The sequence below is a fragment of the Glutamicibacter mishrai genome (genome assembly GCF_012221945.1).
Taxonomy (GTDB): Bacteria; Actinomycetota; Actinomycetes; order Actinomycetales; family Micrococcaceae; genus Glutamicibacter; species Glutamicibacter mishrai.
The window spans coordinates 517502-748187 of sequence record NZ_CP032549.1; the positions used below are offsets into that span (position 1 = coordinate 517502).

The 230686-nt window shown below is 59.1% G+C and carries 226 protein-coding genes, 5 tRNA genes, 3 pseudogenes and 1 riboswitch (2 of these 235 cut by a window edge); of the genes and pseudogenes, 73 read left to right on the plus strand and 161 right to left on the minus strand.

The annotated features are described in order from the left end of the window. Positions 1-288, plus strand: the 3' portion of a protein-coding gene (locus tag D3791_RS02420; RefSeq protein WP_172511205.1) for a mycothiol transferase. 216 nt of this gene lie to the left of the window's left edge; 288 of the gene's 504 nt are visible here — the last part of the coding sequence; its start codon lies off the left edge, out of view; it ends in the stop codon at positions 286-288. A 69-nt stretch (positions 289-357) separates the two neighbouring features. Here the strand turns inward: D3791_RS02420 and D3791_RS16705 are convergent, their stop codons facing one another. Continuing rightward, a complete protein-coding gene (locus D3791_RS16705) occupies positions 358-1401 on the minus strand; it encodes a GNAT family N-acetyltransferase (RefSeq protein ID WP_246242278.1) in 1044 nt (347 codons plus the stop codon). 162 nt (positions 1402-1563) lie between these two features. Here D3791_RS16705 and D3791_RS02435 point away from each other — a divergent pair, with 162 nt between their 5' ends. The 3 genes from D3791_RS02435 (at position 1564) to D3791_RS02445 (ending at position 3326) form a co-directional block, all read left to right on the plus strand. After that, positions 1564-1851 (plus strand): DUF4287 domain-containing protein, encoded by a 288-nt coding sequence (locus D3791_RS02435; RefSeq protein WP_172511206.1) that lies wholly within the window; start codon positions 1564-1566, stop codon positions 1849-1851. Positions 1852-1991: 140 nt separating this feature from the next. Continuing rightward, positions 1992-2960, plus strand: a complete 969-nt coding sequence (locus D3791_RS02440; RefSeq protein WP_172511207.1) for an alpha/beta hydrolase — start codon at positions 1992-1994, stop codon at positions 2958-2960. A 45-nt stretch (positions 2961-3005) separates the two neighbouring features. Continuing rightward, positions 3006-3326 carry a YciI family protein gene (locus tag D3791_RS02445; RefSeq protein WP_172511208.1) on the plus strand — a complete coding sequence of 107 codons (321 nt, stop codon included), beginning with the start codon at positions 3006-3008 and terminating at the stop codon, positions 3324-3326. Positions 3327-3342: 16 nt separating this feature from the next. Here the strand turns inward: D3791_RS02445 and D3791_RS02450 are convergent, their stop codons facing one another. Together D3791_RS02450 and D3791_RS02460 are read right to left on the minus strand one after the other, a co-directional pair. Continuing rightward, the gene (locus D3791_RS02450; protein WP_216847358.1) at positions 3343-4116 is read right to left on the minus strand and encodes a zinc-binding dehydrogenase; all 774 of its coding nucleotides are present in this window, start codon (positions 4114-4116) and stop codon (positions 3343-3345) included. 62 nt (positions 4117-4178) lie between these two features. Then, positions 4179-5020 (minus strand): annotated as a pseudogene (locus D3791_RS02460) (SDR family oxidoreductase). 133 nt (positions 5021-5153) lie between these two features. Here D3791_RS02460 and D3791_RS02465 point away from each other — a divergent pair. Together D3791_RS02465 and D3791_RS02470 are read left to right on the plus strand one after the other, a co-directional pair. Continuing rightward, positions 5154-5898, plus strand: a pseudogene (locus D3791_RS02465) (helix-turn-helix domain-containing protein). A gap of 49 nt (positions 5899-5947) precedes the next feature. Continuing rightward, the gene (locus D3791_RS02470; RefSeq protein WP_172511210.1) at positions 5948-6337 is read left to right on the plus strand and encodes a VOC family protein; all 390 of its coding nucleotides are present in this window, start codon (positions 5948-5950) and stop codon (positions 6335-6337) included. Positions 6338-6379: 42 nt separating this feature from the next. Here D3791_RS02470 and D3791_RS02475 read toward each other — a convergent pair whose 3' ends face one another. After that, the gene (locus D3791_RS02475) at positions 6380-7204 is read right to left on the minus strand and encodes an alpha/beta fold hydrolase (RefSeq protein ID WP_172511211.1); all 825 of its coding nucleotides are present in this window, start codon (positions 7202-7204) and stop codon (positions 6380-6382) included. A 7-nt stretch (positions 7205-7211) separates the two neighbouring features. Then, on the minus strand, positions 7212-7709 hold the full coding sequence (locus tag D3791_RS02480) for a DUF6578 domain-containing protein (protein ID WP_172511212.1): 498 nt from the start codon (positions 7707-7709) through the stop codon (positions 7212-7214). 454 nt (positions 7710-8163) lie between these two features. Here D3791_RS02480 and D3791_RS02485 point away from each other — a divergent pair, with 454 nt between their 5' ends. Continuing rightward, positions 8164-8544 (plus strand): VOC family protein, encoded by a 381-nt coding sequence (locus D3791_RS02485; protein ID WP_172511213.1) that lies wholly within the window; start codon positions 8164-8166, stop codon positions 8542-8544. Between the two features lie 55 nt (positions 8545-8599). Here the strand turns inward: D3791_RS02485 and D3791_RS16860 are convergent, their stop codons facing one another. The 9 genes from D3791_RS16860 to D3791_RS02525 form a co-directional block, all read right to left on the minus strand. Continuing rightward, positions 8600-8812, minus strand: coding sequence for a dihydrofolate reductase family protein (locus D3791_RS16860; RefSeq protein WP_343034512.1), 213 nt, complete (start codon positions 8810-8812; stop codon positions 8600-8602). 113 nt (positions 8813-8925) lie between these two features. Next, on the minus strand, positions 8926-9243 hold the full coding sequence (locus D3791_RS16865) for a hypothetical protein (RefSeq protein WP_343034513.1): 318 nt from the start codon (positions 9241-9243) through the stop codon (positions 8926-8928). Positions 9244-9475: 232 nt separating this feature from the next. Beyond that, the gene (locus tag D3791_RS02495; RefSeq protein ID WP_172511214.1) at positions 9476-10012 is read right to left on the minus strand and encodes an isochorismatase family protein; all 537 of its coding nucleotides are present in this window, start codon (positions 10010-10012) and stop codon (positions 9476-9478) included. Then, positions 10012-10314 carry a HigA family addiction module antitoxin gene (locus D3791_RS02500; RefSeq protein ID WP_172511215.1) on the minus strand — a complete coding sequence of 101 codons (303 nt, stop codon included), beginning with the start codon at positions 10312-10314 and terminating at the stop codon, positions 10012-10014. The genes D3791_RS02495 and D3791_RS02500 overlap by 1 nt, the downstream gene beginning before the upstream one ends. A gap of 416 nt (positions 10315-10730) precedes the next feature. Further along, positions 10731-11195, minus strand: coding sequence for a P-loop nucleotide/nucleoside kinase family protein (locus D3791_RS02505; RefSeq protein ID WP_216847359.1), 465 nt, complete (start codon positions 11193-11195; stop codon positions 10731-10733). A gap of 305 nt (positions 11196-11500) precedes the next feature. Beyond that, positions 11501-11959, minus strand: a complete 459-nt coding sequence (locus D3791_RS02510) for a GNAT family N-acetyltransferase (protein WP_172511216.1) — start codon at positions 11957-11959, stop codon at positions 11501-11503. Next, complete coding sequence (locus tag D3791_RS02515; RefSeq protein ID WP_172511217.1) at positions 11956-12276, minus strand: HigA family addiction module antitoxin; 321 nt, start codon at positions 12274-12276, stop codon at positions 11956-11958. The genes D3791_RS02510 and D3791_RS02515 overlap by 4 nt, the downstream gene beginning before the upstream one ends. Beyond that, positions 12251-12328: a hypothetical protein gene (locus tag D3791_RS16815; protein WP_281350629.1), complete on the minus strand. Its 78-nt coding sequence runs from the start codon at positions 12326-12328 to the stop codon at positions 12251-12253. Before D3791_RS16815 ends, D3791_RS02515 begins: the two co-directional genes overlap by 26 nt. 161 nt (positions 12329-12489) lie before the next feature. After that, a complete protein-coding gene (locus D3791_RS02525; protein WP_172511219.1) occupies positions 12490-13722 on the minus strand; it encodes an MFS transporter in 1233 nt (410 codons plus the stop codon). 55 nt (positions 13723-13777) lie between these two features. Here D3791_RS02525 and D3791_RS02530 point away from each other — a divergent pair, with 55 nt between their 5' ends. The 4 genes from D3791_RS02530 to D3791_RS02545 all read left to right on the plus strand — a co-directional run bounded on the left by D3791_RS02530 (position 13778) and on the right by D3791_RS02545 (position 16554). Next, positions 13778-14134, plus strand: coding sequence for a MerR family transcriptional regulator (locus tag D3791_RS02530; protein ID WP_172511220.1), 357 nt, complete (start codon positions 13778-13780; stop codon positions 14132-14134). Positions 14135-14192: 58 nt separating this feature from the next. Further along, a complete protein-coding gene (locus tag D3791_RS02535; protein ID WP_172511221.1) occupies positions 14193-15089 on the plus strand; it encodes an NADP-dependent oxidoreductase in 897 nt (298 codons plus the stop codon). 260 nt (positions 15090-15349) lie between these two features. Further along, the gene (locus tag D3791_RS02540; RefSeq protein ID WP_172511222.1) at positions 15350-15955 is read left to right on the plus strand and encodes a TetR/AcrR family transcriptional regulator; all 606 of its coding nucleotides are present in this window, start codon (positions 15350-15352) and stop codon (positions 15953-15955) included. Continuing rightward, the gene (locus D3791_RS02545; RefSeq protein WP_172511223.1) at positions 15952-16554 is read left to right on the plus strand and encodes a GNAT family N-acetyltransferase; all 603 of its coding nucleotides are present in this window, start codon (positions 15952-15954) and stop codon (positions 16552-16554) included. The genes D3791_RS02540 and D3791_RS02545 overlap by 4 nt, the downstream gene beginning before the upstream one ends. A gap of 628 nt (positions 16555-17182) precedes the next feature. Here the strand turns inward: D3791_RS02545 and D3791_RS02550 are convergent. The 5 genes from D3791_RS02550 to D3791_RS02570 all read right to left on the minus strand — a co-directional run bounded on the left by D3791_RS02550 (position 17183) and on the right by D3791_RS02570 (position 22316). Next, positions 17183-18076 carry a M23 family metallopeptidase gene (locus D3791_RS02550; RefSeq protein ID WP_172511224.1) on the minus strand — a complete coding sequence of 298 codons (894 nt, stop codon included), beginning with the start codon at positions 18074-18076 and terminating at the stop codon, positions 17183-17185. Beyond that, a complete protein-coding gene (locus D3791_RS02555; protein ID WP_246242281.1) occupies positions 18076-18666 on the minus strand; it encodes an ArsR/SmtB family transcription factor in 591 nt (196 codons plus the stop codon). Before D3791_RS02555 ends, D3791_RS02550 begins: the two co-directional genes overlap by 1 nt. A 104-nt stretch (positions 18667-18770) precedes the next feature. Beyond that, positions 18771-19856, minus strand: coding sequence for a redox-regulated ATPase YchF (gene ychF / locus D3791_RS02560; RefSeq protein ID WP_038990663.1), 1086 nt, complete (start codon positions 19854-19856; stop codon positions 18771-18773). Between the two features lie 72 nt (positions 19857-19928). Continuing rightward, positions 19929-21020, minus strand: a complete 1092-nt coding sequence (locus tag D3791_RS02565) for a 4-hydroxy-3-methylbut-2-enyl diphosphate reductase (protein WP_172511225.1) — start codon at positions 21018-21020, stop codon at positions 19929-19931. A 102-nt stretch (positions 21021-21122) separates the two neighbouring features. Further along, the gene (locus tag D3791_RS02570) at positions 21123-22316 is read right to left on the minus strand and encodes an SH3 domain-containing protein (protein WP_172511226.1); all 1194 of its coding nucleotides are present in this window, start codon (positions 22314-22316) and stop codon (positions 21123-21125) included. A gap of 294 nt (positions 22317-22610) precedes the next feature. Between D3791_RS02570 and xseA the strand changes: the two genes are divergently transcribed. After that, entirely contained in the window at positions 22611-23873 is a 1263-nt protein-coding gene (xseA, locus tag D3791_RS02575) for an exodeoxyribonuclease VII large subunit (RefSeq protein WP_172511227.1), read from the plus strand. Between the two features lie 22 nt (positions 23874-23895). Further along, on the plus strand, positions 23896-24126 hold the full coding sequence (locus D3791_RS02580; RefSeq protein WP_022874033.1) for an exodeoxyribonuclease VII small subunit: 231 nt from the start codon (positions 23896-23898) through the stop codon (positions 24124-24126). A 14-nt stretch (positions 24127-24140) separates the two neighbouring features. Here D3791_RS02580 and D3791_RS02585 read toward each other — a convergent pair whose 3' ends face one another. The 4 genes from D3791_RS02585 to D3791_RS02600 form a co-directional block, all read right to left on the minus strand. Continuing rightward, positions 24141-25004: a PPK2 family polyphosphate kinase gene (locus tag D3791_RS02585; protein WP_172511228.1), complete on the minus strand. Its 864-nt coding sequence runs from the start codon at positions 25002-25004 to the stop codon at positions 24141-24143. Positions 25005-25178: 174 nt separating this feature from the next. After that, positions 25179-26399 carry a pyridoxal phosphate-dependent aminotransferase gene (locus D3791_RS02590; protein WP_172511229.1) on the minus strand — a complete coding sequence of 407 codons (1221 nt, stop codon included), beginning with the start codon at positions 26397-26399 and terminating at the stop codon, positions 25179-25181. A 109-nt stretch (positions 26400-26508) separates the two neighbouring features. Next, entirely contained in the window at positions 26509-27414 is a 906-nt protein-coding gene (locus D3791_RS02595; protein WP_172511230.1) for a glycine betaine ABC transporter substrate-binding protein, read from the minus strand. A gap of 40 nt (positions 27415-27454) precedes the next feature. Then, positions 27455-27925, minus strand: coding sequence for an NUDIX hydrolase (locus D3791_RS02600; RefSeq protein WP_022874037.1), 471 nt, complete (start codon positions 27923-27925; stop codon positions 27455-27457). 112 nt (positions 27926-28037) lie between these two features. Here D3791_RS02600 and D3791_RS02605 point away from each other — a divergent pair, with 112 nt between their 5' ends. Next, positions 28038-28544, plus strand: coding sequence for an Lrp/AsnC family transcriptional regulator (locus tag D3791_RS02605; protein WP_022874038.1), 507 nt, complete (start codon positions 28038-28040; stop codon positions 28542-28544). Positions 28545-28639: 95 nt separating this feature from the next. Here D3791_RS02605 and D3791_RS02610 read toward each other — a convergent pair whose 3' ends face one another. The 4 genes from D3791_RS02610 to D3791_RS02620 all read right to left on the minus strand — a co-directional run bounded on the left by D3791_RS02610 (position 28640) and on the right by D3791_RS02620 (position 31754). Beyond that, positions 28640-29524: an IS3 family transposase gene (locus D3791_RS02610; protein WP_216847371.1), complete on the minus strand. Its 885-nt coding sequence runs from the start codon at positions 29522-29524 to the stop codon at positions 28640-28642. After that, the gene (locus D3791_RS16660) at positions 29491-29973 is read right to left on the minus strand and encodes a helix-turn-helix domain-containing protein (protein WP_028268932.1); all 483 of its coding nucleotides are present in this window, start codon (positions 29971-29973) and stop codon (positions 29491-29493) included. Before D3791_RS16660 ends, D3791_RS02610 begins: the two co-directional genes overlap by 34 nt. A 95-nt stretch (positions 29974-30068) precedes the next feature. Beyond that, positions 30069-30932 carry a hypothetical protein gene (locus D3791_RS02615; protein ID WP_172511231.1) on the minus strand — a complete coding sequence of 288 codons (864 nt, stop codon included), beginning with the start codon at positions 30930-30932 and terminating at the stop codon, positions 30069-30071. A gap of 180 nt (positions 30933-31112) precedes the next feature. Next, positions 31113-31754 carry a GNAT family N-acetyltransferase gene (locus tag D3791_RS02620; protein WP_246242283.1) on the minus strand — a complete coding sequence of 214 codons (642 nt, stop codon included), beginning with the start codon at positions 31752-31754 and terminating at the stop codon, positions 31113-31115. 65 nt (positions 31755-31819) lie between these two features. Here D3791_RS02620 and D3791_RS02625 point away from each other — a divergent pair, with 65 nt between their 5' ends. Both D3791_RS02625 and D3791_RS02630 read left to right on the plus strand, forming a co-directional pair. Next, complete coding sequence (locus D3791_RS02625; protein WP_061955129.1) at positions 31820-32434, plus strand: 5-formyltetrahydrofolate cyclo-ligase; 615 nt, start codon at positions 31820-31822, stop codon at positions 32432-32434. A 79-nt stretch (positions 32435-32513) separates the two neighbouring features. Next, positions 32514-33224: an SAF domain-containing protein gene (locus D3791_RS02630; protein ID WP_172511232.1), complete on the plus strand. Its 711-nt coding sequence runs from the start codon at positions 32514-32516 to the stop codon at positions 33222-33224. 8 nt (positions 33225-33232) lie between these two features. On the opposite strand, the gene D3791_RS02635 is transcribed toward D3791_RS02630, so the two are convergent. From D3791_RS02635 to D3791_RS02675, 9 genes are all read right to left on the minus strand, one after another. Further along, complete coding sequence (locus tag D3791_RS02635) at positions 33233-33550, minus strand: hypothetical protein (RefSeq protein WP_172511233.1); 318 nt, start codon at positions 33548-33550, stop codon at positions 33233-33235. Next, positions 33550-37770, minus strand: coding sequence for a DUF4011 domain-containing protein (locus tag D3791_RS02640; protein WP_172512880.1), 4221 nt, complete (start codon positions 37768-37770; stop codon positions 33550-33552). The genes D3791_RS02635 and D3791_RS02640 overlap by 1 nt, the downstream gene beginning before the upstream one ends. Before the next feature lie 224 nt (positions 37771-37994). Next, positions 37995-39581 (minus strand): glutamine-hydrolyzing GMP synthase, encoded by a 1587-nt coding sequence (gene guaA / locus D3791_RS02645; RefSeq protein WP_172511234.1) that lies wholly within the window; start codon positions 39579-39581, stop codon positions 37995-37997. A 157-nt stretch (positions 39582-39738) separates the two neighbouring features. Beyond that, a complete protein-coding gene (locus D3791_RS02650) occupies positions 39739-40203 on the minus strand; it encodes a DUF3817 domain-containing protein (protein WP_022874047.1) in 465 nt (154 codons plus the stop codon). A 47-nt stretch (positions 40204-40250) separates the two neighbouring features. Beyond that, positions 40251-41057, minus strand: coding sequence for an SURF1 family protein (locus D3791_RS02655; RefSeq protein WP_172511235.1), 807 nt, complete (start codon positions 41055-41057; stop codon positions 40251-40253). A 176-nt stretch (positions 41058-41233) separates the two neighbouring features. Next, on the minus strand, positions 41234-42385 hold the full coding sequence (locus tag D3791_RS02660) for a GuaB3 family IMP dehydrogenase-related protein (protein WP_172511236.1): 1152 nt from the start codon (positions 42383-42385) through the stop codon (positions 41234-41236). Between the two features lie 180 nt (positions 42386-42565). Beyond that, positions 42566-43882: a BtrH N-terminal domain-containing protein gene (locus tag D3791_RS02665; RefSeq protein WP_172511237.1), complete on the minus strand. Its 1317-nt coding sequence runs from the start codon at positions 43880-43882 to the stop codon at positions 42566-42568. A gap of 280 nt (positions 43883-44162) precedes the next feature. Then, positions 44163-44735, minus strand: coding sequence for a TetR/AcrR family transcriptional regulator (locus D3791_RS02670; protein WP_022874051.1), 573 nt, complete (start codon positions 44733-44735; stop codon positions 44163-44165). A 4-nt stretch (positions 44736-44739) separates the two neighbouring features. After that, a complete protein-coding gene (locus D3791_RS02675; protein WP_172511238.1) occupies positions 44740-45324 on the minus strand; it encodes a sugar O-acetyltransferase in 585 nt (194 codons plus the stop codon). A gap of 110 nt (positions 45325-45434) precedes the next feature. Here D3791_RS02675 and D3791_RS02680 point away from each other — a divergent pair, with 110 nt between their 5' ends. From D3791_RS02680 to D3791_RS02690, 3 genes are all read left to right on the plus strand, one after another. Next, positions 45435-46649: an MFS transporter gene (locus D3791_RS02680; RefSeq protein WP_172511239.1), complete on the plus strand. Its 1215-nt coding sequence runs from the start codon at positions 45435-45437 to the stop codon at positions 46647-46649. Positions 46650-46807: 158 nt separating this feature from the next. Further along, on the plus strand, positions 46808-47200 hold the full coding sequence (locus D3791_RS02685; RefSeq protein ID WP_281350630.1) for a VanZ family protein: 393 nt from the start codon (positions 46808-46810) through the stop codon (positions 47198-47200). A gap of 569 nt (positions 47201-47769) precedes the next feature. Then, complete coding sequence (locus D3791_RS02690) at positions 47770-48168, plus strand: hypothetical protein (protein ID WP_022874056.1); 399 nt, start codon at positions 47770-47772, stop codon at positions 48166-48168. Between the two features lie 377 nt (positions 48169-48545). Here the strand turns inward: D3791_RS02690 and guaB are convergent, their stop codons facing one another. The 5 genes from guaB to D3791_RS02715 all read right to left on the minus strand — a co-directional run bounded on the left by guaB (position 48546) and on the right by D3791_RS02715 (position 56299). Continuing rightward, entirely contained in the window at positions 48546-50051 is a 1506-nt protein-coding gene (guaB, locus tag D3791_RS02695) for an IMP dehydrogenase (protein ID WP_061955106.1), read from the minus strand. 121 nt (positions 50052-50172) lie between these two features. Beyond that, positions 50173-52266: an acyltransferase family protein gene (locus tag D3791_RS02700; RefSeq protein WP_172511240.1), complete on the minus strand. Its 2094-nt coding sequence runs from the start codon at positions 52264-52266 to the stop codon at positions 50173-50175. A gap of 351 nt (positions 52267-52617) precedes the next feature. After that, the gene (groL, locus tag D3791_RS02705) at positions 52618-54222 is read right to left on the minus strand and encodes a chaperonin GroEL (protein WP_061955097.1); all 1605 of its coding nucleotides are present in this window, start codon (positions 54220-54222) and stop codon (positions 52618-52620) included. Between the two features lie 33 nt (positions 54223-54255). After that, positions 54256-54552 carry a co-chaperone GroES gene (gene groES / locus D3791_RS02710; protein WP_022874060.1) on the minus strand — a complete coding sequence of 99 codons (297 nt, stop codon included), beginning with the start codon at positions 54550-54552 and terminating at the stop codon, positions 54256-54258. 190 nt (positions 54553-54742) lie between these two features. Beyond that, positions 54743-56299: an amino acid permease gene (locus D3791_RS02715; protein WP_425483133.1), complete on the minus strand. Its 1557-nt coding sequence runs from the start codon at positions 56297-56299 to the stop codon at positions 54743-54745. A gap of 448 nt (positions 56300-56747) precedes the next feature. Here D3791_RS02715 and D3791_RS02720 point away from each other — a divergent pair, with 448 nt between their 5' ends. Then, positions 56748-57989: a THUMP-like domain-containing protein gene (locus tag D3791_RS02720; protein WP_172511241.1), complete on the plus strand. Its 1242-nt coding sequence runs from the start codon at positions 56748-56750 to the stop codon at positions 57987-57989. A 154-nt stretch (positions 57990-58143) separates the two neighbouring features. Then, on the plus strand, positions 58144-59286 hold the full coding sequence (locus D3791_RS02725) for a glutamate--cysteine ligase (protein WP_172511242.1): 1143 nt from the start codon (positions 58144-58146) through the stop codon (positions 59284-59286). A gap of 136 nt (positions 59287-59422) precedes the next feature. Here D3791_RS02725 and D3791_RS02730 read toward each other — a convergent pair whose 3' ends face one another. Together D3791_RS02730 and D3791_RS02735 are read right to left on the minus strand one after the other, a co-directional pair. Next, positions 59423-59896, minus strand: a complete 474-nt coding sequence (locus tag D3791_RS02730) for a MarR family winged helix-turn-helix transcriptional regulator (protein ID WP_172511243.1) — start codon at positions 59894-59896, stop codon at positions 59423-59425. After that, positions 59893-62175, minus strand: a complete 2283-nt coding sequence (locus D3791_RS02735; protein ID WP_172511244.1) for an MDR family MFS transporter — start codon at positions 62173-62175, stop codon at positions 59893-59895. The genes D3791_RS02730 and D3791_RS02735 overlap by 4 nt, the downstream gene beginning before the upstream one ends. Before the next feature lie 720 nt (positions 62176-62895). On the opposite strand from D3791_RS02735, the gene D3791_RS02740 reads away from it, so the two are divergent. Beyond that, entirely contained in the window at positions 62896-63729 is an 834-nt protein-coding gene (locus D3791_RS02740; protein WP_172511245.1) for a fumarylacetoacetate hydrolase family protein, read from the plus strand. A gap of 21 nt (positions 63730-63750) precedes the next feature. On the opposite strand, the gene D3791_RS02745 is transcribed toward D3791_RS02740, so the two are convergent. Further along, positions 63751-64779, minus strand: a complete 1029-nt coding sequence (locus tag D3791_RS02745; RefSeq protein ID WP_172511246.1) for a LacI family DNA-binding transcriptional regulator — start codon at positions 64777-64779, stop codon at positions 63751-63753. Positions 64780-64902: 123 nt separating this feature from the next. Between D3791_RS02745 and D3791_RS02750 the strand changes: the two genes are divergently transcribed. The 3 genes from D3791_RS02750 to D3791_RS02760 are packed head-to-tail and all read left to right on the plus strand — an operon-like array spanning position 64903 to position 68615. Then, positions 64903-66375: a glycoside hydrolase family 32 protein gene (locus D3791_RS02750; protein ID WP_246242285.1), complete on the plus strand. Its 1473-nt coding sequence runs from the start codon at positions 64903-64905 to the stop codon at positions 66373-66375. Continuing rightward, entirely contained in the window at positions 66372-67277 is a 906-nt protein-coding gene (locus D3791_RS02755) for a carbohydrate kinase family protein (RefSeq protein WP_172511248.1), read from the plus strand. Before D3791_RS02750 ends, D3791_RS02755 begins: the two co-directional genes overlap by 4 nt. A 39-nt stretch (positions 67278-67316) precedes the next feature. Continuing rightward, positions 67317-68615, plus strand: coding sequence for an MFS transporter (locus tag D3791_RS02760; RefSeq protein ID WP_022874077.1), 1299 nt, complete (start codon positions 67317-67319; stop codon positions 68613-68615). Positions 68616-69472: 857 nt separating this feature from the next. Here D3791_RS02760 and D3791_RS02765 read toward each other — a convergent pair. The 13 genes from D3791_RS02765 to coaA all read right to left on the minus strand — a co-directional run bounded on the left by D3791_RS02765 (position 69473) and on the right by coaA (position 82839). Then, positions 69473-71032, minus strand: a complete 1560-nt coding sequence (locus tag D3791_RS02765; RefSeq protein ID WP_172511249.1) for a glycoside hydrolase family 32 protein — start codon at positions 71030-71032, stop codon at positions 69473-69475. A gap of 116 nt (positions 71033-71148) precedes the next feature. Next, positions 71149-72168: a LacI family DNA-binding transcriptional regulator gene (locus D3791_RS02770; protein ID WP_172511250.1), complete on the minus strand. Its 1020-nt coding sequence runs from the start codon at positions 72166-72168 to the stop codon at positions 71149-71151. Continuing rightward, positions 72165-73046: a carbohydrate ABC transporter permease gene (locus D3791_RS02775; RefSeq protein WP_172512882.1), complete on the minus strand. Its 882-nt coding sequence runs from the start codon at positions 73044-73046 to the stop codon at positions 72165-72167. Before D3791_RS02775 ends, D3791_RS02770 begins: the two co-directional genes overlap by 4 nt. A 32-nt stretch (positions 73047-73078) precedes the next feature. Continuing rightward, a complete protein-coding gene (locus D3791_RS02780; RefSeq protein ID WP_172512883.1) occupies positions 73079-73960 on the minus strand; it encodes a carbohydrate ABC transporter permease in 882 nt (293 codons plus the stop codon). 70 nt (positions 73961-74030) lie between these two features. Next, entirely contained in the window at positions 74031-75365 is a 1335-nt protein-coding gene (locus tag D3791_RS02785) for an ABC transporter substrate-binding protein (protein ID WP_172511251.1), read from the minus strand. Positions 75366-75424: 59 nt separating this feature from the next. Then, positions 75425-76900, minus strand: coding sequence for a glycoside hydrolase family protein (locus D3791_RS02790; protein ID WP_172511252.1), 1476 nt, complete (start codon positions 76898-76900; stop codon positions 75425-75427). 329 nt (positions 76901-77229) lie between these two features. Then, on the minus strand, positions 77230-78300 hold the full coding sequence (gene tsaD, locus D3791_RS02795) for a tRNA (adenosine(37)-N6)-threonylcarbamoyltransferase complex transferase subunit TsaD (RefSeq protein ID WP_172511253.1): 1071 nt from the start codon (positions 78298-78300) through the stop codon (positions 77230-77232). After that, positions 78297-78776 carry a ribosomal protein S18-alanine N-acetyltransferase gene (gene rimI, locus D3791_RS02800; RefSeq protein ID WP_172511254.1) on the minus strand — a complete coding sequence of 160 codons (480 nt, stop codon included), beginning with the start codon at positions 78774-78776 and terminating at the stop codon, positions 78297-78299. The genes tsaD and rimI overlap by 4 nt, the downstream gene beginning before the upstream one ends. Beyond that, positions 78773-79450 (minus strand): tRNA (adenosine(37)-N6)-threonylcarbamoyltransferase complex dimerization subunit type 1 TsaB, encoded by a 678-nt coding sequence (tsaB, locus tag D3791_RS02805; protein WP_172511255.1) that lies wholly within the window; start codon positions 79448-79450, stop codon positions 78773-78775. The genes rimI and tsaB overlap by 4 nt, the downstream gene beginning before the upstream one ends. Beyond that, positions 79443-80021 (minus strand): tRNA (adenosine(37)-N6)-threonylcarbamoyltransferase complex ATPase subunit type 1 TsaE, encoded by a 579-nt coding sequence (tsaE, locus tag D3791_RS02810; protein WP_246242514.1) that lies wholly within the window; start codon positions 80019-80021, stop codon positions 79443-79445. Before tsaE ends, tsaB begins: the two co-directional genes overlap by 8 nt. Then, complete coding sequence (gene alr, locus D3791_RS02815; protein ID WP_246242287.1) at positions 80014-81183, minus strand: alanine racemase; 1170 nt, start codon at positions 81181-81183, stop codon at positions 80014-80016. Before alr ends, tsaE begins: the two co-directional genes overlap by 8 nt. A gap of 175 nt (positions 81184-81358) precedes the next feature. Beyond that, positions 81359-81757, minus strand: coding sequence for a large conductance mechanosensitive channel protein MscL (mscL, locus tag D3791_RS02820; RefSeq protein WP_172511258.1), 399 nt, complete (start codon positions 81755-81757; stop codon positions 81359-81361). A gap of 122 nt (positions 81758-81879) precedes the next feature. After that, complete coding sequence (gene coaA, locus D3791_RS02825) at positions 81880-82839, minus strand: type I pantothenate kinase (protein WP_172512884.1); 960 nt, start codon at positions 82837-82839, stop codon at positions 81880-81882. A gap of 168 nt (positions 82840-83007) precedes the next feature. Between coaA and glmS the strand changes: the two genes are divergently transcribed. Further along, positions 83008-84879 (plus strand): glutamine--fructose-6-phosphate transaminase (isomerizing), encoded by a 1872-nt coding sequence (gene glmS / locus D3791_RS02830; RefSeq protein WP_022874093.1) that lies wholly within the window; start codon positions 83008-83010, stop codon positions 84877-84879. 85 nt (positions 84880-84964) lie between these two features. Here the strand turns inward: glmS and D3791_RS02835 are convergent, their stop codons facing one another. Then, the gene (locus D3791_RS02835) at positions 84965-85243 is read right to left on the minus strand and encodes an HPr family phosphocarrier protein (protein WP_172512885.1); all 279 of its coding nucleotides are present in this window, start codon (positions 85241-85243) and stop codon (positions 84965-84967) included. A gap of 129 nt (positions 85244-85372) precedes the next feature. Here D3791_RS02835 and D3791_RS02840 point away from each other — a divergent pair, with 129 nt between their 5' ends. From D3791_RS02840 to D3791_RS02860, 5 genes are all read left to right on the plus strand, one after another. Continuing rightward, on the plus strand, positions 85373-86095 hold the full coding sequence (locus D3791_RS02840; RefSeq protein ID WP_172511259.1) for a TetR/AcrR family transcriptional regulator: 723 nt from the start codon (positions 85373-85375) through the stop codon (positions 86093-86095). Positions 86096-86167: 72 nt separating this feature from the next. After that, a complete protein-coding gene (locus tag D3791_RS02845) occupies positions 86168-88153 on the plus strand; it encodes a PTS mannitol transporter subunit IICBA (protein ID WP_022874096.1) in 1986 nt (661 codons plus the stop codon). Beyond that, positions 88150-89289: a mannitol-1-phosphate 5-dehydrogenase gene (locus D3791_RS02850; RefSeq protein ID WP_172511260.1), complete on the plus strand. Its 1140-nt coding sequence runs from the start codon at positions 88150-88152 to the stop codon at positions 89287-89289. The genes D3791_RS02845 and D3791_RS02850 overlap by 4 nt, the downstream gene beginning before the upstream one ends. Before the next feature lie 127 nt (positions 89290-89416). Next, complete coding sequence (locus tag D3791_RS02855) at positions 89417-89767, plus strand: holo-ACP synthase (protein WP_172511261.1); 351 nt, start codon at positions 89417-89419, stop codon at positions 89765-89767. A gap of 79 nt (positions 89768-89846) precedes the next feature. Next, on the plus strand, positions 89847-91373 hold the full coding sequence (locus D3791_RS02860; RefSeq protein ID WP_172511262.1) for an NAD(P)H-hydrate dehydratase: 1527 nt from the start codon (positions 89847-89849) through the stop codon (positions 91371-91373). Between the two features lie 67 nt (positions 91374-91440). Here D3791_RS02860 and D3791_RS02865 read toward each other — a convergent pair whose 3' ends face one another. From D3791_RS02865 to truA, 5 genes are all read right to left on the minus strand, one after another. Beyond that, a complete protein-coding gene (locus D3791_RS02865; RefSeq protein WP_172511263.1) occupies positions 91441-92811 on the minus strand; it encodes a UDP-glucose dehydrogenase family protein in 1371 nt (456 codons plus the stop codon). Between the two features lie 147 nt (positions 92812-92958). Further along, positions 92959-94305, minus strand: coding sequence for a phosphoglucosamine mutase (glmM, locus tag D3791_RS02870; RefSeq protein ID WP_172511264.1), 1347 nt, complete (start codon positions 94303-94305; stop codon positions 92959-92961). A 170-nt stretch (positions 94306-94475) separates the two neighbouring features. Next, positions 94476-94976: a 30S ribosomal protein S9 gene (gene rpsI, locus D3791_RS02875; RefSeq protein WP_022874107.1), complete on the minus strand. Its 501-nt coding sequence runs from the start codon at positions 94974-94976 to the stop codon at positions 94476-94478. Between the two features lie 38 nt (positions 94977-95014). Beyond that, positions 95015-95458: a 50S ribosomal protein L13 gene (rplM, locus tag D3791_RS02880; RefSeq protein ID WP_022874108.1), complete on the minus strand. Its 444-nt coding sequence runs from the start codon at positions 95456-95458 to the stop codon at positions 95015-95017. A gap of 325 nt (positions 95459-95783) precedes the next feature. Continuing rightward, positions 95784-96719 carry a tRNA pseudouridine(38-40) synthase TruA gene (gene truA, locus D3791_RS02885; RefSeq protein ID WP_172511265.1) on the minus strand — a complete coding sequence of 312 codons (936 nt, stop codon included), beginning with the start codon at positions 96717-96719 and terminating at the stop codon, positions 95784-95786. 310 nt (positions 96720-97029) lie between these two features. Between truA and D3791_RS02890 the strand changes: the two genes are divergently transcribed. Together D3791_RS02890 and D3791_RS02895 are read left to right on the plus strand one after the other, a co-directional pair. Next, positions 97030-97467: a hypothetical protein gene (locus tag D3791_RS02890; RefSeq protein WP_022874110.1), complete on the plus strand. Its 438-nt coding sequence runs from the start codon at positions 97030-97032 to the stop codon at positions 97465-97467. Positions 97468-97682: 215 nt separating this feature from the next. Then, positions 97683-98123 carry a hypothetical protein gene (locus D3791_RS02895; protein ID WP_022874111.1) on the plus strand — a complete coding sequence of 147 codons (441 nt, stop codon included), beginning with the start codon at positions 97683-97685 and terminating at the stop codon, positions 98121-98123. A 128-nt stretch (positions 98124-98251) separates the two neighbouring features. Here D3791_RS02895 and rplQ read toward each other — a convergent pair. The 20 genes and pseudogenes from rplQ to D3791_RS02995 form a co-directional block, all read right to left on the minus strand. Continuing rightward, positions 98252-98713, minus strand: a pseudogene (gene rplQ, locus D3791_RS02900) (50S ribosomal protein L17); the annotation flags it as partial. A gap of 83 nt (positions 98714-98796) precedes the next feature. Then, positions 98797-99798, minus strand: a complete 1002-nt coding sequence (locus D3791_RS02905) for a DNA-directed RNA polymerase subunit alpha (protein ID WP_022874113.1) — start codon at positions 99796-99798, stop codon at positions 98797-98799. Between the two features lie 167 nt (positions 99799-99965). Further along, the gene (gene rpsK / locus D3791_RS02910; protein WP_022874114.1) at positions 99966-100367 is read right to left on the minus strand and encodes a 30S ribosomal protein S11; all 402 of its coding nucleotides are present in this window, start codon (positions 100365-100367) and stop codon (positions 99966-99968) included. A 43-nt stretch (positions 100368-100410) separates the two neighbouring features. Further along, the gene (rpsM, locus tag D3791_RS02915) at positions 100411-100785 is read right to left on the minus strand and encodes a 30S ribosomal protein S13 (RefSeq protein ID WP_022874115.1); all 375 of its coding nucleotides are present in this window, start codon (positions 100783-100785) and stop codon (positions 100411-100413) included. Between the two features lie 148 nt (positions 100786-100933). Continuing rightward, on the minus strand, positions 100934-101047 hold the full coding sequence (rpmJ, locus tag D3791_RS02920) for a 50S ribosomal protein L36 (RefSeq protein ID WP_071894985.1): 114 nt from the start codon (positions 101045-101047) through the stop codon (positions 100934-100936). Positions 101048-101174: 127 nt separating this feature from the next. Next, positions 101175-101396, minus strand: coding sequence for a translation initiation factor IF-1 (infA, locus tag D3791_RS02925; protein WP_013349662.1), 222 nt, complete (start codon positions 101394-101396; stop codon positions 101175-101177). A gap of 228 nt (positions 101397-101624) precedes the next feature. Then, positions 101625-102458 carry a type I methionyl aminopeptidase gene (map, locus tag D3791_RS02930; protein WP_022874116.1) on the minus strand — a complete coding sequence of 278 codons (834 nt, stop codon included), beginning with the start codon at positions 102456-102458 and terminating at the stop codon, positions 101625-101627. A gap of 121 nt (positions 102459-102579) precedes the next feature. Further along, positions 102580-103152, minus strand: coding sequence for an adenylate kinase (locus D3791_RS02935; RefSeq protein ID WP_022874117.1), 573 nt, complete (start codon positions 103150-103152; stop codon positions 102580-102582). Beyond that, positions 103149-104453: a preprotein translocase subunit SecY gene (gene secY / locus D3791_RS02940; RefSeq protein WP_172511266.1), complete on the minus strand. Its 1305-nt coding sequence runs from the start codon at positions 104451-104453 to the stop codon at positions 103149-103151. The genes D3791_RS02935 and secY overlap by 4 nt, the downstream gene beginning before the upstream one ends. Before the next feature lie 254 nt (positions 104454-104707). After that, positions 104708-105160, minus strand: a complete 453-nt coding sequence (rplO, locus tag D3791_RS02945; RefSeq protein ID WP_022874119.1) for a 50S ribosomal protein L15 — start codon at positions 105158-105160, stop codon at positions 104708-104710. Between the two features lie 2 nt (positions 105161-105162). Continuing rightward, entirely contained in the window at positions 105163-105369 is a 207-nt protein-coding gene (rpmD, locus tag D3791_RS02950) for a 50S ribosomal protein L30 (protein WP_022874120.1), read from the minus strand. 3 nt (positions 105370-105372) lie between these two features. Further along, positions 105373-106050, minus strand: coding sequence for a 30S ribosomal protein S5 (rpsE, locus tag D3791_RS02955; protein ID WP_172512886.1), 678 nt, complete (start codon positions 106048-106050; stop codon positions 105373-105375). Between the two features lie 29 nt (positions 106051-106079). Beyond that, positions 106080-106451 (minus strand): 50S ribosomal protein L18, encoded by a 372-nt coding sequence (rplR, locus tag D3791_RS02960; RefSeq protein WP_022874122.1) that lies wholly within the window; start codon positions 106449-106451, stop codon positions 106080-106082. A 2-nt stretch (positions 106452-106453) separates the two neighbouring features. Beyond that, on the minus strand, positions 106454-106990 hold the full coding sequence (gene rplF / locus D3791_RS02965) for a 50S ribosomal protein L6 (RefSeq protein WP_022874123.1): 537 nt from the start codon (positions 106988-106990) through the stop codon (positions 106454-106456). A 20-nt stretch (positions 106991-107010) separates the two neighbouring features. Continuing rightward, positions 107011-107409 (minus strand): 30S ribosomal protein S8, encoded by a 399-nt coding sequence (gene rpsH / locus D3791_RS02970; RefSeq protein WP_013349671.1) that lies wholly within the window; start codon positions 107407-107409, stop codon positions 107011-107013. A gap of 57 nt (positions 107410-107466) precedes the next feature. Continuing rightward, positions 107467-108036, minus strand: a complete 570-nt coding sequence (gene rplE, locus D3791_RS02975; protein WP_022874124.1) for a 50S ribosomal protein L5 — start codon at positions 108034-108036, stop codon at positions 107467-107469. After that, entirely contained in the window at positions 108036-108380 is a 345-nt protein-coding gene (gene rplX / locus D3791_RS02980; RefSeq protein ID WP_022874125.1) for a 50S ribosomal protein L24, read from the minus strand. The genes rplE and rplX overlap by 1 nt, the downstream gene beginning before the upstream one ends. Before the next feature lie 2 nt (positions 108381-108382). After that, positions 108383-108754, minus strand: a complete 372-nt coding sequence (rplN, locus tag D3791_RS02985; RefSeq protein WP_022874126.1) for a 50S ribosomal protein L14 — start codon at positions 108752-108754, stop codon at positions 108383-108385. A 472-nt stretch (positions 108755-109226) separates the two neighbouring features. Then, positions 109227-110183 carry an endonuclease/exonuclease/phosphatase family protein gene (locus D3791_RS02990; protein ID WP_172511267.1) on the minus strand — a complete coding sequence of 319 codons (957 nt, stop codon included), beginning with the start codon at positions 110181-110183 and terminating at the stop codon, positions 109227-109229. 35 nt (positions 110184-110218) lie between these two features. After that, complete coding sequence (locus D3791_RS02995) at positions 110219-110740, minus strand: VOC family protein (protein WP_172511268.1); 522 nt, start codon at positions 110738-110740, stop codon at positions 110219-110221. A gap of 68 nt (positions 110741-110808) precedes the next feature. Here D3791_RS02995 and D3791_RS03000 point away from each other — a divergent pair, with 68 nt between their 5' ends. Then, positions 110809-111603, plus strand: a complete 795-nt coding sequence (locus D3791_RS03000) for an AraC family transcriptional regulator (RefSeq protein ID WP_172511269.1) — start codon at positions 110809-110811, stop codon at positions 111601-111603. Between the two features lie 321 nt (positions 111604-111924). Here the strand turns inward: D3791_RS03000 and rpsQ are convergent, their stop codons facing one another. From rpsQ to rpoB, 18 genes are all read right to left on the minus strand, one after another. After that, positions 111925-112212 (minus strand): 30S ribosomal protein S17, encoded by a 288-nt coding sequence (gene rpsQ / locus D3791_RS03005; RefSeq protein WP_013349679.1) that lies wholly within the window; start codon positions 112210-112212, stop codon positions 111925-111927. Then, entirely contained in the window at positions 112212-112475 is a 264-nt protein-coding gene (rpmC, locus tag D3791_RS03010; RefSeq protein ID WP_022874130.1) for a 50S ribosomal protein L29, read from the minus strand. Before rpmC ends, rpsQ begins: the two co-directional genes overlap by 1 nt. A 2-nt stretch (positions 112476-112477) precedes the next feature. Next, the gene (gene rplP, locus D3791_RS03015; protein ID WP_022874131.1) at positions 112478-112894 is read right to left on the minus strand and encodes a 50S ribosomal protein L16; all 417 of its coding nucleotides are present in this window, start codon (positions 112892-112894) and stop codon (positions 112478-112480) included. Continuing rightward, positions 112895-113680 carry a 30S ribosomal protein S3 gene (gene rpsC / locus D3791_RS03020; RefSeq protein WP_022874132.1) on the minus strand — a complete coding sequence of 262 codons (786 nt, stop codon included), beginning with the start codon at positions 113678-113680 and terminating at the stop codon, positions 112895-112897. It abuts the gene before it with no gap. Further along, positions 113681-114043, minus strand: coding sequence for a 50S ribosomal protein L22 (rplV, locus tag D3791_RS03025; protein WP_022874133.1), 363 nt, complete (start codon positions 114041-114043; stop codon positions 113681-113683). 59 nt (positions 114044-114102) lie between these two features. Beyond that, complete coding sequence (gene rpsS / locus D3791_RS03030) at positions 114103-114384, minus strand: 30S ribosomal protein S19 (protein ID WP_022874134.1); 282 nt, start codon at positions 114382-114384, stop codon at positions 114103-114105. Between the two features lie 12 nt (positions 114385-114396). Further along, a complete protein-coding gene (rplB, locus tag D3791_RS03035; protein WP_022874135.1) occupies positions 114397-115236 on the minus strand; it encodes a 50S ribosomal protein L2 in 840 nt (279 codons plus the stop codon). 33 nt (positions 115237-115269) lie between these two features. Further along, positions 115270-115572, minus strand: a complete 303-nt coding sequence (gene rplW, locus D3791_RS03040) for a 50S ribosomal protein L23 (protein WP_172511270.1) — start codon at positions 115570-115572, stop codon at positions 115270-115272. Continuing rightward, complete coding sequence (rplD, locus tag D3791_RS03045; protein WP_022874137.1) at positions 115569-116171, minus strand: 50S ribosomal protein L4; 603 nt, start codon at positions 116169-116171, stop codon at positions 115569-115571. Before rplD ends, rplW begins: the two co-directional genes overlap by 4 nt. A 4-nt stretch (positions 116172-116175) precedes the next feature. Further along, entirely contained in the window at positions 116176-116826 is a 651-nt protein-coding gene (gene rplC, locus D3791_RS03050) for a 50S ribosomal protein L3 (RefSeq protein ID WP_022874138.1), read from the minus strand. 20 nt (positions 116827-116846) lie between these two features. After that, positions 116847-117155 (minus strand): 30S ribosomal protein S10, encoded by a 309-nt coding sequence (gene rpsJ / locus D3791_RS03055; protein WP_013349689.1) that lies wholly within the window; start codon positions 117153-117155, stop codon positions 116847-116849. Positions 117156-117576: 421 nt separating this feature from the next. Next, positions 117577-121380 (minus strand): hypothetical protein, encoded by a 3804-nt coding sequence (locus tag D3791_RS03060; protein ID WP_172511271.1) that lies wholly within the window; start codon positions 121378-121380, stop codon positions 117577-117579. A 163-nt stretch (positions 121381-121543) separates the two neighbouring features. Next, positions 121544-122734, minus strand: coding sequence for an elongation factor Tu (gene tuf, locus D3791_RS03065; protein ID WP_022874140.1), 1191 nt, complete (start codon positions 122732-122734; stop codon positions 121544-121546). Positions 122735-122975: 241 nt separating this feature from the next. After that, on the minus strand, positions 122976-125090 hold the full coding sequence (fusA, locus tag D3791_RS03070) for an elongation factor G (RefSeq protein ID WP_022874141.1): 2115 nt from the start codon (positions 125088-125090) through the stop codon (positions 122976-122978). Between the two features lie 69 nt (positions 125091-125159). Further along, positions 125160-125630 carry a 30S ribosomal protein S7 gene (gene rpsG, locus D3791_RS03075; protein WP_022874142.1) on the minus strand — a complete coding sequence of 157 codons (471 nt, stop codon included), beginning with the start codon at positions 125628-125630 and terminating at the stop codon, positions 125160-125162. Beyond that, entirely contained in the window at positions 125630-126004 is a 375-nt protein-coding gene (gene rpsL, locus D3791_RS03080) for a 30S ribosomal protein S12 (RefSeq protein WP_013349694.1), read from the minus strand. The genes rpsG and rpsL overlap by 1 nt, the downstream gene beginning before the upstream one ends. 617 nt (positions 126005-126621) lie before the next feature. Beyond that, positions 126622-130512 (minus strand): DNA-directed RNA polymerase subunit beta', encoded by a 3891-nt coding sequence (locus tag D3791_RS03085; protein ID WP_022874143.1) that lies wholly within the window; start codon positions 130510-130512, stop codon positions 126622-126624. A gap of 97 nt (positions 130513-130609) precedes the next feature. After that, complete coding sequence (rpoB, locus tag D3791_RS03090) at positions 130610-134116, minus strand: DNA-directed RNA polymerase subunit beta (RefSeq protein WP_028268338.1); 3507 nt, start codon at positions 134114-134116, stop codon at positions 130610-130612. Between the two features lie 636 nt (positions 134117-134752). On the opposite strand from rpoB, the gene D3791_RS03095 reads away from it, so the two are divergent. After that, a complete protein-coding gene (locus tag D3791_RS03095) occupies positions 134753-135250 on the plus strand; it encodes an aminoacyl-tRNA deacylase (protein ID WP_061955001.1) in 498 nt (165 codons plus the stop codon). Here the strand turns inward: D3791_RS03095 and D3791_RS03100 are convergent. The 8 genes from D3791_RS03100 to D3791_RS03135 all read right to left on the minus strand — a co-directional run bounded on the left by D3791_RS03100 (position 135204) and on the right by D3791_RS03135 (position 140772). Further along, positions 135204-136373 (minus strand): acyltransferase family protein, encoded by a 1170-nt coding sequence (locus D3791_RS03100; protein WP_028268339.1) that lies wholly within the window; start codon positions 136371-136373, stop codon positions 135204-135206. The genes D3791_RS03095 and D3791_RS03100 overlap by 47 nt on opposite strands. A 148-nt stretch (positions 136374-136521) precedes the next feature. Next, on the minus strand, positions 136522-136896 hold the full coding sequence (gene rplL, locus D3791_RS03105) for a 50S ribosomal protein L7/L12 (protein WP_022874147.1): 375 nt from the start codon (positions 136894-136896) through the stop codon (positions 136522-136524). 72 nt (positions 136897-136968) lie between these two features. After that, the gene (gene rplJ / locus D3791_RS03110) at positions 136969-137490 is read right to left on the minus strand and encodes a 50S ribosomal protein L10 (protein ID WP_022874148.1); all 522 of its coding nucleotides are present in this window, start codon (positions 137488-137490) and stop codon (positions 136969-136971) included. A gap of 546 nt (positions 137491-138036) precedes the next feature. Next, positions 138037-138741, minus strand: coding sequence for a 50S ribosomal protein L1 (gene rplA / locus D3791_RS03115; protein ID WP_022874149.1), 705 nt, complete (start codon positions 138739-138741; stop codon positions 138037-138039). Positions 138742-138876: 135 nt separating this feature from the next. Beyond that, the gene (rplK, locus tag D3791_RS03120) at positions 138877-139308 is read right to left on the minus strand and encodes a 50S ribosomal protein L11 (protein ID WP_022874150.1); all 432 of its coding nucleotides are present in this window, start codon (positions 139306-139308) and stop codon (positions 138877-138879) included. Between the two features lie 129 nt (positions 139309-139437). Continuing rightward, positions 139438-140259 (minus strand): transcription termination/antitermination protein NusG, encoded by an 822-nt coding sequence (nusG, locus tag D3791_RS03125; RefSeq protein WP_022874151.1) that lies wholly within the window; start codon positions 140257-140259, stop codon positions 139438-139440. Between the two features lie 74 nt (positions 140260-140333). Next, positions 140334-140582, minus strand: coding sequence for a preprotein translocase subunit SecE (secE, locus tag D3791_RS03130; RefSeq protein ID WP_022874152.1), 249 nt, complete (start codon positions 140580-140582; stop codon positions 140334-140336). A 117-nt stretch (positions 140583-140699) separates the two neighbouring features. Next, a tRNA-Trp gene (locus D3791_RS03135) sits at positions 140700-140772 on the minus strand. Positions 140773-141041: 269 nt separating this feature from the next. Here D3791_RS03135 and D3791_RS03140 point away from each other — a divergent pair. After that, entirely contained in the window at positions 141042-142241 is a 1200-nt protein-coding gene (locus D3791_RS03140; RefSeq protein WP_172511272.1) for a pyridoxal phosphate-dependent aminotransferase, read from the plus strand. 75 nt (positions 142242-142316) lie between these two features. On the opposite strand, the gene D3791_RS03145 is transcribed toward D3791_RS03140, so the two are convergent. Together D3791_RS03145 and D3791_RS03150 are read right to left on the minus strand one after the other, a co-directional pair. Then, entirely contained in the window at positions 142317-142985 is a 669-nt protein-coding gene (locus D3791_RS03145; RefSeq protein WP_022874154.1) for a LuxR C-terminal-related transcriptional regulator, read from the minus strand. After that, on the minus strand, positions 142982-144247 hold the full coding sequence (locus D3791_RS03150; protein WP_172511273.1) for an ATP-binding protein: 1266 nt from the start codon (positions 144245-144247) through the stop codon (positions 142982-142984). Before D3791_RS03150 ends, D3791_RS03145 begins: the two co-directional genes overlap by 4 nt. A gap of 126 nt (positions 144248-144373) precedes the next feature. On the opposite strand from D3791_RS03150, the gene D3791_RS03155 reads away from it, so the two are divergent. From D3791_RS03155 to D3791_RS03170, 4 genes are all read left to right on the plus strand, one after another. Further along, positions 144374-145699, plus strand: coding sequence for a PspC domain-containing protein (locus D3791_RS03155; RefSeq protein WP_172511274.1), 1326 nt, complete (start codon positions 144374-144376; stop codon positions 145697-145699). Positions 145700-145711: 12 nt separating this feature from the next. Continuing rightward, on the plus strand, positions 145712-145960 hold the full coding sequence (locus tag D3791_RS03160; RefSeq protein ID WP_022874157.1) for a LapA family protein: 249 nt from the start codon (positions 145712-145714) through the stop codon (positions 145958-145960). A 35-nt stretch (positions 145961-145995) separates the two neighbouring features. After that, positions 145996-146238, plus strand: a complete 243-nt coding sequence (locus tag D3791_RS03165; RefSeq protein ID WP_022874158.1) for a PspC domain-containing protein — start codon at positions 145996-145998, stop codon at positions 146236-146238. A gap of 254 nt (positions 146239-146492) precedes the next feature. Further along, positions 146493-147521 carry a 6-phosphofructokinase gene (locus tag D3791_RS03170; RefSeq protein ID WP_022874159.1) on the plus strand — a complete coding sequence of 343 codons (1029 nt, stop codon included), beginning with the start codon at positions 146493-146495 and terminating at the stop codon, positions 147519-147521. A 92-nt stretch (positions 147522-147613) separates the two neighbouring features. Here D3791_RS03170 and ygfZ read toward each other — a convergent pair whose 3' ends face one another. The 3 genes from ygfZ to D3791_RS03185 all read right to left on the minus strand — a co-directional run bounded on the left by ygfZ (position 147614) and on the right by D3791_RS03185 (position 150309). Then, positions 147614-148696 (minus strand): CAF17-like 4Fe-4S cluster assembly/insertion protein YgfZ, encoded by a 1083-nt coding sequence (gene ygfZ / locus D3791_RS03175; RefSeq protein ID WP_172511275.1) that lies wholly within the window; start codon positions 148694-148696, stop codon positions 147614-147616. 2 nt (positions 148697-148698) lie between these two features. Next, entirely contained in the window at positions 148699-149313 is a 615-nt protein-coding gene (locus D3791_RS03180; RefSeq protein WP_022874161.1) for a heme-binding beta-barrel domain-containing protein, read from the minus strand. Positions 149314-149568: 255 nt separating this feature from the next. Continuing rightward, positions 149569-150309, minus strand: a complete 741-nt coding sequence (locus tag D3791_RS03185; RefSeq protein WP_172511276.1) for a hypothetical protein — start codon at positions 150307-150309, stop codon at positions 149569-149571. 126 nt (positions 150310-150435) lie between these two features. Here D3791_RS03185 and D3791_RS03190 point away from each other — a divergent pair, with 126 nt between their 5' ends. The 9 genes from D3791_RS03190 to asd all read left to right on the plus strand — a co-directional run bounded on the left by D3791_RS03190 (position 150436) and on the right by asd (position 158803). Then, the gene (locus D3791_RS03190) at positions 150436-151104 is read left to right on the plus strand and encodes a winged helix-turn-helix domain-containing protein (protein ID WP_022874164.1); all 669 of its coding nucleotides are present in this window, start codon (positions 150436-150438) and stop codon (positions 151102-151104) included. A 52-nt stretch (positions 151105-151156) separates the two neighbouring features. After that, the gene (mshD, locus tag D3791_RS03195; protein ID WP_022874165.1) at positions 151157-152113 is read left to right on the plus strand and encodes a mycothiol synthase; all 957 of its coding nucleotides are present in this window, start codon (positions 151157-151159) and stop codon (positions 152111-152113) included. Between the two features lie 84 nt (positions 152114-152197). Continuing rightward, a complete protein-coding gene (locus D3791_RS03200; RefSeq protein WP_022874166.1) occupies positions 152198-154414 on the plus strand; it encodes an RNA degradosome polyphosphate kinase in 2217 nt (738 codons plus the stop codon). 44 nt (positions 154415-154458) lie between these two features. Next, positions 154459-155421: an NUDIX hydrolase gene (locus D3791_RS03205; RefSeq protein ID WP_172512887.1), complete on the plus strand. Its 963-nt coding sequence runs from the start codon at positions 154459-154461 to the stop codon at positions 155419-155421. A gap of 135 nt (positions 155422-155556) precedes the next feature. Further along, positions 155557-155889: a GNAT family N-acetyltransferase gene (locus tag D3791_RS03210; RefSeq protein WP_022874168.1), complete on the plus strand. Its 333-nt coding sequence runs from the start codon at positions 155557-155559 to the stop codon at positions 155887-155889. 72 nt (positions 155890-155961) lie between these two features. Next, positions 155962-156765, plus strand: a complete 804-nt coding sequence (locus tag D3791_RS03215; RefSeq protein ID WP_172511277.1) for a thymidylate synthase — start codon at positions 155962-155964, stop codon at positions 156763-156765. Beyond that, positions 156762-157337: a dihydrofolate reductase gene (locus tag D3791_RS03220; RefSeq protein ID WP_022874170.1), complete on the plus strand. Its 576-nt coding sequence runs from the start codon at positions 156762-156764 to the stop codon at positions 157335-157337. Before D3791_RS03215 ends, D3791_RS03220 begins: the two co-directional genes overlap by 4 nt. Positions 157338-157344: 7 nt before the next feature. Beyond that, positions 157345-157572, plus strand: a complete 228-nt coding sequence (locus tag D3791_RS03225) for an NF038396 family protein (RefSeq protein ID WP_022874171.1) — start codon at positions 157345-157347, stop codon at positions 157570-157572. A gap of 112 nt (positions 157573-157684) precedes the next feature. Further along, entirely contained in the window at positions 157685-158803 is a 1119-nt protein-coding gene (asd, locus tag D3791_RS03230) for an aspartate-semialdehyde dehydrogenase (protein WP_022874172.1), read from the plus strand. Positions 158804-158884: 81 nt separating this feature from the next. Here asd and D3791_RS03235 read toward each other — a convergent pair whose 3' ends face one another. The 12 genes from D3791_RS03235 to D3791_RS03290 all read right to left on the minus strand — a co-directional run bounded on the left by D3791_RS03235 (position 158885) and on the right by D3791_RS03290 (position 169149). Continuing rightward, positions 158885-159415 (minus strand): GNAT family N-acetyltransferase, encoded by a 531-nt coding sequence (locus tag D3791_RS03235; protein WP_022874173.1) that lies wholly within the window; start codon positions 159413-159415, stop codon positions 158885-158887. Positions 159416-159460: 45 nt separating this feature from the next. Beyond that, the gene (locus D3791_RS03240; RefSeq protein WP_028268343.1) at positions 159461-160522 is read right to left on the minus strand and encodes a UDP-N-acetylmuramate dehydrogenase; all 1062 of its coding nucleotides are present in this window, start codon (positions 160520-160522) and stop codon (positions 159461-159463) included. 53 nt (positions 160523-160575) lie between these two features. Further along, a complete protein-coding gene (locus tag D3791_RS03245; protein ID WP_022874175.1) occupies positions 160576-161775 on the minus strand; it encodes an MFS transporter in 1200 nt (399 codons plus the stop codon). Between the two features lie 2 nt (positions 161776-161777). After that, a complete protein-coding gene (locus D3791_RS03250; RefSeq protein WP_022874176.1) occupies positions 161778-162218 on the minus strand; it encodes a MaoC family dehydratase in 441 nt (146 codons plus the stop codon). A 2-nt stretch (positions 162219-162220) separates the two neighbouring features. Further along, positions 162221-162667 carry a MaoC family dehydratase N-terminal domain-containing protein gene (locus D3791_RS03255; RefSeq protein WP_022874177.1) on the minus strand — a complete coding sequence of 149 codons (447 nt, stop codon included), beginning with the start codon at positions 162665-162667 and terminating at the stop codon, positions 162221-162223. Positions 162668-162779: 112 nt separating this feature from the next. Beyond that, positions 162780-163037: a hypothetical protein gene (locus D3791_RS03260; protein ID WP_172511278.1), complete on the minus strand. Its 258-nt coding sequence runs from the start codon at positions 163035-163037 to the stop codon at positions 162780-162782. 90 nt (positions 163038-163127) lie between these two features. Next, positions 163128-164069 (minus strand): DUF2797 domain-containing protein, encoded by a 942-nt coding sequence (locus D3791_RS03265; protein WP_022874179.1) that lies wholly within the window; start codon positions 164067-164069, stop codon positions 163128-163130. Between the two features lie 52 nt (positions 164070-164121). Continuing rightward, complete coding sequence (locus tag D3791_RS03270; protein WP_172511279.1) at positions 164122-164934, minus strand: ABC transporter ATP-binding protein; 813 nt, start codon at positions 164932-164934, stop codon at positions 164122-164124. Next, on the minus strand, positions 164934-166034 hold the full coding sequence (locus tag D3791_RS03275; protein WP_425483134.1) for a FecCD family ABC transporter permease: 1101 nt from the start codon (positions 166032-166034) through the stop codon (positions 164934-164936). The genes D3791_RS03270 and D3791_RS03275 overlap by 1 nt, the downstream gene beginning before the upstream one ends. After that, positions 166031-167074 carry a FecCD family ABC transporter permease gene (locus tag D3791_RS03280; RefSeq protein ID WP_172511280.1) on the minus strand — a complete coding sequence of 348 codons (1044 nt, stop codon included), beginning with the start codon at positions 167072-167074 and terminating at the stop codon, positions 166031-166033. Before D3791_RS03280 ends, D3791_RS03275 begins: the two co-directional genes overlap by 4 nt. Before the next feature lie 57 nt (positions 167075-167131). Beyond that, the gene (locus D3791_RS03285; RefSeq protein ID WP_172511281.1) at positions 167132-168181 is read right to left on the minus strand and encodes an iron-siderophore ABC transporter substrate-binding protein; all 1050 of its coding nucleotides are present in this window, start codon (positions 168179-168181) and stop codon (positions 167132-167134) included. Between the two features lie 194 nt (positions 168182-168375). Further along, positions 168376-169149, minus strand: a complete 774-nt coding sequence (locus tag D3791_RS03290; protein WP_172511282.1) for a helix-turn-helix domain-containing protein — start codon at positions 169147-169149, stop codon at positions 168376-168378. Positions 169150-169379: 230 nt separating this feature from the next. On the opposite strand from D3791_RS03290, the gene D3791_RS03295 reads away from it, so the two are divergent. Further along, positions 169380-170102, plus strand: a complete 723-nt coding sequence (locus tag D3791_RS03295) for a GTP pyrophosphokinase (protein WP_172511283.1) — start codon at positions 169380-169382, stop codon at positions 170100-170102. Between the two features lie 122 nt (positions 170103-170224). Here the strand turns inward: D3791_RS03295 and D3791_RS03300 are convergent. From D3791_RS03300 to D3791_RS03310, 3 genes are all read right to left on the minus strand, one after another. Beyond that, positions 170225-170298: transfer RNA gene (locus tag D3791_RS03300), tRNA-Met, on the minus strand. Between the two features lie 47 nt (positions 170299-170345). Continuing rightward, positions 170346-170417 (minus strand) — tRNA-Thr (locus D3791_RS03305). Between the two features lie 251 nt (positions 170418-170668). Then, complete coding sequence (locus D3791_RS03310; RefSeq protein WP_172511284.1) at positions 170669-170851, minus strand: hypothetical protein; 183 nt, start codon at positions 170849-170851, stop codon at positions 170669-170671. A gap of 87 nt (positions 170852-170938) precedes the next feature. On the opposite strand from D3791_RS03310, the gene D3791_RS03315 reads away from it, so the two are divergent. Both D3791_RS03315 and thiC read left to right on the plus strand, forming a co-directional pair. Continuing rightward, a tRNA-Thr gene (locus D3791_RS03315) sits at positions 170939-171010 on the plus strand. Between the two features lie 176 nt (positions 171011-171186). Beyond that, a riboswitch (TPP riboswitch) is annotated at positions 171187-171296 on the plus strand. Beyond that, positions 171292-173034, plus strand: a complete 1743-nt coding sequence (gene thiC, locus D3791_RS03320) for a phosphomethylpyrimidine synthase ThiC (RefSeq protein WP_246242291.1) — start codon at positions 171292-171294, stop codon at positions 173032-173034. (Overlaps the previous riboswitch by 5 nt.) 114 nt (positions 173035-173148) lie before the next feature. On the opposite strand, the gene D3791_RS03325 is transcribed toward thiC, so the two are convergent. Next, entirely contained in the window at positions 173149-175059 is a 1911-nt protein-coding gene (locus D3791_RS03325; protein WP_035761634.1) for a DEAD/DEAH box helicase, read from the minus strand. A 321-nt stretch (positions 175060-175380) separates the two neighbouring features. On the opposite strand from D3791_RS03325, the gene D3791_RS03330 reads away from it, so the two are divergent. After that, positions 175381-175782, plus strand: a complete 402-nt coding sequence (locus D3791_RS03330) for a hypothetical protein (RefSeq protein ID WP_022874189.1) — start codon at positions 175381-175383, stop codon at positions 175780-175782. Between the two features lie 80 nt (positions 175783-175862). On the opposite strand, the gene D3791_RS03335 is transcribed toward D3791_RS03330, so the two are convergent. Both D3791_RS03335 and D3791_RS03340 read right to left on the minus strand, forming a co-directional pair. Then, entirely contained in the window at positions 175863-177020 is a 1158-nt protein-coding gene (locus D3791_RS03335; RefSeq protein ID WP_172511286.1) for a cystathionine gamma-synthase, read from the minus strand. A gap of 25 nt (positions 177021-177045) precedes the next feature. Further along, positions 177046-178410: a cystathionine beta-synthase gene (locus D3791_RS03340; protein WP_028268349.1), complete on the minus strand. Its 1365-nt coding sequence runs from the start codon at positions 178408-178410 to the stop codon at positions 177046-177048. A gap of 138 nt (positions 178411-178548) precedes the next feature. On the opposite strand from D3791_RS03340, the gene D3791_RS03345 reads away from it, so the two are divergent. After that, positions 178549-179511: a DNA-3-methyladenine glycosylase family protein gene (locus tag D3791_RS03345; protein WP_028268350.1), complete on the plus strand. Its 963-nt coding sequence runs from the start codon at positions 178549-178551 to the stop codon at positions 179509-179511. Positions 179512-179533: 22 nt separating this feature from the next. On the opposite strand, the gene trxA is transcribed toward D3791_RS03345, so the two are convergent. Together trxA and D3791_RS03355 are read right to left on the minus strand one after the other, a co-directional pair. Continuing rightward, positions 179534-179908 (minus strand): thioredoxin, encoded by a 375-nt coding sequence (gene trxA, locus D3791_RS03350; RefSeq protein ID WP_022874193.1) that lies wholly within the window; start codon positions 179906-179908, stop codon positions 179534-179536. Positions 179909-180044: 136 nt separating this feature from the next. Next, a tRNA-Tyr gene (locus tag D3791_RS03355) sits at positions 180045-180126 on the minus strand. A gap of 181 nt (positions 180127-180307) precedes the next feature. Here D3791_RS03355 and D3791_RS03360 point away from each other — a divergent pair. Beyond that, positions 180308-180796, plus strand: a complete 489-nt coding sequence (locus tag D3791_RS03360) for a YajQ family cyclic di-GMP-binding protein (protein ID WP_022874194.1) — start codon at positions 180308-180310, stop codon at positions 180794-180796. Between the two features lie 122 nt (positions 180797-180918). On the opposite strand, the gene htpX is transcribed toward D3791_RS03360, so the two are convergent. Next, positions 180919-181797: a zinc metalloprotease HtpX gene (gene htpX, locus D3791_RS03365; RefSeq protein WP_061954937.1), complete on the minus strand. Its 879-nt coding sequence runs from the start codon at positions 181795-181797 to the stop codon at positions 180919-180921. 257 nt (positions 181798-182054) lie between these two features. On the opposite strand from htpX, the gene rarD reads away from it, so the two are divergent. Next, positions 182055-182993 carry an EamA family transporter RarD gene (gene rarD / locus D3791_RS03370; protein WP_172511287.1) on the plus strand — a complete coding sequence of 313 codons (939 nt, stop codon included), beginning with the start codon at positions 182055-182057 and terminating at the stop codon, positions 182991-182993. Between the two features lie 93 nt (positions 182994-183086). Here the strand turns inward: rarD and gabT are convergent, their stop codons facing one another. The 3 genes from gabT to D3791_RS03385 all read right to left on the minus strand — a co-directional run bounded on the left by gabT (position 183087) and on the right by D3791_RS03385 (position 186390). Next, entirely contained in the window at positions 183087-184430 is a 1344-nt protein-coding gene (gene gabT / locus D3791_RS03375) for a 4-aminobutyrate--2-oxoglutarate transaminase (protein ID WP_172511288.1), read from the minus strand. Between the two features lie 197 nt (positions 184431-184627). Continuing rightward, positions 184628-184780: a methionine/alanine import family NSS transporter small subunit gene (locus D3791_RS03380; protein WP_022874198.1), complete on the minus strand. Its 153-nt coding sequence runs from the start codon at positions 184778-184780 to the stop codon at positions 184628-184630. A 2-nt stretch (positions 184781-184782) separates the two neighbouring features. Next, positions 184783-186390 (minus strand): sodium-dependent transporter, encoded by a 1608-nt coding sequence (locus D3791_RS03385; RefSeq protein WP_172511289.1) that lies wholly within the window; start codon positions 186388-186390, stop codon positions 184783-184785. 114 nt (positions 186391-186504) lie between these two features. On the opposite strand from D3791_RS03385, the gene D3791_RS03390 reads away from it, so the two are divergent. Genes D3791_RS03390 through D3791_RS03400 form a run of 3 tightly spaced genes read left to right on the plus strand, consistent with a single transcriptional unit; the run spans position 186505 to position 188874 of the window. After that, positions 186505-187908, plus strand: a complete 1404-nt coding sequence (locus D3791_RS03390) for a PucR family transcriptional regulator (RefSeq protein WP_172511290.1) — start codon at positions 186505-186507, stop codon at positions 187906-187908. Positions 187909-187927: 19 nt separating this feature from the next. Continuing rightward, positions 187928-188362, plus strand: coding sequence for a hypothetical protein (locus D3791_RS03395; protein ID WP_022874201.1), 435 nt, complete (start codon positions 187928-187930; stop codon positions 188360-188362). Further along, on the plus strand, positions 188362-188874 hold the full coding sequence (locus D3791_RS03400; RefSeq protein ID WP_022874202.1) for an HIT family protein: 513 nt from the start codon (positions 188362-188364) through the stop codon (positions 188872-188874). The genes D3791_RS03395 and D3791_RS03400 overlap by 1 nt, the downstream gene beginning before the upstream one ends. Before the next feature lie 80 nt (positions 188875-188954). Here D3791_RS03400 and D3791_RS03405 read toward each other — a convergent pair whose 3' ends face one another. After that, the gene (locus D3791_RS03405) at positions 188955-190052 is read right to left on the minus strand and encodes a polyprenyl synthetase family protein (protein WP_022874203.1); all 1098 of its coding nucleotides are present in this window, start codon (positions 190050-190052) and stop codon (positions 188955-188957) included. 288 nt (positions 190053-190340) lie between these two features. On the opposite strand from D3791_RS03405, the gene D3791_RS03410 reads away from it, so the two are divergent. From D3791_RS03410 to D3791_RS03425, 4 genes are all read left to right on the plus strand, one after another. Beyond that, positions 190341-191678 (plus strand): isochorismate synthase, encoded by a 1338-nt coding sequence (locus tag D3791_RS03410; protein ID WP_172511291.1) that lies wholly within the window; start codon positions 190341-190343, stop codon positions 191676-191678. A 172-nt stretch (positions 191679-191850) separates the two neighbouring features. Next, positions 191851-192639 carry an ABC transporter substrate-binding protein gene (locus D3791_RS03415; RefSeq protein ID WP_022874205.1) on the plus strand — a complete coding sequence of 263 codons (789 nt, stop codon included), beginning with the start codon at positions 191851-191853 and terminating at the stop codon, positions 192637-192639. Between the two features lie 112 nt (positions 192640-192751). Beyond that, positions 192752-193543 (plus strand): amino acid ABC transporter permease, encoded by a 792-nt coding sequence (locus tag D3791_RS03420; protein ID WP_022874206.1) that lies wholly within the window; start codon positions 192752-192754, stop codon positions 193541-193543. Between the two features lie 13 nt (positions 193544-193556). Further along, positions 193557-194339, plus strand: coding sequence for an amino acid ABC transporter ATP-binding protein (locus D3791_RS03425; RefSeq protein ID WP_022874207.1), 783 nt, complete (start codon positions 193557-193559; stop codon positions 194337-194339). Positions 194340-194424: 85 nt separating this feature from the next. On the opposite strand, the gene menD is transcribed toward D3791_RS03425, so the two are convergent. The 3 genes from menD to D3791_RS03440 form a co-directional block, all read right to left on the minus strand. Continuing rightward, entirely contained in the window at positions 194425-196122 is a 1698-nt protein-coding gene (gene menD / locus D3791_RS03430; RefSeq protein WP_172511292.1) for a 2-succinyl-5-enolpyruvyl-6-hydroxy-3-cyclohexene-1-carboxylic-acid synthase, read from the minus strand. Between the two features lie 147 nt (positions 196123-196269). Then, entirely contained in the window at positions 196270-198381 is a 2112-nt protein-coding gene (locus tag D3791_RS03435) for a PhoX family protein (protein ID WP_172511293.1), read from the minus strand. A gap of 123 nt (positions 198382-198504) precedes the next feature. Next, a complete protein-coding gene (locus D3791_RS03440; RefSeq protein ID WP_172511294.1) occupies positions 198505-199500 on the minus strand; it encodes an o-succinylbenzoate synthase in 996 nt (331 codons plus the stop codon). An 80-nt stretch (positions 199501-199580) separates the two neighbouring features. Here D3791_RS03440 and D3791_RS03445 point away from each other — a divergent pair, with 80 nt between their 5' ends. Continuing rightward, a complete protein-coding gene (locus D3791_RS03445; RefSeq protein WP_172511295.1) occupies positions 199581-200444 on the plus strand; it encodes a phosphatase PAP2 family protein in 864 nt (287 codons plus the stop codon). 8 nt (positions 200445-200452) lie between these two features. On the opposite strand, the gene D3791_RS03450 is transcribed toward D3791_RS03445, so the two are convergent. The 4 genes from D3791_RS03450 to pdhA all read right to left on the minus strand — a co-directional run bounded on the left by D3791_RS03450 (position 200453) and on the right by pdhA (position 205389). Continuing rightward, entirely contained in the window at positions 200453-201460 is a 1008-nt protein-coding gene (locus D3791_RS03450) for a DUF3093 family protein (protein WP_172511296.1), read from the minus strand. A gap of 232 nt (positions 201461-201692) precedes the next feature. Continuing rightward, the gene (locus tag D3791_RS03455) at positions 201693-203141 is read right to left on the minus strand and encodes a dihydrolipoamide acetyltransferase family protein (RefSeq protein WP_172511297.1); all 1449 of its coding nucleotides are present in this window, start codon (positions 203139-203141) and stop codon (positions 201693-201695) included. Next, on the minus strand, positions 203142-204224 hold the full coding sequence (locus D3791_RS03460; RefSeq protein ID WP_172511298.1) for an alpha-ketoacid dehydrogenase subunit beta: 1083 nt from the start codon (positions 204222-204224) through the stop codon (positions 203142-203144). It lies immediately after the preceding gene. 1 nt (position 204225) lies between these two features. Then, positions 204226-205389 carry a pyruvate dehydrogenase (acetyl-transferring) E1 component subunit alpha gene (gene pdhA / locus D3791_RS03465; RefSeq protein WP_172511299.1) on the minus strand — a complete coding sequence of 388 codons (1164 nt, stop codon included), beginning with the start codon at positions 205387-205389 and terminating at the stop codon, positions 204226-204228. A gap of 224 nt (positions 205390-205613) precedes the next feature. Between pdhA and D3791_RS03470 the strand changes: the two genes are divergently transcribed. Continuing rightward, on the plus strand, positions 205614-206066 hold the full coding sequence (locus tag D3791_RS03470; protein WP_022874216.1) for an Lrp/AsnC family transcriptional regulator: 453 nt from the start codon (positions 205614-205616) through the stop codon (positions 206064-206066). 128 nt (positions 206067-206194) lie between these two features. On the opposite strand, the gene D3791_RS03475 is transcribed toward D3791_RS03470, so the two are convergent. From D3791_RS03475 to D3791_RS03515, 9 genes are all read right to left on the minus strand, one after another. Continuing rightward, entirely contained in the window at positions 206195-206980 is a 786-nt protein-coding gene (locus tag D3791_RS03475) for an enoyl-CoA hydratase/isomerase family protein (protein WP_172511300.1), read from the minus strand. Between the two features lie 19 nt (positions 206981-206999). Further along, complete coding sequence (gene paaE / locus D3791_RS03480) at positions 207000-208160, minus strand: 1,2-phenylacetyl-CoA epoxidase subunit PaaE (RefSeq protein WP_022874218.1); 1161 nt, start codon at positions 208158-208160, stop codon at positions 207000-207002. Beyond that, positions 208157-208654: a 1,2-phenylacetyl-CoA epoxidase subunit PaaD gene (paaD, locus tag D3791_RS03485; protein ID WP_061954899.1), complete on the minus strand. Its 498-nt coding sequence runs from the start codon at positions 208652-208654 to the stop codon at positions 208157-208159. The genes paaE and paaD overlap by 4 nt, the downstream gene beginning before the upstream one ends. 31 nt (positions 208655-208685) lie before the next feature. Continuing rightward, entirely contained in the window at positions 208686-209546 is an 861-nt protein-coding gene (gene paaC / locus D3791_RS03490) for a 1,2-phenylacetyl-CoA epoxidase subunit PaaC (RefSeq protein ID WP_172511301.1), read from the minus strand. Next, positions 209543-209833, minus strand: coding sequence for a 1,2-phenylacetyl-CoA epoxidase subunit PaaB (gene paaB / locus D3791_RS03495; protein ID WP_022874221.1), 291 nt, complete (start codon positions 209831-209833; stop codon positions 209543-209545). The genes paaC and paaB overlap by 4 nt, the downstream gene beginning before the upstream one ends. A gap of 1 nt (position 209834) precedes the next feature. Continuing rightward, positions 209835-210821 carry a 1,2-phenylacetyl-CoA epoxidase subunit PaaA gene (gene paaA, locus D3791_RS03500; RefSeq protein WP_172511302.1) on the minus strand — a complete coding sequence of 329 codons (987 nt, stop codon included), beginning with the start codon at positions 210819-210821 and terminating at the stop codon, positions 209835-209837. A 141-nt stretch (positions 210822-210962) separates the two neighbouring features. Then, entirely contained in the window at positions 210963-211412 is a 450-nt protein-coding gene (locus tag D3791_RS03505; protein WP_172511303.1) for a DoxX family protein, read from the minus strand. A 200-nt stretch (positions 211413-211612) separates the two neighbouring features. Then, positions 211613-212338: an amino acid ABC transporter ATP-binding protein gene (locus D3791_RS03510; protein ID WP_172512889.1), complete on the minus strand. Its 726-nt coding sequence runs from the start codon at positions 212336-212338 to the stop codon at positions 211613-211615. A gap of 26 nt (positions 212339-212364) precedes the next feature. Further along, positions 212365-213831 carry an amino acid ABC transporter substrate-binding protein/permease gene (locus D3791_RS03515; RefSeq protein ID WP_172511304.1) on the minus strand — a complete coding sequence of 489 codons (1467 nt, stop codon included), beginning with the start codon at positions 213829-213831 and terminating at the stop codon, positions 212365-212367. A 201-nt stretch (positions 213832-214032) separates the two neighbouring features. On the opposite strand from D3791_RS03515, the gene D3791_RS03520 reads away from it, so the two are divergent. The 6 genes from D3791_RS03520 to D3791_RS03545 all read left to right on the plus strand — a co-directional run bounded on the left by D3791_RS03520 (position 214033) and on the right by D3791_RS03545 (position 220712). Further along, positions 214033-216186: a S9 family peptidase gene (locus D3791_RS03520; protein WP_172511305.1), complete on the plus strand. Its 2154-nt coding sequence runs from the start codon at positions 214033-214035 to the stop codon at positions 216184-216186. A gap of 20 nt (positions 216187-216206) precedes the next feature. Beyond that, positions 216207-217217: a GNAT family N-acetyltransferase gene (locus tag D3791_RS03525; RefSeq protein WP_172511306.1), complete on the plus strand. Its 1011-nt coding sequence runs from the start codon at positions 216207-216209 to the stop codon at positions 217215-217217. Positions 217218-217331: 114 nt separating this feature from the next. Next, entirely contained in the window at positions 217332-217772 is a 441-nt protein-coding gene (paaI, locus tag D3791_RS03530) for a hydroxyphenylacetyl-CoA thioesterase PaaI (RefSeq protein WP_022874228.1), read from the plus strand. 37 nt (positions 217773-217809) lie between these two features. Continuing rightward, a complete protein-coding gene (locus D3791_RS03535) occupies positions 217810-219129 on the plus strand; it encodes a phenylacetate--CoA ligase family protein (RefSeq protein WP_022874229.1) in 1320 nt (439 codons plus the stop codon). A 32-nt stretch (positions 219130-219161) separates the two neighbouring features. Further along, a complete protein-coding gene (locus D3791_RS03540) occupies positions 219162-219779 on the plus strand; it encodes a TetR/AcrR family transcriptional regulator (protein WP_022874230.1) in 618 nt (205 codons plus the stop codon). A 192-nt stretch (positions 219780-219971) separates the two neighbouring features. Then, the gene (locus tag D3791_RS03545) at positions 219972-220712 is read left to right on the plus strand and encodes a nicotinamide mononucleotide transporter (protein WP_152485452.1); all 741 of its coding nucleotides are present in this window, start codon (positions 219972-219974) and stop codon (positions 220710-220712) included. A 56-nt stretch (positions 220713-220768) separates the two neighbouring features. Here D3791_RS03545 and D3791_RS03550 read toward each other — a convergent pair whose 3' ends face one another. The 3 genes from D3791_RS03550 to D3791_RS03560 all read right to left on the minus strand — a co-directional run bounded on the left by D3791_RS03550 (position 220769) and on the right by D3791_RS03560 (position 225832). Beyond that, complete coding sequence (locus D3791_RS03550; protein WP_246242301.1) at positions 220769-222544, minus strand: carbohydrate-binding module family 20 domain-containing protein; 1776 nt, start codon at positions 222542-222544, stop codon at positions 220769-220771. A 326-nt stretch (positions 222545-222870) separates the two neighbouring features. After that, a complete protein-coding gene (paaZ, locus tag D3791_RS03555) occupies positions 222871-224994 on the minus strand; it encodes a phenylacetic acid degradation bifunctional protein PaaZ (RefSeq protein ID WP_172511307.1) in 2124 nt (707 codons plus the stop codon). 115 nt (positions 224995-225109) lie between these two features. Beyond that, entirely contained in the window at positions 225110-225832 is a 723-nt protein-coding gene (locus D3791_RS03560; protein WP_172511308.1) for a tyrosine-protein phosphatase, read from the minus strand. A gap of 140 nt (positions 225833-225972) precedes the next feature. Between D3791_RS03560 and D3791_RS03565 the strand changes: the two genes are divergently transcribed. Continuing rightward, positions 225973-226875 (plus strand): serine protein kinase RIO, encoded by a 903-nt coding sequence (locus tag D3791_RS03565; protein WP_022874235.1) that lies wholly within the window; start codon positions 225973-225975, stop codon positions 226873-226875. An 80-nt stretch (positions 226876-226955) separates the two neighbouring features. Here D3791_RS03565 and D3791_RS03570 read toward each other — a convergent pair whose 3' ends face one another. From D3791_RS03570 to D3791_RS03580, 3 genes are read right to left on the minus strand one after another with little or no spacing between them, the layout of a single operon-like run. Further along, positions 226956-227828, minus strand: a complete 873-nt coding sequence (locus D3791_RS03570) for a 3-hydroxyacyl-CoA dehydrogenase family protein (RefSeq protein ID WP_172511309.1) — start codon at positions 227826-227828, stop codon at positions 226956-226958. Positions 227829-227830: 2 nt separating this feature from the next. Further along, a complete protein-coding gene (locus tag D3791_RS03575) occupies positions 227831-228625 on the minus strand; it encodes an enoyl-CoA hydratase/isomerase family protein (protein ID WP_172511310.1) in 795 nt (264 codons plus the stop codon). 1 nt (position 228626) lies between these two features. Further along, positions 228627-229850, minus strand: coding sequence for a thiolase family protein (locus tag D3791_RS03580; protein WP_022874238.1), 1224 nt, complete (start codon positions 229848-229850; stop codon positions 228627-228629). Positions 229851-229986: 136 nt separating this feature from the next. On the opposite strand from D3791_RS03580, the gene D3791_RS03585 reads away from it, so the two are divergent. After that, positions 229987-230686, plus strand: the 5' portion of a protein-coding gene (locus D3791_RS03585) for a 1,4-dihydroxy-2-naphthoyl-CoA synthase (RefSeq protein ID WP_022874239.1). The gene runs 263 nt beyond the window's last position; the window shows 700 of its 963 coding nt (coding positions 1-700); its start codon is at positions 229987-229989; its stop codon lies off the right edge, out of view.

The window sequence follows — 230686 nt, forward strand, 5'->3', positions numbered from 1 at the left end:
GATTTGGGTGAACTTGGCGATTCCGTGGGTTATGGGCACACCACTGAGCAGGCCCGCAAGATTCAGGTTTCAGATCGACAGCTTTTGGTGGACTACGTGGAAGCCTGCCTTCGAGCACTCGCGGACTACATCAATGTGTTGGCCGAAACCGATCTGGATGAGGTTATCGACACCAGCTGGGAGACACCGGTGACCCGTGGCGTGCGTCTGGTTTCCATCGTCGATGACGCCACTCAGCACATTGGCCAGGCTGCTTATGTTGCCGGAGCGGTGACGGCTGCAAGCTAGCTCCCATCGAAGTGCGGCCCGCAATGAATCGAGGCTTAATGGTGCACGCGGCGCAGTACTCCCCTGCGCTCACAACGGCTTGACCATGATCAAGCACGGCGTTTCAGGTCCCCAGAGATCAGTTTCCTCCAGGGCGAGAAAACCGCAACCCTCATAAAAATGGCGTGTCCTGGCGTATCCAGCATCTGGGTGCGATGGGCCGAGAGTCTTGACTTCCAAAAGGCGTGCACCTCTGGCACGAGCATCAGCCTCGATGGCTGTCATCATCGCGGTGCCGACGCCGGTTCCGTGCGCCTGGCGGTCCACGAGCATCAAGTGGATTTCGGCAACGTGCCGGAAGTGCCGGTCAACAAGCGTCACGCCGAGAACAGCTCCTGACTCATCGCGGACTGTCCAGGTCTCCTTGGCTTGAGCAGCTTCGATGTACTCTTTGTTCGTTTCCGGCTGGCCAAACCATTCGGGCACCGTGGCCAACAATCGTTCCACATCCTTCGGAACTGGTTCATCTAGGCGAGCTATGCGGGCTTTCTTGGCGCCTTGGTAATCAAGTCGCTCCTCCCAGTCCTGGCGAAGCAATCCATAGACCCAGGAATCCGAAGTATCTCCGTTGACGGTGCAGTCCTGGCGCAGGGTGCCTTCAAGCCGAAATCCGAGTTTCTCCAGGACTCTGGCCGAGGCAATATTGCGCGTATCCGCTTCAGCTTGGACTCGGTTTAGATCAACAGTTTGATAGGCCCAGCCCAGCAAGGCCTCGACCGCTTCAGTGGCATATCCCCGGCCCCAGGATGCTTCGCTGAGGCAATAGCCTACGGACGCGCTACGGAATTCCGGGTTCCACGAATTGAAGGTGCACCATCCCAGGAACGCGGAGTCCGATTGTCGTTCAATGACCAGCCGGGTTCCTGTTCCTTCATCGGCCATTCGCGCGTTGCCTTCCATGAATCTGGCGATCGACGACTGATCGCTCCAAGGCGGAGAATCCCAGTAGCGCAGCACCTTTGCGTTACTCTGCAATGCGTAGAGATTGGAGCCATCCGATTCGGCAAAACCCCGCAGCCTCAGGCGCGCAGTCTGCAAAGTTGGAACGGGCAATGCTGATACGGGCTTAGTCATGCAATGCATACTGCCACGAATCCAGCACCGCCACGAGGCCCCCAAGCTCGCTCGTTGCCAAAGTACCGGTCGAGGAAAAGCCTTGCCCAGCGTCAAAATCGGAAGGTAGTCTACCGTCTAAGCGCCGCTCGGCGCCCTCTCCTATCATCGACAGGCGACCCCATGTCCTTCCAAGCGTATTTGGACACTATCGAGAAAAAGACAGGCCTGACTCCGCGACAGCTCATAGCCATCGCCCATGAGAAGGGGCTCGATGCGCCCGGGACCAAAGCATCCGAGATCTTGGCTTGGTTGAAGGACGACTACGAACTGGGTCGCGGGCACGGCATGGCGCTAGTGCATGTCATTCAAAAGGACCCAACGATCAGCAGTAAACATGTCGGCAGTGGCGGCACGCACAGCGACGAGTCGGATACTTTGTGGCTCGATGGCATCGCGACCAAGCCCTAGTTTCCAGCGGTCCCCCGCACATGATCCCGCACTCACAATTCAGCGCGAGGAGTTGCTGAAACTGGCTGTCTGACCACTGCTTTCGGAGTAGTCTGACACATACGCCGCTGTCCTGCCCCCCCGAGGAAGAGGGATTTTTAATGCCACTCGCCCATCCGCGACCGCCCTTCGATCCAGAATTAGAAGCAATTCTTTCTTCTGCCGAAGCCCAGCTTCCGCCAACGCTGACGGCAGAGATGATTCCGCTGCTTCGACAAGCCAATCCTGTCGAGGTTCCACCGGAGGAAGTGCTGGCTGGGACGGGCATCGTTCGCCGCGATGTCACGATCCCAGGTTTCGAGGGCGCGGAGATCGAGATATCGGTTTTGCAGCGTGAAGGGCGCACAGGGCGCGGACCTGGAATCTATTACCCCCATGGCGGAGGGATGGTCATCGACGACCGATGGGCAGGGTTGAGCCAGTTCCTGCCATGGGTCATCGAAAACGACGCGGTGGCAATCACCGTCGAATATCGCCTGGCTCCCGAATTCCCCGACCCCTATCCTGTCGAAGACGCCTACGCCGGCTTGCTGTGGACCAGTGAGCATGGCGAGGAGCTCGGCATCGATCCCGACCGCCTCATTATTGCCGGCGCCAGTGCAGGCGGTGGATTGGCTGCGGGCATCGCTCTGCTAGCCAGGGACCGCAAGGGCCCAGCACTGGCAGGCCAGGTGCTCATCTATCCGATGCTTGATGACCGGGACGCTACGGTCTCTACAGTGCAGATTGATGGAGAAGGGATTTGGGACCGGGGCAGCAACATCTTGGGCTGGAGCGCACTGCTCGGCGAGCGCAAGGGCACCGACGAGGTGTCCACCTATGCCGCACCGGCGCGCGCGACGGATTTGTCTGGTCTGCCTCCGGCCTATATCGATTGTGGTTCGGCAGAAGTGTTCCGGGATGAAGACGTCGCCTACGCGACATTGCTCTGGCAGAGCGGCGTCCAAGCTGAGCTTCATGTGTGGCCCGGCGGCTACCACGGCTTTGACATGAGCGCTCCGGATTCCGTGTTGGGCAAGAAGATGATTTCCACCCGCAGCCAATGGATTGCGCAGATCCTGAAAGGCTAGGTCTTTCCTCTTCTGCATGGCCTTGGGCCTTGTTAACATGAGCTTATGACGAGCACTGACGGCAAGGCTGATGCGCTGGTGTGGGTCGCTCTGATCCACACGCCGGGTCCGACCGCGACAAGCCCGATGTCAAAGGATCCCCGCTTCGTGAAGCATCTGGCCGTCCTCCGCTCGCTGGCGCAGGAGGGCTGGCTCGTCGCGGCCGGTTCTTTTAGCGACGCTGATGGCGAGGGAATGACCGTCGTTCGCGTACCCCATTCTGTGGGCATTCAAAAGATTTCAACGCTGGCTCGCGCCGATGAGTCCGTGACATCCGGGTTGTTCGACGTACGCATCCGGCCGTGGAATTTCGCTATGACCGGCTAAGGACACGCGCTTCGCCCTAGTCGTCGAGATCAGACATATCCAGCACGAAGCGATACCGGACGTCGCCGCGGGCCAAACGTTCAAGTGCCTCTTCGACTCGCGTGGAAGGCAGTACCTCGACGTCCGCAACCACCTGGTGTTCAGCACAGAATTCCAGCAGTTCCGCAGTCCGTCGGCGGTCGCCGCTTCCCGCTGACGATAGCTTCTTGCGTCCGATCAGCTGGTCGGTGGCTGCTAGCGATACGTCGCCGAGGTATCCGAGCAGGCACAGTTCCCCATCCAGCGCCAGCAGCGAAAGGTATGGCGCCAATTCGTGATTGACTGCCACAGTATCGAGGATGACATCGAATTGCCCACGCACTGCTGACATGGCGGCCTCGTCGGTCGAGAGCAACAATCGCTGTGAGCCCAAGCGTGCAACATCTTCGGCTTTGTCTGCGGTGCGGCTGATGACCGTGGTGTCAGCACCCAAGACAACCGCCAATTTGACGGCGAGGTGGCCTAGACCGCCAAGTCCCACGACGGCTACCCGCGTGCCAAGGCCCACGTTCATGGCGCGCAATGGCTCCCATACGGTCACCCCGGCACACATCAACGGTGCGGCAACGGCGGCGAAGGCCTGATCGCGATCGGCGATATCCGTTGCCAGAGCCAAGGCGCTGCCGCCGGCTGCTTCAATTTCTGCTACCAGTGTTGCCAGTCGATCCTTGCGCCTGGCAACCAGTGCTACCGATGCGCCCCTGGCGGGCAAGCTCCAATGCGGTGGCGTGCCCGATGCCGCTACTGGCACCGGTGACAATTGCTACGGTTCCGTTCAACTTGTTCACTTGAACGCTCCCTTCGTGGTTTGTTTTAGTCCTCGTGGCCAAGCCCGGTGGACAGGTCCGCATGCGCGTGAGCCTCAGCCCTCAGCTGCTGGCCCTTGGCGGCAATCGCCTCAACAGCGTCTGCACCGGCGACCCAACGCAGCGGCGGCTCGTCGAGTGCGAGCACCTTGACCAGGCTGGCAGCGAGCTTGGCAGGATCTCCGGCCTGCTGTCCGTTCATGCCCTTCCACGCCTCAATGGTCTGTTCGGTCGCCTGGTCATAGTCCTCGACGCTGACTTCTGGCCAGATCGTGGAGGCGCCTTCGACCAGCAGCTCAGTGCGGAAGAATCCAGGCTCGACAATGGTCGTGCCAATACCGAAGCGGGACAGCTCTGGTGCGATCGACTCCATCCAGCCCTCCAACGCGAACTTCGAGGCAGCGTAAGCAGAGGTGAATTCCCCGCCAACGGCGCCTGCCAAGGAAGTAATGGTGGCAACGCGTCCACTGCGCTGGGCACGCATGACCGGCAGCACGGCCCGGGTCACGTTCAGCGTTCCGAAGAAGTTCATTTCCATCTGCGCACGGACTTGGGCCGAGCTCAGGGTCTCGAAGAATTCTGCGTAGAACATGCCGGCGTTGTTCACCAGCACGTCAATGCGCCTGAAGCGCTCTTCGGCACGCTCGATGGCGTTCTGTGCCGAAGCTTCATCGGTGATGTCCAGTGCGATTGGGATCAGCGCTTCATGCTCGCCAGAACCTGCGTCACCTTGGCTTCTGAACGGGCGGTGGCGATGACTCGATATACCGCAGCCAGCGCCGCCTTGGCGATGTTGATTCCCATGCCTCGAGCTGCGCCGGTGATGAGCCAAACCTGTTGATCAGTCATTGTCCTTGAATCCTTTCGGGGAAATATCTTTCATCATCAAGTAGACCGTTGCTTCAAAAGGCCCACCACGCCCGCTTTATACGTGTACTGACGGGGCCACCCTCAGCGGCCACCAGCTACGTACACTTGAGGCATGCAGGCAAAAGGTGACATCAAGGAGTTCCTTACGACCCGACGAGCTCGGCTCACCCCGCAACAGGTTGGCCTGCCCGACTACGGCGGACGGCGTCGAGTGCCTGCACTGCGCCGTGAAGAGGTTGCGCTCTTGTCCGGGATCAGCGTGGAGTACTACAACCGCCTTGAACGTGGCGTCGCCACCGGTGCCTCGCCTGCAGTGATCGATGGCTTGGCCCGCGCCCTGCAGTTGGATGACCTTGAAACCGAGCACCTGCGACGGTTGATCCATGCCGCGGACTCACCTGCGCCACGCCGAACTTCACGGATCAAAAGGCAACGGATCCACCCAGCGCTGCAACAGTTGCTTGACGCGATGAGCACTGTGCCTGCCATTGTGCAAAATGGGCGCAGCGAGCTGGTGGCCGCCAATGCACTGGCGACGGCACTGCATTCCGAGGTGTTTGAACAGGAGCAAAAACCACCGAGCTTCCCGCGCTATGTTTTCCTCGATGCGCGGTCCCAGCGCTTCTACCGGGACTGGGATGAAGCTGCGGATATGACCGTAGCGTTGCTGCGCACCCAAGCCGGACAGGACCCACGACCTGGCCCTTCAGGCCCTGATCGGGGAGCTTTCCACGCAGAGCGAGACCTTCCGGCGCATGTGGGCCGAGCACAGGGTTCGCGAGCACCGGACCGGAGTGAAAAGGCTCCACCATGCCTCCGTCGGGGAAATTGAGTTTGCTTTCGACGATGTGCGCTGACATTGACCCGCTTGTTGCCTTCGAGACCAAATGAAATAAGAATTGACGAATGGATCTGTTCCGTTCGCCTCAAATTGTTCTGTTCACTCGTGATATCAACCGAGCCAGCGATTTCTACCGCGCGCTCGGGTTCGAGGAGGCCTTCCGGACGCCCGAAACCGGAACCCCGATTCACGTGGACCTCGTGCTCGATGGATACAGAATTGGGCTGGCCACGGAATCCAGCACCCGCGAAGACCACGGGCTGGAGCCCGTTGCCAGTGGGCAGCGCGCCGCGGTGATCCTGTGGACAGACGATGTTCCTGTTGCTTACGCCCGACTTGTCGAGCTTGGCGCCAATGCTATTAAGCCACCCGAGAGATGGCTGGAAAACCTGCTCATCGCCTGGGTCGAAGACCCGGATGGCCATCTCGTGCAAGTAGTGCAGTCGCTGAAATGATCAGACTACGGTTACGCCAGGATGCTCCCACTGTGGCTTGGATCAGCGCTCGGGCGAGGTAGTACCTCTTGTGCCTTCACGGGACATCCAAAGTTGGAGAACTCCAATCCACTCTTCAAAATTGTCCAAATGGGCATCGTGACTACCGCTAGAGAGATCCACTCTGTGGGTATCTGGCCGACGTCGGATCAACTCCGATTTTTCAGCTTCACTGAACATCCCATTTTTTGCAAAAATTGCGACCGTGGGAACACTCAACTTCTGCCATTGCTCCCAAGACGGCTCGTGTACGGCTTCGATAGTCCGTTGCATGATATCTGCGTCGAAACGTGGGACTAGCCCTGTTGGTGTTGTCTTTAAGTCAGCCACCCATGCGTCAACAATCGCTTCATCACCTAAGAACTCACGTGCAGTTTTTTCGTCTGCAAATGGCGCTGGCCACGATGCGAAGTACCTACCCAGACCGGCGGCTTCTTCAGGATCTTCGTTGCCGGCGACATGACCTTCCAACATGACCAGTCCGTCGACTAAGTCCGGGCGTGTAGCAGCAACGAGAAAGGCAGTATGTGCTCCCATGGATTGGCCAACCAGCGTCACTCGCTGACCCTGAGACAATTCTTCGATCACTGCGATGACGTCACTGACAAACGCTGCGCGTGATAGGTCTTCAGGCCGACGGGTAGTCCGGCCATGTCCTCTCTGGTCCACCATAAGGACACGATGATCTGACAGTGCACGGGCAGTCGGTATCATCTCTCTGGAGCTACCCGCGAGCCCATGAAGCAACACGACGACCGGGCCGTCGGAACCTATCTCGTCGACCGCAACCGAGACTCCATCAGGACGCTGAATAAAGTGGGTATTCACGAGGCTCCTAGTCCACTTCAAGTGTGATCAGGTACCCGGAAATCTCCGGGCTGATTTGCTCCCCGAACACCGTGTGGTCTGGCCCTGCCCCTTCAGGCTGCGCGTCAGGATCAGGAACTACCGAGACAGGTTTGAGACGGCTCGTTCCTGTCTGCCTTTCACCTTCGGCTTCCCCGGGCTCAGTGTTGCCAAAGCTCACGAAGACTCCGCCACCAAGATCCTGCAACGGCGGGTCCGGCGTTGTCCGAGGCGTCACCGTCCACTTCATATCTGCGATGACGGCATCGAGCGCAACGATGCGACCTTGCCGAACGACTGTTTCGTCATCCTGGTGAGTTTCCACGCCGGTAATGGGTTTAGGAAGTACAGAGGATAGCTCTGAACGCATAGTTTGGGCATACTCGGTGTCGTATTGAACGTCCAATTCCGCGATATCACCAATTCGAAGAGGATCGCCACAGCATCCCCATTCCCACTCGGCAGTGTAATAGCGCTCTAGTTTCATGCGATCCTCACGCGTTCGTCACCCATCACATTTTCAATCGAAGTCGACCGCCCTGGCACTATCTGAGCGTTGGGGGATCAACAGCTCATCAATTCCACCAAAACTTTCAACAGCGTTCAACAAAGCGACTGCGATGTTCGGTCGATGCACGTGGGATGTCAAGATGTCCCAGACTTCGGCCACTATCAACCGTCCATGGCGTTTGGCCTGCGCAACTTGCAACTCCTTGATGACCCATCGAGTCCCCGAACAATAATCGACCGCATGCGCAACACTTCCCTGCTGTTATCCATATATCTCACGTCAATACGACTGCCAATCTAGTCTTGTCGCTTCCGGACGTGGCGAGTGCACCACATCCGCCACATACAGGCCAGAATCTGACCGGTATTGGTAATAACGTCAAATCTGCGGCCAGGTTCACAGGCCGCATTCACGACCAGAGGAGATAGCAATGCAATTGGCAGCCACCCGAATTTTCACCGACAATGTCGATACTCTCGTCTCGTTCTATGAAGCCCTGACCGGAATCACTGCTGCGCGGCTTCATCCGATGTTTGCTGAGCTTCGAACTCCCGCCGGGACGCTTGCCATTGCCAGCACCGCGACGGTGCCATTAATGAGAGAAGGCATTGCGAAAGCTGGCGCGAATCACAGCGTGATCCTCGATTTTCGCGTTGCTGATGTCGACGCTACCTACCTAGCGCTACAAAGCGTAGTTACAGATTTTGTCAATGAACCGACCGACATGCCATGGGGCAATCGCTCACTACTGTTGAAAGATCCCGACGGAAATCTAATCAACTTCTTCACGCCGATTCCTGATATCAGGTAGACGCGATCCCTCCGACATTCGGTCAGCACCAATTTCAGCACCAGGTTTGAATTGCCTACGCACGAGCCTTACGGTTCCACAGCTGATGCGTCAGGCCGCTGGCGGTGCTGACCGATTCGACGGTGAACCGGTCTTCCAATCCAGCCAGATGATCCCAGATCCGCACGCCAGTGCCGAGCACAACGGAAACGATGGCAATGTGCAGGAAGTCAATGAGATCCGCATGCAGGAATTGGCTCACGGTCGACGGCCCGCCACCGATCCGCACATCCTGCCCGCCCGCCGCATCCCGTGCAAGACGCAGTGCCTCTTCTGGAGAAGCATCTACGAAGTGGAAACTGGTGCCATTTGTGAACTCAATGGCCTCGCGCGGGTAATGGGTCAGGATGAAGCACGGTGTGAGGAAGGAGGTTCATCTCCCCACCATCCTTCCCAGCCATCGTCGGGCCACTGCCCGGATTGCGGACCGAATTTGCGGCGGCCCATGAGTTCTGCGCCGACTCCTTGTCCCCACATGCTGAATATTGCTTTGTCCACGCTCGTTGGACCGTCGGCGCCATGAATGCCGTGGATGACCCGGCCATCGAACTTGCTGAAAAGAGCCCCGGCCTCACCGATCGGCTTTTCGAGCGTCACGTAATCGCCCGCGGCATATCCGTCAGAGGAAACGAAAAGATTGTGAACTCGCGTGCGATACATGACCGCTCCCTGAACAATGTCGCTATGAAATCATTCGAACACTAACGCCGAGCGATCCCACAAGGCAAGGGTTTCAGAACACCATTACCAGAGAAGCAACGGGGAATAGCAGCGTGCGGGTCACGAATCGAGAAAGAACTGCGACGGTAAATGGTAGATCTGCACGGACGCCAGAGCTAATCAAAATTAGACGTCGAGCCGGATGTCTGCGATGTCTTCGCGCATACCACCCTCAGAGCTCGACTTCAGAATGAGTCACAACATCGAACCGCTGTCCCGGATACCGCAAGCCAGCGAAGTACATGTTCGTATGCGCCACGATCTGCTCTCCAGTGATAGTCGCGCCGTCCCACTGGGCATCTCCGGTCGTATGGGCATCTCCCACAAGGGTGACGTCGTATCCCTCGATTGCTGCGCGCTGAGTAGTAGTCCTAATGCAGTAGTCCGATTGCGCCCCCGCAATGATCAGACGAGTCGCACCCAACTGGTCGAGAGTATCCCGCAGCGACGTCTGCGCGAACGAATCGCGATAGTTCTTCCTCACGATAGCTTCGCCATCGATTCGTTCCAGCGGCGGAACGAGGTCCCAGTCGGGTGTACCTGCTCCTACCGGGTCATGCATCACCCAGATCACCGGCACGGAATGAGCCCGTGCTCGGTCGATGAGCGTTGCTGCGCGGTTCACTACCCCATCCGCATCAATGCAGCCGGGAACCACACCCTGCTGCATGTCGATGATCACGAGTACCGATTCAGTAGTCTCCGACATCACGCGACCTCCAGCGGCGTGATCGACGCGATCTGATCCCCTGCAGCATCCTCTGCGCGATCCAGCTCGTAGTGGCTTTGGAGGTTGATCCAGAACTCAGCCGACGTGCCGAAGTACTTCGCCAGCCGCAACGCGGTGTCCGCGGTGATCCCCCGCTTGCCGTGCACGATCTCATTGATCCGACGCGGCGGCACCCCGATCGACACGGCGAGCTTGTTCTGAGTGATCCCGAACCCCTCGATAAAGTCCTCCAGGAGGATCTCCCCCGGGTGGATCGGCTCGATCTTGTCAGTGGTAGTCAACGATCTCCACCTCCTCCGGTCCGGCGTCCGTCCACACGAAACAGATCCGCCGCTGGTCTTTGATCCCGATGTGCGCTGACCGGCTCGATCACCATTCAGCGCCTCGAGCCGATTACCGGGTGGGACGCGAAGGTCATCGAGCACCGCCGCAGATCCCACCTGGCGTAGCTTGCGCAACGCGACTCGATGGACCCTCGGATCGATCGAGCGCACACGCTCTCGACGCCACAGCCGTTCGGTCTCCTTGCTACCGAACGATCTGATCACGCGACCGGGGTATACCGCGGGCCGTTTATAGCGCTAGACGTTAAACCTGAACTCGGCCGAGCCTCGCACGGACCAACCTCTGGAATTCGGCGACTGATGCACCCGACAGGCGGGGATCTCGTGGCACCGGGCTCTTCCTGGTTGACAGATCACACCACAAGCACGGTCACGGGTCCCTCATCAGGAGTCGGAGGCTCGAAGTGATCGAAGTACCTTGCGGCGGTCGCCGTATCCAGAGCGAAATCGTCGCTGTGTGAGCGGCTGCGCGAGGCAACACGCCGTAAACACGTCTCACGGTCAGTCGAAAGGTAGATCGTCTCAGGAACCACCCCGAACGGTTCCAGCACATGCCTCCATTCCTCCCTCATGGCACGCGACCAGAAGGAGAAGTCGAGCACGACCTCACGTCCATCTTCGACGAGATCCACGAGACGACGTCGGAGCTCGATCTCGATCTCGCGATGCGCATCATCTGTCAGCGGCATGTGTCGGATGCCCCTGCCCCAGGCCTCTTGATCGAACGAGAGCCGAACGAATCCGTCTGCCTCCATCCGACGAGCGACGGTCGACTTGCCTGACCCCGCCGGTCCGCACATAAAAACGACCCGAATCATGGGTATCAGTCTACGGACATACCCCTGGCCGACTTGTTCGACCGCACCGATGGCGTGTCCACGGGAAGCGGCTCGCGCCCGAAGACCAATCCGCGTCAGTACGAGCCTGCCCGAACCCGTCCAGGCGCGAGCGGCATGCTCAACTCGGACGCATGGAGGCAGTAATCCATCTCCCCGACGTCGATATCCACGACGCTCGCGCAGCCGTGTTCCCCGTGCGGATGGGAGTTCCGCTACACGTTGAACCGGAACTCGACCGCATTCCGGCACTGACCAACCTCGGTCGTTCGGGCTCCGCAAACCTTTCAGAGCTCCGCTCTCATGGCGATCGAGCCATTCACGACGAAACCGGCCTTTTCGTAGATGCCTCTTCCGTCGTCCGTGGCCATCAACTCGGCGCGCCGCACACCGGTCTGGCGCGCCCATTCCAGCACAGCCTCGAACGCCGCCGAGCCGTGTCCGTTGCCACGATATGACGGAAAGGTGCAGACATTGTTGATGAGGATGTCGCGCCCGGTCGGGCACGTCGGGGACGGTGCTGCGTCACGAATCGCACCGACGGCCGAAGCCACGACCACGCCATCACCCTCGACCACGAAGATCCCGAAATCAGGGTGGTCCAGTCGCGCCTTGAACCAGTCATGAACCGCAGCGCGCCAGGATCCTCCGGATGCATCAACGCCCATCGCAGCGAACATCTCGGCTCGCAAATCCACAAGCGCCGCAACGTCTGCCGCCATCGCGCGACGAACCCGCATGGTCATGCAACCTTCAGCGGCGTGATCGCCGCGACCTTCTCGCGCAGCGTCCGCCGCAAAATACGCAGTTCATAGTTCGACAGCAGGTTCATCCAGAACTCCGCGGACGTGCCGAAGTATCGTGCCAATCTGATGGCCGTGTCCGCAGTGATCCCGCGCTTGCCGTGGACGATCTCGTTGATCCGACGCGGCGGCACACCGATCGACACCGCCAGGTTGTTCTGCGTGATCCCGAAGCCCTCGATGAAGTCTTCCATCAGGATCTCCCCTGGATGGATCGGCTCGATCAGGTCGGCCTCAGTGATAGTCGACGAGTTCGACATCTTCTGCACCTCCATCTCCCCATACGAAGCAGAGCCGCCACTGCGCGTTCACTCGGATGCTGTGCTGACCGCGACGGTCGCCGGCCAGCTGCTCCAGATGATCCCTGGCGGGATCCGGAGGACTCCAGTGTATGACGGAGCCCGTCAATAACGCTAGACGTTAAAACGGAACTCCACCTCATTCCGGCACAGACCAACCTTTGGATTCGACAACTACCTTTGGGCACCTGTCAGGGTCGAGTGACCCGGCCCAGACATGCCAGCCGAACGCCTCTGGGATGCCCGGAGCATGATCGAGATCATGACACCAGTCGCCAGCGCTCCAGCACCAAGATAGGGCAGCTTCGTGGCCTCCAGCCCGGCAGTCAGTACCGCACCACCTAGCCCTCCAGCGACGGCGATGCCGATGTTGAACGCGGAACTGTTGACAGCAAGGGCCAGACCCGGCGCGATGCCGTCGGCACTGGTGGCAATCCACGTGTTCAGAGGCGGGAAGGTGGTGAAGTACGTGAACCCGACCAGCGAGAGACCCACGACTGCACCGACCGGGCTATGTCCGACAATTCCGGCGATGAGCAATGCGATTCCCGTGCTGGTAAGCGTGACCATGAGGGCCCGGTGCAGTCCTCGATCCGCAAGCCGCCCGCCGACGACGTTCCCTGCGAGGCACGCGGCACCGTAGATCAGCAGCAGCGGTGCGACAAAGCGGTCTTCGATGCCGGTAGACGTCAAGAACGGCACAGCAAAGGCCAGCAGGATCATGGCCCCCAGTCCCGCCAACGCCGTTATGGCGATGCCGATGAGCACAGGGCCTTTCGACAGGACGCGAAGCGATCGCCAACCAGCTTCACCACGCGGCTTACGATCGTCAGGAAAGACCGCGAGGGCAATCAGCAGTGTGATGACGATCAGTGCTGCGACCAGCGAGAAGGCCCATTGCCACCCCAACTTCTCCGACAGCGCGTTTCCGACAGGCACGCCAATCACCGTCGCAACACCAAGCCCAAGTGTGATACGTCCAACCGTCCTGCCGCGCTCCCCCGGCGATGCCATGCGGAGCGCGGTGAGCATGAAGGCGACCAGCACGGGCGTGTGCATCGCCCCGGTCACGATCCTCGCGATCATTAGGGCTCCGTAGCTGGGCGCGAACACGGCGAGCATCGTTCCCGCGGTATAGAGGACCATCGCGATCAACGAGAGTCGCCGCAAAGGCATCCGAGCTGTCAGAAGCGCGAGCACGGGACCGGCGATCACCGCGGTGCCGGCGTATGCCGTCACCAGAAGCCCTATTTGAGAGACCGACACCCCGAATTCTTGAGACAGCCGGGGAACGAGACCCGCGATCAGGTTCTCCGAGGTGCCCAGTGCGAACGCGCCGAGCACGAACGCGAACGACAACAAGCGCGGGACACCGACGACACGGTCACTCAGATTTTCAGCAGACATGCACTGAAGGTAAACTCTCACATGAGCGTGAGAGTCAAATTTAGAGGGGGACCACGTGAAGATTGGCGAACTGTCCCGGCGTGCCGGGGTGAGCATCCGCTCGCTGCGCTACTACGAAGAGCAGGCGCTCCTGACACCCGAGCGCCTTCCCAGCGGCTATCGGGTCTACGACGAGAGCGACGTCGTCATTGTTCAGCAGATACAGGCTCTCCTCGCCGCAGGGTTGAGCACGCGGAAGATCGAGCACATCCTGCCGTGCCTTCGCCAGCACGACGACGCCCTCGCGCTGTCCTGCTCCGACCTCTATGGCGTACTCGTGTCCGAACGCAACGACATGCTCGAGCGCATCGAGACGCTGCGCACCTCCGTCGATGCCCTCGAGTCCGTGATCGCAGCCAGTCCGCGAAAATGATCAACACCCATCCCCAGCTTGACTCTCACATTGGCGTGAGACTTTAGAGTCTCATTCCATGAGCAAGAGAATCGAGTTTGCAGAATACGGCGGGCCCGAAGTTCTGCGTTGGGCCGAAGATCTCCTCGCCGAGCCAGGGCACGGCCAGATTCGCGTCCGCAACGAACTGATCGGCGTGAACCCGATCGACTGGAAGATGACGGCAGGGCACTTCGGCGACACGCTCACCCTTCCTGGAGTTCCGGGGTGGGCATCTACGGGGACCGTCGACGCCGTCGGCGAAGGCGTCAACGACTTCTCCGTCGGCGACGCCGTCATCGCGGGAGCCCGAGGAGGCTCCTATCGAGAACTGCTCATCATCGACGCTCGGCTGGTCGCACACCGGCCGCCGACCGTCAGCACTGAGCAGGCAGCCGGCCTTCCATCCTCGGGGGTCGCTGGGTACTCCCTGATCCACCATCTGGGCATCACCGACGCCGACACCCTGCTGGTCCACGGAGCAGCAGGGAGCGTCGGCTCCGCGGCTGTCCAAATCGCCATCGCGCGAGGCGCACGCGTGATCGGCACGGCATCGCCGGAGAACCATGATTACTTACGCTCCATTGGCGCGATCCCGATCTACTACAAGAATGGCCTGGTCGAGGCAGTGAAAGCGACTGGCATCATCACCGCAAGCGCCGACGCCGTCGGAGGACAAAGGTCCGTCCAAGCAGCGGCTGAACTTCTGCCTTCGCCCAGTCGCGCGGTCACTGCGTGGGGCGACGAGTTTTCATATGCAGCGGGAATCCCCTGGGTCGAGCACCCTGCGGATGAACTCGAACGAACCGTCGAGCTCGCCGCAACCGGAGAACTCATCGTCCGAATCGCCCAAACCCTGCCTCTCGTCGAAGCAGCCACTGCTTTCACTCTCAGCATGACGGCGCACGCTCCGGGAAAGATCCTCCTACGCGTATGAGCCACTAGGTCGTCGCCGCTGAGTCAGCGGTCCACGGCCAGCAAGAGAAAGACAACCAAGATCTGCTTTAGCAACCAAAGGTTATACGGCGAAACGAAATTCCACCACGTCGCCACACATACCAACCTTTGAGTGTCGACCCGTGGCCGCGCATCATTCCACTGCCCACCAGGCACCTCGTAGCAACCCTAGTCGGGCACCCAGTTGCGCCCGGTGCGATCGCTGCATAAAATGAACACAAGTTCATTGAAAGGATCATCGTGCCGCGGACGACGGAGCAGAACGAAGCGTTGCGCTCAGCCACGCGCTCTGCTGTGGAGACGGCTGCCGTGCGGGTGTTCGCACACCGCGGTTTCGCGGCCACGAACATGCGTCAGATCGCCGCCGAAGCGGGGATCAGCACCGGGTCTATCTACCGGCACTACGCGAGCAAGGAAGAGCTGTTCGATGAACTAATCGAACAGGCCTCGCGGGGGCTCTGGGCTGCCGCCGCGCAGCTCGCGACCGAAGGCGATCCGATCTCCATGATCCGATCCTTCACCGAGGTCTACGTGGCGGACCTCGCAGCGAACAATGGCGCGGCCGAGTTCTACATGATGATAAATCAGGGCGTCACGTCAAACACCCCGGAGGGAACCTCACCTCGGCTGGCCGCATCGCAGAGAGCCATCGGGCGGGCCTTCGCATCGCTTATCGCGCGAGGCCAGGCTAAGGGCCAGATCGCCAAGGGAGACTCCGCCCGACTGACCGCCCACTACTTCGCCATGCTTTCCGGCATCACCACGTTGCATGTTGCTCAGGGGGACGAATCTGCGGAGCCCGATGTCGACCTGATCCTACGAATGTTCACAGGAGGACCCCGATGAAGATCGAAGTCGCGCGCGCAGACGAACTCGGAGAGGAATACCGACACCAGATCGCGGAAGTTCTCACGCAAGGGTTCGCCGAGGATTTCGCTTTCTTTTCCAAAGACCCCGGTGTGCTTGCCGACGCGTTCGCCCCGATGCTCATCCTGGAGCGCTTCCACATCGCGCTCGTCGACGGCGAGCCCGCCGCGGTCGCGGTCGTCACCGAAGGCGAGCAGGAATGCTTCGAGCCGGATCTGCACGAGCTCCAGCGCGTGCTCGGTCCAATACACGGGATCATCAGCTATCGGATCATCCGAAGTCAATTCATGGGGGCCTGTGACGGTGCCCGCGACAGTCTGACGGAGATTGCATTCGTCACGACAGCGCCGCAGCATCAGGGCAAAGGCGTAGCCACTGCACTGATGCGTCAGCTCCTGGAGCTACCCTCCGACGAATTCGTGCTGCGTGATATAAAGGACACCAACACGCCCGCCCTCGGCCTGTACGCTAAGCTCGGATTCACCGAGACGCAGCGACGACGCATCAAGTTCGCGAAGCGAGCTGGATTCTCCGCGTATGTCTCAATGGGTCTCAACCGCGCTAAGGCTGATGCTTGAAGGGCGCGCGAACTCGAAAGGTCCCGAAGCGCTTCTGGGCTCTGCTCAAGTACGGGCTCTAGAGCGAAAAGTAGAGTTCGACCGGATTGCCGCGCGGATCGGCCTTTGCGACCGTCCGTTCGCTCGCCGCAACACGGGGCCGGGTAACGCCGCCTGCCTGCGGCGTTGTCCTTGAACGAAAATGGCCCATGTGCCTTGAACGGTATCGCTATTTTGGAGACGCTTTTTTCCTTCCGGAGCTATGTGGCGATGAATCATGTTCAAGATGCAAAAACGCCCCCGGTTTCAAACGAAACCGGGGGCGCAAAAGCACCTCGGGATTAAACGTTGAAGCGGAACTCCACCACGTCGCCGCAGATAACAACCTTTGACATGAGGACCCTCATTTCTTGCCCACTGAGGTTGTATTGTGCCGCCATTCGCAGCAGTGCCCACAGATACCAACCTTTGCAGCGGGACCACCCAGTTCAAGCATGAGGCGCCAAGTCAAGTCAATTACTTTCACGTCCCTTTAGTCGAGGTCGGTCGAGTCACATTGTGAACATTTTCGTCGAGTTCGCGGCAGAAGGCATGTCCAGACAACAGACGCGATAGACGCACCGAAAATGAGCGATACAGGATCCACTGCTTATTCCTTTGAAGGTTTGGCCGGTCGCGCCGGAACAGACGCGGGCATATCGATAGTCACATGCTGAAGGTTGCCGGGGAGGGCATTCTGCAGCTGCTCAGTGTCCCCGATCCGCACATCTACGAAGGAAAATGGGACACCTTGCCCAGTCCATGCTGAGCGCCGATCCATCAGCTGTGCGTGCACATGTGGTTCGCTGCTGTTCCCCGAATTTCCACATTCGGCAATCTCTTGGCCAGCACGGACTCGATCCCCTACGTTCACGAACGCTGAGCCATTCTTGATATGCGCCACTACTGCAAAAACTCCATCATCGCTGCGGATCGTCACGTGGTTGCCAATGATGAACTTCGGTCCAGCTAACTCACGAATCGCACCCTCGATCATCATGTACACGATGCCGCTCATACTTGAACGCGCGCGGTGATCACGCAGCGTGTCCAGCACAGCTACAACTTCACCGTCAACCATCGCACGAACGGGCTGGCCAAATGCGGGGTACTCTTCGGGAGACCGCATAGCTGGGCCCTCCCCAAACGCTGGGCGCTTCTTGCCTACGGGCTCATAAACCAGGTCAATTGCGTAAGCTTGGCCATAGGCACGGACTCCGTGGCTGGGGACTTTATCGACCGGACTATTCATACCTAGCCAGCGACCGGCCACAGGGGAAACGACGCTGATTGATCCGTACTCTGGCAGTAACCTCGCTGCAGGCATGGCCACAAGCACGGCAATCAGCAGGCCAGCAATTCCCAGCCACGACAGCACTAGAAAGGTCGCTTCAATCACCTCGCCTTCTGGCAGGAACCGACGAAGCGCCCCCAGCAAGCACAGCGCTACTGCGATAAGAAGAATCACTCCACGCACACGATAAATCCGCAGGAGAAGACGCATCAGCCCTCCGCAGCGACAAGGCAGACCAACAAAGGCACCATGCGTGCGGGTGGAACTTCATAACTGCCTCTGCCACTCTGCTTCAGCCAGCCGCTCGACAGCAGTTGCCGCAGGTGATGATGCAGCTGCCCCGTCGTGCCTAGCGATTCAATCGACGCGAGCTCTGCAGTGGCATGAACGCCAGAAAATATATGACGCAAGAGTTCCAGACGCACCGGGTGCCCTAACGCGGCGAATGCTGCCGCGCGCCCGTCCCACTCCACCTCGAAGAGTCCTGCGGTTCCCGCTGTCTGCTGCCACGCAACTGGAGCACCGGTCGGAAGCGTCACCGCACCTACCAGAGCCACCGCGCCCTGTTCCATTGATGGGTGCTCCCCCAGCCTGGCCTTCAACCCCGACAGCGCCCAGAACTCATCTCCCGGCTTGAGCGCAGGCGATTCCTTACTGGCCTGCTCAGGCCGCTCATCCGCGGCCGCTTTCTCCAACGAAGCCACCCTCGTCGCGAGATCTTGAATCTCTTGCCTGAGTTCATCCAGGAACGTTTTGTCATCCACAAAGATGATAGTACGCAAGAACGTATTAACAATCAAATGGCTGTCGACCCAACCAGCGACGAAGGTTCCAGTCCAAAGGAAAAGCGCCGAACCCCGCAGCGGGATCCGGCGCTTGCACAAGACGTTAAAGTGGAACGCGACTAGACGTTAAACCTGAACTCAACGACGTCGCCGTCCTTCATGATGTAGTCCTTGCCTTCGATGCGGGCCTTGCCGGCGGACTTGGCGTTGGCCACCGAACCGGCGGCGACCAAGTCATCGAAGCCGATGACCTCGGCCTTGATGAAGCCGCGCTGGAAGTCGGTGTGGATGACGCCGGCAGCCTCGGGGGCGGTGGCGCCCTTGCGGACGGTCCAGGCGCGCGATTCCTTCGGACCTGCGGTCAGGTAGGTCTGCAGTCCCAGGGTGTCGAAGCCGACGCGGGCCAGCTTGTCCAGGCCGGATTCCTCGATGCCGGCGTCTTCCAGCATCTCGGCGGCTTCGTCTTCTTCCAGCTCGGCCAGCTCGGCCTCGAACTGGGCGTCCAGGAAGATCGCCTCGGCAGGGGCCACCAGCTCGGATAGCTTGGCCTGCATGTCCTTGTCGGCCAGGCCTGCCTCGTCGGTGTTGAAGACGTAGATGAACGGCTTGGTGGTCATCAGCTGCATCGGTGCCAGCTCGTCCATGTCGATGCCGGCGGCCTTGCCCGCGGCGAACAGGGTCTTGCCGTCCTCGAGCACCTTCTGGGCTGCCAGCAGGTTGTCCATGAAGGACTTCTCGATCTTCTTGCTGCGCAGCTCCTTCTCAAGGCGCGGCAACTGGTTCTCGATGGTCTGCAGGTCGGCGAGGATCAGCTCGGTGGCGATGGTCTCAATGTCCGACTCCGGATCGACCTTGCCGTTGACGTGGATCACGTCATCGTTCACGAACGCGCGGGTCACCTGGCAGATGGCGTCGGCTTCGCGGATGTTCGCGAGGAACTTGTTGCCCAGGCCTTCGCCCTCCGAGGCGCCCTTGACGATGCCGGCGATGTCCACGAAGGACACGGTTGCCGGCAGGATGCGCTCCGAGTTGAAGATTCCGGCGAGCACCTTCAGGCGCTCGTCGGGCAACGGCACGACACCGACATTCGGTTCAATGGTTGCGAACGGGTAGTTGGCCGCCAGCACCTGGGCACGGGTCAGCGCGTTGAACATGGTGGACTTGCCGACGTTGGGCAGTCCGACGATTCCGATAGTAAGAGCCACGGGAGAAAATTCTACCTTTTACTAGTGATGAGCGCGCAATGGTGTACTGGCGCTTGAATTCTTAGGGTGAAGTCAGGCCTGCGGGCGAGCGTGGCCGCCCAAGGCGCGATCCTCGTCCCCGGCTTCCTTGAGCTTGCCGCGGATTTCCTTGGGCAGCGAGAAGATGATGTCTTCCTGCGCGGTGGTGACCTCGGAAACGTCGGTGAAGCCGTACTCCGCCAGCAGCGCCACGACCTCGCGGACCAGCACCTCGGGCACCGAGGCGCCGGAAGTCACGCCGACGGTGGAGACGCCCTCGAACCAAGCCTCGTCTACCTCATTGGCGAAGTCCACCCGGTAGGCGGCCTTGGCACCGTGGTCCAGCGCCACCTCGACCAGACGCACCGAGTTCGAGGAGTTCGCCGAACCGACCACGATCACCAGATCCGACTGCGGCGCGATGTTCTTGATCGCTGCCTGGCGGTTGGTGGTGGCGTAGCAGATGTCATCGCTGGGCGGATCCTGCAGGTTCGGGAAGCGCTCGCGCAATCGGCGCACGGTCTCCATGGTCTCGTCCACGCTCAGCGTGGTCTGCGAGAGCCAGATCAGCTTGTCCGGATCCTTGACCTGGACGGTGTCGGCCTCTTCCGGGCTGTTCACGATGGTGGTCACTTCCGGTGCTTCGCCGTAGGTGCCTTCCACTTCTTCATGGCCTTCGTGGCCGATCAGCAGGATCTCGTAATCGTTCTTGGCGAAGCGCACGGCTTCGCGGTGCACCTTGGTGACCAGCGGGCAGGTGGCGTCGATGGTCTGCAGGTTGCGATCGGCTGCGGACTGGACCACTGCCGGGGAGACACCGTGGGCGGAGAAGACCACCAGGGCGCCTTCCGGCACCTCTTCGTTTTCTTCCACGAAGATCGCTCCGCGGGACTCCAGTTCGGAGACCACATGCAGGTTGTGCACGATCTGCTTGCGCACATAGACCGGCGGGCCGTAGTGCTCCAAGGCCTTTTCGACGGCCACTACTGCACGGTCCACGCCGGCGCAGTAGCCACGCGGGGCCGCGAGCAGGACCTTGCGCTCGGATACCTGCGGGGAGGCGGCTGCGATCTCGGCCGGAGTGCGGCGAACGCGCGGGATCCGTGGGACTGGCAGCGATACCGGAATGGAAGTGGAAGTAGCCATACCTCTAGTCTACGAACTGCATGCAAGTTAGCCCATGCTCATATGATGCGCGCCACCCTTCGCGCCCTGTGAGTTCCACCTCCACCGCCCGCTTCCCACCGCTCAGCACGGCAGCGAGCTGGGCAGCTTGACGCTGGTGGTGAGAATCGAGCCGGCCGAATCACTGCCCCTGTAGGCCCGGCAGACCCCGATGCCCCGGTTGGCCAGATTGGCTTTGATCTGCCGCAGCGAATCCGGCGAGAAGCCGTACCACTGCATGTGCATCAAGACGGTGTCGCCGGGCGACGCGGCGGAGGCCCTGGAAATGGTGATGGATTTGGATTTCACTTCCCAGTCTTCGGTGTCCCGGGTCCAGGTCCACATGGCCATGCCTCGGCTGCCGTACCCGCAGCGTACCGAGGCATCCACGGCACCGTAGGGCGGGCGCCCGAAATTCGTGTGCACACCGGAACCGCTCAGCTGCGCCCCTACTTGCTGGCAGCTCAGAGGGCGCAGATCAGGGTGGCTGACCGAATGGTTGATCACCCACTGGCCCTTGGCGCGGGCCAGGCTGGCCAGATCCACCCCGTAACGGGACTTGTAGGAAGACAGGCAGTCGCCCGTGGGAGCGAGCACCAGGCCGAAATTGGCACTAGCCGCGTAATCGATGGCCGAACGGTATTCGCTCAGGGTGCGCGGGCAATCATCAAAGGTCAACACCACCCGGGAAGTCCGGTTTGGCCCGCTATACAGCGGAGCCGAGGGCGGCTTCGGATAGGTGGTGACATAGGTACCACTGACCCAGCCGGTGTATCCCCCATAGCTGACCCGATACCAGCCGTTGGAGGCGCGGGCATAGGCCGGCACAGTGCTCCCCTTCGGGATGGTGACCAGGATCCGGTAGCTGGTGGAGGTGCCGGTGCGCATATTCAGGCTGTCAAGGGTTCGCACCGTGGCCGCCACGACGTAGTAATCGCTGACGTATCCGGTGCGCCCGTCATAGCTGACCTTGTACCAGCCATTTGATGCCCGGCCCAGTACAGGGACCGAAGTGCCCTTGGGTATGCTCACCAGAACCGAATACGAGGTGGAAGGTCCAGTGCGCAGGTTCAGGTTATCGGTGGTGCGCACCCGGGACGGCAGGTCGATGGAAAGCTCGGCGGCCACCGCGACACTTGCTGGCTGGGCCACCGGCGCTACGTTGCCCGCGGGCATGGCCGCCGCAGCCAATGGAACCGATCCGATCATTAGTCCCACTGCCAGAGCCACCGAGCCCACAGATCGTGCCGTGGTGCGATTAAATATTCCCCCAAACATGGCACTGCGTCCTTCTGAAATGCTTCCCCAATGCTCATCAGTGTCCGCGCACGCTCGACACCGGGCAAGAGCAATATCAAGGCTTAACCAAATTGTTGGAAATACCTTGCGCGGTGGCCATTGGCGCGGAAAATGACCACAAACTTCACCCGTTCCGTCACCATCGCTCCACTTTCCGCTTCCCCGGCCCTCCCCCGCAATTCCCTGATCTGTCGGTGCCATGCGGTAGTCTCACTTGTGCAGCAGCAATCGCGCCTGCTGGTGCCATGTTTCGATTCCCAAGGAGCGGCCCGGATGGAGCCCCAAACACCAGCGAGCTTGCCAAGCACCGCCGGGCAGACCACGGCGGAGAATCCTTGGCCGTTACGCATCCTCTCGGAAAAGCTCAAGATCCATATCGAGAATTCCCCGGTGGTCTGGGTGGAAGGCCAGTTGCTGGAAGCAAATGTCCGCAACGGACATGCCTACCTCACCCTGCGCGATGTGGACGCCGATTTCTCTTTCTCGGTCACCATCTGGGCCTCAACCATGCGCAAGCTGGAGACCACGCCACAGGTTGGTTCCCGCGTGGTCGCGCAGGTGAAGCCAAGCTTCTATGCGAAGACCGGACGGCTGTCGCTGAACGCAACGGATCTGCGGCCAGTCGGCTTGGGTGAACTGCTCGTACGCCTGGAACGCCTTCGCCAAGCCCTGGGCGCCGAAGGTCTGTTCTCCCCCGAGCACAAGCGCGCGATCCCGGTGCTGCCTGGCCGCATCGGCTTGATCACCGGACGCGACTCGGATGCCGAGAAGGACGTGCTGCGCAATGCCACGCTGCGCTGGCCTTCGGCGCAATTCAGGGTCATCAATACCGCGGTGCAGGGTGTGGACGCAGCCAACCAGGTCATGGCGGCCCTCAAGGAGCTCGATAATGACCCGAATGTTGATGTGATCGTTATTGCCCGCGGTGGCGGTGCACTGGAGGATCTTCTGCCCTTCTCCAACGAAGACCTGGTCCGCGCGGTCTTCGCCGCGCAAACTCCGGTGGTCTCGGCCATCGGGCACGAGGCCGACCGGCCCATCCTCGATGACGTGGCGGATTTGCGCGCCTCCACCCCCACGGATGCGGCCAAACGCATCGTGCCTGACCTCAACGAGGAATTCACCGGACTGCAGCTGGCCCGCAATCGGCTTGAGCGCTCCATCAACAACCTGCTGGAACGCGAAGCCCAATTGCTGGCAGCCGTCCGCGAACGGCCGGTACTGGCCAATCCGCAGGTCATGGTGACCACGCGCGCCGAAGACCTGGCCAGGTACCGCCAGCGGTCCACCGACCTGCTGCATTACCGGGTCCAGCGCGCCCGCGACGAGATCACCCATTTGAAGTCGCAGGTCCGCGCGCTTTCGCCGCAGCAAACCCTGGACCGGGGCTATTCGGTGACGCAATTGGCCGATGGAAGCATTGTGCGCGTAGCCGCCGATGCGCCGGTCAACACCGATGTTTTCATCCGGTTAGCCTCCGGCCAGCTGGCCGCGCGAACCACCGAATCCATTCCCGCCGGCGATGCCGCGAACTAACTCGATACACTCTGGAGCCATCATGACTGCACAAATCCCCGAAGATATCGCCAAGCTCTCCTACGAGCAGGCCCGCGAAGAACTGCTCACCGTAGTCAACCAATTGGAAACCGGCGGAGTAGCCTTGGAAGCCTCACTGGCTTTGTGGGAACGCGGTGAAGCGCTTGCGGCGCACTGCGAAAATTGGCTCAACGGAGTGTCGCAGCGCCTGGAACAGGCCCGCGCCAAGCAGGTTGGCGCGGACGGCGAATGACCTCGTAGCGGCGGCTACTTGGTAGCTTCCAGCCGGGCCTTTTCGGCGGCCACATCGAAGTCCGCCTCGGGCCACGGCACGGTGATTCGCTGCAAAGTATCCAATAGCAGTTCAGCAACGCACAGGCGTGCCCGCCATTTCTGGTCGGCTGGAACCACATGCCACGGTGCGGTCTTGTTATCGGTCCGGTTCACGGCGATCTCGTACGCCTGCTGGTAGTCCTCCCACAGCAGTCGGTCGTCGATATCCCCGGGCGAGTACTTCCAGTGCTTGTCGGGACGGTCCAGGCGTTCGGCGAGCCGCTCATATTGTTCATCCTTGCTGATATGCAGCATCACCTTGATGGGATGGATATTCTGCTCTACCAGCTGCTTCTCGAAGTCCACGATCTTGGTATAACGGGAGTCCAGGACCTCCGGGCTGGCTAATTCCTTGACGCGGGCAATCAGGACATCTTCATAGTGGGAGCGGTCGAAGACTCCGACTTTTCCCCTGCCTGGCAAGTGCTTGGTGATGCGCCACAAGAAATCATGGGCGGATTCTTCTGCCGTTGGCGCTTTGAACGCGTGGTGCTCCACGCCTTGGGGATCCAGCATGCCAAGGACGTGGCGAACTATTCCTCCCTTGCCCGAGGTGTCCATGCCCTGCAGGATCAGCAGCACCGACGGGGCTTCCTGGCCCTGGACCGAAGCGGCGAACAGGCGCTCTTGCAGATCCGAGAGCGGCTGGGCGATCTCTTCCATGCGCTTCTGCGCGGTCTTCTTATCCTGCGGCGCGTCCTTGGGCCACCAGTCAGGATTCTGGGTTGCCCTCTCGGAAAGCTTCAGACCTGGCTCGGCGCGCAGGGCTTCAATCAGGTTCGCAGGGTATGAGCTCACAACCGACTCCTTCTATGGACTTCACTACTGTGAATCTAGGTAATTGCCAGCGTACTGGCAATAGCTGGCGCTGTCCCAAAGAAATCCGCGTGCCGGTCAAAGGCCCTGCCGTGACAAAGAAAAACACCACCGAACGACTCTAAGTGAGTCGCACGATGATGTCTTCCGCTGAGGCTAAGCGCGGGCGCGCCAGTCCTCCAGGAACTGTCCGATACGTCCCACAGCATCCGTCAGGTCCCGCACATTCGGCAGGGTTACCAAACGGAAGTGATCCGGGCGCACCCAGTTGAATGCGGTGCCCTGGGTAATCAGGATCTTCTGCGCCTTGAGCAATCCAAGGGCGAACACCTCATCGTCATGCATCGGATAAACTTCTGGGTCCAGCTTCGGGAACATGTACAGCGATCCCTTGGCCTTCTGCACCGAGACACCCGGGATGGCGGTGAGCAGGTCATAGGCGGCATCGCGCTGTTCGAGCAGGCGTCCGCCAGGCAGGATCAAGTCGTTGATGGACTGGTACCCGCCCAATGCGGTCTGGATGGCATGCTGTGCTGGCACATTGGCGCACAAGCGCATGTTGGTCAGCAGGTTGATGCCCTCGATGTAATCCGCGGCCTGGTGCTTTGGACCGGAGATCGCCATCCAACCGGCACGGAAACCGCAGACACGGTAGGCCTTGGACAAACCCGAGAAGGTCAGGATCAACACGTCATCGGCCAGCGACGCGGTGTTGATGTGTTCGGCGTCATCGTAGAGGATCTTTTCGTAGATCTCATCCGAGTAGACAATCAGCCCGTGCTTGCGCGCCAGCTCCAGAATCCCTTCAAGGGTTTCCTTCGGGTACACCGCACCGGTCGGGTTGTTCGGGTTGATGATCACGATGCCCTTGGTGCGATCAGTGATCTTGGATTCCATATCCTCAAGATCTGGAAGCCAGCCCTCTTCCTCGGTATTCAGGTAGTGCACCGGGGTGCCGCCAGCCAGCGAGACCGAAGCGGTCCACAGCGGGTAGTCGGGGGCAGGAATCAGGATCTCGTCGCCATTGTTCAACAGGGCGTTCAGCGAGAGCGTGATGAGCTCGGAAACGCCGTTGCCGAGGTAGATGTCATCCACGCCAATGGTCTGGATGCCTCGGGTCTGGTAGTACTGCGAGACCGCCGTACGGGCCGAAAGGATGCCGCGGGAATCAGAGTAGCCCTGGGCGTTTGGCAGGTTGCGAATCATGTCGACAAGCACCGCGTCGGGCGCTTCAAAGCCGAACGGCGCGGGATTGCCGATGTTCAGCTTCAGGATACGGTGTCCTTCGGACTCCATGCGCTGGGCGTGCTCCAGTAGCGGCCCACGGATGTCGTACAGGACATTGTGCAGTTTCGTCGATTGCTTGAATTCTGCCATGATTACACTTTCTCATGTCAGGCGTGTAGAACACACCTTGTTACTCGACCGCCGTCGGGTGCGGCCGAAATCCTTGGGGGTCGAATTACTAGAGCAGTGCCACGAAGTGCTACTCGATAATCCATTCCCAGCGGGTCGCCGCCTGCGCGGGCTTCATCGCCCCTGGCACGTTGACCATTCGGTTCAAGTCCACCAGGGTTTGCTGAGACAGATCCCCGGTGACCTTGTTCAATTCGCCGCGCGCCTTGTCATCCACGGCGCTGCTCGCCAGCAGCATCAACGGCTGCGCGTTGAAGAGCTTGGCGGTGTCGGAAATGCTCTTGAAGCCTTCATCGGAAATCATCGCGTTGCCGGCGCTGACAGCCACTGCACGGTCCACCGAGGCACGCAGCTGGGTGGCAAGATCATCGGTCTTCACTACAGAGACCTTCGGCTTTTCGCAGCCTTCGGTCTTCAGGGTTGTTTCCAGATTCTTGGTATTCGAATCGTCCGTGATGATGGTGAGCTTCTCGCAGGCGCCTGCCAGCGAAGATAGCGAATCAACGCTGTGTGTCTGCGCTTCAGCCGAGCTCATCACCAAGACCTTGCCGGCATCAGCCGCGCTGAGGTCCAGCGCCTCGATCTTGTCATTCGAGTCGTTGATCTCGGTGCGTAGCTTCTTCAGATCGTCAACCGACAGGACGCCGTCTTCGCCCGCGATAGCTGCCTGATCCTTGGACAGGCTCAGCGCGGCGCCGGCGTAGTCCACAGCGATATCTGCTTGCCTGTCGATAACCTGCTGGTATGGGTTATCGGAAGACTTGTTGATTTGAACTTCGTAACCCTTGGCTTTCAGGGCATTCTTGTAGACCTCAGCCAAGGCCTGCTCCACGGGCTGCTCGCCACGCGCCAGCTTCAGCACAACGCTCTGGCTCGAATCCGAGGGAGCGGTCTGTTCATCAGCAGTGCAGGCGGACAGGGGCAACAACAGGGCTAGGCTCAAGACACCAAGACTGGAGGTTTTTCGCAAGTTCATATCCCTATTGATTCTATGGCAGTGTCTTTTGATTCGGCGGTTACTCGCGGGGTGCGGTCAGTCGCAAAATGCTGTCCACACGCTCGATGCAATTGAGCTGCTGGATTTCTTCGCGCGTGAACCACGCCGCCTGGCTGGTCGAGCCGTTGACCTCGTGGCGCAGGTCGCCGCCGGTGAGCTTCGCCCGGTAGGTCACCGCCACGGTCTGCATGGGGTGCCCTTCACCGGAGTATCGCTTGGCGCCGGGAATCACTCCGGTGGTGACATCCAGCAGGGTCAACTCCCCTACTGCGTATCCGGTCTCTTCATAGACTTCGCGCTTGGCGCCTTCGATAATTGGCTCGCCCAGATCAATGCCGCCGCCGGGCAGCGACCAGCGAGGAGTGAATTTCGGATCACGATGTCGCATATCCCAGAGCGTCAGCAGTACCTTTCCTTCGTGTTCCACCAAGCAGTATGCTGCGAGTCTGGTATCGAAGAATTCACCGGTATGCTCTGAACGTCGTGTCATAACCCCAATATATCGGTTTGTTCACCGTTTATTTTCCCTATCGCTAAGGGCATGATCCGGATTATTGGCCAAATATCCCACTGAAGGCTTCCGGATGTGATGAAATATTCTTATGTCCCAGCACTCAGAGCATTCTTCAAACGTCGATCTAGATGAAATCGATCGAATCATCATCGACGAATTGGTCGCCAATGCGCGCATCTCCAATGCCACGCTCGCCCAGCGTGCAGGCATCGCACCATCCACGGCCTTGCTGCGTACCCGTTCACTGGTAGAGCGCGGCATCCTCACCGGCTATCACGCCGAAGTGGATCTGGGCACTGTAGGCCGCACCGTCCAGGCTCTCATCTCGGTGAAGCTTCGCGCCCACGACCGCGAAAAGATCGATACCTTCGTCGAGCGCATTCCGCGACTTCCAGAAGTGCTGTCGATGTTCCACGTTTCCGGCGGCACCGACTACCTGCTGCACATCGCCGTTGGCTCCACCGATCACTTGCGCGACTGGGTGCTGGATAACCTGGCTACCGACGAATCGGTGGGCCACACCGAAACCACACTAGTCTTCGCCCATCACCGCGGAAACCGCGGTCCGCTGCCTTCCGAAGACATGATGAGCTGAACGAGCCACTGAGGCTCAGCTCCAAGCAAACAACCGGCCCCCACTGAATATTGAACTGGGTCCCGAAAGTTGGACTAACTAAATAATAGTCCTGCTCAGGCTGCAAGGGTATGACACCGATATTCCATCGGAGTCATACCCTTCAGTCGTTCCTGACGACGGCTAACGTTGTACCAATCGATATACGCTTCAATCTCCACCTTGAGCTCCGCAAAATCAGCGAAATGCTCTCCATGAAACATCTCTGACTTGAGATGTCCAAAGAAATTCTCCATCACCGAGTTGTCAAAACAATTGCCCTTACGAGACATGGACTGCACCGCACCATGCTCCACCAACAATCGTTTCCACGATTGATGCTGATACTGGAAACCTTGGTCTGTGTGCACCAACAGCTTCTTGTTGAAATCCCGGGAACCTAAAGCTAGTGCCAAGCTTTCTCTGGTGAACGCCGTAGTCGGTGACGAGGCGATCGTGTAACTCAGGATACTGTGGTCAAACAGATCCATGATGGGTGACAGATACAGTTTTCTCTGATCAACCCGAAATTCAGTCACGTCACTGACGTAAACAGTGTCCGGTGCTTCCACGTCAAAGTGTCGTTGCAGCAGGTTTTCAGCGATCTTGCTCTGCTCACCCTGATATGAGTTGTAACGTCGCTTCGGGCGTGCTTTGGATTGGAATCCGAGGATCCGCATGAGCTTACGGACCAGCTTCCTACTAACATTCCAGCCTTCAGCGCGAAGGTCCATGTGAACTTTTCGGTACCCGTAGCGTCGTTTGCTGTTCTCAAAGGACGTGGTGATGGCTGCTTTGAGTTCCGCATACGGATCCGCCTGGTCCATCAGTTTCAGGTGGTAGTAATAGGTTGACCTGGCCAATCCTGCCGCGGCTAGCAGGTCTGCGAGGTCGTGCTCTGACTTGAGAGTGACAATTGCCTTGGTTTTTAGCGATGCCCCTGAGCCCTCAAGTCCCGCAATTTTTTCAAGTAGGCTACCTCGGCGAGCAGTCGCTTGTTCTCCCGACGAAGCTTCTCTTCTTCGCTCAAGGGTTCAGTCTGAGCGGCGTCTTTAGGCCGCCCTTTGGGCTTGGGCATGAGCGCTTCGTCCCCACCTTGACGCCATGTTCGCGCCCAAGTCTTCACCAAATCCTTTGAACTGATATGGAACTCGGCCGCGAGATCCATACTAGTTTCACCGGCGAGGTACCGGTCAACGACTTCCTTCTTGACCTCGAAGGAATACACAGTCTTGGTTGGCTTTTCCATAAGACAAAGCCTGCCATGTAATCGCCACCGATCGTAAAGCTTCTCCGTGGCGTAGTAACGAACGTTCAGTTGGCTGGCAGCAGCTCTCGTTCCCATGCCGGCTTCAAATAGATCAACGAGTCGTTCTCGTTGGCCCTCGGTTAATGTGCTGCGTGTTCGCATAAAAATGCTCCCCAGAAGTAGTTCTGATTTCTCAGTCCAACTTTTGGGGAGCAGTTCATATTCAGTGGGGGCCGGTTGTTTGCTTGCGATAAGTTCTAGGCGCGACGGCGCTGCATCACGGCATCTAAGTTCAAGCGTGGCTTGGTGTTCGATACCGAGAGATCAGTGGTTGGCAAGGTGCCGGTCACTGGTGGAACAACAGGTTCCGCGACTGGTGCCTCGGGTGCCTTGGCGGATGTATCCTTGGCACTCTCCTCGCGCTTGGCGGCCACCGAGGTTACTGCGGCACGCTCTTCAGCGGAAACCTCCGAGGCCAGGCGCTTGGCATCTTCCGAAGCCTTCAGGCTGATCTGCTTGCTTGGACGCAGCGGCTCTTCAACTGGCAATGGAGCCTTCTGCACCCGAGGTGCAGTAGTTTCATTCGCGCTCTTGGCGGCCTTGGCAATGCGTTCGGATGCCTCGACGTAGGTTGGCTTGGGAACGCGAGTAGGTGCCCAGGTGCCAGGCTGCTTCACACCGCCGTGGCCGTGAGCCACTCGCAGTGCTTCGGCGCGAAGTTCCTCAGCGGTGATGGCTGGTGCGCGGCGGGAAGATCCTGGACGAGCGTCGAAGACTTCGTCACCATCGTGCTTGCGGTGAATGACCTGGTTGGCTGCATCTTCGAAGGCCGGGGTCTGTAGCGCCTTCTGGCGGGTGGCTTCCAAGTGGTCCAACAGCTTGCGGTTGCGGTCGCGGACTGCGAGCATGCGTAAGGTGGCAAAGGAAAGCACTGCGACGAGAGCGAAGATGCCTACGGTGCCGAAGGACAAGGCGGTGAAGGGAGCCAGCACGACTCCGAGGACCGTGGCGATAATTGCCAGTGCACCGATCAGCGCGACGGACAATCGGCCATAGCGCACACGTATCTTGAGTTTGGTCGCAGCGACTTCCTGCGAAGCGCTCTGTGACGTGCCAGCCATGTGCGTCCTCCATCACCGATTCAGTCGGTCAAATCTTCCAGAACCGAATACGGCTCTTTCAAATCAACCCTATGCAACCGATCTTGCGGTGACACGCATATATGTCGGTGTGTCTATAAGTTTTCGCCACTACTTTGTGCGCCTCAAAGGCGGATTGGCTTGAGAAACACGCAAACCGAATCAACCTTCGTAGATACGTTCGAGCATCGTGCTTGAAAGCTCTTCCCGGTTCAGCGCGAAGGTGCGATGATCACGCCACGCGCCATCAATATGCAGGTACGCTTTTCGCACCCCTTCGTCGCGGAATCCGAGTTTTTCCACCACTCGCAAACTCGGCGAATTCTCTGGACGGATGTTGATCTCAAGCCGGTGCAGCTGGAGGTCGTCAAAACAATGATCAATGACCAGGGCACAGGCTTCGGGCATCAGGCCGAACCCTGCATGCTGATGGTCAATCCAATAACCGATCGAAGCGGTCCGCGCGGCCCCATACTGCACCGAAGACACGGAGACCTGTCCGATGAGCGGTGGCCTGGACTGATGTAGCTGCGGCAGCGCAATGGCCCACGAGTAGCCGGTTCCCTCACGGGCCGCTTGGTCTTTGCCAACGATCATCTGGCGGAAGGTGATGGATTCGGGCGGGCCCATGGGGCTGGTGGGATCCCACTGCTGCAGCCACTGCGAATTGGCGTAGCGCAGGTTGATCCATTCGGTCTCATCGCGCATGGTCAACTGGCGCAACAGCAAACGGTCCGAGCTCAATTCGGGGACCAGCCGCGTGGCACGGCGAGAAAAGAACATGAGCACATCGTAATACTCCACGGCAGCTTAAACGCACTGCGTTGCAAGCCAGGTGCAATTCTTTGCGTTGTGCGTAAGCTGGAGTCATGACTGCGAACCCTGCGAAGAACCACGACTCCGGGAAAAAGGCCGTCCGTGCATCCATCCGCGCGGCGAGGGATTCCATGGATGCCGCCACGCGTGCCGAACTGGGCGGGAAATTGGCGGATACCGTTCTTGGATATCTGACGCAGAGTACCGGCATTGTCCGCAAGGTCGCCGCGTATACCTCATCGCCCGGTGAACCCGATACCTCCAAGCTGCTCGACGCATTGGTCAATGAAGGCATCGAGGTCTTCTTGCCCGTGTGCGAGCCGGACTTCGCGCTGTCCTGGGCCGCCTTTACCCCGGGCATGGAATTCCAGCGCAGCACGCTGGCGCCGGTCATGGAACCGGTGGGTCCACGCTTGGGAACTGAAATCTTTGACGACATCAATACCCTGATCATCCCGGCGCTGGCCATCGACGAGCAGGGGCTTCGGCTTGGCCAGGGCGGCGGATACTATGATCGTTTCCTGCCATTGATCGAGGACTCCCCCGTGCGTGTCGCCGCCATTGTCTACGATAATGAATATGTTCCAGCAGGGTCTTTCCCTGTGGCTGAGCATGATCAGCCGGTGGATCTTGTCTTCACGCCAGCGGAAGTCCACCAGATCATCTAGGGCTTGGCACGAGAGGCACTTACGCACAATTCGTCGAGTTCAGCGTCGCTGGCCACCGGCACACCGCTTGCATGGTGCCATGAGCTATTTCTTCAAGTCCTCCGCGCGTCCCCGTCCGCCAGCCATCCCCCGGCCGAAAGTCCGCCCAGCGCGCACCCGCAGCGAGCTGCTGAGGCGTTATCGAAAACCCTTGGCCTTGGCCTTCACGCTTTTGGCCGTTGCTGGACTGCTCAACGTCTTTTCTTCAGGCCAGCTGACCCAGCGTGAAGTGGTGGTTGTGGCCAGCGATATTCCTGCAGGAAGCGAGATTTCCGCGAATCAACTTTCGCTGCAGACCGTTCGCCTGGACCCTGGTGATGACGAAGTCTTTGATTCCCCGGAACAGCTGGTTGGCCAACGCATCGCCATTGGATTGGATGCAGGAACAGTGATCCGCAAGTACGCGCTGGTCGGCGAGCAATTATTGGCTGGTGCCGTTGATGGCACCGTGGCGGTTCCCCTGCGATTGAGCGATCCGGCCACAGTGACGCTGCTTCATCCCGGACAGCTAGTGGACATTGTTTTGACCACCGGCGATGGTTTTGACCGCGAGATCGCATCCAGCACCATCGCAAAATCCGTACCCGTTTTGTGGGTTCCTCAAAGTGCTTCCGATTCGGAATTCGGAATGCTCAAAGGCGCTGCCCCGAGCGGCGAAGGGATCATAGTTGTCGCCGCGGCCAGCAGCCTATCGGATGATCTTTCCGGCGCGGTCTCACGCGGCAAGGTCTCGGCGGTATTAGTCAACTAGGTTGGAGATCAGCCCCAGTGCGGCGGCTTCTCGCGCTTCATTAACTCCGCGAGATCTTCCTTCGCTTCGCCCCACAGTCGCGGGTCCTGGTCCTTGGCGATGAATTCCGCCAACGGATCGGCGCTGCGCTGTGGAGTTCTCCCGGCAGCAGCTGTCGGCGACCCGGCAGCCGCCTGTGGCTCCGCGAGGGCACGGTCAACGGAGTCCGAGTGCGGCACCGGGGTGTAGCTGCCAGTGAGCCGGACGCGTTGTTCCAGATGTTGTGGTGGTGCGACAACGCGCGGCCGCTTACGACGGCCGCGCGTTGGTTCCTGCTCTGAAGTCATTACTTCTCGGACTCCGGCTGTTCAGTTGCCTGGCTTGCTGGAACCGGTGCGGGGGTGCTTGGCTTCGATTCACCGGCCGCCGGTGCTTCCGGTGCCTTCGCCTCGTTGCCCTCGGCTGGTTCTTCGCCTGATACCTCAGAAGCTGCGCCGGCCTTGGGATCCTGCTTGGACTTCGCTGATTTCAGCAGGCCGGTCTTTTCCTTTGGCGCCGGTTCAGTGGTCACGTCTCGTGCCGATACCGGACGAGCCGCTGCCACCGAGCTGCGCAACGAAGAATCTTCAGTCGTGGCCGCACTGGCTGGAGCCTTGAGCTGCAGGGCCTTGGCCAGGCGCTCGGTGACCGCTCCGGGATCCGTGAAGACATCGATAGTCCACAGCGGTACATAACGCCAGCCGTGCTTTTCGAAGAATTCGGGACGCAGGCGGCTGCGCTCGCGCACGGTCAATTCCGCATAGTGTTCGGTGCCGTCGTAGACCACGGCCAGCGGGCGAATGCCGCTATCTGCCGAGTCGAAGACGTGGGCCGACAAATCCAGGACGCCACGGTAGTCCTCGGCCACAATGGCACCGCGTTCACGTAGACGGCGGGCCAGATCCGAGACCAGCGGGTCAAAGCGCGGGTTGCGCATGGCGCTGACACCGGAGTCGCCAGCTTCCACGCGTCCGAAGAGTTCAAAGAACTGACGGGCACCGCGGTACACGCGGTTCAGGTCCACGTCGCTTGGCAGCAAGCTGGAAACCAGTGTCATGCGGCTGCGCGAACGGGTCATCGCGGCAACAAAGAGCTGCTCGCCGCCAACACGTGAGAGCGCACCGAATTCATGCAAGGTCTTGCCGTGAGGAGTGCGTCCGTAACCCCAAGCGAAGATCACCGCGTCGCGACGCAAGCCGATCAAACGGTCCATGGTGGTCACGACGAATGGTTCCTGCTTGGAGCGCAGGTAATCCATGGCGTACTTGTGATTCGGCAGCTGCACGCGAATCGCTTCGGCGATGGCCGAGGCATGGCTGCGGTTCGAGGCGATGACCGCCAGGGACTCGCGGCCCTGGTTCTTGAAGTGCTCGAAGACCAGATCAACAACGCGGGCTACCTCGGCAGCAGTGGTCTGCACGCCGTCTTCGCTGTTGGCCAGCGAGCCGGTGGCGTCCGGAACGTATTCACTGCGCAACAGCGGCGAATTGCCGCTGATGTTCACAGCCATTGGCAGGCGCGAGATGCTGTTGTCGTAGTAGGTAGTGGACAGCTGCTCCACCAGTCCTTCGTCAATCCCCCGGTATACGGTGGACAGCGAACCGGAGACCAGCACCTTGTTCAGTGCCGAGAGCGCCGAGCGGTCCTGCTTGTGCTCAATGACGCGGGCGGTGGGGTCAACGGAAACTTCGAAGCGCTTCGGACCGCCGAGCATTTCATCACCGATGGCGATGACCTGGCTGGAGCGGCGCAGCGCATCAAGCACTTCACGCAGGGCCAGGTAGTTGGCTTCCAGGAGGATGACTGCGTCGAATTCCGCATCCTCAGGCAGGGCGCTGCCAAGCAGCAGCGGGGCGGAAACGATGACCGGGGTCAGCGAATTCGCCAATGGCGCGCCCAGCTGCAACAGGCCGGCAATGCTCGGGGCACCGGACTTGAGCATGTCGCGCAGGGCGCGGGATCCAGCACGGTGGTCAGCCAGGGCGGCCTTCCAATTGCGTGACAGGGCCCAGCGGATGCGCTGCGGGCCGGAAGCGATATGCGCGCCGTCGGCCAGGCGGTAGTCGGCTTCGATCTTCTCCAGCTTGGAGCCGTCATTCATCGCGAGGAAATCATCGCCGGAAATCATGGCGTCCAGCACGGACTGCCACCAGGCCAATTCCAGTTCGCTATCCACGGCGTCGGCATCGATCTCGCGCTCGGCGAAGTCATCGAGCAGGTCTCCCAGGCCGGCCTCGGTGAGCTGCTCGGAGATCAGGGTGCGCTCTGGCAGTTCGCCAAGGTCTTCGCGGCGGTCGACCAGGGCTGCGATGGTATCGAGCAATTCCGCGATAGGCATTTCGCGCAGGCGGGAGCCCAAGGCTGGCGGCAGCATGCCGGCCAGCTTGTCGATGCGGGCTCCGGCATCGTGATAGCCGGCCTCGACGTCAAGCAATCCGCCAGGAACCTGCGGGTTACGCTGGCTGGTGGCGATGGCGCGCCACGCATCGCGCTGCACCGAGACCGCCTGCAAGGCTGCCTGCAGGTCAGCGACGTGCATGCCGGGACGAACGTATTCCTTGGCGATCTTGCGCAGGCGGGAACGGACGATGGAGCCCATTTCCACGCCGTGCTCGCGGCGCCAGGCGCTGGTCGCCGTGGCGGCGATCAAATCATCAATGTCGCCCTCGAAGATGTCCGACTCGAACTTGTCCAGGGAGCCGCGCACGGCAACCAGCAGCTGCAGCTGGTCTCCCCACTTGTCGTAGCTGTCTTCCAGCCGGATCTGCGACTGCTTGGCGATCTTCTCCATGTGCTCATGGAGGATCGGCAAATCCCGGCCCAGGCCGCTGGCCAGGTTCAGTGCCTGCTCGGTGGCTTCGGCATTGCGCAGCGGAGCGCCATGCCATGGGCTGGTGGTGTGTTCCTTGGAGTAGGCGCCAAGCTGGGCGGCGCGCTTGAGCTGCGCTGCAACATGGCCGCGCTGGCCCATGGAGTCCAGGACCGAACGCTTCAGGCGCACGGTGGTGGACGGTGCCGGTTCCAATGCGGAGAGCCGTGCCAGCTCCTGCATGGCCTGGTAGGGCGAGCAGCCCCAGCGGCTGCGTACCGAGTGCAGGGACTTCACGTGTTCGTGCAGCGCGTGGCGGGATTCGCGCAGGCGCTTGAACATCGAACCCAGCTGCGGTTCGGTGGCCTTCTCGTTGCGCAGGATGGCTTTGGTGAGCAGGGTGCGCAGCTGCTCTGGATCCTCATTGGGTTCCAGCAAGAGGCTGGCGGCATCCAGCTGCTCGTTGAACAGCTGCACAAATTCCTCGGCGGCCGAACGCTGTTCTGCCACGACCAGGACGCGCTTGCCCTGGGCTGCCAGGAGGGCAGCGGCGTTCAGCGCGGTCTGGGTGGCACCGGTGCCGGCGGCGGCGTTGATGGCCACCGATTCGCCGGCGGCGATGTAGTCGAGCATCTTGGACTGGGACTCGTCGGCATCCAGCAGGTAGAGCTCGTCTTCCGGGTCGCGCTCATCCGAGGACTTGGCCAGGGTGCTGCTGCCGGTGTGGACCTTGCGGGTGGAGGGCTCTTCCGGCGCGCCGGCCTGCTTGCGCGGACGCGTGCTGTCCTTGAGGATGTTGCGCACCCGGCGAAGACGCGAACCGCCTTCTTCCGCCGGCTTGCCCTCGTCGCTCTTTGCTTCGCTGGTCTTGGCTGCCTCATCCTTGGCGGTTTCAGCTGGCTTCTGGGTTTCCGGCTTGGCAGCGGCATTGCCCGGCTTGGCGGCCACGAGGTTGGCCAGGGCTTCAGAGGCCTTGGAGTCGGCGGCGCTCTTGGCCTGCTTCTCGCTCAGGTCATGGCGGATCAGCGCCTCGATAACCGGGTGCGAGCCGGTGAGCTTGGCAGGATCAGCGGGGTCCATCAGTTCGGAGAAGGTGGACAGCAGCAGGCGGTGGCCTACGACAACTCCGGGAACCTCGGCCATCTGGTGGCGCAGGGCATCCATGCCGCGCGCCGGATCAAAGCGGGCGATGGAGTAGGCGGCGGCGTCTACGGCTTTGACGTCGACCTTGGCGTCATGGTCTGCCTCGAACTGGCGAACGAAGGCCGGGGACACGGTGGCGCGGCCGACCAGCTGCAGGTCGTAGTCATCGGCGTCAACGTGCTTGGTCAGGGTGATGCGGCCGAGCATGATCGGTGCGGAGACCGGTTCGCTCTTGCCTTCGTGCACGGCACGCCAGTTGGCGACACCGGCGGCCAGGTAGCCGACGTCGATGCCGCGTTCTTCCCAGAGTTCGCTGATCTTGGAGGCCAGGGCGCGGGCGGTGCGGCGCGCGGTGGCGTACTGCTCAGCGTCGTGGAGCAGGGTGGACAGGCGGGTGCGCCGTCCAGCCAGGAACTGGGCCAGCCCCGAGGGGTTGGCATGGGTGATGTCGATGCTGTTGGACGTCGACGGAGCAAACCGCAAGGTGGTATCGGCACCGGCACTTTGCCCCAGGGATTTTACCCAGGTTGCTACCCGCTCTGCGGCAGCATTCTGTCCACTAGCCACGACAGTCATTCCCTTCACTGAACCGACCACTTTCGGGCGCACTGCGGTGCAGATGCGCCTCTTTCTAACGTAGTGCACAAGCCCTGCAGATCACCGGTGCGAAACACGTTTTAACTGCGAGAAGCGGAGCCGGGGCCGATGAGCAATACCTCATTGAGGTGCAGCTCACCGGCCAGCCGGTTCCGCTTCCGATCCGCTGGCGGGACGCTGGGTCCGCTAGCTGGGTCGCAGGATTACTCCCACTCGATGGTTCCCGGTGGCTTGGAGGTCACGTCCAGAACCACGCGGTTGACCCCATCGACCTCGTTGGTGATGCGGTTGGAGATCTTCGAGAGCAGATCGTATGGCAGGTGCGACCAGTCGGCGGTCATGGCATCCTCGGAGGATACCGGACGCAGCACGATCGGGTGGCCGTAGGTGCGGTGATCGCCCTGCACGCCTACCGAGCGGACGTCGGCGAGCAGTACAACCGGCATCTGCCAGACCTCGTCGTCCAGGCCTGCGGCGGTCAGCTCGGCGCGAGCGATCGCGTCGGCCTTGCGCAGGATGGAAAGGCGCTCTTCGTTGACTGCACCGATGATGCGGATGCCCAGGCCTGGGCCAGGGAATGGCTGGCGGCCAACGATTTCCTCAGGCAAGCCGAGCTCGCGGCCCACGGCGCGGACCTCGTCCTTGAACAGGGTGCGCAGCGGCTCGACCAATTCGAACTGCAGGTCCTCTGGCAGGCCGCCCACGTTGTGGTGGCTCTTGATATTCGAGGTGCCTTCGCCGCCACCGGATTCCACGATGTCCGGGTACAAGGTGCCCTGGACCAGGAACTTCACCGGCTCGCCCTCGGAAGCGGCCTCAGCGATGATCGCTGCTTCTGCTGCTTCGAAGGCGCGGATGAATTCGCGGCCGATGATCTTGCGCTTGGTCTCCGGGTCGGTGACACCGTCCAGAGCCGAAAGGAAGCGTTCGCGTTCGTCAGCGATGTAGAGCTTTGCGCCGGTGGAAGCGACAAAGTCCTTCTCGACCTGCTCGGCTTCGCCTTCGCGCAGCAGGCCGTGGTTGACGAAGACACAGGTCAGCTGGTCGCCAATGGCGCGCTGCACCAGTGCTGCGGCAACAGCCGAGTCCACGCCGCCGGACAGGCCGCAGATGGCCTTGCCGGTGCCGACCTGGGCGCGGATGCGCTCGATCTGCTCGTCAGCGATGTTGTCAGCGGTCCAGTCGCCCTTCAAGCCTGCACCGTTGTACAGGAAGTTCTCCAGGACGTCCTGGCCGAACTCGCAGTGCTTGACTTCCGGGTGCCACTGCACGCCGTAAAGGCGCTTGGCCTCGTTGGCGAAGGCGGCAACAGGTGCGCCGGCGGTGGTGGCCAGCACTTCGAAGCCTTCTGGGGCCTTGGAGACAGAGTCACCATGGCTCATCCATACGGTAGGAGCCTGTGCGGCGCCTGCCAGGATGGAGCGGGCTTCGCCCTCAAAGGTGGTTGCGGTGCGGCCGTACTCGCGCAGGCCGGTTTCCGAGACGGTTCCGCCCAGGGCGTTGGCCATGGCCTGGAAGCCGTAGCAGATGCCCAAGACCGGCACGCCGGCTTCAAACAGGTCGGCCCCGACGGATGGGGCGCCATCGGCGTAGACGCTGGAGGGACCACCGGAGAGGATGATCGCTGCAGGGTTCTTGGCCAGGATGGCTTCGGTGGACAGGGTGTGCGGAACGATCTCCGAGTACACACGGGCCTCACGTACGCGGCGAGCGATGAGCTGCGCGTATTGGGCCCCGTAGTCGACGACCAGAACCGGCTTATGTTCTGGATTGAGGGGAGCAGTAGTCACCGTTACAGTCTACGCGGTTCGCCGCCCGCGAAACAGCCGGAGCGCTGTCATCAGCGTCACCTAGCGGCCCGCCGCTCCCCCGAAGTGCACTGCTCAACGCACACAGCGGGCGAACCAGTTCTCCTGGTTTGCCCGCTGCGTGATGGTTTTTGCCCGTCTAGTAGCGCTTCGCGGCCTTCGGGTGGGCAGCCAGTTCACGGTCGACTTCAGCGTGGACCTTGGACTCGGTGTAGAAGGACAGGAACGGAATCACGCCACCGAGGGCGATCGTAATGAAGCGCATAAATGGCCAGCGCATCAGCGACCAGAGGCGGAAGTCGGCAAACAGGTACACCACGTACAGCCAACCGTGGGCAATCAGGATGCCCAGTGAGATGTTCGCTCCCCCGGTCACTTCGGCACGGTTGTACAGGCCGATGGAGTTCGCCACCCCGTCGGCCAGGGTGCCGCCGACAAAGAGTTCCAGGGACCAGAAGTACTTGAAGATCATCTCCACCACGAGCAGCAGAAGCATCACACCGGTGATGTAGGCAAAGACCTTGTAGAACTTCGCGGCGCTGCGGATCTGCGCTGGGGTGCCGCCAAACTTCCGGGGCTTTGGTGCGGGAGTGGTGCTGGACATGGCTGGTGATTCCTTCCGAGTCATGAAAGAGGTCGGTGTGCTTGTTGCTAGTCGTTGGCAGCCGGCGGGGTCTGCCCGGGTTGAGCTTCGCGGGCTTCGGCGGCGCGCTCGGCGATGTCGTCAAGGTCCCGCTGATAATCATCGCGGACCATGCGGTACCAAAGGAAGATTGCGAAGCCGGCGAAGAGGACCCATTCGATGCCGTAGAAGACGTTCAGCCAGTTGATCTGGGCTTCCTGTGGCTGCGGACCGACATAGATCATGTCGATTCCAAACTGCTCGACTGCCTGGCCCTTGGCGGTGGTGATGTCGTGGGCCGAGATGAATCCGTTGTACAGGACCGAGTCCCAGATATTCGCCAGCTGCGCCGAGGTGATCGATGGCAGGGTCGCGCTGCGCAGGTCGTGTTCGTTTTCCGGGCCTTCGTTCGGCAGCAGGCGTCCAGTGATTTTCAGTTCGCCCTTGGGAGCTGCAGAGGGCGTGGTTTCCTCTGGCTGCCAGCCGCGCACTACCGCGATGCCGGCATCCTGCTTGGCGCCATCGACCTTGAATTCGCTGATGACCCATACGCCCTTTTTGCCATCTTCGACTCGGTCATCGATGAGGCGGTCGGTGCCGGGGACGAATTCTCCGGTGAAGGTGACGATTTGATCGGCTGTGGTGCCCAACAGCTCGGTGCCGATATCCACGTGCTTGGTCAGCGCCACCGGCTTCTCGGTCTTGTCGACCTTGACGACCGGTTCGCTCTCGGAGGCGCCGAACTGCCATCCGGAGAGGGCGACGAATCCGGTGGCGAGGGCGAGCGCAGCAATGAGGGCGCCGATCCACTTGAGCTTCAGAGCGGTTTTAAACACCCTCTAACCGTACTTCTATTTGCCGTAGAACTCGAAATAATGAGGGCGTGAGATTGGCCTAGCAGCAGTATTTTTCGCGCATGGGAACGAACCGCGCGGGTTGGTCGTTGAGCGCCAGCGTCTTTAAATGAATCGAGCCCAGTTCATGTGCATGAACTGGGCTCGATCCCCGGCGTCTAGTAGCGGTCGGACTCGTAAGGAGAAAGCACAACGTCTACGCGCTGGAATTCCTTCAGGGTCGAGTAGCCGGTGGTGGCCATCGAGCGGCGCAGCGCGCCCACCAGGTTCGAGGTGCCATTGGTTTCATGTGATGGACCGTAGAGGACCTTCTGAAGGGAACCAACGGTGCCGACCCTGGCGCGGTCGCCACGTGGGCTTGCCTCGTGAACGGCTTCCATGCCCCAGTGGTAACCGGCGCCTGGAGCTTCTTCAGCACGAGCCAGTGCGGTGCCGAGCATGACTGCGTCGGCGCCCATGGCGATGGCCTTGACGATGTCACCTGAGTTGCCCATGCCGCCATCGGCAATGACGTGGACGTAGCGTCCGCCGGACTCTTCGATGTAGTCGCGGCGAGCAGCAGCAACGTCGGCAATGGCGGTGGCCATTGGGGCGTGGATGCCCAGGGTGCGGCGGGTGGTCGACGATGCGCCGCCGCCGAAGCCCACCAGGACTCCGGCAGCACCGGTGCGCATCAGGTGCATGGCTGGGGTGTAGCCAGCTGCACCGCCCACGATGACTGGGACGTCGAGTTCATAGATGAACTGCTTGAGGTTCAGTGGTTCGGTGGTCTTCGAGACGTGCTCGGCCGAAACGGTGGTGCCACGGATGACAAAGATGTCCACGCCAGCAGCTACTACGGTCTTGTAGTGCTCCTGGGTGCGCTGCGGAGTCAGCGAGCCGGCAACAACCACGCCGGAGTCGCGGATTTCGGAAATGCGCGAGGTGATCAGTTCCGGCTGGATTGGCGCCGAGTACAGTTCCTGCAGCTTTGCGGTGATCTTCGGATCATTGCGCGTTGCGGCTTCCGACTTCAGGCCAGCGATTTCGGCCAGTACGGTTTCCGGGTTCTCGTAACGGGTCCATAGGCCTTCGAGGTTCAGTACGCCCAGGCCACCGAGCTTGCCCAGGGCAATGGCGGTAGCCGGTGAAGTCACCGAGTCCATTGGTGCGCCCAGGATAGGGGTCTCGAACTGGAATGCGTCAATCTGCCAGGACACCGAAACGTCCTTCGGATCACGGGTACGGCGATTCGGTACGATCGCTACGTCGTCCAGGGAATATGCCTTTTGTGCCCGCTTGCCGCGGCCGATCTCAATCTCGTTACTCACCTAACTAGGTTACCAAGTCTGAGCCGAATTCCCGCTTTTCATCGTGCCTGGGTAATCGGTCATGACGTATCTCTAGCATCTTGCCGCAACAATCTAGTGCCAGGTAGAGACAAAAAACGCCCCGCCTTTCGGTGAACGGACTTCACCGAAAGGCGGGGCGGGTAATGCATCTGGTCTGCGTTATCGCGCTTCGGAGGCCAATGATTGTGCGGTGGCCGCCAGCGCTGTGGCAGCTTTGTGCTCGGCCTCGGCGATGCGATCCATGGCCTGGGCCATGCGCTCGAACATTGCGCTGCGCTCATCCACGTCGATGTCGGGGTCAACCAGTTCCGCGAAGTCGTCCCAAAGCTGGGCCAGCTGTACATAATCCGCGCTGTGCTCACCCAGTGCCGAGAGGCCAGGCAAGCCGGAGGTTTCATCGAGGAAGTCCGCGTACAGTCCGCGCAGTGCTCCTTCACCGCCAAAACGAGTGTCAGTGAGGAACTCGGAGAGCTGGTTCATGCCACCGGCCAGCCGTGCAGGTTCCGCGAACATGCGGGTCCAGCCGGTCTTGGTGGTGGTGTCGCGCAGCCGTGCGGCGAAGGTGTGCATGCCGGTGATGCCGAAGTTCTTGGCGAAGTGGTCCGGGATCCCGGAGAGCTCGCGGGTTCCCAGCAGGCGCGAGGTGGTTTCTTCGATGGCTTCCAAGACATTGGCAGCAAGGGTCTCCGCCTTCGGCGAGCGCGTGGATGGGACCCAGGCTTGCCAGTGCTTTTCCTTTTTGCGCTTGGCTCGGGCGAAAGCCAGGTCTTCTGGGCTGATGACGTTCAGAACGCCTGAACCGTCATCTACCAGCAGGTCATTTTCGTGATCGCCGACAACAGCCAGGTCAATGGTTTCCGCTTCATCCACTTCATTGCCATCGATCCATGGCAAGGCGTTGATGGCTACACGGACGACGACAGCGCGTCCGGCTTCCAGTGCCGCATCCATGTATTCGACAGCCTTCTGGGCTGACCCGGTGGTGCGTTCGTTGATCTTGGCGCCACAGCGAGCCAGCAGGTTCTGGGTGTATGGCTCCGGGTGGGCGCGGGTGACCAGGGTTGCGGTGGTGGTTTCTTCATATTCGAAGGTGAAGACCATGAAGCCGATGCCACCAGCGAGGCCTGCCAACAATGCCTGGCTCAGCGGGGCATCGGTCACCGGGTTGGTGACGCCTGCCTGGACGAGGACTCGGTGCCAGAGTGCTGCGTCGTATTGAATGACGTCTTCTGGAGCAGGGTATTCGGGCAGCTCATCTTGTGGAGCTGGCGCGGGTGCCTGCTTGGGGGCTTTGGGCTTGGCTCCCCCCTTGGCCTCTCGGGCTTCTTTGGCATAGTCGCGGGCCTGTGCAGCACGGGCAGCCTTAGGGCTTTCCGGTTTCCCGGTGAGGATGTTCTTGCGCGCGGTGGTGTAGCTCTCCCCCGTGCGTGCCATGCGTTCGCGTGCTTGCTTTTTCAGGTTGGCTGGCTGGCCCAAATTAGTGTCCTTTATTGGCGGTCGCGCACAGTGCGCGGGATTCCGCTCCGGTTGGTGCTATCTGGTCTTTATTCTACGTGCGCACACTCTGTTCCCCCAGCCTGGGGATGGGGTGAGAAATCTCGGGCGATCACTTTTTCTGCCGTCTTATGACTGACTCGGCCATTGAGCCTGCGAAGCTTTTCCAGCACTCAGAGTGCCCAACAGATGGACCTCTCGAATACACAATCGTACGGATGAAGGTCTTCCAGCGTGCGCTGTCCCACAACGGCCACGCGCCCTATGCGCCAACGATCCGGGCGATGGCGCTTTTGATTTCCTCTGGATCGCGAGGTTCCGCGTCGAGGGCTCGATGAATGGTCAGCCCTTCGATCATGGCGTCCAGCAGACGCGCGGTCAGCGGGTCAAAGTGTGCCCCGAGCGCTAATTGGCTGCGTCCCATCCACCAGGTGGTAATGGACCGGAAGGAGGCATCGCGGGTGGCGAGGGTGTAGAGCTCGTGGGACAGAATCAGCTCATGGCCTTGGCCGCTGCTGGCTTCGAGGATCCGCTCGAAAACCGCATCGCACGCCGATTCCCGGTCCGTGGCCGTTGCCATGCAGCGCTCGAATCCGGTGCTGATGCTGGTAGCAAAACGGCTGAAGGCACTGTGCAGCAAGTCGTCCATGCCGTCAAAGTAGTAGGTCATGGCTCCCAGCGGAACGCCTGCCTGGGCGGCGACCTTTCGATGAGACGTGCCGGTGACCCCGGCCTGGGCTATGACTTCCAGGCAGGCATCCATGATTTTTTCCCGACGCTCTGGATCATTGCGGCGGCCCAGACGTGAACCGGAGGAAGGCTGGTGAGCGGGCATCGGATTATCCAATGTTCCGGATCACGCGTGCCGGGTTTCCCACGGCGACGACGTTGGCTGGAATGTCTTTGGTGATCACGGACCCTGCACCGATCACCGAGTTTTCGCCGATAGTTACCCCGGGGCATACGATCACGCCACCACCGAGCCACACATTATCGCCCAGGGTGATCGGCTGCGCTGCTTCAAGCTTGTCGCGTCGTGGCTGTGGATTAATTGGGTGGGTGGGTGTCAGCAGCTGGACGTTTGGCCCGATCTGGCAGTCTGCGCCGATGGTGATGGTGGCGACGTCCAGTGCTGTGAGGTTGTAGTTGATGAAGGTTCGCGCGCCGATGTGAAGGTTTTCCCCATAGTCCACGAAGAGCGGCGAATTGACATGAGCGCCTTCCCCCAGGGTGCCGACAAGTTCAGCGAGGATCTCGCGCGCCTTGGGATCTGCCGCCACGTCCGCCCGGTGATAGGCGTCTGCTAGCTGCACGCCACGCTGGTGGAGGCGTTCATTCTCCGGATCATCCGCGATGTACAAGTCACCTGCAAGCATGCGCTCGCGGTTGCTGCGGGAGTCTCCTTCAAAATAATTTCCAGTCATGGCAGTGAATATACACGAGATTTGAGTACACTCGTACATATAATTTGAGTTGTCGTCAGTTCCGTGGCGATGCTTTCATCCCCAAGCACCGCGAAAGACACGAACACTTCATGTACTCACTTCTATTGACCATCATCTATCTCGCCTTCATCAGCCTCGGCCTTCCCGACTCCCTGGTTGGCGCGGGTTGGCCGGTGATGCATCAAGACCTTGGGGTACCGCAATCCTTCGCTGGCATCCTCACCATGATCATTGCCATTGGAACTATCTTCTCCAGCTTGGCTTCGGAACGGATGACCCGCCGTTTCGGAGCTGGCTTGGTCACCGCGGTCAGCGTGGGGCTGACGGCAACCGCGTTGTTCGGGTTCTCTTTCGCCAGTGAATTCTGGATGTTATGCCTCTGGGCTATCCCCTATGGCCTGGGCGCAGGCGCAGTAGACGCTGCCCTGAATAACTACGTCGCTCTGCACTACGCAGCACGCCATATGAACTGGCTCCATAGCTTCTGGGGTGTCGGCGCTTCGATCAGCCCATTGATCATGAGCCATGCCCTGACCTCCGGAATGGGGTGGCCCGGAGCCTATAACGTTGTCGGCATCATCCAGGTGATTCTCACCGTGGTTCTGGTTCTTACCCTCCCGCTGTGGGGCAAGGTCAATACGTTGACGCCGAGCGGCGCCCATCTCACCGAAGTCGACGCCAGTCCCGGAAGCTCTGAGGCATCTGCCTCCAGGACTGCCCATCTGCCGCTCAAACAAGTCATCAGGATTCCGGGCGTCTTGTTGGTTCTCTTGGCGTTCTTTGCCTACTGCGCGCTGGAGAATACGTCGATTCTCTGGGCCACGACCTACTTGGCCGGTGACCGCGGAGTGAACCCCGCGACCGCAGCGGCTTTCGCGTCATTCTTCCTGCTGGGCATCACCGGTGGACGATTCCTCGCCGGCTTCTTCGCTGATCGCGTCGGCGATCGCACTTTGATTCGCGGCGGCTTCTTGCTGGTGGGACTCGGTGGACTGATGCTTCTCCTTCCGATGGAAACACATGCCGTCGCTTTAGCAGGTCTGGCTCTGGCCGGCTTGGGCTCCGCCCCGATCTATCCGGCTATTATCCATTCGACGCCAGCGAACTTCGGGCGCCAACACTCCCACGCCATTATTGGCATCCAGATGGCCGCCGCATACTTGGGATCAACTTTGATGCCGCCGCTATTCGGCGCCTTGTCATCGTGGGTAGGACTCTGGCTCTTCCCGATCTTCATCCTGTTTCTTGCCGCGATGGGACTCGTTTTCTCGGAACGCTTGAACCGTCTGGTGGATGCGCGGTAGCAATCAACCGAACCGAGCTTTCGGAAGAACTAGAATTTACTCAGTGATTGATGGCAGGACAGCCGCGACACACGAAATGACCATCTCTTCCGAGGAATCCACTGAGAACTCTGCTCAAAAGCCGAACGCTACGGACGTGGGCGTTGCCTTTGCTGTACTTGCTTGCGATGGTTGCTATTGCATTTTGGCCTGTACCGGTGGATTCATCGGCCGGGCCTCAGTTGGCTTGGACATTGAACTGGCTGCATGATCACGGAGTCCCGGCCTTTGTGAACTACGAATTCGTGGAATTCTCGGCGAATGTCCTCTTCTTCATGCCCCTGGGATTTTTTCTGGCCGCTGGTTTGCGGCGACCGATCACTGCAGGCATTCTGGGAATCCTGGCCTCTAGCCTGATTGAGTTAGGGCAACATCTCTTTCTCCCCAACCGATTCGCCACGTTCTCTGACGTCGTGGCCAATTCTTTGGGATGCATGCTTGGCGTGGCCGTTTGGCTTATCGTTTGCAGAATTCAATCGAATCGCATGGCGCGCAAGGCACCTATTTCTTGATGCGAAAATATTGCGCAGCGTACCTGTGTCCGGTGCTAGACCTAGTCCGGCACCAACGATGCGATCCAGGCTTTGAAGCCGGAATCTTCATCTCCGGCTCACCCTCCTACTAAAGAATGATTTACCTAGAAAATCACGCTTGTTACGGTGGATTCATGAGTTTAGCTACTTAGTTAATCATTTACGTCCATGTAAACAGTGAGTTTTGATCTGCCGAAAGGTACGACAGGAAGGTAAGCCGATGTACTTGGGAATCGGATTTGTGCTCTCCCTCGCAATAGCTTTCGCTAGCCCCTATTTCTGGGATAGCACCGCCAATCCGGCGCTCTATTCTTCGCTTACGACTTCGACTGCCTTCGCTGTACTCTGCGGATCCGGCATCGTCGTCGATCGCTACCGAAAGAACAAACAGCCCACTGCTTGAAACGACTCACCAAGAAATGACGCATTAAGATCGTCCCGTCTTTCTTGATCGGGATCGCCTTGTTACAGGCTGCGCCGATAGGGCATTCGCGGATTCAGCCGACCGCAACTTCTTAGAACCCCATACTACGGAAACTAAGGCAGGTTTGGACTACATCCTGAAAACGAAGAAACCATCAGCGGTAAGAAAGACTGCTTCCCGTGTAGAGCGAGACTACGAATTCTCGAAAGGCTCAAGGTTCACCATCGTCGAACGAAATAGTAGGTTGAATGTTGCCGATCCGGCACTTAGTGCAGGCCAAGATTCTTCGGGCTTTTACATTGACATGTCTCCGGCCGATCAACGTTCCTTTATCAACGGAGGGAGTGCCCTGATCCTTGCCTCTATCGGTGCTCTGATGGGACCGTTTGCTATTGCCGTTCTCCCGATCCTGGGCTCTTACATCACGCCACAGCTCGAAGGACTGACGTGTGCAAACGACAACAGGACCATGAGGTTCTTCTACACGCTTGGTGGTAACGCTGTTTCTTCCAGATGCCTCTAGAAGACGAATGGAAAGGCCACGAAAGCCCAAACCCTCACCAGTGTTTCGAGACTTATCGTGACCCTCTTGAGGTTCATTACTGGAGCCCTCTAAATGGTTCACCATACGGCGGCGGAGTTCAGTGTATGGGCACTGGGTTCCGCACCTTTTAGAAGTGGCCTTGAAGGACTTGGTGCCACCGAATCCTGCGACGTTCCATCTCTGAAACGCAGTAGCATTCCCTCACTTAAGCGCCAGGTGCGCAAGGCGCCGTGGATCTAGAAACTCTACGGTCAACAGCCGCAAAACGGCCAAGCGCGAGGTTGTCTTCCTAAGACAAAAATCCCGCCCGGAACAACGCGTGAGCGTCATCCCGGACGGGAAATTTTCAGATGAGTTTAGCGCGAACGGTAGTTCGGTGCTTCAACGGTCATCATGATGTCGTGTGGGTGCGATTCCTTCAAACCAGCTGCGGTGATGCGAACGAACTTGCCGCGGGCCTTCAGCTCAGGAACGGTGCGACCGCCAACGTAGAACATGGTCTGGCGCAGGCCGCCGACCAGCTGGTGGGTCACTGCGGACAGCGGGCCGCGGTAGGGAACCTGGCCTTCGATGCCTTCCGGGATCAGCTTCTCGTTGGAAGGAGCATCAGCCTGGAAGTAGCGGTCCTTGGAGTACGAGGTGTTCTTGCCACGGGTCTCCATAGCGCCCAGCGAGCCCATGCCGCGGTAAGCCTTGAACTGCTTGCCGCCCATGAACACCAGGTCGCCTGGGGACTCTGCGGTACCTGCCAGCAGGGAGCCGAGCATGACCGAGTCAGCTCCGGCAACCAGTGCCTTGCCGATGTCGCCCGAGTGCTGCAGACCGCCGTCAGCGATCACTGGCACGCCCGCTGGGATAGCAGCCTTGGCTGCTTCGTAGATGGCGGTCACCTGTGGAACGCCGACACCGGCAACAATGCGGGTGGTGCAGATGGAGCCTGGGCCCACGCCGACCTTGATGGCGTCAGCGCCGGCATCGATGATGGCCTTGGCACCCTCGTAGGTTGCAGCCTGTCCACCGATCACGTCAACGTGGGCGGCAGCAGGATCCTTCTTCAGGCGGGCAATCATCTCCAGCACGCCCTGGGAGTGGCCGTTTGCGGTGTCAACGACCAGTGCGTCAACGCCAGCGTCGATCAGGGTCATTGCGCGCTCGTAGCCTTCGCCGAAGAAGCCAACAGCAGCAGCGACGCGCAGGCGGCCTTCCTCGTCCTTGGTGGCCAGCGGGTATTGCTCGGCCTTGTCGAAGTCCTTGACGGTGATCAGGCCGGTCAGCTTGCCCTCGTCATCGATCAGCGGAAGCTTCTCGATGCGGTTCTTGGACAGCAGCTCGATGACCTTTTCAGGGGCAACGCCTTCCTGGGCGGTCACCAGCGGCATGCCGGTCATCACTTCGTAGACCTTGGTGGTCATGTACTGCTCGCGAGGAACAAAGCGAGTGTCGCGGTTGGTGATGATGCCCAGCAGCTTGCGGTTCTCATCAACTACCGGAAGACCGGAGACGCGGTACTGCGCGCACAGCTCATCCCATTCGGCCAAGGTGGCGCCTGGGTTCACGGTGACAGGGTCGGTGATCATACCCGACTCGCTGCGCTTGACCTGGTCAACCTGCTTGGCCTGGTCCTCGATCGAAAGGTTGCGGTGGATCACGCCGATGCCGCCCTGGCGTGCCAGTGCGATAGCCATCGGTGCTTCGGTGACGGTGTCCATTGCCGCCGAGCTGATGGGCACCTGGATGTTGATGCGCTTGGTGAAGCGGGTGGTGGTGTCAGCTTCCGAAGGGATCACATCCGTCGGGCCAGGCAACAGCAATACGTCGTCGTAGGTGAGTCCTTCAAATGCAAAGGGGTTGAACTCAGTCACGTAGGAACCTTTCGGGGCGAGAACGGAGGTTGGTTAAATGGTAGAGCCCTTTTGGCGTTGCAGTTATTCCCTTGCGGGGCACTGTGTCCAAGCTCATGCCCCACCAGGTCTCCGACAGGACTTATTGCCAGCCGGTAGCCTCCTTGAAGGCGTCCGCGAACTGGCGCTTGGCACTGAGCACAAACGTCTTGGACAGGTGTGAATCATCCAGGTACGTCGATACATTGCCGATCACAGCTTTGCAGACCCCGTCGGGGCAGAGCAAGCCTGTCATATCCAATGACACCACCTGCGAGCCGTAATCGTGCTCGGCCAGGAATTCCTGGACGGGGTTGATCTGTGCCAACGCTTCGTGGGCGGAGCCATCGCAGGCTTCGAGATTACTTGGATTCGAATCGACGCACTCCGGGATGGAGTAGGTGTAGCGCGGGGTATCGCGCATGGCGATGACCTGGCTACCGGCATCCAAGAACGGCTGGATGGCTTGAGCGTAGTGGTCCACCATGGTCTCCTGCTCCCCCGGGCTGCGCAGATATTCATCCGGAGCGGCCACGGTCTTGCTTGCGGTGGTGAGCACCATCTTGGGGGCCAGGCTGGCGACGTATTCTTCTGCGGCGTCCTGGAAGTTAGCGCATTCGGCTTCGTCGCGGTCTGTCTCGGAACCGTAGCGGCAACCCGGGTGGAAGACCAGAACCCAGCTTCCTCCGGATTCTTCCATCGCGGCAGCGGCAGCCGAGGACCAGTGCTGCATATGCGAGTCGCCCAGCATGACCAGATCCGGGGAACCATCAAAGTTCCCGCCCTGCTCGCAGAACATGATCCGCTCGTCCTTGGGGTTATTGGATCCGGCGCAAGGATTGCCTGGGGTCTGCCATTCGTTTTCCAGCTCAGTGGCCAACGGCAGGGTCAGGGCTGCCGGTGACGGGTCCCAGTCATCGGTGGCAGTGGCACCCGGGTTATCCATGACGGTCTGCGTGGCGGCCATGGCGCGGCGGTGCTCCACATTGTTTTCCCATGCGGTGACCGCCAGGCTGGCAACGCCCATGCCGATGCCCACCACGGCGACCTGGCTGATGATCTTCAGCCCGGTGTTGGGCATCCACCTCGGGAAGCTGAAGCCATTCTGCCAAGCGATGACCGGCTTCTCGATGAATTTGGTGGTGATCCATGAAGCGGCGATGGCTGCTGCGATGAGCAGAGCACCGGCGAAGAAGGAGGCCTTCTCCTTGTGCGAGATTTCAAGGTAGAAGACCAGCATCGGCCAGTGCCACAGGTACATGCCGTAGGACAGGTCTCCGAGCTTCACCAGCGGCTTGAGCGAGAGCACGCCAGAAGGGTTAGCCCAGGTACGAGTTTCCGGTGCGGCAATGATCAATGCGGCAGCAACGGTGGGGATCAGTGCCATGAAGCCGGGGAATTGGCCTTGGACGTCCAGGACTGCGCCGCTGCCGATGATGGTGGCCATGCCCGCCCAGCCGGTCACGCGGCGGATCTTCTCGGGCAGGGTCGAGAGCCATGGCAGCGCCAAGGCCAGCAAGGAACCGAGGGCGAATTCCCAGAGGCGCGCACCGGTGTGGAAGTAGGCAACCTGCTGGTTGTTGGCGGTGATGTTGATGGAGAAAGCGAGCGAGCCGATGAAAATGGCTCCGAAGAAGGCGCCTGCCACCCATGCGAAGTTGAAGCGGGAGAAGAACAGCTTCCAGATCAGCGCGCTAACGGCGAGGACTATTGGCCAGAGGATGAAGATCTGTCCTTGGACAGACAAGGACCAGAAGTGCTGGAGCGGCGAGGCCGAAGAGGTATTGAACGCGTAGTAGTCGACTTGGTGATTGGCCAGATACCAATTCTGTTTATAGAACAGGGAGGCCATGGATTGGTCAATCAGTTCCAGCCAACGGGTGCTGGGCAGGATGATCCATGCGGCTACCACCACGCTGATGATGACCACTGCCGCTTGCGGGATGAGCCGCGAGAAGCGGTGCAGCCAACCGGTGATCAGCGGCGGGCGCTCGCCACGCGCAATGCGGCGCGCGGTGGACGAGGTAAGGAAGAAGGCGGAGAGCATCAAGAAGATGTCTACTCCCCCGGAGACCTTGGAGAACCAGATGTGATAGCACATCACCAACAGCACTGCGAGGGCCCGAAGGCCCTGCAAGTCGACCCGGAAGGCGGCACTTTTGGTGCTTTTTCCGGGTTGGTTGAGGGTGTGAGTCACAGGCTAAGCTTCCGTCGGGAACTCGGGCAGGTCATCGGTCAGACAGATCCTTGACACGTCAGACAACCATTCATGCTACCAATTCACCCTGTGCGTCACCTACAGAGGAGCTCAGTGATTGAACGTCTCGATACATTAAATTCACAGACTGTAGTGAGCTGACGTGCGCCGGATTAATTGTGCGTCACCGAGAACCCTCACAGTCCTTTTCGGCGCGTTGATGCTCATCACGCTGTGCATTTCATGAATTCATCTCGTACTCACCTGCTGGCCATTTCAAGGCAAAAAGAAGCCGCCGCCGGTCCAAGCGAAAACTTGGTCCGGCGGCGGCTTCATAGCCTTCACAGCGGCTTAGTGGCTGTGTGCTTCTTCCGCATCCTCGGTAGCCTTCTCGGCAACCAGGGTTTCGGTGGTCAGCACCAGGGCTGCGATCGATGCTGCGTTGCGCAGTGCCGAACGGGTGACCTTGACCGGGTCGATGACACCTGCGTGCAGCAGGTTCTCGTAGACACCGGTCTTGGCGTTGAAGCCCTCGTTAGCTGGGGACTCAGCAACCTTGGAGACAACTACCGCGCCGTCGAAGCCGGCGTTGGTAGCGATCCAGAACAGTGGCTGAACCAGTGCGCGGCGCACGATGGCCACACCAGCCGCAACGTCGCCTTCAAGGCCAACGATGGAGCTATCGGAGTCAAGAGCAGACAGTGCGTCAACCAGGGCGGTACCGCCACCGGCAACAATGCCTTCCTCGAGGGCAGCGCGGGTCGAGGACACAGCGTCTTCGATGCGGTGCTTGCGTTCCTTGAGCTCGACCTCGGTAGAAGCGCCAACCTTGATGACGCCAATGCCACCGGCCAGCTTGGCCAGACGCTCGGAGAGCTTCTCGCGGTCCCACTCGGAGTCGGTGCGGTTCAGCTCAGCCTTCAGCTGGGCTACGCGCTCTGCGACATCCTCATCGGTTCCGGAACCATCAACGATGGTGGTGGAATCCTTGGTGATGGTCACGCGGCGTGCCGAACCGAGAACCTCGGTGCCAACCTGGTCCAGGGACAGGCCCAGTTCCGGGGAGACAACCTGGGCACCGGTGAGGATGGCCAGGTCCTGCATCATTGCCTTGCGGCGGTCGCCGAAGCCTGGAGCCTTGACGGCAACCACGTTCAGCAGGCCGCGCAGCTTGTTGACCACCAGGGTGGACAGGGCTTCGCCCTCGACGTCCTCGGCGATGATCAGCAGTGGCTTCTTGGCTTCAAGGACCTTTTCCAGCAGCGGCAGGAATTCTGCCACGGTGGAGATCTTGCCTGGGTTGATCAGGATCAGGGCGTCTTCCAGGACAACTTCCTGGCGCTCCTGGTCGGTGATGAACTGTGGCGAGAGGTAGCCCTTGTCGAACTGCATGCCCTCGGTGACTACCAGTTCGGTAGCGGTGGTGGAGGACTCTTCGATGGTGATAACGCCATCGGTGCCAACGGTCTTGAAGGCCTCAGCCAGCAGCTCGCCGATTTCATCGGACTGGGCCGAAATGGCAGCTACGTTGGCGACCTTGTCGGCCACCTCTACTGCGTTGGCGGCCAGTGCCTCGGAGACAACCTCCGCAGCCAGTTCGATGCCCTTGCGGACATCGCCTGGCGCGGCGCCGGCGGCAACGTTCTTCAGGCCTTCCTTGACCAGTGCCTGGGCGAGCACGGTGGCGGTGGTGGTGCCGTCGCCTGCTACGTCGTTGGTCTTGGTGGCTACTTCCTTGGCCAGCTGTGCGCCAAGATTTTCGTATGGATCTTCCAGATCGATGTCACGAGCAATGGTGACACCGTCGTTGGTGATGGTCGGGGCGCCCCAGGTCTTGGCAAGCACCACATTGCGACCGCGTGGGCCGAGGGTGACCTTCACCGTGTTCGCGAGCTTATCAATGCCCGCTTCGAGTGCGCGTCGCGCTTCCTCGTTGAATGCTAGCTGCTTAGCCATGCATTTTCTCCTGAAACTTTAGAGAGGGTGGCGTTACTTTACGACAACTGCCAGTACGTCGCGAGCCGAGAGCACCAGGTACTCTTCGTTGCCGACCTTGACCTCGGTTCCGCCGTACTTCGAGTACAGAACTACGTCGCCTTCAGCAACGTCTACAGGAACGCGGTTGCCCTTGTCGTCAATGCGGCCTGGGCCTACTGCAACAACGGTGCCTTCCTGTGGCTTTTCCTTGGCGGAGTCTGGGATAACCAGGCCCGAAGCGGTGGTGGTAACGGCTTCGACCTGCTTGATGACAATGCGGTCTTCGAGCGGCTTGATGGAGACAGACATGGTCTCTCCTTTTCGTGTATGAACCAATGGTGGTAGGGGTGCGCCCTATGGCATTGGACCAACCGTCGTCGCGGTGCCAGTTGGTGGTATCCAGTCAGGCGGTGGTTCTGCATGCAAGCATGCAGAACTTCCATCTCTGACTTTAGGACGAGCTTTAGCACTCGGTCAAGGCGAGTGCTAATCAAAGCCCTTAGTTCGTCACACCGGTTCGCGCAGAGCGCACAGCCGCCGACTCTTCGATATCTTCCGGAGCAGTGAGGTCCATCTCGGAAAGCTTGACCACCTTGGACTTGGTAACCAGTCGATGCCCCAGCCACAAACCAAGGAACAGCGGCAAGCCGATGTAGGAAGAAAGCACTTCCAGGCCATGCCCGGCGAGGACCGCCTGATAGTTCTGGCCAACAATGACCGCGATGAGCATCAGGAACGCCACAATGGGACCGAGCGGGAAGAACGGCGCGCGGTACGGCAGATCTTTGACGCTGTAACCCTGGGCCAGGTAGCCACGGCGGAAGCGATAGTGCGAGGCAGCGATGCCCACCCAGACGATGAATCCGCACAGGCCCGAGACATTAAGCAGCCAGGTATACGCGGCACCCTGGCCCACCAATGCGGTGAGGAACCCGAAGAGCCCTACCGCTGCGGTGGCCAGCAAAGCCATGACCGGCACGCCGCGGGAGTTGGTCTTTCCGAAGATCTTCGGGGCCTTTCCATCATGGGCCATCGAGTAGAGCATGCGGGTGGAGGCGTAGAGGCCAGAGTTGCCAGCGGAGAGAATCGCGGTGAGGATGACCGCGTTCATGGCAGCCGCTGCGAAGGCAATGCCAGCGCGCTCGAAGACCAGGGTGAACGGCGAGGATGCCACATCGGCTTCGCCGCTGGCCAGCAGGCTTGGATCAGCAAATGGGATCAGGCAGCCAATGATGAAGATGGCGCCAATGTAGAAGAGCATGATGCGCCAGAAAACCCGGCGGATCGCCTTGGGAACTTCGCGGCGCGGATCCTTGGCTTCGCCGGCTGCCACGCCGACCAGCTCGGTGCCTTGGAAGGAGAACCCAGCAATCATGAATACGGAAATGATGGAAAGCCATCCACCGTGGAAGACGTCTTTGCCTTCTTTCCAGTTGGCGAGCGGATCAGTCTGGGATCCGAGAACGCCGAAGATCATCAGGACGCCGGCAGCCAGGAAGGCAATCACTGTGACTACCTTGATCAGGGCCAACCAGAATTCGCCTTCGCCAAAGGCTTTGGCGGACAGTGCGTTCAGAGCGGTCAATGCGGCGAGGAAGAGTCCTGCCCACACCCAGCCGGGGACATCCGGCAGCCAGAAGCTCATCACGATGCCGGCGGCGACGAGTTCAGCGGCGACGGTGATGGCCCAGTTGAACCAGTAGTTCCATCCGATGGCAAAGCCGAAGGACGGGGAGACAAATCTGGTGGCGAAGGTTTGGAAGGACCCGGCCACTGGAATCTTGGCGGTCATCTCCCCCAACGACTGCATCAGCAGGTAGACCATGAGGCCCACTGCAGCGTAAGCGACCAAGGCGCCGCCTGGTCCGGCCTGCGCAATAGTTCCGCCCGAAGCGACAAACAGGCCTGTGCCGATGGAACCGCCGATGGCGATCATCTGAAGGTGGCGGCTGCTCATGCCGCGCTTCAGCTGGTTCTGGGCCAATGGCGCAGGATCTTTCACAGCGGCACTGCCTGACGGAGATTGATTGCTCGACGTCATTGTCGTTCTCTGCATAGATTTCTTCACAGGTGCCATGGAACACCAACGCAAGCGAGAATGCGACCTGAGTCACTTCAGTTTTTCCGTGGACAGCTCTCACTCACCGGCCGGAGCATCTGTTGGTGGACGCGCGCAGAAGGAGCCGAGCGGCAGACTGTAAATGAGCGGAAGCTTTACCCGCCAGAAGTGTCGGCAGGGTTTTCAAAAGCATTACGCTTTCTAAACAAATGACGTTCCATGAAGAAGCATCACTTATTCAAGACGGATTCACGTTTCACAATTTCTGGCACAGCAGGCGGATTGAGAATTCAGACTTTTCCTCAGTGACCCCGCTGATGCGGCTCGCAAAGACGGCCAAATGAATCTGAATATGACGCCAATATGTCACATAGGTCACATCGGGCATCAGCTTGAGACCAGTCGCATAACCAAGCAGGCAAGGTATCACCGCTAGGCTTGAACTATGGCCCAGGCTTCAAACGACTCAACGCTCAACGAACAATTCGCTGCACTGCTTTCAGCAGAAGGCTGGCAATTGCTCTCCACCATCGATCCATCCATGGTCTCGTCCAAGGATGCAGCGTGGACGCTGAACGAAAAACTGCGCAAGGAGGGCCACGACCCCCAGGTCGTTCGTGCCGTGATTGCGCAGTCCGAGCTTCGATACAAAGCACGCGTGAAGTTTGGCCCCTTCGCGGATTCATTGATCTTCACCCCGGCAGGCCTGGAACAGGCAACCAGACTGACCATCGCGGGACTGCATGCACAGCGCTTCACCAAGGCCGGGGCCACCCACGTGGCTGACCTCGGGTGCGGCATTGGCACCGACTCCATTGCGTTGGCTAGCGCGGGCCTCAAGGTCACCGCGGTGGAGAAAGATGAAACCACCGCAGCAGCCACCACCTTGAACCTGATGCCATTTGAAAATGCCACGGTTGTCCACGGCGGTGCTGAGGAAACCGACCTCACCGGCATTGACGGCGTATGGCTGGACCCGGCCCGACGGACCGATGTCTCAGGAAGCACCCGCCGGCTCTTTGACCCGGAAGCCTTCTCCCCTCCCCTGTCTTTTGTTGAGAAGCTCGTGGACTCAGGCCTTGATGTCGGCGTGAAGCTGGGCCCGGGCCTGCCCCATGAAGCCATTCCCGCCAATGCCGAATCCGTATGGATTTCGGATCACGGCTCTGTCATTGAAGCCTGCCTGTGGTTCGGCAAGCTCAAGCGCGAGAATGTTGTTCGCGCAGCCTTGGTCATTGACAAGGACGGTGCCCACGAACTGACCAGCCCGGTAGCAGCCAAAGATGATCCGGTCGCAGAAGTCGGAGAGCTAGCAGCTCACATCTATGAACCTGATGGCGCGGTAATCCGTTCACACCTGATTTCAAGTCTTCTGGAGACCACCGGTGGCCATCTTTTAGATGAGCACATTGCGTACTTCACCCACGAAGAGCAGATCTCCACTCCCTTCGCCCGCGGCTACAAGGTCCTGGCGGTCCATGATTACAACGTGAAGAAGCTTCGCAGCTGGGTCAAGGCCAATGGCATTGGCACTTTGGACATCAAGAAGCGAGGTGTTGACGCCACTCCCGAGGAGCTGCGAAAGATCCTGCTGGCAGGCGTACCGAAGAGCGCCAAGAACCGGGCAACGTTGATGCTGGCACGTATTGGTGAAAAACGTGTGGCTTTTGAGGTGTCTCCCCACTAATCTGAGGTGATACACCTCCCACCGGTTCAGTATCCCGTCCGGCGAGTTGCAATATATAGAATAGGTTTGGAGAAACATCGTTTTTCGGTGAATTTTCAGTCCTGTTTTATCGGCTCCGGAGTGATCCGCCCGAGACGTCATCACTAGGAGCGCCGTGCAAAAAATCGAGTTCGCCCAATCTGCCCAATCAACTATCGGCGTTGAATGGGAAATCGCCTTGGTCAATCGCGAAGATGCGGACTTGTGCTCGGTAGCTGAAAAAATACTTGATCAGCTCAAGGATGATGCGGGTCTCAGCCACGAGGATGAACACCCAACCGTCAAGCCCGAACTACTGATGAATACCGTTGAGGTCGTCACCGGAGTGCACAACACCGTTGCCAGCGCTGCCGAAGAGCTTCGCACCAACGTGCGCATGCTCAATGACGTTGCCGGTGATCACGGTGTAGACCTCTACTCCGCTGGCTCCCATCCGTTCGCGGCTCCTACCTTGCAGCCAGTGACCGATAAGGACCGCTACGCCAAGCTCATTGACCGCACCCAGTGGTGGGGCCGCCAGATGGTGATTTACGGCGTGCACGTTCACGTAGGTTTGGACAGCCGAGACAAGGCACTGCCAATCACCGACGGCCTGATCAACTACCAGCCGCACTTCCAAGCGCTGAGCGCCTCCAGCCCATACTGGGGCGGCGAAGACACCGGCTACGCATCACAGCGTTCGCTGATGTTCCAGCAGCTGCCGGCAGCTGGCATCCCTTTCCACTTCAATTCATGGTCTGAATACGAATCCCACATCGCAGACATGCTGCATACCGGCGTGATTGATGATGTTTCGGAAATCCGTTGGGATGTTCGCCCGGTGCCTCGTTTCGGCACCGTTGAAATGCGTATCTGCGATGGCTTGAGCTCGCTGGATGATATTGCCGCGATTACCGCCCTGACCCAGTGCCTGGTTCACGACATGTCCATGTCGATTGAAGCCGGCTACAAGATCCCGATCATGCCAGCCTGGTTCCGCGTTGAGAACAAGTGGCGTGCAGCCCGCTATGGCCTGGATGCCATCATCATCCTGAACGCCCAGGGTGATGAAATGCTGGTGACTGATCACCTGCGCGCCGAGGTCAAGCGCCTCGCCCCTGTCGCAGAACAGCTGGGCTGCTCCGAGGAGCTGCAGGGCATCATTCGCTTGATCGAATCCGGAGCCGAGTACCAGCGTCAACGCAAGGTCTTCGCCGCTTCGGGCGGAGATTTCCAGGCAGTAGTCCGCGATAACGTAGCGCGGATGAAGTCCGTCTAAACACCACCCAAAACGGCGGGTGTAGCGGCGAGAGCCTCGCACTGACCTGATGCGCCAAGCATGCAAGAAGACCTCGGGCGGTAACTGATCATTTGATCAATTACCGCCCGAGGGCTTTCTTCTGCTCTGTCAACGCCTAGTCGCGGAAGCGCTCTTCTATCTGCTCTGAGAAACGCAGGAGAAGGGACGCGAGGTCCGAGATGTCTTTCGGTTCCCATGTGGCAAACAGGTCTTCGTAATCAGCACGAGTTGATTCTTTGATTTCCTGGAACCTCTGCATAGCCATCGGTGTGGGGCTAACCAGATAGACCCGCGCATCCTGCTGCGAACGCTCCAGCTGGATAAGATCCCACTGCTTGAGATCTTTGAGCTGGCGGGATACTACGGACTTATCCATATGACATCCGGCAACCAATTTAGAAACCGTCAGATCCTCATCAGGCCTGCGTACGGCACTGAGCAGGACTGCGCGTAGCACCGAGAATCCGGCTCCACGCAGTTCTGGATGGAACAGCTTGGCGTTGCGCGCCATGCGTCCTTTGACTACGGGAGCCAGGCGGGCAAAGGCCGCCTCGATGTCATCTAGCGATGCGCCGTGGACGTCGTTCACGACTCGTCGCTCCGCGTCTGCTCTGTCGCACCGCCCGCTGGTTCCTCGTTGGCTGGAGATGGCTTGGCAGGCTCTGGTTCCGGGCTGGATGCCTGAGCGGCGTGGCGACCCTGCATGCGGCTTACTGCACGGCGCTCGGCGCGAGCCTGAAGCTGCAGTTCACGCTGAACACGCTCGGTGTCATTGACGCGCTCCCCCAGCACGTTCAAACGCTGGTCATAAGACTTCAACGCCTGGACAACGTCGCCAACCTGCTCTTCAATCTGAGCGTGGGCAGCACGTGCCTTTTCCAAAGTGGACTGGAGTTCTTCCACCATGAATTCAACACGGGCGGACTCATGGTGGGCACCAATCTCTGCCGCTTCAAGCGGCTGGGAGATGGTTGGCTCAGTGCCGGGCTGGTGGATATCAGTGTTGGTGTCACCACCTGGCTGAGCGCTACGAGTGCGCATGACCTGTTCAACGAGGTCTCGCTCATCCATGCGACGCGCTTGTTGCACCTGGCGTCGAGCCTCGCTCAGTTCATCTTCCGATGGAAGAGTGATCGCGCCTGTGGCAACGAGTTCCTCGTAGCCACGGCCACCGCGTTCAGCTGGTTCCAGTGCGGAGAGTTCTCCACCCAGTTCCTCTTCAATCTGCTCCGAAGCCGACTTCTTGGACAGTGGCTTGTTTGGCAAGAAGATTGCACAGATCAAGGTGACAATAGCCAACGGCACAACCAGCAAGAACAGGAAGGCGATGGACTGGCCGTAAGAGCTTTCCACGATGTTGCGTACTGGTTCGCACAAATCATTGATTGCGGGAACGGTACCGCTAGATAGCGACTTGAGGCTGTCTGCACAGTCCGGGTTATCAACCAAGAGCTGTGGAACACCGGCAGCCTTGTTGATCTCTTCAACTACGTTGGCCAGGCCGTCTTTCATCTTGTCGGCAACCTGAGTGCCCAAGACTGAACCAAGTACCGAAACACCGATGGTGCCGCCAAGGCTACGGAAGAACGCGATAGCGCCGGAACCGGCACCGATCATGCGTGGCGGCAGGGAGTTCTGGGTTACCAGAACCAGATTCTGCATCAGCACACCGGAGCCCAGACCCAGCAAGAACATGCCAAGGTCAACGAACCACAGTGGAGTGTCGTAGTCGATACGCGACATCAGGTAGAGGCCAACGCTCAGGACAACGCCGCCACCGACAACGTACTTCTTCCAGCGTCCGGTGCGGGAGATCAGCTGACCAACGATGATGGCACCAAACATGGAGCCGAGAACCATTGGAAGGGTCTGCAGGCCTGCGTGAGTCGGGGTGAAGCCGCGAGCAAGCTGCAGGTACTGGCTCAGGAAGACCGAGGTACCGAACATGGTGACGCCCACGGCAATCGAAGCGATCGACGCCAAAGCGAAGGTGCGCTGCGCGAATAGGCGAATTGGGATAATTGGTTCTTTGACGTGCAGTTCCCAGAACACGGTAGCGATGATCAGCACGCCAGCAGCAGCGGCCATGGTGATGCTCTGCGAAGAATCCCAAGCAAATCCACCGGAGTCCGAATCCTTGCCGCCAAGGCTGATCCAGATCAATAGCAGGCTGATACCGGCAATGATCAATGCGGAACCAAGGAAGTCAATCTTGACGTCCTTGCGCACGTGCTTAATACGCAGGGTTGCCTGAATCAGGATAAGTGCGCCAACGGCGAATGGTACACAGACGAAGAAGCACCATTCCCAGCCCCAGCTATCGGCAATGACGCCACCGAGCAGTGGGCCACCGATCTGGCCAACAGCCATGACGGCACCCATGATGCCCATGTACTTGCCACGCTCGCGAGGCGAGATGATATCGGCGATAACCACCTGCACCAGTGCCATAAGGCCACCGGTACCAATGGACTGGACCAGGCGCCAGCCGATGAGCCATGACATGGCTCCTTCGTGGGAGTCGCCACCGATCTGGCTGGAGAAGCCAGCCGCTACGGTGCCGAGGACGAAGATGACCAAGGCGATTTGCAGCATCGCCTTGCGGTTGAAGATATCGGAGAGCTTGCCCCAGATCGGGGTGGATACGGTCATGGAGAGGAAGGCCGCAACCAGTACCCAGGTGTACTGGGTATTCGTGCCGTGCAGGTCGGCAACGATCAATGGCATCGGGGTTGCAATCACTGTCGAAGACACCAGTACGGTGAACATCGCAGCCATCAAACCGGAGATGGAAAGCATTACCTGAGCCGGCTTCATGGCGGCTGCGGGGTTTGCCTCGGTGTCTAAAGGCGGAGCAGAAGTTGACATTACTCAACCATCTCGAAAACAGTTGAAAACTGTCAACTTCTTTTTTGGCGGGCAATTCGGTTGCCAAATTGCATCGCCCAGCTATGCATCGGCGTGATTTGGGGCTTCGATAGCGTCCGCGCCATCGCTAACTGAGTAGTAGTAATCGCCGGATTGTTCCCAAGATCACACTGGATCACCCGGTCGCGGAACCCCGCGCACCAAATTGAAGCGGCTGCTTGATGATCCCCAAATTCAACAAGCAACCACACCGATCCCCCGACGGAAGACGCCGGCGACTATTCACTGATGCGAACGTGCCCTTTGCGCTCCCATTCGAGGAGGTTATCTCGCAATTGAACTTCGACTTGCGCCACAAGATCAACTGGCAACGGGCAGTACCCGCCCGTGCTCGGCCCATAGTGCTCCCCGAAGGCTGGTGTACACCTCAAATCACGCGGCACTTCTCGTGAAATGGACAAGCACAAAGAATGTTCATGTCGAAAACGACATAAGAACACAACGCTAACTCGATGGTTTTTCGCGCGCATTCTAATCCCCAATCAATATCAAGTTATTTCCCCAATGCCATCAACCTACAACCGAGGTCCGACAAAATAGAAATTGCCAAATTTCTTCTGGAGAACTTTGACTCTTAATATATGAATCAGCTTTTTCTGTCTTGGCGTAACTTCGCGAAATCCCGCAGTTCACTTGATGTTTTAAAGGTAGGATGACCTCATGCCAGCAGCTACGTACAGAATCGCTCGTGTACAGCCCCTCGACGCCGAACCTTCACAAATTGAAGAACAGTTTTTCGTGCGCAATGACGCCGTAGATTTTGAATCGCCCGACGGAAAAGCTTGGCGGGTAATCGACTCGCCTTTTACTACGTCGCGGGCAAATCAAAATAGTCCCGCACGTAATGGTTGGAATATCAACGACTTTGTCAGCCAAGAGGAATTCACTTTCCTAGCGCCAAGCAACCCACTCAATGTTTTCGGCATGGCGCATAACACCGGCGCTCCGGGACGCGCTTTACCACCGCAGGCTTTTCACAAAGCGGCAAGTTCCGTGATTGGCCCAGCTGCACCAATCAAGTTGACGGATAACGGTGCACGCGTAGATCCGGAAGCCGAGCTGACCATCGTTATCAGCCAGGCGGCCAAGAACCTGACTTTGGAAAACGCCCGTAAGGCAGTTCTGGGCATGACCATTGGCAACGACGTGACGGACCGAGATGCTCAAAAATCTGATGACCTGTGGATCAGTGCCAAGAGTCCCGACACTTTCACTCCCGCAGGTCCCTGGATTGTTGTCGGCCTCGACGATAGCGAATTAGAAGTCGGCATCGTGCACAATGGCGAGGCGCTGGAAACCTCGACGACTCAGAATCTGGGGTGGGGTGTTGATGAGATTTTGGTTTATCTCAGCGGCTTGATGACCTTGCATCCTGGAGACCTCATCCTGACTGGTTTCCCCGCCAAGTCACGGCCAATCGCGGCGGGCGACGAGGTCATTTGCAAGATAGAAGGCATCGGGGAGCTGAAAAACCCCGTCATCCAAGCCGGCTAGATGCCTTCCTTGAGCCGCGACTCAGTGAGCCATCATTGAGTCGCGCTCAATAAGCGGCATATCAATCTGGTGCTCGCCAGGCTTTAGATTTCCATCCAGCAGCAGCTCAACAGCGAGCGAGCCCATTTCTTCGTAAGGAAGACGGATTGAACTCAGCTGGGGTCGAAGATACCTGGCAATGATTTCATCATCGAAAGACAGGACAGATAAATCATTGCCCGGGGTCAGTCCTTGTTCGGCGAGCGCCTGGAAGACACCCATGGCTACACGGTCATTGGCGCAAATGATGGCGTCCGGGCTGTGCCCTTCAGCAAGTAACTGCGTGGTAGCTTCATAACCATCAGTAGGGTTCCAGTCATCTAGCACCCAGTGGCCAAGGACTTCGAGTTTCGTTTCGGCCAGGGCGCCGCGCAATGAACTGAACCGACGGGAAATACTGGGGTACGTCCGTGGATCTTTCTCAGCGTTCGCCAGTTCACCTATGACCGCGACAGTACGTGCTCCGGATTCAACCACACGCTGCACCGCTCTGGCACCTGATTCCCTTTCGTTGGGTAGTACCGCAGTGCAGGGACTGTCATCAATGCCATTGACCAGCACAGTAGGTAATCCAGTATGTGGAATCTTCAAGTCGCGTTGACGAGAATCCATGAATCCAAGAATGAGACCGTCGACATCGCGGTCCGTCATCTGGGTAATGGCTTCAGCAATCTGGTCTGGCTTGCCGAAGGTTTCGGCGATGAGCACTGTATGGTCTCGCGCCTCAGCCGCGCGAAGGATGCCGGTGATCATTTCGGAGGCAAAGCGAGTCACGGTGACTTGATCAGAGATGAAGCCGAGGGTGCGGGTCTTGCCACTTCGCAAAGACTGGGCGGCAGCGTTGGGGCGGTACCCCAATCCCTTGGCGACTTCACGAACGCGTTCTTTCGCTTCCGCCGATAGCCGGGCGCCTTCTTTGTTATTCAAGATGAGACTGACTGCCGCTTTGGACATTCCCGAGGCCTTTGCCACGTCAGCTAGTGTTACCCGCTTTGCTTTGTGCGTTTCCACGATTCCCTCTTGCGACAGTCTTACATGCAATTATTCGAGCCTAGCCTATTGCGGGGATCGATTCACGCTGTTAGAGTCTTCTGCTAAATGCATTTAGCACTCTCTTATTGAAGGATGGCAGCGTTGCCCGAAGCACAGCAGGTCGCGGTGAAGCGACCACAGCTACATTTCACTGCAAAGAAAAACTGGATCAATGATCCCAACGGCTTGTTCTTTGACGGGAAGCAGTACCACCTCTACTTCCAGTACAACCCCAACGGCGTTGGCCATGGCTACATGTCATGGGGCCATGCAGTCAGCACCGACCTGGTGAACTGGGAAGAACTGCCTGTCGCGATTCTGCACGGCGATGTCGCTGACATCTTCTCCGGCTCCATCGTGGTGGATCGCGAAAACACCACTGGCTTCGGCGACGGCACTGTTGCACCGGTCATTGCCATCTACACGGCGGCAGCCAAGGACGACACCAATCAGTCCCAGGCCATCGCCTACTCGCTGGATGGCGGCACCACCTTCACCAAGTATGAACAGAACCCGGTACTGGACCGAGGCTCCAAGAACTTCCGTGACCCCAAGGTTTTCCGCTACGAATCCGAGCAGGGTTCCTACTGGGTCATGGTGGCAGTTGAAGCCATTGAACGCCGGGTGCTGATCTACCGCTCGGAGAACCTCAAGGACTGGACCGAGCTATCCAGCTTCGGCCCGCAGGCCGCCATCGCCGGAATCTGGGAATGCCCGGACTTGTTCCAGCTTCCAGTTTCTGGAACTGACCAGCTCAAGTGGGTCCTCATTGTTTCACTGAACCCAGGCGGCATTGCTGGCGGTTCAGGTACCCAGTACTTCATTGGTGAATTCGATGGCACCACCTTCACGCCTGATGAAGTCCAGGAAGGTTGGGATAGCCTCGAGTACGAGTCCTTGAAGCAAGGCAGATGGCTGGATTGGGGCCGGGACTTCTACGCTGGCGTCAGCTTCCATAGCCTGCCAGTTGGGCAGCAAACCATCATCGCCTGGATGAGCAACTGGGATTATGCACGCGAACTTCCAGAGGACGGATGGCGCGGTTCCATGGGCACCGCTCGTCGCCTCGACCTGGTGAAGAACCTAGACGGCAAGTTCGAGATCCGCCATCGCATTCTCGGTTTGCCAGCAGCCGCCGTAGCCCAAACCGCCGTCCCTGCTGGCGAGAGCCGTATTGAGCTGGGCTCCCCCGCACTGCTTGAACTGACTGTCGATGCCGAGGCTACCGACCCAGCAGTTCTTTCCCTGTTCCGCGCTGATGGAACCCTCATCAGTGAACTCACCGTTGAAGCGGGATTGATTCAGCACCGCCGCGAAGCAGGCAAGGTGGATCACGAGCTCTACGCGTCCAACCAGCGCATGCCGCTGCCAGCTGGTTCAAGTGGGCTGGACGTCAAAGTTCTCGTAGACCACGGCTCTATCGAAATCCTTGCAGCCAATGGCCTGCGTTCCCTCACGGACCAGCTCACCGGCGAATCAGCCCCTGCCTACGCCACCTTGCGGGTAGCTGCGGGCGCAAACGTGTCTGTCAAAGTTCAGGCATTCTCGGATAACGCATTGAAGCTCAACGCATGAGCCGCATCAGTGTAATGGGTGAATCCCTCGTCGACGTTGTTGGAGAAACGGCGCATCCTGGCGGATCGCCGTTGAATGTCGCCGTGGGCCTGGCCCGGTTGGGCCATGACGTCCAGTTCTACACGGAATTCGGCCAGGACACCTACGGCACGCAAATCGCAGAACACCTCGATCAGGCAGGCGTGCACGTTGTCGAAGGCTCAGTAACTGAACGCTCTACGTCGGTGGCACAGGTAGAGATGGATGAGCATTCAAATGCTCACTACACCTTCGACATCCACCAGCAGATTCCTGCGGTTCCAGCCGATGATTCCAGCGAATTGGTCCATACCGGTTCCATTGCCGCCTGGATTGAACCCTCTGGCCAAGGAATTGTTGATGCATTCCAGAATGCTTCAGAGAGTTCACTGCGCAGCTATGACCCGAACCTCCGTCCAGACCTGGTCGAGGACAGGAACTCAGCCTTGCAGCGCATTGAGCTGCTCATGACCCTGAGTCACGTTGTGAAGCTCAGCGACGTTGATGGTCAATGGCTCTACCCAGGAATGGAGCCGTGGGAAGTGCTGGAGCATGTAGCCAGCCTCGGCCCAGCGTTGGCAGTGATGACCCAAGGCGGAGACGGTTGCCTGGCGCTATCCTCAGGACGCCGTTTCGACGTCGCTGCTTCCCCCACCAATCTGGTTGACACCATTGGCGCCGGGGACGCATTCATGTCCGGTCTGCTCTTTGGCGTGCTTGCCAAGCCAGAATTGGCACAAGCGCTGCGTAATGGAGTCACCGCCGAGTCTGAAGATGTTGAAGAAGCACTTCGTCATGCGTTAACCTCGGCAGCACTGACAGTGGCACAAGCCGGAGCCAATCCTCCTTGGATTGAAGACTTCTCCCTCGCGATTAACAACTAACAACGCTTCACAGCTTTCACGAAAGAATCCAGGACAAAGATGGCTGGCTTTACGACTACTCTGAAAAATCCCACTTACCTCCAGAGTTCCTTTTCGATGCTCTTATTCTTCGCATCGTGGGGCATTTGGTGGTCTTTCTTCCAGATCTGGCTCACCAGCGAATCCGCTGGACTAGCATTGAGCGGTGCCCAGGTGGGTACCGTCTACTCGGTGAACTCGCTGGCAACTCTGGTGCTGATGTTTGCCTACGGCGCCATCCAGGACCGTCTCGGAATCAGGAAACACCTCGCCATTATCCTGGCTGCAGTCACTGCTCTCATCGGGCCATTCGCTACGTGGGTATATCAGCCACTGTTACAGTCCCACTTCATGACCGGCGTTATCCTGGGTGCCATCGTGCTGTCCATCGGCTTCCTTGCCGGAGTAGGCCTCTTCGAGGCCTTGACCGAACGCTTCAGCCGCAGGTTCAACTTTGAATATGGACAGGCCCGCATGTGGGGCTCCTTCGGCTACGCCGTTGTGGCACTGGCCGCAGGGTTCCTGTTCACGATCAACCCAGCTTTGAACTTCTGGATCGGATCAGCTCTCGGCCTGATTCACCTATTGCTTCTGGTCTTCTCCCGCACCGCGGAACCACCAGTGATCAAGAAAACCCCAGTTGAGGGAATCCTGTCCCCTGCGTCCACTCCTACGTTCCGCGAAATGCTGGGATTGTTCCGGCTGCCAAGCTTGTGGCTGATCATTCTCTTCGTGATGCTCTCGTGGACCTTCTACACCGTCTTCGACCAGCAGATGTTCCCTGACTACTACACCGGACTCTTCCCTACCCCGGAAATTGGCCAGCAGGTCTATGGCATCTTGAACTCGGTACAGGTCTTCCTTGAGGCAGCCATGTTGGGCATCGTGCCAATCATCATGCGCCGCGTTGGAGTCCGCACCTCGTTGCTCCTGGGCGTCTCCATCATGTTCATCCGCATTCTTGGCTGTGCCCTGGTCGATGATCCGATCTGGGTTTCGGCCATCAAGATGCTGCACGCCATCGAGACGCCGCTGTTCATCTTGCCGGTGTTCCGCTACTTCACGCTGCACTTCAACCCCGCGCTATCGGCAACCCTATACATGGTCGGGTTCCAGGTATCGGCTCAGATCGGCAACGTCATCCTGTCCACTCCCCTGGGCGCATTGCATGACCGCATGGGCTATCAGCAGACCTTCATCACCATTTCGGTGGTAGTTCTGGTTGCCGGAATCTACGGATTCTTCGCGCTGAAGAAAGATGACCAGCAAGTTGATGGCGACCCATTCCTGCGCCATTCAAAGCTTAAGATCGACGCCTAAATCTCAGGCAAGGTTAAAGAAACGCTACGTGAGGCGGGGATCATCAAATTCGATGATCCCCGCCTTCTTCGTCAATAACCTTCTAGTGAGTAGCCCCATCAAAGGATGCCTTGTGGTTCATAGGACTACGCGAGGTATCCTCAAACATCGCATTTGGCTAATTCGAGCTCCTCAGGCGCTGCCTGTTTTCTGTATCGGACTATTTGTTCAAGTACCACGGCGGGGTTGGCATCGCGCCGAGCTTCTTTTTGACCTCGTCGTTGTACATGGTCAATGCGATTTCATCCAGGCTTTGCGAGCTAATCGCAGCCACCAGCTATACCGTTTGTAAAACTCCATCCAATTCTCAGGCCGGACGCGTTTGAATACCGGGGCGGTATGGATTCCGTATACTTCGTGCCCGAGCTCTTGATACATGAGTTGCGTAGGTTCGACCGGTGCATACGGGGTAGGGAAATGACAGCCCTCGCACCCCAGCTGCTTATTTCGTCTTGCATACCTACGTGCAATTTCCTCCTCGCATAAGAAGCGCAAACCCGGGTGACGATAAATACTAATGACCAACCAGAAATCGCGTTCTCTGAGCTTGCGTTCAAATTCCGGAAGCACCTCGGCAAGCTGTCGATTACTGGCATCATTCCCCTACCTGGCAAAGGCTATCCTAGTATCTGCTTTTGTCCTGATTGCTGAATCGCCCTCCACCGAGTTCTGGCATGCCACCAAGCCAATAACCTGACTGCTCAGCAATTTACTTCAACGCCCCGAAATAGATGCGCGGAACCGTAACGGGATTAGCCTCCGAACTACGGCGATAAGCAACGAATCGGTTTCCTAAAAGTCGGCGGCTGGACTGATTTCTAAATGTAATCAGTAAATTCCTTCACGGTGATCCCAGAGAAGTTCGCCGAACCTCCGTCAGAGTACAACGAGATGCCGGTGTCCCCCTCAGTGAAGTGCACCTGCTGAGAGATCACAGTATGTCCTGCATTCACGAACACCTCCACGCTTTGAGTGTCCACGAAGATTCGCAAGTGAACTGAACGAGCTCCAGCTTCAATGGGCGCAGCAGCCCGTGTATATGGACTCAGCGAGTATCCGGCCAAGTCGGAGGGTCCGCGATCCACATAAAGTTCGTCTCCGTACTTGCCGACATTTGTGTGCCGAGTTCCGTCGGAGGAACGCCCAACAGATACTCCGACGTTAGCGGCTGAGTCCCAGCTGATGTCTAGTTCAAGTTCGTAGGCTCGCCCGTTCCATGGAAGGACGAAACTCCCTTCAACGCTCTGATCCGCAAAAGAAGCTGAAGTCGTCGCGTACTCAGACAACGCGCTTACCGGACTACTGAGCAACGCGTATCTGCCATCACCCTGTACCGCCAGTTCCAGTTCACGCACGATGGAGTTTTGCCCGTTGTAGCCGTCGGTGGAATCGGTGGGTACATCGCGATTCGCATACTTCCAGTTATTCATCCAACCGATGGCAAGGCGTCGTGTGTCAGGATTCTGGGCAGAAGGCCACGTAACCGCCCCGTACCAGTCCCAACCCCAATCCAGCCATTGCGGTTCAAGATCATCAGCTACGAACTGCTCCCCATCCCAGCTGCCTGTCCAGTAGGCATAAGTCATGGGAAGGCCAATACTGTACGCATCCATGCTTGCGCCAAGCACCCAGTGTCTTGTTCCATCATCCGCAGTCATTTCAAATAGGTCAGGGCATTCGATTCCGCCCAGATCATGATTCGGATAATCAAAGTTCCGCTTCAGCTGCCATTCACGCAGGTTCTTTGAGGTGTAAAAAACTGCGTACCGGGCGCGTCCGATGACACATACCCATTCGTTGCGCGCTGAGTCCCAATGAATCTTCGGATCTCTGAACCACTCTGCATTCTCTATCTCAGCCTGTGTGGTGGCGCTTCGACCATCGGTATTGATGATGACAGGCTCCGGCAAACCGGTGAAGGTGTAACCACCATCTGTCGACCAATAGAGATATTGCTCCTGGTACTTGCGAATGCCGTCCGTTGGCTGGGTAGCCAAGGCAACGATGGCTCCGGCACCAAATCCAGCCGTGTTGGATTCATCGATGACTGCTGAACCTGTCCATACTGGAAAGTTCGGTTGTTGCCCAATGGCTACTCCGTGATGTGTGAATGACACGCCATCGTTGGTTGTCGCGTGGTCCCAGTCGCCGGGTCCGTTATTTATCTCTGAGTGCAGGTAGTACAGATGGTATTTGCCGTCGAGATACACCGGACGTTGCGGGTCGCATAACCAACCGGCTGGTGGGGTCATATGATAAAAAGCCCGCTGGGAGCCCTGTGCTATTGCTGCCGTCGGCAGCGCACCGGCGGCATAGAGTCCGAGCGCTCCTACGCCAGCGATTTGAATCAAACTACGTCGAGAAATTTCGTGCATCATTGCGCGTTCCTCACTCGTTCCGGAGTACGCGTCACTGCGAAACCGGGACGGGAAAATATTAGATAGTCCGGCCAATCTGAAATGTGCCGGTCAATGGGTTGGGTAAAGAGGTTTGGTCAGACGGACTGTCGACGGATCGCCGGACATTCAATCAAATACATCTCGTCATCCTGTTCAGGTTCCAGGCCTAAGAGAACTCGAATTCCTGCCGCACCCAATTCGTAGTGAGGCAGGGCAACCGTGGACAATGGCGGCCGCAAGTGGGCGGCAATCACTTCCTGGTTATCAAACCCGACAACAGCCATGTCTTTGGGAACATCAAGGCCTTGTTCTCGCAGCCCGTCGTAGAGCCCCATAGCCACGCGGTCATTGTGGCAGAATACTGCAGTCGCGCCAGAGGCGATGATCGCTGCGGTCGCCTCGTAACCGCCCTCCTGCTCAGGCACGGCAGGGATCACTAGGGACTCGTCGAAGTCGATTTCTGCTGCTTCGAGAGCCGAGCGATAACCGGCTAATCGTCCTGTCAGCGCTGGTGACGGGGTTGTCGTGTTGATGAAGGCGATACGTTGATGGCCAGCGGTAATGAGTTCCTCAGTAGCGGTCTTTCCGCCTTGTTGTTCATTAGGCACCACTGCCGGTAATCCGCTGCCCGTTGAGAAGCAGTCAACCAGGACAGTATCTGTCTGATGCAATGATTCCGGGACGTCAATTTCGCGGTGATACCAGGTGGAGTACAAGATGCCTTTGACCTGGTGCTCCAGCATCATGGCTATCGCATCGTTTTCAGCTGCTTGATTGCCCTCGGTATTCGCGACCAACAGAACGTATCCATGTTTCCATGCTTCGTCCTGGGCGCCGTGAATGATCTGTCCTGCGAAGGGCGTGGTTGCGATGGCATCGGCTACAAGACCGATAAACCGTGATGACCCGACCGATAGCGTCTTGGCCAATGCATTAGTGCGATATCCCAGATGATCAATAGCTTCATGAACGCGTTGCCGGGTCTCCTCGCCAATGCGCGCCCCTTCTTTGTTATTCACCACGTGCGAGACGGTAGCCACGGAGACGGCGGCTTCTTTCGCGATGTCGCGCATCGTGACAGGTGCACCGTGTTTGTGCTGTCTTTCTCTGCTCATCCCTTGGTTGCTCCGCTTTCCAGGCCTTGGATCATGGCCTTGTTTAGCACGAGGAATACCAAGAGCAATGGGGTCACCGAGACGCAGACGGCTGCAAAGGTGGCTGTCCAGTCGGTATTTCCCATGGCGCCAATGTAATTCTGCAAGCCTAGCGGAATAGTTTTCAGCCCGTCGGAGAGCACAAAGGTATTGGCGAAGATGAAATCGTTCCAAATGAAAATGCTGTTGACCAGCACCACTGTGACGATGGTATTCAATGACAGCGGGAAGGTGATCTGGGTGAAAATTCGATATGGTCCAGCCCCATCAAGTGAAGCTGCTTCATAGGTTTCTCGTGGAATGAATCCGTAGAAGGACGAGAACAGGTAAATCGACATAGGAAGCGAGAATGCCGCCAGCGGGACAATCATTGACAGGTGTGTATCGAGCAGTCCAACTTTCGAATAGTCAATGAACAGCGGAACCAAAGCAATCTGTACCGGAACGATAATGCCCAGCATGAACAATGCCCTGACCAAAGAGCTCAGGCGGAAGCCTAGAACTTCCAAGGCGAATGCCGCCATCATTCCTGCTACGACAATGAGTGCACTGGCTCCTAAGGTGACGATGAGGCTATTGACGATATTCTGTCCGAGATTGCCGGTCTCGAATGCCCTCGAATAGTTTTCCAGCGTGAATTCGCTCGGCCATGAAAAGGCGTTGCCGCCAGCAAAATCTGCTGCCGTACGGAAGCTGGTCAGGAACATCCACAGCAATGGGTAGACCTGGCCGATGACGATGAGCACGACAGTAATCGTCAACAGTGAACGGTGGACCCGAACCTTGCGGGATTTTCCTTGGGCCGGCGTGGGCGGTTTGCTGACGGGCGGCTGAATCATGGTTTCCTCCGTCTCAGCTTCAACTGTCGTGGTCACGAGTCTTCCTTTCGTCGCAGCATCAGAAGGATCAGGCCGACGGCTACGAGGCACTCAATCACTATGAATACAGAGATGGCACTGGCGTAGCCGTAGTCGGTGTGTACAAAGGCCGTCTTGTACATGTAGGTTGTCAGCAGTTCCGAAGACTGGCCAGGACCGCCATTGGTCAAAAGGTATGGAATGTCGAAACCACGCAGGGCAAAGGTGGTGGCCATGATGGTGGTAGTGGTCCAGACCGGCCGGATATGCGGGAAGCGGACGTTCCAGAAGACCTGCCACCAAGAGGCACCGTCCAAACGAGCGGCTTCTTCAAGTTCGCGTGGCACCGAGATCAGTGCCGCGTAAATGATCAGCATGTACAAGCCGGTGTAGCGCCATCCTTCAGGAATGGATACCGCAGCAAGCACCGTCTGGACGTTTGATAGCCAGGCGGTCTGCAAATGGCCTAGGCCAACCCACTCCAGCAACTGATTGATCATGCCCACTGGCTCCAGCGAATAGATTCGCAGGAACAAGAAGCCAATGGCCACGGTGGAGATCACTGCTGGCAGCAGGTAGAGGGTCTTGACCAGTTCTCGTGCCTTGGGAAGTGCGGTGAGCAGGCTGGAAACTACTAGCGCTCCCCCAAGCTGCAGGACCAAGCAGATCACGAGGTAGCCCACTGCGTTGCCAAAGGCTGTCCAGAAAACGTCATCGCGGGAAAGCATCTTTACGTAGTTATCAAGGCCTACGAAAGCCATGTCGGTGATGCCGTCCCAGCTGAAGAAGCTCAGGACCAGTGACTGGACGATGGGAAGGAGAACAGCAACACCGTAAATGACCAGTGGAGGCAATAAGAACACAGCCACGGACAGCTTGGAACGGCGGGGCAACATGGAAAGTGCTGGCTTCTTGCGCTTCCGGCGAGCGCGCACCGCTCGTGTTGGTTCCGCGGTTTGCAGGATGCTACTCACCGACGTTCTCCTTGAGCGCAGCGTCCATCGTGGTGATGAACTCGTCTGGGGTGATGTCGCCTTGGACCAGTAAAGTCAGTTCCTGCTGGAGGCGAGTATTGGTTGCCGGGTCCAGCTGCGTATCCCATGGCATAGCGATGTCGGTGCCGACTTCATCGGCTTGCTTGATGGCCTTGTCGAATACCTTGGTTGCATTCTTGGGGATGGCGGTCTTGGCATCGGTGGTTGGTGACAGTGCACCGGTGGATGCGTAGAGCTCCGGGTAGCGGTCCAGCGCAAATGCGAGGAAGTCGCGAACCAGCGGATCATAGGTCTTTGCATTCACGGCCATGCCGATTCCCGATGGGCTGACGTATTCGTTGTCTGCCGTTGCCGAGCCCTCGATGGTTGGCAGCGTGAAGTAGTCAACGTCATCTCGCACACCGGCATCCAGCGTATCGGTGGCCAGGTTGTTCAGCTCCCAGGTGCCGATATTGTAGACACCGGCCTTGCCGCTGGTGAACAGACCCTGGGCATCCGAATATCCGGCTGCCGAGAATCCCTTCTGGAAACACCCTGCCTTGCCCAGATCGGAGAGCCATTGTGCAGCTGCCTTGCCTTCTGGATCAGAGAACTTCGCTTCTCCGGTCTTGAGCTTCTGGATGTACTCCGGCCCTGACATGCGGAATGGGTAGTACGACATGTAGCGTTCCAGTGGCCATTGGTCTTTGCCATTCAATGCAATGGGCGTGACGCCCTCGTCCTTCAGCGCCTTGCACATGGCTGGGAAGTCATCGAGAGATGCGGGGACTTCTACCCCGGCCTTCTTGAAGACGTCTTTGTTGTACCAGAAGACTTCCAGCTGGAATTCAAATGGAACCATGTACAGCGAACCATCATCGAACCGCTGATAGTTCAATGCCGCCTCGCGGTATTCATCGTCCAAGTCCAGATCCTTCAGCAGCTTGTCCGCATCAACCATCTGTCCTGAGCTGGCCAGCTTCTGGGCGAATGGCGTGGCATCAGTATCAAACAGCTCTGGAAGCTTCTTGGCGGCTGCCAAGGTCTCATACTTCTGGATGTAGGACGGTCGGTCCGGAGTGGTGATCAGGTTCAGTGAAAAGCCCGGGTGGGTTTTTGCGTATTCATCAGCAATCTTCTCCATGGTGGTGATGACTCCGCCGTCGGCGGGACGCGAGAGCAGCCAGGAGATTTCGCGTGGCTTGATCTCGCCTTCGGGGTTCACGTTGGTTGGGTCTGCTCCTGAGCCTCCGCCACAGTTGGAAAGGGCTAGGGCGGCAACAGCGAGAATGGGCAGAAACTTGAGTCGACGTGATGCTTTGGACATGAGGGTTTTCTCCATTGAAGTGGTGGTGCAAGTGGATAGCAAGCGACTAGTCGTCTTGGTTAGGCCGAAGGTGAAAAAGCCTTGTTCTCATCAGCAGAGGGCACGGTCTTCTCGTGAACTCGTGATGCAACGGTGAACTGTGAAATCGTGAATGCACCTTCGCCTACGAAGGCGCCTGCACGGCCTGTTGGCCTGTTATACAGTCGAGTGCTCAGTACGGTGGCGTCATCCAGGGTTGCGACGCACAGATTTCCATCAACAATGATGTCGAGCTCGTGCACTCCTGGCCCGATCGGGCAGGGGCGTTCGAGTTCAATAGCGAAGGGCACGTCTCCATCGATATGCCATTGCTCAGTACCAGGGGCCCGTCGGGGCCACTGGTCCAGAACCAGTCTTCCGCGCTGCGGTTCCAGGCGTAGTGCGTAGCCTTCGTCGCCATCTTCGCTGGCTCGCAGCAGCACTCCGGCTTCGCGGGTTCCTTCTTCAATCTCAAAGCGGGCTTGCAGCCGGAAGGCCTCTGGGGTGTCTGTTGTGGTGAGGACATCTGCGTAGCCATCGTGCGCTACCAGCCGGATTCCCGGGGGCACTGCCTGCTTCGCGTCACCGAACGTTGAGCGGAATTCTTCAGGCGGATGGAAAGCCAGGGTTCCATCTGCTTTCTGTTCTGCTTCAAGGACGGACAGCGTGCCGGCCCATTGCCAGGCTCCTTCATCACGCGATTCTTCTTTGGAAGCTATCCAGCCGAAGAAGAACCTGCGGCCATCGCGTGCAGCGGACTTTGAAGCGTAGTAGGCCCGGCCATCGAGGGTGTCATATTCCGGGACAATCCATGGACCGTTGAGGGTCCGTGACATCCGGTATCTGGTGGTGAAAGCGTCGCTGAATTCTGAGTAGACCAGGTACCACCAGTCTCCCCATTGGAAGACTTCCGGGCATTCGTGAGCGATGTATCGTCGTGGATCCCAGAATGGTTCTACTGGTTCCCAGTGCGCCAGGTCTGTGGAGGTACATTGTGCGATGACTCCGCGACGGCGTTCTGGGCCGCTGTTGTGGCGGGCGGTGATCAACATGCGCCACAGGCCCGTTTCGGCATCCCAGAAGACGTAAGGATCACGCCAGTCTCCTGTCTCATAGCCAGCGCTGGCTCCGAAGGTATCTTCCGGGTGGCGCTGCCATGAGTTCATGCCGTCGTTGCTGGTCGCATGCATGACCAGCTGCAAGGCGCGTCCATCGTTTCCGAGCTTCTTGGGGTTCTGGCCCGTGTAGAACGCGTGATGAGTTCCTTTGAAGTCAACGACGATGCTGCCGGTGTAGATGTTGTAGTCATCTGCCGTTGCCCCGCCGGAGGCAATGGATTCGCCTGTTTCGCGGAAGTTCACTACGTCATCGGTCATGATGCGGTGCCATGGCATGCCGCCCTGCGCAGCCTCGCGGCCTTCATGCAGATAGAAGAGATGGAACACTCCATCTTCTTGCCAGGGAATGACATCGCCTACCCACGCTCCGTTGGGCTGGTAGAACCCTTGTGCTGTCATGGCTTGCCTGTTCTTTGAGGTTAATCGGTTAAGCACCAACCTTAGTGGCGTGCATCACAGATGGTCAACCGGTTAATCAAAGTTTTCTTCAGTATTTTTTCTGATGCTGAAATGACCTTGAAAACACCCAATGAAGACAAGTTCGCGACTTCAGCTAAGACGTAGACGTAAACAGAAATGGCATTGGCACTGCATCATTTGATGCAGTGCCAATGCCATTTCGCGGAAGCGTTTTCTGGAGACCTTCGAGCACGCCAATTGCGTGGCGCCGCCGGATCAGCGTGTCCGCGTATGTGAATACTCGGGACCCAAAGGCGAATCCGAGACGACTAGTTCAGAACGATATTCGTCACCGGCTGCGACGAGTCCGTCGCAAAGTCCAAACCGGATGGAGCAGCGCCGGCAGCAACTAGCTGCGCACCCAGGGCCGCCACCATTCCGCCGTTGTCAGTACACAGGCTGAATGGTGGAACAACCAAGGCGATACCTGCCGAAGCGCATCGGGCTGCGAGCAATTCTCTCAGCCGGGTATTTGCTGCGACTCCCCCGCCAAGAAGCACCGTCTTCAGGCCATGCTCTTGCATTGCTCGGACCGCTTTAGAAGTGATCACATCAACGACAGCTTCTTGGAAAGAAGCGGCAATATCCGCGACAGGAATATCTTCCCCGATGGCTTCGAAGTGCTCGACGCAGCGTGCCACTGCGGTCTTCAATCCGGAGAAGGAGAAGTTATGTCGATGCTTGCCAGGGTTCTCTTCGCTGCCCACAAACTTAGGCAGGGTCAATCCGCGCGGGAAGCGGAAGGCCTTGCGGTCCCCGTCCCTGGCAGCCTTGTCGATGGCTGGCCCGCCGGGGTATCCAAGTCCCAGCAGGCGAGCAGTCTTGTCATAAGCTTCGCCGGCAGCATCATCAATGGTGGAGCCCAAAAGCTGCACATCATTGGTCAGCGAGGTGACCTTCAGGATCTCGGTGTGGCCACCAGACACCAACAGGGCGCCAAAGGTTGGTGGCAGCACAGTGCCTTCAAGCACGCCAACGCCAACGTGGGCTACAAGGTGGTTGATTCCGTACAGCGGGTTGCCGGTAGCCAGAGCCAAAGCCTTGGCAGCTGAAACGCCAACCATCAGTGCGCCAGCCAACCCGGGGCCACTGGTCACGGCAATAGCGTCAATGTCATCAAGCGTCAGTTCAGCCGTATCCAACGCCGACTGCAGCGTGGGAACGAAAGCTTCGAGGTGTGCTCGGGCTGCAATCTCCGGGATCACTCCGCCAAAGCGTACGTGCTCGTCCATGGAGCTGGAAACAGCGTTGGCCAAAAGGCGATTGCCGCGCACAATGCCCACGCCAGTTTCATCGCATGAAGATTCAATGCCTAGAACGATGGGTTCGGTGGTGCTCATGCTTTGTTTTCTTCCTCTTGTCCCTGCTGGGCATCCAGTTGCAGTCTCATGATCAGCGCGTCAACGCCGCCCTTGTAGTAGCCCACACGGCGATGAATGGTCACGAATCCCATGGATTCGTACAGGCCAATAGCCGCGGGATTATCAAAGCGGACCTCAAGCATGACATCCAATGCGTTGCGTTCTTTGGCGGTCTCCACAAGCAGCGTCAGCAGCTTGCGGCCTAGCCCTTGACCTTGGAATTCAGGGCTGATGGCAATGGTCTGCACGTCGCTGATGGGCAAGACGGTACACAGTCCGGCATAGCCAACTACTTTGCCATCGTTTTCGTACACCCAGTAATTACGGGTTTCGCTCTGGGCCAGTTCCGATTCGAAAGCAGCCAGCGGCCACGCATCTTCAGGGAAGAGCTCAGTCTCAAGTTGGTGAACCGCAGGGATATCGCTGGCGGTCATCTCGCGAAGAGCTACGTTCATGCCTTGGCCTGCTTCATGAAGGCAGGGACCTGGGCATCCGATTCACGCAGATACTGCGGTGCTGTGTCGGACAGGTCCTTGCCTGCCACCAAATCGCGCATCCCGCGCTGCGCTAGATTCGCAGCGTCTGCAATCCAGTCGAACGACTCCTCTTGAGGCTCAGCCCCAGCATCTCGTAGCTGCTCTGCGTAGATTCCAGCGCCAACGCCGTATACCGGGAGCTCTGGCAGAGTTGACGCCGATGCTACATGCGGACCGTCAACGATCTGGCCTGCCTGGTCATAGCGCGCCCAGTAAACTTCCTTGCGGCGCGCGTCCGAGGCAACAATAAATTCTTCAGGCACGTTGCCTGTTGCAAGCACGCGCTCGGCGAGCGCATGCAGTGACATCACGCCGTGTACGGGGACGTTCCACACGAAGCTGAAAGTACGCGAGGCGACAAGTCCTACACGAAGCCCGGTGAATGGGCCCGGGCCAACGCCAACAAAGATGCCGGTTAGGTTCCGGCCTTCTTCGTTGTTTTCTGCCAGGAGATCTCGCACATAGGATGCCAGGGTTTCAGTCTGGTCATTGCCCTTGGGCGAGGTCTTTTGGGCGATAACTGAACCAGTCGTGGAATCGACCAGTGCTACCGAGGCGTGGGCCGAGGTGTCGATGGACAGGTAGTTAGGCATGCTTTTCTCCGGTGGGCTGTGCATTGATTGCAGAGCGCAAGTTGTCTTTCAGCTGAGCGAAGTTTTCAGAATCCCATCGCGGCCCAATGGCTTTGAGAGTGAATTCTCTGGGCTCATCCAATTCTTCTTCGGATTCTTCCCACGGGTTCTCGACGGCTGCCGTGTTCACTTCACGGTCCAAGGTGATTTCCAGGCGCGAGTCCGAGAGATGCTCTACTTTGCCCAGCCCCCATTCAACTACCGTGACTGACTCAGCCAATGTCGATTCGAGGTCAAGGGTGTCCACGTCGTTCTGATCTTTCAGACGGTAGGCATCAACGTGAATCAGGGTAGGTCCATCAGCCAGTGATGGATGCTGGCGTGCGAGCACGAAGGTAGGCGAAATGATTCCTTCGCGGACGTTGAGCCCGATACCCAACGATTGCGTGAGTGTTGTCTTACCGGCGCCGAGCGCGCCAGTGAGGATCACCAGATCTCCAGCTTGAAGTTGCTCCCCGAGTGCTTCGCCCAGGGCTTCGGTCTGCGTCAGGTCAGTGAGCTGGCAGGTAAATTCTTGGACGGCCTCATTCACCGGCTTCACCCCAGCTTCCTTCAACATAGTGGCGTGGCACGCGAGGGGAAATCCTGGTCACCACTTCGTAGTTGATGGTGTTGGCTGCGTGTGCCCAGGTGTTTACGGACTGTCCGCCCTCGCCAAAGATGATGGCTTCTGCGCCCAGGTAGTCTTCCGGGGATATCTCGGGCCCGAGGTCAATGACGCACTGGTCCATGGCAATGCGTCCGCGTACCGGGTAGCTGCGTCCGTTGACGGTGACGGGTGCTCCGGTAGCAATGCGTGGAAGTCCATCGGCATAACCCAAGGGAATGAGACCCAGGTAGGTTTCGCCTTCGGTCTTGTAGTTCAAGCCGTAGGAGACACCTTGGCCAGCACGCACTTTCTTCACGTTCGCGATGCGGGTCATCAGCTTCATGGCCGGGCGTAGGCCGAAGTTATCCGGTGATTCGTTTTCGAATGGGCTCAGGCCATAGAGTCCCAGTCCTAGGCGAACCATGTCGTGGTGTGCGTCCGGGCGGGAAAGGATGGCTGGGGTGTTGGCGATGTGCCGAACTTCCAAATGGAAGCCGGCAGCTTCGACCAATTCGATAGCTTTGTTGAAGACATGCAGCTGTTCGTCGGTTTCAGGGCGTTCTGGTTCATCGGCTACGGCCAGGTGGGAGAACAAGCCCACGACGCGCAACAGGCCTTCTTCTTGGAAGGCGCTGGCTCGGTTGAGCAGATCCGGGAAGTCATCCATGGTGGAACCGTTGCGTCCCAGCCCGGTATCAATCTTCAGATGAATACGTGCTGGCGTCTGCACGGAGCGCGCCGCGGCGGCTACTCGTTCCAGCTCCCATCCGGAAACACCAAGATCAAGGCTGGCATCAACGGCAGCTTCAAAAGGGGTGTCTTCGGTGTGCAGCCAAGCAAGCATCGGTGTCTGGATCCCGGCTTCGCGCAGAGCCAGGGCTTCGGTGACATGTGCACAGCCGAGCCAGCTGGCGCCACCTTCTACTGCTGCTTTGGCTACCGGGATTGCACCGTGGCCGTATGCGTCGGCTTTGACGACGGCCATGACTGCAGCGGGGGCGACGACGTCAGAGATCTGCTTGACGTTGTTGCGGATGGCCGACAGGTCAATGACTGCGCGCCGTTCGAATCCGCGGGCCTGTGCACTGTTGGTACTGGTTGTCACGTTGCTTTCTTCAAGCGCTTCAGAGTTCACCTATTCATCTTCCCACTTTTCCTTCTGCGTTGCTGTGTTGCGACCTGCGCAGTAGAGCACATCCGTGGTTAAAAGCTAGAAGGGGCGGACCAGAACATCTTGCGATGTAGTGGTCCGCCCCTTAGGAGCGGTTTCGTTTGTGCGTCTAGCGCAGGTTCTTCAGTTCGTCGCGGATCTGCTCCAGCAGTGCCAGCTGTGGGTCTGGCTCTTCTGCAGCTTCTTCCTCGGTCAGGCCACGGCGAGCTGCAAGCTTTTCGTTCAGCTTCTGCATTGGGAACACCAACGCGAAGTAGACAGCTGCAGCGATCAGCAGGAAGTTAACGAGGGCGGTCAGGAAGGACCCGAAAGCAATTTCGGATCCGTTCAGGGTGAATCGAAGGACGTCATCGAAAGACGGCTTACCGACCAATGCAGCAATCAACGGCATCAAGATGTTGTCAACAAGAGCGGTAACGACGGCGCCGAAGGCAGCGCCGATCACAACAGCAACGGCCAGATCGACAACGTTGCCCTTCATAATAAAATCGCGGAAACCTTTAAGCATGTTTGTAGCATACACAGGCTAAGCACAGGATCAAGGGTAAATCCCCAGATGAAATCGATAAATTCGGGAAACTCCCAGATTACGTTCTTCTGTTCGACACTTTATGAACCTTCAACTTCAGGTTAAATCTTTCGCAGGAGCATACGTCGCACCGAGTGATCAGCGGATTTCCGCAGAACCAGCTGGGCGCGGCCACGGGTTGGCAACACGTTTTCTTTCAGATTCGGTTCGTTGATCCGTTTCCAGATGCCGTGAGCCGTTTCATGTGCCTCTTCATCCGTCAATTGCGAGTAACGGTGGAAGTAGCTGGCCGGATCCGCGAAGGCGCCGGAGCGCAAACGCATGAATCGATTGATGTACCACTCTTCAATGTCGCTGGTACGTGCATCAACATAAACCGAGAAATCGAAGAAGTCGCTCAGTGCCAGGCCCACAGTTCCATCGGAACGGGTCCGCGCTGGCTGCAGGACATTCAGGCCCTCGACGATGAGCACCTGCGGGCTGCGCACCACGTTGCGCTCCCCCGGAACAATGTCATAAGTAAGGTGCGAATACACCGGGGTGCTCACTTCCGGCACGCCCGACTTCACCGATGAGACGAAGCGCAACAGTGCGCGGCGGTCATAGGATTCCGGGAAGCCCTTGCGGTGCATGATGCCGCGTCGCTCAAGCTCGGCATTCGGGTACAGGAAACCGTCAGTGGTAATAAGCTGCACGTCAGGAGTCTGCGGCCAGCGGCGCAGCATTTCCTGCAGCACACGGGCGGTGGTTGATTTACCGACGGCAACAGACCCGGCCACGCCAATGACAAATGGGGTGCGGGTGGTCTGCTCGCCGAGGAAGGTGGTGGTTGCCTGGTGTGTCGCTCCGGCGCCTTCGACGTAGAGATACAACAGGCGGCTCAGTGGCAGGTAGACGTCCCGGACCTCTTGGAGATCCAGTTCATCACCGAGGCCACGCAGCCGTTCAATGTCAGAGATGTTCAGCGGCTGTTCCATTTGATCGGAGAGCCGCGCCCAGGTCTCGCGCTCAAGATCAACAAAAGGCGAGATGGGTGTTTCAAGTGTTCCGTGTGGTTCCACGAGGTCAAATTCTGCCAAGAATATGCTCCACATCCCAATTAACGGGTTTCCACTCTTATTATCCGCCTTGATTTCCATGTCGATAAAGTGAGCCACTACACACCGAATTTTGAGGGCTGAAACACGATTGTTCCCGTCGATAGGGTTTCAGCCGGTAGGATTTTACGCATGTGCGGAATTGTTGGATATGCAGGAACCTCGAGCCGAGTTACCGACCACGGTGCCCTCGACGTTTTGATTGAAGGTTTGCGCCGGTTGGAATACCGCGGTTACGACTCGGCTGGTGTCGCAGTTGTTGCCGATGGCGCTATTCACTCTCGCAAGAAGGCCGGCAAGCTGGCCAACTTGGAGAATGAAATTGCTGAAGCTCCACTGCCCAAGTCGATGACTGGCATTGGACACACCCGTTGGGCAACCCACGGTGGGCCGAGTGATGGCAACGCCCACCCACACCTAGCCGATGGTGGCAAGCTTGCCATGATCCACAACGGAATTATTGAGAACTTTGCCGGTATCAAGGCCGAGCTGCTGGCTGAAGGCGTCACTTTCCTCTCGGAAACCGACACCGAAGTTGCAGCCGCTTTGCTGGGCAAGATCTACACCACCCAAGCCGAAGGCGATCTGACTCGTGCCATGCAGTTGGCCGTTCAGCGTCTTGAGGGTGCCTTCACCCTGTTGGCTGTCCACCAGGACCACCCAGGTGTTGTTGTGGCTGCCCGCCGCAACTCGCCGCTGGTTCTCGGTTTGGGCGATGGCGAGAACTTCCTCGGTTCCGATGTTTCCGGATTCATCGACTTCACCCGTCGTGCCGTGGAACTGGGTCAGGACCAGATTGTCACCATCACCCCAGACAGCCACTCGATCATCGACTTCAACGGCACCCCTGCCGAGGGCAAGGAATTCACCGTTGACTGGGATGCAGCCAGCGCTGAAAAGGGCGGCTTCGCTTCCTTCATGGAGAAGGAAATCTTTGACCAGCCAGCCGCTGTGGCCGACACCCTGCTGGGTCGCTCGGACGCTAACGGCCGCCTGACCCTTGATGAACTTCGCATCACCCCTGATGAGCTGGCACAGGTCAACAAGATTGTTGTTCTTGCTTGCGGTACCAGCGCTTACGCCGGCACCGTTGCCAAGTACGCTATCGAGTCCTGGTGCCGCATCCCGGTTGAGGTTGAGCTCTCCCACGAGTTCCGCTACCGCGAACCAATCGTTGATTCGAACACCCTGATTGTTTCCATCTCCCAGTCCGGCGAGACCATGGACACCTTGATGGCTGTTCGCTACGCCAAGGAACAGGGCGCCAAGACCCTGTCCATCTGCAACACCAACGGGTCCACCATCCCGCGCGAATCCGACGCAGTGCTGTACACCCACGCTGGTCCGGAAATCGCTGTGGCATCCACCAAGGCCTTCCTGGCTCAGATCACCGCGACCTACTTGCTGGGCCTGTACCTGGCACAGCTGCGCGGCAACCTGTTCCAGGGCCAGATCAAGGACATCCTTGCTGACCTCGGCAAGATCCCAGCCAAGATCCAGGACATCCTGGACCGCGGCGAAGAGATCAAGGCTGTTGCACGCAAGATGGCCCAGGTTCCATCGGTGCTGTTCCTGGGTCGCCACGTTGGCTACCCGGTAGCAATGGAAGGCGCCTTGAAGCTCAAGGAAATCGCCTACATCCACGCGGAAGGCTTCGCCGCCGGCGAGCTCAAGCACGGTCCAATCGCGCTCATCGAGCAGGACCAGCCGGTCTTCGTGGTGGTTCCTTCCCCACGCGGCCGCGACTCCCTGCACTCGAAGGTTGTCTCCAACATCCAGGAAGTTCGCGCCCGTGGCGCAAACACCCTGGTTATCGCGGAGTCCGGCGATGAGGACGTACGCGCATACGCAGAGTTCGTCTTCTACGTACCGGAGACCCCAACCCTGCTGATGCCGCTGCTGACCACCGTTCCGCTGCAGCTGTTCGCTTGCGAGCTGGCTTCAGCCAAGGGCTACGACGTTGACCAGCCACGCAACTTGGCTAAGTCGGTGACCGTGGAGTAATCCACGCACGACCCACGCTAAAGGGCCACACCATTTTTTGGTGTGGCCCTTTAGCTGTTAACCCAAGAAACTTGAAGCGCTATCCCTAGCTGGCGTCGTGGTCGGTTTCGAGAACTGCCGCCAAGGCTTCGAGTGCTTCTGCGGCACCGGCATCTTCGCTGCGCAACACCACTGCTTCCCCATGCTCGGCTCCCAAACCCATCAGCGTCAGGATGCTGCTGGCGTCTCCTGCTTCGTCTGCTGGCTCGCCTTCACGCGCGATGGTGATCTCGAAATCATATTCGCTGGCAGCCTCTGCGAAGATCGCGGCAGGGCGTGCGTGCAAACCGACTCGGCTACCGATGGTGGCGGTACGTTCAATCATCATTTTCCTCTGATTCTTAGCGGATTTTCAAAGACATCCCGGCCGTGAGCCACCCGGTGGCTACTTGGCACGTGAGCGCTCCTGTGATTCACTTCATATAACAGCGCTATAAGTGGTAGGGTAACGCGTATGAGTTCCAATGACCAGTTGCCTCCGAAAACTCGCCTTTTGCGCGCAGCTACCGAGTTGCTGGCGAATGCAGGCAGTGAACCGGTGTCGACTCGGCAAATCACAAAACTCGCCGGTGTAACCGCACCAACTCTCTACCACCACTTCGGAGATAAGGAAGGACTGTTCAATGCAGTAGTCACCGCAGGATTCGAAGAGTACCTGGCAGGCGAACGAGCCATCGATCTGGATTCCAATCCCATCGAAGACATCCGACGCCTCTGGGATGGCCACGTACAGTTTGGCCTTGATAAAACACATCTTTATTTGGTCCTGTTTGGCAACATCCGCCCCGAGAGCCGTCCGGCAATCATCGCGGAAGCCGAACAGCTGGTGGCGGAACGGTTGAACCGTGCAGCCATAGCCGGACAGTTGAAGGTCCCACCCCACGAAGCGGCACGCAGTATCATGGCCGCCAACGTCGGAGTGACCTTGATGCTCATCGCCGAGTCAGCCGACCGACGCAATTTGGAGTTGTCCACGATGACGCGGGACTCCATGATCCAGGCAGTGTTCAATGATGAAGCCCACGCCCAATTGTCCGAACCCACCAACCAGTCCTCCGTCGTGGTTGCCGCGATCGCCTTGAACGCGGCGTTGCAGTCTTCCAGCTCCAATGAGCTATCCAGCTCGGAACTCAAGCTGTTCTTGGAATGGCTTCACAGGATCTCTGCCTCCGGATAGCCTCGAAGTGCCACGGCCACTCATAATCTCCAGATCTACTACCCGCCCCCGGGCGAATTCTTAGGATTAGTCATGGAAACAGAAACGGTTGAAAAACCACGCGCCGGCTTGAGAGTCGGTGTCCAAAAGTTTGGCACCTTCCTCTCGGGCATGATCATGCCCAACATCGGCGCGTTCATCGCCTGGGGCCTGATTACAGCCCTGTTCATCCCGGATGGCTTCCTGCCAAACGAAAAGCTGGCGTTGCTGGTAGATCCAATGATCACCTTCCTGCTGCCATTGCTGATCGGCTACACCGGTGGACATGCCATCTATGGTTTGCGCGGTGGCGTTGTTGGCGCCGCAGCGACCATGGGCGTGATCGTAGGTACCGATATCCCGATGTTCATCGGCGCCATGATCATGGGCCCACTGGCCGCATGGGTCATGAAGAAGCTGGATGCACTGTGGGAAGGCCGCATCAAGCCTGGCTTCGAAATGCTGGTGAACAACTTCTCCGCCGGTATCCTCGCCGCCATCATGGCCATCCTGGGCATGCTGATAGTCGGCCCGGCAGTGAAGGCCTTCAGCCAGGGCGCTGCAGCAGCCGTGGACTTCCTGGTCCAGCACGGCCTGCTGCCACTAACCAGCATCTTGATTGAGCCAGCCAAGATCCTGTTCCTGAACAACGCCATCAACCACGGCATCCTCACCCCGCTGGGCACCGAGGAATCCCTGAACGCTGGCAAGTCCATGCTGTTCCTGCTGGAATCCAACCCTGGCCCAGGTCTTGGCCTGTTGCTGGCCTACACTGTCTTCGGCCGCGGCATGGCCCGCGCTTCGGCACCGGGTGCCGCGCTGATCCAGTTTGTCGGCGGTATCCACGAAATCTACTTCCCTTACGTGCTGATGAAGCCAGTGATCGTTCTGGCACCAATCCTCGGCGGCATGGCCGGCGTGTTCACCCTGGTGGTCACCGGTGCCGGTCTTCGCTCCCCGGCAGCCCCGGGCAGCATCCTGGCCGTCTACGCGGCAGCCTCCAAGGACAGCTACCTCGGCGTCACGCTCTCGGTGCTCTTCGCAGCCATCGTTTCCTTCGTCGTCGCGGCGCTCATCTTGAAGTTCAGCAAGGCCTCCGATGGCGATGAGCTGGGCGAAGCCACCTCGAAGATGGAAGCCATGAAGGGCAAGAAGAGCTCCGTAGCTTCCTCGCTGGTTTCAGCTGGTGCAGTCTCCGGCCCAATCCGCAATGTTGTCTTCGCCTGCGATGCAGGCATGGGTTCCAGCGCTATGGGCGCCTCAGTACTGCGCAACAAGATCAAGGATGCGGGCTTTGGCGACGTCAAGGTCACCAACTCGGCCATCGCCAACCTGACTGATACATACGACATCGTGGTGACCCACCAGGACCTCACCGACCGCGCGAAGCCGAAGACCGAAAGCGCCACGCACGTCTCGGTGGACAACTTCATGAATAGCCCACGCTATGACGAGATCGTTGAGCTGGTCCGCAAGAGCAACGGCGGCGCCGATGAGCCTGCTGACGCTGGCACCGCGGCAGCAGCTCCGGCCGCAGCAGCCACAGCAACGGCCGCGACCGCTGACGAGTCTTCTGAAGCCGCGGCTGATGAAGCGCAGCCAGGCAACGAGATCCTCAAGTCTGACGGCGTTATCCTCGCTGGTACTGCCACCGAACGCGACTCGGCCATCGAGGAAGTCGGCCAGCTGCTGATGCAGCGCGGCTCCGTCGATGCAGACTACGTGAAGGCCATGCACGAACGTGAGACTTCGGTATCCACGTACATGGGCAACTTCTTGGCTATCCCCCACGGCACCAATGACGCCAAAGAACACATCAACCACTCGGCTGTTGCCGTTGTCCGCTACCCGGAAGGTATCGACTGGGGCGGCAAGGACGTGAAGTTTGTTGTGGGCGTCGCGGGCCTGAACAATGAACATCTGAAGATCCTGGCTTCCATTGCCAAGATCTTCACCAACAAGGAACAGGTCGCCCAGCTGGAGCAGGCCACCTCCGTACAGGAAATCCTTGATCTATTCGGAAAGGTCAACACTAAGTGAAAGCCGTACATTTTGGAGCGGGAAACATCGGCCGAGGATTTGTCGGCTTACTGCTGCACGAAGCCGGTTATGACATCGTCTTCGCCGACGTCGCAGCAGAGCTGATCGATAGCCTCGCGGCGGCCGACAGCTACACCGTGCACGAGGTCGGCCAGGAAGGACAGGACAAGGTCGTCACCGGCTTCAGCGCCTTGAACTCCGGCACCCAGCAGGCCGAGCTCATCGAGCAGATTGCCACCGCTGACTTGGTTACCACCGCGGTCGGCCCGCACATCCTGAAGTTCGTTGCGCCGGCCATCGCGCAGGGGCTGGCCCAGCGGTCGGCTGGCCTGGCTCCGCTGCACGTGATGGCGTGTGAAAACGCCATCAACGCCACCGACATCCTGCAGCAGGAAATCCAGTCCGCTTGGGAGGGTGCCGAGCATGATCTGGCTGTGCGTGCTACCTTTGCCAACACCGCGGTGGACCGCATCGTCCCGGCGCAGGCACCAGGCCAGAACCTTGATGTCACCGTGGAGACCTTCTACGAGTGGGTCATCGACCGCACCCCATTCCGCGGAAATGAACCAGCGATTCCCGGGGCAACATTTGTCGATGAATTGCTGCCTTACATTGAACGCAAGCTCTTCACGGTCAATACCGGCCACGCCAGTGCCGCGTACTTCGGTGCTGCCGCTGGGATTGAGAAGATCTCTGATGCCATGGCTGATGAGCAGATCTCGCAGAAGGTCAATGCAGTCCTGCAGGAGACCAAGGCACTGCTGGTAACCAAGCATGGTTTGGATCCCATCGCGCAGGAAGCCTATGTGCAGAAGATCCTGACCCGCTTCACCAACCCTCACCTTCCGGATACCGTGGGCCGTGTAGGCCGAGCGCCAATGCGCAAGCTCAGCCGCCACGAACGCTTCATCGGCCCGGCCGCTGATCTGGCTGAGCGGGGAATGGAAACCGAAGCACTGGAAGAAGCCATTGCGGCCGCTCTTCGCTTCAATGCACCAGAGGATGAGGAAGCAGCCACCCTGCACAAGATCCTGGCAAGCCAGTCCGCTGATGAGGCTACTGCCTCGATCACCTCACTGGAGCCAGAGCATCCGCTCTTCACCAAGGTGAGCTCCCTGATTGAAGCCGCCGCGTAACAGCGGCATCCACTGCTCGAACTCGCGGGGCCTCGCGTTGCCACATGGCAGCGCGAGGCCCCTCGGTCGTTTCCGCAGACACTGCCCCAGTGAATTTCTGCAAGTGCCGGTCGATATAATGGAACCCATGATTGCAGGTATTGGAGTGGACATTGTTGACGTGCCACGATTTGGCCGACAGCTCGAAAAGACCCCACGCCTGAAAGAGCGCCTCTTCACTGCGGAAGAACGCGATTTGCCGCTTCGTTCCCTCGCCGCCCGTTTCGCTGCCAAGGAAGCCATCGCCAAAGCGCTGGGCGGACCTGCCGGGATGAACTGGCAGGACTGCACCATCCGCAAAGACGAAGCTGGTGATCCGCAGATCCACAACACCGGTTCGGTTGCCGAGGCCAGTGAACAGCGGGGCATCACTTCATGGCATCTGACCATGTCACACGACGGCGACATGGCAATCGCCATGGTTGTCGCGGAACGCTAGTAATTCCAAAACAAAAGAATAACGACACGTTTGGCATTAAATAGGGATTCCGCCGACGGCCTTGAGTATTGTGTGATTTATGATCTCTGTCTACAGTGTTGCGCAGATTCGTGCGGTTGAGTCCCAGGAGATTTCCACGCGTGGCGAAGCGAGCTTGATGAAGCAAGCCGCCGCAGAATTGGCTTCAACGGCCGTCGCCATGTTGGCTGACAATCCGGGCACGGAACCTGCCTTTGTTATCGCCCTCATCGGACCCGGCAAAAACGGCGGGGATGGCCTATATGCGCTAGCCCAGCTGCAAGAGCAGGGAATCTCCACGCTGGCATTGCAGTACGCAGAGCAGGTTCATGTCGAAGCGGCCTCTGCCTACCAGAGCGCCGGCGGATCCCTCACTGATTTTTCTGACGGCCAGGGCGAACTCGCCAACGCGTCGCTGATCATCGATGCCCTTTACGGCCTGGGCTACCGCGCCGGTTCCCCGCTGCCTTCCCTTCCCGCGAACGCCCGTGTTCTCGCGTGCGACGTCCCATCGGGTCTGAACCCTGAAACCGGTGTCGCTGAAGACAACGTTCTGCGTGCCGAGCGCACGGTGACCTTCGGAGCCATGAAGTCCGGCCTGTTGACCATTGATGCTCCTCTGGTGACCGGTGACATCACCGTGGCAGATCTCGACTTCGATTTTTCCTCCGTAACGCCGGAGACCCAGTTGGTTGATGAAGCTGCGGCGCTGGAACTTCTGAACCAGCACCGTTCATGGCGTGATGCCGGACGGCACAAGTACCAGCGTGGCGTCTTGGGCCTCATCGCCGGTTCTGACCTCTACCCTGGCGCAGCTCAGCTAACCGCCAAGTCTGCCGTGAACTGCGGCGTTGGCCTGCTTCGCACCCATGTGCCTGAATCAGTTCGGCCGCTGGTCGCCGCTTCTGTGCCTGAGTCCGTCCCTCTGGATGATGAGCAGATCAAGGAAGCATTGTCTTCCTCACGTCGCCACCTGCACGGCAAGGGAGCCAAGATCTCGGCCTGGGCTATAGGTCCTGGCCTTGATGGACGCACTCCCCCAACCGGTGTTATCGCGGAAGTCTTCGCCAGCCGCCAGCCAGCGGTCATTGATGCTTCAGGTCTTGAAGTTGTCCCTACTGGTCCCAGCGAGCAGCCCCGTGTGCTCACCCCGCATTCCAAGGAATTGCGCATGCTTCTGGGCCGAGCAGGCGTCAAGGTCACCCCTGATGAAATTGAGCAGGATCCGATTCGGTGGACCCGCTGGGCTGCTCTGGCATACAACGCTGTGGTGCTCCTGAAGGGCCCCACCACTTACATCGTGGCACCTAACGGCACCAGCCTGGTGGTTTCCCACTCAGCTCCTCAGCTGGCTACTGCCGGTAGCGGCGATGTCCTCACGGGCATTCTTGGCTACCTGCTCTCGGACAACTCGCTGACGGGCACCCAGGGCCTGCGCACTGTGCCTAACCGTCGCATCATGGAACTCGCTGCCTGCGCTGCCATCATCCATGGCCACCTTGGCCGAGTGGCTGCCGAAGATGGCACAGTCAGCGCTTCTCGCCTGATCGATAACCTGCCAAAGGTCATGAAGCACTTCGGGTTCTAAGCATCTGAGCTAAAACGCAAAAAATGCGGTTGTCGACGACAACCGCATTTTTGCTATTCAAGGGGTGCTACTGCTGAACCGGTACCGGTCCCGTCGCAGCGTTATTGCTATTGAGCTCGAAGTACTCGCCCGGGCCGGTCATGACCCAGCCCTGCTCGCGCCAGGCCGGCCGGTCCAGCACGTTGCGGCCATCGATGAGCATCTTGGATGCGACAACTTCGCCGAGCTCGTTGGGATCCAGGTCGCGGAATTCCTGCCATTCGGTCAGCACCAGGGTCAGGTCCGCGTTGCGGGCAGCTTCCTGATGCGAGTCCACGTAGTTCAGGCGTGGGAAGCGTCCTGCTGCGTTGGCATTTCCTTCTGGGTCGTAGACCGAGACTTCGGCGCCTGCGTTGTACAGTCGCACGGCGATGTCCAGCGCTGGCGAATCGCGCACGTCATCGCTGTTGGGCTTGAAGGTCACGCCGAGCACGCAGATGTGCTTGCCGGCCAGTTCGTTGCCCAGCATGTTGGAGGCCAGGGAAACGACACGGTCTCGGCGGCGCAGGTTGATCTGGTCCACCTCGCCGAGGAAGCCCATGGTCTGGGTCAGGCCCAGCTCGCTCACGCGCGCCTGGAGGGCACGGATGTCCTTCGGCAGGCATCCGCCGCCAAAGCCTACTCCAGCGTTCAGGAACTGGCGTCCAATGCGCTTATCGTGGCCGATAGCGTCAGCCAGGGTCTTGATGTTGCCGCCCACCGTCTCGGTGACCTCAGCGAAGGCGTTGATAAAGGAAATCTTGGTGGCAAGGAAAGCATTGGCTGCGACCTTCACCAGCTCCGCGGTCTCAAGGTCAGTGACGATTTCAGGGACATCTTGTGCCAGCACCGATGCGTAGACTTCACGCAACAGTTCCAGTCCGCGTCCGTCTTCGAGGCCGTAGACCAGGCGGTCGGGACGCAACGTATCCTTCACCGCGAATCCCTCGCGCAGGAATTCGGGGTTCCAGGCAATGGCGATGTTGCTTCCCGGCTTGGCGTCCTGGGCAATCTTTTCGCTCAGCCGGCGCGCGGTGCCCACGGGCACGGTCGACTTGCCGACAATCAACGCATCGCCAGTGATGTGTTCAAGCAGCGAGTCGACGGCACCATCGACGTACGACAGGTCAGCAGACTGCGAGTCCGCACGCTGCGGGGTGCCAACTGTGATGAAGTGGATATCTGCATTGGCGGCTACGTCTTCGTAGTCGTCCGTGAAGCGGAGGCGTCCGGAGGCTACGTTCTTGCGCAGCAGTTCCGGCAGGCCTGGTTCATGGAACGGCAGGATTCCTGCTGCCAGTGATTCCAGCTTGGCCTTGTCTACATCGACGCCAATGACTTCATAGCCCAGTTCTGCCATGCAGGCGGCATGGGTTGCACCGAGGTAGCCGGTGCCGATCACGCTGATGCGTAGAGTCACGAAAGTCCTTCTCTCCGAGAACACGAACCGATGTCTGTTTCTACTAGTTAGCATGCCACACCCCCGTAGGGTGTTCGTGTGCAGAACACTGTACGGGGGTGTGAGTTTTCTCGATATTTACGTATTAGTTGCTGAACGTCAGCTGAACTACAGGGAAAGGTATTCCTTGACCGAAGCGGCGAGGGTCTCGGCCTCAGCCTGTGCCTGGTCATGCGTAGCTGCTTCAACCATCACGCGGACCACAGGCTCGGTACCCGAGGGGCGCAGTAGTACACGTCCCGTGGAACCCAGGCGGGCTTCGGCGGCGGCAACATCGCGCTGCAGCGGCTCAGACTCAGGTGCTGCAGCCTTGTCGACGCCTCGCACGTTGATCAGCACCTGCGGCAGAACGGTGAGCACCGAAGCCAGTTCCTTCAGGGACTTGCCGGTTGCCTTCACGCGCGCTGCGATCATCAGACCGGTCAGGACGCCGTCGCCGGTGGTTGCGTGCTTGGAGAAGATCACGTGGCCTGACTGCTCGCCACCAAGCGAGTAGTTTCCTTCGTGCATTCCTTCAAGAACGTAGCGGTCACCGACGCCGGTCTGCTTCAGGGTGATTCCTGCAGCTTCCATGGCCAGCTTCAATCCGAGGTTGCTCATCACGGTGGCAACGAGGGTGTCGTCCTTCAGCTCGCCGCGGTCCTTCATGTCCAGTGCCATGATGGCCATGATCTGGTCGCCGTCAACGACGGAGCCCTCATGGTCTACTGCCAGGCAACGATCAGCGTCGCCGTCGTGGGCGATGCCCAGGTCTGCCTTGTGCTCCAGCACAGCAGCCTGCAGCTTCTCCAGGTGGGTGGAGCCATAGCCGTCATTGATGTTGATGCCGTCCGGGTCTGCGCCAATGACGATGACTTCAGCGCCGGCAGCCTTGAATACTTCCGGGGAGCAGCCCGAAGCAGCGCCGTGTGCGCAGTCCAAGACGACCTTCAAACCGTCGATGCGGTTTGGCAGCGCCTGGAGCAGGTGCATGATGTAGCGGTCTTCGGCGTCGGCAAAACGTGCAACGCGGCCGACTTCGCCACCGGTGGGACGAGGCTTTGGCATCTTCAGGCACGCTTCGATCGCGTCTTCCAGCGAGTCATCAAGCTTCTTGCCACCGCGAGCCAAGAACTTGATGCCGTTATCTGGAGCGGCGTTGTGCGACGCGGAGATCATGACACCGAAGTCGGCGTCCAGGTCTCCTACCAAGAAGGCTGCTGCGGGAGTAGGCAGCGTGCCGGCGTCCATGACGTCCACACCCGAGGCGGCCAGGCCAGCCTCGATTGCCGCGGACAGGAAGTCGCCGCTGATGCGCGGGTCTTTTGCCACCACTGCAACAGGCTTGTGCCCGTCTTCTGGCTGGCTCAAGCCCAGCACCACGGAGGCTGCCTGCGCCAGTTCCAGCGCTAACTCGGGAGTTAACAGTTCGTTTGCTTTTCCTCGGACCCCATCGGTCCCAAATAATCTTGCCATCGTTTCCAATCATATGCCCTCTACTTCGATTTATCCTCGTTGAAGCGATGCGACAGGTATGGAATGAGAAAAGATTAATGCGGTCCTCAAAGATGGCGAGATTAAAGGCCGAAGGCCCCAACTTCCCTTGCGGGGAGTCGGAGCCTTCGGAAAAGACCTTGAAGTAAGGTTTAGCGCTTCGAGAACTGCGAAGCCTTACGTGCCTTCTTCAGACCAGCCTTCTTACGCTCGATGACGCGTGCGTCACGGGTCAGGTAACCGGCCTTCTTCAGGGTGGCGCGGTTAGCGTCGCGGTCGATCTCGTTCAGTGCACGGGCGATGCCCAGGCGCAGTGCGCCAGCCTGACCGGAGATGCCGCCGCCGTTGATGCGTGCGATAACGTCGTATGCGCCTTCCAGACCCAAAACCTTGAATGGCTCGTTAACATCCTGCTGGTGCAGCTTGTTTGGGAAGAAGTTGTCCAGCTCGCGACCGTTTACGGTCCACTTGCCGGAGCCTGGTACCAGGCGAACGCGGGCGATAGCCTGCTTGCGACGGCCAACTGCTGCACCTGGAACGGTCAGTGGAGCACGTTCGGTTTCAGCAACTGCAGCCGAAGCAGAGGTCTCGGTGGTGTAGGTCGAAGGGGTCTCGCCTTCGAATTCAGTGGTTTCTTCAGCGTTCTGAGCCACGATAATCTCCTATTAAGTATTTCTTCTCGGGGCCAGGACTACTGAGCGACCTGGGTGATTTCCAGTGCCTTTGGCGACTGAGCAGCGTGTGGGTGCTCTGCGCCGCGGTATACCTTCAGCTTCGAGAGCTGAGCAGCAGACAGCTTGTTCTTAGGCAGCATGCCCTTGATAGCCTTCTCAACAGCCAGAACTGGGTTCTTCTCCAGCAGATCTGCATAGTTGATGCTCTTCAGGCCACCTGGGAAACCGGAGTGGCGGTAAGCGCGCTTGTTCTCAAGCTTCTTACCGGTCAGTGCAACCTTTTCTGCATTGATGATGATGACATGGTCGCCCATGTCCATGTGTGCAGCGAAGGTTGGCTTGTGCTTGCCGCGCAGCAGGGTTGCGGCCTGGACGGCGAGACGGCCGAGTACTACATCGGTGGCGTCAATGACATACCACTGACGAGTCTGGTCAGCCGGCTTTGGGGTGTACGTACGCACAGTAATTGCCTTACGTTGATTCGTTTCTGGTCAAACAGTCGCTTGGCTGAAGGCGGTGAGATCCCCCAGTGACAGGCACTGTCGTGTTGTTCTTGTGTTTAGACCAGTACGTCAGGTGAGGACTGATGATAACCGGCCGTCCATATAGTGTTCGCACACCCAGCAGACCAGCGACTATGCAACTAAGCCGTCACGCTTGGGCGTGTAGTGTCGAACGTGGACATACACAACTCATAAAAGTTTAGCGGATTAAAGTGTTTCCGGCCAAAAAAGCATCAGCGTCGTGAGCAACAACACCCTTAAGATCCCGGGGATTATCGGCTGTTCAGCCTTGTGCGGATGACTCTTCGACTTCATCTTCACTGCGCAGGGCTCGGGTCTGCAGCGCTCGGGCAGCCAGCTCATCGGCCTCGGGATAGTAGACCTCTTCAAGTACCAGGGCTCGCGGATGCGAAAGCTTGGTCTTGGAGTCTCGGACCATCTGCTCCAAGCGGGTGGCCAAGAATCCTGGCTGTTCGCGCCCATCCCCCACCATCATGGCTGCGCCGATGAGGGCACGGACCATATTGTGGCAGAAGGCATCGGCCTTGAGGTGAGCGAGGATTAGCCCATCTTCACCGCGGGTGAAGCTGAACTCCTGCAATGTACGAATCGTTGTCGCATGCGGGCGGGGCTTGCAGTAGGTCAGGAAGTCATGTCGGCCGAGCACTGTCTGCGCTTCGCGGTTCATGGCTTCGACATCGAGTTCTTCACGGTGCCATGTCGTCAGGTGTCGGGTCAGCGGATCCCAGCGGTGCTGCCCATCGGCAATGCGATACGAGTAGCGGCGAGCCAGCGCCGAGAATCGGGCGTCGAATCCTTTGGGAGCACGCTGGGCTTCATGGACCCATACAGCGCCATCCTGGCGGCCGAGAATGCCGTTGATGCGGCGTACCAGTGCTGGACCTGGTTCCAGTGATGCCTTGCGCGGCAGGCCGTCGTATTCAGCTTGGGTGAGGTCGAAGTGGACTACCTGCCGGCGCGCATGGACTCCTGCGTCGGTGCGTCCTGCCACAACAACACGCACCCGGCGACGCACCAGCATTTCCAATGCTTCTTCGACCAACTGCTGAACGCCGATGACATTGGGCTGCCGGGCCCAGCCACTATAGGCTGCACCGTCATAGCCGAGCACCATCTGCATCCGGATCCATGCGGGGTCTTCTGTACTCCCCAGTGCTGAGGTGCCCATTGGATCGATGCTGACAGGTTCAGTGCTCATAGTTTTAATTATGCGTGTTGGCCCGCACCGGGAGCCAATTGGATCAACATCACGTGTGCCTCATACCCATACAAGAGTCGCTACACAGCGATCAGCAATTCCCTACTTTGGCGGCGCATCACACCGTGGCCCCGAGGCAAGATGATGGCTTTGCTTCTGCCGTCCGAATTCAGCACAGTCATCCCCTGAATTCGTAAGACAAGTATCTGATCGCTGTCACTAATAACTGCATTGTGTAGAGTAACGCATGAGAGTCAATGTCGTCACGGCATCGGCATCGCTCACCATCATCACTACGCAAGGAAAACCGATGTTCAAGAAGATTGCAGCAACCGCAGCGGTACTCACGCTGGCAGCCACAGTCATGACCGGCTGCGGGTCCTCCAAGATGTCCACAGAGGAGACCTGCACGTACATCAATGATCAAGCCAAAGAAAAGGGCTTGAAAGAAAAGATGGAAGCTGCCGGCACCAAAATGGTGTCCGGTGATACCGAAGGTTTCAAATCCACAGTCGGCGAGTTCACTTCGCTCATGCAGGAAGCCGCAGGTAAGACTGAGGACGACAAGCTCGCTGACGCGTTGAACGCCTCGGTTGAGCAGACGAATAAGATGGTTGATCTGATGGCTGATGAGAGTCTGAGTTTGGAAGAAAAATCCACCAAGGTTCAGGAACTTGATACTGCAGAAACCAAGGATAAGACCGCCTACCTGGACACGGCCTGCCCTAACATGGACGCGCTGGACTAGGACGCCCATCGCCGAGGCAATGCCTTGGCGTTAGAACTTCAGAAGTGGCCTTGGCTGAATCACGAGATTCGGCCAAGGCCACTTGCCTTTGGACTCGGACTCCCTTTACCCGCAACAACGCAGGAACCGCATGCTTTGCTTGTGTAGGCTTAAAACTACGCTGACAAGGCCCTCGAAGCCCACTGTCGCTCGATCATCTCTACGCAAGGAATCACATGCTCAAGAAGGTTGCTGCCAGCGCCGCAGTGCTGACGCTGGCCGCCACGGTTATCACTGGTTGCTCCTCGGGAAAGCTGAACACCGAAGATACCTGTTCATTCATCAGCGTCCAGGTCGTCGAGAAGGACTTGCTGCAAAAGGCTGACGATGTCAGTGAGCAGCTCGTGGCTGGAGAGACCAAGGATTACGCCAAGATCATTGATGAGTTCAATGCGATTCTCGGGGATGCTGCTTCCCAGACCAAAGACAAGAAGCTGGTTGAGGCTTTGACCGCTGAGTCAGAACAGAATCAGGAAGTCTCCAAGCTCATGGCTCAGGGAACCAGCGAGAATGCCGCCGAGATCTCCATGAAGCTCTCCGCCCTGGAGACTGATGAAGCTTCCGAGGCCACTGCCTATCTGGATGAGGCGTGCCCGGGCATGGATAGCTTCAGCTAGGACCCTGCACTTCAACTCCCCCGGTACCAGCTGTTTAAAGCAAAAAGATTCCCGTTGGATCCTTTCGGATTCAACGGGAATCTTTTAATCACCGCTTTGGGTGCGAGCTTCAGCTCGAAGGGGACTTATGCCTCTTCGGTTGCCTCTGCCTCAGGTGCTTCAGCAGCCTTCTCGGTAGCCTTGGTGGCTTCCTTGACGACGGCCTGCTTTGGCGAAACTGGCTCCATCACGAGCTCGATAACTGCCATAGGAGCGTTGTCGCCCTTGCGGTTACCGATCTTGGTGATGCGGGTGTAGCCACCCTCGCGGTTTGCCATTGCTGGTGCGATGTTCTCGAACAGTTCGTGAACGATCGACTTGTTGGTGCGCGAACGCGAAGCGATGACGGCCTGAACGCGACGACGCGATGCCAGGTCTCCGCGCTTTGCGAAGGTGATCAGGCGCTCTGCGTGTGGACGCAGACGCTTGGCGCGGGTCAGGGTGGTGGTGATCTTCTTGTTCTCGAAGAGCTGTGCCGACATGTTAGCGAAAATCAGTCGCTCATGTGCTGCACTGCCGCCGAGACGCGGACCCTTGGTAGGGGTAGGCATTGTGGTTCTCCTAGATGAATAACCCGTCCGGCACGATTCTCTCGTGCCGGCGGATGAAGTAGTGTGTCGCTAGACGCGGGTCTTTACAGACCTTCGTCGTATTCGTCGCCATCTTCGATGGCGCTACGAGCGGCCAGATCAAAGCCTGGAGGGGAATCCTTCAGGGCCAGACCCAGTTCAACCAGCTTGGCCTTGACTTCGTCAATGGACTTCGCACCGAAGTTGCGGATGTCCATCAAGTCTGCCTCGGAGCGGGTAACGAGTTCACCCACGGAGTGGATGCCCTCACGCTTCAAGCAGTTGTACGAACGAACGGTCAGTTCCAGATCCTCGATCGGCAGAGCCATGTCGGCAGCCATGGCTGCGTCCGTTGGCGATGGACCGATTTCGATACCTTCAGCTGCGGTGTTCAGCTCGCGGAACAAGCCGAACAGTTCAACCAAGGTGGTACCTGCGGATGCAACTGCATCGCGCGGGGTGATCGATTCCTTGGTCTCCACGTCAACGATCAAGCGATCGAAGTCAGTGCGCTGCTCAACACGGGTAGCTTCCACGCGGAAGGTTACCTTCAGAACTGGGGAGTAGATCGAATCCACAGGGATGCGACCGATCTCGCCGTCGATGTTCTTGTTCTGAGCGGCAGACACATAGCCACGGCCACGCTCAATGGTCAGTTCCATATCGAACTTGCCATTGGCGTTCAGGGTTGCAATGTGCAGATCAGGGTTGTGGAACTCCACACCGGCTGGCGGGGTGATGTCCGCTGCAGTAACGATGCCTGGGCCCTGCTTGCGCAGGTAGGCAACGACTGGCTCGTCGTGCTCGGAAGAGACCGACAGGTTCTTGATGTTCAAGACCAGTTCGGTGACGTCTTCCTTGACACCGGCTACGGTGGTGAACTCGTGCAGTACTCCGTCAATTCGAATGCTGGTGACAGATGCACCAGGAATCGAAGAGAGCAGGGTACGGCGAAGCGAGTTACCCAGGGTGTAACCAAAGCCTGGCTCCAGTGGTTCGATTACGAACCGGGAGCGGTTTTCGGCAACTACTTCTTCGGTCAGGGTTGGGCGCTGCGTAATGAGCACTTACATTTCCTTTCAGCGAGCGTCCGCTATATGACGCCTCACGGGGGTGGAAACGACGGTAGCCTTAGGTGGCCGTTCGTCTTTTGCAGGCGAATGAGTCCAAGATAGCCACCGGAGCACTCAGATGAATGCTTCGGTGACTTCTTAGGCCTAGCCTAGCGAATCAATTAGACGCGGCGACGCTTTGATGGGCGGCAACCGTTGTGAGCGCTTGGGGAAACATCCTGGATGGATCCAACCTCAAGGCCAGCAGCCTGCAGCGAACGGATCGCGGTTTCGCGTCCCGAGCCCGGGCCCTTGACGAAAACGTCAACCTTGCGCATGCCGTGCTCCTGAGCGCGCTTTGCAGCGGCTTCAGCAGCCATCTGGGCAGCGTATGGGGTCGACTTGCGCGAGCCCTTCATGCCTACCTCGCCGGCCGAAGCCCACGAGATAACAGCGCCAGTCGGATCGGTGATCGATACGATGGTGTTGTTGAAGGTGCTCTTGATATGCGCCTGTCCCTGCGCAATATTCTTTTTGTCCTTGCGACGCGGCTTACGTACCGCTCCACGAGTCTTTGGGGGCATTTCTTCTCCTACGAAAAAAGTATTTGAGTTAGATCGCTAAGATTTAGCGAGTCTTCTTCTTACCTGCGACGGTACGCTTCGGGCCCTTGCGGGTACGTGCGTTGGTCTTGGTGCGCTGACCGCGGACCGGCAGGCCCTTACGGTGACGAATACCTTCGTAGGATCCGATCTCGACCTTGCGGCGGATGTCAGCCTGAACCTCACGGCGCAGGTCACCTTCTACCTTGTAAGTGCCTTCGACGAAGTCGCGCAGCTGCACGAGCTGGTCATCGGTGAGATCCTTGACGCGAGTGTCCGGGTTGATACCGGTCGCTGCGATGGTCTCTTCTGCACGGGTCTTGCCCACGCCGTAGATGTAAGTCAGCGCGATGATTACGCGCTTCTCGCGTGGAATATCCACGCCTGCTAAACGAGCCAAGTGGCTACCTTTCAACGAACGGAGGTCTGGAGCAGTACCATCCGTGATCTCTCACGGCCCCGGCCTCCGAATCCGGGGGTACACCAGGACAAAAGTCCTAGCTGATACTGCCTAATTGACTACGCGTGGGAATCCCGTAAAAACGGAATTAGCCCTGACGCTGCTTGTGGCGTGGGTTCTCGCAGATCACCATGACGCGACCATTGCGGCGAATTACCTTGCACTTGTCGCAGATCGGCTTCACGCTAGGGTTAACCTTCAACGGTTTACTCCTCTATGCGGTTGCAGTTAAATGTGGAGCAGTAAAAAGCTTGTCCAAGAACAATCATCAGCGATCCGGTTCATCTTGCGATGACCCGTCTCGCTGGGAAAGTCTTCAGTCTGCAGATTTACTTGTAGCGGTAAACGATACGACCTCGGTTGAGATCGTATGGGCTCATTTCAACCTGCACTCGGTCCTCTGGGAGGATTCGAATGTAGTGCTGACGCATCTTACCCGAGATAGTGGCGAGCACTACGTGTCCATTTGGCAGCTCCACGCGGAACATCGCGTTCGGCAGTGCCTCCGAGACGGTGCCCTCTACCTGGATGACGCCTTCCTTCTTGCCCATTTTCCCCGCTAACTTTTTTTGTTGGCAATTTTCACCAACAAGTAATTGGTTCTGGCTCATAATCGGTGATGTCCAAACATAGAATTTTGGGCACACTTAAATCACGAACCAACATTCAACAATACGCCATAGAAGCGCTCAGTGCCAATCGTTCACTGATCTTAAAATGTTAGATCCAGCACGCAACGGGCTGTCAGCGTGCTGGATCTATGGTTTTGCGCGGATCGGCTATGGCTTGATCGGCGAAGGGGTCACGCCGAAGGGCGCCAGGCCGGCCTCTCCCCCGTCATGGGCCGAGAGCACCCAGATGCCGCCCATGTGGAAGGCCACGGTGTGCTCCCACTGCGAAGCGTTGGACTTGTCGTTAGTGACCACGGTCCAGTCATCTTCCAGCACCGAGGTCTCGATGCCGCCGCGCACCAGCATCGGCTCGATGGCCAGGGCCATGCCCGGCTTGATGCGCGGGCCGCGGTGCCCGGAGTTGTAGTTCAATACATCCGGCGCCATGTGCATGGCCGAGCCGATGCCGTGGCCGCAGTAATCTTCCAGGATGCCCAGCTCGTCGCCTGGCTGGCTGGTGACGTAGTCGTCGATGGCCTGGCCGATCTGGCCGATGAAGCGGGCGTTGGCCGCCGCGGCGATACCTGCCCACATCGCCTGCTCGGTGATGTCGCTCAGGCGCTGGTCGGCCGGGTCGATGTTCTTGCCGATCAGCACGGTGCGCGCCGAGTCGGAGTGCCAACCGTCAACGATGGCGCCGCCATCGATCTTCAGCACGTCGCCGTCCTTGAGCTCATAGTCAGAAGGGAAGCCGTGCACCACTTCGTGGTTGACCGAGGCGCAGATGTTCGCTGGGAAACCGTGGTAGCCCAGGAAGTTGCTGGTCGCGTTATTGCGCTCGAGCACCTTGCCGAACACCTTGTTGATCGCTTCGGTGGTCACCCCGGGGCGAGCCATCGCAACGGCTTCATCCAATGCCTCGGCCAGCACGAGGCCAGCCTGGCGCATCTTCAGGATTTCAGAGTTGGATTTGTACTCGATTTTCGGCTGTCCAAAAGCCAATGTGATTCCCCTAGCTCAGTGGTGGATCCGCGCTAGCTAAGATCCGTGCAAAAGTACGCAGGGACCGCGCTGCAACTTTCGTTGTTGCTGCACGATCCCTGCGCGATGTCCTGACCGTCGCCTAGGCGTTGACGTTCAACGCCGCCAGCACACGCTCGGTCACTTCGTCGATCGCGCCCAGGCCGTCGACCTTGCGCACGATGCCGCGTTCCTCATAGCGCTCCACAACGACGCGGGTCTCTTCGTTGTACAGGCTCAGGCGGTGGCGGATGACCTCTTCGGTGTCATCTGCTCGGCCTTCGATCTCAGCGCGCTTGAGCAGGCGGGCCACCAGTTCATCGTCATCGGCGGTCAGCTGCAGCACAGCGTCCAGGGCGATGCCCTTGTTGGCCAGCATGGCGTCCAGCGCGTCGACCTGTGCGCTGGTGCGCGGGTAGCCGTCGAGCAGGAAGCCCTGGGCGACGTCGTCCTGGTTCAGGCGATCCTCGACCATGTTGTTGGTTACCGAATCAGGTACAAAGTCACCATTGTCAATGTACTTGCTTGCTTCGATTCCCAGCGGGGTGCCGCCCTTGACGTTGGCACGGAAGATGTCGCCGGTGGAGATGGCGACGATTTCCAAACGCTCGGAGATCTTTACGGCCTGGGTGCCCTTGCCGGCACCTGGAGGTCCAATGATTAGCAGTCGACTCATCGCAGTAGCCCTTCATAGTTTCGTTGCTGCATTTGAGCATTGATTTGCTTGACGGTTTCCAATCCCACACCAACCATAATGAGGATCGATGTTCCGCCAAATGGGAAGCTCTGATCAGCGTTGAACAGCACGAAGGCAATCAGTGGGATCAACGCAACGAACGCGAGGTACAGCGCGCCCGGGAAGGTAATACGTGAAATCACGTACTGAAGGTATTCGGCGGTCGGACGTCCAGCGCGAATGCCTGGAATGAATCCGCCGTACTTCTTCATGTTGTCAGCCACCTCAACCGGGTTGAAGGTGATCGCGACGTAGAAGTACGCGAAGCCGATGATCATCAGCGTGTAGACCAGCATGTACCACGGCGAGGAGGTCGATGAGTGCTCCTGCAGCCACATGGCCCACTGCGGCAGGGTGCCGTCGTCGTTCTGGTTGAACTGCACCAGCATCTGCGGCAGAGCCAAGATCGAGCTGGCGAAGATCACGGGGATCACGTTGGCCATGTTCAGCTTCAGCGGGATGTAGGTGGAGGTGCCGCCAACGGTGCGTCGGCCCACGGTGCGCTTGGCGTACTGGACCGGGACGCGGCGCTGGGACTGCTCCACGAAGACCACCAGTGCCACGATGACCAAGCCCACCAGCAGGACGCCGATGAAGGTCATGATGCCCTGGGACTGCATGATCGTGCCCATTGCGGATGGGAAGCCCGAAGCAATGGAGATGAAGATCAGGATGGACATGCCGTTGCCGATACCGCGTTCGGTGATCAACTCGCCCATCCACATGATCAGACCGGTGCCTGCGGTAAGAGTGATGACCATCAACAGGATCACGATCAACGAATCATCCGGGACCAGCGGCAGCGAGCAGCTCGGGAAGAGGCTGCCGGTGCGGGCCAGGGTCACCAGGGTGGTTCCCTGCAGCAAGGCCAGGGCGATGGTGAGGTAACGCGTGTACTGCGTCAGCTTGGCTTGGCCGGCTTGGCCTTCCTTGTGCAGGGTCTCGAAGTGCGGGATCACCACACGAAGCAGCTGGGTGATGATGGACGCCGTAATGTACGGCATGATGCCCATGGCAAAAATGGAGACCTGCAACAGGGCGCCGCCACTGAACAGGTTCACGAACGAATAAAGTCCACCGGTGGTTTCACCCATTGCCAGACACTGCTGAACGTTGCTGTAATCAATGCCCGGAGCGGGAATGAATACACCGACACGATAGATCGCAATGATCCCAAGCGTGAACAGCAACTTGTTGCGCAGATCAGGCGTCCGAAAAACTCGGGCTATGGCGCTGAACAAGCGTCCTCCTGAAGTATGTGCTTGAGCCTAGGAAGAGATACTTCCTATGACCTAACGATTCTAGCCGTGAACAGTACTATCCTACCAAATACGCCACACGAATTAGACGCAAATGTTTATGGACAGAAATGTTTATGGCCTGATCAACCAAGCATTGGATATGTTCTTGGAAAGTTTCTCGCCGATAGCAGAATGGTCCCGGTCCGCGTCGATTACTCAACGCGAACCGGGACCATTCAAAGGCTAACCCTGAATTAGAGGGTGTTTGCCGAGCCGCCAGCAGCAGCGATCTTCTCGGCTGCGGAAGTCGAGAAGGCGTCAACCTTCACGTCAACCTTAACCGTGATGTCGCCGGTACCCAGTACCTTGACAGGCTGGTTCTTGCGAACAGCGCCCTTGGCAACCAGTGCCTCAACGGTGACTTCGCCACCTTCTGGGAACAATTCCGAGATCTTGTCCAGGTTTACAACCTGGAACTCGACGCGGAATGGGTTCTTGAAGCCGCGCAGCTTTGGCAGACGCATGTGCAGCGGAAGCTGACCACCTGCGAAGCCTGCCTTCACCTGGTAACGAGCCTTGGTACCCTTGGTACCGCGACCTGCGGTCTTACCCTTAGAACCTTCACCACGACCCACGCGGGTCTTGGCAGTCTTTGCACCCTCAGCTGGGCGCAGGTGGTGAATCTTCAGTGCTTTTTCTTCAGCCATCTCTACTTCGCCTCCTCAACCTTCAACAGGTGTGGGACCTTGTTGACCATACCAACAGTCACAGGGTCAGCGGAGCGGACAACGGTCTGTCCGATGCGCTTCAGGCCCAACGAGCGAACAACGTCGCGCTGGGACTGGTTACCACCGATGATGGACTTGATCTGGGTGATTTCCAGCTTGGCGTCGCTTGGAACAATGTTCTTAGCCATTGATTAAGCACCTGCCTTCTGGCTCTGGATGTGACGCAGCATTGCTGCTGGTGCAACCTCGTCCAGCGGAAGACCGCGGCGAGCTGCAACAGCCTGTGGCTCCTCAAGAGCCTTCAGTGCAGCAATGGTGCCCTGAACGATGTTGATCTGGTTGCTAGAACCCATCGACTTCGACAGGATGTCGTGGATACCTGCGCACTCCAACACGGCGCGCACTGGACCACCGGCGATAACACCGGTACCAGGAGCAGCTGGACGAAGCATGACGACGCCAGCGGCGGCCTCACCCTTGACCAGGTGTGGAATGGTGGTGCCAACGCGTGGAACGCGGAAGAAGGACTTCTTAGCCTCTTCAACGCCCTTGGCGATAGCAGCAGGAACTTCCTTGGCCTTACCGTAGCCAACGCCTACCAGACCGTTGCCGTCGCCAACAACGACAAGTGCGGTGAAGCTGAAGCGACGACCACCCTTGACGACCTTGGATACGCGGTTGATAGCTACAACGCGCTCAAGGAACTTGTCCTTGTCTTCGTTGCGGTTATCCTTCTGGTCACGGCCACGGCCGCGGCCTTCGCCACGTCCACGACCTTCACCACGACCGCGGCCTTCGCCGCGACGGGATCCAGCGTTCTCGGTAGCGGGAGCCGATGCAGTCTCGACTGCTTCAGTAGCTTCAGACACCTGAGTTTCCTTCTTGTTGGTTGCTTCGCTCACAGTGCCAGCCCACCTTCACGTGCGCCGTCAGCAACAGCAGCCACGCGACCGTGGTACTTGTTGCCACCGCGGTCGAAGACTACTGCTTCGATGCCAGCAGCCTTGGCGCGCTCTGCAACGAGCTGGCCAATCTGCTTAGCCTTGGCGGTCTTGTCGGCTTCGCTTGCACGAAGCTCGGCTTCCATGGTCGAAGCGCTGGCCAGGGTGATACCCTGCGAGTCGTCTACGATCTGTACGAAGATGTGACGAGCCGAGCGGTTGACAACCAGGCGTGGACGAACGGTGGTACCAACGATGTGCTTGCGCAAACGCTGGTGACGACGACCGCGCTGAGCGGACTTGCTCTTGCCCTTGATTCCGATAGCCATGATTACTTACCAGCCTTTCCGACCTTGCGGCGGATGATCTCGCCAGCGTAACGGATACCCTTGCCCTTGTAAGGCTCGGTCTTACGCAGCTTGCGGATGTTGGCGGCAACTTCACCGACGTGCTGCTTATCAATACCAGCAACGGTGATCTTGTTGTTGCCCTCGACCGAGTAGGTGATGCCGTCAACGGCAGCAACCTTCACTGGGTGCGAGTAACCCAGAGCAAGCTCCAGGTCAGCGCCCTTGGCCTGTACGCGGTAACCGGTACCGTGGATTTCGAGCTTCTTCTCGTAACCCTCGGTCACACCGATGATCATGTTGTTGATCAGGGTGCGGGTCAAACCGTGCAGCGAACGAGCCTCGCGGGAATCGTTCGGGCGAACAACGGTAACAGTGTTCTCGTCCTTGGAAACGGTGATCGGAGCCGAAACGGTGATCGAAAGTTCACCCTTTGGTCCCTTTACGGCGACCAGCTGGCCGTCGATGTTCAACTCAACGTTGGCAGGAACGGTGATCGGAAGACGTCCAATACGTGACATTGTATGTTTCTCCCTTCCCGTTACCAGACGTAGGCGAGGACTTCCCCACCCACGCCCTTCTTTGCAGCCTGACGGTCAGTAAGCAGACCGGAGGAGGTGGACAGGATCGCGATACCAAGGCCACCGAGCACGTGAGGCAGGTTGGTGGACTTTGCGTAAACGCGAAGACCTGGCTTGGAGATACGACGTACGCCAGCGATTGAACGCTCACGCGATGGGCCGTACTTCAAAGTGATAGTCAGAGTCTTGCCGACTTCTGCTGCAACTTCCTCGAACGAGGCAATGTAGCCCTGTTCCTTCAGGATGTTAGCAATGCGTACCTTGAGCTTGCTCGACGGCATCGACACAGTGTCGTGGTATGCCGAGTTAGCGTTACGCAGACGAGTCAGCATATCTGCGACTGGATCTGTCATAGACATGTGGGCTTCAGCCCTTCCTCGTTACGGTTTCCTTAGCGGACCTGTAACGTAGTGAGATTAGTTGTTGGTCTTGAATGGGAAGCCCAGAGCCTTAAGCAAGGCACGGCCTTCGTCATCAGTCTTGGCGGTGGTCACCACAGTGATGTCCATACCGCGCACGCGATCGATCTTGTCCTGATCGATTTCATGGAACATAGCCTGCTCGGTCAGACCGAAGGTGTAGTTGCCATTGCCATCGAACTGGCGGTCGCTCAGGCCGCGGAAGTCGCGGATACGAGGCAGTGCCAGGGTGATCAGGCGATCAACGAATTCCCACATGCGGTCGTTACGCAGGGTGGTGTGCGTACCGATTGGCATGCCTTCGCGCAGCTTGAACTGTGCGATGGACTTGCGGGCACGGGTGATCACTGGCTTCTGACCGGTAATTGCGGTCAAGTCGCGAACGGCGCCTTCAATGAGCTTCGAGTCCTTGGCAGCTTCGCCGACACCCATGTTCACTACAACCTTGGTCAGGGATGGTACCTGCATTGGGTTTGCGTAGTTGAACTGCTCCTGCATAGCAGGGCGGATCTCTGCGTTGTACTTAGCCTTCAGACGTGGCTGGATCTTGGTGGCTGCTTCAGTCATTACAGATCCTTTCCGGAAGCCTTGGCGAAACGAACGCGTACAGTCTTGGACACGCCGTTCTTCTCTACGGTTTCCTCGCGGAAGCCGACGCGGGTTGGCTTCTTAGTTTCTGGGTCAACCACTGCAACGTTGGAAACGTGCACTGGAGCCTCAACAACCTCGATGCCGCCAGTGGTCGAACCGGACTCGGTCTGACCAGCCTTGGTGTGCTTGGTGACGCGGTTTACGCCTTCAACCAGCACGCGGTTGGAATCGGTGATGACCTTCAGGACCTTGCCCTGCAAGCCGCGATCCTTACCTGCGATGACCTGTACCAGGTCACCCTTCTTGATCTTTGCGCCCATGGTTACAGCACCTCCGGAGCCAGGGAAACGATCTTCATGAACTTCTTGTCACGAAGTTCACGACCCACTGGGCCGAAGATACGAGTTCCACGAGGATCAGCAGCGTCACCCTTGAGGATGACAGCAGCGTTCTCGTCGAACTTGATGTAGGAACCGTCGGCACGACGGATTTCCTTCTTGGTACGAACGATGACAGCCTTAACGACGTCACCCTTCTTTACGTTTCCGCCAGGAATTGCATCCTTGACGGTAGCGACAATGGTGTCACCAATGCTTGCGTAGCGACGCTTCGAGCCACCAAGAACACGGATGGTAAGGATTTCCTTAGCACCGGTGTTATCGGCAACCTTAAGTCGCGACTCCTGCTGAATCACTTCTTACTCCTGTCGTCTCGCTGGTTCTCTTACGAGCCTTGCGGAACGGATATGGTCTCCACGATACGTATCGCTTACCCCCACCGACGCGGGCGCACCGAATGCTGGTCCCAATTGTTGGCAGGGCCGAGGCGTAAAATACCGAGGCTGCGCTTATGCGTCTAAACTGATTTAGACCGCACTGCATCGCGCCGAAGGTGGATAGTCCTCGAACACAATGCGCACAGGTTCTCTAGTCTAGCGCAGATTAGCGCCAAATCGAAATGGTGTGGTATGCGGATATAAGGCGTTGTTCGTCACATGAAACGATACCGACTTCCGCAGAAATTCAATGCTCCGGAAGTGGCAGCCAGAATTTCAGAAGTCCCTCTCACAGCAACCAGCGGTTCAAAAACTCACCGCGTGCGCGACTTCCGGAATCATTTTCGAAATTCCTTGTCCCGAGTGTAACGACGTACAGATCTTAGGAACGCTATTGGTCGATGAAGCTCACCGTTGACATTATTCCGAGATGGTCTGAACCACGAATACGCAAGGTTTGCTGGCTTACCGGATTGAATCCGGCAGTCAAGACATGGTCGATGCCGAGCAATGGTGTGGAGTATGTATCGGCTGGCCACGTTAGTCGTGGGAACAGCGTTGGCTCAGTATCCAAAGTAGACGTAAGACTTCTAAATTGGGGATGACTCCTAGTTGAGTTGTAGTCTCCAGCTAGGATCACCGGCCTGTTCGCCTGTTCTTCCAACCATCGCTGTAACGCGGCAAGACCTTGGTTCCACCGTTGAGCACTTCCCAGAGGCGGAAAAATATGGACTCCAACGACGGTGAACGTTCCTCCGGGCGAATCAATCTCAACCACAGGCATTCCGTACCAGCCGGTGGCCTCGGGTCCAATACCTTGGCTCAGTTCTTTGAGTGGATAGCGTGAAAAGATCACGGTATCCCGAACACCACCGGTGGGCACTGGAGCGCTACGGAATTCTAGCGAGGCCAGAGCGCCTTGCGCCCGCAACCGATCATGCAACGCTTCGCTCGTTTCAACGAGCACCAGGACATCTGGATTCGTTCTCTTGATGCTCTGCGCTAACTGCTTTGAATCAGCACCCGCCTTCAAAGCGTTGAAAGAAAAGACGGAAACTTCTGAACTGCCTGTTATCGCGCTCTGCCGCCCTGGTGCAGCCATGTTGGGCAACGCACCGACAATGAGCGCTGCCATGACGAGCGTTGCAACGAGCCATCGACGCTTGAACGAAGCGAAAAGTACAGCCGCCGCAACGCCGACGAGCATCCACGGTTGAAAGGCTTGCAGCCGCGGGATACACCCACCAGCCAACCAAGAAATATATGGCAGCGCGGCTACCGCGCCGCCGAGCAGAACAAGAATCGCCCACGACCACGCAATCAGTGGTTGTGCGCGGTCCTTCGTCATGACCTCAGCTTAGTTCAGCGTCAACTGATCATCTCCTACGTCGCGGCCGGCTCGGACTGCTGTGCAGCCCAATCTGCGACCCGCCGTGCGCTTTCTTCTTCGCTCAGATCTTCAACTCTGCTCATGATTGACCATCTCACTCCAAAAGGATCAATGATCGAGGCAAACCTGTCCCCCGAAACAAAATTTGTCACCGGTTCCCTGACTGTGGCCCCTGCCTCGATGGCCTGGGCGAACACTGCATCCACTTCTTCGCAGTACAGCCCGAGCGAGTAGCAGGCGTTGGGCGCCTCCGGCGGTGGCACCAGGCCATAGGCCGGGCTGGGCTCGCCGATCTGCAGATGGCCCTGGCCAAAATCGATCTCCGCGTGGACAACTACTCCATTCATCGTCGTCGCATCGATGATTCGCGCGCCAAACACGTCGCGGTAGAACTCCATGGCCTGTCCCGCATTGGTGATGGCCAGGAAGGGAGTCAGCGAGGTTACCCCGTGGGGAACGCCAGCGGTGGTGTGGATTCCGGTGACACCATGCACCGATTCGTTGTTGTTTTGCATAACTCAAGACTACGAACCTGTGCCATGCTGGGGCTTGTAAATTTGCGACGATTTCGAGGTGCTGCTGCGTGGATGATGTTCATGACGGTCGAGGTGTTTTATATCCTGCTCGCTTGCCCGACTTCCAGCGCATTTTGCCTACCGAGCAACTGCGGCAGTACGTGAGTTGGTATTGGTTCTCGCGCTGGGATATCGCCCCTGGCAGGATTTCGCGGCAGCAGCTCCTGCCCTTCCCGCAGATGAATCTTGTCGTGCAGCTTGGGGGCGTGACAATCTCGGGCCCGAGCAGTGGCGCCTCGCATAGGGACTTGCGCGGTGCAGGCTGGGCAGTTGCAGCTTTGCTTCGCCCTGCTGCGACATCCTTCGTGGCGTCCCTTGCCGGAAGTACTCCTCAGCAGCTCTTGGACAAGGAAGTTCCCTTGGCCGCGGAAAGTCTCCACGACCGGATCAAAGAAGAACACGTGAGCGCGGAGGCCTTACCTCTGAACGAGCGTTGCGCTGAACAATTCAATTCCTGGCTTGAACGGTGCCTTCCACCGGTCACTGATTCGGGAATGCTAGCCAATGAGTTCTTGGACTATGTCTCGAGCCAACGGGAAGCCTTGCGAGTTGATCACGTCGCCAAGCATTTGAATCTCACGGTACGCAGTTTGCAACGCTTGTCCCTGAAGTACCTAGGGCTTTCTCCCCTGGCAGTGATCAGGCGCTACCGGCTGCAAGAAGCTGTGTTGCATCTGCGCGAGCACCCCGAGTCCTCGCTCGCTGGACTGGCTGCAGACCTTGGCTACACCGACCAGGCGCACCTGTCGACAGACTTCCGCAAGGTTCTCGGCTACTCCCCCAGCGACTACCGAAGCAGCTAGTGCCCGGCACACCGCGTGCTGATAGATAGCTGAATCCGCCGAGCTCACCAGAAGTGGTTCATTAGACGCCAGTTGCGGGCTGATGGCGGCATAATCTGCCTCGATATCGACGGTCTCGGACCCGAAGGCGTTTCGATACAACGCGTCATCGTGCCTGCCTCCGGCTGCGACGAGCACTCGACTGCCGAGTTGCTGTATCAATGCCACGCCCCTGTGCCGGCTTGCAGGGCATTGCCACAAATGCAGAAATGCCCCGAACTCTTCTTTCGAAGTGTTCGGGGCATTCTTCAATCACGAGATCCGTGAAATCGAGTCGAAAGCTTACTTAGCCTTCTCTACGATCTCAACGAGACGCCAGCGCTTGTCAGCAGACAGCGGGCGGGTCTCAGCGATGACAACCAAGTCGCCGATGCCGGCTTCGTTGTTCTCATCGTGAGCCTTGACGTTCTTGTTGCGACGCATGACCTTGCCGTAAAGGGCGTGCTTCACACGGTCCTCAACGTCAACGACGATGGTCTTCTGCATCTTGTCGGAAACCACGTAACCACGGAGGGTCTTGCGGTCGTTACGCTCGGTAGCGTTATCCACACCGTTCTCCTTCTCGCTCATTACTTGGATTCCTTCTTGGTTTCTTCAACCGGAACGACGACATCCTGACGAATGCCCAGCTCGCGCTCGCGCAGCACAGTGTAAATGCGGGCGATATCGCGCTTGATAGCCTTCAGGTTCGCGTTGCTCTCCAGCTGGCCGGTAGCCGACTGGAAGCGCAGGTTGAACAGTTCTGCCTTGGCCTTCTTCAATTCCTCGTTCAAACGAGCGGTATCGAAGCCGTCCAGGGACTCAATGCTAAGGTCCTTAGAACCGATAGACATCCCTATTCACCACCTTCACGACGCACGATGCGTGCCTTCATTGGCAGCTTGTGGATTGCAAGACGCAATGCCTCTTTAGCTACCTCTTCACTGACGCCACCGAGTTCAAACATGACTCGTCCTGGCTTGACGTTGGCGACCCACCATTCAGGTGAACCCTTACCGGAACCCATACGGGTTTCAGCAGGCTTCTTGGTCAGCGGACGGTCTGGGTAGATGTTGATCCACACCTTACCGCCACGCTTGATGTAACGGGTCATTGCGATACGAGCGGCTTCGATCTGACGGTTAGTCACGTAAGCCGGGGTCAACGCCTGGATACCGAACTCACCGAAAGCAACGGTGGTTCCGCCCTTGGCAGCACCCGAACGCTTTGGGTGGTGCTGCTTACGGAACTTGACTCGACGTGGGATAAGCATTTAAGCCTCTCCTCCTTCCGCAGCAGGAGCTGCAGCGCCCTTGTTACGGTCGTTACGACGACGGCGTTCGCCGCCACGTGGACGATCGTTGCCACCGCGGCCGCCGCGAGCTGGAGCAGCAGCAGCCTGCTGTGCAGCCAGTTCCTTGGCGGTTACGTCACCCTTGTAGATCCAAACCTTCACGCCGATACGGCCGAAGGTGGTCTTGGCTTCGAACTTGCCGAAGTCGATGTTCGCACGCAGGGTGTGCAGCGGCACACGACCTTCGCGGTAGAACTCCTTGCGGGACATTTCTGCACCGCCAAGACGACCGGAGCACTGAACGCGGATGCCCTTGGCACCAGCGCGCATTGCCGACTGCATTGCCTTCTTCATCGCACGGCGGAAAGCCACGCGGGAAGCAAGCTGCTCGGCGATGCCCTGGGCGACCAACTGGGCCTCCATGTCAGGGTTCTTGACCTCGAGGATGTTCAGCTGAACCTGCTTCTTGGTGAGCTTTTCCAGCTCGCCGCGAATACGGTCGGCTTCTGCACCACGGCGACCGATTACGATACCTGGACGTGCAGTGTGGATATCCACACGTACGCGGTCACGGGTGCGTTCGATCTCTACGCGGGCGATACCTGCACGGTCCATTCCCTTGGACAGCAGTGCACGGATCTGTACGTCTTCTTTTACGTAGTCCGCGTAACGCTGGCCTGGCTTGCTGGAATCAGCGAACCAGTGCGAGATGTGGTCAGTGGTGATGCCGAGACGGAAACCGTTCGGATTTACCTTCTGTCCCATTTAGTTCTCCCCACCCTTCTGGGTTGAAACAACCACAGTCACGTGGCTGGTGCGCTTCTTGATCTGGAATGCGCGACCCTGTGCACGCGGCTGGAACCGCTTCATGGTCGGACCCTCGTCAACAAACGCTTCGCTGATAATCAGCTCGTCCTCATTGAATGCTTCACCTGCGCGGTCCGCGGCGGCACGGGCGTTAGCCACTGCCGATGCGACAACCTTGTATACCGGCTCCGAAGCTGCCTGTGGGGCAAACTTCAAGATGGCCAGTGCCTCGTTGGTCTGCAGACCACGAACAAGGTTGACGACGCGCCGGGCCTTCATAGGCGTTACGCGGATGTGACGCGCAATTGCCTTGGCTTCCATTGCTATCCTTCTCTCGTCTATCGAAGAAGTGCTAAGCGATACTAGTACCCTTGCGGGGCCTAGCGGCGCTTGCCCTTCTTGTCGTCCTTTACGTGGCCACGGAACGTACGGGTTGGGGCAAACTCTCCGAGCTTGTGTCCAACCATCGATTCGGTGACGAACACAGGAATGTGCTTGCGACCGTCGTGTACGGCGATGGTGTGTCCCAGCATGTCCGGGATGATCATCGAACGGCGGGACCACGTCTTGATGACGTTCTTGGTGCCCTTTTCGTTTTCAGCAACGACCTTCAGGAACAGGTGCTGATCGACGAAGGGGCCTTTCTTCAGGCTGCGTGGCATGTTTCCAGGCTCCTATCGCTTGTTCTTGCCGGTCTTGCGACGACGCACAATGAGCTTGTCGCTTTCCTTGTTCGGACGACGGGTGCGTCCTTCACGCTTACCGTTAGGGTTGACCGGGTGACGACCACCGGAGGTCTTACCTTCACCACCACCGTGTGGGTGGTCAACTGGGTTCATGACAACGCCACGAACGGTTGGGCGAACGCCCTTCCAGCGCATACGGCCAGCCTTACCCCAGTTGATGTTGATCTGCTCAGCGTTGCCAACTTCGCCGATGGTTGCGCGGCAGCGCACATCAACGTTGCGGATTTCGCCCGAAGGCAAACGCAGCTGAGCGAAGCGGCCCTCACGGGCTACCAGCTGGATCGAAGCACCTGCGGAACGAGCCATCTTGGCGCCGCCACCTGGGCGGAGCTCCACAGCGTGGATCACGGTACCAACCGGGATGTTACGCAGTGGCAGGTTGTTACCTGGCTTGATGTCAGCGTTTGCGCCGGCCTCAATCTGGTCACCCTGCTTGAGGTTGTTCGGTGCGATGATGTAGCGCTTGGTGCCATCCACGTAGTGGAGCAGAGCGATACGAGCGGTACGGTTCGGGTCGTACTCGATGTGAGCGACCTTTGCCGGAACGCCGTCCTTATCGTGACGACGGAAGTCGATAACACGGTAAGCGCGCTTGTGTCCGCCACCCTTGTGTCGGGTGGTGATCTTACCGGAGTTGTTACGGCCGCCAGTCTTGGTGAGTGGGCGAACCAGCGACTTTTCCGGAGTCGATCGGGTGATTTCTGCGAAGTCGGCTACCGACGAGCCGCGAAGGCCCGGGGTAGTCGGCTTGTACTTACGAATTCCCATTTATTTTCTATTCCTCGTTAAAGTGGTCTCCGCTTAGGAAAGCGGACCGCCGAAGATGTCAATCGAGCCTTCCTTCAGGGTGATGATGGCACGCTTGGTGTTCTTGCGTGCACCCCACCCGAAGCGGGTGCGCTTGCGCTTACCGGCTCGGTTGATGGTGTTTACGGAGTCAACCTTGACGTTGAAGATAGCTTCAACGGCGTACTTGATTTCCGTCTTGTTGGAGCCCGGTGCCACCTCGAAGGTGTACTGACCTTGATCGATCAGACCGTAGCTCTTTTCCGATACGACTGGTGCGATGACCACGTCGTGTGGAGCCTTGGAGTTGATGCTCACTTGGCTTCCTCCTTCTGGACCAGGGCATCGAAGGCAGCCTTGGTGAAGACTACGTCATCCGAAACCAGAACATCGTAGGTGTTCAGCTGGTCGACGTACAGAACGTGCACAAGGTCGAGGTTGCGAACCGAAAGGGCTGCAACATCGTTGGCGCGATCGATGACGACAAGCAGGTTCTTGCGCTCGGTGAGCGAACGCAAGGTAGCCAGAGCTTCCTTGGTCGATGGGGTTTCCCCTGCAACCAAGTTCTCAATCACGTGAACGCGACCGAAGCGTGCGCGATCAGACAAAGCGCCGCGCAGTGCAGCAGCCTTCATCTTCTTCGGGGTACGCTGCGAGTAATCACGTGGGGTTGGACCGTGGACAATGCCACCGCCGGTCATGTGAGGAGCACGGATCGAACCCTGACGAGCGCGGCCGGTACCCTTCTGCTTGAACGGCTTGCGACCTGCACCCGAAACCTCGGAGCGGTCCTTGGTCTTGTGGGTACCCTGGCGGGCAGCAGCAAGCTGTGCAACGACAACCTGGTGCAGCAGCGGGACGTTGGTCTGTACGTCGAAGATCTCTGCAGGCAGTTCGACGTTAAGTGCCTTAGTCATTTACTTATGCTCCCTTCACGGCGTTGCGTACGAGAACGACGCGGCCGCGGGCGCCTGGAACGGCACCCTTGATCAGCAGGAGGTTCTTCTCAGCGTCGATAGCGTGAATGGTCAGGTTCTGAGTGGTAACACGCTCAGCACCCATGCGACCAGCCATCTTCTGTCCACGGAAAACGCGACCTGGGGTCGATGCGCCGCCGATGGAACCTGGCTTGCGGTGGTTCTTGTGAGCACCGTGCGATGCGCCAACACCGGAGAAGTTGTGGCGCTTCATCACACCGGCGAAGCCCTTACCCTTGGAGGTGCCAACGACGTCGACCTTCTGGCCGGCTTCGAAGAGCTCCACGGAAAGTTCCTGGCCAGCGGTGTACTCGGCAGCGTCTGCGGTGCGCAGTTCTACCAAGTGACGACGTGGGGTGACGCCTGCAGCCTCGAAGTGACCAGCCAGTGGCTTGGTGACCTTGCGAGGATCGATCTGGCCGTAGCCGATCTGAACTGCGGTGTAGCCATCGCGCTCTTCGTTGATGAGCTTGGTGACAACGTTGCTATCAGCCTGCACGACGGTGACAGGGATCAGGTTGTTGTTCGAATCCCAAACCTGGGTCATGCCGAGCTTCGTGCCCAGCAGGCCCTTGAAATTACGGGTTGCGGTCATAGTTTTCTCGCCACCTCCCCTTAAAGCTTGATTTCGATGTTGACATCCGCTGGCAGGTCGAGACGCATCAGCGAATCAACAGCCTTCGGGGTCGGATCGACGATGTCGATCAGACGCTTGTGCGTGCGCATTTCGAAGTGCTCACGGCTGTCCTTGTACTTGTGTGGCGAACGGATAACGCAGTACACGTTCTTTTCCGTTGGCAGCGGCACTGGGCCGACTACGGTTGCGCCTGCGCGCGTGACCGTCTCAACGATCTTCCGGGCCGAAACGTCAATGACCTCGTGGTCATACGACTTCAGCCGGATGCGGATTTTCTGTCCCGCCATGGCGTCATGCCTCTTTCTGTTAGCACTATCTAAGATTGCTGTGCCTATATACGGGTTCTTGCGAACCGGCACGCCTTACGCTGCGACTGAATCCGGATCAGATCCGGGTTCCTCACCCGCAGGAGGCTCCGACCCCCGAACTCGGGCGTGTCGCGAAGTTTTCAGTCGCGACAAGACCGCAAAGTTTTCACTTTATCGAAGGCCTTATAATTTGAAGCAGTTGTATCGATCCCGAACCACAGGCATTATCCTGCGTGAGAGCCGATCCCGGTTGTTCAAATCAGATTCGATTACCCCAGCAATGGGGATCGAGTTGCAATCAAGCAACTTATCCAGTCTGACAGGTCGGCAACGATCGTGCAAATCTTTTATGGGCTTCCTGCCCCGTGATCTTGACCTCACCGTCCTGCCAGGACTGCTTCTAGTGCTGATCGGGCTCGCTCGGATCCGCCGGTGGCCACTGATCCGACTGCTGTGCCGGCGGCTGCATTGGCTGTTGCCAAGGCAATCGCGGCGGGCCCTGCTGGATCACCGGCGGCGCGGAGTCTTGCGGTTCAGGCGCTGACGGGCCAGCCTTGTCGACCTTCACGAGCTTGTAGACCGCGGCAATGATCAGTCCCAGGCCGATGAGCACCAGCCAGACGAAGACCAGTTCGCGCAGGAACCAGATCACCGAGAGGCTGATGGCGATGGCGCCCCACCAGATGAACAGCCGATCCCCCAGTTTCAGCCCCCAGGCAATCAGGCAACCGAAGAAGACCAGCCCCATCACCTGCGTGAGCACGTTGGAGTCGATCAAGGACGCGAACAGGGTCATGGTCCCGGCCACGGAGGCGGCCACCAGGTAGATCTTCGCCAGCGATCGGTGCACCCGGATATTGCGCCAGATCACCAGGATCACTGCGACCACGGTGAAGTAGGCCATCATGCTGCTGAACTGCGGCGCATCTATCACCCGCGCATAGGTGATCAGCGACAGGACTGAAGCGAGGAAGATCAAGCCATCCACCGCATAGGGCACTGCAGCGGGCGGCAGTTCGAAGTAGCGGCAGAGCAGGGCCACACCGAAGATCAGTGCCGATCCCCCGATGATGTGCCAGTTTGCCGTGCCATAGCTATGGGCGATGCAGCCAGCCAGCAAGAGCGCCAGCAACATGGCCGCGAAGTAGATCCGCGAGGCACCGCCAACCGGGTCTTCATGGCGATAGGTGAAGGCTGGATAGCCGGGGGTTGGATCCTTCATCCGTCCATGGACCATGGAGATCAGATAGAGCAGGACTCCGGTGCCGATCATTGCCCACGCGACATCCATCGATTCCAGCCAGCGTGATCCACCGATGTCTCGGGCTTTCATCACGGCCCGGGTGATCGCCCATGCGAGCAACAGCGAAGCGCCCGCCGAGTACCAAGCGCTACGGCGGGTATGCACCATCATGATCATCGCCGACGCGATCAGCGCCAGGGCCACGACCGCCCACCACGTCTGTTGCTGCCACGCAGCTGCCAATACGGCAGGCAAGAAGATGGCCAAGCCTATGGCCGTGGAGTACCTGCGGTTCCCGCGCAGTTTCCATTCAAGGGCCATGGCCGCCAGCGCCATCACCAATAGCAGAATCGCCGCTGCTTCTTCGCTCCACCAGCGCGCACGGATCCATCCGGTGTCATCGGCCAGCTGTTGCCCTTGGACGCCGATCACGAGGATCAACGACAGGATTGGCGCGAAAAGGTAATACTGCCGCTCGACACCTTCCAGCTCGATATCAGCCCAGTAGGCCATGATCCCGTGGACCGCGAAGCACAGAGCGGCCAACAGGATGACACCACGGTCATAGCCACCTGCGACTTGCGCGTAGGCGGCGGTGGCCAGCGGGATGCCGATCAGCAGGACGATGGCAATCCAGCGCAGTTCCTTGCGCAGCGGCTGGTTCTTGCGGATATTGCGTGCCAGCCGGACAAGTTGCGGGATGCTCACTGAGACGAGCAGGAGCGCGAATCGTCCGTGCAGATCAAAGTCCATGCCCTGGGCGAACCACCACACCATGGAACTGAAGAGCACCTGGGCCAAGGTGGCGTAGATGATCTTCCATTCCCTGCTGTTGTTCCGCCGCAGCTTCAGCAAAAACGTCGCCATGACCGCTGCACCGATGACAAGTGCGAAGATCCACCTTTGATGTTCCAAGCTCAACATATAGAACAGCAGCAGGGCAACGGCTTCACCGGCCCTGATTGCCTGTGCTGCCGGGACCGGCATGTCAGGAAGGCCCTTGACGCGCAAGGAAGTGATCATCACCAATGCGGTGGTGGCCACAGTGGTAATCATGAACCAGGTGAAGGCTTCCAGTCCAATGAATTCGACGGGGCTCTGGAGGTAGCGCTCCTTGCCGGCCAGGATCCTGAGGTAGCACAGGGAACCGACGGCGATGAGCACCGTGGCACCCGCTCTCGCCAAAGCATGTGCCTGCGCCGTGCCCTTGCCGTTCAGTTGTTGATGCCTGAGGCCGAAAGCCCACAGCGCCAGCGCCATCACCAGGACAGTGATGAGCGTGGCTGTGGCGGCCGCCGTCCCAGATGCGCCGTCTTGCAATTCATGGATCGAGGCGCCGATAACTCCTGCGCCGATCAGCAGCAGGGCCCAACGCACGTGTCCGTAGAGCAGGCGGTAGATTCCCTGTGCGCGGTGGTGGTCGACTGACATCAAGGCGATGGCCACGGCGAATACGGCCAGCGGGCGCCAGTTGTGGTGCTGCAGATCCAGCAGGGCAATCAGTGGCAGGACGGCAATTACCGCGGTTTCCGCCCTGGTTGCGCGGAAGATCCCGAAGAGGCACAGCAGGGCGAAGAGCGGGGCGGCAACATAGCTGAGCGCGAAGGAATGGCGCTCATCAGCAAGGAAGTAGGCTCCGCTCATGGACACCAGGCCTAGCCCCCACAGCACGCAACGCTCGAGGCTTACAAACTGGCGGGCCAGTCCCATGCGCCGTTGATAGGCCGTGGAGTAGGCCAACACAGCGACCGCCTGCAGAGCAAAGGCGTAGGACAGGACCAAGGCAGTTGTTGAGCCGACAAATCCCAGGTAGCTACAGCCCGCCCAGATCATCAGCATGAAGGTCACTCGGGCCGCGAAGAATCGAGTCAATCGCAGATTGCCCAAGAGCCTCATGCTCAGCAAGAGCTGCGCAGTGAGCAGGGCGAAGATCCAGAAGAATTCGCGGCTTCCCAGCGATTCGATCAGCAGCCCGGAGAGGACCACAACGAAGATCGGCAGGAGCTGCGCGGTGCCGAGGATTGCTTGGAAGAAGATGGAGTCCTTGACTCGTTGGCTGTGCACCGCGAGGAGCATCAATACGATGGAGAGAACCACGAGAATGAGCATGTAATTCAGGACCCCGCGCTGCATCGTGGCAGCAGATGCCATGCCGGTGCTGACTAGGATCAGCACAGCGATCCATGAGAGGACTCGGGACTTGAGCTTCACAGTGGCATAGCCGACGGCCAGGGTTCCGATGGCGGAGAAGACCAGCCAGGTGACGGGCCCTGAAATGTCCAGCGTGTTGTACGTGGCGATGGCACTCAGGGGCAGCAGCGCCAGGCCGGTTCCAGCGAAGGCGGCGCCAGCTGGACGCAATGATGGCTTCACCGCGTAGGTAATCAAGCCACCGGCATAGAAGGCGGCGACCAAGATGATGAAGGCGACGACTTTGGCGACCGGCGGCAGGGCAAAGCTCAGGAAGAGCGCACCGGCAGCCACGATCATCAGCGCTGCGACGTACAGGGTGATGTTGATATTGCGCAGTTCGCGTTCGCGCTTGGTCAATACCTTGACGGGCTTGGGCGGCACAACGGGACGGGCCACTGGTGGCAGCGGGTTTCCTGCCTGGGCTGGTCGCTGCTGGGCATAGATTTGCCCGGCGGCCGTCAGGTTCCCGTTGGCAGGCTGGGCTGGGGTGGCGTAGCCCGGCCACTGATGCGGGCCCGATGCCTCGGGCTGCGGCATGGCCGGCTCTTGGGAAACAGCTGGCGACTGCTGTTCTGTTGGCGGCGCTTGAGCTTGCGGTCCGGTACGGCGCAGATATGCAGTGGCGGCTTCATAGCCTTCTTGCCACGCTTCACGCAGTCGTTCCGGGGTCGGCTCAGAACGTTGCCCGGGCTGGTTCCGTCCCATGGAGTGCCCTAAGAAATAGGCGCCGACGATCAGCAGGACAAGGACAACGATCAACCCGGTCATTAGAGCCACTCCCCTAGTGAAATTTCAGTGCGCCTTCCAATTAGACCACCTTATTGAAATACTCACTAGTTCGAGTTGCATGTTAAGTAAAAAAATCCCCCAGCACTGTAATAGTGCTGGGGGAATTCTCAGATCTCTATGGATCTAAATCATCAAGTAATGACTACTTGGTGATCGAGGTGACCTTGCCCGAACCAACGGTGCGGCCGCCTTCGCGAATTGCGAAGCCGAGGCCCTCTTCCATAGCGATTGGCTGGATCAGCTCAACCGACATTTCGGTGTTGTCGCCAGGCATAACCATTTCGGTGCCCTCTGGAAGGGTGATAACGCCGGTAACGTCGGTGGTGCGGAAGTAGAACTGCGGACGGTAGTTCGAGTAGAACGGGTTGTGACGTCCGCCTTCGTCCTTCGACAGGATGTAGACGTTAGCTTCGAAGTTGGTGTGTGGGGTGATGGAGCCTGGGGCTACAACAACCTGGCCACGCTCAACGTCGTCGCGCTTCAGACCGCGAAGCAGCAGACCACAGTTCTCGCCTGCCCATGCTTCGTCGAGCTGCTTGTGGAACATCTCGATACCGGTAACGGTGGTCTTCTGGATTGGGCGGATGCCAACAATCTCAACTTCCGAGTTGATGGCAAGGGTGCCACGCTCGGCGCGACCGGTAACAACGGTACCGCGACCGGTGATGGTGAAGACATCCTCGATAGGCATCAGGAATGGCTTGTCACGGTCACGTACTGGGTCTGGAATGAAGGTGTCAACAGCTTCCATCAGTTCCTCAACAGCTGCAACCCACTTCTCGTCGCCTTCCAGAGCCTTCAGGCCGGAAACGCGAACAACTGGTGCGTCGTCGCCATCGAAGCCCTGGGAGGACAGAAGTTCGCGAACTTCCATCTCCACGAGCTCGAGCAGCTCTTCGTCATCAACCATGTCCGACTTGTTCAGTGCGACCATCAGGGTAGGAACACCAACCTGGCGGGCCAGCAGAACGTGCTCGCGGGTCTGAGCCATTGGACCATCGGTAGCAGCAACCACGAGGATTGCGCCGTCCATCTGAGCAGCACCGGTGATCATGTTCTTGACATAGTCAGCGTGGCCTGGAGCGTCAACGTGTGCGTAGTGACGCTTTTCGGTCTGGTACTCGATGTGCGAGATATTGATGGTAATACCGCGCTGGCGCTCTTCTGGAGCCGAGTCGATGTTAGCGAAGTCGCGCTTTTCGTTCAGGTCTGGGTACTTGTCAGCCAGAACCTTGGAGATAGCTGCGGTCAGAGTGGTCTTACCGTGGTCAACGTGACCGATGGTACCAATGTTGACGTGCGGCTTGTTGCGCTCGAACTTTGCCTTTGCCACAAGTTCCTCCTAGAAACATTTACAGAAGACTTTTTTCGTCTGCGCGGTTCGCAAACGAACTTCAAACAGTCTACTGGGGGCGTTGATAATTTTGGAAATTTCGGTCCTCTGCGGGCCCTGCATGTGATGCAAATCCCTCGTTGGCCGTTTGCGGGGCCGGCCTCAATGGCGTTGAAGCCGGCTCCGCGATCGGCCACTTCCCCACAATGGGGGTCACGGCCAAGTTTTGGTTCCGAGACGGTTACTCGCCGCGGGACTTCTGAACGATCTCGTCGGCAACTGCCTTCGGGACCTCAGAGTAGCTGTCGAAGGTCATCGAGTAAACTGCGCGACCCTGGGTCTTCGAACGCAGGTCACCAATGTAACCAAACATCTCAGACAGTGGAACGCCAGCCTTGATGACCTTGACGCCTGCAGCGTCGGACATCTCGGTGATCGAGCCACGGCGGGAGTTCAGGTCGCCGATAACGTCGCCCATGTACTCTTCCGGGGTACGAACTTCAACGCTCATCAGTGGTTCGAGCAGAACAGGGTTAGCGCGGCGTGCGCCTTCCTTGAATACCTGCGAACCAGCGATCTTGAACGCCATTTCCGAGGAGTCAACATCGTGGTATGCACCATCGATGAGGGTAGCCTTCACACCAACCAGTGGGTAGCCAGCCAGGATGCCGTACTGCATTGCTTCCTGGATACCAGCGTCAACGGATGGGATGTATTCACGAGGCACACGACCACCGGTAACGGCGTTCTTGAACTCGTAGGTTACGCCATCGACAACTTCCAGAGGCTCGAACGAGACCTGGACCTTTGCGAACTGACCCGAACCACCGGTCTGCTTCTTGTGGGTGAAGTCAACCTTCTCCACAGCCTTCTTGATGGTTTCGCGGTATGCAACCTGTGGCTTACCAACGTTTGCTTCCACGCGGAATTCGCGCTTCATGCGGTCAACCAGGATGTCGAGGTGAAGCTCGCCCATGCCGCCGATTTCGGTCTGGCCGGTGTCTTCGTTCAACGAAACGGTGAAGGTTGGATCTTCCGCGGACAGCTTCTGGATAGCGGTCGACAGCTTCTCCTGGTCACCCTTGGTCTTTGGTTCGATAGCCACGAAGATCACTGGATCTGGGAAGCTCATCGACTCAAGAACGATTGGGTTAGCTGGATCGCAAAGGGTATCACCGGTGGTGGTATCCTTCAGGCCGATCACAGCGTAGATGTGACCTGCGTGGATCTCGTCTACCGGATTCTCCTTGTTGGAGTGCATCTGGAAGAGCTTGCCAACGCGTTCCTTCTTCTGCTTGGTGGAGTTCAGCAGCTGAGCGCCGGACTCTACCTTGCCGGAGTAAACGCGGATGAAGTTGAGCTGACCGAAGAATGGGTGAGCAGCAATCTTGAAAGCCAGTGCCGAGAATGGTGCATCCTCGGAAGGCTCGCGGGTGAGCTCGATTTCTTCGTTCTTTGGATCGTGACCGACCATAGCGCCAACATCCAGTGGGGATGGCAGGTATTCAATCACAGCGTCGAGCATTGGCTGCACGCCGCGGTTCTTGAAGGCCGAACCACAGAATACTGGGTAAGCTTCGGAGTTCACGGTCAGCTTGCGGATGCCAGCCTTGAGTTCGTCGATGGTGATTTCTTCACCTTCGAGGTACTTTTCCATGAGCTCTTCGGAAGCCTCGGCAACATCTTCAACCAGCTTGGCGCGGTACTCTTCAGCACGCTCAACCAAGTCGGCAGGGATTTCGCGGGTTTCGTAAGCAGCACCCATGGTGACGTCGCCCTTGGCGTCGCCTTCCCAAACGAATGCCTTCATGCTCAGCAGGTCTACAACGCCGGTGAACTCGGACTCGGAGCCGATTGGCAGCTGCATAACCAGCGGCTTGGCACCCAGGCGCTTGACGATGGTCTCTACGGTGAAGTAGAAGTCGGCGCCCAGCTTGTCCATCTTGTTGACGAAGCAGATACGAGGAACGTCGTACTTGTCAGCCTGGCGCCAAACGGTCTCAGACTGAGGCTCAACGCCTTCCTTGCCATCGAACACGGCAACGGCGCCATCGAGCACGCGAAGCGAGCGCTCCACCTCAACGGTGAAGTCAACGTGGCCTGGGGTATCGATGATGTTGATCTGGTTCTTGTTCCAGAAGCAAGTCACGGCCGCGGAGGTAATGGTGATACCGCGTTCCTTTTCCTGCTCCATCCAGTCGGTGGTCGACGCACCGTCGTGGGTCTCACCGAGCTTGTGGTTCACACCCGTGTAGAAAAGGATGCGCTCAGTAGTAGTGGTCTTACCGGCATCGATGTGGGCCATGATGCCGATATTGCGGACCTTGTTCAGGTCAGTAAGCACGTCCTGTGCCACGTTGTCTCCCTAAAAGGTGAGGCGAGAACTGCTGGGCATCGGTTGATGCCCAGCACGTTCAAGCATTTCTTACCAGCGGTAGTGTGCGAAGGCCTTGTTGGACTCGGCCATCTTGTGAGTGTCTTCGCGACGCTTCACAGCGGCACCCAGACCGTTCGATGCGTCCAGGATCTCGTTCATCAAACGTTCGATCATGGTCTTCTCGCGGCGAGCCTTCGAGTAGCCAACCAACCAGCGCAGAGCCAGTGCAGTTGCACGGCCTGGCTTTACCTCTACAGGAACCTGGTAGGTCGCGCCACCGACACGGCGGGAACGAACCTCAAGGGCTGGGCGGATGTTATCCATAGCCTTCTTGAGAGTCGAAACAGCGTCGGTACCGGACTTTGCAGCGGCACCTTCGAGTGCACCGTAAACAATGCGCTCTGCAGTGGACTTCTTGCCGTCTACGAGAACCTTGTTGATCAGCTGGGTGACCAATGGGGATTCGAAGACTGGATCAGAAACTAGTGGGCGCTTTGGCGCCGGACCCTTACGAGGCATTACTTACCATCCTTCTTTGCACCGTAGCGGGAACGAGCCTGCTTACGATCCTTCACACCCTGGGTATCCAGAGCACCACGTACAATCTTGTAGCGAACACCTGGAAGGTCCTTCACACGACCACCGCGAACGAGCACGATGGAGTGTTCCTGCAGGTTGTGTCCGACACCTGGAATGTAAGCGGTCACTTCGACGCCACCGGCAAGGCGCACACGTGCAACCTTACGCAGAGCCGAGTTTGGCTTCTTTGGGGTGGTGGTGTACACACGGGTGCATACGCCACGGCGCATTGGGTTGCCCTTCAGGGCAGGGGCCTTGGTCTTGACGACCTTAGGCGAGCGGCCCTTGCGGACCAGCTGCTGAATAGTAGGCACTTTCGTGTCCTTCCATTGTCTAAGTTTGTCGGCACCACGTCATAAGCACTTTTGCCTAGTAGAGTTTCGGTGCTTCCTTCGTGGAGCTAGCTGCTTGCTTTACCGCTCAACCAGGATCTAAAAGTCCCTAGGCGTGCGAAAGTGTGGCATTCGTTGCGCAACCTACCCGCAACCCGGACTGTGTCCATTTTGCCACACATAAAACAATTGATTTCAGTCTAGCATGAATCCGCCGACCCACCATCTCCAGTAACCGAAATCACCGTCGCCCCGCTGGTCACGCCCGGCGCGGAACCAGCTTGGCAGTCTCGCATTGGCAGGCTATCGCCGCCAACTGAACGGCAGACGACCCGCAGGTGGCCGGCGTCTGAATCCGAGGTGGCGCCTGCAGGCCAATGGGTCCGAACCACGGATTGAGACTTAATCTCTAGTAGTTTTATCTCCCAGAGGACTTACCTACTAGTTTTCCATTCTTTGACCGTGCCGCTCCCCCGCCATCTCCCGGCACCGGCCGGCGGCCCGGCCACACGGCAACACGGCGGTTAAACGCCCGACGCCTGCCCACACGTTGGTGTGGGCAGGCGTCGGGTCAACTACCTAGCGGTGTTCGTTCCGGTTTAGCGGAAGTCCGAACCGTGGTCGTAGTCGTCCATCGAGATGGCCCGGAATTCAGGCGACAGCCCGCCGTCCAGTGCATCGTCGTACAGACCCGAGGAGAAGGCCGAGGTGCCGGTGAACAAAGTTGCCTTTGCTTCATCGGTTGGCTCAACGTTGACCTGGGTGTAGCGATCCAGACCGGTACCGGCCGGGATCAGCTTACCGATGATCACGTTCTCCTTCAGACCGCGCAGCGGATCTTCCTTGCCTTCCATCGCGGCCTGGGTCAGGACGCGAGTGGTTTCCTGGAAGGAAGCAGCCGACAGCCACGAGTCCGTAGCCAGCGATGCCTTGGTAATACCCATCATCTCGTCACGGCCGGCAGCTGGACGCTTGCCTTCCGAGACAGCCTTGCGGTTCGCAGCGGTGAAGCGGGAACGGTCGGCCAACTCGCCTGGCAGCAAGTCGGTTTCGCCGGACTCGATCACGGTGACGCGACGCAGCATCTGGCGGACGATGACTTCCACGTGCTTATCGTGGATGCCTACACCCTGGGACTGGTACACATCCTGGACTTCGCGGACCAGGAACTTCTGTGCCTCACGTGGGCCGAGGACTCGAAGAACCTGCTTCGGATCCAAGGTACCGGAAGTGAGCTGGGTACCGGCAACGATGTTCTGGCCTTCCTCGACCAACAGGCGAGCACGGCGCAGAACCGGGTAGGCCTGCTTCTCGTCGCCGTTGTCCGGGGTAACCACAACGCGCAGCTGCTTCTCGTCGTCCTCGATCGACACGCGACCGGTGACCTCGGACATCGGAGCCACACCCTTAGGGGTACGGGCTTCGAACAATTCCTGGATACGAGGCAGACCCTGGGTGATATCGTCAGCCGACGCTACACCACCGGTGTGGAAGGTACGCATGGTCAGCTGGGTACCAGGCTCACCGATGGACTGTGCGGCGATAATGCCGACAGCCTCGCCGATGTCCACGGTCTTGCCGCTGGCCAGCGAACGGCCGTAGCACAGTGCACAGGTTCCGACAGCCGAATCACAGGTCAGTACGGAGCGAACGCGGATTTCATCCACGCCTGCGTTGTACAGGGAATCGATCAGAACGTCGCCCACATCGGAACCGGCGGTAGCCAGTACGTTGCCTTCGGCGTCCTTTACGTCGGCGGCGAGCGTACGGGTGTAAGCCGAGTTCTCAACGGTTTCGTGCTTGACGCGGATGCCAGCGGAGTTATCCGCAATGGCAACGGTCAAGCCGCGCTTGGTACCGCAGTCCTCTTCGCGGACGATAACGTCCTGCGAAACGTCAACCAGACGACGGGTCAGGTAACCCGAGTTTGCGGTCTTCAGTGCGGTATCGGCCAGACCCTTACGGGCACCGTGGGTTGCGATGAAGTACTCCAGAACCGACAGGCCTTCACGGTAGGAAGACTTGATCGGGCGAGGAATAATTTCACCCTTAGGGTTGGACACCAGGCCACGGATACCGGCAATCTGACGCAATTGCAGGTAGTTACCACGAGCCTTGGAAGTCACCATTCGGTTAATGGTGTTCAGCTCTTCCATGCCGTTCTTCATGGCCTCGGCAACCTCATCGGTAGCCTTGGTCCAGATGTCGATCAGGTCCTGGCGACGTTCGGTATCTGCAATCAGACCCTTGTCGTAGGAAGCCTGGACCTTGGCGGCACGCTCTTCGTATGGCGCAAGGATTGCGGCCTTGTCCATGTTCGAGGTGATATCCGAGATCGCCACGGTGACGCCCGAACGGGTAGCCCAGTAGAAACCGGCATCCTTCAGGTTATCCAAGGTAGCGGCTGCGATGACCTTCGGGTAGCGCTCTGCCAGATCGTTGACGATCTCCGAGAGTGCATCCTTGCCGGCAACGCGGGCAACCCATGGGTAATCCTCAGGCAGGGTGTCGTTGAACAGCACCTGGCCCAGCGAGGTCTCCAGCAGTGCGTCGGTACCTGGCTCCCAGCCTTCTGGAGCAGGCTGCTCGTCAGAAGGAACGAAGTTCGGCACGCGAACCTTGATCGGAGCGTTCAGGTGCAGCTCGCCACGGTCCTTGGCCATGATGGCCTCGGAGATGGTGGAGAACACGCGACCGGCGCCGACCTCGTGAGCACGCTTGGTGGTCAAGTGGTGCAGGCCGATGATCATATCCTGCGAAGGCAGTGCCACTGGACGGCCATCGGAAGGCTTCAAGATGTTGTGCGAGGACAGCATCAAGATGCGGGCTTCAGCCTGTGCTTCTGGGCTCAGCGGCAGGTGAACTGCCATCTGGTCGCCGTCGAAGTCAGCGTTGAATGCGCCACAAACCAATGGGTGCAGCTGCAGGGCCTTGCCTTCAACCAGCTGTGGTTCGAAGGCCTGGATACCCAAACGGTGCAGGGTTGGTGCACGGTTGAGCAATACCGGGTGCTCGGTGATGATCTCTTCGAGAACGTCCCAAACCTGTGGGCGGTAACGCTCGACCATGCGCTTAGCCGACTTGATGTTCTGTGCGTGGTTGAGGTCAACCAGGCGCTTCATCACGAACGGCTTGAAGAGCTCCAGTGCCATCTGCTTAGGCAGACCGCACTGGTGCAGCTTCAGCTGCGGGCCAACCACGATGACCGAACGGCCCGAGTAGTCAACGCGCTTACCCAGAAGGTTCTGGCGGAAACGACCCTGCTTGCCCTTGAGCATGTCGCTCAGGGACTTCAGCGGACGGTTGCCTGGACCGGTGACCGGACGGCCACGGCGGCCGTTGTCGAACAGCGAGTCAACAGCTTCCTGCATCATGCGCTTTTCGTTGTTCACGATGATCTCAGGTGCACCAAGATCAAGCAGACGCTTCAGGCGGTTGTTGCGGTTGATCACGCGGCGGTACAGGTCGTTCAGGTCCGAGGTGGCGAAACGGCCACCGTCGAGCTGGACCATTGGGCGCAGCTCTGGCGGGATCACTGGAACGGCGTCGAGCACCATGCCCTTTGGCGAGTTGCCATTGGCCAGGAATGCGTTGACGACCTTCAGGCGCTTGAGGGCGCGAGCCTTCTTCTGGCCCTTGCCGTTCTCGATGATGGTCTTCAGCTCTTCAGCTTCAGCAGCCAGGTCGAAGTTCTCCAGGCGCTTCTGGATTGCCTCTGCACCCATGGAGCCCTCGAAGTACAGTCCGTACTTCTCGCGCATGGTGCGGTACAGGCCTTCGTCACCTTCGAGGTCAGCGACCTTCAGGTTCTTGAAGCGCTCCCATACTGCACGCAGGCGCTCGGCCTCGGCCTTGGCGCGCTTGTCGATCTGAAGAACAGTCTTCTCGGCCAGGGTGCGTGCCTTGTTCAGCTCGGCGTTCTTGGCGCCGTCTGCTTCCAGACGCTCCAGCTCTGCTTCCAGGTCGGCTGCAACAGCCTTCTTGTCGGCTTCGGCGTTGGTTGCCAGGTTGCGCAGTTCCAGATCGTGCTGTGCCTGCAGGTTAGGCATTTCAGCGTGGCGACGGTCTTCGTTCACGCTGGTGATCATGTAGGCAGCGAAGTAGATGACCTTTTCGAGGTCCTTCGGAGCCAGATCAAGCAGGTAGCCCAAGCGCGATGGAACGCCCTTGAAGTACCAGATGTGGGTCACTGGAGCAGCAAGCTCGATGTGGCCCATGCGTTCACGACGAACGTTCGCACGGGTCACCTCAACGCCACAACGCTCGCAGATGATGCCCTTGAAGCGCACGCGCTTGTACTTGCCGCAGTAGCATTCCCAGTCCCGGGAAGGGCCGAAGATCTTTTCGCAGAAAAGACCGTCCTTCTCCGGCTTCAGGGTGCGGTAGTTAATGGTTTCCGGCTTCTTGACCTCGCCGTAGCTCCATCCACGGATTTCTTCCGCGGTGGCAAGGTTGATTCGCATGAGGCCGAATGAGGAATCGCTGGACATATGGTCCTTTTCTCTCTTCTGTGGTGTCTGAAGTCGATACGAATGAGGGTTGGATTCTCCGCCGCTGCCTGCAGGATCCTGCAGGCAGGGCGTCGAATTAAACTTCCTCTACGGAGTTCGGCTCCGACCGTGAAAGGTCGATGCCCAGCTCTTCAGCGGCGCGGAACGATTCCTCGTCCGACTCACGCATTTCGATAGTGTTGCCGTCGGTACCCAGTACCTCGACGTTCAAGCACAGCGACTGCATTTCCTTGATGAGCACCTTGAACGATTCTGGAACACCAGGCTCTGGAACGTTCTCGCCCTTGACGATAGCTTCGTAGACCTTCACGCGGCCGTGGATATCATCCGACTTGATGGTCAGGATTTCCTGCAGCGTGTAAGCGGCACCGTAAGCTTCCAGTGCCCAAACTTCCATTTCGCCGAAGCGCTGGCCACCGAACTGGGCCTTACCACCCAGTGGCTGCTGGGTGATCATGGAGTATGGACCGGTGGAACGGGCGTGGATCTTGTCGTCCACCAGGTGGTGGAGCTTCAAGATGTACATGTAGCCAACGGAGATCGGATCTGGCAACGGATCGCCGGAGCGGCCGTCGAACAGCTTCGCCTTGCCGGAGTTGCCAATCAGGCGCACACCGTCACGGGTCTTGTTGGTCGAATCCAGGATGCCGCGGATTTCCTCTTCCGAAGCGCCGTCGAAGACCGGGGTTGCCACGGTGGTGGAACCGGACTCGCGTGGCAGGTTCGGCAGATCGCTGACCCACTCAGGCTCGCCTTCGATCTTCCAGCCCTGCTTGGCAGCCCAACCCAGGTGGATTTCCATAACCTGGCCGACGTTCATACGGCCTGGCACACCCAGTGGGTTCAGGATGACGTCCAGCGGGGTGCCGTCTTCCAGGAATGGCATGTCTTCCAGCGGCATGATGCGCGAGATGACACCCTTGTTACCGTGACGGCCTGCAAGCTTGTCACCGATCGAGATCTTGCGCTTCTGGGCAACGTAGACGCGGACCAGCTGGTTCACACCAGGGGAAAGGTCATCGTCGTTGTCGCGGTCGAAGATGCGAACACCGATCACGGTGCCGGACTCGCCGTGCGGAACCTTCAGGGAAGTATCGCGGACTTCGCGGGACTTCTCGCCGAAGATGGCACGCAGCAGGCGCTCTTCCGGGGTCAGCTCGGTCTCGCCCTTAGGGGTGACACGGCCAACCAGTACGTCGCCGGCTTCAACCTCGGCACCGATGTAGACAATGCCGCGGTCATCAAGCTGGGAAAGGATATCTTCCGAGACATTCGGGATGTCGCGGGTGATTTCCTCGGCACCGAGCTTGGTGTCGCGAGCGTCAACTTCGTGCTCTTCGATGTGGATCGAGGTCAGAACATCGTCGAAGATCATGCGCTGGGAGAGGATGATCGCATCCTCGTAGTTGTAGCCTTCCCAGGACATGAATGCCACGAGCAGGTTCTTGCCCAGGGACAGCTCACCGGAGTCGGTGGACGGGCCGTCGGCGATGATCGACTGGAATTCCAGGCGATCGCCTTCGGACACGCGCACGCGCTGGTTGTAGGCGTTGCCCTGGTTCGAGCGGGCGAACTTCATGATCGGGTACATCGACTCGGTGCCGTCATCGTTCATGACGACGACCAGGTCAGCAGAAACCTCGGTGACCACACCTGGCTTGGAGGCAACGACGGAGTCGCCGGCGTCAACTGCCGCGAACTTCTCCATGCCGGTACCAACCAGCGGGCGCTCGGACTTCAGCAGCGGCACAGCCTGGCGCTGCATGTTGGCGCCCATCAGTGCTCGGTTGGCATCGTCGTGCTCGAGGAACGGAATCAGCGCGGTTGCTACCGAAACCATCTGGCGAGGCGAAACGTCCATGAAGGTCACTTCAGCCGCGTCGACGATAACAGGCTCGCCGCCACCGCCCTTTTCACGAACCAGAACGGTTTCTTCAACGAAGCGGCCGTTCTCGTCCAGAGGCGCGTTGGCCTGTGCGATGTAGTGCTGCAGCTCGTCGTCCGCGGTCAGGTAGTCGACCTCGTTGGAGACGACACCGTTGGACACACGACGGTATGGAGTTTCGATGAAACCGAAGGCGTTGATGCGGCCGTAGGTTGCCAACGAACCGATCAGACCAATGTTCGGGCCTTCGGGAGTTTCAATCGGGCACATACGTCCGTAGTGCGATGGGTGAACGTCTCGAACTTCCATGCCGGCGCGGTCACGGGACAGACCGCCTGGGCCCAGAGCCGACAAGCGGCGCTTGTGGGTCAGGCCGGCCAGCGGGTTGTTCTGGTCCATGAACTGCGAGAGCTGCGAAGTTCCGAAGAACTCCTTGATCGCAGCAACAACCGGGCGGATGTTGATCAGGGTCTGCGGGGTGATTGCCTCGACATCCTGGGTGGTCATGCGCTCGCGCACAACACGCTCCATGCGGGACAGGCCGGTGCGGACCTGGTTCTCGATCAGTTCGCCCACGGCGCGGATGCGACGGTTGCCGAAGTGGTCGATATCATCGATGTTCACTGGGATGTCGACGATCTCGCCCTTGCGGGTGCCCTGAACGGTCTTCTCGCCGGCGTGCAGCGCGACGAGGTAGCGGATCATGGCAACGAGGTCATCGAGTGCCAGCACTGATGCGTTCTCAGCGTTAACCGGAGTCTCGACACCGAGCTTGCGGTTCAGCTTGTAACGTCCGACCTTGGCCAGGTCGTAGCGCTTAGGCTCGAAGTACATATTCTTCAACAGAGCCTGGGCAGCCTCAACCGTTGGAGGCTCGCCTGGACGCAGCTTGCGGTAGATATCCAGCAGTGCTTCGTCTTGATCCTTGATGCTGTCCTTTTCCAAGGTAGCGCGCATCGAATCGTACTGGCCGAACTCGGACAGGATCTGCTCTTCGCTCCAGCCCAGTGCCTTCAGCAGCACGGTGACCGACTGCTTGCGCTTGCGGTCCAGGCGTACGCCGATCTGGTCGCGCTTGTCGATTTCCAGCTCGAACCATGCACCACGCGATGGGATGATTCGTGCCGAGTAGATCGTCTTGTCACTGGTCTTGTCCGGTGCGGACTCGAAGTATGCGCCTGGGGAGCGCACCAGCTGGGATACAACAACACGCTCGGTGCCGTTGATGATGAAGGTGCCCTTTTCGGTCATCAGCGGGAAATCGCCCATGAACACGGTCTGCTGCTTGATTTCGCCGGTTTCATTGTTCATGAATTCGGCCTTGACATACAGCGGTGCCGCGTAGGTGGCGTCGCGGTCCTTGCACTCTGCGATCGAGTACTTGGGATCAGCGAACTCCGGCTCCGAGAAGCTCAAGGACATGGTGTCCTGGAAGTCCTCGATTGGGGAGATTTCCTCGAAGATTTCAGCCAGGCCAGAGGTGTTAGGCACGCTGAAGTCGCCAGCGGCTTCTGCCTTGGCCAGACGCTCTACCCAGTTCTGATTGCCGACGAGGCGGTCAAAGCTCTCGGTCTGCAATGCCAACAGGTTAGGCACTTCAAGTGGTTCGTGAATCTTTGCAAAAGAAAGTCGGCCAGCGTATGCAGCATCGCGAGCCGAACTAGCGGTTTGGTTGTTAGGGTTGCTCGAGGCGACCAAGATGGATCCTTCCAAAGACCGTCAGGTTTCCGAACGCTTACCGTGCTAAGTTACCTGCCATAGGACAGTTCCTCTTTTTGGACCGCACGAACCCACCGCTATATGAAGGCCGCGCGCGCAAACAGTAAGGCGCAAATTTCTACTCTACCGGAGTAATTTGCGGTTGTCGATACTCGGTGCACAAATCCGTGCTATAGTTTTCGCCCTTCAATTCCCAGCCAGGCACAGAGCCCGGGAACTGCGAAAATCCACTGGTTTCCGCCTCCTTGCATGAGGGCTTGCGCAACTCGCATTTCGCCTACTGATCCCGCGGTTTTTCGCATAAATCAGCCTCATCGGGCACAACTTCCGGCTGTTCGCCAAAGCCCCCAAGGTCTGCAAACTTGAAGCTTTATGCGTTTTGTCACATCGCTGATGCCGTCTCATCCAACGGACGTTCGGAGCCCCGCGGACAAGCTTTCACACCACAGTTGAAATTCTTCCTACGCTCCCTCAACCACTGGCACAGGTGTTCTATTCCCTGATGCCGGGATAGCGGCCTGCAGCCGGTCCCCCACCGAACATGCGCCTGGACGTCATGGAATCTTCAAGCCCATATGACTATGCTGGGGCAAACATCGAAGGTCAGGAGATCCAATGAATAAGTTGCAGTCAGATGAAGCATTGACGCGGGTTACCCTCGACGCCTCACGCCGCAATATCCCCATCGAGCTGGTGCCGCGCCAGAAGGTGAACTCCTTGGAGGAAGCAGCCGAAGCACTAGGCATCCAGCCGGCCCATCTGCTCAAGTCCCTGGTGATCAAGAAATCCGATGACACCTTCGTGTTCGCGCTGATTCCCGGCGGCCGCAAACTGGACTGGGCGAAGCTGCGAAGCCAACTGGGCGTGAATAAGCTTTCGCTTCCCGAAAAGGATGTCGCTTGGGATGTCACTCACTACGAAAGCGGTACGATCACTCCCTTCGGCTCGCACACCGTGCTACCGGTGTTCATCGATGCCAGCGTCTTCGATGAGCCGGTTCCGGAGCATATCGGTCTAGGCAGCGGTGATCGGGGACATGGCTTGCTGGTTCGCCCCAACGACCTGGTTACCGGCTTTGATGCCACGATTGCTGATATTTCGGCTCCGGCATAGTTAGCGGCGGACGGCTGAACGCCTTCTTGGCTCCTTCAGCCACGAAGGTCAGCGACTTGATGGTGGCGTTGCGCAGCGGCAATCCCAGCGGCTTCTCGACGAAGCGGGCAACAACGTAGGCCCAGCCAAGCATGACTGCGACCAATCCGAAGAGCAGCACGTACTTATTGATGGTGCCGTGCAGTTCTTCGATGATCCACCATCCCCACAGCTGGTGGAACAGGTAGAGCGGGAACGTCAGCGAACCGGCAACAGCCATCCATTTGGCTTGAATGTGCTTGAGCGGGGTGAGCGTGCAAATGGCCAACAGGGCTACACAGGCGACGGCGAGTACCTGAAAGTGCCAGGCTGGGACGTCGAGTCCGGAGAGGTAGTCAGCGTCGAAGCGCCCCTTGGTTCCAGTGAAGAAGGCTGCGATTGCCGTGTTGAAGATCAGCAGCAGCCAGCGCATGAGCGTGTGGCCGCTTTGGTAGATCTGGTACAGCATCATACCTGCTGCGAAGAGCGCGGCGTACTGTCCGGCGAACCAGTCCTGGACCTCGTCGAGCTGGGTGAAATGCAGGTACAAGCCGATGGCGGGCCATAGCGCGCAGAGCCACATGATGTGCTTGTTCTTGACAAGTCCGATAGCCAAGAGGATAGCCAACAGGATATAGAAGCGCAGTTCCACCCAGAGCGTCCAGTAGACGCCATCAAGATCCTGGATGTTGAAGGCTGACTGCATCATGGTCAGGTTGGGCAGGATGTCGCTGGCGGTTCGTCCGTCGTTGCCTGCTGGCCAGATTTTCAGTGACAATACTGCGGCGGCGATGACCGCCACCCAGTAGGCGGGATACAATCGCCCGACTCGTGACCCGATGAAGCCTATGACGTTCTTGCCTTGCAGGGACATCAGGATGACGAAGCCCGAGATCAGGAAGAAGAGCTGGACGCCCAGCTGTCCGTAGCGGGTGAATTCAGAGAGTACCGGCCAGAATTCCGGGGCCTTAGTCCCCCAGTGTTCGTGCCCCCAGGCCGTGTAGTGGTAGAACACCACTATCAGGGCAGCGGTGAAACGCAGTGCGTCTAGTAGACCAAGTCTCGGCGCAGGTGCGTGGGTCCGTGGAGCTAGAGAATTCGACACGTAAATAGCGTATGCAATGAACTTGAATAAACGCTGTTAATAGAAACGTTATAAAACAATTCTGATGAAAGTGCCAGTTAACGGCTAAGGGGCCCACAGGCTTTCGCCTGTGGACCCCTTAGCAATAAGTTGCGAGTGACCGCGGAACTTACTTAACGGTGACGGTAGCGCCGGCAGCTTCCAGAGCTTCCTTAGCCTTCTCGGCAGCGTCCTTTGCAACACCCTCAAGCAGAGCCTTTGGAGCGCCGTCAACGAGCTCCTTAGCTTCCTTCAGGCCCAGGGAAGTGATTGCGCGAACTTCCTTGATCACTGCGATCTTCTTGTCGCCAGCCGACTCGAGGATAACGTCGAATTCGGTCTTCTCTTCTGCAGCAGCTTCGCCGCCAGCAGCAGGACCGGCAACTGCAACAGCAGCAGCGGTTACGTCGAAGGTCTCTTCGAATTCCTTAACGAACTCGGAAAGCTCGATGATGGTCATTTCCTTGAATGCGGAAAGCAGCTCTTCGTTGCTGAGCTTCGCCATGGTCGGCGTCCTTTCGGTTTTGGCCCGAAGGCCTAATGAATTTGGGATTACGTTGCGAGAGATCGCGAAAGCCTAGGCTTCTGCCGGAGCTTCCTCGGCAGCAGCGCCACCGTTCTCTTCGAGCTTTGCACGCAGTGCTTCGACGACGCGAGCAGCAGCGGAGGCCGGAGCCTGCAGTACTGCAGCAACGCGAGCGAGCTGGGTTTCGCGGGATTCCAGTGCGGCCAGTGCAGCGATGCCGCTCTGGTCCAGCGCCTTGCCTTCGAACCAGCCGGTCTTGATGACCAGCTTCTCGTTGGTCTTGGCGAATTCCGTGAGGCTCTTAGCAGCAGCAACAGCGTCGCCCTTTACGAAGGCGATTGCAGTTGGGCCGGAAAGCTGCTCATCGAATGCATCGATGCCAGCGTTCTTAGCTGCGATTGCGGTCAAGGTGTTCTTTACAACTGCGTACTTGGTCTCCTGACCAAGCGAGCGGCGCAGATCCTTGAGCTGTGCAACGGTAAGCCCACGGTATTCGGTCAAGACAGCCGCGGTTGATTCGTTGAAGTCCGCAGTGATTTCTTCAATCGCTGCAGTCTTGCTCGGGGTTGCCATAACACTCCTTCCGGGGATTTGTTCGGTACCGTTTCAAAACCGGCGAGGCCATAAAAATAGCCCCGCGCAGGAGCACAGGGCAGTTCAACTCATTCAAGTTAAAGCAAATCTATGTAACCTGCGTTGGTTGTCCTTGCGGACCTTTAGGAACATTTGGAAACCAAATGTTCAACCGACGGTCTTCGGTATTTCTAGTCTAAGCCAGATCATCTCAGCACAGCAAATCGTAGCAGCGCCCAGGGCGCATGATTCTGATCACTGGGAAAAGTTTGAGGTGACGGGACTTAATTGCCGGCGCTTGGGGAACGCGGGCAATAAGTCCCGCCGGGCCTAGAAGCTTGGGGAACTTCTAAACCTCACCGGTGCATGGCCTTGGGGGATCCATGCACAAGTGGCCGAAATACTCGGCAGTCACAGCCTATCACCGGCAATTATGGTTTCCTACCCACACGCGACTTTCGCAGGAATCATTGAGCATTGCTGGTTAAAGATCGAGGGAGCATGCCGCGATGCGGCATGCTCCCTCAATGAGTCAAGCTACTAAGCTTAGGCCTCGACGCGGGTTACGTTCGGGTCAACAGGGATGCCTGGACCGAAGGTGGTTGCGAGGGTAGCCTTCGAGATGTAGCGGCCCTTCGAAGCCGAAGGCTTCAGGCGCAGTACCTCTTCGAGAGCTGCAGCGTAGTTCTCGGCCAGCTGCTTGGCATCGAACGAAACCTTGCCAATGATGAAGTGCAGGTTCGAGTGCTTGTCGACGCGGAAGTCGATCTTGCCGCCCTTGATGTCGTTAACAGCCTTGGCAACATCCATGGTCACGGTGCCGGTCTTAGGGTTTGGCATCAGGTTACGTGGACCCAGTACCTTACCCAAGCGGCCAACCTTGCCCATCAGGTCAGGGGTTGCAACTGCTGCGTCGAAGTCGGTCCAGCCGCCCTGGATCTTTTCGATCAGGTCGTCCGAGCCAACGAAGTCGGCGCCAGCTTCGCGAGCTGCTTCTGCCTTGTCACCGTTAGCGAAAACTACCACGCGGGCGGTCTTACCGGTGCCGTGCGGAAGGTTGACGGTACCGCGAACCATCTGGTCTGCCTTGCGTGGGTCAACACCCAAGCGGAAAGCAACCTCAACGGTCGAGTTGGTCTTCTCGCCTGCGGTCTCCTTAGCCAGGGCGATTGCCTCGACTGGAGTGTAGACGTTGTTGTCGGCATCGATCTTAGCCGCGGCGGCTACGTATGCTTTGCTGCGCTTTGCCATCTGCGTTATCTCCTTATGCAGTCGTGGTCATATGGACCGCGCGCGGTCCTGCCACGGGCGAATCGATCAGGTGATCGCCTCGCCTTAGATTAAATTCTGAAGTGCTATCCAACAGGTGAACAGCGGAAGGCGGAATTAGCCTTCTACGGTGACACCCATGGAGCGAGCGGTACCGGCGATGATCTTAGCTGCAGCAGCCAGATCGTTAGCGTTGAGGTCAGCCATCTTAGCGGTGGCGATTTCCTCAACCTGAGCCTGGGTCAGGTTAGCAACCTTCAGGGACTGAGGGGTGCCGGAACCCTTTGCAACGCCAGCAGCCTTCTTGATCAGCTCAGCTGCAGGAGGGGTCTTGGTGATGAAAGTGAACGAACGGTCTTCGTATACGGTGATCTCAACTGGAATCACGTTACCGCGCTGCGACTCGGTCGCTGCGTTGTAAGCCTTGCAGAATTCCATGATGTTGACGCCGTGCTGACCAAGGGCTGGACCGATTGGAGGAGCTGGGTTAGCAGCACCTGCCTGGATCTGCAGCTTGATGAGTCCGGTGACCTTTTTCTTTGGGGCCATGTCGGGTCCTTCTACTCTTGCGGTTCCCGCAGCACAGGAGCGTGGTACGGGGATCTGGCTATCGTGGCGCGACAGCCAAACGCGCCCTCACATCGATAAGCGACCGATATGGGGCACGAAGACTTAATACTACTGGATCTTGGTGACCTGGTTGAAGTTCAGGGTCACTGGGGTTTCGCGTTCGAAGATCGAAACCAGTACGACCAGTTGAGCTGCTTCCAGCTTGATTTCCGAGATCGTGGCCGGCATGGTCTCGAATGGACCATCGTTGACGATGACCGATTCTCCAACTTCAAAGTCCACGGTGACCTCGGTAATTGGAGCACGGCCTGGCTTCGATGCCGATGGCTGCTCTACTGGGTCAACGACGGTGTGCTCCAGCATGGAGAACACTTCATCAAGGTTCAGCGGGTTTGGATCGTGGGCGTTTCCAACGAATCCGGTGACGCCTGGAGTGTGTCGAACAACACCCCACGAAGCGTCGGTGAGCTCCATGCGAACCAGTACGTAGCCTGGGATGCGCACGCGGCGGACGATCTTGCGCTGGGTGTTCTTGACCTCAACGACTTCTTCCATCGGCACCTGGATGTCGTAGATGAAATCTTCCATATCCTGGGTCTGGATACGGGTTTCGAGGTTCACCTTTACGCGGTTCTCGTAGCCGGCGTAGGTGTGGATCACGAACCAGTCACCTGGAAGGCGGCGCAGCTTCGAGCGGAATTCTTCCTTGAGGCGAGCTACCTTGTCTTCGCCAGCTTCCTCGACTTCGGTTTCTTCAACCTCGGCGTCGGCGTCGGCTTCAGCAACCTGAGCGTCTTCAGCATCTGCGGCTGGGGCTTCGGTCGAGTCGATATCAACCTCAGCGGCTGCATCTACCTGATCGCTGTCGGCTTCAACGAACTCGTTTTCGACCTCGTCATTAATCTGCGGTTCGAGTTCCTTGTCGGACACTGCAGCTCCTGCTTTCTTTGACTGAATGACACTGAAATTGCCTCGGAGCGATTATACCTCCGAGGCAACTAAACTTACTGTTCTACCTGTTTGGTGAACAGGAGGATCGAACCCTGCCCGAAGACGAAGTCCAGGGCCGTCACGATCAGCATCACCACGACGACGAAACCGACAACCACCAAGAAGTAATTGAGCAGTTCGCTGCGGGTCGGGGTGACTACCTTCTTAAGTTCCGCGATTACCTGACGGAAAAACAGCATGATTTGGGCAAAAAAGCCCTTCTTCTGCTTACCCTTACCAGAGTCAAGAGCAGATTCGGTCACGTTCTTCCTCGTTTCAATTTTTTTGGCCAGTTGAAACAATCACGGTGCGTCGTAGCCTGACCGACCACAACACACCGTGACGTGAGATAATTCGCTGAGCGATAAATCGCTACTGCGCAGGGCAGACAGGACTCGAACCTGCAACCTGCGGTTTTGGAGACCGCTGCGCTACCAATTGCGCCACTACCCTTCGGAGCTTTTCTCAGCTCCCACCTAGAACATCTTAGCGGATGAAAGCTCTTGGCTTCTTCCGTGTCGATGTCTCGGCAACGAGAAATAACTTTACGCAACGAAATCGCAATTGTCGAACTGACAACCCAAGGTGTGGCGCAGAACGCATGGATCCGCCAGCGCCTAGGCGCGAAAATGTCATTTTCCCTCATGCTCGATTGTTCTGGAGAACAGGGAACTAAACTGGAACCAACAGCTGTCCCCATAGACTTCAGGACGAATTCTCACATGTCTCGAATATCTCGCCGCATCGGCGCAATCTCCGAATCCGCGACCCTCGCAGTCGACGCCAAGGCCAAGGCTCTGAAAGCCGCTGGGCGCCCAGTCATCGGGTTCGGTGCCGGTGAGCCTGACTTCCCAACGCCTGACTACATCGTCGAAGCCGCGCTGAAAGCCGCAGCCGACCCGAAGAACCACCGCTACTCCCCTGCTGCTGGCCTTCCAGAGCTGCGTGAAGCCATTGCCGCAAAGACCTTGCGCGATTCAGGCTACGAGATCTCTGCATCCCAGGTCCTGGTGACCAACGGCGGCAAGCAGGCCGTGTACAACACCTTCGCCACCCTGCTGGATCCAGGAGACGAAGTCATCGTCCCGGCTCCATATTGGACCACCTACCCTGAAGCCATCCAGCTCGCCGGCGGCAAGCCGGTTTCGATCTTCGCCGGCCCGGAACAGGGCTACAAGGTCACCGTGGAGCAGCTCGAATCCGTGCTGACCGAACGCACCAAGGTGCTGCTGTTCGTTTCGCCATCTAACCCTACCGGCGCTGTGTACTCGCCAGAGCAGGTCCGAGAAATCGGCCAGTGGGCTGCCTCCAAGGGCCTGTGGGTTGTCACCGACGAAATCTACGAGCACCTGACCTACGGGGATGCCAGCTTCAGCTCCATCGCCACACTCGCGCCAGAACTTGAAGACCGCGTGGTTGTGCTCAACGGCGTCGCCAAGACCTACGCCATGACCGGTTGGCGCGTGGGATGGATGGCCGGTCCAGCCGATGTCATCAAGGCCGCCACCAACCTGCAGTCGCACGCAACCTCGAACGTTGCCAACGTTTCGCAGCGTGCTGCCCTGGCCGCCGTCGCCGGCCCGCTGGATGCTGTCAACGAAATGAAGACCGCATTCAACCGCCGCCGCCTGGCAATCGTCGAGGGCCTGAACGCCATTGACGGCCTGCACTGTCCTACCCCCGAAGGCGCGTTCTACGCCTACTCGGATGTCCGTGGCCTGCTCGGCCGCGAAATCCGCGGCGTCGTGAACAACACCAGCGCCGAACTGGCAGCCTTCATCCTCGAGCAGGCTGAGGTCGCCGTGGTCCCAGGCGAGGCCTTCGGACCCTCGGGCTTTATCCGTATGTCCTACGCATTGGGCGATGCGGACCTCGCCGAAGGTGTGGAGCGCATTCAGAAGCTGCTCGGCGAAGCCAAGTAAGCGCCAATCCAAAGCACCAACGGCGTCCCAAGAAATTTCTTGGGACGCCGTTGGTGCTTTAACGCTCGGATTTATCTAGAGGATCTTGCGGTCAACAGCCCACCGGGTGAGCTCATGGCGGTTCGAGAGCTGCAACTTGCGCAAGACATTCGATACGTGGGACTCCACGGTTTTCACCGAGATGAACAATTCCGTGGCCACTTCCTTATAGCTGTAGCCTCGGGCGATCAGGCGCATCACCTGCAGTTCGCGGTCCGAGAGCAGATCCAGCTCTTCATCGATGTCTGAAACCGCGGTGCTGCTGCCAAAAGCGTCCAGCACGAATCCGGCCAGGCGTGGCGAAAAGACCGCGTCGCCGGCAGCCACGCGACGCACGGCATCGGAGATTTCCTCGCCGGAAATGCTCTTGGTGACGTACCCGCGGGCTCCGGCGCGAATCACCGTGACCACGTCTTGAGCCGCATCGGAAACGCTGAGCGCCAGGAACTTGGTTGATCCCAGAAGCTGCGCGCAGTTCTTCAGCACTTCAGCGCCTCCCCCGGCACGGCCGCCGGGCAGGTGAACGTCCAGCAACACCACGTCGGGTTTCGTTTCGGTGATCACGGCGATGGCTTCTTCCACGGTTCCGGCTTCGCCCACGATGTGCATGTCGCTCGCCAGGTCAGCCTTGAGGCCAGAACGAAAGATCGCGTGATCGTCAACGAGGACTACACGATAGCTTTGGGCGGTATTTTCGGTACTCATGATTGCGGTTCTTCCTGCGTAGTATTTCGAGGCATGCTCAGTTGAATCTCGGTGCCAGTCTCGCTGCTGCGGATCTCGGCCGAACCGCCAGCACGCTGCATGCGTCCGATGATCGACTCGCGCACGCCGTGCCGGTCTTCGGGGATGGCGCCAAGCTCGAAGCCCTCGCCGCGGTCGCGGACAAAAACCTCCACCGCGTGCTCGGTGCATTCGATATATACGGAAATCTTGCCCGGCGCGTGTTTGGCCGCATTCATCATCGCTTCCCTGGAGGCCGCCACCAAGGCCTGTTGCCCTTCAAAGCCCTGCGCGTTGCCGACAGCGATGACCTCGACATCGCGCAGCAGCAACTGCTCGATGTCACTGGCTTCGTGCTGCACTTCCACCACGACGTCCTCGTCATCAAGATCCTGATTGCCATAGAGCCACTGGCGCAGTTCGCGTTCCTGGATTCTGGCCAGGGTGCGCACCGCGGCCGGGTCATCGCTTCGCTTCTGGATCACGGCCAAGGTCTGCAGCACCGAGTCGTGCAGGTGCGCGGCGAACTCCGCGCGTTGCGCCGCGGCCTGCCGGGAGCTTCGTTCGGCGAGGAAGTCCCGCCACAGCCTGGTCCCCCACGGCAAGAGGACCACTACGGCGCCAACCAGTATGGCCAGGGCCGCCCACATGCCACCGAGCAGGTCGGCCACGCCAACAGATCCGCTCAGGATGGTCAACAGGCCGCCGATGACGAGCAGCAGGCCCAGGCCCAGGCGGATCAGCAGTGGAGCAGATTTTTTTCGGCCCGCTCCGGTGACCTGTTCATCCAGCTGCAGCCAGGCCAGGAGGATACCGGCGATGATTCCCAGGGATGGCCAGATCAGATCCCAGCGGATATTCCATCCCGCCCATTGGCCTAACGCCAGGACTGCCAGCACCAGAAGCCCGGCGCCAATGAGCATTTCGCGCCAGGATGAGTTCTTTTCCCATCCTTCCCTGGTGCGCATGAATCCTTGCTGGACCCGGTTCATCTCTTCGGCCAGGCTGCGGGTTCTGGTCCCCCATGACCTGGCCTCATCGGCTTGGGCTTCCTCCGCGCTTGGCACGAACACCCATAGCCAGGCGTAGAGCAGGATGCCAACCCCGCCCAGCGCAGTGAGGGCGATGAATCCCAGGCGCACGTAGTTCAGCGGAATTCCCAGATGCGCTGCCAGTCCCCCGCTGACGCCAGCGATCATGCGCTGCTCGCTGCGCACCAAGAGGCTTCGTTCCGGACTTTCCATAGTTCTAAGTCAAGCACGTTATGCCCGTTTTTTGGTGGTTGATCACCACATCTAGGGGCACCCCTAGGGGAAGTTCAGGGTATCCCCTCATAGCGGTGATCCAGTGGATCACGAGAACATGGAGCTATGAACAATTCAGGGTCCGAGCGTCGAGGCTTTTTCAGCCAGCTGAGCAAATCGCCATTCATCCGCCAGGAGTCGCGGTGGCTGGGAGGTGTTGCTGCCGGAGTCGCCGATTACTTCAAGATCGATGTGATTCTGGCGCGCGGCATTATCGTCGTGCTCAGCTTCCTCGGCGGCCTGGGGCTAATCCTCTATGGAGTGGCCTGGGCGCTGCTGCCCGACCAGCAGGGCCGCATCCACCTGGAACGAGCGATCAATAAGGAGTGGACCAGCGGCATGACCGGTTCGGTGGTGTTCGTGGTTCTGGGAATCTTCCCGGCACAATGGATCCTCGATTCAGTCGCACCGGTGTTGTGGCCAATAGCCATCGTCGCCGCGGTGCTGTTCATCATCTTCAGCCGGAAGAATACGAAATTCGACAGGCCCCGTCCTGCAAAGCCAGCGAAGACACAATCCCAGCCGTCTTCCACGGCCCACACCACGGCTATGGAAAAGCCTTGGCGCAAGGATGGGTTCACCTTTAGCAGCAGCGCACCATCGGGTGCCGAACCCGCCACAAAAAGCATGAAAGATCAGGAGGACACCATGGCTTCGGATATCCCGGATCCAAAACCACACTCCGGTGGTTACGAGTATGCGTATTCGCCTGATCCCAAGTACACCCGCTCCTACTCCCAGGAATATTTCCACACGAAGGCTGCCCGCAAAGCGCAGGCAGCGCCTCCAATCCCGTCCTGGGTTGCCACAACCGTGGTCGGGTTGAGCATCCTGGTGATCGCCGCGGTGCTTTGCGCCGATTACCTGCACATTGTCGATTTGCCGGGTTCGGGCTGGGGCATCGCCCTGGCGGCAGGCCTGATGGTCACCGGCCTCGCCATTGTGCTGGCTTCCTTGGTGCGGCGCACCAGCGGCGGGCTCTTGGGCCTGGGCATTCCCCTGTTGGTCATGACCTTGGTCTTCTCGGGCTCTTCCTTTGGCACCGAGGACCGCCAGGCGGTTCGTTCCGAGCCCGGCGGCAACGAGTACAGTGCTGTGTTCAGCCGCTCCACGATTGACCTGACCTACCTGGATTCCATCACCACACCGACTACGGTGGAAGTTGATTCTTTGTTCTCCCGGCTGGACTTGAAGCTCCCGGCCAACGTCCCGGTGAAGGTGACCTCGGACGGAGTCTTCAACTCGCAGATGGATCTTGAACTTCCGCAGGATCAACGCCAGCTGCCTGATGACGCACCGTTGCTGACGGTTGAAGTCGACGGATTATTCTCCTCCTTCGGCACCGAAGTTGCCACCACCGCCACGCCCACCGTCGTCACCCCGGAATTCTAAGGACTGAGCAACATGAACAATGATTCTGCGCGAACCACAAAGTTCCCTACCGGGACCCTGGTCTTCGGCCTGATCCTGATTGTGGTGTCGTTAGCGACCCTGAGCCGCACGTTCTTCCACTGGAGCTTTGACATGCCGCTGCTCTTGATCATCGTGGTCGCCTTTGCCGGCGTCGCCATGATCATCTCGGGACTCTCGGCAGCTGGCAAGCGCCGCCAACGCGAGTCGGAGATTCCAGCACCCACCGACCCCAACCTCTAGCTTTTTCGAACCCAACTGCTTCAAGGAGATCCACCATGGACAAGTTCTTCAATTCCCTTCGTTCGATGCCACTTCGCCGCGGCCCTTCCCGCATGGCTGGCGGTGTCGCCGGCGGCATAGCTGACAAGTTCGGCTGGGACGTCACCGTCGTGCGAATCGCGCTGCTATTGTCCTTCCTCCTGCCGGTCTTCGGCATCGGCGCCTACATTGTTGCGTGGCTGCTGATCCCGGCCCAGGACAACAGCATCATTTTGCAGAACTGGCTGCGAAAGTTCTAGACCCCAAGATTTCCGCAATGTTTCGCGGAATTCACGACAATAGCTCACGACACAGGGCGAGATGCGGTCACTTCGGTGACGTGCAACTCGCCCTTGTGGCTTTAAGCACGTAGACTGTCATGCAGAATTGATGCTCAATGGCGCGCGGAAATTAATTGACATCCGAATGGAAGACTTTGTTGCCCTAGTGCCGTTGCCATGTGACGACGCCGACCTGCAGCACGAAGCTTTCCAAGTTTACGAAGCGAGGCCCAATGCGCGTTGGAATCATGACCTCGGGCGGAGACTGCCCAGGCCTGAATGCCGTCATCCGAGGAGCCGTTCTGAACGGCATCAAGAGCTACGACTATGAGTTCGTTGGCTTCCGCGATGGCTGGCGCGGCGTCAAGGAGGGCGACTTCTTCGACCTGCCGCGTACCGCGGTCCGAGGCATTGCCAAGCAGGGTGGAACCATCCTGGGCACCTCGCGCACCAACGCTTTCGAAGGCGAGTTGGGCGGCGCGGAAAACATCTCCCGCGTGCTCAAGGACAACAACATCGATGCCCTGATCGCCATCGGCGGCGAAGGCACCCTGGCCGGTGCCCAGCGCTTGTGCGCCGAGGGCCTGCCGATTGTCGGCGTTCCCAAGACCATCGACAACGACTTGGATGCCACCGACTACACCTTCGGTTTTGATACCGCCAACCAGATCGCTGTCGAGGCCATCGACCGCCTGCGCACCACCGGCGACTCGCACCACCGCTGCATGGTCGCTGAAGTCATGGGCCGCCACGTTGGCTGGATCGCCATGCACGCCGGTATGGCCTCAGGCGCCCACGCCATTTTGATTCCAGAGGTCTCGACCCCAATGGAACAGATCTGCGAGTGGGTGTCCGAAGCCCATGAACGCGGCCGCGCTCCGTTGGTGGTTGTCGCTGAGGGCTTTGTTCCCGAAGGCATGGAAGAAGCGTTCTCGGTACGCGGCGTGGATACCTTTGGCCGCGCGCGTCTGGGTGGCATTGGCGAAATGCTGGCCCCGGTCATTGAAGAGCGCACCGGCATCGAGACCCGCGCTACGGTGCTTGGACACATCCAGCGCGGTGGCGTTCCTACCGCGTTCGACCGCGTGCTGGCCACCCGTCTGGGCATGGCGGCTACCAATTCGGTGAACGAAAATGCGTGGGGCACCATGGTCGCACTGCACGGAACCAAGGTTCTGCGTGTGCCGTTGCGAGCCGCATTGAACAACCTCAAGCGCGTGCCAATGGACCGCTACGAGGAAGCTGCGATCCTCTTCGGATAATTCCGGACGCTTAAACGGATGGCACGAGAATGTTGATCATTCTCGTGCCATCCGTTTATTCAGTTAAAGCAGCTTGGAAAGCCTAGTTGTTCCTAGTCCTGCGGCGGGGTGCGCAGGAAGCCGGTGAAGCGTCCTGCCACCTGGCCGGCGTCAGGAGCCACAATGACATCCTGGGACGCCGGGTAGCTGGTTTCGCCATCAACAACGCTCAGCACGGATTCTGGATCCACGTTGCGCTTGATCACGGCCAAGGCAATCGGCCCTGCCTCATAGTGCAAGGTTGCCGAGGTAACTCGCCCTACGGTCCGCTCGCCCAGCTTGACCTCGGCGCCGGTGGACGGGAGAGTGTGCATCGAACCGTCGAGGTCCAGGAATACGACGCGGCGCGGAGGGTGCCCGACGTTGTGCACCCGGGCAACCGTTTCCTGTCCCTTGTAGCAGCCCTTTTCCAGATGCACTGCGGTGCGCAGCCAGTCCAGTTCATGCGGAATGGTCTTCTCATCGATCTCGGCACCGAAACGCGGCTCCCAAGCGGCGATGCGCAAGGCCTCGACCGCCATCATGCCAGCCAATTCTTCATTGGCCACGGCTGCTTCCAGCTCGTCGATGGCCACCACATGCAAAAGCCACGGACGGTCCTTGCCTGGGTGGTCTTCGCGGGAATAGGCCCATCCGCCCGGAGCAACACCTGGCCATGGATCAATCCACGTCAGCGCTCCGGCGCTTGGAATGGGGCGGGTGGCAGCTAGCACGCCATGGGTCTGCGAGAGGTTGTTGATCTCAACGCGCAACATGAAACGCATCGAGTTCAGGAACTGCTCCAGGGCTTCGCCTGCGCCGGGCTCGACAATGAGAACCAGGCGGTCCTGGTCAACCAGAACCTTCATCTCGTGCTCAACGCGGCCCTGCACCGAGAGCAGCAGCGTCTGCGTGCACTGGCCTGGCTGCAGGGTATTAATGCGCTGGGTGCTCAGGGTGTCGAGCCAGCTTTGGCGGTCCGCGCCGCGGATCTCCAGCACATCAAAGTGGCTCAGGTCGGCAATCGCTTGGCCTTCTGCCAGCTTGCGTGCTTCACGGGTGGGGGCACCGTAGTGCGCAGCTACGCCGGCATCTACGCCGCCCGCTTCCACTGCGCCTTCGCGCTGCAGAAGCACCGACTGGTATCCAGTGCTCATGATCAGTTCACCGAGTCTTCTGCGGCAACGCGCTTGAGCGCAGCCGAGGCGTGGGCCTTCAGGTCCAGGTTTCCTTCGGAGACATCCCAACGCCAGAACAGCTCGCCGTTGACCAATCCGTAGATGCGGGTCGAGGAAGCGTAGGCCTTGGCATTCTTGCTGCGCAGCAGGCCTTCGGTGGCCAACTGGATGCGTGGTCCATCGATCAAGCCGTAGTACAGCTCGGAGATGCCACCTGGCTGCACGATGTGGGCCTGGATCTTGAAGCCTTCATCGGTGTGAAGCTTCTGCACGTCATCGGCTGAACGCAAGACCGGGAAAATGTCGCCGGGGGTCATGCCTGGGCCGGCGTCAGCGTCCTGCTGCTGGCGGTCCAGGGACCAGAAACCGTTTTCAACGGCAAGAATCCGCAGCTTGGTTCCGTCGGCTTCAGTGAGCCACGCTTCGCTGCGGTATTCGAGATATGGGCCGCCAACGTCACGGAAGGTGACTTGCTGCCAAAAGTACTCGTCCTCGGCTTCGCCTTCGCCAAGCCGGCCAGCACCTTCCCAAGTGCCGATGAGCCATGCGAAAGGTACTAGTTCCGGGGTGAGGTCCGTAGGGAGATCAAATGCCATGGACTACTCGCTCCTAATTCGTCAGTGGTGAAATGAAAAACAGCGCACACGTTATTGTGTGCGCTGCTTTTACTTCTGACCCTGGAAGAGGCGCTTTACTACCAAGCCTGCGAAACCCGCCATGCCTAGACCGGCGATCACGACAAGTGCCTGGAAGAAAATTTCAAGTGCAAGATAATTTTCATTCATGGCTTCATCTTAGCGCGATCAGAAGCATAACTTCGACACGCGTGACGTAGCCCGCACCATATTGCGTTAAATGAACGCCAGAACCTCCATGGCGTACCAGCTGGCGGCACCGCTGAGCAGGATGATTCCGCAGGATAGGCCGAGGATGCCACTGAGATTGCGTACGCTGCGGCTGGCCAAGGCCAGTGCGCGCAATGAACCTACCAGCAGGCCCGTGAGCAGGCCCATGACGGCACCTTGGAACCAGAGGATGTCAACCGGCAAGGCGCTGGCGGCAGCACCCAGGGCGGCGGCAACCAGCGGGGCAAGGATCATGGTGATCCGATTCGGCAGCCTGTTGACCACGACCGCTCCGGCGCCGAGCAGCGAAATGACCGTGACAACCGTCAGTCCATAGCCGTAGCCCACTTGGGCGCTAGCGGCCCAGGCAGAGCCCAGGACGGCCAGCACCATGCCGGTCACGCCAGACACGACGCCGGCCAGGCGGCCTTCGGCTTCAGCGCCTCGCAGCACCTGGCTGATGAACACCAGCAGCACGCCGACGGCGATGGCCTCGACGCTATGTGACATCACCGAGGCACCGGGCATGAAAATTGTTGCAGCGGTGGCGGCCAGCGAGCACAAGGCCAGAATAATGGTGATAGGCCATGGCGCATCTGAGCGGACCATCCGTGGCCAGGCGTAGGCAAAAACCAGCTGTAATATTGCGGTGACCACGCCCATGGGCCATGTCAGTGACGACAGGCTGGCAGCCCCGGTCAATAGGCCGACTGCGACGAGTCCGCACAATAGAACTTTGATTCTCAATCTATGCTTCCTGACGGTAATGTGTCTGCATCTGCGTGTTCACATGCATGATTCGAAGGATTCATTCCTTATACTGTGACACGTAAAGATGATTTATTCGCAACCAATTGGCAGGAGGACGAGCTATTGGCCCACCTACTGCTACTTAGCAATCATGCCGAGAATGCGGCCGAAGTTCTTCCGGCACTCGAATTACTACTGCATGAAATTTCTTTCCTCCCGGCTAGCACCGAATCGCTGAGCCAAGTTCCAGAATGTGACGCCGTCATCCTCGATGCGCGCACCGATCTGATTCCAGCCCGTTCGCTGGCACAGATCCTTCACGCGAATCTGAACTTGCCGCTTCTGCTGGTCGTCAGCGAGGGCGCTTTGGGAATCTTGAATTCCGAATGGCATGCAGCCGACTTCTTGTTGCCCTCCGCAATTCCGGCAGAACTCGATGCACGAATCCGCCTGATGCTAGCAAGCATCCCGGATGCCGCACCGGCTCCGGAACCAGCTGAAAACACTTCAGGACTGCGCATCGATGAGCTGAGCTACACCGCTCGCATTGATAACCGCATGCTGGATCTTACGTACAAGGAATTCGAGCTGTTGAAGTACCTGGCCCAGTTCCCTGGCCGGGTCTTCACTCGTGAGCAGCTGCTGCACGAAGTCTGGGGCTACGACTACTACGGTGGCACCCGGACCGTCGACGTTCACGTCCGTCGCCTGCGCGCCAAACTGGGCACTGATCACGAACAACTCATTGGAACAGTGCGTAACGTAGGTTATCGCTTCCACACCGAAGCATAACTTTCAGCTATTTTGTGGCGAGTTCATTCATTCACCCACTATCGTGAAAGACATGAGTGAACTGCCACAGACCACAGTATCCATTCAACACGTGCCATCCGAGTTGGATGAACGCACCCTGAGCGATGTCCGCCATCTGGCTACAGAGGCTCAGAACGTCGACGGCAATCCCCCGCTGAGCGACCAGACACTGGTTGCCCTGGCAGCTGACGATGCCGGCGAGAACATCATGACCCTGCTCGCTGAAGTCGGGGAAGGCGCCGAAGCAGTTCTGGCCGGTATCGCCGTGCTCGTGCGTGAAGCGCAGGATCAGCCATGGGTGCTGGAACTTGTGGTTCACCCGCAGCACCGCCAAGCAGGCATCGGCCGCGCCCTGCTGACCAAGCTCAACGAGCTGGTGGACCTGACCAAGGTTCAGGCTTGGGCTCATGGCGATCACGAGGCAGCCAAGAAGCTCGCCGCGAAAACCGGGCTGAGCCGCGTGCGCGAGCTTTACCGCATGCGCCGCGAAGGCACCGATTTCATCGAAGAGCCACCGGCTGACCGCCGCTTCACGGTTCGCAGCTTCCGAGTCGGCGAAGATGAGCCTGCCTGGCTTGAAGCAAACTCCAAGGCATTTGAGCATCACCCGGAGCAGGGCTCGCTAAGCCTCTCGGATCTGGATGCCCGCATGGCCGAGGACTGGTTCGATCCTTCTGGCTTCTTCCTCGCTTTTGATTCCGAGCAGAATCTCTTGGCTTATCACTGGACCAAGATCCACCCAGCCTCCGGCGATGCCTTCCGCCCGACTGGCGAAGTCTATGTAGTGGGCGTGGTTCCTGAGGCGCAGGGCATGGGCTTGGGACGTTCCCTGACTATCGCCGGCATCAACTACCTTCTGGAGCTCGGTGTCGATGCGGTGATCCTCTATGTGGATGCAGATAATGAGCCTGCCGTGAAGCTCTACCGTTCATTGGGCTTCACACTTTGGGACGCTGACATTATGTACGGTCCGAAACCGATAGACTAGTAGTAACAGCGGTTTCGTGTACTAATAGGACCGCTCTCACGAGGTGTTTTGACATCTACTCGCAGGAAGAAATGAGTTCAGCAGATGACTAGCTCCCCCCAGGAAACTACTTCTCAATTACGCGATGTTCCCTCTTCAAAAGTTAATGAGGACAGAATAGAGCCTGCTGATTCACTTCCGGACCTGCACCCTGACGGCGAATTCAATAACGAGCGTTTCCTCGATCGAGAACTGAGCTGGTTGCACTTCAACGCCCGCGTGCTTGAGCTGGCCGAGGATACGACGCTGCCGTTGCTGGAGCGCGTGAACTTCCTGTCGATCTTCGCCTCGAACCTCGACGAATTCTTCATGGTTCGCGTGGCAGGTCTCAAGCGCCGCATCGCCGCAGGCCTGGCAGTGCCAGCAGCCAACGGCATGAACCCGGTGGATCAGCTGGAGCTGCTCCTGTCCTCCGCCCACGCCTTGCAGACCCGCCACGCGAAGGTCTTCTCAGAGTCGGTCTCCCCTGATCTGGCCGAGCAGGGAATCCGGATCACAACCTGGGATGACCTTTCCGCCGGTGAACGCGATGTGCTCTCCAAATGGTTCGTTTCCCAAGTCTTCCCGGTACTCACCCCGCTGGCCGTGGATCCTGCCCATCCGTTCCCTTATATCTCCGGCTTGTCGCTGAACCTCGCTGTGGTGGTTCGCAACCCATTGACCGGCAAGCAGCTCTTTGCCCGCCTCAAGGTCCCGGATACCATCGCCCGGCTGATCAGCATTGATGGAACCCGCGCGGCGCATTCTTCGCATCGCAGCGCACGCTTCATCCCGCTGGAGGCACTGATTGCAGTGCATCTTGAACTGCTCTTCCCAGGCATGGAAATCGTTGAGCACCACTTCTTCCGCGTCACTCGCAACGAGGACCTGGAAGTCGAAGAAGATGATGCAGAGAACCTGCTCCAGGCCTTGGAGAAGGAACTGCTGCGCCGTCGTTTCGGTCCTCCGGTACGCCTTGAAGTCGCTGATGACATCAACCCTGAAATCATGGAGCTGCTGACCCGCGAACTGGCCGTTGAGGAAGATGAAGTCTTCAAGCTGCCCGCGCCGTTGGATCTGCGTGGACTGGGCGTCATTGCTTCATTGGACCGTGCCGAGCTGCACTACCCGAAGCACGTCGGGCACACCTCCCGCTACCTGAACGAGTCGGAAACCGCCAAGGCCGCCAACGTCTTCGCCGCTGTCCGCCGCCGCGACATCCTGCTGCACCACCCGTACGATTCGTTCTCCACCAGCGTTCAGGCGTTCTTGGAGCAGGCTGCCGCTGACCCGAAGGTCATGGCCATCAAGCAGACCCTCTACCGCACCAGTGGCGATTCGCCGATTGTCGATGCCCTGATCGATGCCGCCGAAGCCGGCAAGCAGGTCCTGGCGCTGGTGGAGATCAAGGCACGCTTTGACGAGCAGGCCAACATCTCCTGGGCCAGGAAGCTGGAACAGGCCGGCGTGCACGTGGTGTACGGCATCGTGGGCCTGAAGACCCACTCCAAGCTGTCGTTGGTGGTCCGCCGCGAAGGCGACAAGCTGCGCCGCTACTGCCACATCGGCACCGGCAACTACCACCCGCGCACCGCTCGCTACTACGAAGATTTCGGTTTGCTTACCTGCGATGACGCTGTCGGCGAAGATGTTTCCAAGCTCTTCAACCAGCTCTCGGGCTATGCTCCTCGCTCGACCTACAGCCGATTGCTGGTTGCCCCTCGCTCGGTGCGCACCGGCTTGCTGGCTCATATCGAGAAGGAAATCGCCAACGCCAAGGCCGGTATCGACGCCAAGGTGGTCATCAAGGTCAACTCCATCGTTGACGAAGCGATTATCGATGCGCTGTACCGGGCCAGCCAGGCTGGTGTGAAGGTCGAAGTCATCGTTCGCGGCATCTGCGCCTTGCGCCCGGGCGTTCCCGGTTTGAGTGAAAACATCGAAGTGCGTTCCATCCTGGGCCGCTTCCTCGAGCACAGCCGTGTCTTCATGTTCGCCAACGCCGGTGACCCGCTGGTCTACATCGGCTCCGCAGACATGATGCACCGCAACCTGGACCGGCGAGTTGAAGCACTGGTCTCCCTGCGTAATCCGGAAGATGTCGAGGACCTGCTCAAGCAGCTCGACCTCTACATGGCCGATACCACTGCCTCGTGGCACCTGAACTCCGATGGCGAATGGACCCGCCATTCGCAGGACGAGGAAGGCAAGCCGCTGACCGACATCCAGTTCTGGCTCATCGAAGACCATGCCCGCCGACGCAACAGTGGACGTAACAGCTAGTGACCGAGCCTCAACTGCACGAAGCCACCCAGCGGGTTCGTGAGATCATCCGTTCGGTGGATGCCGAGGAAATCACCCTCGGCGACTTCGACATCATCGCAGCCGGAGCCATCCCCTGGCGGATACTCGACAACAAATTGCAAGTGCTGCTGATCCACCGTCCAAAGTATGACGACTGGTCCTGGCCCAAGGGCAAACTGGATCCAGGCGAGTCGATCGCAGAATGCGCGATCCGTGAAGTGCGTGAAGAAATCGGGCTGCGCATCACCCTGGGCATCCCGCTGTCGGCTACCGCGTACTCGGTGAAGCAGAAGTCCAAGGTGGTCTATTACTGGGCGGCCAAGAGCGATGCGCAAACGGTGGTTGATCCAGACGGCGCTGAATGCGATGACACCCAATGGGTCAGCGCCAAGAAAGCCGCCCAGCTGTTGACCAACCCCACCGATGTGCAGCCGCTGCTGGATCTGGTCAAGGCGCACAAGAACGGAACGCTGAATACCCAACCGGTGCTGATCATCCGCCATGCCAAGGCCAAGCCGCGGGGCAAATGGACGCGCGCTGAGGGCGAGCGCCCATTGGCCGCTACCGGCCGTCGCCAGGCCCAGGCAGTCTCGCGCATGCTCGAAGCGTGGCAGCCGGCTTTCATCGCTTCATCGCCGTGGCTTCGTTGCGTACAGACCATCTCGCCGTATGCCTCCTTGCATGCCATGAAGATGAAGAACCTGAGGGCTCTGACCGAACACGCGGCCACCCGGCATCCTGAGCGCGCCCGCCGCGCCGTGCAGAAGCTCTTCGACAAGTACCGTTCACAGGTGATCTGCACGCACCGCCCGGTGCTGCCTTTTGTCCTGGAGGTCCTAGCCAAGAACTCCTCGCCCAAGCTGGCGAAGTCTTTGCCGAAGGATGACCCTTATCTGGAACCTGGATCGCTGATTGTCGCCCAGCAGGTCCAAGGCGCAAAAGCGCGGATCGTCTCCTTCGAAATGCACACTCCATTCCACGATTAAACTCCGCGCTCGGCCCCGCTTCTTGGCGGGGCCTTGCTATATCCTGCGCAACTGCTCAAATCCGTTGCATTCGGCTCCGATTAGGGATAATACTGTTACCAGCAGATGTATCCGACCCGAAATCGAGGAAATGCCATGACTGCACAGCAGCCGCAGCAACCAGTTGAAAAAGTTGTTCACCATGGCCTGCGCCTTGACCATGACGAAAGCCGCGGGCGCTTCTCGCTCTGGCACGGTTCCACCTTTGTCGGCTTCCTGGGCTACTACCGCGAGGGCGACGTAGTGACCATCCAGCACACCATCGTCAACGAGGAATTCGGCCGCCGCGGATATGCCCGCGCGCTGGTGACGCTGGTGCTTGACCGGTTCAAGAATGAAGGCCTGAAGATCATTCCGGAGTGCAGCTATGTCCAGGACTATCTGCGCCGCTACCCTGAGTACAAAACCATGGTCGTGAATCCCAGCTAGTTCAGCCACTGCGAGAAGAGTCATCTTGCTGGGATGTTCACCCGATGGACAGGGTGAACTAAACTGGGGTGCGTGAACATTGCGACGCCTTATGAAGACCTGCTCAAGGACGTGCTGGAAAACGGCACCGCCAAAGAAGACCGCACCGGTACCGGAACCACCTCGGTTTTCGGGCGCCAGATCCGCTTTGATCTTCAAGACTCGTTCCCGCTGATCACCACCAAGCGAGTGCACTTCAAGTCGGTCGTGGCTGAGCTGTTGTGGTTCCTGCGCGGCGAATCCAACGTGAAGTGGCTGCAGGATCAAGGCGTGCGCATCTGGAACGAATGGGCCGACGATGAGGGCGAGCTTGGCCCGGTCTACGGCGTCCAGTGGCGCAGCTGGCCCACCCCTGATGGTGGCCGCATCGACCAGATTTCCCAGCTGGTCGACTCATTGCGCAACAATCCGGACTCGCGTCGCCATATCGTCTCCGCATGGAATGTCTCCGAGATCCAGAACATGGCGTTGCCTCCATGCCACGTCTTCTTCCAGTTCTACGTGGCCGACGGCAAGCTCTCCTGCCAGCTCTACCAGCGCAGTGCCGACATGTTCCTCGGCGTGCCATTCAACATCGCCTCCTACGCGCTGCTGACCATGATGCTGGCCCAGCAACTGGATCTTGAGCCAGGCGAATTCATCTGGACCGGCGGCGACGTGCACATCTACACCAACCACTTGGAACAGGTTAAGGAACAGCTCGGCCGCGATCCTTACCCATATCCAACGCTGAGCTTCAATTCCAGGCCTGCGTCGATCTTCGACTACACGCTGGAAGACTTCAGCATCAACGATTACCAGCACCACCCAACGATCAAGGGAACCGTCGCCGTATGACCGAAGCAGCGCGCCATGCCGACCAGCTAGAACCGCTGGTCGGTGCCATTTGGGCCCAGGCCAACAACGGGATCATCGGGGCCCAGGGCACCATGCCATGGCATGTCCCCGAGGACATGGCCCACTTCAAGCGCATTACCGCTGGCCGCCCCGTGGTGATGGGCCGGGAAACCTGGAACTCCTTCCCGGCGAAGTTCCGCCCCCTGCCAGGGCGCACCAATATCGTGCTCACCGCACAGGCTGACCTGCATGAGCAGCTGCGTGGACAAGGCGCGGTCCCCGCATCAACCATGGATGAGGCTCTCGCCTTGGCTCGCAAAGCAGAGGGCGGTGAAGAAATCTGGATCATTGGCGGCGGAAAGGTATATGCCCAAGCTCTGCCACTGTTGGATGTCGCGGTGATTACCAAGCTGGATCTGGAACCGGCCGGGGATACCTCCGCTCCACAGCTCTCCGGCGACTTCGCAATCGGAGCCACCGAACCCGCACTTGATTCTGACGATGCCAACTGGCATGTCTCTTCCACTGGTACCCGCTACCGATTTGAAACCTGGCTGCGCCAAAAGGACTAAGACGACCATGAAAAAATACATCGGAGAGCTCAAAACACACCCCGAAGCACTCTTCGTTCTCGGCTACATGCTCTTTCCGCTCCTGGCCCTTGTTGTCGCTGCCCTCGGCTTCTTCATGGTCCTTGGCGGCCACAAGATCTTCGGGCTGATCCTGTTGCTGGTTCCAGCCCAGATCTTCATCTTCTCTGCCGTCTGGGCGATCAACAATCGCAAGCGGCTGCTTGAGGAAAAGTAAAACTTTCGCTGTACAGAATCACACCTGAACCTTGCTGGGGCTTGGGTGTGATTCTGCTTTAACTGCTGTAACGAACCGGGCTCCATGACCTGATGAGCCCTACGATGGAGACATGACTTCATCTGTTGGTTTTGTAGGTTACCGTGGCATGGTTGGCTCCGTGCTGATGCAGCGCATGCTCGACGAGGGCGACTTCGCGCAGATCGATCCGGTATTTTTCTCCACGTCGAATGCCGGCGGCCAGGCCCCTTCCTTTGCTGAAGGCGCTGGCGCACTCGAGGATGCTTATGACATCCAGACGCTTTCGAAGCTGCCGATTATCGTAACTGCCCAGGGCGGCGACTACACCTCCAAGGTCCATGCAGAACTGCGCAAGACCGGCTGGGATGGCCTGTGGATCGATGCAGCATCCACGCTGCGCATGAACGACGACTCGGTTATCGTCTTGGACCCGGTGAACCGCAATGTCATCGACCAGTCCCTGGCCTCCGGAGTGAAGGACTTCGTCGGCGGCAACTGCACCGTATCGTGCATGCTCATGGGCTTGGGCGGCCTGTTCAAGAACAACCTGGTTGAGTGGGGCACCGCGATGACCTACCAGGCTGCTTCCGGCGGCGGCGCCCGCCATATGCGCGAGCTGCTCACCCAGTTCGGCGACATCAACGCCTCGGTAGCTTCCGAGCTGGCTGACCCAGCCAGCGCCATCCTGGAGATCGACCGCAAGGTGCTCGAAACCCAGCGCGGCAACCTGGATGCCGCGCAGTTCGGCGTCCCGCTCGGCGGCTCGTTGATCCCATGGATCGATGCCGACCTGGGGAATGGCCAGTCCCGCGAAGAGTGGAAGGCCGGCATGGAGACCAACAAGATCCTGCAGACTTCCGGCGAGGACCACATCATCATGGATGGCCTGTGTGTCCGCATCGGCGCCATGCGTTCACACTCCCAGGCGCTGACCTTGAAGCTGAAGGAAGACCTCCCGGTTTCCGAAATCGAGTCGATTCTGGCAGCTGATAACGAGTGGGCCAAGGTCATTCCGAATGAAAAGGAAGCGACCATGAACCAGCTGACACCGGTCGCTGCCTCGGGCACCTTGGACATCCCGGTGGGCCGCATCCGCAAGCTGGAAATGGGTCCTGAGTACATCTCGGCCTTCACCGTCGGTGACCAGCTGCTGTGGGGCGCGGCAGAGCCTTTGCGCCGCATGCTGGCTATCGCCCAGGGCCGCCTCTAAGCTCAGGCACTGAGTTAATCCGAGGGGCCGGTACCGAACAGAAATGTTCGGCACCGGCCCCTCGGCGTTGCTGCGTCATTCTCAGTCGGCTGGCGAGTGTTCGCGGCGAAGCAATGAATAGATCGCTTGGTCATGCCAGGCGCCATCGCGCCACTGCGACTGCCGGATCAGCCCTTCGCGGCTGAATCCCAGTTTCTCCAGGCATCGCTGCTCCGCAATGTTCTGCGCGGCGGTGGTCGCTTGGATCCGGTGGCGCGGATAATGCGCGAAGAGATAGTCAACCAGCAATCGCTGCGCCTCGGTTCCATAACCTCTGCCCCGGTGCTGCGCGAAAAGCCCGATGGCGATCTCCCAGCAGGCCGAGGTATTGGCACGGCCCCAGCTGGTGATACTGAACCAATCCACCTTGCCGATGGTTTCCTCCCCCAGGCAGACAGCCAGGGCCCCATCGTCGCTGCCGATGAATTGGTCCTTGGCCAGCCGGGTGCGCAATTTATTCGTATCCCAGAATCCGAACCATTGCCAGGCACTGGCGCCTTCGAAGGATTGGAAGTTCTCCTCGATGAGATCGATGTCGCGCTCGGAGAGTTTGCGCAAGGAAAGTTCTGGCATCTTATCGGCCCTTTCTGCAGATCTATCGACGGTACCGCTGTGTTCCTAAAGCTCCAAACCGATCAGCAGCGGCTCGTTGACCAGCACAATCCCGAAACGCTCCTGGACCCCGTCACGCACTGCGCGGGCGATGGCCACGATATCCGCGGCCCCAGCCTCGCCGCGGTTGGTGATGGCCAGGGTGTGCTTGGTGGACAGCGAGGCGCGGCCCTGCGCCACCGGGTACCCGTCGGTCCCTTCCAGCCCGTAGCCCTTGGTGAAGCCTGCCTGATCGATCAGCCACGCGGCCGACAGCTTCACCAGGCCCTCTTGCGGCACCGGGTAATTAGGGGCATTCTCCGGCAACCGTTCGAGCACCGAAGCCTCGACGATCGGGTTGGTGAAGAAGGAGCCGGTGGAGTGCGAGTCCGCATCCTTGGGGTCATACACCATGCCCTTGGACCGGCGCAGTTCAAGAACTGTCTGGCGCACCAGGTGGGCATCGGCACGCTCGCCTGCTTCCACATTCAAGCGCCGGGCCAGCTCTGCGTAGCGGATGGGCGCTGAAAGGCTCTCGCGCTCAAGCAGGAAGGCGACTTCCAGGACCACGTAGCGGGGCGAGCCGTTGGTGCTGGTCCGCTTGATCACCGAGTCGCGGTAGGCGAATTCCAGCTGGCTGTTATCCAGCTTGAGCACCTGGCTGCTCTGGCGGTCATATACCCGGACCCAGGCCAGGGTCTGCGAGACATCTGCCCCGTAGGCGCCGACGTTCTGCACCGGGGTCGCACCGGTGCAGCCAGGAATCCCGGAGAGCGCTTCAAGGCCGCTCAGGCCCTGGACGAGGCTGTATTCGACGGTGGCGTCCCAGCTTTCGCCGGCGGCAGCGCGAAGCAATACCTTGCCCGATGGCTGCTCGTCGAGGTGAAGGCCGCGGGTGGCAATCTGGATGGCTACGCCCGGGTACCCCTCGTCGCTGATCACCAAGTTGGATCCGCCGCCAATCAGCAAGACCGCGTGTCCGGCGCTATCGGCAGCGGCGACGGCCTGGGCAAGTTCGGCTTCGCTCGTGGCGGTGACCAGCTGCTGCGCCGAGCCGCCAACGCGGGTTGTAGTCAGGTTTTTCAGCATTGATTCCATGTACTTTCAGTGTCGAGGCCTTGGCGTGCGCCCAGGTCAACAGTCTAGTTCTCGGGACGTTCTTCTTGCGGATATCCTGCGGTATTCGAGGAGAGGATGAATGCCACAACGATCAGCAGGGAGATGGAGCCCAGTGCAGGCAGCAAGCCGATGGCATGCGCCAGCAGGCCCAACAGCGGCGGGCCGCCGAGGAAGGCACCGTATCCGATGGTGGAGACTACTGCTACACGTGTCGCGGCGTGCAGCGGATCGTCGGAGGCCGCGCTCATGGCCAGCGGGAAGGTCAAGGCAACGCCCATGCCCCAGATGGCCAGCGCAATGAAAGCCAACGGCAGGTTCTGGCCGAAGGCGAACAGCAGGACCCCAATGAAGGCGCAAATGGCGCTCGCCCGGATCATGACGACCCGGCCAAGGCGCAGGATCAAGTCCCCGGAAAGCAGCCGGGTCAAGGTCATCGCGGTGACGAACACGCCGTAGCCGATAGCTCCGGTCGCTTCGCTGGTCCGGTACCCGTCGGCCAGTGCCAACGCGACCCAGTCCCCCGCAGCGCCTTCGGCGAGCGCCATGCCCAAGACCAGCACGCCGAGCAGCACGGTCTGCGGTTCGGTCCAGGCACGCTTGAGCGATGGCCCGTTAGAGGTGCGCGGGGTGCGGCTGTTGTCTTCGCCGAAGTACCGGGAGCTGTAGAGCACGGTGCCGATGATGATCAGGCCAATCAGCCCATAATGGTACTGCAGCGGCAGGCCAAGGCCAGCGGCCAGAGCGCCGATCCCGGCACCGATCACGGTTCCGATGGAGAAGAATCCATGCAGGGCCGGCATGATGCTTTTGCCCAGGGCCCGCTCCATGGCCGCACCCTGGACGTTGGAGGCAACATTCCACGAGGCGGTGCCCAGCCCCTGGGTGAACAGGAAGATCCCGCAGGCCAGGGTGCTTCCCAGCACCCCGGTGCCGATGCCCACCAGCAACAGGGATCCGCCGCCGATGGTCGCGGCAATGCGCATGACGTTGGCTGCGCCCAAGCGCAGCACCAGCTGTCCGGAGACCGAGACCGAGAGGAAGGATCCTGCGCTCATGCACAGCAGGAGCAGTCCGACATTGGCGTGGTCGAGGCCAAGCGCGTCGCGCACTGCCGGGAGCCGTGAGACCAATGCGGAGATCAGCAGTCCGCTGGCGAGGTAGGCAGCCATCAACGCATTGCGCCAGTGGGCCACTGGCGGCTGCGCAGTACCGGTTGGGTGCATTATTAGAGCTGCACCACTGCTTGGCACTTGAGCAGTACCTTGCTGTCATTGGCGGTGACGGCCAAATCGATGCGGGCGGTGCGCTTCTCGCTATCCAGGGCGCCGACCTTGCCCTCGACAAGAATGCTGGTGCCTTCGAAGTCGCTCGGGTTGCTGCCTTCCGGGTCTTCGACCACTACCGGCTTGGTGAAGCGGGTCTGGTAGTCGATGATGGCTCCGGGGTTCCCTACCCACTGCGAGACCAGGTCGATGACCGAGCCCATGGTGAACATACCGTGGGCAATCACCGATGGGAGCTCTACCTCTTTGGCGAAGCGTTCGTTCCAGTGGATGGGGTTGAAGTCCCCTGAGGCACCCGCGTAGCGCACGAGGTCCGCGCGGTTGACCTGTACGGTGTGGGAACCGATGGCCGTTCCCTTTTCAAGGCTTTCGAATTCGATCATGCTTAGTCCTCAGCTCGTACCAGTAGCGATGAAATGGTGGTCGCGACCTTGTCGCCGGCCACGGTGGCGATTTCGGCGCGGGTGGTGATCATGGCGCCGGCGCCCATTTCGCGGACCTGGTCGACATGCAGTTCTGCCACCAGTTCGTCTCCGGCCACGATTGGACGGTGGTGGGTGAAACGCTGGTCCGCGTGCACCACGCGGGAGAAGTCGATCCCGGAGGCCGGGTCGGCGATCAGCTGCGCGTCGGCGCGCTGGGCGATGATGATGGCGAAAGTCGGCGGGGCGACAACATCGGAGTAGCCCAATTCCTGGGCGGCCTGCACATCGAAGTGGGCTGGCGACGTGGCCTTGGTGGCGTGTGCGAATTCGCGGATCTTTTCTCGTCCTACCTGGTAGGACTCGCCGGCGGGGAATACGCGCCCCACCAGTTCGGGATTGATGCCCATGGATTCTCCTGAACGTTGTTGTAACTGAAGATGACGTGCTGCAGCAAGTGTTCTCTGCCGTGGCCCGTCACCTGCCGTGTGGTCTTGGCTGAAACTATTGTGCGTCGTCGGCCTAGCGCTTGGAGGCGCGTGGAGCGGCCAGTCCGTTCTCGATGCGCCACTGGCGGGCGTCCTTGGCTCGGACAACCATGCCGGCGATATGGCAGAGCATGCCCACGAGCATGATGCCGATGGCGGTGTATACCGTAGGCAAGGATGGAATGTTGGCTCCGATAATCGCCAGGATGATGCCGATTCCCATAATGGCCATAGCCGTGAAGACGAGCTTCTTATAGCGCGGTGAGGCCGCTTCCCAAGGAGTGTTGGTCATGAGTTCAAGTCTAGTTCAGCCCGCGCTTGAGCACTCAATGGTTATGCGGCATTTCCCCGTGACTCCACCAACAGGTCAACTTTGGGATTCCTAGAACAGGGCCGACTGTTCCTCCCGGAATTCTCCGCGCTCCTCTGCAATGTCCACTTGCCGGGTTTTGAGCTCGGCGGCATCAAGCAGCCGCAAGGTTGTGCCTTCTCCGCTGTCGGCCATGATGCTTTGGCCCAGAACCCCGCGGATGCGCAGCTTGTGCCGGGATCCGGGCACAGGCGTGGACCATGCATGCAGGCTTCTGCTGTTCCAGGCATCAATCACCGAACGGGCGAAGCGTGGCTGTTCCCACAGCTCGTCACGCAGTTGGACCCCATAGGTGTCCAGACCGCGTTGGGCAGCCAGGAAGTCACGGGCCTGGTTCGCGGCCTGCTGGTTGATGGCGTCAAGCTGCTGGTAGTCCAGTTCCCAGCCGACCAGTCCCTTGATCTTGGACTTTTGCCGCACCTGCTGGCTCAAGCCAACATGTTCTGTCACGAGGTCTTCCAGGACGCGGATGGCGGTACCGTCGTTGGCGCGCGCGATATAGCGGGCAATCACCGCGCCCTGCTGCGCCAAGCGAGTCCATTGGCTTTGGGTCGAGGTGGTTCCGACCTTGGTGGCTCCGTGGGCGAAGCTGGCGATATACAGGAAATGCGGTTGTTCTAGGTATTTGCGCATGCCTTCGGGGGCTTCACCGGTCTTGTGGAAGTGGTGCATGAATTTGGAGTGGTCCAGCCGGCGGCAGCTCTCGCACTGGGTGCCGGTGCGCAGGGCCTTGGTTTTGGGGCAGGGCAGGACATTGCGTGAACCGTCTCGATTCATGGTGATGTAGCCGAGGCAGAATTTCATCTCCCCGACATCCAAGCTCAGCGAGCGGTTCTGTTCAAGGTATTCGGTCTTCCAGTTCTCCGAGGTGCGCAACCGGAGCATGGGCGCAGGTTCATGTTGCGAGTAGCTGATGCCGTGGCAGAGCTGCCGGGAAACGCTAGCGAGTTCCATCAATACCTTCCTGGAGTTACCCCTCCAACCTTAGGGCACGCCGCAGTGTCGGCTACAGTCCTGCATGCTCCAGCATGTGGTGGCGTCCCGCTGGCAGGATCAGCGGTTTGAGCGTGCTCGGGTCGGCAATCACCTGGCACTGCAGCCCGAACACTTCATGGACTACCTGCGCCGTGAGGATTTCTTCAGGCTTGCCCTGGGCGCGGATCGATCCGTCACGCAAGGCGATGAGGTGATCCGAATAGCGGGCCGCCAGATTCAAGTCGTGCAGCACCATCACCACGGTCGTCCCGCGTTGCCGGTTCAAGTCGGTGAGCAGATCCAGCACGTCCAGCTGGTGGCTGACGTCCAGGAAGGTGGTTGGCTCATCGAGCAGGAGGGTCTCGGTGCCTTGGGCCAGGGCCATGGCAATCCAGACGCGCTGGCGCTGGCCACCGGAAAGCTCGTCCACCGGGCGGTCAGCTAATTCCACTGTGTTGGTGACTTCGAGGGCTTCGGCCACCGCGGCATCGTCATCCTTGCTCCAGCGGGCAAAAAGCCCCTGGTGAGGTTGGCGGCCACGGCCCACGAGGTCTGCGACGGTGATGCCTTCTGGTGCGATGGGGTTTTGCGGCAGCAGGCCGAGCATCTTGGCCAGGGCCTTGGGCTGCATCCGGTGGATGTCTTTGCCATCTAGAAGCACCTGCCCTGCTTTAGGGCGCAGAAGCCTGGACATGGAGCGCAAGAGGGTGGATTTGCCGCAAGCGTTGGGCCCGACGATGCAGGTGATCTCGCCGGACGGGATAGCCAGTTCCAGGCCGTCGATGATGGTGCGTTCGCCGTATCCGACCTGCAGGTCTTGGACGGCCAGTTCACGAGGTGGCATTAGAGGGAGCCTCCAGCACGATTGGTTCGGATGATGAGGTAGATCAGATACGGGGCGCCGAGCACGCCGGTGATCACGCCCACTGGGAATCTGGTTCCCAAGAGGTATTGGCCGGCGAAATCGGCCACCAGCACGAGCAGCGCGCCGATCAGTGCCGCCGGGATGAGCTTTGATCCGCGGGCCCCGATCAGCCGGCTGGCGATGGGGCCGGAGAGGAAGGCCACGAACGCAATGGGGCCGGTGGCTGCGGTGGCGAAGGAGATCAGTCCGACGGCCGCCATGATCACCAGGATCCGGGTGCGTTCGACCCGCGTGCCCATGGCCGCCGCGGTGTCGTCGCCCATCTGGAGGCTGTCCAGGTATCTTGTCTGGCTCAGCAGCAACGGTCCGAGGATGCCCAGGGCGATCAGCGCTGGCAGGGTCTCAGCCCAGGTGCTGCCGTTAAGGCTTCCGGTGAGCCAGCGGGTGGCTTCTTGTAGGTCCCATTGCCCGGCCTGGGTCAGCACCCAGCTGATCAGCGATTCCAGCATCGCGGCTACGCCGATGCCAACCAGGATCAACCGCGTACCGGCGGCCCCGCCCTTATAGGAGAGCAGGTAGATCAGGGTTGCGATGAGCAGTCCTGCCACGATGGCGAAGACGGAGACCACGGTGCCCGAGAGCGAGAGGATGACAATCGCGAAGGCCGCCGCGGCGGAGGCGCCAGTACTGATGCCGATGACGTCGGGGCTGGCCAATGGATTGCGCAGCAGGGTCTGGAAGCTCACTCCGGCCAGCCCGAAGCTCAAGCCGGCCACCAGGGCGATGGCGGTACGCGGCAGCCGCAGGGTGCCGACGGTGAAGCTTGCGCCCGGGACCTTGTGGCCAAGGATCACTTGCCATACCTGGGCTGGTGAATAATTGGTCTGGCCTAGGCACAGGCTGGCTATGACCACGGCCAGCACCAGCAGGCCGAGAATGGCAATGATGATCCGGCGTTGCCTGGCGCGTTGCCCGCGGGCACTGCGCAGCTGGTTGATCAGGGCTTCGCGTTCGCCGGTGCTCGTGGTCGGTGCATGGTCCGAGGCCTGCGTTGTGGCCTGTGGAGTGGATGTGTTCACAGTTCTCGTACCTTTGAACGGCGCACCATGATAATGAAGACCGGCGCGCCAATCAGGGCGGTCAGGATGCCAACGTCGAGTTCTCCGGGCCGGGCGACGATGCGTCCGAGGATGTCGGAGAATACCAGCAAGCCAGCTCCTGCCAACGCGGAGAAGGGCAGGAGCCACCGCTGGTCAACGCCCACCAGCAGGCGGCACATATGCGGGACTACCAGTCCGACAAAACCGATCGGGCCTGCCATGGCGGTAGCGGCACCGCAGAGGATGACCGCTGACAGCGCCGAGACGGCGCGGACCAGCATGACTTTTTCCCCGAGCCCTGCCGCGAGTTCATCGCCCAAGGCCAAGGAGTTCAGCGAATTGGCGCTGCCCATCGCAATGACAAGTCCCACGGCCAAGAAGGGCAGCATGGGCGCTACGTTGGCAAAGGTCGCGCCGCCGACGCCGCCAATTTGCCACGAACGGATGATGTCAGCAAGATCCCCGCGGGGCAGCGAAATCGCGGTGACAAAGGATGTCAGCGCCGCCGAGGTTGCTGCGCCGGCCAGCGCTAATTTCAACGGGGTCGCTCCCCCGCGTCCCATGGAGCCGACCACGTAGACGAAAACCGCGGCAATGGCTCCGCCGAGGATCGCGGCCCAGATGTAGCCGTGGGCGGTGGTGACGCCGAACCAGGTGATGCCCATGACCACTGCGAGGGATGCGCCCATGTTGACCCCGAGGATGCTGGGGTCCGCTAGCGGATTCCTGGTCACCGCTTGCATGATCGCTCCGGAGAGCCCCAGGGCGGCGCCGATGACCAGCGCCAGGACAGTGCGGGGCACGCGTTTGACGACTGCTGCTTGGGATACGTTGTCGCTGTGCCCCTGCAGTCCTTCCCAGATTTCTGCCGGCGAGACGTTTCTGGCTCCGATGGCCACGGATCCTAGAGCCAGCGCAAGCAGGATGAGAATTGCCATGATCAGCCAGAACAGACGCCGGCGGCGTGGCTGGCGAATTTGTTCGCTAGCCACGCCGCGACGGGTCGCTACTTCATTCATAGTGAGGGGTTTCCCCGACCTTCAGCTTTCGGTGTGCAGACAGAGGTGATCCGGCTGTTATTTGCCGGCCTTGGCTGCTGCTTCTTCCAGCAGATCCAGGTAGTCATCGAGCACCCAGGAAATCGCCAATGGAGTGGGGTTGGCTGCGGTTCCCAGTGGTCCGCTGCCGTCCAGGGCGACGATTGCTTCGTTTTTGACTGCTGGCATTTGGGAGAGCAGCGGGTCTGCTTCGAGCGTGTCGACGAGGGTGTCATTACCGTAGGTGACAATGACGTCGACGTCCGAAAGCTCATCAACATTCTCTGCGGAAATTTCTCCGGAGAATTTCACTTCACCGCTGGATGCTTCGGCCACAGCCTTCGGGGTGGTCATGCCAAGATCATCGAAGAACGCGGTACGGGTGTCGTGGGTGGTGTAGAAGTTGACCGTGGACAGATCCGCTGGGTCCACGTGGGTCACGAACATCACCGATTTCCCGGCGATGTTCGGGTGCTTTTCGAGGCCTTCAGCAATTTCCTTTTCAATGCCCTCGATCATTTCCTTGCCTTCGGCTTCTTGGCCCATGGCTCGGGAACTGCGTTCGATGTTCTCGCGCCAGCTGGTGGACCAGGCGGCTTCGGGATAGGCCACGACTGGTGCGATTTGGCTCAGGGTCTCGTAGTCTTCCTTGGTGAGACCCGAGTACCCGGCCAGGATCAGGTCAGGATTCGAATCAGCGACGGCTTCGAAGTCCACGCCGTCGGTTTCTTCAAAGAGCACGGGAGTCTCTCCGCCGAGCTCAGTGAGTTTCTCCTCGACCCATGGCAGGATGCCATCGCCGTCGTCGTCGCCGAAGTTCGCGGCGGCCATGCCTACCGGGACGACGCCGAGGGCCAGCGGAACTTCCTGGTTGGACCAGTTCACGGTGGCAATCCGCTCAGGTTTTTTCTCGATTTCCGCGGTACCCAACGCATGTTTGATGCTCTGGGGGAAGCTCTGTTGATCTGCAGATGCGGCAGCAGTCTGTTCTTCGGAGCCGGTCGCGGCTGATGAGCAACCGGTCAATGCCAGTGCTGCTGCTGAGATGAGGGCAGCAGGTTTCCAGAAGGTGCGGCGTGATGCGAGCATGGGTGATTCTCCACGAGGTGTCAGCGAGTGTGTTCAGCCTTCGGGTGCTTTATGGCAACAAGAGCAACGTCATGTAATACGAATGAGTCCCGTTGAGCAATCCACTTAGGTGAGCCTTTCCTCCCTATCGTATTGATAGCGCCAAAAGTTCGCAATCACGCGAAATTGACAATATTCACGCGAAACTGACACACCTACTTGGAGTCACGGAAAGATGAGAGCGTGAACCCGGTGTTCCGGCGAAACGCCGCTCCCAGCGAACTCTGCGAGCTGAACCCCAAAAGTTGGGCGATATCTTGAAGATCTTCGCCGCTGGCCACCATCTCCATGGCTTGCTGGGCATGCAATGAACCTGCCCATCGCGAGTATCCGATACCGGTTTCCGCCTGGAACGCCCGGGAGATCGTTCGACCGCTCACCCCCAACCGCTCGGCCCATTGCTGGAGGCTGGGCGCAGGCTTCGGCTGGCCGATCATCTCTGCGACTATCGGTTGCAGAAGTTCGGACTGCGGCACGTGAATAGCCAGGCACCCCGGTGCGGGTTGCAGATTATCCATCGCTGCGGCTTCCGTGACGGCACGGGACTTTTGCGTCAACTCCGGATCGGCAAGGCGTTCCAAGAGCAGGCGCAATAGCGGGGTGATGACAACAGGAACGGGCTCTTCGGCAATCGAATCGACGCTGGCGATTCCGAAATGGCTCATATTGCACACGCTGGCCGCCCGAGCAGTCCCCTCGTGCAAAACACCTGCTAGCATCCAGACACCGAGCACCGGGGTGATGGTCCACGTCTTCGGGCCAACACTAACCGACGATACGCCCTGCTGGTTCCAGAGCAGCTCATGGGTCGGGTGGGAATGCGATGGCCAGCAGGTATCCACCTGAACGCGTTCCTGAAAAAATCCAATGACAAACGGAACGTCAATCGCGCCGGCTGCATAGGCTGGCAGCTTCCGCTCTTCAATCATGCCCTGCCCTCCATTACGCGAATCACCACGTCCACCTGATAGATTCACGACTTCTTCTAGCCTAATTCTTAGACGGATGACCTACGCTAAAACTATAGAGCGTTCATGTCTGTTGACATCGCCCCAACTTGTAGAGGTGATTTAGGATTTCCACTCCATACCCAGAGGACAATAGCGGCGTCATCCCGCTGCCTTCTACGGCAAATCTGAGCTCTGGCGAACTACAAGAAATGACCCAGGCATTCCGGCTTCAGTTCCAGCGTTTCATGATGGAATACCAATTTGCCGTCGACGAGGTACTCACCAAGGTCTCAATTCTTCGTGAAGAGTTCCTCTACCTGCACAAGTACAACCCCATTGAGCACATCACCTCCCGGGTGAAAACACCTGAGAGCATCATGCGCAAAGTGAGCCAGAGGAATATCCATCCTTCACTCACGGCAATCCGCGAAAACATCAGCGACATTGCCGGCGTCCGAATCACTTGCAGCTTCGTGAAAGACATCTACAAGGTACTCAATACCTTGACGGCGCAAAATGACATCCGCGTCATCCAGATCAAGGACTATATAAAGAACCCAAAGCCCAGCGGATACAAGAGCGTGCACGCCATTGTTGAAATCCCCGTCTTCCTTTCCGACGGGCCGGTCAATGTCGTCGTCGAGCTGCAGATCCGAACGATCGCCCAGGATTTCTGGGCCAGCCTGGAGCACAAGATTTTCTACAAATACGACGGTGAAGTACCGGCGCATTTGGCTACAGAGCTCGCCGACGCCGCGGCTGTCGCTACGAAGCTTGATATGCAGATGCAGCGACTGCACACAGAAGTTCATGGCCATGATGCCAACGATGAAAAATCCGAGGGCCAAGAAGTGGATTCAGACGTAATCCAAGGTCTGTTAATGCTCGCCAAAGAAGCCTCGACGAGCAAGGACCAGGGCGAGACAGAGTAGCCCACGTTAAACGATGAAATGCCTCCGACTGCAAATTTGATGCACTCGGAGGCATTTCATTTTCCAGAAATTCCGGGGACGAGAAAGCCCCGGAATCCAACAGGATTCCGGGGCTAAATCTGTAGCGGCGCCGGGACTCGATCCCGGGACCTCACGATTATGAGTCGTGCGCTCTAACCAGCTGAGCTACGCCGCCACAAGTGAGAAGCAATCCAGTAGAAGCCAAGAAGGCTTCTCACTCAGAGCCCCCTGCCGGAATCGATCCGGCGACCTCGTTCTTACCAAGAACGCGCTCTACCACTGAGCTAAGGGGGCAACGAGTAAATACTCTACACGGATTCTCGCGCAAACAAAAATCGGCATCTTGCCGTCGAACGACGGCTTGAATCTCGAATAACTACTAGTCAGGTACACCTCTCCTCAATCCCACGGTTCGCGCGGGACGATCCTTGGCACAAAAGTGCTTTGGTGACGATGCTCACTGAGCAGAATTTGGTGGTCAAACCCCAAATAATGGCCACCTGGATCTGCCGCCCATTCCCCAAGCGAATCGATGCCTGAAACCTCTAGTTCCCATGCGAGGTGGTGCCACTTAACAGGGCAGCAAGATAAATCCAATGCACTTGGCCAATAGATCTCTTGTCACCGTTTTCCGCCACCGGCTGATCGGAAATCGAGCGCCGAAAGTCGGCAATTTTTCCAACCATCATGAACGCCTGGATGATGCTTGGAATATAGCCATCATTCATGGCTTGAGTAGGAGTCTTGTGACCTCAGCTACAAATTCGTTCAGGATTTTGCAAACGCCAAAAACCTGTGTAGAGTATTTACTCGTTGCCCCCTTAGCTCAGTGGTAGAGCGCGTTCTTGGTAAGAACGAGGTCGCCGGATCGATTCCGGCAGGGGGCTCGAAATAAGAGAGACAATCTGAATCCAGATTGTCTCTCTTTTCGTTTTCCACGGACTTTATTCCTGGCCCGAATCCGACCAATTTTTCTTCGTTCCTTTCCCGGTTCCCTTCATCGCTCCGCTGTCACGATGTTGACCCTGGTTGTCGCCACCAGAAATTTTCATGCTAGTGTCATCTCCGACCACACGGGAGCCCCATGGCAGGGGCTGAGATCGGACTGCAGCCGTCCGCGACCGTTGAACCTGTCCGGGTAATGCCGGCGAAGGAAGTGAGTTTCTCAATGGAACAATTTGAACAGCATTCCGCCCACTCTCTCGCGTTCCGCGAATTTGATGGGATTTCCGTTCCGGTTACGCAAATCAGTCTTGCGGACTCCCCCAATGGCCAGCCCAACGAGCCACTACATGTGTACCGCACCAGTGGCCCGGGAAGCGAAGCCACACAGGGGCTCAAGCCATTTCGAGAATCCTGGATTCTTGAACGTGGTGACGTCCAACGGTACTCGGGGCGTGAACGGAATCTGCATGATGATGGCCGTTCAGCGGTCCGCCGCGGCACGGCAAGCGAAGAATGGGCTGGACGCTCCGCTCCTCCGCTCAAGGCCTCTGACGGGGCAAGCGTGACGCAAATGCACTACGCCCGTGCCGGGATCATCACCCCGGAAATGCGATACGTTGCCTTGCGTGAGGAATGCGATGTAGAGCTGGTGCGCAGCGAGCTCGCCTCAGGACGAGCGATCATCCCAGCCAATATCAATCACCCAGAATCAGAACCGATGATCATCGGCAAAGCGTTCCTGGTGAAAATCAATGCGAACATCGGCAACTCCGCGGTGACTAGCTCTATTGCAGAAGAAGTTTCCAAATTGCAGTGGGCCACCAAATGGGGCGCTGACACGGTTATGGATCTATCCACTGGAGATGACATCCACACCACCCGCGAATGGATCATCAGGAATTCACCAGTGCCCATCGGCACCGTGCCGATTTACCAGGCTCTCGAAAAGGTCAATGGCGAAGCGAACGCATTGACCTGGGAGATTTTCCGCGACACCGTCATCGAGCAGTGCGAGCAAGGCGTGGATTACATGACCATCCATGCCGGCGTGTTGTTGCGCTACGTCCCACTGACCGCGAACAGGGTCACCGGAATCGTCTCGCGCGGCGGGTCCATCATGGCTGGATGGTGCCTGGCCCATCATCAAGAAAACTTCCTCTACACCCACTTTGATGAGCTGTGCGAGATCTTCGCCCAGTACGATGTCGCCTTCTCCTTGGGTGACGGGTTGCGGCCAGGATCCATCGCCGATGCGAATGACGCCGCCCAATTCGCAGAGCTGGATACCTTGGCCGAATTGACCAAGCGTGCTTGGGAGTACGACGTGCAGGTCATGGTGGAGGGTCCTGGGCATATTCCGTTCCACATGGTCCGAGAGAATGTGGAGCGCCAGCAGGAGCTGTGCGATGGGGCTCCGTTTTATACGCTCGGTCCCCTGGTTACCGATGTAGCCCCTGGTTATGACCACATCACCAGCGCCATCGGGGCCACGGAAATCGCCCGCTACGGCACCGCGATGCTCTGCTATGTCACGCCCAAGGAGCATCTGGGATTGCCTAACCGCGATGATGTGAAGACCGGTGTCATCACGTACAAGATCGCCGCCCACGCCGCAGACCTGGCCAAGGGCCATCCGGGGGCCACCGCACGAGATGATGCGTTGAGCAAGGCGCGTTTCGAGTTCCGCTGGAATGACCAATTCGCGTTGAGCCTGGATCCGGTGACCGCGCAGGAATTCCATGATGAGACCTTGCCGGCGGAACCTGCCAAGACTGCGCACTTCTGTTCCATGTGCGGCCCGAAGTTCTGTTCCATGCGGATATCGCAGGACATCCGTGACGAGTACGGCTCCGCTCAAGAACAGGCCGCAGTGGCGGGAATGGCTGCGAAGAGCAAGGAATTCATCAACAGCGGAGGAACGGTGTATCTCGGCGACCAGATCCCGGTAGGCAATACCACCTCGTAGATCTGGTTCAGCCGCGCTGCCTGCGGTTTAAACGGGCAACGCCCCTGGCCAAGCCTTTCGGCTTGATCCAGGGGCGTTGTGCTGTGCTATCTAGCGAGCTGCAGAAGCGCTGGCTTAGTAGTCGCGACGTCCACCGCTGCGACCCGAATCGCTGAAGCGATCCTTGCCACCGCGACCACCGAAGCGCTTCTCGCCGCCACCACGGCGGTCGTTGAAGCCACCGCCACGACCACCGCGGAATCCACCACGGTCCCCGCCGCGTCCACCGCGGAATCCACCACGGTCGCCTTCGTCATCGCCACGTGGCTTACGACCGGAGTCAAGCTCCATGCTGATCAGCTCGCCGCCGATGCGGGTCTTGGACAGTGCACGCCACTGGTCCTTGCTCAGCTCTGCTGGCAACTCAACCAAGGTGTGGTCCGAACGGATTTCAATGCCGCCGATTTCCGAGGAGTTGAAGCCGCCTTCGTTAGCCAAAGCGCCAACGATCGAGCCTGGCTGCACGCGGTTGCGGCGGCCGATGGCCAGACGGTACATGGCGTTGCCTGCAGCAGCAGTCTTGCGGGCACGAGGACCGCGATCTCCACGGTCGCCGCGGTCTCCGCGCTCTGGGCGGTCGCGATCCATGCGGGCCTTCTTCGAAGGGGAAACCACTGGTTCGGTCATCAGCAATGGACGGCCACCCTGAGCCATCAGAGCCAAAGCAGCTGCGATTTCCAGCTGATCCAGGTCTTCGTGGTCAGCGGCGAACTTCTCGACGATTTCACGGAAGGTGGTCAGGTCCTGGCCGCTGATGGTCTGATCGATGCGATCGGTGAACTTCTGGATACGGCGGTTGTTGACCGAATCCAGCGAAGGCAGCTGCATCTGGGTCACCGGCTGGCGGGTAGCCTTTTCGATGGCACGCAGCAGGTACTTTTCGCGTGGGGTCATGAACAGGATCGCGTCACCCGAGCGGCCTGCACGACCGGTACGTCCGATGCGGTGCACGTAGGACTCGGTGTCATGCGGGATGTCGAAGTTGATGACGTGGCTGATGCGCTCCACGTCCAAGCCACGAGCTGCCACGTCGGTTGCGACCAGGATGTCGATCTTGCCCGAGCGCAGGTTCTCGACGGTGCGTTCACGCTGCTGCTGCGGGATGTCGCCATTGATGGCTGCAGCGGTGAAGCCACGGGCCTTCAGCTTGTCAGCCAGGTCTTCGGTAGCCATCTTGGTGCGTACGAAGGTGATGACGCCGTCGAATTCCTCGGATTCGAGGATGCGGGTCATGGCGTCCAGCTTGTGGGCACCCATAACCTGCAGGTAGCGCTGGGTGATGTTGGTGCCGGTGGACTGCTTGGACTTGACGGCAACTTCCTGCGGGTCGCGCAGGTATTCCGAAGCGATGCGGCGGATGGTGCGTGGCATGGTGGCCGAGAACAGGGCAACCTGCTTCTCTGCTGGGGTTGCTTCCAAGATCTTGTCGACCTCTTCGGCGAAGCCCATGCGCAACATTTCGTCAGCCTCATCCAGTACAACGTACTGAAGGTTGGACAGGTCCAGGGAACCCTTGTTGATGTGGTCGATTACGCGACCTGGGGTACCAACGACAACCTGGGCACCGCGGCGCAGGCCGTTGAGCTGTGGGCCGTATGGCGAGCCACCGTACACTGGCAAGACGGTGAAGTCAGGCAGGTACTTGGCGTAGGAAGTGAAAGCCTCAGCAACCTGAAGAGCCAGCTCGCGGGTTGGAGCCAGAACCAGGATCTGTGGGGTGCGGGCTGGACCATTGGTGTCAGCCAGCTCTGCCATGCGGGACAGGGCAGGAAGCGCGAAGGCGGCGGTCTTACCGGTACCGGTCTGAGCCAGGCCGACAACGTCGCGGCCTTCGAGAAGCATTGGAATGGTGGCGGCCTGAATTGGCGATGGCTTTTCATAGCCCAGGTCAGCCAGTGCTGCAAGCACGCGGGCGTCCAGACCAAGTTCGGAGAAAAGAACCGTTGGTTCTTCTGGGGTCTGGTTGTCGTCGGTGTTTACGGGCATGTCAGAAGACACGAAGAATTACCTCATTCGTTGGGGATGGGCCTTGGCCGTCCCCAAAGAAACGACGTATAGGCTGCACAGTCAGATACAAGTCACGCTCACCAAGCGCTCCCCTATGACATAAAGACCCGCACACACTTTGCGGAAAATACAACACGAGAAGGCTCCGGCCTCAAAAATTGGGCTGGATGCGAAGGAAAAACCTGATGTTCGCGAACACTTAACACTAACGTGTAACACCTCTAATTGTCAGTGCTCAGCCCGTGTGAGATCGGGCACCGCGACAAAGCACGTAGTGTTGTAGGTGTGAAAAAACCTCTCTTGCCGCGACGCCCAGACGAGCCAGTTCCCGGGGGCCTGCAGATTGCCCAGTTCCTTTGGCTCCTAGCCGGAGTGCTGTTTCTCGGCTTTGGAGGCTTCCTGATTTATGAACACATCGACGATGCATCGCTGAACTTCGGAGCCGTTGCCTTGGCCCTGTTTTTTGCCGCCGCTGGCTGCGCTTGCGGGGTGCTCGGCTACCGGCTGTTCATGGGCCAGCGCTCAGCGCGCGCCAATCTGACCTGGCTGGGCGTGATCACCGCCGTGCCGTTGCTGATGCGCTTCGGACGCTATTCCCTGCTGGCGGCGATTGTCATGTTCTGCGTGGCCCTGATGTGGATCCCCAGCAGCAACCGCTACTTCAAGATCGTCTCGCCCAAGCCGGCCAAGAGAAAACGCTAGCTCGACGCGATGATGTGAAAACTTAAAGGATGCGGGGAGCGGTTCAGTGATGAACTGCTCCCCGCATCCTTTTGTGCCGTTTAGAGGTTGGTGAAGGCCTTATCGAGGTCCTCGATCAGATCCGCCGGATCTTCGATGCCCACCGAAAGGCGCAGCAGGTTCACCGGCACGGCCAGCTCGGTGCCTTTCACCGAAGCGTGGGTCATTTCCGATGGGTAGTTCATCAATGATTCGATGCCGCCCAAGGACTCAGCCAAGGTGAACAGCTTGGTGCTTTCGGCAATCTTGCGGGCTGCGGATTCCCCGCCCTTGAACTGGACCGAGACCATTCCGCCGAAGCCGCTCATCTGCTTCTTGGCGATCTCGTGGCCCGGGTGGTCTTCGAAGCCCGGGTACAGCACGCGCTCGACCTCACTGCGCTCGCGCAGCCACTGGGCGACCTGAGCCGCGTTCTCCGAGTGGGCACGCATGCGCACGCCCAGGGTCTTCAGGCCACGGGTGGTCAAGAAGGCATCCATGGGGCCGGACACGGCGCCGACGGCAAACTGGATGAAGCCGATCTTTTCCGCCAAGGCAGTATCCTTGACGATCACAGCGCCGCCAACCACATCGGAGTGGCCGCCGATGTACTTGGTGGTGGAATGCACCACGATGTCAGCGCCCAAGGTCAGCGGCTGCTGCAGGAATGGGCTGGCGAAGGTGTTATCCACGACCAGCAAGGCACCAGCGGCGTGGGCGATGTCGGCGACCTTGGCAATATCGGTGATGGTCATCATCGGGTTGGATGGGGTTTCCACCCACACCAGCTTGGCCTTGTTCTTCTCGATGGCTGCAGCCAATGCGGCTTCATCAGCCATGTTCACTGGCGTATTGCCGATGCCCCAGTCGCCCAGGACACGGTCGATCAAGCGGAAGGTTCCACCGTAGGCGTCGTTTCCGAGAACAATGTGATCCCCTGGGCGCAGGATGGCGCGGATCAGGGAGTCTTCGGCGGCAAGTCCCGAACCGAAGGAGAAGGCATGGGTGCCGAATTCGGCGCCGGCCAGCTGGGCCTGCAAGGCATCGCGGGTCGGGTTGCCGCCGCGGCCGTATTCGTAGCCGCTGCGCAGGTTGCCGATGCCGTCCTGCGCATAGGTCGAGGAGAAGTGCAATGGCGGCACCACGGCGCCGGTGCGTGGCTCGAATTCCTGTCCTGCATGGACGAAGCGAGTGTTGGAGCCTTGGGTATTTTCGGTCATCGATATCAGTCCTTTAGTGAATTCTTTAGCGAGTCGAGTAAGCCAGCAGGTCTGCTGCGGTGGCGGCGGCGATCACTTCGCCGGCTTTGGTGATCAGCACGGCCGGGTGGGACTTGAGCAGTTCCTGGGCGTTATCCAAGGTGTCTGCCACGCCGATCAGCGGCAGGGGCAGGCTTCCCAGTTCCTTGATGGTGCTCGTTGCCTCGGCCCCGGAGAGCAGGGCATCGGTCAATGTGCTGGCGCCGATGACACCGCGCACCTCGCCGATGCGAGCTGGAAGAGCCGCAGCGGAAACGACGAGCGCGTCGGCGCCCTGTTCACGCAGTGCCTTGGCTGCTTCATGCAGCGTGGCGTCTTCGCTAATCGTCTCGGGGCCCTGTTTGGACAGCGCGGAGCCAATGAAGTCCAGTGCGGAGTATTCGTCGGTGGTGAAGCCCTGCTGCATCATCCAGTCGTCGTTGAAGATCTTGGCAAGGTAGCCGCGTCCGCCATCGGGTGCAATGACCACGACAACGTCATCTTCACCCAGATTGCGGGCGGCACGCAGTGCGGCCACCACGGCCATGCCCGAGGACCCGCCCAGTAGCAGGCCTTCCTCGTTGGCCAGTCGGCGGGTCATCGCAAAAGCTTCGGCGTCAGTGACGGCTTCGACTTCGTCGGGCACCGATGGGTCGTAGTTGCCCGGCCACATGTCTTCTCCGACGCCCTCGACAAAGTAGGGGCGTCCGGTGCCGCCGGAGTAAACCGAGCCATCCGGGTCGGCGGCGATGATCTTGACCGGTCCCGAAGCGCGGTCCGCGGAAATCTGCTTGAGGTAGCGCCCTGTGCCGGTGATGGTGCCGCCGGTGCCAGCGCTGATCACCGCATGGGTGACCTTGCCATCGGTGTCGTTCCAGATTTCTGGGCCGGTGGTTTCGAAGTGGCTGTCCGGGGCGCCTGGGTTGGAGAACTGGTCCGGCTTGTAAGCGCCATCGATTTCAGTGACCAGGCGGTCGGAGACTCCGTAGTAGGATTCTGGCGAATCCGGTGCGACAGCGGTAGGGGTCACGACGACCTTGGCACCGTAGGCGCGCAGCACGTCGCGCTTTTCTTCGCCGACCTTATCCGGGGTAACGAAGATCGTCTTGTATCCCTTGAGCTGACCGACCATGGCCAAGCCGACACCGGTGTTGCCACTGGTTGGCTCCACGATGGTTCCGCCTGGCTTGAGCTGGCCGCGCTCTTCAGCGCGCTCAACCATCTTCAACGCAATACGGTCCTTGATGGATCCGCCTGGGTTCAAGTATTCGAGTTTGACCAGTACCGTGGCTTTGATGCCGTCGGTCACGTGGTTGAGCTTCACCAGCGGGGTATTGCCGATCAGATCTAAAACTGTGGACGCATACTTCATGTCAAGAACTTTACCGGCGCTCGTCATACATGTCGTTCCGGAACGTAGCGAAACGTCATGCAGTGGACGTGATCTTTTCATCAGTGCTAAAGACTCCCGGTTGCCTTCCTGTCTGGACCAGACTATATGATGCGAAATATGCAGAAATCTTGGAGCGGCAGCTTCTCCCCCGGATCGCCAGTGTCGCTGGTCAAGTCCTTGGGAATCCTGCGTCGCGGCCAAGGCGATCCGACCATCAGGCTTTCGGAAACCGAGGCTTGGCTTGCTTTTGCCACGCCCGAGGGTCCGGCGACGTTGCACATCTCCAAGCCGCTGCGCCACGGACCTGCCGACTTCCAAACGTGGGGCTCCGGCGGCCCATGGGCGATAGAACGCGCGCCTCTGCTCTTGGGCGCCGACGACGACTGGAGCGATTTTGATGAGCAGGCTTGCTCAGGCGCGTTCCCGGAAATTGTTGTTCGAACCCGCGCCGAGCATCCAGATCTTGTCCTGCCTAAAACGGGCAGGATCTTTGAACATGCCATCGGCGCCATCCTGGAGCAACGGGTCACGGGCATTGAAGCGAACTATGCGTGGCGTTGGCTGGTCAGGAAGCTGGGCCATCCGGCGCCCGGGCCGGCTCCTGATGGACTGAGGATTTTCCCCTCCGCGCAGGAGCTTGCTCAACTGCAGCGTTGGGATTGGCAGGCCGCCCGGGTTGAAGGCAAGCGGGCGGAGACCATCAGGAAATTCGTCCAGGCATCCGGGGCCCTGAACTGGTGGGCCGATAAGCCTCTCAACGAGTCAAGGCCGACGGCGAAAGCGCCGGGAACCCTTGAAGCGGCCATGGGTTCTGTGCATGGGATCGGTCCGTGGACCATCGCCGAAACACTGCAGCGCTCGCATGGCTCTGCCGACCACATTTCGGTCGGTGATTTCCATTTGGCTGATTTTGTCGGCCAGGTGCTCACCGGGCGCCGGATTACCGATCAGCAGATGCTTCAGCTCATGGCGCCCTATGCCCCGCATCGGCAGCGGGTCGTCCGATTGCTGGGGCTTTCAGGACAGAAAAAACAAAGCTTCGGGCCCCGCTACGCTCCGCTGGATCACCGGCAGAGGTAGGGCCCGAAGCCCACAAGCTCTCTTAGGAGTTAGCCTGGGCGGCTTCCTCGGCGATCTGCTTGTGTACTTCACTCATATCAATACCCTTGACCGCGGTGACCAAGTCTTCAAGCTGCGGCTGGTTCAAGGCACCGGCCTGCGAGAAGACGAGAACCTGTTCGCGGAACGCCATGATGGTAGGAATCGAGGTCACGTTGGCTGCACGTGCCAGGCCCTGTTCGGCTTCGGTATCCACCTTGGCAAAAACAACATCGGTGAACTTGTCCGAAGTCTGATCATAAACCGGAGCAAACTGCTTGCACGGTCCACACCAATCAGCCCAGAAGTCCACGAGGACGATGTCGTTGTCTTCAATCAACTTCGCGAAGTCGTCTTCGCTCACATTTCTAGTTGCCATGCCTATACGGTAGCCGAATTTCAGATGAAATACGTAGAAAGGTGATCTTCATTGAGAGTGGGAATAGATCCGGATCACAATGAAACCTTATCCGGAATGCAAAAAACTCCCGGATCAAGGATCCGGGAGTTATTTGTGGCAGATACTGGATTCGAACCAGTGAAGGCATAGCCAGCTGATTTACAGTCAGCCCCCTTTGGCCGCTCGGGTAATCTGCCGAGATTGCTCTTTCAAGAACATTTGTTCTTGTCGGAACGAGAAATAACTCTACAGGAGATTTTCGACGAAGTGAAATCGAGGGGGCTCTTTTCCCTGTAAGCCTGATCACAGCCCGATTTTAGGGCGCAAAACCGGTAGGCTATGTAGCGAATCAGACCCGTTACAGCTAGGAGTATTCACATGGCTAGTGATTCCACATTCGACGTCGTCAGCAAGGTTGATAGCCAGGAAGTCGCCAACGCGATGAACCAGGCCCAGAAGGAAATCTCCCAGCGCTACGACTTCAAGGGCGTCGGTGCTGAAGTAGATTTCAGCGGCGAGAAGATCCTGATGAAGGCTAATTCCGAAGAGCGCGTCAATGCGGTCCTCGACGTTTTCCAGACCAAGCTGATCAAGCGCGGCATCTCGCTGAAGTCCTTGGATGCTGGCGAGCCTTTCGCTTCGGGCAAGGAATACCGTATCGAAGCAAGCATCAAGGAAGGCATCGCTCAGGATGTCGCCAAGAAGATCAACAAGTTGATTCGCGATGAGGCCCCGAAGGGCGTCAAGTCGACCATCCAGGGCGACGAGCTGCGCGTTTCCTCCAAGTCCCGTGACGACCTGCAGGCCACCATGGCCCTGCTGCGTGACTTCGAAGAAGCAGACCTGCAGTTCGTGAACTTCCGCTAGACATAGCATCGGCACCAAACGTGCCTATAGAAGAGTGGGGGCGGCTTCCTTATCAGGAAGCCGCCCCCACTCTTGGTTTAATGACGTGCTATACCGGCGCAGGCATTCAAGTCCTGCGCCCCTTAGTACTGGCGTCCCCCTGCCATCGCTTCAAGACGGGCGATGCGCTGGTCCATCGGCGGGTGGGTGGAGAACATCTGCTTCAGTCGCGAACCGAAAGGGTTGGCGATCATCAGGTGCGAGCTGTTGACCAGCTTCTGGTCGCTGGAGGCCAGCGGCGCCTGGGAGATCCCGGATTCGAGCTTGCGCAGCGCGCTGGCCAAAGCCAACGGATCATTGGTCAGCTTGGCGCCATCTTCGTCGGCATCGTATTCGCGGGTGCGGCTCACGGCCATCTGGATGATGGAGGCGGCCAGCGGAGCCAGCAAGGACAGGGCGATCAACGCGATCGGATTGACGTTGCGGTTCTCATTGCTGCCACCGCCACCGAAGAACATCAGGAACTGGGCGATAGAGGTGATCACGCCGGCGATGGCCGCAGCCACCGAAGAGGTGAGGATGTCGCGGTTATAAACGTGCATCAGCTCGTGGCCCAGCACTCCGCGCAATTCGCGCTCGTCGAGAAGCTGCAAGATGCCCTCGGTGCAGCACACAGCCGCGTTCTGCGGGTTGCGTCCGGTAGCAAAGGCGTTGGGTGAAGAAGTAGGCGAGATGTACAGCCGCGGCATCGGCTGCTGGGCGTTCATCGACAGTTCGCGCACAATGCGGTACATCATCGGATTCTCGGCTTCGCTCACCGGGTAGGCATGCATGGAACGCAGCGCGAGCTTATCGCTGTTCCAATAGCCGTAGGCGGTGGTGCCCAGGCCGATCAGCGCGAAAACCCAAATGAACATCGACCGGCCGGTCCCGGCAGAAATGAGCGAACCGATAGCCAAGAGCAAGGCGAACATTCCGCCGAGCAGCAATGCTGTTTTCAGTCCGTTGTTATGTCCATGCACCCTAACGCACTCCCCTAAATGACAAAGACCAAGATGGTGATTCCTAGTCTAGTCAACGTACGGAAGCCTGTGCTGGTTCCGGCTTTTGAACATCTGTTGAAGGGTGTGATGCATGGAACTCGATTGAGCGTGTAGATTACGCTCAGCGGGGAATAAAGCTGGCCCTGTGACGTTTAGCTTATTAGTTGCAAAGTGCAATTTTTGCACTTGAGATCCGCCTAACTTGAATCACATTAGCTCGAAAGCGTACATCCTGAATGTCATCAAGCACCACCACACCCGTCCGCTCTGAACACAGCTATGGGCTGATCCAAGGCACTTCGGCCTACCTCATCTGGGGACTGCTCCCCGCCTACTTCCTGCTGCTTCCGCAGATCTCCGCGGTGGAGTTCGTGGCGGTACGCGTTCTGTTCTCATTGATCTTCTGCTTCATCCTGCTGGCCGCGACTTCTCAGATCCGCCAATTCGCCTCGATGTTCCGCGACACCAAGACCATGGGGCAGTTGGCTCTCGCGAGTGTCCTGATAGCCGCCAACTGGGTGCTTTACGCGCTCGCGGTGCTCACCGGGCACGTGCTGGAAGCGTCGCTGGGCTACTTCATTAATCCGATTGTCGCGATCTTGCTCGGAGTCATTGTGCTCAAGGAGAAGCTGCGCCCGCTGCAGTGGGCAGCAGTTGGACTGGCCACCGTCGCGGTGATCGTCTTGACCGTAGGCCTGGGACGCGTGCCATGGATCTCCCTGGGACTGGCCTTCTCCTTCGGTTTCTACGGCTTGGTCAAGAACAAGGTAGGCACCAAGGGCAGCGCCCTGGGAGCGCTGAGCATCGAAACCCTGTGGCTGACTCCGTTGGCGATCATCTACGTCATCTGGCTCTCCCAGACTTCCGGCTCCACCTTGCTGGACAGCAATTGGGCCGGCGTCCTGCTGCTGGCCTCCAGCGGCATCATCACCGCGGTCCCGCTGCTGCTCTTCGGTGGCGCAGCCCGTCGCCTTCCACTGAGCACGGTGGGTTCCTTGCAGTTCATCGCTCCCCTGCTCCAGTTCATCCTCGGTGTCCTGGTCTTCGGAGAGCATATGCCTCTTGAACGCTGGATGGGCTTCATCCTGGTGTGGATCGCGGTTATCTTCGTCCTGATCGATATGCTCCGCGCGCCGAAGGCAGGCCGCCTGCCAGAGCCCAAGAAGATCAGCTAGGTCCCTGGCTCCGGGGCCATTAACTGGCTGAAGCGCCGGCTTCCTCCCTTGGAGGAAGCCGGCGCTTCAGTTTTTGTGCTTGGAACCTAGATGCTAGGCGGCCAGCTTGCGGATGGCCGATTCCAGAACGTCGAATGCATCGTTGAGCAGTTCATCGCCGATGACCAGCGGTGGCAGCAGGCGAACGACGTTGCCGTAGGTGCCGCAGGTCAGGATGACAACACCCTGGGCCAGGCACTCGGCGGCGATGGCCTTGGTCAGATCAGCGTCTGGCTCCTTGCCGCCAGCCTTGACGAACTCAAGGGCGATCATGGCACCGCGGCCGCGAACTTCACCGATCGATGGGAAGGCGGACTGCAAAGCGGTGAATCGGGCGAAGAACTTCTCTTCGATCTCGCGGGCACGAGCCGGCAGGTCCTGCTCTTCCATGAACTTGATGGTCTCCAGCGCTGCGGCAACAGCTACCGGGTTGCCACCGTAGGTGCCGCCCAGGCCGCCACCGTGGACCGAGTCCAGCAGGTCAGCGCGGCCGACGATGCCCGACAGCGGCATGCCGCCAGCGATGCCCTTGGCAACGGTGATGATGTCCGGTTCGATCTGCTCGATGTCCGAAGCGAACCATGCGCCGGAACGTGCGAAGCCAGCCTGGACTTCGTCAGCGATGAAGACGATGCCGTTTTCCTTGGCCCACTCGGCAACGCGTGGCAGGAAGCCGGTGGCAGGAACGATGAAGCCGCCCTCGCCCTGGATTGGCTCGATGATGATTGCAGCGATCTGGTCGCCGCCGATCTGCTTCTCCATGGCCAGGATGGCGCGCTCGGCTGCTTCCTTGCCGGAGATGTTCGAGTTCTCTTCGCGGAATGGGTAGCTCATTGGCATGCGGTAGATCTCCGGTGCCAGTGGGCCGAAGCCGCGCTTGTATGGGGCTGCCTTGGCGGTCAGGCCCATGGTCAGGTTGGTGCGGCCGTGGTAGGCGTGGTCGAAGGCGACAACTGCCTGGCGGCCGGTGGCGATGCGGGCTACCTTGATGGCATTCTCGACTGCTTCGGAACCGGAGTTGAAGAAGACTGCGCGCTTTTCGAAGTCACCTGGGGTGATCGAGGCGAGCTTCTCGGCCAGGGCAACGTAGTTTTCGTACGGAGCGACCATGAAGCAGGTGTGGGTGAAGCGCTGGGCCTGCTCTGCCACGGCCTTGGCCACGGCTGGGTTGGAAGCGCCCACGGTGGTCACGGCGATGCCCGAGCCCAGATCGATCAGCTGGTTGCCGTCGACATCAACGATGATGCCGCCGTCAACGTCTGCCGCGTAGACCGGCAGGCTGGAAGCTACGCCGGCGGCAACTGCCTTGGCGCGACGTGCGGCGAGTTCTTCCGACTTTGGGCCGGGGAATGGCCCGTTGATCTTGCGCTTCTGTTCAATGCGGTAGCTAACGTCCACCTGCTTGTCCTTTCACTATGGTTTTACGAGCGCGTGGCTCGACGTGTTCTTACAAGAAGAATATTCTTCGTGGCCCAATGCGACTACCAGAATTGGCACAACCAGCTCCGGGATCAGTAGTGCATCTGCACAGAAAAATACCTCCTCGTGCCAAGTGATGCTCGACACGAGGAGGTATTTGCTGCTGGGTCATGGAATTACAGGTTGTTGCTTCCTGCGGTTCCAGCGGTTTCGATCACGTCATCGTCATCCTTTTCGGGATGGCGCGAGAGGTTGATCAAAGCCAAGGCCAGGCCGCCCCAGATGGTCAGCATGGAAATGATCATAAAGACAATAGCGATGCCGCTCATGGCTAGTATTCCTTTCCGGCTGTTTCCGGGAGTTCTTCGGCTTCAACATTTTGCTGATGCTGTTCGAACTCAGGGTCGTTGATCTTGGAGTTCTTGCTCCACGGAATCAAGGACAGGACCACGGCGCCGACAATCAGCAACCCGGCCATGCCCCAGCCGAAGACGCCGTTGAACCACAGCGGGTAGCCGGAGTAGGACTCGTTGATCTTCGATTGGACTTCGTTGATCAGCATGTAGCCCAGGGCCGCTGGACCGATGCCGCCAACCAGGACCTTCCAACCGGTGCCCAGCTTGATGGAGCTGTGGCGGTTCATGTGCTTGGCCAGCTTTGGCAGCATGCCAAGGCCCGCGCCGAAGACGATCACCAAGACCAGTGCACAGGCCAGGATGCCGAACTGGTTCACGAAGGCGTCCATGGTATCCAGCAGGTACAAGCCGGTGGTGGTCGGGAACAGCAGCAACGAAATGATGGCTACCGGAAGGACGACAACCAGGGTGGCCGGGGTGCGCTTCCAGCCCAGCTTGTCCTGGAAGGCCGCCACGATCACTTCGAGGATCGAGATCAGCGAGGTCAGGCCGGCGAAGACCAGCGAGCCGAAGAACAGCACGCCAATCAGCCCGCCCAGCGGCGCCTGGGAGACGATGGTCGGGAAGGCGATGAACGCCAGGCCGATGCCGCTGGTGGCCACCTCGTCAACACTGGATCCGGCGTTGTGCGCCATGAAGCCCAGGGCGGCGAATACGCCGATGCCGGCGAGCAGTTCGAAGCCGGAGTTGGCGAAGGCCACCACGTAGCCCGAACCGGTCAAGTCGCTCTTGCGCTTCATGTAGGACGAGTAGGTGACCATGATGCCGAAGGCCACGGACAGCGAGAAGAAGATGTGTCCGAAGGCCGCAGCCCAGACGGCCGGGTTCTGCAAGGCCGCGAAGTCCGGGGTGAAGAAGGCGTTCAGGCCGTCGACCGCGCCGGGCAGGAAGACCGACTGGACCACGAGGATCACGAACATGACGATCAGCAGCGGCATGAATACGGCGTTGGCGCGGGAAATGCCCTTGTTCACGCCGGCAATCATGATCACCATGGTGACCAGCCAGACGATCAGCATCGGCACGAAGATGCGGCCGACCACGTCGAAGGAAACGCCTACGGTATCGGAGACCTGGAGGAAGTCATTCATGAAGAAGCCTTCGGCTCCCTTGGGGTTCTTATCCCAGGCCTTGGTGATGGAGAACCAGCAGTACATGGCCGCCCACGCGATGATGGCCGCGTAGTAAATGGCGATCACGAAGCAGATCAGCACCTGCCACCAACCGAGCATTTCGGTCTTGCGGTTGGCCCGACGGTAAGCCAGCGGGGCCGAACCGCGATAGCGGTGGCCGATCGAATAGTCGAGGAAGAGCAGTGGAATACCTGCGCAGAGAATGGCTACGAGGTAAGGGATCAGGAATGCACCGCCGCCGTTCTCGTAGGCGACGTAGGGGAAACGCCAAATATTTCCCAGTCCAACGGCCGAACCAACCGCAGAAAGAATGAAGAGCTTTCGTGAACTGAAAGTCTCACGCTTTTCCGATGCGAGTGGAGCGCCCTGTTTTGAAGATGGAGAGCTCATGTGTCTAAGCTACTGCAAAAAGTTCACATTCTGGTCAATTTTGGGTAACGTGTGTCCATTATTTGAGCATTTTGCTGAAATGGGAACTTTCCGTCTGCCAACTAGAATGGCTCCATGGCAATTAGTTTACGCGGACTTCTGGAGCATGACGAGCTCGACCTCCGCCCGATGACCGAACACACCCACCGCGATGACATGGTCATCACCTGGTCAGCCATCACCGAGTTGCTCGATCCCTCGAAATTCCTCACCGGACGTGAAATCGTCTTGACCACCGGTGTGCGCCAGAAAACCAAGGCCGCCCAGCGCGAATTCGTGCGCGTGCTGGCCGCCAATGATGCGGTAGCCCTCGGATTCGGCACCGGACTGGAGCATGCTTCGGTCCCCGAAGCCACCATCATCGCAGCCCGGGAAGTAGGGCTTCCCGTCTTCGAAGTCCCCTACCAGATTCCCTTCGCCTCGATTACCCGGCTGATCGCCGAAGCCATGAACGCCGATCACCTCAAGCGCGTGGAGAACCTGCTCAAATCCCACCAGAAGCTGGCCCGGTCCCTGCTCTCCTCCGACCTGGACAGCATGCTTGATGAACTTTCCCGGATGCTCGGCACGGAGGTCGCACTGAGCCTCCATGACGAAGTGATCAGCGGCGACTACGACCCGGAACGCAGCTGGCACGAGCTGCCGGTAGCCACCGGCCTGCGCGATAAGTGCACCCTGCACCTGGCCGAACCCTACGTCCATGACCCTGTGGTGGATTATGCCCAGTCCCTCATCGGCTTGGAGATGGCCAATAAATCCCGGCTGCGTGCCTCGCAGCGCCAGGCCAACGGGCAGGTCCTGGCCGACTTGGCTGCCGGGACGCTTGTGGGCGCCGACGCCGCAGGACGACTTGGCGCCTTGGGCCTGAACCCGCAGCGCGAGCACTCGGTGATCCTGGTGCAGGCCTCCTCCCAGGCCGAGCGGCTGCAGACGCTGCCCCTGCCTGCGGATCTTTCCTCGCAGGTCTCGGCAATGATGGAAGGCCGCTTGGCGGTCATTGTCGCCCATAGCAAGGTGCAGCTGTCCATCAAGCACCTCGATGAGTACCTCGAATCAGCCGGGATCTCCGCCCGGGTAGGCTACGGCGGCCGCTACTCGAACACCACCGGAATCCGCTGGAGCTACTTCGAGGCCCTCGAATCCCTGCGCCATGGCGAACGGATCAATGTCCCCACCAAGCTCTCCCTCACCTCTCTGCTCTTGGCAGCACGCGACGTGCCGCTGCAGGACCTGGCCGCCGAGGCCCTGGGACCGCTTCAAGATTTCGACTCCACCCACGATTCCGACCTCTTGTTGACGCTGCGCGAATACCTGAACCGCGACGGTTCGGTCGGCGCCGTGGCCGAAGCGCTGGGCCTGCACCGCAATACCGTGCGCTATCGCATGCAGCAGATTTCAGAGCTTTCGGGCTACGACCCGAATGTGACAAGCGACCGAGTCCAGCTGTGGATCGCGTTGAGCGCACTTGAGCTCGGCTAATCTCGAATAGGATTAACATATGGCTGACATGTTTCTAGAGAAATTCCGCTCCCTGGTCCCCAAATATCTGGATGACCAGTGGAATGAAGCCGACGGGCTGAGCAGTGAAGAACTGCGAGAAGCCCTAGCCCAGTCCAAGGTCTCCATCCCTTTCGTGCTAGAAGAGTTCTACCTCGCACTAGGCAACAATGAAGATTTCATGGAGGCCTACCACTACTTCTTCGACCCCGAAGAACTGGAAATCGAAGACGGCCACCTGCTGTTCCTCGAAGACGAAGAGGAAAAGTTCGTCTGGGCGTTCAAGGCCTCGCAGCTCGATGTCCCCGATCCCATCGTCTACCGTCGCAACAATGCCAAGGGCACCTGGACCAGCGAGGAAGGCACGTTCAGCGAATTCACGCTGGACATGTTCGCGTGGGTCTTTGACGAGCTGGCCGCCGAACTGGAGGACTAGTGCTCCACCGATCCCATCAACCGGCCGGCTACCAGTGCCCGTTCTGCGAATTGGTACAGGACCGGCCCTTTAGCCAGGACAATCTCTGCGCGCCTACCGATCTGATCTATCAGACCGAATTGGTGGCAGCGATCATGGCCTGTGATGGGTTCGGAAACTACGGCGGGCATGCCATGATCATCCCCACCAGGCATCTGGAAGCGCTCTACGATCTGGATGATGCCACTGGGGCGGCCATCATGAAGGAAACCAAGCGCGTGGCCCTGGCCATGAAACTGGCCTGGGATCCGGAAGGAACCAGCACCCGGCAGCACAACGAACCGGCCGGAAACCAGCACGTATGGCACTACCACCAACACGTGTTCCCCCGCTATCACGATGACCAGTTGTACCAGCAGCTGCGCCACCGGGTCTCGGTCCAGGACCGGGCAGTGAAGGCGAAGCAATTGCGTCAGGCGTTGTTCTCTCCCGAGCATCCCGAACCGCTGCAGGCTTCACAGATCATCCGTTGATTTCCAAGCCGAAGAAGAAGAGCAGCCCATGAAGATCTTGATCTTCATGGGCTGCTCTTCTGTTTAATTCTTATTTCTGCCTAGGCGTCGCGGGTCACCACGGCGTCGGCAAAGGAGATCAGTGCCTGCTTGACGGTGCCCTCGGGCAGCGGAGCCAGCGATGCGATCGCGTCATCGGCCCACTGGCGTGCGGCCTTCCACGCGTCGTGCACTGCCGCGTGGGCGCGCACAGCTTCCACGGCTTTGGCCAGTGCTTCATCGGTGGACAGGTCGGCATCAACCAGTGCGATGGCTTGCGCCGCTTGCTCGTCCCCGGCGGCAGCGGCCTGGCGCAGCAGCAGGATCGGCAGGGTTGGAACGCCCTCGCGCAGGTCGGTGCCCGGAGTCTTGCCCGAGTCGGCCTTTTCCGAGGCGAGGTCGATGACGTCATCGGCAACCTGGAAGGCAACGCCTACCTTTTCGCCGTATTCGCGCAATACCTCGATGAATTGCGGCGCGCCACCGAAGCGGGCACCGAAAGCGCCCGAGGTGGAGAGCAAGGAAGCGGTCTTGTCGCTGATGACCTGCAGGTGGTGCTCGATTTCATCATCGCCATCACGCGGTCCGATGGATTCGTGCAGCTGGCCCAGGCACAGGCGCTCGAAAGTCCGCGACTGCCACATGACAGCCTCGGGACCCAGGTCTGCGCCGAAGACCGAAGCGCGGGCGAAGATCAGGTCGCCGGCAAGAATGGCCACGGAGTTGCCCCAGACCTCATGGGCGGTGGGTGCACCGCGGCGCAGTGGAGCCGAATCCATCACGTCATCGTGGTACAGGGTTGCCAGGTGGGTCAGTTCCACCACGGCGGCTGCCTTGATCACTTCGTCGGTCACGCCGTGGCCGAGCAGGGAGGTGAGCAGCACCAGCAACGGGCGTACCCGCTTGCCGCCGGCTTCAACCAAGTGCCTGCTGGAGGCATCGATCAATGGATCGGAATTGGCCAGCGCATCGCGCAGCAGCTTTTCAACCTTCGCCATGCCCATGGAAATCGCCGGGCCGAAGTCCGGGTCCTCGGCAAGCATCGCAAAGCCCGAGGGAAGATTGATAGCCGCAGCTAATGCAGCGGTTTCAGGATTCAGCTCAATCGAGTCAGACACTTCATGTCCGGCTGCGGTCCAGTTGCTCTTCGAATCAGTCACTGTTCTACGGCTTACTTATCTTTCATCGGGGTGGCCATCGCGGTATGCGAAGACTTTACTGCCTGCATTATGCAGACAAACATCTCTTCACTCTAGCCGATGCTGTCCACCACTGGTTGCTGGCGCGGTACAAGACGCGGAGCTTTGTGGCCAGCGACCTAGCAGTTCGCTCTAGAGTTTACCGGCTGAAGCCAGCAGTTATCACCAGACCCGCCATATCTCACAGTCGTGACTGGGGACACCTGCACGGCATTTCCCCCGGCATTGCGCGGTAGGCTTAGCCTTATCATGTCTGCAGATTCGCCCGTTCTTAGCGCCAGCGCCCATCAGCTCTCGGCTCCTAGTCTCACCAGTGTCACCTTTGAATATGTTGATGCTCCCCCGAGCTTGCTTGACGACTCATTGCGTCACCGAAGCCTCGTCTGGACCCGCAACGGGCATGGCCTCGTCGGATTTGGCACGGCCGCGCGCCTGCACACCCACGGTGAGGAACGCTTCGCCCGGGCCCGCGCCTGGTTTGCACAGGTCATCAAGAACGCCGCGATCACGGATCCGCTGAATCGCCCTGGCACCGGTTTGATCAGCTTCGGCTCCTTTGCTTTCTCCTTCACCAGCGTCTTCGAATCGCGCATGATCATTCCGCAGCTGGTCATCGGCCGCGATGAGCACACCGCCTGGATAACGCTCACCGGCACCGCCGAAGAACTCGAAGGCGCCACCTACGAGCAGGCGCTCGCCCGCGCGAACGCCGCCATGGACGATGCCGCCATCGCCGAGAGCGATGCGGGAAGCATCAAGCTCACCAGCGGACAGCTGACCGCTGGCTCCTACGTGCAGGCGGTCCACAAGGCCCTGGGCCATTTCGAAGAGCGCGGCATCTCGAAACTGGTGCTGGCCCGCGATGTGCTCGCCCACAGCAGCACGCCGATCGACCTGTCCAAGGTCGTCCACGCGCTGACCGAACGCTACGGCAATTGCTGGACCTACAGTGTTGACGGCCTGGTTGGAGCTACCCCGGAGATGCTGGTGCGTGTCACTGATGGACTGGCCGAGGCCCGTGTTTTGGCCGGCACCTTGGACCGCGCCGCGGCCGGGGCCGATGAGCCGGACTTCGCCCAGCATCATCTTTTCGAGGATCCCAAGCAGCGCAATGAGCATCAGCTGGCCATTGATTCGCTGACCGACTCGCTGAATCCGATTTCCCATGGCATGAGCGCGCCGGAAGAGCCATTCATCTTGCAGCTGCCTAATGTGTGGCATCTGGCCAGCGACGTGCGGGCCCAGCTGCGTGCCGATGCCTCCGGGGCATTGCCTTCCGCGCTGGATGTCGCCGAGATCTTCCATCCGACGGCAGCGGTCTGCGGCACTCCGACGAAAAAAGCCGGGGTCCTGCTGCGTGAGCTGGAAGGCATGGATCGCGGCCCCTACGCCGGGCCGGTGGGCTGGGTTGACAGCCGAGGCGACGGCGAATTCGGCATTGCCTTGCGTGGCGGAATCCTGGAAGACGAAAAGCTGATGCGCCTGTATGCAGGGTGCGGCATCGTGCCCGGTTCTGTTCCGGAGGATGAGCTGGCCGAGTCGTGGGCGAAAATGCGTCCCATGCGCCAAGCGCTGGGCGCCGAATAGCTCCTGGCCGAGCAGGGCAAAGCTATATGACGGGCCAATGTTTCACTAGCGTAAATTTTCCTTGCCCTCGATGACACTTGTGTGAAGTGCGTCTCGTGCTGGTGTTAGCGCGGTTATGATTGGGGCATCGCAGTGATGCACTCGCAATGACCCGAAAGTAGGTTTTGATCCTATGCGTAGCCCCAAGAAAAAGTTCGCCGCTTCCATCGCGCTCAGCTCCGTAGCACTTCTTGCCATGACCGCCTGCGGTTCCAGCAGCGGCTCCAGCTCAGAGTCCGAAGGCGCATCCTTCCCGCTCAACGAGGGCAAGCTGACCATCTGCTCGGATATCCCTTATGAGCCATTTGAATTCGTCAAGGACGGCAAGAACGTAGGCTTCGATATGGACGTCGCCGCAGAAATCGCCAAGGACGCCAAGCTGGATCTGAACGTCATCGACGCCAGCTTCGACTCCATCGAATCGGGCCTGTTCAGCACCCAGTGCGACATCGCAATCTCTTCGATCTCCATCACCGATGCACGCAAGGAGAAGATGGACTTCTCCACCCCTTACATGGATGACGACCTGGTTCTGATCGCCAAGAACGGCTCGGGCATCACCGATCTGGAAACCGCCAAGGACAAGAAGGTCGGTGTCCAGCAGGCCACCACCGGTGAAAAGTACGGCAAGGAAAACGGCCTGGAGAACCTGGTCGGCTACGAAGATGCCGGTCTGCAGACCCAGGCCCTGCTGGCCAACCAGGTTGACGCTGTGCTGGGCAACCAGTCGGTGCTCGGCTACGCAGTGAAGGACAAGCCGGACTACAAGGCTGTCGCCAACTTCAAGACCGGCGAACAGCTCGGTGTTGCCGTGCCTAAGGACAAGGCCGACACCCTGGAATTGGTCAATGGCACCCTCAAGCGCCTGACCGATGCCGGCACCATGGAAGAACTGACCGTGAAGTGGTTCGGCGAGAAGTAATTCTTCTCTGAACACGGATTGATCTACCGGGCGGGGGTTCGCCACGCAAATCATGCCAATGGGCGTGCTTGCTACCCGAACCCCCGCTGCCTTTACGAGAGGTACAAAACCAATGGCAATGACTACTAGTCAGCGTGCCCGTACGAGCAAAATCATTCAGATTGTGCTCTTCTTTGTCATCATCATCGGCCTGATTGCCCTGGTTGACTGGGAAAAAGCGTCCTACGCTTTCTTCTCCTTCGACAAGCTCGGACCGATGTTCCCGGACATGATTCTGGTGGGCCTGAAGAATACGATCTTCTACACCATCATCTCCTTCGCTTTCGGCTTGGTTCTGGGCCTGTTGCTGGCCCTGATGAAAGTGGCCAGCTTCGCTCCCTACCGCTGGTTCGCCACCGCTTTCATTGAATTCTTCCGCGGCATTCCAGCCATCTTGGTACTGCTGGCCTTCGGCTTCGGCTTGCCACAGGCGTTCGGTACGACCTGGCCGCAGCCGGTCAACGTGATGTTCGCCTTGGGTCTGGTGTCTTCGGCCTACATCGCTGAAACCCTGCGCGCTGGCTTGCAGGCTGTGCCCAAGGGGCAAACCGAGGCAGCCCGCTCGCTGGGCATGCCGGCCTGGCGTGCCATGGTCACCATCGTCATCCCGCAGGCGTTCAAGATCGTTTTGCCTCCAATGACCAATGAGATCATCTTGCTGACCAAGGACACCTCGCTGGCGTTCATCCTCGGTGCCGCCGTGGCCCAGTACGAGATGACCAAATTCGGCCGAGATGGCATTTCCCAGCTGGATGCAGGTATCACCCCGCTGGTCGTAGCCGGCCTGTTCTACCTGGTGATCACCATTCCGCTGAGCCTGGTAGCCCGCAAATTCGAATCCCGCGCGGCGAAGACCAAGCGATAGTTAGGACTTGAGAATGTCGACTGACAATAATGAACTTTCAGTCCATGCCGCTGGTGTGGAGATCACTGGACTGCGCAAATCCTACGGCGATAACGAGGTGCTCAAAGGCATCGATCTGAACGTCAAGCCAGGCGAAGTCGTGTGCCTGATCGGCCCCTCCGGCTCCGGCAAGTCCACGTTGCTGCGCTGCGTGAACCTGCTCGAAAAGCCGAACGGCGGAACCATTCTGGTGGGCGGCTTCAACGCCACCGATCCAGAGGTCAACTTGGATCAGATGCGCCAAAAGGTTGGAATGGTCTTCCAGCAGTTCAACCTCTTCCCGCACCTGACCGTGCTGGAGAACTGCACAGTGGCTCCGATCAAAGTGCTCAAGCGCAAGAAGGTTGATGCGCAGAAGATCGCCAAGAGCCACCTGAATCGCGTTGGCTTGGGTGACTTCGGCGAGCGCTACCCTGACCAGCTCTCTGGTGGACAGCAGCAGCGCGTGGCCATTGCCCGTGCCCTGTCCATGGAACCAACCCTGATGCTCTTCGATGAGCCAACCAGCGCGTTGGACCCGGAAACTGTCGGTGAAGTTCTGGCCATCATGAAGAGCCTCGCCCAGGCGGGCATGACCATGCTGGTGGTGACCCACGAGATGGCCTTCGCCAAGGAGGTCGCTGACCGTGTGGTCTTCATGGACGGCGGCGTTGTGGTGGAAGAAGGCAAGGCCGCGGAGGTCATTGGCAATCCGCAGCAGCCGCGTACCCAGGACTTCCTGCGTCGTGTCTTGGATCCGACCCACGTCGATATCTAAGAAGTGTAGTTAGAGTTCATCCCCTGCACCCGGTTCCTATTGGCCCCGGGTGCAGGGGATGAGTCGTTTAAGGCTGGTTATCTCGTCATTGCCCAGGCCAGCTCAGCTGTCCGATCTTCTCATTCAGTGACTGGTTATCCGCCCGCAGATGATCCCTCGACGCGCACACTTCAATCAAACGCAGTGCTGCTCCCCCGCGGTGGCCCAGCAGGCTGCCCAGTTCTTCCTTGGAATCCGCGCGCTCGTACTCCCAGCCGTAGGCCTTGGCCAGTGACTGGATGTCAAAGTCCTGCGGCGTGGAGAACAGGCGTTCCACCGCATTGGCGTAGCGTCCCGAGTCGGCCACGGCCCCGTGTTCCAAGGTGGAGAAGATGGCACCTCCGCCGTCGTTGTACACGACAACGTCCAGTTCAGGCTTCTTCTCCCCCGGTGTCCAAGACAAGGAGCTGGCGTCATGGGCGAAGGTGATGTCCCCCATCACCGCTACCGTGCGCCGCTGGCTTCCCACGGCCAGTCCGAGCGCCGTCGAAATGGTGCCGTCGATGCCGGCCAAGCCGCGATTGGCATGCACGGCGATGCCGTCGCTGGGGCGGGCAGCGAGGTCGAAATCGCGAACGATATTCGAGGACCCCAAGAGCAGGACTTCAGGCTGGTGCTCCCAAATCGCTTCGGCAACCAACAGCCCGTTGATGCTGGTGTTGCGGTCTATATCTGCGCGAAGCTCGAGGGCTTGGGCATCAAGTTCTTGCCAGGCAGCCAGCCAGCCTGCTGGCGCGCGGCCGGCGAATTCCTGTAGTTCCTGCCAGTTGCCGATAGGCGTTTCACGGCGGCGTCCGGCTTCGTACCAGGCCACGGGGGCAGGCTGCCAGATGGCTGAGGCAATGGACGGGTCAGCCAGGAGCCTGGCCACCGGTCGACTGAGGGTGGGGCGCCCGAAGAGCACTACGCGTTCAACGTGTTCTATCCCTACTGATATCAGCGGCCGGTAGTGGGTGATGGCATGATCCGAGAATCGGGCGTTGGAGGAAGGCTCGGCAAAGAGCGGCAGGCCCAGCTGGTGCGCGAACTCCTGGGCTTGCGGTCCCGCGTCGTGTCCGGCTACCACCACGGTTCTGCGTATGGCCAGTGCCTGTCCTGCTGGTGCCGGCGCTGCCTGCTGTTCGGCGCGTGCGAGCGGCCAGGTACCAGGCGTGAGGCTTTCCCAGTAGGGATTGTTGATGCTCTCGTTGTCTGATGGAGTCAGTGGATCCCTGAATTGCAGATTCAGTTGAACTGGGCCGCCAGGAAGATGTGCATCTCCCTGCAGCGCCAGCAGTGCTTGTCCAAGGCACATCTCCGCCTGCTGGCCGGCTGGCACGTTGAGGGCGAGACGGACGTGGTCACTGAAAAGGGTCTTCTGCTTGGTGCTCTGGCTAGCGCCGGTTCCATGCAGTTCATCGGGGCGATCCGCGGACAGAACCAGTAGCGGCGTTGCGGTGTGGTTGGCTTCCATGACTGCTGGAAGCATCTGGCCAATAGCGGTACCACTGGTAGCGGCTACGGCAACCGGTGTTCGGCTGCTTTGGGCCAAGCCCAGTGCCATGAAGGCCGCCGAACGTTCATCGATGCGCACATGGAACTTCAGCAATCCGGCATGCTCGGCTTCGGCCGCCGCATAGGCCAGAGGCGCGCTGCGCGAGCCGGGTGAAATAACCAGGTCTCGGATGCCAGCTTGAATCAGTATGCCAAGCACCGTTCGGGCCGTGGTGATGGCTAGTTGCTGATCTGGTTGCGGCGATCCCACGCGGTGTGGCTCCTTCGATTCCTAAGCTAAGGCAGTGCTCCCAGTCTATGCCTTGATCCGTGCTCCCCATGTATGAGGGTGCACGAAGGCGCCGGGGCAATCAGCGTGCTGATCACTCCGGCGCCTTGATGCGCGGATGGCTACAGGCTACTTGTTCTTGCCTTTGCCCTTGCCATTGCCCTTGCCTGGGTTCGAGTCTTCCTTGAAGACCTGCACCACGCTTGGACGCGGGCCGTAGAACTGGCCGGCACCCGAAGCAGCGGAGCTGCCTAGGAAGTCGGGGAACAGCGAAGTCGGAGCTGCGAAGGTTCCGCCTTCACCTGGGTGCTGGACCGAGACGAAGACCGAGTTGTCCTTGTCGTGGATCAGTGGGCCACAGGTCTCTGCACCGGTTGGCACGGCCAGGAACTGCTCGACACGGCCACGGTCCTTGCCGGTCAGGGTGACCTTGTGCAACGCATCCGAGTAGCCGATGGTGCTTGGCGCGCCGTCGGTGGAGATCCACAGGTTGCCCTTGGAATCGAAAGCCAGGTTATCCGGGCAGGAGATCGGCGAAACCTTGTCCGTAGGGTATCCCGAGAAGTAGGTGGAGCCGTTGACCTTAGGATCACCGGCAACCAGCAGGATATTCCATGTAAACTTGGTGCTGGTTGCGTCGTTGCCAGCTTCGGTGAGTTCGATGATGTGGCCATCACGGTTGGAGATGCGTGGGTTGGGCTCGGTGGCGCCTTCCTTGCCAGCCTTGCCGCGGTCCGAGTTGTTGGTCAGGGCCACGTAGAGCTTGCCGGAGATCGGGCTTGGCTCAACGTCTTCCGGACGGTCCATCTTGGTGGCGCCGATCTTGTCAGCTGCCAGTCGGGTGTACACCAGGACCTCTTCAACGCTCATGCCATCGACCATGGAAGCGCCGCCCTTGACCAGTGGCAGCCAGGTGCCGGTGCCGTCGAAGGCGCCATCGGATGGGACCTGGCCGCTGCCGTCGAGTTCGCCCGCTGGCGAGTTGCCGGTGAACTGAGCGACGTACAGGTCACCCTCAGAGAGCAAGGACATGTTCGCCTTGCGGTCATGCTTGGAGTAGGTGCCCTTGGAGACGAACTTGTACAGGTATTCGAACTTGGAGTCATCGCCCGAGTAGGCCACGGCCTTGCCGTTCTTGGCGATGCGCACGTTGGCGCCTTCGTGCTTGAAGCGGCCCAGGTTGGTGTGCTTTATCGGGGTGGACTTTGGATCCTGCGGGTCGATTTCGATGACCCAGCCGAAGCGGTTTGCTTCGTTTTCGTAGCCTTCGTTGGCCAGGCCGAATCGTGGATCGGTGTCTTCCCAGCCGCGTTCGGTGGCGCCGGCGCCGATGCCGTAGCGTGCTTCTTCGGCGGTGCCCTTGCCGCTGAAGTACTGGTCGATGTTCTCTTCACCGGAGAGGATGGTTCCCCATGGGGTGGTGCCGCCGGAGCAGTTGTTCAAGGTGCCGAGGACCTTGGTGCCGGTTGGGTCGGCAACGGTCTTGAGCAGGTCGCTACCTGCTGCTGGGCCGTCGATGGTGAATTCGGTCTGCGCGGTGATGCGGCGGTTGCGCTCGCCGCCTTGGACATAGGTCCACTTCTTGTCTTTCTTCTTGCGCTTGACCTCGACCACGCTGAAGCCGTGGGCGTTCATGGCGATGCGGCGGGCCTCGTCCTTGTTCGCTTCGAACCAGGCGGCGTCGAACATCATGTCTTCGTTGGTGTATTCGTGGTTTGCCACCAGCACGCCGGTGCGGCCCGAATACTTGTCAACGATGATGTCGAGGTAATCGCAGTTGTAGCCGAACTGTTCTGCCTGCTTGCGTGCACTCTGGTTGGTGGCATCAAACTGCGCGGTGTTCTTGAATAACGGGTCGCCCCAACGGATGATGGCGTTCCAGTCATAGCCTTCTGGGACGCTGACGTTATCTACTGAACGCGACACCGGCTCAATGGCATCGAAGGACAGGTGGCCGCCGGCGTTGTTGCCATTCTTCAGTGGCACCAATGGTGCTGCCACGGCGTCCTGCGCGCCGAAGAACTGCGGCCCAACGACTAGTGCGGAGGCGCCGACAGCGCCCAAGCCGAGCATACTGCGGCGGGACAGGGACTTATCGGCAATGTCCTTGAAATAGCTGTTGGACGAGGTGTTGCAGTCCGGCTTAACGCAGGCATCTCCACATTTGAAGTGGCAAGTAGCTGCGGAACGTCCGCCACGGGTATGGCCTAGCATTGGCAAAAGGGTACGGGTCGGATTCATGATCCATCACTTCCTCAGTTAGGGCTCGCTGTCAGGGGAACGACGCGATATGAGGTTTTCACCCGGAAGTGTGCAAATTGCAACGCCTAAGTTAACTGCGGGGAAATAGATGGGTGTCGAGAATCAGGCATTGGCTAGCTGTTCGTAGCATTGCTCGACTCTGTGTAACCACCAGTCAACCCGCTGCTGCTCTGGACGAAGCTGCTTGAGTTTATCGCTATCCGGATTAATGCGCCTTACCGGAAGATACCCGGCGGTAGCCAGCAGCGGTTCACTGCAGACATCATCGGCGAAAAGGGTTCCAGTGGATAGTCCGCACGCATAGGGCAGTTCTGGCAGGGCGCTGGCCAAAGCAGCGGCTTGGGCCAGGCCCACCGAGCTATCCAAGGCGCTGGAAATAACAACATCAAGTTCCGCTTGCTGGGCAATGTCCAGGACAGCTGCGATCCCGCCCAGCGGCTGGGCTTTGATGACCATCAGATCTGCCGCGCCCAGTCGTGAGACTTCCAAAGGGTCGGTGTGCTTGCGCACGGCCTCATCGGCAGCGATTTTCAGAGTGATCCCGGCGTTGCGCAATTGTTCTCGCACCTGCGCCAAGCCGGTGATTCCTGGCACGGGCTGTTCAGCGTATTGCAGATCGTAGTCGCTCAAGGCTTTCAACGCGTGGACTGCCTGGGCAATATCCCAGCCCATATTGGCATCAACGCGCAGTGCTGCCTGCGGATACAAACGACGTGCTTCTGCCACTCGGGCGAGGTCGTCTTGAAGGCTCTGGCCTTTTTCTGCAACTTTGATCTTGATGGTGTGCGGTGCGTCGTACTTCTCCAGTACTGACCCGACTTCGCTGGCCGCTACCGCTGGCAAAGTTGCGTTGACCGGGATGGTGGCGCGCAGCGGTTCGGGGAACGACTCGTAGGCTGCTTCGATGCCGGCAGCCAGCCAACGCGAGGCTTCAGCTGGAGCGTATTCGACGAAAGCAGAGAATTCTCCCCAGCCTGCGGGGCCTTTGATGAGCAGTGCTTCCCGCTGGGTGATCCCCCGGAATTTAACTCGCATGGGCAGGCGGACTACATGGCTGTTGGCCAGCACTTCAGCCAGCGGTGGAAGTTCAATGCTCATGGTCTAAGCCTAGCGAGCGTGGGCATGGTTACACTGCCATCGGCTGACATTTGCCCGACAAGTTGTGCAAGGCTAGAGATATGCCTCGACATTCAGCACCTGCGCGTCCACACCATCTTCGGTGGTGGTTGGCTCTGCTGCTGTTGGTTGCTTTCTTCTGCGTGGAGTATTTCTTCTTTGTGCATCTGCGCGCCGGGCAGTGGGCAGATCAGGCTGGCTTCGTGGCATGGTCACAGTGGTGGCCGCGCACCGAGCTGCTGGATCCTGTCCGTCAATTCCTGGACTTATTGCCGGTAATCTGCGGTGCGATTGCCGCGGTCTTCCTGTTGTACCGGGTGATCAGGGATCGGCGGTTCTTGCGTGCCACGGTGGCGATCCTGGCTTGCGCCGCGGCACTGGCCAGCACCCAGCTGCTGAAGCACGGCGTTTTGATCCGGCCGGATTTCAATTTCGGCACGACGGGCAATTCATTCCCCTCGGGGCACACCACCGCTGCCGCGGCCGCGATGGGATTGATGTTTGTCATTTCCCCGCCGAAGCTGCGTCCCGTGGTGCAACCCATTGCCTGGCTGTTCGCGACAGTTACCGGCGTCGCCACCCTGGTGTGCGGTTGGCACCGCCCCAGCGACATTGCCGCCGGTTTTCTGGTGGCTGCCTTCTGGATGGTGCTGGCCAGCGCGGTGTTGCAGCGGATCCAACCTTTGAGCCACGAGGTGCCCAAGACCAGCTGGTCCCGGGGTGTCGGGACTGCCAGCATTGTCGTGTGGGCCGTTGTTGTCGTCTTGTCGTTTATCTTGCCGCACCCGCATATTCAGAAGATCCCCGATAGCTTGCAGCTGACGTACGCGGTGCTGGGAATCGTTCACGTGATTGCGGCATCGTTGATCTCATCGCTGGCTTTGCGCTCCGTCGTGATCGGACCGATGCGGACCTTCCAGAAGTAGTAACGCTGTCAGGATCCGTTCTTCAGCATGATCGCGTTCAGCTGCTCCGCGCCTTGCTCGGAGTTGGGAATGGTCACGGCGAATCTCGACGAATTCTTCAGCTCGAATGCCAACCCTTCATGACGCCGAAGAACCACTGCTGACCCGCCCGGGAAAAAGCGCCATCCCCAGCCACCCCAGGTCATCGGGTCGATTTCAGTGCTGGTGACCGATTCGATCTCCTCGGGCTTGATGGTCCGCAGGGGGAAGCCAAAAAGCGCTGAGGTCACCCGGGTGCGCTGTTCGGTAATGCTCACTCGGATCCAGCACAGTCCCAGCACCAAGGGCCAGACGAAAAGGCAGACAACCAGGCTGATGATCGTCGCGGTCCAATTGGCCTGCCCGGACCTGTTGTAGCTATCGAACAGTGCGAAAATGCCGATTCCGGCAACAACGAGCCCGAGCATCCACAGCCACCAGGGAGCCATCATGGTTTCCCTGAATTCGCCGACCTCCGGCAGCGCAGTGCCTTGCGGCGCTGGAGCGGCAATTCCTTGGGCCTGGTTAATGCGAGCTTGCCGCTGTGCCTGCAGCTGCTTCGAATAGGACTGGTAAACGCCGCAAATCCATAGCGGGCTGAGCGCCAACAGCGTGCAGGCAAGCATCGGAAGCATCCAGATGCCGATGACTGCTGTCTGGGGAGTTTCCGCCAGGACTGTCGGAACCACCGAGCCAATGAAGACCCCGGCGGTGGTCCATGACAGAAGCGAACCAATAAACAGAAGCGTTAGCAGTAGCGCCGGTCGCCTGGTTAGAGCCAATGCGCTCAGGCCGATAATGCTCCCCACGGCGCTCAAACCAATGGCCACGGGGACGAGAATCTCGGTGCGGGTGAATTCGTCAGGATAGGTGGATGACCAGTGGGTCGCTGTGAGTTCCGGTAGCTGGTTGGCCAGCGGGAGGTAGATGCCGAGCACGATGACGACTGGCAGGACCAGTACAACGTACAGCCACGGACGATTCTTCACTGTATGCATAGCCGCTTCCATCTCATCCCTTGCCCTAACTGGATGGCTCCTTGGCTAGCGGAGCCACGAACTTCTACATTCACTTCCATCAAGGAAATATGTGCACGCTTACGACTTAAACTCTATCTTGACATGGCGATAAATGATCGACCGAGACTCAAATATCAGCAAAAAGGATGATGCCCGCCGAACCACAACGGTTCGACGGGCATCATATAAGGCAAGTACTGAGCCATTATTCCTAGAGCGTCGCGAGGGCTCGTTTCGGGTCGGTCATCGCATCGGCGACATAACGCAGGAATCCTGCTGCTGTCCCGCCATCACAGACCCGGTGATCAAAGCTCAACGTCAATTCGCAGATCGAGCGGACCTTGAGCTGGCCATTGACCACCCATGGTTTTTCGATGATGCGGCCCAGGCCGAGAATTGCGGCCTCCGGGTAATTGATGATCGCTGCCGAGCCATCCACATTGAAGACGCCATAGTTATTAATGGTGAAGGTGCTGCCAGACAGATCAGCCACTGCGGCCTTGCCTTCGCGGGCCACCGATGCCAGGCGGGCGAATTCGGCCGAGAGTTCCTGGGCGTTGAGCTTGTGGGCATCACGCACGTTCGGAACCACCAGGCCGCGGTCGGTCTGCGCAGCGAAGCCCAGGTTCACTCCTTCGAAGAGGGTGTGGCGCAGGGAGCCGTTGGCCTCGACATCAATCCGGCTGTTGAGTTCCGGGAAGCGCTGGAGTCCAGCCACTGCGAAACGCGAAATCAATGCCATGACGCTTGGTGCCTGGCCCTCGGTTTCCTTGATCTTGGAACGCAGCTTCAGCAGCTTGGTCACGTCCACGTCGACCCAGACGGTGGCCTCTGGTATTTCCCTGCGCGAGGTGCTCATAGCGTTCGCAATGGTCTTGCGGACACCGGAAAGCACCTGCGACGAGGCAACTGGCAGACCGGTCCGCAAATCCTTTGAGCCGCCGACTGCCGCTGACTCTGGCTTTGACGCAGAGGCCTGAGCAGCCTGCATCGGCTCCTGAACGACAGGAAGACTCGCTGGCTGCTCCGAGGCAGGTCGTGCCAGCGCGGCTTCGACATCAGAGCGCAGAATCAATCCCTGCGGGCCACTGCCCTTCACGGAATTGATATCCAATGCATTTTCCCGCGCCAGCTTGCGCACCAGCGGGTTGATGACGCGCACCGCTTCACTGGATTCCTGGACCGCGAGCGCAGCGCCAGCACCCACGCCTCGCGGCTTGCGCCGGCGGCTCGTCTTGCGCTGGGCAGACCCTGTGCCATAACCGATCAGCACGTTGCCGCTACCTTCATCCTCATCGGATTCGGACTCGGCCTCGGTTTCAGCTTCGCTCGACGGCGTCTGGGTCCCGGCCAGTTCCTCTTCACGATAGGACTGGGCACGCTCCATCTCGGGTTCCGATGCCGGAGCAGCTTCTTCCCCGCCGGTATTCACGGAGATAAAAGGCTCATCCACCAGCATCATCTGGCCGGCTTCGCCATGCAGGGTCGAGACGACGCCCTCGAAGGGGCAAGGGATCTCCACCAAGGATTTGGCTGTTTCGACTTCTGCGATCGGCTGATCCACCGCCACTTCGTCCCCGGCAGCAACCATCCAACGCACAAGTTCCGCCTCGGTCAGTCCCTCACCAAGGTCAGGCAGCAAAAAAGTCTTGACGGTCATTTATGCCTCCCACTGAAGTTGATCAACAGCATCCAGAATGCGTTCGGCGCTGGGCAGGTGGTACTTTTCCAAGGTCGGGGCCGGGTAGGGAATATCGAAACCGGTGACGCGCAGCACCGGCGCCGCCAGCGAATGGAAGCAGCGTTCCTGCACCCGGGCAACAATTTCACTGGCAACAGAGGCAAAGCCTTGAGCTTCAGCCACTACGATGGCACGTCCCGTTTTGCGAACCGACGCGCACACAGTCTCATCGTCAAAGGGAACGATGCTGCGCACGTCGACGACCTCTAGATTGATGCCTTCCTCGGCAGCCATCTTGGCGGCTTCCAAAGCCGTCGAAACGCTCGGGCCGTAGGTGATCAGCGTGGCGTCGCTGCCGGCGCGGGCAATACGCGCGCGTCCTTCTGTTGGCGCGCTCTTCTTCGCTTCATAATCACGTGCCAGCTGCTCAAGATCCACCTGCTCCTTGGACCAGTACAGCTTCTTGGGCTCGAAGAAGACCACCGGATCATCAGAATCAATGGCTTCACGCAGCATCAGGTAGGCATCTTCCACGCAGGACGGAGTGAAGACCTTCAACCCCGGGGTATGCGCGTAGTAGCCTTCGGAGGAATCGCAGTGGTGCTCCACGCCGCCCACGCCGCCGGCATAGGGAATGCGGATCACCAGTGGCAAGGACAGCTTGCCCTGGGTGCGGTTGCGCATCTTGGCCACATGCGAAGCGACCTGCTCAAAAGCCGGGTAGGCGAAGGCATCAAACTGCATTTCGATAACCGGGCGCATGCCATTGATGGCCATGCCCACTGCCATGCCAACGATGCCGGATTCAGCCAACGGGGTGTCGAAGCAGCGCTGGGCGCCAAAGCGTGCCGTCAGCCCGTCAGTAATGCGGAAGACGCCACCTAGGGTTCCTACGTCCTCGCCAAAAATAACGACGGAGTCATCGGCCACCAGCCCGTCGGCGAGCGCCGTATTCAATGCCTTGCCGAAGGTCACCGGCTGGTTTTCGTTGGCAGCCTTGGCGGCTGCACGCGCGGTAGCTGCGCTCACATTAGGGTTCACGCGCGATGTCGTGGCAGTCATCCTAGGCCTCCTCGCGGTCTAGTTCGTCAACAAGCAGGGCCTGCTGCTCGGCGAGCTGGGTGCTCTTGGTGGAATAAACGTGTTCAAAAAGTTCACGAGGATCCGTATTGGCATCCTGGTTCATGCCATCTCGCAGGGTCCTGGCCGCAGCTTCAGCGTCTTGGCCGATCTTCGCGGCGGCGTCATCGGTCAGCAGGCCGGCATCTTCGAGATAGGCCTTCATACGAGTCACCGGGTCCTTGGCGATCCAGGCCTGGACCTCGGAATCCTCGCGGTAGCGCTTGTCGTCATCCGCGTTGGTGTGCGCCTGCATGCGGTAAGTGTGGGCTTCAATCAGCAGCGGGCCATTGCCCTCGCGTGCCATGCGTACGGCACGGGTCATGATGGCCATCAATGCCATCAGGTCATTTCCGTCAACGCGCTCGCCGGCCATGCCATAGCCCACGGCCTTGTGGGCCAGGGACGGTGCTGCGCTCTGGTGCGATAGCGGCACGGAGATGGCGTACTTGTTGTTCTGCACGAAGAAGATCACCGGAAGATTGAACACCGCAGCGAAGTTCAGGGCTTCATGGAAGTCGCCCTCGCTGGTGGCGCCGTCGCCGCACATGGCTACAACAACGGTGTTTTCTCCGCGAAGCTTCGCCGCGTGGGCTACGCCGACGGCGTGCAGCAGCTGGGTGGTCAGCGGCGTGGACATCGGCGCGCACTTGTAGGCCTTGGGGTCGTACCCGCAGTGCCATTCGCCGCGGAAGCTGGTCATGACTTCCATCGGGGCTACGCCCTTGGTGAGCACTGCAACGGTGTCGCGGTAGGTAGGGAAAAGCCAGTCGTTGTCTTCAAGGCACAGAGCCGCGGCGATCTGGCAGGCTTCCTGTCCGTGGCTTGATGGGTACACGGCCATGCGGCCCTGGCGAACCAGGGCCGAGTTCTGGTCGTTGACGCGGCGGCCGGTGACCAGGGCTGCGTAGGCTTCCATGAGGCGGGCCGGGCTAGGCAGCGGGTATTCGTGTCCTGGTTCGGTCCCCTGCTCGTTCTCCGGACGAAGTGTTCCATCCGGATTGAGCAAGTTGATCATGTGCCGCGCTGGCAGCATGTAATCTTCTGGGCTGATGCCGAACTTTTTGCTGACTTCGGACATGCGATCCGAGGTTGCTTCTGCGCTCATGTTCCCCACCTTTCGTACTTTGGGCTCAGTCCATGGGCGCACGCCCTTGTGACTCAGTTCACCTAAACATCATTTGCAATCAATTATGCGTAGCGATTGCATTCTGTATCCACTCGGCCGGAAAATCGTGGAAAGTTGAGAATCAGATACGTATACTTGTGGACGAAATGTTTCAATAAAATGTCTTTGGCGTTGAGACGTCAGACACATTGAAAAGGAGAATCATGGCCGCGGAAGCGGAGCTGAAACTTGATGAGGTCGACCGCGCGATCCTGGCGGAACTGACCCAGGATGGACGGCAGTCGGTAACTACAGTTGCCCAGAAAGTCCATGTGTCCCGTGCCCACGCCTATTCGCGCATTGCCAAGCTGCAAGATGCCGGGGTGATCACGCGCTACACGGCGGTCATCGACCCGGTGAAGGCAGGACTCAAGGCCAGCGCCTATGTCACGCTGAAACTTCGCCAGCACTCGTGGCGCGAGCTGCGTGACCACCTTGCTTCCATCCCCGAGGTCCAGCACATCGGCTTGGTGGGCGGGAACTTCGACGTGATTCTTCTGGTGCGGGCCAAAGACAATCTGGATTTGCGCCGGGTCGTATTCGAAGAACTCCAGGCTCTGCCCACTGTGCTTGATACGCAGACCCACCTGATCTTCGAGGACACCGACACCCGCTAGGCCTGACTGCAGCGCGCTGCGGCAACGCCGGCTTGACGACAAAAGCTGCTCCCTAGCTGCAGGTTCATTTAGAACCAGCGGCCAAGGGAGCAGCTTTGTGTTTTTAAGTTGTATTGAATTCTTCGGGACTATTTCTTTCCGGTGAATACCGGCGGCCGCTTCTCCTGGAAGGACTTGAAACCTTCGGCATAATCCGCGGTATCGCATAATGCAGCTTGGGCCCGGTTTTCGTTGTTCATCGAAGCCCACAAGCCAACCCGCTGATCACGGATTTCCTGTACCAGCGCCTTGGACGCGACGAAGGCCTGAGTTGCCCCTTGCGCGACTTTTTCAATCAGCGATTCACAGCGGGCTACAAGTTCTTCTGCCGGAAAAGCTCGGGAGAACAGGCCAGAGCGGACAGCCTCCGCACCTGAAATCAATTCAGCCGTGTAGATCATGTCCAGCGTCCGGTGGGCGCCAAGGCGCTCGGTGAACAGCCAGTGGCCACCAGAGTCCAGCGTTGCCCCGAGGTTGGCGAATGGAGAACCGATCTTCGCGTTCTCCGCGACGTAAACAACGTCGGTGGCGATCGCCAAGCCCAGTCCCACGCCGAGGCAGGCACCCTGCACCAGGGCGAAGGTAGGTGCCGGGAAATTCGACATCTTTTCCAGCAACGGCTGGACCTTGCCTTCAAGGTAGCCGATCACGTCATCATCGGCAGGATCCACTCCTGAGATATCCCGCCCCGCGCAAAAGCCCCGGCCTTCGCCGGTGAGCACCAAGGCTCGAACGCTGCCATCAGCCACCCCGGCGGCAGCCTTGTCATAGGCTTCGGAGAGCTCAGCCAAGGCCGTCTCATCCAAGGAGTTCATCTTTTGCGGAGCATTGAGCACAACTCGGGCAATCGAATCGGCAATGGTCAGTTCGATCATGATTATTCGCTGGCCTTTCCTATGCGTCGAAATCGACGGTGAGCTTGTCGCTGGTCGGGTGCGACTGGCAGGTCAGCACATAGCCAGCATCCACTTCTTCGGGTTCCAACGCATAGTTCTCTGCCATGGTCACCGATCCGCAGGTCACCTTGGCGCGGCAGGTGCCGCACACACCCCCAGCGCACGCGAATGGCACATCCGGGCGCACGCGCAAGGCGGCGTTCAAAACCGTTTCGTTGGCACGTACCGGGGACTTGACTTCGCCCTTGAGGCCGTCGAGGTTGAAGCTGATCTCATAGCTTGCTTCATTCTCATCCACGATGACCGGACGGCCGATATGGCCTTGCGGCTTATTCGGCTCGCCGGTGCTGAATAGCTCGAAGCGCACCTTGTCCGCAGGAACTTCAAGCTCCGTGAGCTGGTCGCGCACCAGCTGCACCAATTCGAACGGACCGCACAAGAACCATTCATCCACCGTTGGCGCCTGCACGACATTGGTCAACAGAGCGGTCAGCTTCTGGGCATCGATGCGGCCAGATAGCAGCGGTGAGATCCGCTGTTCCCGGCTGAGCACGTGATGCAGGGCCAGCCGCGCCGGGTAGCGGTCTTTGAGGTCTGCCAGCTCTTCAAGGAACATCACGTCCATGGCGGCCTTGTTGGCATAGATCAGATCAAAGCGGCTATGGTCATTGGCTTCAAGAATCGTGCGGGCAATGGCCAGCACCGGGGTGATCCCCGAGCCGGCAGCAACCGCGACAAATCGGTCTTGGCTGGTGGTATTGATTTGTGATGGATCATTGATTTCGGTGATCCGGTGTTTTGAGATGAAAGCGCCGGCCGGGCTCATCACGTCAATCTGATCGCCCGCCATCAGCTCTTCATTGGCCCAGGTGGAGAACAGCCCACCGAGGTCCCGCTTGATCGCTACCTTGATTTCGTCGCCGGTCGGGGCGGCGCAGATCGAGTAGGAGCGTCGCAGCTCGACGAGCTCCCCCTCGGCGTTGGGCAGTTCTTTGCGCAACGCCACATACTGGCCAGCCACGTAGTCGTATTCATCGCGCAGTTCCTCGGGGATGGCGAAAGTGACTTCGATGGAATCCTTGGTCAGCCGGCGTACGTTGGAGACGCTGAGCCGGTGGAATGAAGCCCTGCGGCGGGTGGAGGTTTGTTGTTCGGTCATGAGAGTACCTTGAAGTAGTCGAAAGGTTCCAAGCAGTCTTTGCAGGTGTAGAGCGCCTTGCATGAAGTCGAAGCGAATCGTGCCAGTTCACGAGTGTTCAGCGAGTGGCAGCGAGGGCATTTCACGCTCATCCCCAGGGTGATGCGCCCTGCATGTCCACGCCCGGTCGGCGCAGCGATGCCGTATTCCTCTAGCTTCTTCTTGCCTTCATCACTCATCCAGTCAGTGGACCAGGCCGGTGTGAGCACCAGCTTGATATCCACCTTCTCGTATCCGGCTTGGGTGAATGCCTGATAGAGATCTTCACTGATCACATCCATGGCTGGGCAACCGGAATACGTTGGCGTGATCAGCACCTGCACTGTTCCATCATCATCGAGATTGACCTCGCGCAGAATCCCGAGGTCCGCAATAGACAGCACCGGGATTTCCGGGTCATTGACCTTCGCTGCGATGGCGAACAGCTCGGTCGTGCCGGCGATCATCTTGCTCATGACGGCTCCCCCTCTCGGGCCTGATGAATGGTTACCAGCTTGCGCCGGGGTGTTTACGGGCCAGCACCTGCATTTCAGCGAGCAGGTAGCCCAGGTGTTCGGAATGCTCTCCGCGTCGGCCGAAGGCCATGGCCTGGCCGGTGGCTGGAACCTGCAGGCCAGCTTGAGCCAGCACTGCGGAGATTTCTTCCTGCCAGGCTGCGCGCAAGGTCGAGGGGCGCACGGCAATCGAGTCCAGGTTCTGGTGCACCGCTTCGTCGCGGAACATTTCATCAACGTAGGGCCAGAGGATTTCGAGGGCATGGCGCATCTTTTCCGCCGATTCCTCGGTACCCTGCCCCAGGCGGATGGTCCACTGGATGGCGTGGTCACGGTGGTAGTCCACTTCCTTGACCGCCTTGGCCGCGATGGCCGCCAGGGTTTCGTCCTGGGACGAAGCCAGCTGCCGGTAGAGCAGGTGCTGGAAAACGGAGACGATGAGCTGGCGGATGATCGTGACGCCGAAGTGCCCATTGGGCTGCTCCACGATCCACAACGAGGTGAATTCTTCTTCCTCGCGCCAGTACGCCAAATCGTCTTCGGTCTTGTCCCATGCCAGACCTGCGTAAGTGAGGAATGAACGGGCATGACCCAGAATGTCCAAGGCGATATTGCCCAGGGCAACATCCTCTTCCAGCTCCGGAGCACGGGAGATCCAGTGCGCCAGGCGCTGGGCCAGGATCAGCGCGTCATCACCCAGGGTCAGCGCGTACCGCGCGACTTCCTCGCTTGGCGCCACGCCATCGACGGCAATGTCCTCTGGCCGCAGCGCGTTGCCCGGGGTAACGCGGGTGGCCGAGGCCAACGCGTCGCCGAAGCTGTCCAGCGCGGCATCCAGTTCTTCGTGCTTCACAGGTGCTTCACTCCCTCGCTGGCCTTGTAGTAGGTGGCGTGGCGGTAGTCCTTGCCCTGAGGAGATTCGAAGAAAGAATCCTTCTCGTCTGGATCGGAGCTGATGATGTCCGTGGACTTCACGACCCACAGGGATACGCCTTCGTTGCGGCGGGTGTAGAGGTCGCGCGCGTTGCGCACGGCCATCTGCTGGTCGGGCGCGTGCAGGGACCCGGCGTGCACATGTGAGAGCCCCCGGGAGGAACGGACAAAAACTTCCCACAGGGGCCAATTGTTCTGCTGGCTCATGCTAGGCGACCTCGCTCTGTGCTTGTTTTGCGGCGTATGCCGATGCTGCTTCTCGCACCCAGGCGCCCTCGCGGTGCGCCTCGCGGCGGCGTTCCAGGCGTTGGGAGTTGACCGGGCCATTGCCCTTGATCACTGCCATGAATTCATCCCAGTTCAGATCCTTGTGGATCCATTGCTTCTTCTCTTCGTCATAGTGCAGCTCTGGGTCCGGCAGGGTCATGCCCAGTACCTTGACCTGTTCTGCGATCATTCCGACGAAGCGCTGGCGCAGTTCATCGTTGGAGAATCGCTTGATCTTCCAGGCCATGGACTGCTGGGAGTTGGGCGACTGGTCATCGGGTGGGCCGAACATCATCAGCGATGGCTCGTAGAAGCGGTTGATCGCGTCCTGCGCCATCTTCTTCTGCGCTTCCGTGCCGCGGGACAGCGCCAGCAGAATCTCGAAGCCTTGGCGCTGATGGAAGGATTCTTCCTTGCAGATGCGGACCATCGCGCGGCCGTACGGGCCATAGGATGCACGGCAGAGCGGGACCTGGTTGGCGATGGCGGCGCCGTCGACCAGCCAGCCGATGGCACCCATATCAGCCCATGAACGGGCGGGGTAATTGAAAATCGAAGAGTACTTGGCCCGACCGGTCAGCAGCTGGTCGTTGAGTTCGTCGCGGCTGGTCCCTAGGGTTTCGGCGGCGGAGTAGAGGTACAGTCCGTGGCCTGCTTCGTCCTGGACCTTGGCCATCAAAATGGACTTGCGCTTCAACGATGGAGCGCGGGTGATCCAGTTGGCTTCGGGCTGCATGCCGATGATTTCAGAGTGGGCATGCTGGGAGACCTGGCGGGTCAGGGTCCTGCGGTAGGGCTCAGGCATCCAGTCGCGTGGTTCCACGCGGGAATCCTGGTCAATCAAGGCATCAAAGCGAGCTTGCGATTGCTCTTCTTCGTAGCTTGGAACGGCACTTAGTCCCGGTTCCTGCGGTGTTCTCTCAGCCATGGGTTCACCTCATCGATTACAAATTACATACTGACCGTTCGTTCAGTATGTCAGAGTGCGCTCCATCACGTCAACACGAGTTCCCGGGATGCGACAAAACCCCAAGGATTACTCCTTGAGGTTGGTCGCAAACGCTAAGTTCTAGGCGTTGATCGATTCGCGCAGAGCACTCTTTCGGCCAACAAATAAGCGATCCAGAGCCCAGCTTCCTGGACCCATCAAAGCAAGGGCGGCTGCGCCAGCGCCGAGCGCCAGCACCAGCTCAAAGCCGCCATCGGCAACGAATACACCTGCTTGCGCGTGGGCCGTCACGATGGCTCCGACCATATCCAGCGCCAGCAGCGCACCGAAGATTCGCGTTGCGAGGCCGAGGATCAACGCGATGCCACCCACGAGTTCCAGGGTCGCAATGACCGGCGCGACGATGCTGGCAGCCGGGACGCCCATCTGGGTGAAGCTGGCAGCGGTGCCTTCGAGGGTGAATTGCGAGAATTTCTGCCAGCCATGGGCGGCGAAGAGAAAACCGATCGCCAAGCGCATGACGATTTGCGCCGAGGCGAGCAAGCGGGGGTTGTTTTCCAGTGCGGTCATTATCTAGCTCCTAGGTAAGGACTTCCGGTCAGGGGGTCTTCCTGCTCGATTTCCTACTCCACGCTATGTGACTTAAGTTGAAGCTTCAAGTACTTTGACGTTAAAAGTCAGTAAGCTTCATCACGCAAAAAGCCGTGCCGCCCATTGCCAGCCAAAGCTGGAACGGACGGCACGGCTATATCGCTGCCTCGGACTGGGCCTTAGAGCACCTTGGAAAGGAAGTCGCGGGTGCGTTCCTGCTGCGGGTTGCCGAAGAGCTGTTCCGGCTCGCCCTGTTCGCAGACCACGCCATCAGCCATGAAGACCACACGGTCTCCCACTTCGCGGGCAAAGCCCATTTCGTGGGTCACCAGGACCATGGTCATGCCGGACTCAGCCAGCTCCTTGATGACCTGCAGCACCTCGCCCACCATCTCCGGGTCCAGCGCGCTGGTGGCCTCATCAAAGAGCATGATGCCAGGAGCCATGGCCAGGGCGCGGGCAATGGCAACACGCTGCTTCTGGCCGCCGGACAGCGAAGCCGGACGGGCATCGGCCTTGTCCTTCAGACCCACGCGTTCCAGCAATTCCAGCGCCCGCTCGCGAGCCTGCGCCTTATTCATCTTCTTCAGCTCAACCGGCGCGAGCATGATGTTCTCGGCCACCGACATGTGCGGGAAGAGGTTGAAGTGCTGGAAGACCATGCCCACGTGGCGGCGGACTTCATTGATATCCACCTTGGGATCGGTCACGTCGAAACCGTCAACGATGACCTTGCCGGAGGTAATGTCCTCCAGCTTGTTCAGGCAGCGCAGCAACGTGGACTTACCCGAACCCGAAGGCCCGATCACGCACACGACCTCGCCTTCACGGATGTCAAGGTCAATGCCCTTGAGCACATTGTTGGAGCCGAAAGATTTATGCAAGTCCTTGACCTGGATCTTCATTTGGGAGCTTTGCTCGGTTACCGCGCTCACTTGTTGAACCTCCGATCGGCGTAGTTAGCCAGCTTGGTCAGGGCCATGATGGCAATGAAGTAGATAACACCTACGATGAGCAGGGTTTCGGTCACGCGGAAGTTCGCTGCGTAGATCTGCTGGCCCTGGTAGAGCAGTTCGCCGAAGCCGATGGCCAACAGCAGCGAGGAGTCCTTCAAGCTGATGATCAGCTGGTTGATCAGCGATGGCGTCATCATCTTGAAAGCTTGGGGAACCACGACCTTCTGCATGGACTTGCCATAACCCAGGCCCAGCGAGCGCGATGCTTCGAGCTGTCCTGGATCCACCGACTGGATGCCGCCGCGAACGATCTCGGCCACGTAGGCACCGGCGTTCAGCGACAGGGTCAGCACGCCAGCGGTCCAGACCGAGATTTCCCAACCGGTCAACTGCGGCAGGCCGAAGTAGAACATGAAGGCCCAGAGCAGCAGCGGAGTGCCACGGAAAATGTTCACGAAGGTTGTTGCGATACCGCGCAAGACGATGTTGTGCGAGATCTTCAGGAAACCGAAGACCAGGCCCAGCACCATGGCGATAGCGAAGGAAATCGCGGTGACCAGCAGGGTGTGCCACAAACCGGTCATCAAGGCCGGGAAGGACTTGACCACCAGATCAAAGAAGTTGCTCGGCACCGCGGCGCTGGGGTCAGCAAGGTACTCGTCCAAGATCTTCTGGTACTCGCCATTGGCCTTCAACTCGGCCAGTCCGTCATTGAAGGCTGCCAGCAGAGCGGTATTTTCGCCCTTGTTCACCGCAAAACCATAGGAGCCGCCCGGCACCTTGTCGGTGACGGTCTTCAGGCCATTGCCCTGGGCGATGCCGTAAGCCAGCACCGGGTAATCATCGAATACTGCCACGGCCGAACCGGACTTCACCGACTCGTACATGGTTGCCGACTGGTCCAGCGACTTGACCTTGAACCCGTATTCCTTGGAAACGGACTTGGCGTAGGCCTCGCCTTCCGAACCGGTCTTGGCGACCACGGTCTTGCCGTCCAGATCCTCATAGCCCTTGATGTCCTCATCGTTCTGGGACACGGCCATCTGGACGCCGGACTCGAAGTAAGGCTCGGAGAAATCATAGATTTCCTTGCGCTCATCGGTGATCGACATGCCCGCGATCACGCCATCGACCTGATTAGCCGACAGGGCTGCCAGCGCGGCGCTAAAACCGAGGGAGCGGACCTCGACCTTGAATCCCTGGTCTTCGGCAATCGCCTGCAGGATATCCATGTCGATGCCGGTCAGTTCCCCATCCTTGCGGAATTCGAAGGGGGCGAAGGTGGTATCGGTGCCGATGACGTAGGTTTTGCCTTCGACGCTGTCGCTGCCTTGGGCCATAGCCGACGGCGCTCCGATGACCAGGGCCATCAGGCCGATGGCTGCGGCGGCAACCCACCGCCTCAGGCGCCCGGCGCGGGCTGCTCTTTGTTTCTTTTCCACTGATGATCGCTTTCTCGTGCTGAAGGGCGAATGGCCCAAGCTGCAGATAGGTTCCTATTCCAGCAAGCCTAAGCGCAATAAAGTCTAGCCGGTACCCTTGGCCCCTCGCTGCCATAGGTTTCCAGTGCTGGACTAGGCCGTTCTGTCCGCGCTGAGCATAGCTTGTGCCCATAGGGCCCGGAGGTGAGATTGAATAGGCATATGACTGATCCATCGTTGACCGCCAATCCCCCGCAGGCCGCACAGCGTCCGACCACCCGCAGCTTCCACGGTGATGATTTCATCGACAACTATGAGTGGCTCCGCAAGAAGTCCAGCCCCGAGGTGATCGATCATCTCAAGGCCGAGAACGAATACACTGACGCAGTCACTGCCTCACAGCAGTCGTTGCGCGATGACCTCTTCAACGAGATCAAGGCTCGCACCGTGGAGACCGACCTGTCGGTTCCCGTGCGCCGACGCGGCTGGTGGTACTTCACCCGCTCCGCCGAGGGCAAGCCATACACCGTGCAGTGCCGCGTCAAGGCCACCGATTCCTCCGACCAGGTGGCTGATTGGACTCCCCCGGTCATCGATCCAGAACACAGCCTGCCGGCAGAAGAGGTATTGCTCGACGGCAACGCGTTGGCCGAAGGCAAGCCATTCTTCTCCCTTGGCGGCATGGCGCTGAACGAAGAGGGCAACCTGCTGGCCTACTGCGTTGATAACGCCGGTGACGAGCGCTTCACCCTGTACATCAAGGACCTGTCCACCGGCGAGCTGCTGTCCGACGTCATTGAAGGCGTTTTTTACGGCCTGGCGTTCTCCCCTGACTCATCTACCGTTTTTTACACCGTGGTTGACGAGACCTGGCGCCCGAACCAGATTCTCGCGCACCGCCTTGGCACCGACGCGGCCCAGGATCAGCTGGTCTTCGAAGAGAACGATCCAGGGATGTGGCTCGGATTCGACCTGAGCCCGGATCGCAAAACCCTGATGATTTCCAGCGGCAACTCCGAATACTCGGAAACCAGCATGCTGGATCTGGCCACGGACCAGGCAGAGGTGACCCTGCTGGTTCCCCGCGAACTGCGGCTGCTGCATGGCATCGACCTGATGCCAGACACCGCCCAGGCCCTGATCACCCACGACTTCCAAGCACCGAATAACATGGTCTCGCTTGCTGAGGTGGAACAGCTGGGCCAGGACACCAAGCCAGAACAGTGGCAGACCGTGGTGGCCCACGAAGATACCGTCAAGGTGGAAGGCACGGCCCTGACCGGATCGCACGTGGTCCTTTCGGTGCGCCGCGACACCTGCGAACGCGTCCAGTTGATTCCGCTTCAGGGATTGGGCACCGCACAGCAGGCACCAGCCATCGAGCCCGGGTTCGAGGATGAGCTGTTCACCGCTTCCCTGACCTATGCCGAACTTGATGCGCCGCTGATCCGCATCAGCTACACCGCCGACTTCACGCCGGCCCGCGTCTACGACCTCTGGCTTGATGGCCAGAAGCTGGACCTGCGCAAGCAGACCCCGGTCAACAACTACGACGCTTCCAAGTACCTCTCCACCCGCGATTGGGCCACCGCTGTGGATGGAACCAAGATTCCGCTGACCATCATGCGCCGCGCCGATCTTGATACCTCCGTGCCGCAACCGGTACTGGTCTATGGCTACGGTTCCTACGAAGCATCGATGGACCCTGGCTTCGGCATTCCGCGCCTGAGCGTGCTGGACCGCGGAGTCATCTTTGTCATTGCCCACGTTCGCGGCGGTGGCGAGTTGGGCCGCGATTGGTATTTGAAGGGCAAGAAGCTGCATAAGAAGAACACCTTCACCGATTTCATCGATTCCACCCAGCACCTCATCGAGGCGGGCATTGCCGACCCGAAGCGGATCGTAGCCCTGGGCGGTTCGGCTGGCGGCCTGCTCATGGGCGCCATCGCGAATATGGCTCCGCAGCTGTACACCGCGATCATCGCCCAGGTTCCTTTCGTGGATGCCCTGACATCCATCCTGGATCCGGATCTTCCACTGTCTGCCTTGGAATGGGAAGAGTGGGGAAATCCTATCGAGAGCAAGGAAGTCTACGACTACATGAAGTCGTATTCTCCTTATGAAAATGTCACGGCTCAGGCCTACCCGAAAATCGCGGCAGTCACTTCGCTGAACGACACCCGCGTGCTGTATGTCGAGCCGGCCAAGTGGGTCGCCAAGCTGCGTGAAGTGGGTACCGGCGATGCGCCGATCGTGCTCAAGACGGAGATGGACGGCGGCCATGGCGGGGCCTCGGGCCGTTATGAATCCTGGAAGTCACGGGCTTGGGACTATGCCTTCGCCCTGGATTCCCTGGGCTGCACCAAACTCGTCTAACTCGCTTCGGAAAGGCGGCCATGCGCCACATCAAGATCAAAGACCATCGTGACGATTCGTCGGTACGCCGGTTATTGGTGCTGGCCGCCGATCCCGCAGGCAAACAAGGCCTGGAAGACCTGCTTGATGAGTGCCAGGACCTGCAGGTCCTGGCACATATCGCCGAGGACGGGACCATCGCAGCGCTGGCAGCCTATCGACACAGCGACCAGTACTCGCTGTGCTTGGAATTTCTTGCGGTGCTGCCCGAATTCCAGCAACGCGGGTTGGGCCGGGCCCTGGTTGAGGAACTGCGCTCGATGCACCGCAAAAACGTCTGGGCCACGACAGACGATGATGCCATCGATTTCTACCGGGCATTGGGCTGCGTGGTTTCCAATTCCGCCGAGGACCCGAGGTGGCCCGGTGTCGCGCGGTACTTGTGCACCCTTCCATATCTTCCTCTGCTGAACAACCAGCCGACGGAAGACCCGGAGTATGAGGCGGTCAATGGCCAGCTGACCCGGGGCAATATTCGCATTGTTGAGCCCTCGCCGAGCTGGCCGCGGGATTTCGAGGACTTCGCGCACCGAATCGCTGGTGCCTTGGGCCCGCAGGCTCTGGCCATTGAGCATACTGGCTCCACGTCGGTTCCGGGGCTCCCGGCAAAACCGATTATCGATATTTCTTTGCTGGTCCCCGACGCCAATGTCGAGCCCAGCTATGTTCCGGCGCTGGAGGGTGCTGGCCTGGTGTTCTGGCATCGCGAGCCTGGCTGGTACGCGCACCGCATGTTCAAGCCGCCAGCTGGCAGCAGCATCGATGCCAATATCCACGTGTTCTCCGCCGGCAGCCCAGAGTATCTGCGCATGGTCATTTTCCGCGAACACCTCAAGGGCGATGCCGCTGACCGGCAGGCTTACGCGCAGGTCAAGCGACAGGCCGCGGCCCAGTTGCTGGCCGAGCAGGGCGAAGATGGGTTGGTCATGGATTACAACCGGATCAAGGAGCCGTTCATCTTGGCCTTGCATCACAAGCTCTTCGCCTCGTAGCTTCCAGCTTTCCGCTTCGCAACAGATCATTGTTTACCGCTATATAACTTGACTTAGCTCACATTTTGTTATTACCTAATGATCGTTCGGTAAATAAATCGGCGAAGGACAATGATGACCAATACCCAGGTAGAAGAACCAGTACCCCACGCCATTCTCCGCAATGACTACGCGACTCAATGGATGGGCATCAACGTCGTCGAAGTTCGCGAAGGGCATGCGGTCATCACCATGGAACTGCGCCCGGAAATGCTCAACGGTTTTGGAATCGGCCACGGCGGAATGATCTTCGCTCTGGCAGACACCGCCTTTGCCTTGAGCTGCAACCCCGTAGAAGGCTCCGATGAGAGCATCACCGTCGCCTCCGGAGCAGATATCAATTTCCTTAGGCCAGCCATTCCCGGAAGAACACTCACCGCCACCGGCCAACGGGTCTCGCAGCAAGGACGCAGCGGGATCTATGACATCACGGTGACCCAGGAATCCAGCGACGGCAGTACCGAAGTCGTAGCCGAATTCCGCGGACGTTCCCGCACCGTGCCCAAGCCGCGCTAAGGCCACCCTTCAGTTCACTCGACACGAAAGTTCCAGCATGTCTCAGACCTCCAACCGCGACGCTCTCCCCAATCCCCTGGATCCAGAAGAGACCATGAGCCGCGATGAAATTGAAGCCATCCAGCTTGAACGGCTGAAGGAAACCCTTCACCACGCCTACACCAACGTCCCGCATTACAAAGAAAAATACGATGCGGCAGGAGTCCACCCCGAGGATCTCAAGGAACTGGGCGACCTTGCGCTGTTCCCGTTCACGGACAAAGAAGATCTGCGCAAGACCTATCCTTTTGGCATGTTCGCCGTGCCGCAGCACGAGGTCTCCCGAATCCATGCGTCCTCCGGCACGACCGGAAAGCCTACTGTTGTCGGCTATACCCAGCAGGACCTGGCCGACTGGGCCAAGCTCGGCGCACGATGCCTGCGGCTATCCGGCGTGAAGCCTGGCTGGAAGGTGCACAACGCCTACGGCTACGGCTTGTTCACCGGCGGGTTGGGAGCCCACGCTGCTGCGGAACATCTTGGTGCAACGGTCATCCCCATGTCCGGAGGGCAAACCGATAAGCAGATTTCACTGATCCAGGACTTCGCCCCCGATGCGATCCTGTGCACCCCGACCTACCTGCTGACCATCGGCGATGCCATGCAGCGCAAGGGCCTCGATCCGCGCAGCACGTCGCTGAAGGTCGCTGTTCTCGGCGCCGAACCATGGACCGAAGAAATGCGCCATGAACTCGAAGAGATGTTCAATATCGATGCTTGCGATATCTACGGACTCTCAGAGGTCATGGGCCCAGGCGTAGCCGGCGAATCCAATGAACGCAAAGATGGAAGCCACATCTGGGAAGACCATTTCCGACCCGAAATCATCGACGCCTTCGATTCGAGCAAGGTCCTGGGCGATGGAGAACATGGCGAACTGGTCTTCACCTCGCTGACCAAGCAAGCCCTGCCAATCATCCGCTACCGGACCCATGACCTGACACGCCTGATGCCTGGCAGCGTCCGCCCGGGACACCGCCGGATGGGCCGCATCACCGGGCGCAGCGATGACATGATCATTCTGCGCGGAGTCAATCTCTTCCCCAGCCAGATCGAAGAGCTGATTCTCAAGGTTCCAGGCCTCTCTCCTCACTTCCAGCTCATCCTTTCGCGCCCCGACCGCATGGATCAACTGGCAGTGAAAGTCGAACGCCGCATGGATGCGACGGCCGAGCAGGCTGAACACGCAGGGAAGGAACTGGCCAAGCTCATCAAGATCCACATCGGCTCGTCCTGCGCCATCGATGTCGTTGAGCCCGAGTCGCTGGAGCGATCAATGGGCAAGCTCAAGCGAATCTATGATCTGCGTAATCAGTAATATGCGCAGGGACATGGAATAATCGACTCATCATGGACACAACCGACACTGCCAGCCGCCCGGTGAAACGCGGGCGCCCCGGGTACGACCAGGAAACCGTACTGAGAATTGCCGTCGAGGCATTCAACGAATACGGCTACGACGCGACCTCCATGGGCAAGCTTGCCGACCGCTTGGGGATCAGCAAGTCCGCGATCTACCACCACGTGCCTTCCAAGGAGGACTTGCTGCGCCTCGCCTTGGACGAAGCACTCTTCCCCTTGGAAGCGGTTATCACCGAAGTGCGCACGCACGAGGGCAGTGCCGACGAGCGTTTGGAGTTCTTCTTGCGCTCAACCATCCGCATCCTGATCGAAAAGCGCCCCTACGTGACCTTGCTGCTGCGCTTGCGTGGCAACACCGAATTGGAGCGCCAAGCGCTGGAACGGCGCCGCGCCATGGACCGCCAGCTCGCTGAGTTGGTCACGTCCGCGCAAAGCGACGGGAAGCTTCGCGATGACCTGGAGCCCCGCGCCACGGCCCGACTTTTGTTCGGCATGATCAACTCGGTAGTGGATTGGTACCGGGTTGATGGCCCACTGGAGGCTTCGGCGCTGGAAGAACAAGCGGTTTCACTGCTCTTCCATGGCCTGCACACCGTGGTGAAGTAGCCGCATTCATTTGCCATTATTGAGGCTCCCTGCTTTTTGAGCAGGGAGCCTCAATGCGTTGATGCGAAATAAACGCTTGGTCGCTGTGGCGCATCCAACCTTTGGGAATTTACGGACTCACAGGAATCACCGTTAGCATCTAAGGGGTGCCTTGTGCACCTGTCGTTGCCAATCGATCGAGTGAAGAGCACCGTGGATTCCTTCTTAGAAACCCTGTTCATGGCTACTGCAGACAGCGGTAGTTCCTATGTCCAGATCCTGCTGTCAGCCGCTAGCATGCTGCTAGTTTTCGTCTCCGCAATCCTTCTTGGGCACCGCAATGATTTGGGTTGGTGGACGCTGATCCTCTCGGTTTTCGTAGGCCCCATGATCTCCGCGTTGCAGTATGACCTGCTGGGCCTGATCTACGCGATCCCGCTGCTGCTCCTGCCGATTTTCGGCCTATGGCGTTTTTCGCAGTTCAAGCTCAACGGCAAGTTCACTCGCGAAGTGACCAAGACCCCGGTCACCCTCTGGTCTGCCGTGGGCATGGTTGTCGGCTTGATCCTGCTGGTGGCCTTGCGCTTCGGCCCATTCCTCTTCAACTCCGGATTCTTGACCGCCACCCCGGAAGTCTGGGTGATGTATTTCGCTGACGCCGCCATTTTCGCTTCCTTCGTCATGATTGCGCGCGGCGTGCGCGAAGGCTGGCTGCTGCTGGCTGTAGCAGCCATCGCTGACCTGGTGGTGTACTTCTTGATTTCGCCAATGCTGGGCATGCTTGGCCTCTACGTCTTCATCGCCCTGGCCGCCGCGTACGGCTACTTCCTGTGGCGCAGCCTTCCTGCCCAGGCTGCCGAGCCGGTGCAGATCGAGCTGGACGAGGAAGAGCTGGCCTTGCAAAAAGCCAAGCAGGCAACCTTGGACAAGCTGAATGCCAAAACCGAAAAGTAGCTGAACCTAGAATGATCCCGCCCCAGTGTGAACTGGGGCGGGATCATTTTTTATGGCTAATTGCGCCAGCTGTCGTTCAGGTTCAGGGAACCGTCCGCATTCACGGTCGCGATGCGGTTGGCCCCGGATTCCCACGTGGCATTGCCGCTCTGGTCGTACTTGACGTACTTATATTCGAACTGCGTTCCTGCCGGAAGGTCCACCGTTCCGCTCCAGCTCGGGTAGCTGGCAGCTGATAGCTGTGGCGCCTTGGCCGGATCCCAGCTGCCTAGTTCCGGCTGGTTGCCGACGATGCGGATGTTCTGCCCCATGACGGTTTGGGCGGTGACTGCGACGCGGACATCAGCGGTGTCCTCGACCGGATCCGGCGTTCCTGATCCGCCATCGGATACGGCACCGATGTGCAGGGCCATGGCACCGTAGGCAGGCAGTGTCGCGGTGAACTTGCCGTCGGCACCCACAGTGATGGTCTTCGAGCAATCGCCTCCGGCCACCACATCACAATAGGTGCCAGCGGCCAGCGAGCTGGTGTATTCGCGGGTGGTTGCCGCCGAGGTGTTGTTGATGGCTACGAAGCCCTTATTGCCGCGGCCGTATGCGATCTGGTTGCCGCCATCGTCCCACCAATTGCTGACAGCCGCGTCGCCGACGGCGTTGTTGAAGCCCACCATTCCGGTGATTTCATCTTGCCGCTGTTCGCAGGTCCAGGCGGAGGAGTCGCAGCTGGCATTGGGTACCGATGCGTCGCTGGCGCCAGGAGCCCCCGCTTCCTTGTCGGTGAACGTGAATCCGGAATACACGGTGGGCGATCCGTAAGGCCAGGAGAGCATGAAAACATTGGCCAGCAGGTACTTGGCGCCCCACTTGTAGTTCATGGATTCGCCGTTGCGTTCGGTGTCGTGGTTGGTGACAAAAACCCCGGCCCGGTCGCTGGTGAGCTTGCCGTCGCCGATGAAGCGCAAGTTGGCGATTTGCGCGTCGAAATCATGCTTGAGCTGCCGCGAATAGTCGAATTCGTGCGAGTCGCCGCTGCCGAGGTATTCGCTCTCCTGGATCGGTTCACCCGACGCCCCGATCACCTCGTGGACCCAGTACACGCCGGGGTTCTTCATCTTGGATTTGATGCCTTCGAGGTCCGTTGCGGGGATGTGCTTCGAGGCATCGATGCGGAATCCTGATACCCCAAGCGAGACGAGGTCATCGAGATAGTCGGCGATGTTTTGCTGGACGTAGCTGCTGGAGGTTTTCAGATCCTGCAAGCCCACGAGGCGGCAGTGCTGCACTTGCCAGCGGTCGGCATAGTTGGTGATGTTGGTGCGGCAATCGTTGAAGTCCTGGGCCGAATACTCTGGGAAGTTGTCATCGGAGAAAGCCGAGCCTGCGGTTCCAGTACCGGTCTGCCCGGCTCCGGTCATGTGATTGACCACGGCGTCTGCGATCACTTTCACGCCTGCATCGTTGCAGCTTTTGACCATGGCGGAGAATTCCTCGCGGTTGCCCAGTTTCGAGTCAACCTTGTAGCTCACCGGCTGGTACGAGGTCCACCATGCAGTGCCGCGCAGGTGCTCAGCTGGAGGCGAGACCTGGACGTAGCCATATCCTGCTGGACCGATGCTGGACTCGCATTCCTGGGCTACCGAATTCCAGTTCCATTGGAACAGGTTGAGGATGACATCCTTTCCGTCGTTGGATGGGGTGGCGGCTTGGGCGGGTGCCGCGAACAACGGTGCGGCGAGCAGGGCGAGCGAGGCGCCGAGTGCTGCCACCGGCTTCACCGTCCTGGCTCCGTGCCGGCGTTGTGTTGATTTGGCGCGTGATGGCAAAAGTCCCACAGAAAAACTCCTTTGTTGTGATGATCGGGCTGCGATAGCTCGACGCGACAGCGTCGGGATCGCTTAACCACACGTTCCCCATCAACGCGTGACCTGCGACACAACTGTAAGCGTTTTCTTAGCTCTTTCCAATAAGTAAATTTCTGTAAATACGTTAAACCCGCGAAACTGTCCGGGTAAATTGTCCTAAAATTTTTTCACTCCACGCCGAATCTTGCCAAAATTGGAAACGCTTTCATAAATATCCGGCGAAGCTGTCCTGGCTCCGAGCACGCAAAATGGTGGATGCCGTGGTTGACGGCATCCACCCTTGCTGAAGTTGCGTTTTAGCCTTCGAAGTTGGCGTAGGTGAGGTTTTCTTTCTCCACCAAGGTCAGGACATCGTAGGTCGCGACAATCTCATCATTCTGGTTGTGCAAGATCGCATCCCATGCGACCTCGCCATATTCATCGGTGACTCGCGGAGTGATTTTCTTGGCCGTCAGGGTCACGCGGATTGAATCTCCGGCAGCCACCGGGGTGATGAAGCGCAGGGATTCCAATCCGTAGTTGGCTAGCACTGGCCCCGGCGCTGGCTCTACGAAGAGGCCGGCAGCCCACGACACGAGCAGGTACCCGTGGGCGACGATTCCCGGGAAGAACGGGTTCGCTTCGGCCGCCTTTGCATCGGTGTGGGCGTAGAAGGTGTCGCCAGTTTTCTTGGCGAATTCGCTGATTTCTTCAAGGTCCACTACGCGCAGATCAGAGGCGAAGCCATCGCCTACTTGCAGCTCGGCCAGCGACTTGCGGAACGGGTGCGCGTATTGCTCCTGGCCGCCGAACTTTTCGCTTCCGGCCAGGCGCTGTTCAGCGCCGGCATGCCATACGCCGCTGAGCGCAGTGAGCATATTCGGCGAGCCCTGAACCGCGGTGCGCTGCATATGGTGCTTCACCGATCGGATTCCTCCCAGCTCCTCGCCGCCGCCGGCGCGCCCTGGGCCACCATGGACCAGGTGTGGAACTGGTGAACCGTGACCGGTCGTTGATCGCGCGGTTTCCCGGTTCAGGATGTGCACGCGGCCATGATGGGCGGCGATCCCCAGGGCTAGTGAACGCACGGTGTCGGCGTCGTTGCTGCACACGGTGGCTACCAGCGAGCCTGCCCCCATGGCGGCCAGCTGTACGGCTTCGTCAAGATTGTCGTAGCCGATGACGGAGCTGACCGGTCCGAAAGCCTCGCGGGAGTGCACAAGCGGGTTGCGGGCATCGGCCCATCGCAGAACCACCGGTGACATGAAGGCACCGGATTCGGCCACGGCGTCGCGTTCGGGTGCCACGCGTACGGCTGGGGCATCCAGGCGGCCATAGGCCAGCTCGCCACCAGCGTCAATCATGTCCTGCACTGCAGCACGGACATCAGCCAGCTGTTCCAGGGAAGCCAAGGCGCCCATGGTCACGCCCTCGACGCGCGGGTCGCCAATGACTACCCGCTGCTCGATTCGCTGGCCGATGGCGGCAATGACCGGCTCCACCAGGTGGGAAGGCACGATATTGCGGCGGATCGCGGTGCACTTCTGGCCGGCCTTGGAGGTCATCTCGGTGACGACGACCTTGACGAAGGCCTCGAATTCCGCTGTTCCCTCCTCTGCGTCAGGGCCGAGGATGGCCGCGTTCAGGGAGTCGGTTTCTGCTGCGAAGCGCACTCCCCCGTCGATGACATTTGGATGGGACTTCAGCTTGCTGGCCGTGGCGGCCGAGCCGGTGAAGGCGAACATGTCACGGTAGTCGAGGTGGTCCATCAGGTCGCGGGCTGATCCCGAGAGAAGCTGCAGGGACCCTTCGGGAAGGATGCCTGATTCCAGCATCATCCTCACGGCTGCCTCGGTGAGGTAGCCCGTTGGAGTCGCTGGCTTGACGATGGTGGGAACACCAGCGATAAACGCCGGGGCAAACTTTTCGAGCATGCCCCATACCGGGAAGTTGAACGCGTTGACCTGCACCACGACACCACTCATTGCGGTGTAGATATGCGTGCCGATAAAAGAGCCGTCTTTGCTCAGCGGTTCCGTTGGCCCGTCCAGGATGACATTGCTATTGGGAAGTTCACGGCGGCCCTTGGATGAGAATGTGAACAGAACGCCGATTCCGCCATCGATATCCACCATGGAATCGATTTTGGTGGCACCGGTTTTGAAGGAGATCTCGTAAAGGTCCTTGCGTCGCTCGTTCAGATACAGCGCGAGTTCCTTGAGCTTGAGTGCGCGCTCATGCAAGGAGAGCTTGGCCAGCTCCTGATGCCCGGTGCCACGACCATAGTCCACCGCCGCTGCAACATCCAGCTTGTCATTGGTGACAGCGGCTAGAAGTTCTCCGGTGTTGGCGTCGCGGACTTCTGTTCCGCCCTCGGACTGCGGGGTCCGCCATTCTCCGGCGATAAAGCTGGGTACCACGCTGATCTGTTTTGTCGACATTGACACAATTCCTTCCTGAACGGTCGGTCAGTATTAACATTAACCTTATCAGCAAGAGCGTGACCGGGAACACCTCAAATTGTTGTTCGCGAGAATTCTCCACCCCGCCCGCTACTCAGGAATTCCGCGCGAGAACACCCAGGTGATCGAGACCCTCCTCGCTCATGCCCTGGGACAGCAGATATGAGTGGGCCGAACCAAGCCATGCACAGAATTCCGACAGGGCCGTGGCTCTTTCTTGAATGATTTCCCGCAGCTCTTCATCACCCCGATAGCTCTCGTAGGGATGCTTTCGCGGCGAGACGCGATGCCATTCATTAATGCCCCGCACCGCCAGCTCATCATGGATGAGAATCTGATCCCGGGAACCTGCGAGATCCAGCAGCATGGTGGCAATCAAGCCAGAGCGATCGCGGCCTGCCGAACAGTGGATCACGGTTGAGCCTCGGGAGTTCGCCAAATTCTCGAAGACCGCACGCAGCTGGTCGCCGAATTCTTCGCACACCAACCTGTACATGGCGGTGTGATTCATATATGGCACGGCAATCGATTCGAACCTCGGATTGCCGGGCGTCTCCAGCGGCAGGTTCACCAGTTCAATGCCGGAGAACGCTGCCTGGGGTACGGCGGGGTCATGCTCCCGCCGGCGGATCTCGTTGGGGTTGCGCAGGTCCACGACCTTGCTGACTCCGCCCTCGTGCATTTGCTGCCAGCCGCGGGCATTAAGCCACTCGTGGCGACCCATTCGATAAAAGGCTCCGCAAATATGCCGCGCATTCACGGATCCTTCCCATTCCAGATCTCCGCTTTGCTTTTGATAGTTCAGGCCCTGGCTCATTTACCCATTGCAACATATTGATTCTCTGTTGTAGAGTTCTACTCATTGGCAACTGCCAATCAGTCTATTGAAGGAGGGGTAACGATGATTGCTTACCGCCGTTCCCGGTCATTGATCTCTTTTTCTAAGGACTTATCCCCATGCATTTTCCTGCTGGAGAACCAACCACCAGCTCACAGGTAACCTCGTCCAACTTCGCTGACGCAGATACCAAGCTCAAATTCCGCAGGCACAAGCCCGTATGGAACGAATCATCCTCGGATGAGCCACCGGCTGGCCAGCGCTACTCCACCTGGCCGTTTATCGAAAAGGGCATGCGCGGGCCGCAGCCCTACCCGCTATGGCTGATTGAGGACGCCGGTGCCGTAGACACCGAATTAGGCATCCTCAAAACCGGCAAAGAAGGCGACGTCTTCCTGTTGGAACGAGCAACGCAGGAGCGCTCAAGCTTACTGGCCGCCAAACGCTATCGCTCCCGCGACCACCTGCAATTCAGCCGTTCGCAAGCTTATAGCGATGGCAGGTCTGCCCGGCGCTCGCGCGATAATCGAGCCATCAGCAACAATTCCGCCTACGGCCGGGACATCGCCGCTTTGCAGTGGGCCAACGCGGAATGGACCTACCTCTTGCGCTGTTACGAAGCCGGCATTCCGGTGCCGTATCCGGTACAGATTGACGGCACCGAAATCCTCATGGAATTCATTGCCGACCCGGACAATTCGCTGGCGGCAGCACCCCGCCTGCAACAGCTTGCGCGCTTTGATCCACGGCTTCCCGCACTATGGGATCAACTCACAGACGCCCTTGAGAAGTTCGCTGGATTGGGCATTGCCCATGGCGACCTGTCCGCCTACAACCTCCTGGTTTCCGGCGAGCGCCTAGTGGTCATCGATGTTCCGCAGTGCGTGGATCTGGCGGGCAATCCGCAAGGCATGGACTTCTTGCACCGCGACTGCGTCAATTTGTGCGAGTGGTTTGATTCCAAGGGGCTGTCACATGATCCAGATGAGCTCTTTGCTTCACTGCTAGGACATCTCTTCTAGGATCCAGAGGGACAATGGCCTCCGCCAGTCATTCCTGACCGGCGGAGGCCATTGTCGCTGAAGGTTATATGGCGGGTTTCCTACCAGCTGTAGAAGCCTTGGCCGCTCTTGCGCCCCAGCTTGCCCTCGGCCACCATATCCCTGAGGATCTGCGGTGGAGCAAACCGGCCACCCAAGGTCTCATGGAGGTATTCTGCGATTCCCAGGCGCACATCCAAGCCGACAATGTCGGTGGTTTTCAGCGGTCCGGTCGGGTGCTTGTAACCCAGGACCATGGCATTATCGATGTCTTCCGCGCTGGCTACGCCTTCTTCCACCATGCGCATGGCTTCCAGGGCGATAGCCACGCCCAGGCGCGAAGAAGCGAAGCCCGGCGCGTCATTGACCACCACGGCGGTCTTCCCCAGCGCCTGTACCCAGCCGCGCGATGCATCAACCAGGTTCTTATCAGTCTGCTCGCCGATGACCACCTCGATGAGCGTCGAGGCGGGCACCGGGTTGAAGAAATGAAGCCCGAGGAACTTGCCGGGCCGAGCCAGTTCCTTAGCCAGCCCGCTGACCGACAGGGAGGACGTATTCGAGGCCAGCACGGCCTCGGCATCCAGCACCTGCTCCACAGCCTGCAGCGAGGAGACCTTCAAATCCCAGATTTCCGGAACTGCCTCGATCACCAATTGAGCGGTGGCGAATTGCTGGTAGTCCGTGCTCACCGAGAAACGCTGCATGAGCTCATCTTTGGATTCGCCCACGACGCCGCGTGCGATGGACTTGTCGACGGACTCGGCGACCCGCTCATAGGCAGCCTGCGCAGAGGCCTCATCGCGCTCGACGACAACCACCGTGCTGCCGCTGATCAGCAGAGCGTGGGCGATTCCCGCGCCCATGCGGCCGCCGCCGAGTACTCCGCTGTACTTAGGCAGCTGGCCCATCACAATTTCATTGGTTGCGCTCATGGTTACTTCTTCTTTCGATCAAGGAATGCCTGCATGCGATCAAACTTGGCTTGGGATTCGAACAGCATTCCCTGGGCCAAGGTGTCGATGACCGGATGGGCTTCACGCGGAGCGTGGAATACCGACTTGGTGATCCGCACAGCCAAGGGATCCTGGGCCGCAATGCGATCAGCCAGCGCCTCAGCCGCCGCATCCAGTTCGCTGGCCGGATGCATTTCCGTGATCAGTCCTGCGTCCAGGCACTGCTGGCCGGTGAGCACCTTGCCAGCCAGGAGGATCTCCTTGGCCATCGGTTCACCCACCAGTTCCTTGAGCCTCCAGGTCGCTCCGGCCGCGGCGACGATGCCGAGGTTGGTTTCGGGATTGCCCATGCGCAGCTCTTCGGTGCCGATGCGGAAGTCCGCGGCGTAGGCCAGTTCTGCTCCCCCGCCCAAAGCAAATCCGTCAAGGGCGGCGATCACGGGCATCGGCAGCTTGGCGACACGATCGAAGATCCCCGAGTTGATCCCGGCGAGCGCATCATCGCGGCGGCGTTCTCGCAGCTGCGAAATGTCGGCACCGGAAGCAAAGATCCCCTTGCTCCCCTTGGGATTCGCGGCGCTGGGCGCTTGGCTGGCAGTGCCGGCCAAGATCAGGATTTTGGGATTCCTTTCCAGGTAATCGCAGACGGCATGCAGTTCGTCGACCATCGCCTGGTCGATCGCATTGCGCACCTCGGGCCGTTGGAGCCGGACCCATAGTCGATCATCGGTTTCGCTGACCTTGAGGGTCTGGAATTCGCTATCAAGGCTTTCCACTCTAGGCTCCTTCCAGCAAGATGGCCGAGCCTTGACCCACGCCGACGCACATGGTGGCGACCGCCAGCTTGCGCTGCGCTGAGACCAGTTCGCGTTCCATGCGGCCCAGCAGGGTGATCACGATGCGCGATCCGCTGGATCCCAGCGGATGGCCCAATGCGATGGCTCCCCCGTCGCGGTTCACGATCTGCGGATCCACGCCGAGCTCGCGCATGCTGGCCAGGGACTGGCTGGCAAAGGCCTCGTTGATTTCCATGGCGCCGATCTGCCCGATCGACAGTCCTGCGCGGTCGAGCACTTTGCGGGTTGCCGGCACCGGGCCCATGCCCATGATCTCCGGTTCCAGGCCGGCGGCCTGCCCGTCGATGATGCGGGCGCGGGCGGTCAGCGAGTACTTTTCCAGGGCGCGTTCTGAAACCACCAAGATGGCCGAGGCTCCATCGTTCAGCGATGAGGCGTTGCCGGCGGTCACGACTTCGCCGCCGCTGACGACCGGGCGCAGGCCGGAGAGCACATCCATGCTCGTTCCCGGGCGCGGGCCTTCATCGGTATCCACGATGGTTTCGCCCTTGCGGTGCTTGACCGTCACCGGCACGATTTCATCGCGGAAGTGACCGGCTTTTATGGCGGCGATGGCCTGGGCGTGGGAATCAACTGCGAACTGATCGCAGTCCTCGCGGGAGATTCCGTAGACGCGGGCCACTTCTTCTGCGGTCTCCGGCATGGAGTAGGTCGCCTTGCCGTCTCGTGACAGCTCTCCGGAAAGGAATTGCGGGTTGGTGAAGCGCCAGCCGATGGACGTGTCGAAGACTGCACCGGGCTTGGCAAAGGGCTTATCCGGCTTCTCCATGACCCATGGGGCGCGGGACATCGATTCCACGCCGCCGGCGATGACCACGTCGGCGGCACCTGCCTTGATCATGTGGCTGGCCATGGTGATGGCACTCATTCCCGAAGCGCACAGGCGGTTGACGGTGATGCCAGGAACGCTCACCGGCAATCCTGCCAGCAGCGATGCCATGCGCGCGACGTTGCGGTTCTCTTCACCGGCGCCGTTGGCGTTGCCGAGAATCACTTCATCCACCACTGCCGGATCGATTCCAGAGTCCTGGATGAGATCGCGGATCGCCAGTGCAGCCAGATCATCGGGGCGCACTGAGCTCAAGGCTCCCCCGTAGCGTCCTACCGGGGTGCGGCTCCCGCCGACGAGAAATGCTTCAGTCATTTGTACTCCTTGGGCCGAAACTGTTGGGTGATCCTCAACACCTAAACTTACCGACCATTCGTTCAATAATAAAGTCATAGGCTTCAGCTATTTCAGATTCTTAGAGATCGGACGGAAACCGACTAGCATTCATAGGGTGAGTAGCCAGAATAATTCAGCATTACCCCAGAAGGTTTCCGACGTCTTTGATCCCACTCGTTGGCGAGTGATCGAAGGCTTCGATTTCACCGACATCACCTACCACCGCCAGGTGGAACGCGACGCCCAAGGCACCATCGTGCGCGACCTGCCGACGGTGCGCATCGCCTTCGACCGCCCCGAGGTGCGCAATGCCTTCCGCCCCCACACCGTGGACGAGCTCTACCGCGCCATGGATCACGCGCGGATGACCAGCAATGTGGCCACGGTGCTGCTCACCGGCAACGGCCCGTCCCCCAAGGACGGCGGACATGCCTTCTGCTCGGGTGGAGACCAGCGCATTCGCGGCCGCGACGGCTACCGCTATGCAGAGGGCGAAACCCGCGAATCGATCGACCCTGCCCGCGCCGGACGACTGCACATCCTTGAAGTGCAACGGCTCATGCGCACCATGCCCAAGGTGGTGCTGTGCGTGGTCAACGGCTGGGCCGCCGGCGGCGGGCACTCCCTGCACGTGGTTTCCGACCTGACCATCGCCTCCAAGGAAAATGGCAAGTTCAAGCAGACCGACGCCACCGTGGGTTCCTTCGACGCCGGCTACGGCTCGGCCCTGCTGGCCCGCCAGGTTGGCCAGAAGACCGCCCGCGAGATCTTCTTCCTGGCCCGCGAATACTCCGCCGACGACATGGTCCGCATGG

Bases quoted from the DNA above. Each gene is read 5' to 3' on its own strand.
- D3791_RS03570 (WP_172511309.1), bottom strand. From the start codon at position 227,828: ATGAGCGCAACCAATGAAATTGTGATGGGCCAGCTGCCTAAGTACAGC.
- D3791_RS02715 (WP_425483133.1), bottom strand. From the start codon at position 56,299: ATGCAGAGAACGACAATGACGTCGAGCAATCAATCTCCGTCAGGCAGT.
- D3791_RS02995 (WP_172511268.1), bottom strand. From the start codon at position 110,740: ATGCAAAACAACAACGAATCGGTGCATGGTGTCACCGGAATCCACACC.
- paaZ (WP_172511307.1), bottom strand. From the start codon at position 224,994: ATGTCGACAAAACAGATCAGCGTGGTACCCAGCTTTATCGCCGGAGAA.
- D3791_RS02640 (WP_172512880.1), bottom strand. From the start codon at position 37,770: ATGACTGTCGTGGCTAGTGGACAGAATGCTGCCGCAGAGCGGGTAGCA.
- rpsS (WP_022874134.1), bottom strand. From the start codon at position 114,384: ATGCCACGCAGCCTGAAGAAAGGCCCCTTCGTCGATCAGCACCTGTTC.
- rplK (WP_022874150.1), bottom strand. From the start codon at position 139,308: ATGGCCCCAAAGAAAAAGGTCACCGGACTCATCAAGCTGCAGATCCAG.
- D3791_RS03235 (WP_022874173.1), bottom strand. From the start codon at position 159,415: ATGCCAGAACTTTCCTTGCGCAAACTCTCCGAGCGCGACATCGATCTC.
- D3791_RS03460 (WP_172511298.1), bottom strand. From the start codon at position 204,224: ATGACTGCCACGACATCGCGCGTGAACCCTAATGTGAGCGCAGCTACC.
- rpsG (WP_022874142.1), bottom strand. From the start codon at position 125,630: ATGCCTCGTAAGGGTCCGGCGCCAAAGCGCCCACTAGTTTCTGATCCA.
- D3791_RS16865 (WP_343034513.1), bottom strand. From the start codon at position 9,243: ATGTATCGCACGCGAGTTCACAATCTTTTCGTTTCCTCTGACGGATAT.
- D3791_RS03415 (WP_022874205.1), top strand. From the start codon at position 191,851: ATGCGTAGCCCCAAGAAAAAGTTCGCCGCTTCCATCGCGCTCAGCTCC.
- ygfZ (WP_172511275.1), bottom strand. From the start codon at position 148,696: ATGAGCACTGGATACCAGTCGGTGCTTCTGCAGCGCGAAGGCGCAGTG.
- D3791_RS02600 (WP_022874037.1), bottom strand. From the start codon at position 27,925: ATGACACGACGTTCAGAGCATACCGGTGAATTCTTCGATACCAGACTC.
- D3791_RS02470 (WP_172511210.1), top strand. From the start codon at position 5,948: ATGGATCTGTTCCGTTCGCCTCAAATTGTTCTGTTCACTCGTGATATC.
- trxA (WP_022874193.1), bottom strand. From the start codon at position 179,908: ATGGCAACTAGAAATGTGAGCGAAGACGACTTCGCGAAGTTGATTGAA.
- rpsQ (WP_013349679.1), bottom strand. From the start codon at position 112,212: ATGAGCGAGAAGGAGAACGGTGTGGATAACGCTACCGAGCGTAACGAC.
- thiC (WP_246242291.1), top strand. From the start codon at position 171,292: ATGGAACAATTTGAACAGCATTCCGCCCACTCTCTCGCGTTCCGCGAA.
- rplF (WP_022874123.1), bottom strand. From the start codon at position 106,990: ATGTCACGTATTGGACGTCTTCCGATCACCGTTCCTGCCAACGTTGAG.
- D3791_RS03450 (WP_172511296.1), bottom strand. From the start codon at position 201,460: ATGCATACAGTGAAGAATCGTCCGTGGCTGTACGTTGTACTGGTCCTG.
- mshD (WP_022874165.1), top strand. From the start codon at position 151,157: ATGAGTGAACTGCCACAGACCACAGTATCCATTCAACACGTGCCATCC.
- tsaB (WP_172511255.1), bottom strand. From the start codon at position 79,450: ATGCCTAACTACCTGTCCATCGACACCTCGGCCCACGCCTCGGTAGCA.
- mscL (WP_172511258.1), bottom strand. From the start codon at position 81,757: ATGCTTAAAGGTTTCCGCGATTTTATTATGAAGGGCAACGTTGTCGAT.
- D3791_RS02835 (WP_172512885.1), bottom strand. From the start codon at position 85,243: ATGATTGAACGTACCGCCACCATCGGTAGCCGAGTCGGTTTGCACGCA.
- D3791_RS02840 (WP_172511259.1), top strand. From the start codon at position 85,373: ATGAGTTCCAATGACCAGTTGCCTCCGAAAACTCGCCTTTTGCGCGCA.
- infA (WP_013349662.1), bottom strand. From the start codon at position 101,396: ATGGGCAAGAAGGAAGGCGTCATCCAGGTAGAGGGCACCGTCTCGGAG.
- rarD (WP_172511287.1), top strand. From the start codon at position 182,055: ATGTCATCAAGCACCACCACACCCGTCCGCTCTGAACACAGCTATGGG.
- rplR (WP_022874122.1), bottom strand. From the start codon at position 106,451: ATGGCTATCGGAATCAAGGGCAAGAGCAAGTCCGCTCAGCGCGGTCGT.
- D3791_RS03510 (WP_172512889.1), bottom strand. From the start codon at position 212,338: ATGAAGATCCAGGTCAAGGACTTGCATAAATCTTTCGGCTCCAACAAT.
- D3791_RS03540 (WP_022874230.1), top strand. From the start codon at position 219,162: ATGGACACAACCGACACTGCCAGCCGCCCGGTGAAACGCGGGCGCCCC.
- D3791_RS02570 (WP_172511226.1), bottom strand. From the start codon at position 22,316: ATGTTTGGGGGAATATTTAATCGCACCACGGCACGATCTGTGGGCTCG.
- D3791_RS02935 (WP_022874117.1), bottom strand. From the start codon at position 103,152: ATGAGTCGACTGCTAATCATTGGACCTCCAGGTGCCGGCAAGGGCACC.
- D3791_RS02735 (WP_172511244.1), bottom strand. From the start codon at position 62,175: ATGTCAACTTCTGCTCCGCCTTTAGACACCGAGGCAAACCCCGCAGCC.
- paaD (WP_061954899.1), bottom strand. From the start codon at position 208,654: ATGAGCAAGATGATCGCCGGCACGACCGAGCTGTTCGCCATCGCAGCG.
- rpsK (WP_022874114.1), bottom strand. From the start codon at position 100,367: ATGCCCCCAAAGACTCGTGGAGCGGTACGTAAGCCGCGTCGCAAGGAC.
- D3791_RS16705 (WP_246242278.1), bottom strand. From the start codon at position 1,401: ATGACTAAGCCCGTATCAGCATTGCCCGTTCCAACTTTGCAGACTGCG.
- D3791_RS03155 (WP_172511274.1), top strand. From the start codon at position 144,374: ATGAACAATTCAGGGTCCGAGCGTCGAGGCTTTTTCAGCCAGCTGAGC.
- rplA (WP_022874149.1), bottom strand. From the start codon at position 138,741: ATGGCAAAGCGCAGCAAAGCATACGTAGCCGCCGCGGCTAAGATCGAT.
- D3791_RS03525 (WP_172511306.1), top strand. From the start codon at position 216,207: ATGCGCCACATCAAGATCAAAGACCATCGTGACGATTCGTCGGTACGC.
- D3791_RS02720 (WP_172511241.1), top strand. From the start codon at position 56,748: ATGGCCCAGGCTTCAAACGACTCAACGCTCAACGAACAATTCGCTGCA.
- D3791_RS03290 (WP_172511282.1), bottom strand. From the start codon at position 169,149: ATGATTGAAGAGCGGAAGCTGCCAGCCTATGCAGCCGGCGCGATTGAC.
- D3791_RS02765 (WP_172511249.1), bottom strand. From the start codon at position 71,032: ATGATGCACGAAATTTCTCGACGTAGTTTGATTCAAATCGCTGGCGTA.
- glmS (WP_022874093.1), top strand. From the start codon at position 83,008: ATGTGCGGAATTGTTGGATATGCAGGAACCTCGAGCCGAGTTACCGAC.
- D3791_RS03260 (WP_172511278.1), bottom strand. From the start codon at position 163,037: ATGACCAACACTCCTTGGGAAGCGGCCTCACCGCGCTATAAGAAGCTC.
- D3791_RS03380 (WP_022874198.1), bottom strand. From the start codon at position 184,780: ATGAGCGGCATCGCTATTGTCTTTATGATCATTTCCATGCTGACCATC.
- D3791_RS02525 (WP_172511219.1), bottom strand. From the start codon at position 13,722: ATGTCTGCTGAAAATCTGAGTGACCGTGTCGTCGGTGTCCCGCGCTTG.
- D3791_RS03395 (WP_022874201.1), top strand. From the start codon at position 187,928: ATGGCTGACATGTTTCTAGAGAAATTCCGCTCCCTGGTCCCCAAATAT.
- D3791_RS03435 (WP_172511293.1), bottom strand. From the start codon at position 198,381: ATGAATCCGACCCGTACCCTTTTGCCAATGCTAGGCCATACCCGTGGC.
- D3791_RS02760 (WP_022874077.1), top strand. From the start codon at position 67,317: ATGGCTGGCTTTACGACTACTCTGAAAAATCCCACTTACCTCCAGAGT.
- groES (WP_022874060.1), bottom strand. From the start codon at position 54,552: ATGTCTGTCTCCATCAAGCCGCTCGAAGACCGCATTGTCATCAAGCAG.
- D3791_RS02630 (WP_172511232.1), top strand. From the start codon at position 32,514: ATGAGCTATTTCTTCAAGTCCTCCGCGCGTCCCCGTCCGCCAGCCATC.
- D3791_RS03170 (WP_022874159.1), top strand. From the start codon at position 146,493: ATGCGCGTTGGAATCATGACCTCGGGCGGAGACTGCCCAGGCCTGAAT.
- D3791_RS02605 (WP_022874038.1), top strand. From the start codon at position 28,038: ATGTCCCAGCACTCAGAGCATTCTTCAAACGTCGATCTAGATGAAATC.
- D3791_RS02495 (WP_172511214.1), bottom strand. From the start codon at position 10,012: ATGTCGGAGACTACTGAATCGGTACTCGTGATCATCGACATGCAGCAG.
- D3791_RS02590 (WP_172511229.1), bottom strand. From the start codon at position 26,399: ATGGCAGAATTCAAGCAATCGACGAAACTGCACAATGTCCTGTACGAC.
- D3791_RS02680 (WP_172511239.1), top strand. From the start codon at position 45,435: ATGTACTCACTTCTATTGACCATCATCTATCTCGCCTTCATCAGCCTC.
- D3791_RS03255 (WP_022874177.1), bottom strand. From the start codon at position 162,667: ATGGGCATCAATCCCGAACTGGTGGGGCGCGTATTCCCCGCCGGCGAG.
- truA (WP_172511265.1), bottom strand. From the start codon at position 96,719: ATGAGCACTGAACCTGTCAGCATCGATCCAATGGGCACCTCAGCACTG.
- asd (WP_022874172.1), top strand. From the start codon at position 157,685: ATGACTTCATCTGTTGGTTTTGTAGGTTACCGTGGCATGGTTGGCTCC.
- D3791_RS02445 (WP_172511208.1), top strand. From the start codon at position 3,006: ATGACGAGCACTGACGGCAAGGCTGATGCGCTGGTGTGGGTCGCTCTG.
- D3791_RS03165 (WP_022874158.1), top strand. From the start codon at position 145,996: ATGGACAAGTTCTTCAATTCCCTTCGTTCGATGCCACTTCGCCGCGGC.
- D3791_RS02535 (WP_172511221.1), top strand. From the start codon at position 14,193: ATGAGCAAGAGAATCGAGTTTGCAGAATACGGCGGGCCCGAAGTTCTG.
- D3791_RS02595 (WP_172511230.1), bottom strand. From the start codon at position 27,414: ATGAACTTGCGAAAAACCTCCAGTCTTGGTGTCTTGAGCCTAGCCCTG.
- D3791_RS02845 (WP_022874096.1), top strand. From the start codon at position 86,168: ATGGAAACAGAAACGGTTGAAAAACCACGCGCCGGCTTGAGAGTCGGT.
- rimI (WP_172511254.1), bottom strand. From the start codon at position 78,776: ATGAACGTAGCTCTTCGCGAGATGACCGCCAGCGATATCCCTGCGGTT.
- glmM (WP_172511264.1), bottom strand. From the start codon at position 94,305: ATGGCAAGATTATTTGGGACCGATGGGGTCCGAGGAAAAGCAAACGAA.
- D3791_RS03200 (WP_022874166.1), top strand. From the start codon at position 152,198: ATGACTAGCTCCCCCCAGGAAACTACTTCTCAATTACGCGATGTTCCC.
- D3791_RS03445 (WP_172511295.1), top strand. From the start codon at position 199,581: ATGCCTCGACATTCAGCACCTGCGCGTCCACACCATCTTCGGTGGTGG.
- D3791_RS03390 (WP_172511290.1), top strand. From the start codon at position 186,505: ATGGCAATTAGTTTACGCGGACTTCTGGAGCATGACGAGCTCGACCTC.
- D3791_RS03505 (WP_172511303.1), bottom strand. From the start codon at position 211,412: ATGACCGCACTGGAAAACAACCCCCGCTTGCTCGCCTCGGCGCAAATC.
- rpmC (WP_022874130.1), bottom strand. From the start codon at position 112,475: ATGTCTATCGGTTCTAAGGACCTTAGCATTGAGTCCCTGGACGGCTTC.
- D3791_RS02635 (WP_172511233.1), bottom strand. From the start codon at position 33,550: ATGACTTCAGAGCAGGAACCAACGCGCGGCCGTCGTAAGCGGCCGCGC.
- rplB (WP_022874135.1), bottom strand. From the start codon at position 115,236: ATGGGAATTCGTAAGTACAAGCCGACTACCCCGGGCCTTCGCGGCTCG.
- D3791_RS03310 (WP_172511284.1), bottom strand. From the start codon at position 170,851: ATGAATGATGGCTATATTCCAAGCATCATCCAGGCGTTCATGATGGTT.
- D3791_RS03220 (WP_022874170.1), top strand. From the start codon at position 156,762: ATGACCGAAGCAGCGCGCCATGCCGACCAGCTAGAACCGCTGGTCGGT.
- D3791_RS02510 (WP_172511216.1), bottom strand. From the start codon at position 11,959: ATGACCATGCGGGTTCGTCGCGCGATGGCGGCAGACGTTGCGGCGCTT.
- D3791_RS02505 (WP_216847359.1), bottom strand. From the start codon at position 11,195: ATGATTCGGGTCGTTTTTATGTGCGGACCGGCGGGGTCAGGCAAGTCG.
- rplL (WP_022874147.1), bottom strand. From the start codon at position 136,896: ATGGCGAAGCTCAGCAACGAAGAGCTGCTTTCCGCATTCAAGGAAATG.
- D3791_RS03240 (WP_028268343.1), bottom strand. From the start codon at position 160,522: ATGCTGAAAAACCTGACTACAACCCGCGTTGGCGGCTCGGCGCAGCAG.
- rpsH (WP_013349671.1), bottom strand. From the start codon at position 107,409: ATGTCTATGACAGATCCAGTCGCAGATATGCTGACTCGTCTGCGTAAC.
- D3791_RS03285 (WP_172511281.1), bottom strand. From the start codon at position 168,181: ATGCTCGCATCACGCCGCACCTTCTGGAAACCTGCTGCCCTCATCTCA.
- D3791_RS03410 (WP_172511291.1), top strand. From the start codon at position 190,341: ATGTCTGCAGATTCGCCCGTTCTTAGCGCCAGCGCCCATCAGCTCTCG.
- D3791_RS02545 (WP_172511223.1), top strand. From the start codon at position 15,952: ATGAAGATCGAAGTCGCGCGCGCAGACGAACTCGGAGAGGAATACCGA.
- rplE (WP_022874124.1), bottom strand. From the start codon at position 108,036: ATGACTGAAGCAGCCACCAAGATCCAGCCACGTCTGAAGGCTAAGTAC.
- D3791_RS02990 (WP_172511267.1), bottom strand. From the start codon at position 110,183: ATGACGAAGGACCGCGCACAACCACTGATTGCGTGGTCGTGGGCGATT.
- D3791_RS03295 (WP_172511283.1), top strand. From the start codon at position 169,380: ATGACCCAGGCATTCCGGCTTCAGTTCCAGCGTTTCATGATGGAATAC.
- D3791_RS03180 (WP_022874161.1), bottom strand. From the start codon at position 149,313: ATGGCATTTGATCTCCCTACGGACCTCACCCCGGAACTAGTACCTTTC.
- D3791_RS03520 (WP_172511305.1), top strand. From the start codon at position 214,033: ATGACTGATCCATCGTTGACCGCCAATCCCCCGCAGGCCGCACAGCGT.
- D3791_RS02515 (WP_172511217.1), bottom strand. From the start codon at position 12,276: ATGTCGAACTCGTCGACTATCACTGAGGCCGACCTGATCGAGCCGATC.
- D3791_RS03455 (WP_172511297.1), bottom strand. From the start codon at position 203,141: ATGACCGTCAAGACTTTTTTGCTGCCTGACCTTGGTGAGGGACTGACC.
- D3791_RS03150 (WP_172511273.1), bottom strand. From the start codon at position 144,247: ATGGAAAGTCCGGAACGAAGCCTCTTGGTGCGCAGCGAGCAGCGCATG.
- D3791_RS02890 (WP_022874110.1), top strand. From the start codon at position 97,030: ATGTTCAAGAAGATTGCAGCAACCGCAGCGGTACTCACGCTGGCAGCC.
- D3791_RS03210 (WP_022874168.1), top strand. From the start codon at position 155,557: ATGACTGCACAGCAGCCGCAGCAACCAGTTGAAAAAGTTGTTCACCAT.
- paaB (WP_022874221.1), bottom strand. From the start codon at position 209,833: ATGAGCCAGCAGAACAATTGGCCCCTGTGGGAAGTTTTTGTCCGTTCC.
- D3791_RS03270 (WP_172511279.1), bottom strand. From the start codon at position 164,934: ATGCCACCTCGTGAACTGGCCGTCCAAGACCTGCAGGTCGGATACGGC.
- D3791_RS02615 (WP_172511231.1), bottom strand. From the start codon at position 30,932: ATGGCTGGCACGTCACAGAGCGCTTCGCAGGAAGTCGCTGCGACCAAA.
- D3791_RS03085 (WP_022874143.1), bottom strand. From the start codon at position 130,512: ATGTCCAGCGATTCCTCATTCGGCCTCATGCGAATCAACCTTGCCACC.
- paaE (WP_022874218.1), bottom strand. From the start codon at position 208,160: ATGACCGAACAACAAACCTCCACCCGCCGCAGGGCTTCATTCCACCGG.
- D3791_RS02895 (WP_022874111.1), top strand. From the start codon at position 97,683: ATGCTCAAGAAGGTTGCTGCCAGCGCCGCAGTGCTGACGCTGGCCGCC.
- D3791_RS03560 (WP_172511308.1), bottom strand. From the start codon at position 225,832: ATGAGCCAGGGCCTGAACTATCAAAAGCAAAGCGGAGATCTGGAATGG.
- D3791_RS03335 (WP_172511286.1), bottom strand. From the start codon at position 177,020: ATGACCGAAAATACCCAAGGCTCCAACACTCGCTTCGTCCATGCAGGA.
- D3791_RS02440 (WP_172511207.1), top strand. From the start codon at position 1,992: ATGCCACTCGCCCATCCGCGACCGCCCTTCGATCCAGAATTAGAAGCA.
- D3791_RS03425 (WP_022874207.1), top strand. From the start codon at position 193,557: ATGTCGACTGACAATAATGAACTTTCAGTCCATGCCGCTGGTGTGGAG.
- D3791_RS03265 (WP_022874179.1), bottom strand. From the start codon at position 164,069: ATGGAACTCGCTAGCGTTTCCCGGCAGCTCTGCCACGGCATCAGCTAC.
- tsaD (WP_172511253.1), bottom strand. From the start codon at position 78,300: ATGAGCACCACCGAACCCATCGTTCTAGGCATTGAATCTTCATGCGAT.
- D3791_RS03360 (WP_022874194.1), top strand. From the start codon at position 180,308: ATGGCTAGTGATTCCACATTCGACGTCGTCAGCAAGGTTGATAGCCAG.
- D3791_RS03340 (WP_028268349.1), bottom strand. From the start codon at position 178,410: ATGAAGTATGCGTCCACAGTTTTAGATCTGATCGGCAATACCCCGCTG.
- D3791_RS03060 (WP_172511271.1), bottom strand. From the start codon at position 121,380: ATGACCGGGTTGATCGTTGTCCTTGTCCTGCTGATCGTCGGCGCCTAT.
- rplJ (WP_022874148.1), bottom strand. From the start codon at position 137,490: ATGGCAACCCCGAGCAAGACTGCAGCGATTGAAGAAATCACTGCGGAC.
- D3791_RS02755 (WP_172511248.1), top strand. From the start codon at position 66,372: ATGAGCCGCATCAGTGTAATGGGTGAATCCCTCGTCGACGTTGTTGGA.
- D3791_RS03160 (WP_022874157.1), top strand. From the start codon at position 145,712: ATGAACAATGATTCTGCGCGAACCACAAAGTTCCCTACCGGGACCCTG.
- D3791_RS02650 (WP_022874047.1), bottom strand. From the start codon at position 40,203: ATGTCCAGCACCACTCCCGCACCAAAGCCCCGGAAGTTTGGCGGCACC.
- D3791_RS02565 (WP_172511225.1), bottom strand. From the start codon at position 21,020: ATGGCTACTTCCACTTCCATTCCGGTATCGCTGCCAGTCCCACGGATC.
- rpsC (WP_022874132.1), bottom strand. From the start codon at position 113,680: ATGGGACAGAAGGTAAATCCGAACGGTTTCCGTCTCGGCATCACCACT.
- D3791_RS03245 (WP_022874175.1), bottom strand. From the start codon at position 161,775: ATGCACCCAACCGGTACTGCGCAGCCGCCAGTGGCCCACTGGCGCAAT.
- D3791_RS02480 (WP_172511212.1), bottom strand. From the start codon at position 7,709: ATGAAACTAGAGCGCTATTACACTGCCGAGTGGGAATGGGGATGCTGT.
- rpmD (WP_022874120.1), bottom strand. From the start codon at position 105,369: ATGGCTAAGAACATTGTTCCAAGCGACGCCAAGCTGGAAATCACCCAG.
- D3791_RS02670 (WP_022874051.1), bottom strand. From the start codon at position 44,735: ATGCCCGCTCACCAGCCTTCCTCCGGTTCACGTCTGGGCCGCCGCAAT.
- rpsJ (WP_013349689.1), bottom strand. From the start codon at position 117,155: ATGGCGGGACAGAAAATCCGCATCCGGCTGAAGTCGTATGACCACGAG.
- D3791_RS02855 (WP_172511261.1), top strand. From the start codon at position 89,417: ATGATTGCAGGTATTGGAGTGGACATTGTTGACGTGCCACGATTTGGC.
- paaI (WP_022874228.1), top strand. From the start codon at position 217,332: ATGACCAATACCCAGGTAGAAGAACCAGTACCCCACGCCATTCTCCGC.
- D3791_RS03145 (WP_022874154.1), bottom strand. From the start codon at position 142,985: ATGAGTACCGAAAATACCGCCCAAAGCTATCGTGTAGTCCTCGTTGAC.
- rplD (WP_022874137.1), bottom strand. From the start codon at position 116,171: ATGACTAAGGCACTTAACGTCGAACTGCCTGCAGAGATCTTCGACGTA.
- rplO (WP_022874119.1), bottom strand. From the start codon at position 105,160: ATGGCTGAAGAAAAAGCACTGAAGATTCACCACCTGCGCCCAGCTGAG.
- D3791_RS03225 (WP_022874171.1), top strand. From the start codon at position 157,345: ATGAAAAAATACATCGGAGAGCTCAAAACACACCCCGAAGCACTCTTC.
- D3791_RS02435 (WP_172511206.1), top strand. From the start codon at position 1,564: ATGTCCTTCCAAGCGTATTTGGACACTATCGAGAAAAAGACAGGCCTG.
- D3791_RS03565 (WP_022874235.1), top strand. From the start codon at position 225,973: ATGCATTTTCCTGCTGGAGAACCAACCACCAGCTCACAGGTAACCTCG.
- xseA (WP_172511227.1), top strand. From the start codon at position 22,611: ATGGAGCCCCAAACACCAGCGAGCTTGCCAAGCACCGCCGGGCAGACC.
- D3791_RS02780 (WP_172512883.1), bottom strand. From the start codon at position 73,960: ATGTTGCCCCGCCGTTCCAAGCTGTCCGTGGCTGTGTTCTTATTGCCT.
- rplV (WP_022874133.1), bottom strand. From the start codon at position 114,043: ATGGAAGCCAAGGCAATTGCGCGTCACATCCGCGTAACGCCTATGAAG.
- rplP (WP_022874131.1), bottom strand. From the start codon at position 112,894: ATGCTTATCCCACGTCGAGTCAAGTTCCGTAAGCAGCACCACCCAAAG.
- D3791_RS03440 (WP_172511294.1), bottom strand. From the start codon at position 199,500: ATGAGCATTGAACTTCCACCGCTGGCTGAAGTGCTGGCCAACAGCCAT.
- D3791_RS02485 (WP_172511213.1), top strand. From the start codon at position 8,164: ATGCAATTGGCAGCCACCCGAATTTTCACCGACAATGTCGATACTCTC.
- D3791_RS02740 (WP_172511245.1), top strand. From the start codon at position 62,896: ATGCCAGCAGCTACGTACAGAATCGCTCGTGTACAGCCCCTCGACGCC.
- D3791_RS02625 (WP_061955129.1), top strand. From the start codon at position 31,820: ATGACTGCGAACCCTGCGAAGAACCACGACTCCGGGAAAAAGGCCGTC.
- paaA (WP_172511302.1), bottom strand. From the start codon at position 210,821: ATGGCTGAGAGAACACCGCAGGAACCGGGACTAAGTGCCGTTCCAAGC.
- D3791_RS02770 (WP_172511250.1), bottom strand. From the start codon at position 72,168: ATGAGCAGAGAAAGACAGCACAAACACGGTGCACCTGTCACGATGCGC.
- D3791_RS03280 (WP_172511280.1), bottom strand. From the start codon at position 167,074: ATGAATGAAGTAGCGACCCGTCGCGGCGTGGCTAGCGAACAAATTCGC.
- rplC (WP_022874138.1), bottom strand. From the start codon at position 116,826: ATGACCGCAACCCGTAATTTCAAGGGCCTGCTGGGCACGAAGCTCGGC.
- rplX (WP_022874125.1), bottom strand. From the start codon at position 108,380: ATGGGCGCAAAGATCAAGAAGGGTGACCTGGTACAGGTCATCGCAGGT.
- D3791_RS03140 (WP_172511272.1), top strand. From the start codon at position 141,042: ATGTCTCGAATATCTCGCCGCATCGGCGCAATCTCCGAATCCGCGACC.
- D3791_RS03580 (WP_022874238.1), bottom strand. From the start codon at position 229,850: ATGACTGAAGCATTTCTCGTCGGCGGGAGCCGCACCCCGGTAGGACGC.
- pdhA (WP_172511299.1), bottom strand. From the start codon at position 205,389: ATGAGCGCAGAAGCAACCTCGGATCGCATGTCCGAAGTCAGCAAAAAG.
- D3791_RS03535 (WP_022874229.1), top strand. From the start codon at position 217,810: ATGTCTCAGACCTCCAACCGCGACGCTCTCCCCAATCCCCTGGATCCA.
- D3791_RS02785 (WP_172511251.1), bottom strand. From the start codon at position 75,365: ATGTCCAAAGCATCACGTCGACTCAAGTTTCTGCCCATTCTCGCTGTT.
- D3791_RS03385 (WP_172511289.1), bottom strand. From the start codon at position 186,390: ATGAGCTCTCCATCTTCAAAACAGGGCGCTCCACTCGCATCGGAAAAG.
- D3791_RS16660 (WP_028268932.1), bottom strand. From the start codon at position 29,973: ATGCGAACACGCAGCACATTAACCGAGGGCCAACGAGAACGACTCGTT.
- D3791_RS02775 (WP_172512882.1), bottom strand. From the start codon at position 73,046: ATGATTCAGCCGCCCGTCAGCAAACCGCCCACGCCGGCCCAAGGAAAA.
- D3791_RS02675 (WP_172511238.1), bottom strand. From the start codon at position 45,324: ATGACTGGAAATTATTTTGAAGGAGACTCCCGCAGCAACCGCGAGCGC.
- D3791_RS03475 (WP_172511300.1), bottom strand. From the start codon at position 206,980: ATGATCGAACTGACCATTGCCGATTCGATTGCCCGAGTTGTGCTCAAT.
- D3791_RS02550 (WP_172511224.1), bottom strand. From the start codon at position 18,076: ATGCGTCTTCTCCTGCGGATTTATCGTGTGCGTGGAGTGATTCTTCTT.
- D3791_RS02860 (WP_172511262.1), top strand. From the start codon at position 89,847: ATGATCTCTGTCTACAGTGTTGCGCAGATTCGTGCGGTTGAGTCCCAG.
- groL (WP_061955097.1), bottom strand. From the start codon at position 54,222: ATGGCTAAGCAGCTAGCATTCAACGAGGAAGCGCGACGCGCACTCGAA.
- D3791_RS03470 (WP_022874216.1), top strand. From the start codon at position 205,614: ATGGCCGCGGAAGCGGAGCTGAAACTTGATGAGGTCGACCGCGCGATC.
- D3791_RS02580 (WP_022874033.1), top strand. From the start codon at position 23,896: ATGACTGCACAAATCCCCGAAGATATCGCCAAGCTCTCCTACGAGCAG.
- D3791_RS03345 (WP_028268350.1), top strand. From the start codon at position 178,549: ATGCAGAAATCTTGGAGCGGCAGCTTCTCCCCCGGATCGCCAGTGTCG.
- D3791_RS03095 (WP_061955001.1), top strand. From the start codon at position 134,753: ATGAATAAGTTGCAGTCAGATGAAGCATTGACGCGGGTTACCCTCGAC.
- D3791_RS03325 (WP_035761634.1), bottom strand. From the start codon at position 175,059: ATGCCCGTAAACACCGACGACAACCAGACCCCAGAAGAACCAACGGTT.
- D3791_RS02790 (WP_172511252.1), bottom strand. From the start codon at position 76,900: ATGACAGCACAAGGGTTCTACCAGCCCAACGGAGCGTGGGTAGGCGAT.
- D3791_RS03420 (WP_022874206.1), top strand. From the start codon at position 192,752: ATGGCAATGACTACTAGTCAGCGTGCCCGTACGAGCAAAATCATTCAG.
- D3791_RS03250 (WP_022874176.1), bottom strand. From the start codon at position 162,218: ATGATCGAATTCGAAAGCCTTGAAAAGGGAACGGCCATCGGTTCCCAC.